This is a genomic window from Micromonospora sp. NBC_01405, from assembly GCF_045040155.1.
In the GTDB taxonomy this organism is placed as follows: domain Bacteria; phylum Actinomycetota; class Actinomycetes; order Mycobacteriales; family Micromonosporaceae; genus Micromonospora.
The window spans coordinates 3,459,144-3,686,167 of sequence record NZ_CP109532.1 but is presented as its reverse complement, the minus strand read 5'-3'; the positions used below and the strand labels follow the sequence as shown (position 1 = coordinate 3,686,167).

The following is a 227,024-nucleotide window of genomic DNA, read 5'->3' as shown; positions in this document are numbered from 1 at the left end:
CCTGGCGTTCAGCGCCCGGGCACGGGCCCGGAAGCTGGCACCCTCGATGGGAGAGTGCTAATCGCAGGTTAGGCCGTGGCTAGCACTCCGTCAAGGAGAGTGCCAGCGCGCCACCCGTCGTGTCGCCACAGTTTCGCCACTCGTAACCGCGACACGCCGACGACGCCTCGCCACACCGTGTTCGACTCCCTACCGTCGGTGGCCACCATCGGAGGCCGTTGGAGGGGCCCGGATTCCGACGCTGACGTTCCTGCGGGCCCAGCGACGCCGGGCCCGCCAGTCGGGACGGGCCCTTGACGGCCCGCAACCGACCAGCCCGGCCGGGGCCGGGACAATGGGCGGGTGGATCTCGACCAGTTCGCCGCCCTGCGTACCCCCGAGGGGTCGGCCGCGCTCGACGCGGCGACCGAGAGGGCCGGCGGCGACCCGCTGGCCGCGGCGGGCGCGCTCCGCTCTGCCGGAATCCCGGCCGGGCTCGCGGCGGCGGCGCTGACCCAGGCGGAGCTGCGCCGCCGGGCGGTCGGCAAGTTCGGGCCGGAGGCCGCCGGCATGTTCCTCACCCGCCCCGGGCTGGAGCAGGCCACCCGCCGGGTGGTCGCCGACCGGCGGGCCGCGCGGCTGCGCGCGGCCGGGGTGCGCACCCTCGCCGACCTGGGCTGCGGCCTCGGGGCCGACGCGCTCGCCGCCGCCCGCGCCGGCATCCGGGTGTACGGGGTGGAGGCCGACCCGGTGACCGCCGCGATGGCCGCCGCGAACGCCGAGGCCGCCGGGCTGGCCGACGCGTTCACCGTGGAGTGCGGCGACGCCACGGCGTTCGACGTGGACCGGGTCGACGCGGTCTTCTGCGACCCGGCACGGCGCAGGGCCGGCACCGGGCGGCGGATCTTCGACCCGAACGCCTACTCGCCGCCGTGGGACTTCGTCACCGGCCTGGCCGAGCGGGTGCCGAACACCGTGGTCAAGGTGGCCCCCGGCCTCGACCACGCGCTGATCCCGGCCGGAGCCGAGGCCGAGTGGGTGAGCGTGGCCGGCGACCTGGTCGAGGCCGCCCTGTGGTGCGGCCGGCTCGCCGAGGTCCCCCGCCGCGCCACCCTGCTGCGGGAGCCAGCCCCCACCGCCGCCGCCGCGCCGGTCGCCCACCACCAGCTCACCGGCTCCGGCGCGGTCGAGGCCACGGTCGGCCCGGTCCGCCGGTACGTCCACGACCCCGACCCGGCGGTGGTCCGCGCCCACCTGGTCGCGGAGCTGGCCGACGCCATCGACGCCACGCTCGCCGACCCGAGCATCGCCTACCTGTACGCCGACGCGCCGGGCGCGACGCCGTTCGCCCGCTGCCTGGAGATCACCGACGTGCTGCCGTTCTCGCTGAAGCGGCTGCGCGCCCTGCTGCGCGAGCGCCGGGTGGGCCGGGTCGAGATCCTCAAGCGCGGCTCGGCGCTGGAGCCGGAGAAGCTGCGGCGGGACCTGCGGCTGGCCGGCCCGGAGGCGGCGAGCCTGGTGCTGACCCGGGTCGCCGGCGCGCCCACCGTGCTGCTGTGCCGGCCGGTGGGCTGACCCGGGTCGCCAGCGCACCCACCGTGCTGTCGTGCCGGCCGGAGGGCTGGGCCACCGCCGCCCCGGTCGGCGGGCGGCCCCCCGGTGCGGGCCGGTCCTGCCGCCGCGCTGATCCGCCGTTTCCGGTGGCCCGCCGGGCGACGCCGGGTTAGCTTGTCGGACATGGCGGGACAGGGCACTCCGGCGACGGCGCTGCTGAACAGGCGGAAGATCCGGCACAGCACCCACCCGTACGACGTCTCGCCGGACGCGCCGGACTACGGCGCGCTCGTCGCGGCGGCCCTGGGCGCACCCCCGGAGCGGGTGTTCAAGTCGCTGGTCACCGAGGTCGACGGCGCGCTCGCCGTGGCGGTGGTGCCGGTGACCGGCGAGTTGGACCTCAAGGCGCTGGCCGCCGCGCTCGGCGGCAAGCGGGCGACGATGGCGGACCGGGCGGTCGCCGAGCGGGCCACCGGCTACGTACGCGGCGGGATCAGCCCGATCGGCCAGCGCAAGCGCCTGCCCACGGTGCTGGACGCCTCCGCCCTGGCCCACGACACCGTCTACGTCTCGGCCGGCCGGCGCGGCCTCCAGGTTGAGCTTGCCCCGGCCGACCTGATCGCCCTCACCGACGCCGCCACGGCCCCGATCGCGGCCCACTGACCCACCGCCACCGCCGGCCGCCGCTCCCCACCGCACACCGCGAGCGGCCCGGCCGGACCGGCGGTCCGGGTCGCGTCCGGGCAGCACAGGGGCCGGGATGCCCGCTCCCGGCGGGCGGCGGCAGGTGTCGTCGGCGTTGCCGAATTGTTACTGCGGCCGACGAGACTTCAGAACTCGACGGCCTTGTGTCGGACCTGCGGCACGAAATACGTTGCCGGACACAACAAACTGCTGTCCCGCCTTCCACCCCCGAAAGGACCGCACATGCGCAAGGGCTTCCTCACCCTCGCCGTCGTGGGCGTGCTGGCCACCGGCGGCACGGCCGCCTGCGGCCCCGGCAGCGCGGCGGTCGGCAGCGACAGAAAGCCGAAGATCGGGGTGATCCTGCCGGACAGCAGGACCAGCGCCCGGTGGGAGGGCGCGGACCGCAGGTACCTGGAGGAAGCGTTCCGGGCCGCCGGGGTCGACTACATCATCCAGAACGCGCAGGGCGACAAGTCCAGCTTCTCCACCATCGCCGACGGCATGCTCACCGCCGGCGTCACCGCGCTGATGATCGTCAACCTGGACTCCGGCACCGGCAGGGCCGTGCTGGACCGGGCGAGGTCGCAGGGCGTCGCCACCATCGACTACGACCGGCTCACCCTGGGCGGCTCGGCCGAGTACTACGTCAGCTTCGACAACGAGGCCGTCGGCAGGCTCCAGGGCGAGGGCCTCAGCCGGTGCCTGGCCGACCAGGGCGTCGAGAACCCGGTGGTGGCGTTCCTCAACGGCTCGCCGACCGACAACAACGCCACCGAGCTGAAGGCCGGCTACGACTCGGTGCTCGGCCCGAAGTTCGCCTCCGGGACGTACGTCAGGGGCCCCGACCAGCCCGTGCCGGACTGGGACAACGCGCAGGCCGGGGTGCTCTTCGAGCAGATGCTCACCCGGACCGAGGGCCGGATCGACGGGGTGCTCGCCGCCAACGACGGCCTCGGCAACGCCGCCGTCTCGGTGCTGAAGAAGAACAAGCTCAACGGCAAGGTCCCGGTGACCGGGCAGGACGCCGACGTGCAGGGCCTGCGCAACATCCTCGCCGGCGACCAGTGCATGACCGTGTACAAGGCGATCCGGAAGGAGGCGGACGCCGCCGCCGCGCTGGCCGTCTCGCTGGCCAACGGCGTCCGCCGGGACACCGGCCAGACGGTCCGGGACCCGGAGAGCGGCCGGGACGTACCGGCCGTGCTGCTGGAGCCGAAGGCTATCTACCAGGAGAACGTCAAGGACGTCGTGGCCGACGGCTACGTCGCCCGGGACAAGCTCTGCGCCGGCCCGTACGCCGAGCGGTGCGCCGCCGCCGGGATCAGCTGACCCGCCCGCCGACCGTTGTACGGAGGAGACCCTGTGTCCGCAACCCCCCTGCTGGAACTGCGCGGGATCGACAAGAGCTTCGGCCCCGTCCAGGTCCTGCGCGACGTCACCCTGTCCGTCCACGAGGGCGAGGTGACCGCGCTGGTCGGTGACAACGGCGCTGGCAAGTCAACCCTGGTCAAGTGCATCAGCGGCATCCACCCCACCGACTCCGGCGAGTTCCTCTTCGAGGGCCGCCCGGTGAGCGTCAACAGCCCCCGGGACGCCGCAGCCCTGGGCATCGACGTCGTCTACCAGGACCTCGCCCTCTGCGACAACCTCGACATCGTGCAGAACATGTTCCTCGGCCGGGAGCGGAGCAACGGCCTGGTCCTGGACGAGTCGGCCATGGAGCAGATGGCCGCCGAGACCCTGGTCAGCCTGGGCATCCGGACGGTGCGGTTCCTGCGCCAGCACGTCGCCAGCCTCTCCGGCGGGCAGCGGCAGACCGTCGCCATCGCCAAGGCGGTGCTCTGGAACAGCCGGCTGGTCATCCTCGACGAGCCGACCGCCGCGCTGGGCGTCGCGCAGACCGCCCAGGTGCTGGAGCTGGTCCGCCGGCTGGCCGACAACGGCCTGGCCGTGGTGCTCATCTCGCACAACATGAACGACGTCTTCGCCATCTCCGACCGGATCGCCGCGCTCTACCTGGGCCAACTGGTCGCCCAGGTGCGGACCACCGACATCACCCACGCCCAGGTGGTCGAGCTGATCACCTCCGGCCGCTCCGGCGCCCTCGGCCACGCCGAACCGAGCGCCCTCGGCACGGGATCCGACGCCACCACCTGGGGAGCCGTCCGATGACCGCCACCGTCGTCAAGCGGGAAGGGTCCTCGGACGTCGCCCCGGAGCCCTCCGTCGGCAGCCACGTCCGGGACTACCTCGCCCGGCTGCGCGACGGCGACCTGCGCCTGCTGCCAGCCGTGACCGCCCTCGTCGTGCTCTGCCTGGCGTTCGCGATCGTCCGGCCGGTCTTCTTCTCGGCCGCCAACTTCGCCAACCTGTTCACCCAGGGGGCCGCGGTCACCGTGATCGCGATGGGCCTGGTCTTCGTCCTGCTGCTCGGCGAGATCGACCTGTCGGCCGGCGTCGCCAGCGGGGTCTGCGCCACCGTCCTGGCCAAGGTGGTCAGCGACCTGGGCCACCCCTGGTACGTCGCTGTGCTCGCCGCCGTCGCCACCGGCGTCCTCATCGGCCTGACGCTCGGCTTCCTGGTGGCGAAGGTCGGCATCCCGTCCTTCGTGGTGACCCTGGCCGGCTTCCTGGCCTTCCAGGGCGTGGTGCTGCTGCTGATGCGGGAGGGCACCAACATCGCGATCAACGACGAGGTGATCATCGCGATCGAGAACCGGTGGGTGCCGCCCCCGATCGGCTGGCTGCTGGCGGGGGTCGCGGTCGCCGGGTACGCCGTCACGCAACTCCTGCGGCACCGCGACCGGACGGCCCGGGGGCTGGTCACCGAGCCGGTCGCCGTGGTCGCCGGCCGGGTCGCGGCACTGGCGCTGCTCCTCGGTCCCGCCGTGTACGTGTTCAACCAGGAACGCAGCATCAACCCGCTGATCAGCTCCAACAAGGGCATGCCGATCGTGGTGCCGCTCATCGCCGTCCTGCTGGTCTTCTGGACCTTCGTGCTCGATCGCACCGCGTACGGCCGGCACCTGCTGGCCGTGGGCGGCAACCGGGAGGCCGCCCGCCGCGCCGGCATCAACGTGGACCGGATCCGGATCTCCGCGTTCGTCGTCTGCTCCGCGATGGCGGCGGTCGGCGGCATCATCGCGGCCAGCCGGGACAGGTCGGTGGACCCGAACACCGGGGGCAGTAACGTGCTGCTCTACGCGGTCGGAGCGGCCGTGATCGGCGGCACCAGCCTCTTCGGCGGCAAGGGTCGCATGATCAACGCGGTGCTGGGTGGGGCGGTGGTAGCGGTGATCATCAACGGGATGGGCCTGCTCGACCTGAGCTCCGGCCTCAAGTACCTCTTCACCGGGCTGGTGCTGATGCTGGCCGCCGGGGTGGACGCGCTGTCCCGCCGGCGGTCCGCCACCACCGGCGCCCACTGACGACGTGCGACACGGAGTGCCGGTGGCGATGCGCGCAGGACCCAGCCAGGACGAGATCCGTCGGCAGAACCTCGGTGCCCTGCTGCGCTACGTGCACGTCCACGGCGCGACGACCCGCGCCGAACTGACCACCGTGCTCGGGCTCAACCGCAGCACCATCGGCGCGCTGACCGCCGACCTGACCGGCGCCGGCCTGGTCAGCGAGGGGACGCCGCGGGAGACCGGCCGGGCCGGCCGGCCGTCGCTGGTCGTCCGGCCCGAGTCGGAGCGGGTGTACGCGTACGCGTACAGCGTGGAGGTGGACCGGCTGCGGGCCGCGCGGGTCGGCCTGGGCGGCGCGGTGCTCGACCGCCGGGAGCTGGACCGGCCCCGCAACCTGCTGGCCGGGGAGGCCGCGCCGCTGCTGGCCGGAGCGCTCAAGGAGATGCTCCCGGCGGTGCCGGCCGGCGCGGTCTGCGTCGGGGTCGGGGTGGCGGTCTGCGGCATGGTCCGCCGCGACGACGGCCTGGTCCGGCTGAGCCCGCCCACCGGCTGGGTGGACGAGCCGATCGGCGCGGCGCTGGCCGCCGAGCTGGGCATCGACGTGCCGATCACGGTCGGCAACGTGGCCGACGTGGCGGCCTTCGCAGAGCACGCCCGGGGCGTCGCCGCCGGCTGCGACAACATCATCTATCTGTACGGGGACGTCGGCGTCGGCGCCGGCATCATCGCCGGCGGCCGGCGGCTCACCGGGCACGGCGGGTACGGCGGCGAGGTCGGCCACATGGTGGTGGTCCGGGAGGGGACCCGCTGCGAGTGCGGCTCCCGGGGCTGCTGGGAGACCGAGATCGGCGAGCACGCCCTGCTGCGGGCCGCCGGCCGGCACGACGCCCGGGGCCGGGACGCGCTGCTGGCCGTCTTCGACGCCGCAGGTCGGGGCGACGCCCGGGCCCAGACGGCGGTCCGCCAGGCCGGCGACTGGCTCGGCTTCGGCGTGGCCAACCTGGTCAACATCTTCAACCCGGAGATGGTCATCTTCGGCGGCACCATGCGTGACCTGTACCTGGCCTCGGCGGCCCAGGTCCGCAGCCGGCTCAACTCGATCGGGTTGTCGGCCTGCCTGGAACACGTCCGGCTGCGCACCCCGAAGCTGGGCGCCGACGCGGCCCTGGTCGGCGCGGCCGAGCTGGCCTTCGAGCGGCTGCTCGCCGACCCGCTCGACGCCGGCTGACCGGCTTTCCGCCCGGTGCGGCCCGCCCCTGGCGGCGCGGCTGCGTACCCTGTCCCCCGTGGACGTCGAGCTGCGCGCCTCCGACGACGACCGGCACCGGGTGGTCGCCGAGCTGCAACGGCACACCTCGGCGGGCCGGCTCAGCCTGGACGAGTTCTCCGAGCGGGTCGGGGTGGTCTGGTCCGCCCGCACCCTCAACGACCTGGCCGCGGTGACCCGGGATCTGCCGGTCGAACCGACCCCCGCCGAACCGGCCGCCGAGCACGGCCGGCGGGACCTGCTGGTCGTCTTCGCCGTCGCCGTCGCCACCCTGGTCCTGCTCGGCCTGCTGATGGCCCTCACCCGCTGACCCGGCCGCCGGCCCCCACCCCCGGCTCAGCGTTCTGGGCCTGTCCTGACCGGCGGCAGCCGGCCGGGTTCAGCGGTCGACCTGGGTGAAGTCCCATGAGTGCGGCGGGCGGGCGACCAGCGTCGCGGGCGGGTCGGGCAGCGGCCGGGGGCTGCTGCGCCATTTCGAGATGACCACCACCCGGTGGTCGGTCGAGCTGAACACCTCGCTGGACAGGTGCAGCGGGTCGTGCTCGAACTCGGGCAGGGCGGTGTCGCAAACCCAGGTGATCAGGTCGGCGAAGCCGTAGGCCTCCGCCCGCGCCTCCCACATCCGTACGATCACGTCGTCGTTCCCCTCGCCGTCACGTCGAGTCGTCACACGCTCACCGTGGTCAGCGGCAGGGCCGAGTCGGCCGGCAGGTCGAGCCGGCTCGGCGCGACCCCGGCGGCGACCAGGTGGGAGCCGAGCGCGGCCACCATCGCCCCGTTGTCGGTGCACAGTTGCGGCCGGGGCACCCGCACCCGGATGCCCAGCTTGGCCGCCCGGTCCTCCGCGAGCACCCGCAGCCGGGAGTTCGCCGCCACTCCCCCGCCGATCACCAGCGTGTCGATCCCGTGGGCCCGGCAGGCGGCCAGCGCCTTCGTGGTGAGCACGTCGCAGACCGCCTCCTGGAACGACGCGGCCACGTCGGCCACCGGCACCGGCTCGCCGGCCCGCTGCCGGGCCTCCACCCAGCGGGCCACCGCCGTCTTCAACCCGGAGAACGAGAAGTCGTACCGGTGCGCGGCGAGGTCCTTCGCGGCGGTGAGCCCGCGCGGGAAGCCGATGGCGGCGGCGTCGCCCGCCCGGGCCTCCCGGTCGATGTACGGCCCGCCGGGGAACGGCAGGCCGAGCAGCCGGGCCACCTTGTCGAACGCCTCCCCGGCGGCGTCGTCGATCGTCGCCCCGAGCGGAGTCACCCCCCGGGCCAGGTCGTCGACGAGCAGCAGGGACGAGTGCCCGCCGGAGACCAGCAGGGCGATCGCCGGCTCGGGCAGCGGCCCATGTTCGAGGGTGTCCACGGCGACGTGCGCGGCGAGGTGATTGACCCCGTACACGGGCTTCTCGGCCGCCAGCGCGTACCCCTTGGCTGCGGCGACGCCGACCAGCAGCGCGCCGGCCAGCCCCGGCCCGGAGGTCACCGCGATGGCGTCGATGTCGGCGATGGTCACCCCCGCCTCCCGCAGCGCCCGGTCCATGGTCGGCACGATGGCCTCCAGGTGGGCCCGGCTGGCCACCTCGGGCACCACGCCGCCGAACCGGGCGTGCTCCTCGACGCTGGAGGCCAGCGCGTCGGCGAGCAGGGTGTGCCCGCGTACGATGCCGACCCCGGTCTCGTCGCAGGACGTCTCGATGCCGAGGATCAGCGGTTCGTCAGCCATGTCTCCTCAGTCCTGCTCGCGCCGCATTATCAGCGCATCGGTGTTGCTCGGTTGGTAGTAGCCGCGGCGCACCCCGATCGGCTCGAAGCCGTACGTCGCGTAGAGCCGCTGGGCGGGGGCGTTGTCCGCCGCGACCTCCAGCAGCGTGCTGTGCGCACCCCGGCGGGCCGCCTCGGCGAGCAGCGCGTCCAGCAGTGCCCGGCCCACGCCGCGCCGCTGGGCTCCCCGGCGGACGGCGATGTTCTGCACCCACGCCTCGTCCGGAGCCGCCACGGCCAACCCGGCGTAGCCGAGCAGGTAGCCGTCGTCGTCGGTGGCGACGAGGTAGAAGTGGCCGTTGGCCAGCTCGTTCCAGAACATCGCCGGCGACCACTGCTCGGCGCCGAACAGGTCCGCCTCGATCGGCAGCACGTCGTCGATGTGCCACCAGCGGAACGGTTCCAGCCGCACCCCGGCGGGGTTCACGGCGCTACCTCGGCTCGCAAACCCGGCTCACTCCTCGCGCTCACGGCGCTACCTCAGCTCGCGACTGCGGGGCTCGCAAACCCGGCTCACTCCTCGCGCTCACGGCAGGACCGGTTTGCGGGCGGTGGCCGCCACGGCGTCGGGGCGGCGCAGGTACAGCGGGGTGAGCGGGTCACCGGGGGCGCCGGAGCGGATCCGCTCGGCCGCCAGCGCGGCCAGCACAATCGGGTCCGGGTAGCGGGGCTCGGCCCGCAGCGGCAGGTCGAACACGTCGGCGTACCGGTGCGCGCCGTCGCCGACGGCGGCGGTGACACCGAGGTCGCGGGCGCGCCGCGCGGCCACCACCGGGGTGTCCACGTCCGGGCCGGCGATCCGCTCGCCCGCGCCGTCGTACACCGCCCAGTAGACCTCCCGGCGGCGGGCGTCGCTGGCCGCCAGGACCGGCTCGCCGGCCGCCGCCGGGTGGCCGATCCCGTCGAGCGAGCAGACGCCGTACGCGGGAACGCCGAGCACCTGGGCCATGGTGGCGGCGGTGACCAGCCCCACCCGCAGCCCGGTGAACGGGCCGGGGCCCAGCCCTGCCACGATCGCGGCCAGGTCGGCCGGGCGGGCGCCGACCTCGGCGAGGACCGCGTCGACCTGCGGCGCGAGCAGTTCGCCATGCGCGCGGGCGTCGACGGTGCGGCGCTGCGCCCGTGCCGTCACGCCCTCGGCGGTGACCTCCACCAGCGCCGCGGTCACCGCGGGGGTCGAGGAGTCCAGCACCAGTACGAGCACGAACGCCACCCTAACCGCCCCGCCACTTCCCCCAGCGACCCCCCGCCGCCCTCGCCGCCCGCCCCTCGCCGGTGTGGGTGGGGTGGGTCAGCTCGGGGCTCGTAGGACTCGGAGGAAGGGGAAGAGGAGCCAGGGGCGGGGGCCCCGGAGGGCGAGCTTGCCGGCGAGCACCGTGCGGACCCGGCTGACCCGGCCGAACAGCATCAGGTTGAGCGCCGCCGGGTCGAACCGGACCCGGACGTCCGGCGGGGTGCCCGGGGCGGCGACCGTCACCACCCCCCGGTGCAGGACGAGGGTGATGTCGGCGCAGTACGCGGACCGGAACTCGACGGTGATCGGGCGTTCCCGGGGCGGCTCGTCGTTGTCGAGCAGGTGTCCGTAGCCGGCGCGGAGCACGTTGACCAGGAAGACCTCGAAGAAGAGCACGGCCTCCGAGCCGGGCATCTTCCACGGCCGGCCGGTCGCGCGGGCGATGTCCCAGCCATGCACGAGCAGCTCGTTGACCAGGTGGCCGAAGAGACCGGCGAGGGGCGCGCGAGCGTCGCCGAACCAGCTGAGCAGTTCGTCCGGTCGGCGGTCGGCGGTGATTCGGAGGATCTTGTCCACGTCGGCCTGGAACCGATCCAGCAGCGGCCGGGGCGACCGGTCGGTCAGGTGCCGCAGTATCAGGTCGTTGACGTCGGCGATGGTATCCACGGTGACGGTCGGGAGCTGGGCGCTGAGGCCAGGGATCGGCAGCGGCGGGTGATCGGGGTCGAGTTTGGTCGCGTACCACCAGGCGACCGAGACCAGGTGGACGACAGTGTCCGCCACGGACCAGTGCGCGGTCACCATGGTGTCCGGCCGGTCGACCGTCTCGACCAGCCGGACGAACCGGGCGGTGGCCTGCTCCAGCGCCCCCCTGGCCGTCTGCCACTGTCGGGGGCTGATGGTCGCCGTCGTCGCCATGGGACGCCTCCGATCGCAGTCACCGGGTCCCGGGAAGTCTACAGCGGACAGTGAACGCCACGTCACTCCACACGTGCCCTCATGGTGGCGGCAGGTCGACCGGCCGAGGCCCACAAGAGTCGTCCCGGTACCGGTACCGGGACGGATCCCGACCGGAACCGGGACAGATCGGCTCCGACGCGTGGCCGGACGCTCGTCCATTGCGACGACGAACGATCCGGTGCGGTGCGGTTCAGCCGGCGGACCGCTCCCAGTCGATGGTCGGCAGGCCGGCGTCGGCGAGGGCCTTGTTGGTCGCACTGAACGGTCGGCTTCCCAGGAAGCCGCGCGGGTTCATCGGGCTGGGGTGGCCGGCCTCCAGCACCACGTGCTGCGGGTTGGTGACCAGGGAAGCCTTCTTGCGGGCGTACCCGCCCCAGAGCAGGAAGACCACGCGCTGGTCGAGGGCGTCCAGCGCCCGGATCGTGGCGTCGGTGAACTCCTCCCACCCCTTGTTGGCGTGCGAGCCGGGGGTGGCCTGCCGAACGGTCAGCACCGAGTTCAGCAACAGCACGCCCTGTGCCGCCCAACCGTCGAGGTTGCCGCTGCGCGGCTTCGCCACGCCCAGGTCCTCGCCCAACTCCTTGAAGACGTTGCGCAGCGACGGTGGGACCGACACCCCCTCACGGACGCTGAAGCTCAGCCCGTGCGCCTGCCCGGCCTTGTGGTACGGGTCCTGCCCCAGGATCAGCACCCGACACCCCTGCGGCCCGCACAGGCGATAGGCGGAGAACAGGTCCTCGACCGGCGGGAACACGGTCTGGGTGGCGTACTCCCCGGCGACGAACTCGGCCAGCGCAGCGGTGCGGGCCGGGTCGAGGTGGGGGGTGAGCGCGGCGCGCCACTCGTCGGGCAGCAGCGCGAGCAGGTCGAGGTCGGGGGCGTCGTTGGGCATCGGCAACCTTTCGCAGTCGGTCGGCCCCTTTCCTACCAGCCCCGTCCGACACCCCGGCACGGGAGTACGGCCTCCCGTCGCTGCCCATCGATGGTCGGCGGTCGGCGGTCGGCGAGCGGCGAGCGGCGAGCGGCGAGCGGCGAGCGCAGTTTCTCGGAAAGAGTGGCCTCGCGACGGACGATAGCCACTCTTTCGGGGAAACTGCACGATCTCGGGGCGGGGCGGGGCGGGGCGGGGCGGGGCGGGGCGGGGGTGAGGGCGGGGGTGAGGGCGGGGCGGGTCAGGGCAGGGTGGCGAGCCGGGCGGGCCAGTCGCCGCCGACCGGCTCCAGCTCGACCACCCGGCTGTCGTCGTCGCGCCGGTCGATGCGGACCCGCAGGTGGGCGTCGACGAGCTGCTCGACCAGACCCTCCCCCCACTCGACCACGGTGACCGAGTCGTCTACCGAGGCGTCCAGGTCGAGGTCGTCGATCTCCGCGCGCGGATCCGCGGCGTCCCCGAGCCGGTACGCGTCCGCGTGCACCAGCGCCATCGTGCCACCGCGCGCCGGGTCGGGGCGGTGCACCCGGGCGATCACGAAGGTCGGTGAGGTGACGTCGCCCCGTACCCCGAGACCCGCCCCGATGCCCTGGGTCAGCGCGGTCTTGCCGGCACCGAGCGGGCCGGTGAGCAGCAGCAGGTCGCCGGCGCGCAGCACCCCGGCCAGCCGCCGGCCGAACGCGTGGGTGTCCTCGACCGTCGACAACGTGACGACGACGCTCACCGCGCCACCACCGACGGCACGACGACGCTCACCGCGCCACCCCGAGGGCGCGAAGGACGCCCGACGGCACGGCCGTCCCCGGTGGCGCTCACAGCGCCGCCAGGAAGTGTTCCAGGGCCGCGTCGACCTCGTCGGCGTGCTCCAGCATCACCACGTGCCCGCTGTCGTGGATCTTGAGAAACTCGGCGTGCGGAAGCCGCCGGACGATCTCCTCCGAGTGCGTCACGGGCGTGATCATGTCCTTGTCGCCGACCACCACCAGCACCGGGGTGCCGGCCAACGCCGCCAGCGCCGGGTACCGGGAGTGGGTGGCCAGGGTGCGCAGGTAGCGGGTGACCGTGTCGGCGGAGGTCCGGGAGTTCATCTGCTCGACGTACGACACCAGGGCCGGGCTCGGCTTCGGGGTGCCGAAGCCGTACTGGCGGGTGAGCAGCCAGGCGATGTTCGAGGCCGACCTGCGGGCCTTGTCGATGGCCGTGCCGCCGTACCGGGTGGCGTTGTTCATCATGTAGAGCACCGGCGAGCTGACCCGCCCGAGCAGGGCCGGGGCCACCAGCTTCGTCTCGGCCAGCAGCCCGCCGGAGGTGGCCATCAGCACCGTGCCGACCACCCGGTCGCCGAACAGCTCCGGGTACAGCTCGGCGAACGCCATGATGGTCATTCCGCCCATCGAGTGGCCGACCAGCACCAGTGGGCCCTCCGGGGCGGTCCGGTCGATCACCCGGCGCAGCGTGCGGCCGAGCGCGGTGAGGTCGTACTCGCCGGTCTCCAGCCGCCCCGACCGGCCGTGGCCCGGCTGGTCGTACGCGACGATGCGGTGCTCGCCGCGCTCGGCGAGCAGCTTGCGCTGGAAGTGGAAGGTGCCCATGTCCAGGCAGAAGCCGTGCACCAGCACCACCGTCGGGTGCCCGGCGACGGGGCGGGTCGGCTCGACCACCTCGACGTGGATGTCGGTGCCGTCGGCCAACTCCAGCCGCAACGCCTCGTCGTACGGCTGCGCGCCGAAGACCTCGTCGGCGTACGGATCGGTGGGGTCGGTCTTGAGCCGGCGGACCAGGGCGCGTTCGCTCACCACGCCCGCCGCGAGCCCGGCGGCGGCCACGCCGACGGCGGCCCCGAGCACGCCGGCGACCCGGCCGGCGGCGGTGCGCGGCCGGGGGATGCGGAACCTGGTCACGCCGCCACCCCGGTCACGGCCGCTCGCCGTCGTAGACGCGGGGCACCCGGACCCCGCCGAACCGGGTGACGATCTCGTAGTTGATGGTGCCGGCCGCGGCGGCCCAGTCGTCGGCGGTGGGCTCGCCGTCGGTGCCGGGGCCGAACAGGGTCACCACGTCGCCGGCGGCCACCGGGTCGTCGCCGCAGTCGACCACGAACTGGTCCATGCAGATCCGGCCGGAGACGGTCCGCCGCCGGCCCGCGAGCTGCACCGGGCCGGTGTTCGAGGCGTGCCGGGGCACCCCGTCGGCGTAGCCGAGCGGCACCACGGCCAGGTTGGCGTCGGCCTCGGTGAGGTAGGTGTGGCCGTACGACACGCCGCTGCCGGCCGGGACCCGCTTGGTGAGCATGACCCGGGCCCGGGCGGTCATCGCCGGGCGCAGCCCGAACCGCTCGCCGGCCACGGGGGAGAGCCCGTAGATCGCGACCCCCGGCCGGACCAGGTCGAAGTGGGTGTCGGGGCGGGTCAGGGTGGCGGCGGAGTTGGCCAGGTGCCGGTAGCGCGGGCGCAGCCCGGCCCGCTCGACCATGTCCAGCCCCTCGTGGAAGACGGCGAGCTGGCGATCGGTGGTGGGGTGGCCGGGCAGGTCCGCGTACACGAAGTGGCTCCACACGCCGACCACCTCGACCAGACCGTCGGCCTGGGCCTTCGCGGCGGCCTCCAGCAGCGCCGGCCAGTCGGCGACGGTGGCCCCGCCGCGCGCCAGACCGGTGTCGATCTTCAGGTGCAGCCGAGCCGGGCTGCCGGCCTGCCGGCTCGCCTCGATCATCTCGTCGAGCTGGGTCAGGCTGGCGGCGGCCAGGTCCACCCCGACCGCGACGCCCTCGTGCAGCGGCAGCCCCGGGGCGAGCAGCCAGGCCAGCACCGGCGCGGTCACGCCGGCCCGGCGCAGGGTCAGCGCCTCGTCCAGGGTGCAGACGCCGAGCCAGTCGGCCCCCGCATCAAGCGCCGCGCGGGCCGAGGGGAGCATGCCGTGGCCGTACCCGTCGGCCTTGACCACCGCCATCAGCTCGCCGCTGGTTCCGGCCCGCAGCCGCGTCACGTTCTCCCGGATCGCGTCAAGATCGACCCGCACCTCGGACTGCCACATGCCCCCAGCCTACTGACCACGGTGATCAACCCGGGCCGGAGCCGCCCCGGACGGCGCGGCGGCGGCCCGAGGTCAGGGCAGCCGGGCCACGATCGGGCGGAGGGCGGCGGCCACGTCGGGCGCGGTCACCGGCCCGCCGAGGGCCGCCTCCCGGCCGGCCAGCCCGTGCAGGTACGCCGCCGCGGCGGCCGCCCGCTCCGGGACCAACCCGGCGGCCAGCAGCGAGCCGAGCAGCCCGGCGAGCACGTCGCCCGTGCCCCCGGTGGCCAGCGTGGGGGTTCCGGTCGGGTTGACGTACGCCCGGCCGTCGGGGGTGGCGACGATCGTCCGGTCCCCCTTGAGCAGCACCACCGCGTTCATCCAGGCGGCCAGCCGCAGCGCCGCCGCGGCCCGGTCGGCTCCGGGATGCTCGCCGCAGAGCCGGCCGAACTCCCGGTCGTGCGGAGTGACCACGATCGGGGCGTCCCGGCTGCGCAGCCGGTCCGCCATCGACCCGTCGACCAGCAGGGTCAACGCGTCGGCGTCGAGCACCACCGGCACCGGGGCGGCGAGCACCGCGCGCAGCTCGGCCACCGCGTCCTCGCCGGTGCCGAGGCCGGAGCCGCAGACCCACGCCTGCACCCGGCCGGCGTCGGCGACCCGCCCGCTGGCGATCACCGAGGGATGCTGGCGCAGCACGTCGTCGCGGGCGCTCCCGGCGTACCGGACCAGGCCGGTCGGCCCGGCGAGCGCGCCACCGACGGAGAGCACCGCCGCCCCCGGGTACGCCGCCGAGCCGGTCGCCAGGCCGACCACGCCCCGGGTGTACTTCTCCGATGCCGGGCCCAGCTCCGGCCACCACTGCTCGACGTCGGACCACTCGGTGACCCGTAGCGCGGGGGTGCCGCGCAGCCAGGGCCCCAGCCCGATGTCGACCAACTCGACCTGGCCGGCCAGCGCCACGGCCGGGCCGACCACCAGCGCCGGCTTCAGCGCGCCGAACGCCACCGTCACGTCGGCGCGGACCGCGTTCGGCCGGCCGGAGGCGGTCGGGGGCACATGACCGGTGTCGACGGCGACCCCGCTCGGCACGTCCACGGCGACCACGGCGGCCCGCACGCCGTCCCGGCCGCGCAGCCCGGGCAGCTCGGCGACGAGCCGCTCGGCCGCCTCGCGCAGCCCGCCGGTGCCGCCGATCCCGACGATCCCGTCCAGCACCAGGTCCACCTGCGCGGGCGGGCGGTCCACCAGCCGGCCCCCGGCGGCGCGCAGCGCAGCCAGCCCCTCGGCGTGCGCCCGCCCGGGGGTGAGCAGCAGGACCGACACGGCGGCACCCCGGCGGGCCAGCCGCTGCCCGGCGTACAGGGCGTCGCCGCCGTTGTCACCGGTGCCGACCAGCAGCAGCACCCGGGAGCCGTACACCCCGCCCCGGTCGGCGAGCAGCAGCGCGCAGCGGCGGGCCAGCCCCGCGGCGGCCCGCTGCATCAGCGTCCCGGCGGGGAGGGTGGCCATCAGCCCGACCTCCGCCGCCCGTACGTCCGCGACCCGCCACACCGGTTTCATGCCATCCCGTCCCGTCCGTGCCGGTCGCGTCCGTACCCGTGTGACGCCTTGGCGAACCGCTCGACCAGGACGATGCCGATGCCGACAGCGACGATCACCGCCTCACCCTACCGGCGGAGGACGCCGCAGATTAGCTACCGGGTCGGCTGTGGGCAACGCCTGTGGACAACCGGGGGTACGGGCCGGCGCCCGTTGTCCACAGGGCGTGCCGGCCCGCACCGGGGCCACCTAACGTCGTCGCCATCGTCCGTCGTGGTGGCGGCCACGCCCGCCGTCATTCGCGGTCGAGGAGTCCCCGTCGCCTGTCGGCGGCACCGAGCCGGAGGAGTGCGCCGATGCGCGAGGAGCCGTTCACCGTCCGCCCCGAACTGCTGCGGGAAGTGGCCCGGGCGCTCGACGCCGACGCGTACCGGCTGGGGCACGGGCTGGCCGGGGTGCCCGGCCTGGTGGTGCGGGCGCCCGGGTGGCGGTCGGCGTCCGCCCTGGCCGCCCTGGAGTCGGCGGTGCACGCGTGGTGCGGCGGGCTCGGCGCGCGGGTGGCCGCCGCCGGACATGCGTTGTCCACCGCCGCCGAAGGCTACGAGACGGCCGACGAGCGGGCGGCCCGCCGGCTGACGGTCCTGCCCCGATGAGCACGTCGGCGGGGCACGGCGGCGCGGTGGGCGGCCCCGCCGGGGACGGCGGCTACGCCCGGCTGTGGGCGGCCGACCCGGTCGGCTGGGCGGCGGCCGGGACTGCTTGGCGAGGGCTGACCGGGCTGGTCGACCGGCGGTCGGCGGAGCTGGCCGGGGCTGCCGGGGCGCTGCGCGCCGGGTGGACGGGTGCCGCCGCCGGAGCGGCCGGCGGGCGGATCGCCGCCTTCCGGGCCGACCTGGCCGCCCTCGTGCCGGCACTGATCGAGACCGACCAGGTGCTCGCCGAGCTGGCCGGGAGGCTGCGCCGGGCCAGGGCCGGGCTGGCCGAGGCGGTCGCCCTGGCCGAGGCCGGTGGGGTGCGCATCGACCGGCGGGGGCGGGTGAGTGCGGGCCCTTCGGGCGCCCGGTCGAGCGCGCCCGACCCGCCGGTGGCGCGGGTGGCCGCCGCCGTGACCGCCGCCCTCGCACTGGCCGACGCGGCCGACCGGGAGACGGCCGGCAGGCTCGACGAGCTGGCTGCGGCGGCCCGGGCGGGCTGGGTCGCCCCGCCCCCGCCCTGGCGGCCGACGCCCGGCGCCGACCCGTCGACCGTCCGGGCCTGGTGGGCCGGGCTCACCCCGGCGCAGCGCCGCTGGCTGGTGGCCCGGGAGCCGGAGCTGGTCGGCCGGCTCGACGGGGTGCCGGCGGCGGCGCGGGACCAGGCGAACCGGCTCTTGGTCGGCCGGTGGCGGGAGGTGCTGCTGGCCGAGCGGCGGCGGCTGCTGGCCCGGTGGCCGCACGGGCCGTTGGAGACCGCCGGGCTGGCCCGGGTGGGGGCGACCCTGACCGGCCTGGACGCGCTGGCCGCCCGACTGACCGGCGGCGGGCAGCCGCGCGCGTATCTGCTGGGGCTCGCCCCGGGCGGCGAGGGCCGGGCGATCGTGGCGCTGGGCGACCCGGACCGGGCCGACCGGGTGCTGACGTACGTCCCGGGAATGACCGCCGGCCTCGCGGACGCCGCCGGGGAACTGGGCCGGGCGGGCCGGGTGCAGGCCCGGTGCGCGGCGCTGGACCCGACGGGGGCGACGGCGGCGGTGCTCTGGCTGGACTACGACGCGCCGGACTTCCTGCACGAAGCCGTCCTGCCCGGCCAGGCGCGGGACGCCGGCCCGGCGCTGCACCGGTTCCAGGAGGGCCTGCGGGCCACCCACGACGGCCCGCCGGCCCGGCAGACGGTGCTCGGGCACAGCTACGGCTCGCTGGTCGTGGGCACCGCCGCCCGGGACCACGGACTCGCCGCCGACGCGCTGGTGTTCGTGGGCTCCCCCGGAGTGGGCGTGGACCGGGCCGACGGGCTGCGCGTGCCCTCGGGCGAGGTCTGGGCGAGCACCGCGCCGGACGACGCGATCCGGCTGGCCCCTGCCCCCGACGAGCTGCCCCGCCGCGTGCTGCGCGGGCTCAGCCCGCTGGCGGCGGTGCTGACCGCCCGGGAGGACCACGCGCTGTGGTTCGGGCACGACCCGGCGGACCCGGGCTTCGGCGGCCGCACCTTCCCCAGCGGCCGGTACGGCCACACCGGCTACTGGGACCAGGGCAATCCCGCCCTTGACGGCATGGCCCGCGTCGTCCTGGGCCGGTGACGTGCCGACGTGTGCCCCGGAAGCCGCAGCGGCCCCCTGCCGCCGGCTGGCGGAGGGGGCCGGTTCCGGCGGGCGGCTATTCGACGGTGACGGACTTGGCCAGGTTGCGGGGCTGGTCGACGTCGTGGCCCCGGGCTGCGGCGATCTCCGCCGCGAGCACCTGCAACGGCACAGTGGTCACCAGCGGGGCGAGCAGCGTCGGCGTGCGCGGCACGCGGATCAGGTGGTCGGCGTAGCGCACCACGGCCTCGTCGCCCTCCTCGGCGATCACGATCGTCCGGGCGCCCCGGGCCCGGACCTCCTGGATGTTGGAGACGACCTTGTCGTGCAACATGCCCCGGCCGACCGGCGACGGCACGATGCAGATCACCGGGGTGCCCTCATCGATCAGGGCGATCGGGCCGTGCTTGAGCTCTCCGGCGGCGAACCCCTCGGCGTGCATGTACGCCAACTCCTTGAGCTTGAGCGCGCCCTCCAGGGCCACCGGGTAGCCGACGTGCCGGCCGATGAAGAGCACCGTGGGCTCGTTGCGGATCTCCCGGGCCAGCTCGCGCACCGGGGCGATCCGGTCCAGCAGCTCGCGCAGCTTGGCGGGCATCTGGTGGAGCTGGTCCACCACGGCGGCCACCTCGTCGGCGAACTTGATCCCGCGAACCTGGGCCAGGTGCAGCCCGATCAGGTAGCAGGCCACGAGCTGGGTGAGGAACGCCTTGGTGGAGGCGACGGCGATCTCCGGCCCGCCGTGGGTGTAGAGGACGGCGTCGGACTCGCGCGGGATGGTCGAGCCGTTGGTGTTGCAGATGGCCAGCACCCGGGCCTTCTGCTCCTTGGCGTGCCGCAGCGCCATCAGGGTGTCCATGGTCTCGCCGGACTGCGAGATCACCACGATCAGCGTGGACCGGTCGAGGACCGGGTCGCGGTAGCGGAACTCGCTGGCAAGTTCCACCTCGCAGGGAATCCGGGTCCAGTGCTCGATGGCGTACTTGGCGACCATGCCGGAGTGGTAGGCGGTCCCGCAGGCGACGATGAAGATCTTGTCCACGTCGCGCAGGTCCTGGTCGCTGAGGCGGACCTCGTCGAGCATGATCTCGCCGCTGGCGGTGAGCCGGCCGAGCAGGGTGTCGGCGACGGCCTGCGGCTGCTCCTCGATCTCCTTGAGCATGAACCAGTCGTAGCCGCCCTTCTCGGCGGCCGAGGAGTCCCAGTCGACATGGAAGTCCTTGCCGGTCGCCGGACGGCCGGCGAAGTCGGTGATCTCGACGGCGTCGGGAGTGATCAGGACGATCTGGTCCTGGCCCAGCTCGATCGCGTCGCGGGTGTGCTCGATGAACGCGGCGACGTCGCTGGCGAGGTAGTTCTCCCCGTCGCCCCGGCCCACCACCAGGGGGGAGTTGCGCCGGGCGCCGACCACCGCGCCGGGCACGGCGGCATCGACGGCCAGCAGCGTGAACGCCCCTTCGAGCCGCTGGCAGACCGCGCGCATCGCGGCGACGAGCAGCCCCGGCCCGTCCGGCTCGCCGGCGGCGCGCAGCTCGGCCAGCGCGGCGGAGAGCAGGTGTGCGGCGCACTCGGTGTCGGTGTCGCTGCTGAACTGGACGCCGGCGTCCTCCAGCTCGGTGCGGAGCTTGGCGAAGTTCTCGATGATGCCGTTGTGGATCACGGCGACCCGGCCGTCGGGGGCGACGTGCGGGTGGGCGTTGCGGTCGGTGGGGCCGCCGTGGGTGGCCCAGCGGGTGTGGCCGATGCCGGTGGTGCCGTCGCCGATGCCGATCGGGCTGGAGGCGCAGCCCTCAGGGTCGATGGCGGCGCGCTCGGCCAGCACCTTCTCGAGGTTGGCCAGCTTGCCCGCCTTCTTCTCGGTCAGCAGCTCGCCGTCGCACACGACGGCCACGCCGGCCGAGTCGTAGCCGCGGTACTCCAGGCGGCGCAAGCCGTCGAGCACGATACCGAGCGCCGGGCGCGCGCCGGCGTAACCCACGATTCCACACATGACCCGCAGCCTAACCCAGTTTCGCTCATCACGCGTGCGCGGAAGCCGGGCAAACAAGCACTTGATTTGAGCGAACGGGTGGGTGTGGTGCTCTGGGGGACGAACACAGCGACCGGACACCGACGCCCCACAGGGGATCCTGGCGGGCGGCTGGGCGGCGTACATTGCGGGTCTGTGTTTCCCTCGGGAGAACGGCCGCGCCAGCGGTTCTCGACGTCCCCATCCCCCCTTCGCGGCCGTGTCCGCGCCCCTCCCCGGAGCCCTCTATGTCCGAGACGTCGTCGCCAGCTCCCGATCCGATCCCGTCCGGCGGGGCCGACCCCACCGGCCCGTCAACACCCCAGCCAACCCCGGACCCGGCGGACCCGGCGAGCGGCCCGGCGTGGTCGCCGCCCGTCCCGCTGGCCCCGCCGCAGCCGTGGACCGCCCCGGAGCCCTGGGCTTCGCCTGCGGCGCCGGCGACGTCGAGCGGGCCGGGCAGCCCCGCCGCCCCCACGGCGACGCCGACCAGCCCCGCCACGCCACACCCCGCCGGGCAGCCCTGGCCCGGGTACGGCCCGGCCGGTTGGCCACCGGGCCAGCCGGGACCGCCGGGCCAGCCGAGTTGGTCCGGGCACCCCGGCGGGCCGGGGCCGGTTGGGCAGGGCGGGTGGCCTGGGCAGGGCCATTGGACTGGGCCGGGCGGGCAGGGCGGGCAGGGCGGGTGGCTCCCGGCCGGCTACCCGCCGCCGTTCGCGTACCCCGGGCAGCCGGCGGTCCGGCCCGACAACACCGCGAAGGTGATCGGCCTGGTGATCGGGCTCGTGGTCGTCCTGGTCGTCGGGCTCTGCGGGTGCGCCTGCCTGGCCGGCCTCCTCACCAGCGTTGCTGAGGACCGGACGAGCGCCACCGACCCCTGGTACGACGACCCGTCCGCCCCCGACGAGGACGGGGAACCAGCGGAGGCGTCCCCCGGCCCGGAGCCCACCCGGAGCCCGGCCACCCGCCCGTCGAACGGGGCGGGCCGGGTCACCGTGGTCTACGAGGTGACCGGTCAGGGCCCGGCCTACCTCCAGTACTACGACGCCGCCGGTGACCTGATCCAGACCGAGAACGTGAAACTGCCCTGGCGCAAGAGCTTCCGGATGGTCGACGCCAGTCGCGTGATGGTGTTGGCCAGCAACAGCGACGACCGGTACGGGGTCGACTGCCGGATCACCGTCGACGGTCGCACCGTCGCCAGGGACGGCAGCCAGTCCTGGGTCAACTGCACCGGCTGAACGTGGGGTTGAACCCGTGCGGCCGGCCCGTAGGCTGGCCGACGTGACGACGACCGCGAATGTCGACCCGCTGGTGGCCCGGATGCGCCCCTTCGGGACGACCATCTTCGCCGAGATGTCCGCCCTGGCCGTGCGCACCGGGGCGGTCAACCTGGGCCAGGGCTTCCCGGACACCGACGGCCCGCCGGAGATGCTCGCCGCCGCCGCCGAGGCGCTGCGCGGCGGGCAGAACCAGTACCCGCCCGGTCCGGGCATCCCCGCGCTGCGCGCCGCCGTAGCCGGTCACCAGCGCCGGTTCTGGGGCCTGGAGTACGACCCGGACGGCGAGATCGTGATCACCGCCGGGGCCACCGAGGCGATCGCCGCGAGCATCCTCGCCCTCTGCGAGCCGGGCGACGAGGTGATCTGCTTCGAGCCGTACTACGACTCGTACGCGGCCTCGATCGCACTCGCCGGCGCGGTCCGGCGGCCGGTGACCCTGCGCCCGGGACCGGACGGCCGGTACGCCTTCGACCCGGACGCCCTGCGCGCCGCGTTCGGGCCCCGGACCCGGTTGGTGCTGCTGAACTCGCCGCACAACCCGACCGGCAAGGTCTTCACCCCCGACGAACTGGCCCTGGTGGCCGCGCTGTGCCGCGAACACGACGCGTACGCGGTGACCGACGAGGTGTACGAGCACCTGGTCTTCGCGGACGCCGCCGCGCCCCACGTGCCGCTGGCCACCCTGCCCGGCATGCGCGAGCGCACCCTGCGGATCTCCTCGGCCGGCAAGACGTTCTCCTGCACCGGCTGGAAGGTCGGCTGGGTCAGCGGCCCCGCCCCGCTGGTGTCGGCGGTGCTGCGGGTCAAGCAGTTCCTCACCTTCGTCAACGCCGCCCCGTTGCAGCCGGCGGTGGCGGTGGCCCTCGCCCTGCCGGACGGGTACTTCGCCGACTTCGCGGCCGGTATGCGGGCCCGGCGGGACCAGCTCGTCGCCGGGCTGACCGACGCGGGCTTCGACGTGCTCACCCCGGAGGGGACGTACTTCGTCACCGCCGACGTCACCGGGCTCGGCGGGCGGGACGGGGTGGAGTTCTGCCGGTCGCTGCCGGAGCGCTGCGGGGTGGTGGCCGTGCCGACCCAGGTGTTCTACGACGACGCCGAGGCTGGCCGGCGGCTGGTCCGGTTCGCCTTCTGCAAGCGGCCCGAGGTGCTCACCGAGGCGGTGGCCCGGCTGCGTGGGATGAGGGCCGCCGGATGACCGGCGCGTACGCCGACCGGGTCCGCCGGATGGCGGCCATGCGCGGCTGTAGCCAGTTACTCTCCGGCGTCCGGCCGGTGTCGATGGCCGAGCATCTCGACGCCGTACGGGCCACGCTCACGCCGGACGCCCTGCCCGACTTCTACGGCGAGGGCGGCCCCGTCGAGGCCCTGGAGCTGCGGGTCGCCGAGCTGCTCGGCACGGAGGCCGCCGTCTTCTTCCCCACCGGCACGATGGCCCAGCAGGTCGCCGTCCGGTACGGCGCGGAGCTGACCGGCAGCACCACCGTCGGCCTGCACCCGCTCAGCCACCTCATGCTGCACGAGGGGGACGCGTACGCGGTGCTCGGCGGGCTGCGGGCGGTGCGCACCACGACCGCGCCGCGCAACCCGATCGCCGAGGAGGTGGCGGAGCTCGCCGAGCCGATCGGCACCCTGCTGCTGGAGCTGCCGCTGCGCGACGCGGGTTTCGTGCTGCCCACCTGGGACGAGCTGGTCGACGTGGTCGCCGCGGCTCGGGACGCCGGAGCCCGGGTGCACCTCGACGGCGCCCGGCTGTGGGAGTCGACCCCGCACCTGGGGCGCCCGACCGCCGCGATCGCCGCCCTCGCCGACAGCACGTACGTCTCGTTCTACAAGTCCGTCGAGGGCATCTCCGGGGCGGCTCTCGCCGGGGACGCCGGGCTGGTCCGGTACGCCCGGGACTGGCGGCACCGGTACGGGGGCACCCTGTTCCAGCAGTGGCCGGCGGCGGCGGCCGGGCTGGTCGGGCTGGACCGGGAGCTCCCCCGCCTGCCCGGGTACGTGGCACACGCGACGGCGGTGGCCGCCGCCCTGGCCGGGTTGCCCGGCGCCCGGGTGTATCCGACGCCTCCGCACACCCACCAGTTCCGGCTCTGGCTGCCGCATTCGGCGGACCGGCTCAACGCGGCCAACCTCGCCCTCGCCGAGGAGGAGAGGGCGTGGTTCGTCGGCGGCTGGCAGGACACCGAGGTCCCGGACCTGGCGATGGCCGAGGTCACCGTGGCGGCCCCGGCCCTCGACCTCGACGCCGCCCAGGTCGCCGACCTGGGCGCCCGCTTCCTGCGCCGGCTGCCGCCGACCTGACGCCCCACCACCACCAGCCGGCCCGACGCCCCACCATTAGCCGGACGCGAGAGCTTGGAAGATGGCGGCCTCCGGAAAGGCCGTTTCCCTTCCAGGTCTCAGCGCGCCGGCGTCCCGAGGCGCGGTGGCCGACCGGCGGCGCGGCGTCAGCCGGCCGCGCGGGTCGAGTTGGGACCCGACACGGGCGGCACCGCCCCTGAACCGCTCCCGTCGAGCCCCGGAGGGCTTCCCGCGAGCGTGGCGAGCAGCGCGCCACCGTCGGCGAGCAGCGCCGCCTCGGCGTCGTCGACGAACGCGAGATCGGCCTCGACGTGCCGGCTGGCGGCGGAGAGCAGCAGGGCCACCACCGGGTCGGCGGCCCGGCGGCGGAGCCCGTCGAGGTTGTGCAGCTCGCGCATGAGGTGCCCGCGCTGGTTACCGAGCACCGTCCGTACCGTGTCCGACGCGCCGGAGCGGGCCGCCGCGGTGACCTTGAGGAAGAAGTCGTCCCGGAATCCGCCGCTGCGCGGGCTGGGCTCGTCGAGCCATCCCTGCAGCGCGGCGCGGCCGTCGGGGCTGATCTCGTAGACCACCCGGTCGGGTTTGACCGGCTGGGCCTGCCGCTCGGCGACGACCAGGCCGTCGCGGGAGAGGCGATCGAGGATCTGGTAGAGGTGCCCGATGTTCAGCGGCCCCCACTGCGGGCCCACCGCCTCCTCGAACGCGCCCTTCAGTTGGTAGCCGTAGCTGGGCCCCCGGGCGAGCAGGGCCAGGACCGCGTGCTGGATCGCCACCGTCTCCTCCGTTCCGTTCCGCCCGGTCGGTACCGTTCCGGACCCGGCCTTGCATTGTCACAATGTATCCCGCAGAGTGTGCAGCAGCACACGGGGAGGCGCGACATGTTCAACTTCATCTGGAGTCAGCTACGCGGCCGTGCGGGACGGTCGGTGGCACTGTTGGCTGGCGTGCTGGTGGCGACCACCGGCTTCGTCGTCCTGACCGGTGCCACCACCACCTCCCGGCTCGACGTCACGGGCACCGTCGAGCGGAGCACCGACGTCGCCTACGACATTCTGGTCCGCCCGAAGGGCGCGCGCACCCCGCTGGAGGCCGAACGCCGGCTGGTCCAGCCCAACTACCTCTCCGGTCTCTTCGGCGGCATCACCACCGCACAGTACGACCAGGTGAAGGCGGTCGCCGGGGTGGACGTCGCCGCCCCCATCGCCATGCTCGGCTACTCCACCACCCCGGTGCCGACCCCGCTGGACCTGACCGCGGCGGTGGACCGGTCGCTCGACCGACAGGTCATCCGCGTCGACCCCCGCTTCGTCGCCGAGCGCGGGCTCTCCGGCGCGCCGGGCCGGGCCCGCTACGTGTACGTCACCACCCACCCGTTGATCTACCCCCGCATCGACCTGCCCAACCAGTCCAGCGACGCCACCCTGTACACCGACGGGCGCAGCTATCCGTGGGCCCCGTGCGGGTGGGCCGAGCCCCGCGAGGTGCTGCCCGACGGCCGCACCCGGGCCGTCTGCGACCCCCGGTCAGCCCTGGGCAGCCTGGGCGCGTACTCCGAGCGCGAGGAGTGGTCGCTGGTAGCCGTACGGATGCTCCCCGACGGCCGGTTCGAGGCCGGCGGGAACGTCTTCGCCGACGCGGGGTCGGGCCCCTCGTCCACCTCGGACCGGCTGCGGATCGCGGTCAGCCTGACGGTGCCACTCCTGCTCGCCGCCGTGGACCCGACCGCCGAGGACCGCCTCGTGGGCCTCGGCGGGGCTGTGGTCGACGGGCGGGCGCTCGGCCCGGACGACACGGTGACCGTCAAGCACATCGACTCGGACGAGATGCTCTCCGTCCCGGTGCTCGCGACCAGCAGCCCCTTCGTCGACGAGGAGCTGCGCGCCAGCTTCACCCGGCTGCCCGCGGCCCGCCCCGCCGGTGTCGAACTCGCCGAGTTGGAGCGGGCCCTGCGGCGCGGCCCCGAGCTCCCCGCCGGCGAAGCCCGCCACGACGTCGCCTCCGGCTGGCGCACCCGGATCTCCGCGGGCATCTCCCCGGACGGCTGCTGCTTCGGCCAGCTCCAGGCGATGGTCCAGGCCGGACCGACGCGGTACGACCGGCTGCCCGACGGCACGCTGCGGGTCGGCGCGCTCCCGGCGGCCGATCCGGAGGTGTACGGCGACCAGCTCACGTTCAATCCCTACCCGCGTCCCTGGCTGGCCGAGGACACCGGGGCGCGGTCGCTGCGCAAGCTCCCGCTGAAGAAGGGGAATCCACGCAGCCTGGTGTACCGGAGCTGGCGGGCCGTGGGGGTCTTCGACCCGGAGAAGCTGACCGGCTTCAGCGACCTCGGGCGGGTGCCGCTGGAGACGTACGAGCCGCCGTCGGCGCAGGGCGCGGACGCCCGCAGCCGGGACGCCCTGGGCGGCCGTCCGCTGGAGCCGGGCGGCAACCCGGCCGGCCACCTCTCCGCCCCGCCGCTGCTGCTGACCAGCCTGGCCGCCGTACCGAAGCTGCTGGCCGGCGGCGGCAGCCCGCAGCTCACCGCCCCGATCAGTGCGATCCGGGTCCGGGTCGCCGAGGTGGATGGCTACAACGAGCGCGCCGCCGAACAGGTCCGGCTGGTCGCCGAGCGGATCGCCCAGGTCACCGGGCTCGACGTCGACATCACGCTCGGCTCCTCCCCCGCCCCGCAGGCCGTGGAGCTGCCCGCCGGGTCGTTCGGCCGGCCGGCGCTGCGGCTGACCGAGAACTGGTCGGCCCTCGGGGTCGCCTCGGTGATCACGAAGGCCGTGGACCGCAAGAGCGTCGCGCTCTTCGTGCTGGTGCTGGTGGTCTGCGCGCTCTTCCTCGGCAACGCGGTCGCCGCCGCCGTCCGGGACCGCCGGTCCGAGCTGGCGGTGCTCGCCTGTTTGGGCTGGCCGGCCCGGCGGATCGGCGCGCTGATCCTCGGCGAGGTCGGCGCGCTCGGGCTGGCCGCCGGGCTGCTCGCGCTGGCGCTCGCGGTCCCGCTCGGGGCCGCGCTCGGCATCGACGTGGGATGGCGGCGGGCGCTGCTGGCCGTACCGGTGGCCCTGCTGCTGGCGCTGGTCGCGGGCCTGACGCCGGCGCTGCGGGCCGCGCGCGCCCACCCGGCCGCCGCGCTGCGACCGCCGGTGGCGACGGCCCGCTGGGTGCGCCGGCCGCGCACCCTGGCCGGCCTGGCCCTGGCCAACCTGGCCCGCACCCCCGGGCGCACCCTGCTCGGCTCCGGCGCGCTGGCCATCGGGGTGGCCGCGCTGACCCTGGTCGCCGCCGCCGGGTACGCGTTCCGCGGCGCCATCGTCGGCAACCTGCTGGGCGACGCAGTGTCGTTGAGCGTGCGCGACGCGGACAGGTTGGCTGCCGTCGCGACGGTGCTGCTCGGCGCCGCCGCGGTCGCCGACGTGCTCTACCTGAACATCCGGGACCGGGCCGCCGAGCTGGCCACGCTGCGGGCGGTCGGCTGGACCGACGCCGCGCTGACCCGCCTGATCGGGTACGAGGGGTTCCTCCTCGGCGCGCTCGGCGCCCTCGCCGGGGCGGCGCTCGGCCTGGGCGGGGCGGCCTGGCTGGTGGGCGACCTGCCGGCGGCGCTGGTGCTGGTGGCCGCCGTGGTCGCCGCCGCCGGGGTGCTGATCACCTGCGCGGCGGCGCTGGTCCCCGCCGCGCTGCTGCGCCGCCTCCCTACCGCACGACTACTCGCAGAGGAGTGACGATGGACGCGACCACGGGCAGCACCGTCCGGACGGCCGGGCTGGTCCGGCAGTTCCGGGCCGGCACCGAGCGGCTCACCGCCGTCGACGGGGTGTCGCTGGAGATCGCCGCCGGATCGGTGGTGGCGCTGACCGGGCCGAGTGGCTCCGGCAAGTCGACACTGCTGTACCTGGTCGGGGCGATCGAGCAGGCCGACAGCGGCACCGTGACGGTCGACGACGTGGAGATCACCGGTCTGCGGCGGGCGGCCCTCGCCCGGTACCGGCAGCGGGTCGGCTTCGTCTTCCAGCGCTACCACCTGCTGCCGGCGCTGACCGTGCTGGACAACGTGATCGCCCCGGTGCTGCCCCGGCGCGGCCGGTCCGACCAGGTGAACCGCGCCCGGGAACTGCTCGACGCGGTCGGCCTGGCCGGCCGGGAGCGGTCGCTGCCGGCGCAGCTCTCCGGCGGCCAGCAGCAGCGGGTCGCCATCGCTCGGGCGTTGATGGGCGAACCCCGGCTGCTGCTCGCCGACGAGCCGACCGGCAACCTCGACTCGACCAACGGCGGGCAGATCCTCGACCTGCTGCTGAGCCTGCGCGACCGGCACGGGATGACGATCCTGCTGGCCACCCACGAGCGCGCCATCGCCGCCCGGTGCGACCGGCTGATCCGGCTCGGCGACGGACGGGTCGTCGAGGACGTGGACCTCACCGACGGCGAGGACCCGGCCGAAACCTACGACCGGGTCGCCCGCCTGCGCCTCTGAGGTTCGCCAGCCCTCAAGGGCCGGCTCGGGTCAGGCGGTGGGGCTGGCGGTGCGGACCCGTTCGGCGATGCGCTCGGCGACCTCGCGGGCGGTCTGCTCGGTGGCGGCCTCGACCATGACCCGGACCAGGGGCTCAGTGCCCGAGGGACGCAGCAGCACCCGACCGGTCTCGCCCAGCTCCGCCTCGGCCCGTTCCACCTCGGCCCGGACGGCCGGCGCGGCGGCACCCACCGAACGGTCCCCGACCGGCACGTTGATCAGCACCTGCGGCAGCTTGGTCACCACGGCGGCCAGCTCCGCGAGGGACTTCCCGGTGGCTGCCATCCGGGCCATCAGGTGCAGCCCGGTGAGCACGCCGTCGCCGGTGGTGGCGTAGGCCGGCATGACGATGTGCCCGCTCTGTTCGCCGCCGAGGGCAAGGTCGGAGGCGCGCAGCTCCTCCAGGACGTACCGGTCGCCGACCTTGGTCTCGATCAGCCGGATGCCCTGCGCGGACATGGCCAGCCGCAGGCCGAGGTTGCTCATCACGGTGGCGACCAGGGTGTCCCCGGTGAGCGTGCCGGCGTCCCGCATGGCGAGGGCGAGGATCGCCATCACCTGGTCGCCGTCGACCTCGACCCCGTCGGCGGTGACCGCGATGCACCGGTCGGCGTCGCCGTCGTGGGCGATGCCCAGGTGCGCGCCGTGCTCGACCACGGCCTCGCGCAGCCCGTCGATGTGGTTGGAGCCGCAGTCGTCGTTGATGTTGAGGCCGTCCGGCTCGGCGTGGATGGCGACGACCTCGGCACCGGCCTCCCGGTACACCACGGGCGCGACGTCGGCCGCCGCGCCGTTGGCGCAGTCGACCACGACCTTGAGCCCGTCGAGCCGGTGCGACACGGTGCCGGCCAGGTGCTGGACGTAGTGGTCGGCACCGTCGAGCAGGTCGTGCACCCGCCCCACCCCGGCGCCGGTCGGCCGGTCCCACGCGGTGGCCGCGTTCGCCTCGACCGCCGCCTCGATCCGCCCCTCGATCTCGTCGGGCAGCTTGTGCCCGCCTGCGGCGAACAGCTTGATGCCGTTGTCCGGCATCGGGTTGTGCGACGCCGAGAGCATCACGCCCAGGTCGGCCTTGGTCTCGGCGGTGAGGAACGCCACGGCCGGGGTGGGCAGCACGCCGACCCGGACCACGTTGGCGCCGGCACTGGTGAGCCCGGCCACCACGGCGGCCTCCAGCATCTCGCCGCTGGCCCGGGTGTCCCGGCCGACCACCGCCAACGGCGGATGGCTCCGGTCCGTCTCGGCGAGTGTGTGGGCGGCGGCGACCGCCACCGCGAGCGCCAGCTCGGGGGTGAGATCCGCGTTCGCCCGCCCGCGTATGCCGTCCGTGCCGAACAACCGGCCCATACCCGCCAACCTCCGAGGAAATGGTGCACAACAGGAAAGCGGAACGGCCGGGCCACCTCCCGTCGGGGGGAGGCGGACCCGGCCGTCCGTCAGAAGTACAACGTGCCGCTGATGATCAGCGCTTCGAGTACTGGGGAGCCTTACGGGCCTTCTTGAGGCCGTACTTCTTGCTCTCCTTGACCCGGGCGTCACGGGTCAGGAAGCCGGCCTTCTTCAGGGCCGGGCGGTCGTCCGGCTCGTTGATGATCAGCGCCCGGGCGATGGCGAGCCGCAGCGCACCGGCCTGGCCGGTGGTGCCGCCGCCGCGCAGGTTGGCGATGACGTCGAACGCCTCGGGCTTCTCGGCGGTGACCAGCGGGTCCTTGATGAGCTGCTGGTGCACCTTGCTCGGGAAGTACGCCTCAAGGTCGCGGCCGTTGCAGGTGATCTTGCCGCTGCCCGGCACGATGCGCACCCGGACGATGGCCTCCTTGCGGCGGCCGACGGTCTGGATCGGCCGGTCACCGCGAGGCGCGCGGGCGACGGGCGCCGGTGCCTCCTCGGGGACCTCGATGGCCTCGGTGGCCTCGGGGGCAACCTCGGTCTCGGTGATGTCGGTCATGCTGCTTCCTTCGCCCGCGCTCACTGCGCGATCTGCTTGATCTCGAACGGCACCGGCTGCTGCGCGCCGTGCGGGTGCTCGGCACCGGCGTAGACCTTCAGCTTGTGGATCAGCTGACGGCCGAGCTTGTTGTGCGGGAGCATCCCCTTCACGGCCAGCTCGACGGCCCGCTCGGGACGCTTGCTGAGCAGCTCCTCGTAGCCGATCTGCTTCAGGCCGCCCGGGTAACCCGAGTGGCGATAGGCGACCTTGGTCTGGCGCTTGTTGCCGGTCAGCGCGACCTTGCCCGCGTTCACGATGACGACAAAGTCGCCCGTGTCGACGTGCGGCGCGAAAGTCGGCTTGTGCTTACCACGCAGAAGCGTGGCGGCGTGGGTCGCCAGGCGGCCCAGCACGACATCAGAGGCGTCGATGACGTGCCACTGACGCTCGATCTCACCCGGCTTCGGGCTGTACGTACGCACAGGTCTACCTTGTCTCGTCGTCGGTCTGGGGTCGCGCGCCGAGGTGACCAGGCGCGCACGAACGACCAAGCGTACCTGATGCGGCACGCCTCTGGCTGTCGTACAACAGCAGGCAACGATACCCGGGGGCACCTCCGCTGGTCAAAACGGGGGGCGTTCCCGCCCATCCCGCGCCGCTATCATGATCTAGGTCACACGCCGACGGGCCCCCACCGGCAAAGTTCCTGGCGGCTGCGGGGTTCCGGTCAGAGTTCCTGGAGGATGCGCAGCGCGCGCCCGACCCGGAGCATCGTGTCGGTGTCGGCCACCTCCACGCACTCGGTGAACCATTTCTTCATCGGCGAGGAGAGCCGGTCGGGCATCACCACGTACCCGCCCATCGGCACGGCCAGCGGGGAGTCGCGCAGCAGTACGGTCTCGACCACCTCGGCCACGATCACGATCGGCACGTCGGTGGAGTTGTAGACGTCGGAACTGATCACCAGACCGAGCCGCTCCCGGGCGCCCTCGATGCGCCAGACCTCTCCCCTACGCAGCACGCGGACGCCCGCCGAACATCGCGTCGTCGACCATCTCCACCTCGCGGGCGTCGGCCAGGGCGGCCGTCTCCAGGTCCAGCCCGGCGCGGCCGACGGCGACGGCGTGCGCGGTGAAGACCTCGCGCAGCGCCTTTTCCCGGGCGGCCTGGTCCATCCAGGCGGAGAGCGACAGCCCCTCCCGCTTGGCGAACCGGCGCGCCTCCTCGATCGTCTCGTCGGAGAACGACAGCGTCACCTTGGCAGTCATGCCACCCAAACTACCTCCGGTATGACCACCGGTCATCCCACCTGACGTCCACTGCTGAACCACCCAAAAAACCTCGCGGAGCGCAAGCCCGCGACCGGTCGGTCGGCCCGGGGTCCGTCCGCCTGTGCCAGGGCTTGGAATTCGGGTCACCCCCGTCGTGTGGGGCGCTCTTGACAGGGCCGAAACAAACGGGACCCGGGGCCGAAACTGCCCGACGGCACGCTTTTCTGACATGACAGACGGTGCAGCCGCCCTGGTGGACGGGGTGCCCGGGGTGTCCGTTCCCCGGCACGACGTGCGGTGCCGCGACGGCCTGGTCGAGGCACGGCTGAGAGTCGAGGCACGGCTGAGACGGGAGGGGTGATGCCCCACGAACTGGCCGGCTTCACCATCGGGGTGACCGCCGACCGCCGGCGCGACGAGCTGGCCGCGCTGCTGCAACGGCGCGGGGCCCGGGTGGTGGTCGCGCCGGCCCTGCGGATCGTGCCGCTGTCCGACGACACCGAACTGCGCGAGGCGACCCACGCCTGCCTGAACCGCCCGCCGGACGTGCTGATGGCCGACACCGGCATCGGGATGCGCGGCTGGCTGGAGGCGGCCGAGGGCTGGGGGCTGAACGGGCCGCTGCGTGGCGTGCTGTCGCGGGCGTACGTGGTGGCCCGGGGGCCGGAGGCGCGGGGCGCGATCCGCGCCGCCGGCCTGCGCGACCGGTGGTCACCGGACTCGGAGAGTTGTGAGGAGGTCGTCGAGCACCTGGTCCGGCGCGGGGTGGCCGGGCAGGTGGTCGCCATGCAGTTGCACGGTGACCGGCAGCCCCAGTACACCACCGCGCTGGAGGAGGCCGGTGCCGCGGTCATCGAGGTGCCGGTCTACCGATGGGCGCCGCCGACCGACCCGGCGCCGCTGCACCGGCTGATCGACCTGGTCGCCGGGCGGCTGGTCGACGCGGTCACCTTCACCTCCGCCCCGGCCGCCGAGGCGCTGCTGCACGCCGCCGGGGACCGCACCGAGACGGTGCTGGAGGCGCTGCGGGGCCACGTGCTGGCCAGTTGCGTCGGCCCGGTCACCGCCGAGCCGCTGGTCCGCCGCGGGGTGCCGGTCAGCGCGCCGAGCCAGGCGCGACTCGGCGCGCTGGTGCGGACGATCGTGGACGAGCTGCCCCGGCGCACGGTCACCATCAGGGCGGCCGAGCACCTGCTGACCCTGCGGGGGCACGCGGCTGTGATCGACGGGGAGCTGCGTCCGCTGGCACCCGCCCCGATGGCGGTGCTGCGGGCGCTCGCCACGTCACCTGGGCGGGTGCTCTCCCGTACCGCCCTGCTGCGGACGCTGCCGCGCGGCGCGGACGAGCACGCCGTGGAGATGGCGGTGGCCCGCCTCCGGGCCGGCCTGCGCGCCCCCCGGGTGGTGCAGACGGTGATCAAGCGCGGCTACCGGCTCCGGGTGGACTGACCCCCCGCCGCCGCCGGTGACCGGGATGCGTTGAGGGGCGAAACGCCCGCCCCCCGCACAAGCCTCCGGTAACAGTGGCCTCCTGTTCCCAGGACGGCCGCTGCTTCCGGGATCGGGCGCGATCGTGCGGAGCCCCGCGCGCCCACGGCGCGTGATCGGCAGCCGGGCCGTGGACGACCGCGTCGGCGGCGGCCCTGACGACCCCGGGCCACCGCCGATGTACGTCAGCCGACCGGGGTCGGGTAGCCGCGGCCGTGCTCGGCCTGGAGTCGCAGCATCGCGTGCTCGACAACCGTGACCAGTACCTGCTTCACCGAATCCCGGTGCCGGGCATCGGTCATTATCAACGGCACGTGGGGCGAGATGGCGAGGGCCTCGCGGACCTCCTCCAGCTCGTACTGGGGCGCGTTGTCGAACCGGTTCAACGCCACCACGTAAGGCAGGCGGCGGTTCTCGAAGTAGTCCAGCGGGGCGAACGCGTCGGCGATCCGGCGGGTGTCGACCAGCACCGCCGCGCCCACCGCGCCTTTGATGATCTCGTCCCACATAAACCAGAACCGGGTCTGGCCGGGTGTGCCGAAGAGATAGAGGATCAGGTCCTCGGCCATGGTGATTCGGCCGAAGTCCATGGCGACCGTGGTGGTCTGCTTCCCCGGCACCTTCGACGGGTCGTCGATCCCGACACCGGCCGCGGTCATCACCGCCTCGGTGGTCAGCGGAGTGATCTCCGAGACCGCGCCGACCAGGGTCGTCTTGCCCACGCCGAAGCCGCCCGCAACCACGATCTTCGCGGAGGTGATCCCGCGGTTGCGGCGTGCCCCAGCGGGGTCATAGCCTGCGAAGTCCACTTAGCACCCTTCCAAGAATTTCCATCCGCTCCTCGTACCCTTCGGGCGGAGCGGCAGCGTGTAGCGTCAACAGGCCCTCGGCCACCATGTCGGCGATGATCACCCGGGCGACGCCCAGCGGCATCCGGGTGTACGCGGCGACCTCGGCCAGCGACTGGGGCCGGCCCTCGCAGATCGTGGCGATCCGGTGCTTGTCGTGGCCGGCGAACCGGGACTCGGCGACCGCCGTGGGGCTGGCCGTCAGCACCGCCTCCAGTGCGATGGCCTGCCGCGGCTCGGTACGGCCACGGGTGACCGCGTACGGACGCACCAACGCGCCGCGCGGGTCTTCCCGTCGTTGGTCCATCCGCGATCACCTCCTCCGGTGGGTGCCGTCCCTCGACACCCGGTCAGTCCGTCCGCGTGGCCAGGCGCGCTAGGAGCGCACCGCGTCCCGGCGCAGCGGCACCAGTGCGGCGCCCACCCGTTCGACCAGCAGTGCCATCTCGTACCCGACCTGGCCGACGTCGCAGCTGCGGGCGGCGAGCACCGCCATCGACGAGCCGTCACTGATCGACATGAGGAACAGGTAGCCGCTGTCCATCTCGATGACTGTCTGGAGCACCCCGCCGGCGCTGAACATGCGGGCCGCGCCCTCGGTCAGGCTCACCACACCGGAGGTGATCGCCGCGAGCTGGTCGGCCCGGTCCGTGGGGAGGTCCCGCGACGAGGCAAGAAGCAGCCCGTCCGCGGAAACCGCCACCACGTGAGCGATGCCCGCCACGCTGTCGGCGAAGTTGGTGAGCAGCCAACCCATGTCCTGCATGGCCGCTGGCCTGTTCATCGGGTCGTCTCCTTGGTCGAGGTGCTGTTCTGGTCCGCGCCGACCGTCCGTCCGCGCTGCACGCCGCGGTGGTATGCCGACAGCAGGCCGCGTACTTCGTCCGGGGTGCGCCGGCTGCGGTCCTTGCCGCTCTTCTGTTCGATCCCGCCGGGAACGAGCTGTGCCTGCGGGACCCGCTTCGGCAGACCGGAGCGGGTGGTCCCGGACGCGGTCGGTTCGGCCGCCCGGCTGGCCCGCGACCAGCCGTCGTCCGCGGCCGTCCGCCAGGCCTCGGGGTCGGTCGCCGGGGGGGTGGCTGCCGCCGACCCGCCCGGTCCGGTCGCGGCCGGTGCCGCGGGCGGGGCCACCGGCGGGGTGTACGCCGGCGGCGGGGTCGCCGCGGTCGTGCCGTCCGCCGGGGTGGCCCCCGGCGTACGGGTGGGCAGCGGTGGCCGGGGCGCGGCGGGGACCTTGGCCGGGGGCGGTTCGTCGTCGAACTTGGGCCGCTGGAAGATCGCGGTCACGTCGTCGCCGTGCGACCGGAACCAGACCGCCTCCATCTCCCGGAAGATCGGCGCCTCGGCCGGCAGGCCCGGACGGGCGACCACCGGGGTGGCCGGGGCTGCCGGCGCGGCGGGGGCGGTCGGCGTCATCCCGGCGACCGGACCGCCGGGCAGCGCCGGCGTGGCGGGGGCCGAGGTGGCGGGGGCCGAGGTGGCGGGGGCCGAGGTGGCGGGGGCGGCCGGCTGGGCGGCCTCCCCGCCGGGTGTCCGCCGGGGCAGCGGATCGATCGTCGGGATCGCCACGGTCGGGCTGCCCACCGAGAACCCGCCGCCGGGCGTGAACGCCGGCTGGGTCGGGGCGGGTGGCTGCCCCAGGGGTGCCGGCGCGGCGGCCGGAGCCGCCGGCTGGGCGACGGCCGGAGCCCCGAACGAAGTGGCCGGAGCGCCGAACGGACTGGCTGGCGCGCCGAACGGACTGGCCGGCGCGGCCTCCCGGGAGTCGCCGGGAACCTGCCAGCGGGCCGGCGTCGGGGCGGAGGTCCGCCACTGGTCGGTCAGCGTGGCGGCGCGACCGGCGCCGGTGAGCGGCGAGTCGAGGCCCATCGGGGTGAGCGGCGTCTGCTCGATCGGGGCGGGCTGGCGCGACGGGGTCAACGGCGCCGGGGCCGGCTCGCGACCGCGCAGCGACGGCAGCACCACGGTCGAGCTGGGCAGCGTCACCTGGGCGACGGTGCCGCCCTCCACGTTGCGCCGCAGCTCCACCCGGATGCCGTACCGGGACGCGAGGCGGCTCACCACGGCCAGACCCATCAGCCGGAACGCGGCCACGTCGACCGTGGACGGGCCGGCGAGCCGGTGGTTGAGCGAGTCGAGCTGCTCGTCGGTGAGCCCGAGGCCCCGGTCCTCGACCTGGATCAGCACGTAGTCGCGGATCCGCCGGCCGTCGGCGACCACCACCGTGTTCGGTGGCGAGAAGCGGGTGGCGTTGTCGAGTAGCTCGGCGACCAGCCGGACGACGTCGTTGACGGCGTGCGCGGCCACCGAGATGTCGGTGTCGACGGTGCCGAACTCGATGCGGTTGTACTGCTCGACCTCGGACTGGGAGGCCCGCAGGACGTCGATCAGCAGGGCGTCGTCGCGGCGCGGCACCGCCGAGTCCGCACCGGCGAGCACCAGCAGGTTCTCGTCGTTGCGGCGCATTCGGGTCGCCAGGTGGTCGAGTTCGAAGAGCTGGGCGAGGCGCTTCGGGTCCTCCTCGCCGCGCTCGATCGCGTCCAGCTCGCCGATCATCCGGTCGACCAGGGTCTGACTGCGTCGGGCCAGGTTGAGGAACATCGCCGAGACGCTGGTCCGCAGCGCGGCCTGCTCGGCGGCGACCCGGACCGCCTCCCGGTGGACGACGTTGAACGCCAGCGCGACCTGGCCGACCTCGTCACGGTTGTTGAGCTTGATCGGGTCGCGGACCTGCCGGACGATCTCTTCCACGCCGCCGTCGCCGACGCTGCCGATGTTCTGCAGCCGGGCGACCGCGTCGGGCAGGTCGTGGTTGGCCACCGACAGGGCGCCCTCGCGCAGCCGGCGCAGCGAATGGTTGAGCGACCGGGCCAGCACCACGGCGAGCGTGACGGCGACGATCAGGGTCAGCAGCACCAGCACCGACTCGATGATCGCCTGCTGGATGACGTTGGAGCGGGCCTCCTCGGTCTGGGCGAGCAGGCGGTCCTGGAGCCGGATCTCGGCCCACCGCATCAGGTCGTTGACCGCGCCGATGGAGGCGGTGGCGGCGGCGGCGGAGACCAGCGGGGTCTGCCCGACCGACCGGGTCAGGTCGGCGGCCACCCGGTCGGCGAGCGTCACCGCGTCGCCGGAGACCGTGCTGTCGACGAGGGCCCGCTGGGTCGGGTCCGCGGCCAGCGAGAAGGAGAGCAGGGCCTCCTGCTGGCTGGTCAGGGTGGCCACGAACGAGGAGAACTGCTCCTCGTCGAGGCTGCCGGCGGTGAGCGCGGTGAAGGCGACCGCCTCCTCCTCGGCGACCGCCGCCTTGGCGTGGGCGAACGCGGCCAACGCCCGGCGGGTGTCCGCCAGGCTCTCCTGACCGGGGAGCTGGGCCAGCGTGTCCCCGTAGGAGACCAGGTCGGTGAGGATGACCCCGTAACGCAGCGCGGCCTCGGCCACCACCATCTGCTTGCGGTCGAGGACCTCCTGCCGGGTGCTGTTCAGCGTCGTCAGGTGGTCCTCGATGACCTTGAGCCGGTCCCGCACTGCGGCCGGGACGTCGCCGACCCGCCCGCGCTCGGCCTTGTACTCCTCGATCCGGGCGTCCGTGCCGCGCACCCGCAGGTTGTACGTGTCGGGCCCCTGCCCCGGCGTGGCCAGGTAGCGGGCCGCGGCCATCCGTTCCTTGTGCAGGTCCTGGGTGAGCGCGGAGATGTCGATCGACAGCTCGGTCAGCGACCGCAGCCGGGTCGCCTCGAGCGCGCCCTCACCGGTTGAGATCAGCCGGACGGTGGCGAGCGCGATCACCGCCGCGACCGGCACCACCAGGATCAGCGCCAGCTTCGAGCGGATCCGGGCGTCGCGCAGGCGCGGCAGCCGACGACGCCGACTCCGCTCGTCCGACTCGCCACTCTCGGGCAGGGTCGTAGGTCCGGTGCTCACGACATCGCCTCCGTCGTTTCTTCCACGCCTGAACCGCCGACCCTTGGCCGGTGCAGCGGACAGCGCCGCGCGCGGCACGGCCGCGATTGCATCAGAGATGATCGTGTTTGGGAAGCCGCGGTGAGGTTGGAAACGGTCGCACGGCACTCATCGCGTGATCCGGTCAACTAATACCTTCATTTTCTCAAGCCCCTGATCAGGGCATGTAACTCCAAGGTGGTCACGCGCTTATGCAAAGTAAGCGTTTGCAAAGATTGGGTTACCCCACCATGTGGGACGCTCGTCCCGAAACGCTTCGACGCATCCTCGCTTGACCACAGGGCCCGGCATTGGCAAGGTTTTGCAGGCTTCGCGCACACCGTACGGCAGACCAATCCCGTTTCTCCACTGAGGACGGAACAAGCGGCGGTGACCGGGCAGCCGCCCGTGCCGCACCTGGAGGACTGAGTTGATCACCATCCGCTCCGTGACCATCACGGCGCTCGCCTCGGCCGTCCTGGCCACCACGCTCACCGGCTGCCAGTTCGGCACGGCGGAACAGGACACGAGCCCCATCGTGATCGCCGTGGACCTGGAGCTGTCCGGCTCGGCGGCCCCTGTCGGCAAGGCGTACCAGCGCGCTCTGGAACTGAAGGTCGAGCAGCTGAACGCCTCGGGCGCCCTGGGCGCCCGGAAGATCGAACTCAAGGTGAAGGACAACCGCTCCGACGCGAGCGAGTCGCTACGCAACGTGGACGACTTCAGCAACGATTCTCGGGTCAGCGCGCTCATCATGGGCGGCTGCAACGAGTGCGCCGTCGGCGCCGTCCGCACGATCAACGACAAGAAGCTCCCGACCGTCGCGCTCGCCCCGGCCAGCGCCGTCGCCAGCCCGGTGGCCGAGCGCCGGTACGTGTTCAAGCTGGCCCCGAACGCGGTGGACAGCGCCGCCGCCCTCACCAATGAGCTGCACCGACGCGGCATCAAGAAGGCCGCGGTGCTCAGCAGCGAGGACAGCTACGGCCAGGAGGGGCTCGCCGCCCTGCGCAGCGAGTTCGCCAAGGCCGGCATCCGGCTGGTCCGCGAGCAGGGGGTCAAGGCCACCGAAACCGACGTCAACCAGCCGGTCCGCACGCTGGCCGATCGCAAGCCGGAGGCGCTGGTCGTCTGGACGCCGCCGGGGCAGGCGATGCTCGCCGCCGACGCCGCTCAGGAGGCCAAGTTCAAGGGCTCGCTCTTCTTCGACGCGGTGGCGGCCGGGGATCTCTTCCTCGGCGCGTCGGCCGGGTCGACCGAGCAGGCAACCCTGATCTTCACCCAGACCATGGTGATCGACGACGTCATCGCCACCACCCCCGCCAAGGCGGCCCGTCGCCAGTGGTTCCAGAACTACACGGCGCGGTTCGGCGGCTACAACGGTTTCTCCTCGTTCGCCGCGGACGCCGTGCAGCTCATCGCCGACGCCGAGCTGCGGGCCGGCGGCGAGCCCGGCAAGGCCGGCCGGGACGGGCTGCGCGACGTGCTCGAGACGTCCCAGCTGGACGGCCTGTCGGGCCCGATCCGAATGACCCCGGACAACCACTCCGGGCTGATGCCGCAGGCCCTCACCACCCTGGTCGCCCGGGGTGGCCGCTGGCGGCTCGCCAGCTGACGAGGTGTTCGCCGTGACCGGCGCGGGTCCAGGCCCACGCCGGTCACGGCGGCACCCGGTCGGCCGGCCGGACGAACCGGCCGGCCGACCGGGCTCACCTGGTCGAGGTGGTCTCCCGGACCCACGGCAGGGCCAGCCGTTCCAGGAAGACCAGCGCCGAGTAGAGCACGATGCTGATCAGCGCCACCAGCATGATGGCCGCCCAGGCGGTGGCGGTGTCGCCCATACCGGCATACTGGGTGATGACGTATCCGAGCCCGCCCTCCCCGGCCTGGAACTCGCCGATCACCGCGCCGATCGCGGCCAGCGGCATGGCCACTTTCAGGCCGACGAAGATCTGCGGCAGCGCGGCCGGGAACCGCACCTTGCGGAACGCCTGCCACCAGGAGGCGTTCCAGGAGCGGACCAGCTCGGCGAGGTCCACCGGGGTGGTGGTCAGGCCGGTCGCCGTGGACAGCACGATCGGGAAGAAGCACAGCAGGAAGACCATGGTCAGGATCGGCTTCTGACCCCAGCCGAGCGCCACCACCAGCAGCGGCCCGAGGGTGATCTTCGGGACCGCGTTGACCGCGACGAGCAGCGGGGTGAACATCCGCTCAACCGTGCGCGAGGCGGCCAGCGAGAGCCCCAGCAGGATCCCGGCCGCGGCGGAGAGCGCGAAGCCGATCAGGATCTCCAGCAGGGTGGCGCCGGCGTGTTCGAGCATCTTGTCCGGCTTGTCGGTGAACGCCGACAGCACCGAGTTGGGGGTGGGCAGCGCGGCGGGGTGCACCAGCTCCAGCCGGGCGGTGACCCACCACACCGCGAACGCGATCAGCAGGCCCGAGGCGGGCAGTAGGGCCCCGTTGAGTCCGAACCGCACCCCGGCGTTGAGGCCGGAGCGACCGGGTGTGGGTATGGGGGCGGGAGCGGCGGGCCGGTGCGCGACCGCCGGCTCCGGTGACCGGAGGTCGGTCATCTTCTCCTCCTCTCCTACCGGCACGGTGGCCGGGGATGGAACGGGGGTACGCCCCGCCGGAGGCCGGCGGGGCGTACCCCCGAGGACGGTCGGACGGGTCAGGCCTTCGGTGCGAGGTCGAAGTCGATGATCTGGTCAGGGGTGATGTTCTGCTTGAGCGAGCCCGCGCCCTGGAGGATCGCGATGCTCTTGGCCACCCGCCCGCTGTCCAGCGTGCCGATCTGGGTGCCCGAGTTGCTGGACCGGACGTACCCGGCCATGAGCCGGAGCTCCGCGGCGGCGGCCGCGGGGTTGCTGGCGTCGACGTTCTTCTTCAGGATGTCGCCCGCCTCCTGCGGGTTGGTCAGCGCGTGCTCCAGGCCCTTCATCAGGGCGGCGGAGAACCGCTTGACCATGTCCGGCTTCTCCTTGGCGATCCTGCTGGAGGTGATCAGCACGTTGCCGTAGAGGTCCTGCATCACGTTGCTGTACGGCAGCATGACGGCCTTCTTCTTGGTCACCGCCTCGATGGTCGGCTGGCCGACGACGAACTGGCCGATGCCGTCGACCTGGCCGGCGGCGAGCGTGCCCATCAGGAGCTGCGCCTCGCCGTTGACCCAATTCACCTTGCTGGCGTCCACGCCGGCCAGCCGGGCGTACGTCGGGAAGAGGTTGCGGACCACGGAGCCGGGGGTGTCGGCGAGCTTCTTGCCCTCCAGGTCCTTCGGAGAGGCGATGCCGGTGCCCTCGACGGTCGCGATGCCCGCCATCGTGCGCTGCTGGATGGCGGCCACGGCGACGAAGTCCTTGGCCTGGCCGTTGCCGAGCTGGAGCAGACCACCGGTGAGGTCGATGGGACCGAAGTCGGCCTGTCCGCCGACGATGGTCTGGATCACGGTACCGGTGCCCTGACCGGCCTTGATCTCGACGTCGAAGCCGGCTTCCTTGAAGAAGCCCTTCTCCTTCGCCACCCAGGCGTAGGAGTCCCGGCCGAAGTTGCCGAAGGAAGTGAGGTACGTCACTTTTTCCAGCGCCTTGCCGTCGCCGCCCTTGGCGCCGGACGAGTCCGCGTCACTGCTGCACGCGGACACCAGGGTGAGTGCGGTGGCCAGAGCGGCCGCGGCGACCGTGCGGGTCAGCCTTTTCATCTGTGCACCATGTCCTTTCCGACCAGGGGCGATGCGCCTCCGGAGGGGTTGTCGAGAGGGACGGCGTCGACAGAGGGGGGAGCCGACGCCACCGTCGTGAGGGGACTTCTCGCCGGCACAGACTACGCAAGGGACCTGCCGGTGTAGCAAGGAGTGTCGGTTGCGGAACGGAAACGAACTGATGTCCAACCCGGACCCCCCGGGCTGCGCCGCGGCGGGCTACCCTAGCTGCGCTCCTGACCGCTTACTCAGGGAGGACACCCGCGATGATTCGACTGTCCGGGGTGTCCCGCACCTTCGACGGCCGCTCCGGTCGGGTCGAGGCGCTGCGGGGCATCGACCTCGACGTGACCGAGGGCGAGTTCGTCGCCGTGCTCGGCCGCTCGGGCTGCGGCAAGTCCACCCTGCTGCGCATGATCGCCGGGCTGCTGCCGGTCACCGCCGGGCAGATCACCGTCGCCGGCACACCGATCACCCGTCCCCGCCGGGACATCGCGATGCTGTTCCAGCGGCCCGCCCTGCTGCCGTGGCGCTCGGTGCTGGACAACGTCCTGCTGCCGGTGGAGATCTTCGGCTGGAAGCGGGCCAGACACCGCGCCCGCGCCCGGGAGCTGCTCGAACTCGCCGGGCTGGCCGGGTTCGAGAAGCGGCTGCCGCACGAGCTGTCCGGCGGCATGCAGCAGCGGGTGTCGCTGTGCCGGTCGCTCATCGGCGACCCCCGGGTGATGCTGATGGACGAGCCGTTCTCCGCCCTCGACGCGCTCACCCGCGAGGAGCTCTCCGGCGAGCTCCAGCGGGTGCACATGACCAGCGGAGCCACCATCGTCTTCGTCACCCACTCGATCGACGAGGCGGTGCTGCTCGCCGACCGGGTGGTCGTGCTGAGTCCTCGCCCCGGCCGGATCCGCTCGGTGGTCGAGGTGGACATCCCGCGTCCCCGCACCCTCGGCCGCAACGCCCACCTGGCCGACGTGGCCCGGGTCAGCGCCGAGCTGCACGAACTGCTGATGGAACGTGACGCACCGGCCGGGCCTGCCCCGGCTCCGCTCGGCCCCGGCACCCACCGGCAGCCCCCGGTACGGGCCGGCGCGGAGGCACGCTGACCGTGCGGGTGGTCGTCTTCACCGAGCCGCACCGGGGCGCCAGCTACGACGACCAGCTCCGCTTCGCCCGGGCGCTCGAGGCGGGCGGCTTCGAGGGCTTCCTGCGGGCCGACCACTACCAGGCCATGGGCGCCGACCCCGGGCTACCCGGCCCCACCGACGCCTGGCTCACCCTCGCCGCACTGGCCCGGGAGACCTCCCGGATCCGGCTCGGCACCCTGGTCACCTCGGCCACCTTCCGGCTGCCCGGGCCGCTCGCGGTGATGGTCGCCCAGGTCGACCAGATGAGCGGCGGCCGGGTGGAACTGGGCATCGGCGCCGGCTGGTACGAGCGGGAGCACACCTCGTACGGCATCCCGTTCCCCGCCGTCGGGGAGCGTTTCGACCGGCTCGCCGAGCAGCTCGAAGTGATCACCGGCCTGTGGCGTACCCCGGTCGGTGAGGCCTACAGCTTCCACGGCGACCACTACCGGCTGGTCGACGCGCCTGCCCTGCCCAAGCCGGTGCAACAGCCCGGCCCGCCGGTGATCATCGGCGGACGCGGCCCCAAGCGCACCCCGGAGCTGGCCGCCCGGTACGCCGACGAGTTCAACATGCCGTTCAAGAGCGTCGCTGAGACGGCCGCCTCGTACGACCGGGTGGTCGAGGCGTGCGACCGCCACGGCCGTACGGACTCGGGGCAGGCGCCGCTGGTGCTCTCCGCCGGGATCGTCGTGGCCATCGGGGGCACCGATGCCGAGGTGCGGGAGCGGGCCGCGCCGCTGCACCACATGAGCGCCCTGCCGCCGGAGGACCCGGTGATCGGCTCCCCCGCCCAACTCGTCGACCGGATCGGCGAGTTCGCCGCGGTCGGAGCCACCCGGGTGCACCTGCGACTGATCGACCTGGCCGACCTGGACCACCTGGAACTCATCGCCGCCGAGGTGCTCCCGCAACTCTAGGCGCACCGGCGTGCTCGACGGGACCGAGCCGGGTGGACGACGCCCGGCGCCGACGAGCCGGCCGGTGAGGTGGTCCACCACGACCCCGGGGCCCGTCCACCGCTCACCGCTGTCGGAGACACGACGTACCTGGCCCGGCCGGCCGAGCTGAAGTAGTCGCAGGTCGGGCGCGTCGCCGCGCCGCGCTGCGCCAAGGTGGCGATCGGGGGCACCGGGCCGTAACGTGCCCGACATGGCCTTTCGGACGTGGGGCAAGCTACTGCTCACCGCGCTCGGGGTGAGCGTGCTGGCCGGGGCCGGTCAGCTCGGCGTCGCGTACGGGTTCGGCATCGTCCGGCTCGTCGGCGAATTCACCGACGCCACCGTCAACCGGTGGCCTGCCCAGCTGGTCTGGGTGAGCTGGTTCGCGACGGTTGCCGCCGTGGTCGGGGCCGTGGTGGTCGAGCGTATCGCCCGTGCCGAGCCCCTCATGGCCACCACGACGGGGCAGCTCGGGGTGGCCGGCGCGGCGGCGCTGGGCGCGACCGTCGTCGCCCTGCTGTGCATGCAGCCGGCCCGCGCCACCGAACTGAGCGGCGTCGACCCGGTCTGGGCGGTCGGCATCTGCGCCGTCCTCGGCGCGGTGGCCGGCGCCGGGGCGGCGTTCGCCGTGCTGCTCCGCCCGCCGCTGGGCTGGAACCTGGCGATGATGGCCGGCGCGGTGTGGCTGGTCGCCCTGTTGTCGTCCCTGCCGGCCCTGGTCGGCACCGGCCCGCTGCCGACCGTGCGGCTGGGGGTGTTCGAGCCGGGCTGGCTCGACGCCGCCGCGGCACAGCGGCTGGCCATGCTGCTGCTGCCGCTGGTGGCCCTGCTCGCCGGCGCGGCCTCGGGCGCGCTGGCCCGCTGGCGGGGCCACCCGCCGCTGATCGGCGGCGCGTCCGGCGCGGCGGGCCCCGTGCTGGTCGCCTTCGCCTACCTGGCCGCCGGCCCGGGGAACTCCGTCGACCGGTACCAGCTCGCGCCCTACCACGGCGCCCTGATCGCGGTCGCCACTGGCGTGCTCGGCTCCGCCGCCGCAACCCTGGCCCGCTGGCCGCTCGTCACCTCCGGCCGCCCCGCCGACCAGCGGGCCGACCGGCCCGCGACGCCGGGCGAGGCCGTCGGCGACCCGGCGATCGAGCCCACGGACATCCTCCGGCCGCTGCCGATCGGCCCGACCGTGCCGGTGACCGGCGACGCGGACGGCGCCGACCCCGTCGGCCCGCCCGCCTCGGACACCGCCTCGGCCCGTCGGGTCCCCGCGACCGTCGGCGATCCGCTGCCGGAAGACCGCTCCGGCGGCGCCCGGGACCTTGCCGCGACGGACACGCCGGCCGGAAGCACCCCAGCGCACTGGGAGTGGCCGATGGCCACCGAGGCCGCCCGCGCGACGCCTGCCGCGCAGGGCGCCCCGCCCCGCCCCACCGACCCGCACGCCCCCGCCGAAGCCACCCGACCCGCCGACGCCACACCCCCCGCCGCCGATGCCTCCCGACCCGCCGACGCCACGCCCTCCGCTGCCGATGCCTCCCGACCCGCCGACACCCCCCGCCCCGCCGACGAGGACACCGAAGTGCCGGCCGCCGAGACGCCCCGGCCGAAGCGGGTCCGCAGACCGAGGGCCGGTGCCGGGCTGCGGACGTCGGCCGCCGAGACGCCCCCGCCGGCCGACGTCCCCGGCCCGACCGACACCGAACCGGCCGCCGTGACGGATCAAAGCGCCGCCGACGCGGCGGGCGCGAGCCGCCCCGGCACGGGCGTCACCGCCACGCCGGCGGCCACCCCGGTCCGGCGAGCCGAGCCCACGTTCTTCGAGGCACCCACGTTCGACGACGTGGTGCAGCCCGCTCCGCCGGAGCCGACCCGGGCGGGCGACGACGGCCCGCGCGACCCGTCGCCCCCGGCCGCGCCGGACAGCCGGCCGGACCCCGTCGACCCCGACCCGCGTCCCCGGCCTCGGCGGCCCCTTCCCGATCTGGGCCGGGTGACGAGCTGGGACGCGTTCGGCAACGCCGTCCGGCGGGCCGGCCCCACGGCGACCGACAGCCGTGACGCGGCCGGGCAGCAGCCCCCGGACCCCCGGCCGGCCGAGCCCGGACCGAGTGAACTGGGCCGGTCCGACGGCGGACGAGACGGCGGCGACCGGACCGGCCCCGGACAGACCACCCACCCCGGACCGGGCGAGTCCGAGTCGGTCGACGCCGGGTCGGGCAGCGCGGGCCCGGTGGCGGCCGGTGCGGTGCCCGAGGACCCGGCCACCAGCCGGTCCCGCCTCCGGCGCGCCCTGTTCCGGCGCAACCGGGCCCGGACCGCCGAGGACACGGCACCCGCGGCCGAGCAGGACGACCGCCGGGAACAGCAGCCGCTGCCGGCGCAGGACGAGGAGTACGTCGACTGGGTCACCGGCCTGGCCCGCCCCGTGCCGGACCAGGACGGCGGGCCGGAGGGCACCGGCCAGCGGTCGCTGCGTTCCCCCGGCCGCCACCACCGGGACTGACGGCGAGAATCGACGACGGACTCCGGCGCGGTGGTTGACGTTGAGCGGCAGTGGTCATCCGGACCAGCCGAAGTGGTCCAGCGGGCCGTGTCCCGCGCCCAGTTCCCAGTCCCGCGCGCCGGTCAGCGCGCGGGTGACGTACTCCTTGGCGGTCGCGACGGCCACCGGCACCGGATCGCCCAGCGCCAGCCGGACGGCGATCGCCGCCGAGAACGAGCAGCCGGTGCCGTGGCTGTGCCGGGTCGGCACCCGGGGCGCGCAGCAGGACGGTCTCCCCGCCCCCGTGCAGCACGTCGACCGCGTCGCCGCCGGTGACCACCACGTGCGCCTGGGTCCGGCAGGCCGGTCTTGGTGTCGGTGGCGTGGCACGGGCCGACGCCCAGGTAGCTGGCCCCGGCGGCCACCGCGTCGGCGGCGGCGCCCGGGGACCGGGCGGTCGCGCCGAGCGTCGCGGCCGGGCCGAGGACCCGGCGGGCCGCCGCCACGGGCAGGTCGTCCGCGCCGACGTGCCCACCGGCCGCGCCGACCGCGAGCGCCACGTGCAGCCGGTCGTTGACCAGGCACGTCGCCCCGTACGGCGCGCACGCCGCGACCATCCGCCGGGCCAGGTCGTACGCCGCGCGGTCGGTGGCGTCGTCGGTGACGCGGACCTGGACGACCAGCTCGGCGCGGGCCACCGCGAGGGCGGCGTGCAGCACGGCGAGCGGGTCCCGGCCCGGCCGGGTGTCGGTGATCAGATGCAGTCGCCCGAGGGACGGCACGGCAATTCTCCTCCCTGCGCCGGCATTACCCGGATCAGGTTCGACGGTCGGGGGCTCTTAGCCCCCCTCTCAGCCCGGTACACCGGGCTCCCGTGGGTTACTTGCGTGTCACCGTACGACGGATGGGCTGCACCGCCAAGGGGGTGTGCCAGTGGGCTGGACCACGGCCGCCCGGCTCAGAGGATGGCGTCGAGCGCGTCCAGGTCGTCGTCGGTGGGCTGCCAGACGCCGGCCTCCGCGTTGGCCCGTACCTGCTCGGGCGTGGTGGCGCCGGCGATCACCGAGGTCACCGCCGGCCGGGCGGCCAGCCCGCCGATGGCCACCTGGAGCAGGGACAGCCCTCGCTCGGCGGCGTACGCCTCCAACGCCTCGATGACGTCCCACCGCGCGCCGGCCAGGCGCTCGGCGTACCGGCCGCCCCCGGAGAGCCGGCTGCCGGCGGGTGCCGCCTCGCCGCGCTTGTACTTGCCGGTGAGCAGCCCGTTGGCCAGCGGGAAGAACGGCAGCATGCCCAGGCCGAACCGCTCGCAGGCTCCGATGACCTCGGCCTCGACGCCCCGCTCCAGCAGCGAGTAGTGGTTCTGCGCGCTGATGAACCGGGCCCGCCCGTTGGACGAGGCGACCCAGTCGGCGTCGGCGATCTGCCAGCCGGCGAAGTTGGAGTTGCCGAGGTAGCGCACCTTGCCGGCGCGGACCAGGTCGTCCAGGGCGGCGAGGGTCTCGTCGATCGGGGTGCCCGGGTCCGGCTCGTGCATCTGGTACAGGTCGATATGGTCGGTGTCGAGCCGGCGCAGCGACGCCTCCACCGCCCGGGCGATGTACCGCCGGGCACCCCGGGCGCCGTGGTCCGGGCCGTTGCGCCCCTGCATGTCCATGCCGAACTTGGTGGCCACCACCACGTCGTCCCGGCGGCCCTTGAGCACTTGGCCGAGCAGTTCCTCGGAGCCGCCCGGCTCATCGCCGTAGATGTCGGCGGTGTCGAAGAGGTTGATGCCGGCGTCGAGGGCGGCGTCGACCACCGCCCGGGTGCCGTCGAGGTCGAGCTTACGGCCGAAGTTGTTGCAGCCGACGCCGACCACGGACACCACGAGCCCGGAGTCGCCCAGCCGTCGATACGTCATCTCAGTCACGAGATCCACCCTATGCCCGCCCCGACGCGACCACCGCTCGGACGCCCCACCGCCCCGGCGTAGCCGCCCGCCCCGGCAACGGCGGCTCACCCCGGGTGCCGCCGGAGAGACGGCCACCCCGGCTCAGCGGGGCGACCCGGCACGGCCCCGTCGAGCGGCGGATCAGCGGAGCGCCTCGGCGACCAGCCGATGCGCGTCGGCGACGGTGGCGGCCAGCTCGGCTCGGGTGCGGCCGACCGCGCCGAGTAGCCCCTGTGCCCGGCGGGCGAAGTCCACCGGGGCGCCCGGCAGCCTGCCGGCCGAGGCGATCATGCCCTTCTCGTTCACCAGCCACCGCCCGGCCCGGCCGTGCAGCGCCTGGACGACCACGCCGACCGCCCGAAACAGGCAGCCGGCCACGTAGCCGCCGTCCCCCGCCGCCGCGCCCTTGGCGGCTGCGTCGAGCAGGAACCCCGCCTCCCAGCCCCCGGCCAGCAGGGCGGTGGCCAGCGCAGCCGGGTAGCACCCGGTCTCCGCCCGCAGCGCGGTCAGCTCCCCGGTCGGGTCGCCGAGCACCCGGCACAGCGCCACCTCGCCGGCGTAGGCGTGCGAGTAGAAGCCCAGCGGGTGACCGGCCTGCACCTCGACGGTGTACCGGCCGGCCCGGCAGTCGGCCCAGACCCGGCCCACCCGGTCGAGGTCGCGGTAGATCCAGTCCACCGCCACCCCGCCGACGCGCAGCCAGCCGCCGCCGTCCACCCACGGCCCCCAGCCGCCCGGCGCGGTCAGTTCCGCCTCCGCCCCGGCCACCGAGGCGGCGACGGCGCGCAGCGCCGGCACGTCCAGGCCACCCCGGTAGTAGAGGCCCACGTCCCAGTCGGAGTCGGGCCGGTGTTCGCCCCGGGCCCGGCTGCCGCCGAGAGCCACCGCGACCACCCCGTCCACCCCGCAGAGCCGGTCGACCAGCTCGTCGGCGATCATCCGACGTCCCAGACCGGCTCCGACGTCTGCACCACCTCGCCGTCGCTACGGAACAGCACGAACCTGTCGAAGGACCGGGTGAACCACCGGTCGTGGGTCACCGCGACCACCGTCCCGGCGAACGCGGTCAGGCCCGCCTCCAGCGCCTCCGCGCTGGCCAGGTCCAGGTTGTCGGTGGGCTCGTCGAGCAGCAGCAGCGTCGCCCCGGACAGCTCCAGCAGCAGCACCAGGAAGCGGGCCTGCTGGCCGCCGGAGAGGGTGCCGAACCGTTGGTCGCCCTGCCCGGCCAGCTCGTACCGGCTCAGCGCCGCCATCGCGGCGTGCCGGTCCATCCCGGCCCGGTGCTCGTCGCCGCGCCAGAGGATGTCGACGAGCGTGCGGTCCACCAGCTCGGGGCGGTCGTGGGTCTGCGAGAAGTGGCCGGGGCGGACCCGGGCCCCGAGCCGGACCGTCCCGCCGTGCGCCACCGGGGCGAGCGCGGCGGCCCCGTCGACCGGGCCGTTGGCCGGCTCCGGGTCGGTGCCGCCCCGCGCCAGCAACCGCAGGAAGTGCGACTTGCCGGTGCCGTTCGCGCCGAGGACCGCGACCCGGTCGCCGTACCAGATCTCCAGGTCGAAGGGGTAGGTCAGGCCGTCCAGCTCGAGCTGCTCGGCGACCACCGCGCGCTTGCCGGTCCGCCCGCCGGTCAACTTCATCCGGATGTCCTGGTCCTTCGGGGGCACGGGCGGCGGCCCGGCCTCCTCGAACTTGCGCAGCCGGGTCTGCGCGGCCTGGTACCGCGAGGCCAACCCGTCGTTGTACGCCGCCTTCTGCTTGTACATCAGCATCAGCTCGCGCAGCTTCTGGTGCTCCTCGTCCCAGCGGCGGCGCAGCTCGTCGAGGCGGGCGTGCCGGGCCACCCTGGCCTCGTGCCAGCTCGCGAAGCCGCCCGGGTGCACCCAGGCGCTGCCGCCCTCCACGGCGACCACCCGGTCGGCGGTGCGGGCCAGCAACTCCCGGTCGTGCGAGACGTAGAGCACCGACTTCGACGACTCGCGGAGCCGGTCCTCCAGCCACCGCTTGCCGGGCACGTCGAGGAAGTTGTCGGGCTCGTCGAGCAGCAGCACCTCGTCGGGGCCGCGCAGCAGCAGTTCGAGGGCGAAGCGCTTCTGCTGGCCGCCGGAGAGGGTCCGCACCGGACGGTCCCGGGCGGCGTCCCAGGGCAGGTCGAGCACGATGATGGCGACGGTGTCGAACAGCACCTCGGCGTCGTACCCGCCGGTCTCGCCCCAGGCGGCGAGCGCGTCCGCGTACGCGAGCTGGGCCCTGCCCGCGGCGGTGCTGAACTTGCCGCGGGCCTCGGCCGCCCGCATGGCCGTCTCGGTCTCGGCGAGCCGGCGGCCGGCGTCGCGCAGCGCGGGCGGGGCAAGCGACAGGGCCAGGTCGGCGAGGGTGGAGTCGTCGCCGATCATGCCGATGAACTGGCGCATCACGCCGAGGCCCCCGGAGCGGGAGACGGCACCGGTCCGCACCGGCAGGTCGCCGGCGACCATCCGCAGCAGCGTCGTCTTGCCGGCCCCGTTCGGCCCGACGAGGGCGACCTTGGTGCCCTCACCGACCCGGAACGACACGTCGGTGAAGAGTTCCCGGCCATCGGGCAGGATGTGCCCGACCATCGCCACGTCCACATATCCCACGTCGGCATCCTGCCCGAGCGGGTGGGCCGGGCGACACTCGATTACCGGGTGACCCGCAGCACCCGGAAGCCTTTCTGGCTGGCGTGCCGCCGCACCTGCCAGCCCTGGTCGACCAGCCAGCGGTGCAGGGAGTCGCCGCCGAGGTGGCGGGCGACCACCAGCCAGGCCACGCCGTCCGGGGCGAGCCGGGGCAGCCAGCGCAGCAGCAGCTCGTGCAGACCCTCCTTGCCGATCCGGATGGGCGGGTTGGACCAGATCTGGGCGAAGGCCAACTCGGCCGGCACGTCGTCCGGGGCGACGACCCGGACCCGGTCCGCGGCGCCGACCCGCTCGGCGTTGGCGGTGGTGAGCTCCCGGGCTCGTTCGTTGACGTCGACCGCCCAGACGGTGGCCGCCGGCGCGCTGTCGGCCAGCACACAGGTGATCGGGCCGAAGCCGCAGCCGAGGTCGAGCAGCGGGCCGGCGACGTCCGGCGACGGCAGGTCCGCCTTGCGCAGCAGCACCGCCGTGCCCGGGTCGAGGCGGGCGGCGGAGAAGACCCCACCGGCCGACGTCAGGGTGTAGTCGCGCCCGACGGCGGTGAACTCGACCTCCCGGGGGCGGGCGTCGGTTCCGGGTTCAGCGCTGAAGTAGTGGTCGCCGGTCACGTCCGGCATTCTCGCACCGCCGGGTGGACCGCCGGTGGCGCGGTGGGCGGTGGCGACGACCCGGCATCGCGATATCCCGTTATTACCCCCTAAAGGGACAATAAGCCCTACTCTGGGCGGCATGGTGTACCGGTACGAATCCGATGAGGACGCATTCGAGGGACGCCCTCGGCCCGGCTCGGAACTGTCGACGATCGGCGACGCCGGCCCCGCCCATGCCGGCCCTTCCCCGTCCCGCTTCCCGACGCCGTCCCTGCCCCGGACCGCCCGGGTCGCGCCGCCCACCCCGCCGGGCCCGGTCCCGCCCCGCGGCGCACCCCCGTTCCCCCCGCCGGCCACCCGGGCTCCCGCCACCACCCAGCCGCTGAACCTGCCCCGGAACCGGCGGGCCCCGGAACCCGGCCGAAGTGGCGGCCGACTCTGGCAGGTGCTGATCGGCGGCGCGGCGGTCCTGGTGCTCCTCGCCCTCTGCGGGCTGGCCGGCGCCGCCCTGTTGCCCGACGGGATCTCGCGACCGAAGGCCACCCCGAGCCTGCCGGCCGCCGCCCCGTCGCCGTCACGCACCGAACGGCAGGACATCGACTCCCGGGACACCGACCCGGCGCCGCTGACCGCCAAGGAGGTCTTCGCCGGCCGGAAGCTGACCATCGGCGACGGCGAGGAGCCCTACGCGGTGCTCAAGACCCAGTCAAGCGCCAACTGCCCGACCGCCGCCACCGACGAGGTGGCCGACCTGCTCGTCCGGCTCGGATGCAACCAGGTGATCCGGGCCACCCTGCGTTCCCCCGACGAGGAGTACCTGCTCACCGCAGGGCTGTTCAACCTGACCGACCTGGCCACCGCCCAGCGCGTCCGGGACCGCCTGCGGGAGCTGCTCGACGGGCGGGAGGGCCGGTTCCGCGGCATGCCGGCCGGCGACGACACCGAGGCGCTCACCGAGGCGCCCTCCCGGGTCGGCTGGCAGGTACGCGGCCACTACCTCGCGTACTGCCTGGTGGTCCGGGCCGACGGCAAGCCCGTGAAGGCCGGCGACCCGAAGGTCCGCGAGGTCCTGTACGACCTGATCGAGCTGCACCTGGACAAGAAGGTGCTGGAGCGCCGCGCGACCGGCGGCTCGACCGGCCAGGCCACAACCGCCCCCGGCGGAACCAACTGACCGGCCGCCCGGGAACCCGCGGCCCTCAGGCCCGCGTGGGGACGCGAAGCTGGCGGGTGAGGTCGGAGCGGCGGGCGTACTCGGCCGGGTCGTCGGGGTAGCCGACGGCGACCAGGGTCAACCCGTGCGCCGGGGCCACCGTCACCTCGCTGGACCGGTCCCGCCGGGTCAGCAGGCCGCCCGGCCAGTCGACCGGGCGCCGGCCGTCCCCGGCGACCAGCATCGCCCCGACCAGGCTGCGGACCATCGCCTGGCAGAACGCGTCGGCCTGGACGGTGGCGACCAGGATGCCGTCCGGGTCGCGCCGCCAGTCCAGCCGGGTCACCTCCCGCAGCGTGGTGGCGTTCTCCTTGCGCCGGCAGTACGCGGCGAAGTCGTGCTCCCCCACCAGGCCCGCCGCTGCGGCGTTGAGCAGGCCCGGGTCGAGCGACCGCGGCCAGGCCAGCACCTCGTGCCGGCGCAGCGGCTCGGCCCCGAACGGCGCGTCGGTCACCCGGTACTCGTAGCGGCGGAAGGTCGCCGAGAACCGGGCGTCGAAGTCGGCCGGCACCTCGGTCATCGCCCGCACCCGCACATCGGTGGGGAGCAGCCGGGCCAGCCGGCGCAGCAACGAGCCCTCCCACTCGCGCCACGCGGCGGCGGGCAGATCGAGGTGGCACACCTGGCCGGCGGCGTGCACCCCGGCGTCCGTCCGCCCGGCCACGGTCAGCCCGGTCGCCACGCCCGCCCCGAGGAGCAGGTCCAGGGTCTGCACGAGTACGCCGGCCACCGTCCGCCGGGTCGGCTGGGCCGCCCAGCCGGAGAAGTCCGTGCCGTCGTACGAGACGTCCAGCCGCAGCCGGGTCCGCTCGTCCACCTCGCGTACCTCCTCATGGGTCGGGCCCGGCATCCCCGTGGGGGTGCCGGGCCCGAAGGTGCCGTTGGTCAGGCCTTGTTCTCGGTGGCCTCGTCGCTGTCCTCGCGGGCGGCGTCGGTGTCACCGGACGCCGACACCGGCGCCTCGGCGTCCTGGTCGCCGGACTTCGCCTGCGGGGTCTCCTCCGCGGGGGCGAGCGCCTCGACCTTGTCCTGCTGTGCGGCCTTGCGAGCGGCGGTCTTCTTGTTCGCCTTGGGCTCGGCGACCTGAAGCTCCTCGACCAGCTCGATGACCGCCATCGGAGCGTTGTCACCCTTGCGCGGGCCAGTCTTCACGATCCGGGTGTAGCCACCGTTGCGGTTGGCGTACCGGGGCGCGATCTGGTCGAACAGGGAGTAGACCACGTCCTTGTCCTTGACGACGCCCAGCACCCGCCGCCGCGCGGCGAGGTCGCCCCGCTTGGCCTTGGTGATGAGCTGCTCGGCCAGCGGACGCAGCCGCCGGGCCTTCGTCTCAGTGGTCTTGATCTTGCCGTGCTGGAACAGCGCGGTGGCCAGGTTGGCCAGCATCAGCCGCTCGTGCGCGGGGCTGCCGCCGAGGCGGGGGCCCTTGGTGGGCGTGGGCATGCTTGGTGCTCCTCAGGTGTGGCGGCAGCGGGGACTAGAGCTGCTCGGTCTCGCGGTAGTCGTCGGTGTCGTAGTCGGCCTCACCGAAGGCGTCCACGACGTTCGCCGGGTCGAAGTTCGGGGCCGAGTCCTTCAGCCCCAGACCCATCCCGGCCAGCTTCATCTTGACCTCGTCGATCGACTTCTGGCCGAAGTTGCGGATGTCGAGGAGGTCTGCCTCGGTGCGCCCGATGAGCTCACCGACGGAGTTGATGCCCTCGCGCTTGAGGCAGTTGTAGGAGCGGACGGTGAGGTCCAGCTCCTCGATCGGCAGGGCCAGGTCCGCCGCCAGCTGCGCGTCCTGCGGGGACGGCCCGATGTCGATGCCCTCGGCGGTCTCGTCCAGCTCCCGGGCCAGCCCGAAGAGCTCCACCAGCGTCGAACCGGCGGAGGCCAGCGCGGTACGCGGGCCCATCGACGGCTTGGTCTCGACGTCGATGATCAGCCGGTCGAAGTCGGTCCGCTGCTCGACCCGGGTTGCCTCGACGCGGTACGTCACCTTCAGCACCGGCGAGTAGATCGAGTCGACCGGGATGCGGCCGATCTCGGCGCCGGACTGCTTGTTCTGCGCCGCGGTCACGTAGCCGCGACCCCGCTCGACGGTCAGCTCCATGTCGAGCCGGCCCTTGCCGTTGAGGGTGGCGAGCTTCAGGTCCGGGTTGTGCACCGAGACGCCGGCCGGGGGCTGGATGTCGCCCGCCGTCACGTCGCCCGGGCCCTGCTTGCGCAGGTACATGCTGACCGGCTCGTCGTGCTCGGAGCTGACGCACAGCTCCTTGATGTTCATGACGAGTTCGACCACGTCCTCCTTGACGCCGGGGATCGTGGTGAACTCGTGCAGCACGCCGTCGATCTTGATGGAGGTGATCGCCGCACCCGGGATGGACGACAGCAGCGTGCGCCGCAGCGAGTTGCCCAGGGTGTAGCCGAAGCCCGGCTCCAGCGGCTCGATGGTGAACCGGGACCGGGTCTCGTTGATCGACTCTTCGGAAAGAGACGGTCGCTGGCTGATGAGCATGTCTTCTCTTCTCTTCCGGGACGCCCGCTATTTGACGTCCGCGACACAAACTGTTCCGGTGGTCCGCCCCGCAGGGCGGACCACCGCAACGAGCCCGACTACTTGGAGTAGAGCTCGACGATCAGCTGCTCCTGGACCTGGGTGTCGATCACCTGGCGGGCCGGGAGCGAGTGCACGAGAACCTTCATCTGGCTCGGGATGGCCTCCAGCCACGCCGGGACCGTCTTCGAGCCGGCCTGAGCCTGCGCCACGATGAACGGGGTGAGCTCCTTGCTCTTGGCCCGAACCTCGATGATGTCGTGCTCCTTCACCCGGAACGACGGGATGTCGACCTTCTTGCCGTTCACCGTGAAGTGGCCGTGCTTGACCAGCTGACGGGCCATGTCACGCGAGTGCGCGAAACCGGCCCGGTAAACGACGTTGTCCAGCCGCGACTCGAGGATCTGCAGGAGGACCTCACCGGTCTTGGCCTGCTTGCCCACGGCCTCCTCGTAGTAACCGCGGAACTGCTTCTCCAGCACGCCGTAGACGCGGCGGGCCTTCTGCTTCTCGCGGAGCTGGAGCAGGTACTCCGTCTCCTTGGTGCGGCCGCGGCCGTGCTGCCCGGGCGGGAACGGCCGGGACTCGAACGGGCACTTCGGGCCATCGCACTTGCTGCCCTTGAGGAACAGCTTCATCTTCTCCCGCCGGCAACGGCGGCAGTCAGCACCGGTGTAACGAGCCATCTCTCTCTACCTCTCAGACCCGGCGACGCTTCGGCTGACGGCATCCGTTGTGCGGCTGCGGGGTGACGTCGGCGATCTGCCCGACCTCCAGCCCGACGGCCTGCAGCGAACGGATCGCGGTCTCCCGGCCGGAGCCGGGGCCCTTGACGAACACGTCGACCTTGCGCATGCCGTGCTCCATCGCCCGACGCGCGGCGGCCTCGGCGGCCAGCTGTGCGGCGAACGGGGTCGACTTGCGCGAGCCCTTGAAACCGACCTGGCCGGCGGAGGCCCAGGAGATGACCGCACCGGTCGGGTCCGTGATGGACACGATGGTGTTGTTGAAGGTGCTCTTGATGTGCGCCTGCCCGTGGGCGACGTTCTTGCGTTCCTTGCGCCGGACCTTCTTGACAGCGGCTCCGGCACGAGCCTTCGGTGGCATAAGTCTGTGCGCTCCTAGTTACTTCTTGCCGGGCTTCTTCTTGCCGGCGACGGTCCGCTTCGGGCCCTTGCGGGTCCGCGCATTGGTCTTGGTCCGCTGGCCACGCACGGGCAGACCCCGGCGGTGCCGGATGCCGGCGTAGCAGCCGATCTCGACCTTGCGGCGGATGTCAGCGGCGACCTCGCGGCGCAGGTCGCCTTCAACCTTGTAGTTGCCCTCGATGTGGTTCCGGAGCTGGACCAGCTCCTCGTCCGTGAGGTCCCGAGCGCGCTTGTCCGGCGAGATGCCGGTGGCGGCGAGCGTCTCCAGGGCGCGGGTACGACCCACGCCGAAGATGTAGGTGAGCGCGATCTCCATCCGCTTTTCGCGGGGAAGATCCACGCCGGCTAGACGTGCCATGTGCGGGCGTACTCCTTGTGGTGTTCTGCGGAGGTCTGCACCCGCCCCACCCCGCTCCGGTCGGCCCGGCGCCGTGGCGCCGGAGGATCGACCGCTGCCCGAGCGGGCCCCGGCCTCCGACCGGGGGTCAACCACGCAGGGGTACGCGCTACGCGTACCGCTCGTGGCTGGGACGAGCTGATGATGTGTTGGCTGGACCTGCGGCCCGGACCGGTTCGACTGGCCGTGATCAGTAGATCACGGTCGATCGGACTGGTTCAGCCCTGGCGCTGCTTGTGGCGCGGGTCGCTACAGATGACCATGACCCGGCCGTGCCGACGGATCACCCGGCACTTGTTGCAGATCCTCTTGACGCTCGGCTTGACCTTCACGGTTGCCTTACTTCCCATCTGGCCCGGAGACGCGACACGCGCGACGCCGGACGTCGAAGACGGACACGGGGACTACCCGGCCGCCGTCAGGTCGCTTACTTGTAGCGGTAGACGATGCGCCCGCGGGTCAGGTCGTACGGCGAGAGTTCGACGACGACCCGGTCCTCCGGCAGGATACGGATGTAGTGCTGCCGCATCTTGCCGCTGATGTGAGCCAACACCTTGTGACCGTTCGCGAGTTCCACCCGGAACATGGCGTTCGGCAGAGGCTCGATGACCCGCCCCTCGATCTCGATGGCTCCGTCTTTTTTCGGCATGTACTTCCGCTGTCCTGACGTCGGTTGCTCCGGACGGCCCACAACGTCTTACACGGGCCCCGGAACGCTGTTACGGGACCCGCGCCAGCCGCGGCTCCGACTCCCACCGAAGCGCAGGATGGGCATGCCGGAGTGGACGCTGTGCGCCGATCAGAAAGTCTACGCCGCTTGCGGGCCGCCGCCAAACCGGGCGGGAATCGGTGTATCGGACCGGACAGACCAGGCCATTCAGACCTCGGCATCGGCCTCGCCCCGCCGGCGTTTCCGCTCGTCGGCCGGCAGCTCCCCCGTCGGCCCCCGAGGATCCTCCCCGTCCGGCAGGGCCAGGTCCGGGCGCTGCCGCTCTTCGGCGGCCGGCAGCGCCCGCCGCTCAGGCTCCCCGGCGGCGGCAGCCAACTTCCGCGCCCGCTTGCGCACCCGCTTCGCGAGCCGGTGTTCACGCCGCCGCTCCTGCTCCGCCGCCCACCGCCGCGGCTCCCCGGAGGTGAGACCGGCGGCCGTGCGCACCAGGAGCACCGCCCCCCACGGCCCGGCCACCCAGGCGGGCCAGAAGTAGAGCAGGTCGGTGCCGAGGAGCGAGGTCACCGCCCAGACGGTCACCACGATCGCGACCACCCGCAGGTACGGAAGCCAGACCTCGGCCAGCCACCGGACGGTCACCGACGACCGGGCGCGTTCCACCGCCGGCGGGACCGCGTCCGGCACCGTTGCGAGTTCCGACGCTGCCGGGGCGGCCGGCACCGGCAGGTCGGTCACCAGCGCGTCCAGTTCGCCGTACGTGCGCGAGGCGTACGCCCGCTGCAACCGCTCGTCGTACTCGTGCAGGTCGAGCCGGCCCTCGTCGACGGCCACCCGCAGTTGGTCCGCCACTACCTGCCGGTCCGCGTCGGCGGCCCGCATCCCGTCGCGTCCCTCCATGCCAGCAAGCATGCCACCGTCCGGCCACCACCGGCTCCTCGTGTCGGCTGGAGCCGGGCCGGCACCGCGTGCCGGTGTTCCGGCACCTCGCGGGACCTCAAGAGGCCGCAGCGCGGGCCTCAGGCGGGGCGGTGGGAGCCGCAGCGGGCCGGGGGCCCGGCCGCGCAGACGCCATCGGGACACGGCGGAGGGCTCAGCGGGTCGGTGAGTCCGCGGGCTGGCGGGAGGTGACCAGGTCGCCGAGGCGCCCCCGGCCCCCGTCGAACGCGGTGAGCACCCACACCCCGTCGGGCAGCAGCGCCATCGTGTGCTCGACGTGCACCGCCATCGAGCCGTCCCGGGTGACGACCGTCCAGCCGTCGGCCAGCTCGGCCGTGCGCGGCGAGCCTTTGGTGATCATCGGCTCGATGGCCAGCGCCATACCCGGCACCAGCCGGGGGCCCTTGCCGGGCCGGCCGTGGTTGAGCACGTGCGGGTCCTGGTGCATCTCGGTGCCGATGCCGTGCCCGCCGTACCCGTCGACGATGCCGTACCGGCCGCCCTTGCGGACCGCGCACTCCACCGCGTGCGAGATGTCGGTCAGGCGGCCCTTGCCGCTGGCCGCCCCCCGCGCCGCCGCGGCGATCCCGGCCCACATCGAGTCCTCGGCCACCGCGGCCATCTTCAGCAGTGCCGGGTCGACCTCCCCCACGCCGGCGGTGATCGCCGCGTCGCCGTGCCAGCCGTTCAGCACCGCGCCGCAGTCGATCGAGATCAGGTCGCCGTCCCGGAGCACCTGGGTGGGCGACGGAATGGCGTGCACCACCTGCTCGTTGACCGACGAGCAGATCGATGCGGGGAAGCCGTGGTAGCCCTTGAACGAGGGAACCGCGCCGGCCTCCCGGATCGTCGACTCGGCGATCGCGTCCAGGTCGGCGGTACTGACCCCGGGAGCGACCGCCTCTCGCATCCGACGCAGCGCCTCGGCGACCACCAGCCCGGCGGCGCGCATCATCTCGATCTGGTCGGGGGTCTTCAGCTGGATATCCAGCTGTGGACGACGCATGGAGCCGTTACCTTTCGTCGCGCGGATCAGCGGGGCACGTCGACACGTACCCCGCTGTTCGCACTCTATCCGCCGGAGCCCCGGCGGTCGTCAGCCGCCGTATGAGCGGAGGGCGTCGATGGCGCGGACGGTGACGTCCTCCACCGGGCCGGTGGCGTCGATGCCCACCAGCTTGCCCTGGGCGCCGTAGTAGTCCACCAGCGGCGCGGTCTTCTCGGCGTACTCCCGCAGCCGGGCGGCGATGGTCTCCGGCTTGTCGTCGTCGCGCTGGAACAGCTCCGCGCCGCAGCGGTCGCAGATGTCGTCCCGGGTCGTCGCGTCGAACTCGACGTGCCAGATCTTCCCGCAGCCCCGGCAGGTACGCCGGCCGGAGAGCCGCCGGATCACCTCGTCGTCGTCGACGACCAACTCCAGCACCAGGTCCAGCGCGGTGCCGAGGTCGGCGAGCAGCTTATCCAGCGCGGCGGCCTGCGGCGTGGTGCGCGGGAAGCCGTCGAGCAGGAAGCCCTCGCTGGCGTCCGGCTCGGCGAGCCGGTCCCGGACCATGTTGATGGTCACCTCGTCCGGGACCAGCTTGCCGGCGTCCATGTACCGCTTGGCCTCGACGCCCAGGGGCGTGCCCTGGGAGACGTTCGCCCGGAAGATGTCACCGGTCGAGATCTTGGGCACCGAGAGGTGAGCGGCGATGAACTCCGCCTGTGTGCCCTTGCCCGCGCCCGGCGGGCCAACCAGAACGAGTCGCATCTACCGCAGGAACCCTTCGTAGTTCCGCTGCATGAGTTGGCTCTCGATCTGCTTCACGGTCTCCAGACCGACGCCGACCATGATGAGCACAGCGGTGCCGCCGAACGGGAAGTTCTGGAACTGCTGGTTGTTCAGCCAGATGAAGAAGAAGTTCGGCAGGACCGCGACGATACCCAGGTAGAGCGCGCCCGGCAGGGTGATCCGGCTGAGGATGAAGTCGAGGTAGTCGGCGGTCGGCTTGCCGGGGCGGATGCCCGGCACGAAGCCGCCGTACTTCTTCATGTTGTCCGCGACCTCGGTCGGGTTGAACGTGATCGAGACGTAGAAGTACGTGAAGAAGATGATCAGCATGAAGTAGATCACGATGTGCGCCGGGCTCGACGGGTTGACCACGTTGTTCTGGATCCAGGCCTGGGTCTTGCCCGGGTTGTTCGGGTCGAAGAACTGGAGCGCCAGCTGCGGCAGGTAGAGCAGCGACGAGGCGAAGATGACCGGGATGACACCCGCCTGGTTGACCTTCAGCGGGATGTAGGTCGAGGTGCCGCCGTACATCCGCCGGCCGATCATCCGCTTGGCGTACTGCACCGGGATCCGGCGCTGTGCCTGCTCGATGAAGGTGACGGCGGTGATGACCACCAGGACCAGCGCGAGCACCAGGAAGAACTTGCCCCAGCCCTGCTGAGTCTTGATCTTCCAACCCTCGGCGGGAAGACGCGCCGCGATCGAGGTGAAGATCAGCACCGACATGCCGTTGCCGACGCCCCGGTCGGTGATCAGCTCGCCGAGCCACATCACCATGCCCGTGCCGGCGGTCATCGTCATGACCAGGATGGTCAGCGTCAGCCAGTTCGGGATGCCGGTGCCCTCGGGGACGATCGGGAACTGGTCGCACTTGTTCTGGAAGAGCTGCCCGGAGCGGGCCAGCGCCACGAACGCCGACGACTGGAGGATGCCCAGGCCGAGGGTGAGGTAGCGGGTGTACTGGGTGATCTTCGCCTGGCCGGCCTGACCCTCCTTGCGGAGCTGCTCCAACCGCGGGATGACCACGGTGAGCAGCTGCAGGATGATCGACGCTGTGATGTAGGGCATGATCCCCAGCGCGAAGACCGAGAGCTGAAGCAGCGCCCCGCCGGAGAAGAGGTCGAGCAGGTTCAGCACCCCGGTGGTGTCCCCCTGGATGCTGTCGAGACACTTCTGCACGTTGCCGTACGAGACCCCCGGGCTGGGCAGAGTTGCGCCGAGCCGGTAGACCGCAATGATGCCTACCGTAAACAGCAGCTTCTTGCGCAGGTCAGGCGTACGGAACGCACTGAGAAAGGCGGACAGCAACTTTCTTCCTCCTGCGCGAGGCGGGCCGCCGGTGGTGGTCCCTGGCGGGTCGGGGTGGGTGCCGGGCGAGCGCCCGATATCCATAGCTGGGATGGGACTCTAACAGCCCGATCCCGGTCCGGGCAGGTGTGCCCGGCTACATAAACCGAATCCGATATTACCCGGTGCACACGTTCGGGGTAGACCGTGGCGCCCGCCCAGTCACAGACAACTGAGCGGGCGCCACGGGTTCTGCCCTACAGCTCGGTGACGGAGCCACCGGCGGCGGTGATCTTCTCCTTGGCCGACGCGCTGAACGCGTGCGCCGACACCTGGATGGACACGCCGCTCAGGTCGCCGGTGCCGAGGACCTTGACCGGCTGGCCCTTGCGGACCGCGCCGGCCTCGACCAGCTCCAGCGGGCCGACCTGGCCGCCGTTCGGGAACAGCTCGGCGAGCCTGTCCAGGTTGACCACCTGGAAGACCACCTTGAACTTGTTCTTGAAGCCCTTCATCTTCGGCAGGCGCATGTGGATGGGCATCTGCCCACCCTCGAACGCCGCCGAGATGTTCTTGCGGGCCTTGGAGCCCTTGGTACCGCGACCGGCGGTCTTGCCCTTGGAGCCCTCACCGCGACCCACGCGGGTCTTCGCGGTCTTGGCCCCGGGCGCCGGGCGCAGGTGGTGGACCTTGATCGTCATTACTCGACCTCCTCGACCTTCACGAGGTGGTTGACCGCGAAGATCATGCCCCGGATCTCCGGCCGGTCCTCCTTGACCACCACGTCGTTGATCCGCTTGAGACCGAGCGAACGCAGCGACTCGCGCTGGTTGTGCTTGGTCCCGATCACGGACCGGAGCTGGGTGACCTTCAGGCGAGCCATCAGGATGCCACCCCCGCCCGCGACGCCAGCATGGCGGCCGGCGCGACGTCCTCGACCGGCAGGCCACGACGGGCCGCGACGGCCTCCGGGGACTCGAGCCCCTTCAGCGCCGCCACCGTGGCGTGCACGATGTTGATCGGGTTCGACGACCCGAGGCTCTTGGAGAGCACGTCGTGGATGCCGGCGCACTCCAGCACGGCACGCACCGGGCCACCGGCGATGACGCCCGTACCGGCCGAGGCCGGCTTGAGCAGCACCACGCCGGCGGCGGCCTCACCCGTGATCGGGTGCGGGATCGACTTGCCGATCCGCGGCACCTTGAAGAAGTGCTTCTTGGCCTCCTCGACGCCCTTGGCGATCGCCGCGGGCACCTCCTTGGCCTTTCCGTACCCCACGCCGACGGTGCCGTCGCCGTCGCCCACGATCACCAGGGCGGTGAAGCTGAAGCGACGACCACCCTTCACGACCTTGGCGACGCGGTTGATCGCGACGACCCGCTCGAGGTGCGGGGTCTTCTCGACGGGCGCGTTTCCGCGGCCGCCCTCACGGCGGTTGTCGCGGCGACCACCCTCGTTGCCACCGGACCCGCCGCCACGGCGCTGTTGACCTGGCATCAGCAGCCTTCCTTCTCTCTCGTGACGGGGTTTCTAGAACTCGAGCCCGGCTTCGCGGGCGGCGTCGGCAAGCGCGGCGACACGCCCCGCGTACCGGTTGCCACCGCGGTCGAAGACGACCTTCGAGATGCCGGCAGCCTTGGCCCGCTCGGCGAGCAGAGTGCCGACCTTGCCGGCCAGGGCGCTCTTGTCGCCCTCGGTGCCGCGCAGCGAGGCGTCCAGGGTCGAGGCCGACGCCAGGGTGTGACCCTTGGTGTCGTCCACGATCTGGGCCACGACGTGGCGCAGCGACCGGGTGACGACCAGACGGGGGCGCTCGGTGGTGCCGCTGACGTTCTTGCGGACCCGGAAGTGTCGACGCGCACGGCCGACGGCGCGCTTGGCGGCAACGCCGCGGCGGCGCTTGAGCAGCGTGGCGCTCACTTCTTACCTGCCTTTCCAGCCTTGCGGCGGATGACCTCGCCCTGGTACTTCACGCCCTTGCCCTTGTAGGGCTCCGGCGGGCGGATCTTCCGGATGTTGGCGGCTACCTCGCCGACCTGCTGCTTGTCGATGCCGGCCACGTGGAACACCGTCGGCTTCTCCACCGTGAAGGTGATGCCGTTCGGCGCGGGGACCAACACCGCGTGCGAGAACCCGAGCGCGAACTCCAGGTCCTTGCCCTTGGCAGTGACCCGGTAACCGGTGCCGGCGATCTCCAGGCTCTTGCGGTGGCCCTCGGTAACGCCGACGATCATGTTGGCGACCAGCGTACGGCTCAGGCCGTGCAGCTCCTTGGCCTTGCGCTCGTCGTTGGGCCGGTTGACCTGCAACTGGCCGTCCTCGGCGCGCTCCGCCGTGATGGGCTCGGCGAGCGTGTGCGACAGCTCGCCCTTCGGGCCCTTGACCTTGACGGTCTGGCCGTCGATCGTGATGTCGACGCCGGCAGGCACCGGGATCGACTTACGTCCAATACGCGACATTTCTACCTGTCTCCCGTTACCAGACGAAGGCGAGGACTTCCCCGCCAACGCTCCGCTTGCGGGCCTGCCGGTCGGTGAGCAGCCCCTGGGACGTCGAAATGATCGCCACGCCCAGCCCGCCGAGCACCCGCGGGAGCCCGTCCGACTTGGCGTACACCCGGAGACCGGGCTTGGACACGCGCTTGATGCCGGCCAGGCTCCGCTCGCGGCTCTGGCCGTACTTCAGCTCGACGACCAGTCGCTTGCCGACGGCGCCCTCCTCGGGCTCCTCGACCGACCAGGTTGCGATGTAACCCTCGGCCTTCAGGACCTCGGCGATGTTCGCCTTGATCTTGGAGTAGGGCATCTTCACCTGATCGTGGTACGCCTGGTTGGCGTTACGCAGACGCGTGAGCATGTCTGCGATCGGGTCGGTCATCGTCATGGATTTCGTCAGCCTTTCTCGCCGGGGTTCCCGGGGCGGTGAGCCCCGGGCCTACGGCGAAGAGCAATACATGATCGGTGCAAGGGGCCCCGGCCGGCAGCCGGGGCGCGGTCGCCCTTACCAGGAAGCCTTGGACACGCCCGGCAGCTCACCGCGGTGGGCCATCTCCCGGATGCAGATCCGGCAGAGCCCGAACTTGCGGTAGACCGCCTTGGGACGCCCACACCGCTGGCAGCGGGTGTACGCGCGAACCGAGAACTTCGGCTTCGCGGCCGCCTTGAGGATCAGCGCCTTCTTGGCCATCTCAGTTCTCCTTGAACGGGAAGCCCAGGAGCTTGAGCAGCGCCCGGCCCTCGTCGTCGGTCGTGGCGGTCGTGACCACCGTGATGTCCATGCCCCGCTGGCGATCGATCTTGTCCTGGTCGATCTCGTGGAACACCGACTGCTCGGTCAGACCGAACGTGTAGTTGCCGTGCCCGTCGAGCTTGCGCCCGTCCAGACCGCGGAAGTCGCGGATACGAGGCAGCGCGATGGACAGCAGGCGGTCCAGGAACTCCCACATCCGGTCGCCGCGCAGGGTGACCTTCGCGCCGATCGGCATGCCCTCGCGGAGCTTGAACTGCGCGATGGACTTGGTCGCCCGCCGCACCTGCGGCTTCTGGCCGGTGATGGTGGCCAGGTCCCGGACGGCGCCATCGATCAGCTTGGCGTCCCGGGCGGCCTCGCCGACACCCATGTTGACGACGATCTTGACCAGCCGCGGCACCTGCATGGGGTTGCCGAAGCTGTGCTGCTCCTGCAGCTTGGCCACGATCTCGTTGCGGTACCGCTCCTTGAGGCGCGGCATGGTCTTGGCTTCGGTAGCCGTGGTCATCACAGGTCCTTACCGGTGCTACGCGCGATGCGGACCTTCTGGCCGTTGTCGTCGAAGCGGTACCCGACGCGGGTCGGGTTCCCCTCGGAATCCAGGACCTGCACGTTGGAGACGTGGATCGGGGCTTCCTGGGTGACGATGCCACCGGTCTTGGCGCCACGCTGGGTGGTGCTGATACGGGTGTGCTTCTTGACCCGGTTCACGCCCTCGACCAGGATCTTGTCCTGCCGCGGGTAGGACGCGATGACCTTGCCCTTGGCACCCTTGTCCTTGCCGGCGATGACGACGACCGTGTCGCCCTTCTTGACCTTCACGGTCACAACACCTCCGGCGCGAGGGAAATAATCTTCATGAACCGCTTGTCCCGCAGCTCCCGGCCCACCGGGCCGAAGATACGGGTGCCGCGCGGGTCCCCACCGTCCTTGATGATGACGGCGGCGTTCTCGTCGAAGCGAATGTACGAGCCGTCCGGCCGCCGCCGCTCCTTGGCGGTGCGGACGATGACGGCCTTGACGACGTCGCCCTTCTTCACACCGGCACCCGGGATCGCGTCCTTGACCGTGGCCACGATGACGTCGCCGATGCTCGCGTAGCGCCGACCGGAGCCCCCGAGAACCCGGATGCACAGGATCTCCCGGGCACCCGTGTTGTCGGCGACGCGCAGTCGCGACTCCTGCTGAATCACGTCTATCTCCTATGTCTGCCGGTTCTCCGGCCGCCTGCCGCGGCCGGAGCCTGGCGGAACCCGCGCCCGACTGAAGCCGGGCGAGATCGAGCCTTCGCTACTTGGCCTTTTCCTGGATCTCCACGATCCGCCAACGCTTCGTGGCGGACAGCGGCCGGGTCTCCATGATCAGAACCCGATCGCCGATGCCGGCGGCGTTCTGCTCGTCGTGCACCTTCAGCTTGCTGGTACGGCGCATGATCTTGCCGTACAGCGCGTGCCTGACCCGGTCCTCGACCTCGACCACGACGGTCTTGTCCATCTTGTCGCTGACCACGAGGCCCTCACGCACCTTGCGGCGGGCCCGCGCTTCGGCGGTGTTGGTGTTCTCGCTCATGATGCAGTCACCTCAGTCGGCGCGGCGGAGAGACCCAACTCGCGCTCACGCATGATCGTGTAGATCCGGGCGATCTCCCGACGGATGACCTGCAACCGCCGGTTGTTGTCCAGCTGCCCGGTTGCGCCCTGCACGCGGAGGTTGAACAGCTCCGCCTTGGCCTCGCGCAGCTTCGCGACCAGCTCCTCGTCGGAGTGCTCACGCAGCTCGGAGGCCTTAACGCCCGCTGCCATCAGGATTCACCCACTTCGCGCGTAACAATGCGGCACTTCATCGGGAGCTTGTGGATCGCGCGACGCATCGCTTCTCGCGCGATCTGCTCGTTGGGGAAGGACATCTCGAAGAGGATCCGCCCCGGCTTGACGTTGGCGACCCACCACTCGGGCGAGCCCTTACCGGAACCCATCCGGGTCTCGGCCGGCTTCTTGGTCAGGGCCTGGTCCGGGAAGATCGAGATCCAGACCTTACCGCCACGCTTGATGTGGCGGGTCATCGCGATACGCGCCGACTCGATCTGCCGGTTGGTCACGTACGCCGGCTCGAGAGCCTGGATCCCGAACTCGCCGAACACCACGCGGTTGCCACCCTTGGACGCGCCACTGCGGTCCGGGTGGTGCGGCTTGCGGAAGCCCTTCGGGGGCTTGCGCGGCATCAGCATCTGTCAGCCCTCCTGCTGCGTTTCTGCCGGAGTCGAAGCGACCGAGGCGACAGCAGCGCTGTCGATCGGCTCGCCGCTCGGCGTCTCAGCCTGCTGCGCGATGGTGGTCGCAGCAGCCCGGCCGGCCTCGGTGCCACCGGCGGTCGTGCCGGACGAACCGGACCGACCACGGCGCGGACGCTCGGGGCGGTCGGCACGCTCACGACGCGGGCGCGACGGCGCCTCGGCCGGGGTCTCCCGACCCGGCACCGCGTCACCCTTGTAGATCCAGACCTTCACGCCGATGCGGCCGAAGGTGGTACGGGCCTCGAAGAAGCCGTACTCGATGTTGGCCCGCAGCGTGTGCAGCGGGACGCGACCCTCGCGGTAGAACTCGGTCCGGCTCATCTCGGCGCCGCCGAGGCGACCCGAGACCTGGACCCGGATGCCCTTGCATACCGGGTTCTTCATCGCCGACTGCATCGCCTTGCGCATCGCCCGACGGAAGCTGACCCGGCTGGAGAGCTGCTCGGCGACGCCCTGGGCGACCAGCTGCGCGTCCGACTCGGGGTTCTTCACCTCGATGATGTTCAGCTGTACCTGCTTGCCGGTGAGCTTCTCCAGCTCGCCGCGGATCCGGTCGGCCTCCGCACCCTTCCGGCCGATGACGATGCCCGGCCGGGCGGTGTGGATGTCGACGCGGACCCGGTCCCGGGTGCGCTCGATGTCGACCTTGGAAATGCCGGCGCGCTCGAGGCCCTTGGACATCATCCGGCGAATCTTGACATCTTCGCCGATGTAGTCCTTGTAGAGCTTGTCCGCGAACCAGCGGGACTTCCAGTCGGTCGAGATGCCGAGCCGGAACCCAGTGGGGTGAACCTTCTGACCCATTACTCGGCGCCCTCCGTCTTGCTCTCCGTCTCAGCGGCCTCGGCCTGCTTCGCCGGGGCGACCTTCTTCGCCGCGGACTTCTTCGGCGCAGCCGGCGCGACCGCCTCGACCGCCACAGTGATGTGGCAGGTCCGCTTGCGGATCCGGTACGCCCGGCCCTGCGCGCGCGGCCGGAACCGCTTCATCGTCGGGCCCTCGTCGACGAACGCCTCGCTGACGAGCAGCGCATCGGGGTCCAGCCGCTCGTTGTTCTCCGCGTTCGCGATCGCGCTCGCGAGCACCTTGTACACCTGCTCGCTCGCAGCCTGCGGCGCGAACTGCAGCACCGTAAGCGCCTCCTTCGCGGGCAGGCCGCGGACGAGGTTGACCACCCGGCGCGCCTTCATCGGCGAGATGCGCACGTGCCGCGCAATCGCCCGCGCGCCCGGAAGCACCGGAGCGTCGCCCTTTCCTGGCATCGCTGTAACCCCTTGTTCCTCTATCCGTATGCCCGCGGCGTCAGCGCCGGCGGCTCTTCCGGTCGTCCTTCTCGTGACCCTTGAACGTGCGGGTCAGCGCGAACTCGCCGAGCTTGTGCCCGACCATCGCCTCGGTAACGAACACCGGGACGTGCTTGCGTCCGTCATGCACGGCGATCGTGTGGCCGAGCATCTCGGGGATGATCGTCGAGCGCCGCGACCAGGTCTTGATGACGTTCTTCGAGCCCTTGTCGTTCTGCGTCTCCACCTTCTTGAGCAGGTGGTCGTCGACGAACGGGCCCTTCTTCAGGCTGCGAGGCATGTCTTATCTCCCTCAGCCGCGCTTACGCGTGGCGTAGCGGCGGCGAACGATCAGCCGGTCACTCGGCTGGCCCTTGCGACGGGTGCGGCCCTCGGGCTTACCCTGCGGGTTGACCGGGTGACGGCCACCTGAGGTCTTACCCTCACCACCACCGTGCGGGTGGTCGACCGGGTTCATGGCGACGCCTCGGACGGTCGGGCGCCTGCCCTTCCACCGCATGCGGCCGGCCTTGCCCCAGTTGATGTTCGACTGGTCGGCGTTGCCGATCTCGCCGACGCTGGCGCGGCACCGCACGTCGACCCGCCGGATCTCACCGGACGGCAGACGCAGGGTGGCGTACACGCCCTCCCGGCCGAGCAGCTGGACGCCGACGCCGGCCGAGCGGGCCAGCTTGGCGCCGCCGCCCGGACGCAGCTCCACGTTGTGGATGGTGGTACCGACCGGGATGTTGCGCAGCGGCAGGTTGTTACCCGGCTTGATGTCGGCGCCCGGTCCGGACTCGACCGCGTCGCCCTGCTTCAGGTCCTTCGGCGCGATGATGTAGCGCTTCTCGCCGTCGGCGTAGTGCAGCAGCGCGATGCGCGCGGTGCGGTTCGGGTCGTACTCGATGTGCGCGACCTTCGCCGGGATGCCGTCCTTGTCGACCCGCTTGAAGTCGATCAGACGGTACTGGCGCTTGTGGCCGCCACCGTGGTGCCGGGTGGTGATCCGGCCGTGGACGTTACGCCCACCCTTCTTCGGCAGCGGCGCCAGCAGCGACTTCTCGGGCTTCGACCGGGTGATCTCGGCGAAGTCGGCGACGCTCGAGCCACGCCGGCCCGGCGTCGTCGGCTTGTATTTACGGATAGCCATTGTCTACACCCCTCAGCTGACCGGGCCGCCGAAGGCCTCGATACGGTCACCGTCAGCCAGCTTCACGATCGCCCGCTTGGTGGCCTTGCGCTGACCGAAACCGGTCTTGGTGCGCTTGCGCTTGCCCTCACGGTTGAGCGTGTTGACCGTCAGGACGCGGACGTTGAAGATCTGCTGGATAGCGATCTTGATCTCAGTCTTGTTCGCGTCCGGGCGCACCAGGAAGGTGTACCAGTTCCGGTTCAGCTCGCTGTAGCTCTTCTCCGAGACGACCGGCGCGACGATGATGTCCCGCGGATCGGCGATCGTGCTCACTTGCCACCCTCCTCGGTGGTCTCGGCGGGAACACCCAGGAACTCGTCCAGGGCGTCCTTGGTGAAGACCACGTCGTCGGCCACCAGCACGTCGTACGTGTTGAGCTGGCCGGCCTCGATCAGGTGCACCCGCGGCTCATTGCGCAGCGACACCCAGTTCAGCTCGTCGGTGCTGCTCAGCACGACCAGGACCCGGGTGGCCTCGGTCAGCTTGACCAACGTGGCCAGAGCGGCCTTGGTCGACGGCTTCTCGCCCGAGACGAACGCCTCGACGACGTGCACCTGGCCAGCGCGGGCCCGGTCGGAGAGAGCGCCACGCAGGGCGGCGGCCTTCATCTTCTTCGGGGTCCGCTGGCTGTAGTCACGCGGCACCGGACCGTGAACCACGCCACCGCCGGCGAACTGCGGCGCGCGGATCGAACCCTGACGGGCCCGACCGGTGCCCTTCTGCTTGTACGGCTTCTTGCCGCCGCCGGCGACCTCGCCGCGGGTCTTGGCCTTGTGCGTGCCCTGGCGGGCTGCCGCGAGCTGGGCCACCACGACCTGGTGCATCAGCGCGAGGTTGGCCTGGACGTCAAAGATGTCGCCGGGCAGCTCGACGGAGCTGCTCTTGGCGCCTTCGACGTTGAGGACGTCAACGGTGGTCACTTGGCCACACCGCCCTTCTTCACCTTGGTCTTGGCCGCGCTGCGGACCAGGACCAGCGCGCCCTTGGGACCGGGAATGGCCCCACGAACGAGCAGGAGGTTGTTCTCGGTGTCGACCGCCTGGACGGTCAGGTTCTGGACGGTGTAGCGCACGCCACCCATCCGGCCGGCCATCCGGGTGCCCTTGAAGACGCGACCCGGGGTGGCGCACGCGCCGATCGAGCCCGGTGAGCGGTGCTTGCGCTCGACACCGTGGCTGGCGCGCAGACCGTGGAAGCCGTGCCGCTTCATCGGGCCGGCGTAGCCCTTGCCCTTGGTCCTGCCGGTGACGTCGATGCTGACGCCGACCGGGAACTCCTCGACCGTGACCTCCTGGCCCAGCGAGTAGTCCGCGGCGTTCGCGGTGCGCAGCTCGACGATGTGTCGGCGCGGCGCCACGTCCGCCTTCGCGTAGTGCCCGCTGACCGGCTTCTTCACCTTGCGCGGGTCGATCGTGCCGTAGGCGAGCTGGACTGCGGAGTAACCGTCCTTCTCGGCGCTACGAACCTGACTGATGACGCACGGGCCGGCCTGAACCACGGTCACCGGGACAACACGGTTGTTGTCCCAGACCTGGGTCATGCCGAGCTTTGCGCCCAGGATCCCCTTGACTTGCCTGTCCATTTGTCCGGTCCCTACAGCTTGATCTCGATGTCGACGCCAGCCGGCAGGTCGAGGCGCATGAGCGAGTCGACCGTCTTCGGAGTCGGGTCGATGATGTCGATCAGCCGCTTGTGAGTGCGCATCTCGAAGTGCTCGCGCGAGTCCTTGTACTTGTGCGGCGAGCGGATGACGCAGAAACGGTTGATCTCCGTGGGCAGCGGCACCGGGCCAGCGACCTGCGCCCCGGTACGCGTCACCGTCTCGACGATCTTCCGCGCCGAGGAGTCGACGACCTCGTGGTCATAGGCCTTGAGCCGGATGCGGATCTTCTGTCCCGCCATGGTGGCTTCTGTTCCTTCTCTCGATGCCGCTGTGTTGCGGGCACCTGCACCGGCTGGCACAGGCCCACTTCCGCCGACCCCCGCGGTCGGGCGTGTCGCGCCCTCGGACCAGGCTCCGCCCCGAGTCTCCGGAGCTCTGCTGACCGCGCGGTGGGTCATGGCGCCGATCGCGTCACCGCGACCTGAACGCCGTGCGAGGGTGGTTGGCCGCCAGGGACAGGCCAACCACCCTACGCGCGACTGTTCAACGACCCGGAGGTCCAGCGGACGCCGGACGCGGGCGACGAACTGTCGTTACGCAACCTGACTAGTATGCCCCACTACCGGCAGCAACGCTAATCGGGGTTACCCAGGTCACTTGATGATCTTGGTGACGCGACCCGCGCCGACCGTACGGCCACCCTCCCGAATCGCGAACTTGAGGTTGTCCTCCATCGCGATGGGCTGGATCAGGTTCACGGTCATCGTGGTGTTGTCGCCCGGCATGACCATCTCGGTGCCCTCGGGCAGCGTGACGACGCCGGTGACGTCCGTGGTCCGGAAGTAGAACTGCGGACGGTAGTTCTGGAAGAACGGGGTGTGCCGGCCGCCCTCCTCCTTGGAGAGGATGTAGACCGTCGCCTCGAACTCCGTGTGCGGGGTGTTCGAGCCCGGCTTCACCACGACCATGCCGCGCTCGACCTCGTCGCGCTTGGTGCCACGCAGCAGCAGGCCGACGTTCTCGCCTGCGCGGGCGTCGTCCAGGGTCTTCCGGAACATCTCGATCGCGGTGACCTTGGTCTTGAAGCCCTTCTCCTTGATACCGACGAGCTCGACATCCTCGTTCGGCAGGAGAACGCCGCGCTCCACGCGACCGGTGACGACGGTGCCACGACCGGTGATCGTGAAGACATCCTCGACCGGCATCAGGAACGGCTTGTCGATCTCGCGCTCAGGCTGCGGGATCGCGGTGTCGACCGCGTTCATCAGCTCGAGCAGCTTCTCGGTCCAGACCGGGTCGCCCTCGAGCGCCTTCAGCGCGGAGACCTGGACGACCGGCAGGTCGTCACCCGGGTACTCCTGCGACGAGAGCAGCTCGCGGACCTCGAGCTCGACGAGCTCCAGGAGCTCCTCGTCGTCGACCATGTCGCTCTTGTTGAGCGCCACGACGATGTACGGCACACCGACCTGACGGGCCAGCAGCACGTGCTCGCGGGTCTGCGGCATCGGGCCGTCGGTCGCCGCGACCACCAGGATCGCGCCGTCCATCTGCGCGGCACCGGTGATCATGTTCTTGATGTAGTCGGCGTGCCCGGGGCAGTCGACGTGCGCGTAGTGCCGAGACTCGGTCTGGTACTCGACGTGCGCGATCGAGATCGTGATGCCGCGGGCCTTCTCCTCCGGCGCCTTGTCGATCTGGTCGAACGGCGTGTAGGGGTTCAGGTCGGGGTACTGGTCGTGCAGGACCTTGGTGATGGCCGCCGTCAGCGTCGTCTTACCGTGGTCGATGTGACCAATGGTGCCGATGTTGACGTGCGGCTTAGTCCGCTCGAACTTCGCCTTCGCCACTGGTGTCCTCCTGTGGACTTCTTGGTTCGTTCGCCCCGGCGCGCCAGGTCGGCGCTTAGGACTCTGTCGACAGCCTTTCCGACCTCGCGGCCGGAGAGCTTTTTGGTGGGTTCTGCGGCGATGAAGCCTACAGGCCCGGTCTCACGCAACCCGACCGAGGTGGCCGCCGGCGGGGATACCCTCCCGCGACCAGCCCCGGTTCATCCGATCAGCTCGGGTGAGCGTCACTCACCCGTAGCCTTGGCGATGATCTCCTTCGCCACGCTCTGCGGGATCTCGGCGTAGGAGTCGAACTGCATGCTGTAGCTGGCCCGGCCCTGGGTCTTCGACCGCAGGTCGCCGACGTAGCCGAACATCTCCGACAACGGCACCAGGGCCTTCACGATGCGGGTGCCGCTGCGCTCCTCCATCGCCTGAATGATGCCGCGGCGGGAGTTGAGGTCGCCGATGACGTCACCCATGTTCTCATCAGGGGTGGTGACCTCAACGGCCATCATCGGCTCGAGCAGTGCGGGGTCGGCCTTGCGGGCCGCCTCCTTCATCACCATCGAGCCGGCGATCTTGAACGCCATCTCCGAGGAGTCGACCTCGTGGTACTGGCCGTCCAGCAGCGTCAGCTTGACACCGACCAGCGGGAAGCCGGCCAGGATGCCGTACTGCAGCGCGTCCTGGGCGCCGGCGTCCACCGACGGGATGAACTCCCGGGGGATACGGCCACCGGTGACGGCGTTGGCGAACTCGTACGTCGGGGAGTCGTTGCCCAGCGGCAGCGGCTCCACGCTGACGATGACCCGGGCGTACTGCCCGGATCCACCGGTCTGCTTCTTGTGGGTGTACTCGATCTTGTCCACCTTGCGGCGGATGGTCTCACGGTACGCCACCTGCGGCTTGCCGATGTTCGCCTCGACGTTGAACTCGCGGCGCATCCGGTCGACCAGGATGTCCAGGTGCAGCTCGCCCATGCCGGAGATGACCGTCTGACCGGTCTCCTCGTCCAGCTTGACACGGAAGGTCGGGTCCTCCTCCGCCAGCCGCTGGATGGCGGTGCTGAGCTTCTCCTGGTCGGCCTTGGTCTTCGGCTCGATGGCGACCTCGATGACCGGCTCCGGGAAGGTCATCGACTCCAGGATGACCTGGTTCGCCGGGTCGCACAGCGTGTCACCGGTGGTGGTCTGCTTCAGACCCTGCACCGCGATGATGTCGCCAGCCTGGGCCGAGCCGCGCTCTTCCCGCTTGTTGGCGTGCATCTGGTAGATCTTGCCGATCCGCTCCTTGCGGTCCTTGGTGGAGTTGACCACCTGGTTGCCGGTCTCGACCACGCCGGAGTAGACCCGGACGTAGGTGAGCTTGCCAAGGTGCTTGTCGGTCTGAATCTTGAAGGCCAGACCGGCGAACGGCTCCGACTTCGACGGCTTCCGCTGCAGCGGCGTCTCGCCGTCGGCTGCGGTGCCCTCGATCGCCGGGATGTCCAGCGGCGACGGCAGGAAGTCGACCACGGCGTCGAGCATCGGCTGGACGCCCTTGTTCTTGAACGCCGAGCCGCAGAGCACCGGGTTGGCCTTGCCCGCGATGGTGGCGCGCCGGATGGCGGCCTTGATCTCCTCGACGGAGATCTCCTCGCCCTCCAGGTACTTCTCCATCACCGAGTCGTCGACGTCGGCCAGGGTCTCCAACAGCTTCTCGCGCCACTCGGCCGCGGAGTCGGCCAGCCCGGCCGGGATCTCCTCGATCGTGTAGTCGTCACCCTTCTGGGTCTCCCCACGCCAGGTGAGGGCGCGCATGCCGATCAGGTCGACGACGCCGATGTGGTCGCCCTCGAGCCCGATCGGGATCTGGAGCACCAGCGGGGTGGCGTTGAGCCGGTCGATCATCATCTGCACGCAGCGGAAGAAGTCCGCGCCGGTCCGGTCGAGCTTGTTGACGAAGCACATCCGCGGGACGTCGTACTTGTCGGCCTGCCGCCAGACGTTCTCCGTCTGCGGCTCCACGCCGGCCACACCGTCGTAGACCGCGACCGCACCGTCCAGCACCCGCAGCGACCGCTCGACCTCGACCGTGAAGTCGACGTGGCCGGGCGTGTCGATGATCTGGATCGTGTGGCCCTTCCACTCACACTTGGTAGCAGCGGAGGTGATGGTGATACCACGCTCCTGCTCCTGCTCCATCCAGTCCATGACGGCACCGCCATCGTGGACCTCACCGATCTTGTACGTAATACCGGTGTAGAAGAGGATCCGCTCGGTGGTGGTGGTCTTACCGGCATCGATGTGAGCCATGATGCCGATGTTGCGTACGTTGGCGAGCGCGTCTGCGGCGGCCACTTCAATCCCTACTTATCGTCGTCTCGACACAACTGGTGGCGGTTCCGGCGCCCCGAGAGGCGCCGGAACCAAGTGTGTTACCAGCGGTAGTGCGCGAAGGCCTTGTTCGACTCGGCCATCTTGTGCGTGTCCTCGCGCCGCTTCACGGCAGCACCCAGGCCGTTGCTCGCGTCGAGCAGCTCGTTCATGAGCCGCTCGATCATGGTCTTTTCGCGCCGGGCCTTGGAGTACGTCACCAGCCAGCGCAGACCGAGGGTGGTCGCGCGGGTCGGACGGACCTCGACCGGCACCTGGTAGGTGGCGCCACCGACGCGACGGCTACGCACCTCGAGGGTCGGCTTGACGTTGTCCATCGCCCGCTTGAGGGTGACGACCGGGTCAGTGCCGGACTTCTCGCGGCAGCCCTCCAGAGCGGCGTACACGATACGCTCGGCGAGCTGACGCTTACCGCGCATGAGGATCTTGTTCACCAGCTGGGTGACCAACGGCGAGTTGTACACCGGGTCAGCGACCAGCGGCTTCCGCGGAGCGGGTCCCTTACGCGGCATCTCAGCTCTTCTCCTTCTTCGCGCCGTAACGGCTGCGCGCCTGCTTGCGGTTGCGGACACCCTGGGTGTCCAGCGAACCGCGAACGATCTTGTAACGCACGCCGGGGAGGTCCTTCACCCGGCCGCCGCGAACGAGCACGATCGAGTGCTCCTGCAGGTTGTGACCCACGCCCGGGATGTAGGCGGTCACCTCGATCTGGCTGCTGAGCTTGACGCGAGCGACCTTACGGAGCGCCGAGTTCGGCTTCTTGGGGGTGGTGGTGTACACGCGGGTGCACACACCGCGCCGCTGAGGGGAACCCTTCAGCGCCGGGGTCTTGGTCTTGGTCGTCTTGGCCTTGCGGCCCTTTCGGACCAGCTGCTGAATCGTGGGCACCGGGTTTCTCCGCTCCCTTCGGCCGCCATCCGGCGGCCGCGCCGTCTACTCGTAACCGCCCCTGGTGGGAAGGCTCTCCTACATTCCGGCCAGGGCCACCTTGCGGAGGTCCCGGCACCCGCGGTCGGGCGTGTCGCCCAGCTCACGGTCCCGGTGCCGCCGCTCGCGCGCGCACCGGATTTCTGTCACCGGCCCGCGATCACCCGCGCCGGGTCTTTGGCTATGTCGTGTCGCCGCATGATCACCAGGTCGCCCGGGTCCAGCGCACGCACGAGTCGCCCGGGCAGGCCCGGGCGCAAGGGGAAAGAGTACCTATCACAGCCGCACAGGTCAAAACGGAGAGGTCCCGGAGACCAGCGTCACCGCCCTGCGGGCCGAACCGTCGTGCCTGCCCATCCGCGATGGGCACCTACGGAAACAAGTGTAACGGCTTCCGCCGGAGACGACCCGGTCGCCCCCACAGGACCCCGGCCGGCCCGCGCCGTCCGCCCCCGCCACCTCGACAGCCCGGGGAGGACCGAACACCTCGGGCCCGCCGCCGGACGCCGTCGATCACCGGGCCCGGCGGACCACCGGCTCAGCCGAGGCCGGAAAGCAGCGCCAGGCCCAGACCGAGCAGGCTGAGCGCCAGGCCCGAAGCGCCGCAACTGATCCCGGCCAGGGCCAGGCCCCGGCCGGTGAACCGCACCGCGGGCGGCGGCGCGGGTCGCCGGATCTGTCGCGTGCTGAGCAGACCGGCCACCACGGCCGCCGCCCCGGCCAGCACCCCGAGGAACGCGAACACGCCGGCGGCCCAGACCCCCTGTGAGGCCGCGGTCGCCCCCAGACAGATCACCAGGAGCGAAACCAGGGCCGAGGCGATCCCGGCCACCAACGAGCCGACCGCGAGCCCGGAGGTGACCGGGGGGACGTCGAGGTGCACCACACCGAACGGGGTGCCGGGCACCGGGTCGACCCGCTTCGGCGGCCGGGGGGCCTCCCGCGGTGGCCGGGGCACCCGCCCCCAGCCGGGGCCCGGCCCGCCCCAGCCGGGGCCCGCGTGCTGGCCCGGATACCCCACCGGTCCCGCTACGGGGTGAGCCCCTGCCGGTTGCCCGGACCAGGGCGCCCGCGTCGGATACGGGCCGGCCGGCCGCTCACCGCCGGACGGACCCGCCGGCGACGACCAGCCGACCTGCGGCGCGGTGCCCGGATGCGACGCGGGACCGGCCGGCGGGAACGGACCCGGAGGAGATTCCGCGTTCCCGGCCGGCGGGGGCGGTGGGGAGACCGGCGGCGGCGCGTACTCCACGGAGGCGACCTCCGGGGTGATGCGGGGCCCGGCGTCCGCGTCGGCAGCCGGCCTGGCCCATGGGCTCCCCCCCGGTGATGCGGGGGGCCCGGCCGGATCCGGGGGCGCGGCGGGTCGCTCCGCCGGATCGCCCGAGGGCCGCGCCGGTTCCGTCACGAGGGCCTCCAGTCGCCGGTCGCTGTCCACCGCCGCGCGACGGACACCGGTCAGGCTACCGCCGCCGCCCCAGCCCTCGTGGGTGGGCGGGGACGCGTCCCCCGGGACGGTCAGTCCACGTTCGGCGCGTAGTCGTGCCCGAACGGCTGTCCGGCCAGTCGGACCAGCCCGATCACCACCGCCACCACGACGGTCGTCGCGACCAGGACCAACCCCGCCCAGGCCAGCCGCTCCCCCCGCCGCAGCCAGGCCCCGCCGGTGAGGAAACCCCCCGAGGCGTACGCCTCCCGCCGGGCCTGACGGGCCAGCACGAGGGCGAGCGTGGCCGGCACCACCCCACCGACGAAGAGCCCGGTGAGCGCGCCCATCAGACCGAGAGCGAAGACCGCGCGGGCCTTGCTGGACCGGACCGGGTCAGGATCGAGCGGATGGCGCGGCCCTGGCTGCGCGACGGGCACCTGCCCGGGTGCGGTCGTCATGCCCACCATCATGCCCCTCCGGCCCGGTCGGCGGCCCGGCCCCCGCCGCCCTCTTCCCCGCCGGAGCCACCCCGCCGCCCACGGGGGTCCAGCAACCACGGCACCCAGCCGGGAGATCTCTTTCATCGGTTCTGTCCGAACCGAGATGCGACGAGGCCCCCGGCGGCTGCCGGGGGCCTCGTCGTTCCTACTGCTTAGCGGTACGACCCGAAGTCGAAGTCGTCCAGCGGCACGGCCTGCCCGCTGGCCGGCCCGAAGCCGTAGTCGGTCTCCGGGTAGCCGGTCATCGAGTAGACCTTGGCCTTGGCCTCCTCGGTCGGCTCGACCCGGACGTTGCGGTACTTGCTGATGCCCGTACCGGCCGGGATGAGCTTACCGATGATCACGTTCTCCTTGAGGCCGACCAGCGAGTCGCTGCGCGAGTTGATCGCCGCGTCGGTCAGCACCCGGGTGGTCTCCTGGAAGGAGGCCGCCGACAGCCAGGAGTCCGTGGCCAGCGAGGCCTTGGTGATACCCATCAGCACCGGGCGACCGGCGGCGGGCTCGCCGCCCTCGGAGACGAGCCGGCGGTTCTCCGACTCGAACAGCGCCCGGTCGACCAGCACGCCCGGCAGGAACTCGGTCGAGCCGGAGTCGATGACCGTCACCCGCTTCAGCATCTGGCGGATGATGATCTCGATGTGCTTGTCGTGGATGAGCACACCCTGCGAGCGGTAGACCTGCTGGACCTCCTGGGTCAGGTGGACCTGGACCGCGCGCGGGCCGAGGATGCGCAGCAGCTCGTGCGGGTCGATGGTGCCCTCGGTGAGCTTCTCGCCGACCTCGACGTGGTCGCCGTCGTGGGCCCGCAGCCGGACCCGCTTGGAGATCTTGTCGTAGACGATCTCCTCGCTGCCGTCGTCCGGCACAACGATGATCTTCCGCGACCGCTCGCCGTCCTCGATCCGGATCCGGCCCGGGGTGTCGGCGATCGGCGCCTTGCCCTTCGGGACCCGGGCCTCGAAGATCTCCTGGACGCGGGGCAGACCCTGGGTGATGTCCTCACCCGCGACACCACCGGTGTGGAACGTACGCATCGTCAGCTGCGTACCGGGCTCACCGATCGACTGGGCGGCGATGATGCCGACCGCCTCGCCGACGTCCACGGTCTTGCCGGTCGGCAGCGAGCGGCCGTAGCACGCACCGCAGACGCCCAGCTTCGATTCGCAGGTGAGCACGCTGCGCACCCGCACCGTCTCCACCCCGGCAGCGACGATCCGGTCGACCCCGATGGAGTTGACGTCCTGGCCGCGCTCGGCGACGACGTTGCCGTCCGGCCCCTTGATGTCGTCCGCCAGGGTCCGGGCGTGCACGCTGGTCTCGGCGTGCTCGTGGACGTACAGCTTGCCGTCGCGCCGCTCGCCGATCTGCATCGGGATGGCCCGGTCGGTGCCGCAGTCCTCCTCGCGGATGATGACGTCCTGCGACACGTCCACCAGACGACGGGTCAGGTAACCCGAGTCGGCGGTCCGCAGCGCGGTGTCGGCGAGACCCTTGCGGGCACCGTGCGTGGAGATGAAGTACTCCAGCACGGACAGACCCTCCCGGTAGCTGGCCTTGATCGGCCGGGGGATGATCTCGCCCTTCGGGTTGGCCACCAGACCACGGATCGCGGCGATCTGACGGAGCTGGAGCAGGTTACCGCGGGCGCCCGAGTGGATCATCTTCCACAGGGGGTTCTCCTGCGGCAACGCGGTGTCCATCTCCTTGGCGACCTCGTTGGTCGCCTTGGTCCAGATCTCGATGAGCTCGCCGCGACGCTCCTCGGCGGTCATCAGACCCCGCTGGTACTGCTTGTCGATCCGGTCGGCTTCCTTCTCGTACTTCTCCAGGATCTCCCGCTTGCGCGGCGGAGCGATGACGTCCTCCATGCCGATCGTCACGCCGGACCAGGTGGCCCAGTGGAAACCGGCCTCCTTGAGGCCGTCCAGGGTGGCGGCCAGCGCCACCTTCGGGAAGCGCTCGGCCAGGTCGTTGACGATCGCGGAGAGCTGCCCCTTGCGGATCTCGTAGTTCACGAAGCGGTAGCCCTGCGGCAGCGTCTCGTTGAACAGCACCCGGCCCAGGGTGGTCTCGACGGTGAGCGGGTCACCCTCGACCCAGCCCTCCGGCGCGACCCACGGCTCGGCGCCGACGCCGTTGTCGACCCCGACCAGCCCGCGCAGACGGATCTTCACCGGCGCCTGCAGGTGCAGCTCGCTGGCGTCGAAAGCCATCCGGGCCTCGGCGTCCGAGCTGAACGGCCGGCCCTCGCCCTTCTCACCGGCCCTGAGGTGGGTGAGGTGGTACAGGCCGATGACCATGTCCTGGGTGGGCATCGTGACCGGCTTGCCGTCGGCCGGCTTGAGGATGTTGTTCGACGACAGCATCAGGATCCGCGCCTCGGCCTGAGCCTCGGCGGACAGCGGCACGTGCACCGCCATCTGGTCACCGTCGAAGTCGGCGTTGAACGCGGTGCAGACCAGCGGGTGGATCTGGATCGCCTTGCCCTCGACGAGCTGCGGCTCGAAGGCCTGGATGCCCAGTCGGTGCAGGGTCGGCGCGCGGTTCAGCAGCACCGGGTGCTCGCCGATGACCTCTTCCAGCACATCCCACACGACCGGCCGCTGCCGCTCGACCATCCGCTTGGCGGACTTGATGTTCTGCGCGTGGTTGAGGTCCACGAGCCGCTTCATCACGAACGGCTTGAACAGCTCCAGCGCCATCTGCTTGGGCAGGCCGCACTGGTGCAGCTTCAGCTTCGGGCCGACCACGATGACCGAACGGCCGGAGTAGTCGACGCGCTTGCCGAGCAGGTTCTGCCGGAACCGGCCCTGCTTGCCCTTGAGCATGTCGGACAGCGACTTGAGCGGGCGGTTGCCCGGGCCGGTGACCGGCCGGCCGCGGCGGCCGTTGTCGAACAGCGCGTCGACGGCCTCCTGGAGCATCCGCTTCTCGTTGTTGACGATGATCTCGGGCGCGCCGAGGTCGATCAGCCGCTTGAGGCGGTTGTTCCGGTTGATCACGCGGCGGTACAGGTCGTTCAGGTCGGAGGTCGCGAAGCGGCCACCGTCGAGCTGCACCATCGGGCGCAGGTCCGGCGGGATGACCGGGACGCAGTCCAGCACCATGCCGAGCGGCGAGTTGCGGGTGTTCAGGAACGCCGCCACGACCTTGAGCCGCTTGAGCGCCCGGATCTTCCGCTGACCCTTGCCGGAGCGGATGGTCTCGCGCAGGCTCTCGGCCTCGGTGGAGAGGTCCATGTTCTGGACCAGCGCCTTGATGGCCTCGGCACCCATCGCGCCGGTGAAGTACTCGCCGAACCGGTCGCGCAGCTCCCGGTAGAGCAGCTCGTCGGTGACCAGCTGCTTCGAGTCCAGCTTGCGGAAGGTGTCGAGCACCTCGTCCAGGCGGTCGATCTCGCGCTGGGCCCGGTCGCGGATCTGGCGCATCTCGCGCTCTCCGCCCTCCTTGACCTTGCGCCGGACGTCCGCCTTCGCGCCCTCGGCCTCCAGCTCGGCCAGGTCGGCCTCGAGCTTGGCGGCCCGCTTCTCGATCTCCGAGTCACGGCTGTTCTCGGCCTGCCGCTTCTCGGCCAGGATCTCGTTCTCGATGGTCGAGAGGTCGCGGTGACGCGACTCGGCGTCCACGCTCGTGATCACGTACGAGGCGAAGTAGATGATCTTTTCGAGGTCCTTCGGGGCGAGGTCCAGCAGGTAACCCAGCCGGCTCGGCACGCCCTTGAAGTACCAGATGTGGGTCACCGGAGCGGCCAGCTCGATGTGACCCATCCGCTCCCGGCGGACCTTGGAGCGGGTCACCTCGACGCCGCAGCGCTCGCAGATGATGCCCTTGAACCGGACCCGCTTGTACTTACCGCAGTAGCACTCCCAGTCCCGCTGAGGGCCGAAGATCTTCTCGCAGAAGAGCCCGTCCTTTTCCGGCTTGAGGGTGCGGTAGTTGATCGTCTCAGGCTTCTTGACCTCGCCGTGCGACCACTGACGGATGTCGTCGGCGGTGGCGAGACCGATGCGCAGCTCGTCGAAGAAGTTGACGTCGAGCACTATGTCCCCTATGTCGTCGTCTGTACTGCTTAGCTAACGGGTGGGGTCGGGAGCCGGCGAGCCGGCTCCCGACCGCTCACCTCAGACCTCTTCGACCGAGCTCGGCTCGCGCCGGGACAGGTCGATGCCCAGCTCCTCCGCGGCCCGGAACACCTCGTCGTCGGTCTCGCGCATCTCCAGGGCCACACCGTCGCTGGAGAGCACCTCCACGTTGAGGCACAGCGACTGCAGCTCCTTGAGCAACACCTTGAACGACTCCGGAATGCCCGGCTCCGGGATGTTCTCGCCCTTGACGATCGCCTCGTAGACCTTGACCCGGCCCAGGACGTCGTCGGACTTGATCGTGAGCAGCTCCTGCAGGGCGTACGCGGCGCCGTACGCCTGCATCGCCCAGCACTCCATCTCACCGAAGCGCTGGCCACCGAACTGCGCCTTACCACCCAGCGGCTGCTGCGTGATCATCGAGTACGGGCCGGTCGACCGGGCGTGGATCTTGTCGTCGACCAGGTGGTTGAGCTTCAGGATGTAGATGTAACCGACCGCGATCGGGTCCGGCAGCGGCTCGCCCGAGCGGCCGTCGAACAGCTGCGCCTTGCCGGTGGAGCCGATCAGCTGCTTGCCGTCCCGGTTGGGCAGGGTCGACGAGAGCAGACCGGAGATCTCCTCCTCGCGGGCGCCGTCGAAGACCGGCGTGGCCACGTTGGTGTCCGGCTCGGACTCGTGCGCCTCGATGGAGCGCAGCTGGCGCTTCCAGTCGGTGTCGTCGCCGTCCACGCTCCAACCCGTCTTGGCCACCCAGCCGAGGTGCGTCTCCAGCACCTGGCCGATGTTCATCCGGGACGGAACACCCAGCGGGTTCAGCACGATGTCGACCGGGGTGCCGTCCTCCAGGAACGGCATGTCCTCGATCGGCAGGATCTTCGAGATGACGCCCTTGTTGCCGTGCCGGCCGGCGAGCTTGTCGCCGTCCTGGATCTTCCGCTTCTGGGCGACGTAGACCCGGACCAGCTCGTTGACGCCCGGCGGCAGCTCGTCGCCGTCCTCGCGGGAGAAGGTACGAACGCCGATGACCGTGCCGGTCTCACCGTGCGGCACCTTCAGCGAGGTGTCCCGGACCTCGCGCGCCTTCTCGCCGAAGATCGCGCGGAGCAGCCGCTCCTCCGGGGTCAGCTCGGTCTCGCCCTTGGGCGTGACCTTGCCGACCAGGATGTCGCCGGGGACGACCTCGGCGCCGATCCGGATGATGCCGCGCTCGTCGAGGTCGGCGAGCATCTCCTCGCTGACGTTCGGGATGTCGCGGGTGATCTCCTCCGGGCCGAGCTTGGTGTCCCGGGCGTCGACCTCGTGCTCCTCGATGTGGATCGAGGTGAGCACGTCCTGCTGCACGAGGCGCTGCGACAGGATGATCGCGTCCTCGTAGTTGTGGCCCTCCCAGCACATGAACGCCACCAGCAGGTTGCGCCCGAGCGCCATCTCGCCCTCGTCGGTGCACGGACCGTCGGCGATGACCTGACCGGCCTCGACGCGGTCGCCCTCGAAAACGACCGGCTTCTGGTTGACGCAGGAGCCGGCGTTGGAGCGGCGGAACTTGTGCAGCAGGTACGTCCGGCGGTGGCCGTCGTCCTGGTGGATGGTGATGTAGTCGGCACAGAGGTCCTCGATGACACCGCCGACCTCGGCCACGACCACGTCACCGGCGTCGACGGCGGCACGGTACTCCATGCCGGTGCCGACCAACGGCGACTCGGCCTTGACCAGCGGCACCGCCTGGCGCTGCATGTTCGCGCCCATCAGTGCCCGGTTGGCGTCGTCGTGCTCGAGGAACGGGATCATCGCGGTCGCGACCGAGGTCATCTGCCGCGGCGACACGTCCATGTAGTCGACGGCGCCGGGGACCACGTCCTCGGTCTCGCCACCCTTACGGCGACACAGGACCCGGTCCTCGGCGAACGTGCCGTCAGCCTTCAGCCGCGCGTTGGCCTGCGCCTTGACGAACCGGTCCTCCTCGTCCGCGGTCAGGTAGTCGATCTGGTCGGTGACCCGACCTTCGACGACCTTCCGGTACGGCGTCTCGATGAAGCCGAACGGGTTGACCCGGGCGAAGGTGGAGAGCGCGCCGATCAGGCCGATGTTCGGGCCTTCCGGCGTCTCGATCGGGCACATCCGGCCGTAGTGGGACGGGTGCACGTCGCGGACCTCGAAGCCGGCCCGCTCCCGGGACAGACCACCCGGGCCGAGCGCGCTCAGCCGGCGCCGGTGGGTCAGGCCCGCCAGCGGGTTGGTCTGGTCCATGAACTGGGACAGCTGCGACGTGCCGAAGAACTCCTTGATCGCCGCCACGACGGGACGGATGTTGATCAGGGTCTGCGGCGTGATCGCCTCGACGTCCTGGGTGGTCATCCGCTCGCGGACGACCCGCTCCATCCGGGACAGGCCGACCCGGACCTGGTTCTGGATCAGCTCGCCCACGGTGCGCAGGCGCCGGTTGCCGAAGTGGTCGATGTCGTCGGCCTCGTAGCCGTCCTCGCCGGCGTGCAGCCGGCAGAGGTACTCCACGGTGGCGACGATGTCGTCCTCGGTCAGGGTGCCGGTGGTGATCGGCACGCCCACTTCGAGCTTCTTGTTGAACTTGTACCGACCGACCTTGGCGACGTCGTACCGCTTCGGGTTGAAGAAGAGGTTGTCGAGCAGGGTCTGGGCGTTCTCACGGGTCGGCGGCTCGCCAGGGCGGAGCTTCCGGTAGATGTCGAGCAACGCCTCGTCGGCGCCGGCGATGTGGTCCTTCTCGAGCGTGGTCATCAGCAGCTCGGACCAGCCGAACTTCTCGCGGATCCGCTCGGCGGACCAACCGATGGCCTTGAGCAGGACCGTGACGGCCTGCCGGCGCTTGCGGTCGATGCGGACGCCGACCGTGTCGCGCTTGTCGATGTCGAACTCCAGCCAGGCACCCCGGCTCGGGATGACCTTGACGCTGGAGAGGTCGCGGTCGGAGGTCTTGTCCGGCTCTTTCGAGAAGTACACGCCCGGCGAGCGGACGAGCTGGCTGACCACGACGCGCTCGGTGCCGTTGATGATGAAGGTGCCCTTCGGCGTCATCATCGGGAAGTCACCCATGAACACCGTCTGGCTCTTGATCTCGCCGGTGGTGTTGTTGGTGAACTCCGCGGTCACGAACAGCGGGGCGCAGTAGGTCAGGTCCTTCTCCTTGCACTCCTCGATCGAGGCCTTGACCTCGTCGAAGCGCGGTGCCGAGAAGGAGAGCGACATGGTGCCGGAGAAGTCCTCAATAGGACTGATCTCTTCGAGGATTTCCGCGAGACCCGAGCGTGCGTGCGGGTCGTCCGCCGACCGGCCCTGCCAACCCTCGTTGCCGACGAGCCAGTCGAAGGACTCGTTCTGAATGGCGAGGAGGTTGGGGACCTCGAGGTGTTCGGTGATCCTGCCGAAAGAGACTCGGCGGGGAGCGAAAGCGCTCGACGTACGACTGGTCTTCGCAGGGCGGGAAGCTGCCAAGATGCGTCCTTCCGAGGACCGGTGCTGCAGAACGGCTGGTACGCGTGCACTCCAATATCCCCACCAGAAATACCCGCAATCGGACATTTCTGCGCAGGGGTCAAGTCGGAAGGCAGCGCAAACTAGCAGTGTAGCCGAGAGGCTAACCGCTGTCCAGCCCAGCCCGCAGGTCGTCGCGGAACGCGCCTCGGCATCCCCCGAAAGAGGGACGACCGGGCCGCTCGGAACGCGGCGGACCTACGGATCCGCTCGGGTGCGGCGGCCGGTGGTGGTGGTGCCGCTGCCAATACCCAAGAGGTGGCCGTTGCAAGCGCGGAAGGTCTTGCAGGTGTCAGCGTGCCTGGCGGCCCGGGGCCGCGTCAAGGGCCGGTCTTGCCGTCGACACGTGTTTCCCCCCGACGGACGACCTCCGCTCCGGCCGTACCGCCGGGCGCCGGGCGTCCGCGCCCTGCTCAGAACGTTGCTGGCGGTCCCAACACGAACACGGCGGGCGACGATCCAAATTCGAGATCGTCGCCCGCCGTGTCGGAGTACGCCCCGGCTCACGTGCACCTGAGCCGGGCCCGCGCCCGGTCAGCCCCAATTACTTGAGGATGACCGTGGCACCCTCGCCCTCGAGCTTGGCCTTGGCCTTGTCGGCGGCCTCCTTGTTGACCTTCTCCAGGACCGCCTTCGGCGCGGCCTCGACAAGGTCCTTGGCCTCCTTCAGGCCCAGGCCGGTCAGCTCACGCACGACCTTGATGACCTGGATCTTCTTGCCACCAGCGGCGTCGAGGACGACGTCGAACTCGTCCTTCTCCGGCTCGGCCTCGGCGGCGGCCGGGGCAGCGCCCCCGGCGGCGACGGCGACCGGAGCCGCGGCGGTGACCTCGAAGGTCGTCTCGAACTGCTTCACGAACTCGGAGAGCTCGATCAGCGTCATCTCCTTGAACGCGTCAAGCAGCTCGTCGGTGCTGAGCTTCGCCATATCTGGCGTCCTTTCCTAATGTTTGACTAAGAACGTGGGTGCGCCGCGGGGCCTCAGGCCGCCTCGGCGCCCTCCTTCTCGCGCTTGTCCTGCAGGGCTGCCGCGACACGAGCGGTCTTCGACAGCGGGGCCTGGAACAGGGCCGCGGCCTTGCTCAGGTTGCCCTTCATCGCGCCGGCCAGCTTGGCCAGCAGCACCTCGCGGGACTCCAGGTCGGCAAGCTTCGTGACCTCGGCCGCGGAAATGGCCTTGCCCTCGAAGACGCCGCCCTTGATGACGAGCTTCGGGTTGGCCTTCGCGAAGTCGCGAAGCCCCTTCGCCGCCTCGACGACGTCGCCCGAAACGAAAGTCAGCGCGGTAGGACCGGTGAACAGCTCGTCGAGCCCGGAGATGCCCGCGTCGGTCGCGGCACGCTTCGCCAGCGTGTTCTTCGCGACCGTGTAGGTGGTCTCCTTGCCGAGCGAGCGCCGCAGCTGGGTGAGCTGGGAAACCGTCAGACCACGGTACTCGGTCAGCACCGTAGCGCCCGCGTTGCGGAAGTTCTCGGTCAGCTCGACGACGGCCGTGGCCTTGTCGGCCCGGATCGGCTTGTCCGCCATGTCCCTCCTCTCTCGTTGCTCCAGGCTGGTCCACCGGGAAGCCGGCAGGCTTCCGCGGTACCGGAGGGCCACGACAACGAGAAACGCCCCGGCGCAGGGCGCACGGGGCGAGGGTCGGCCGGTCGCACCGTAGTCGGCGGACCACGGGAACACGGCCAAGTTTCGCTTGCCGCCCTGCGCGGGTCGCCCGTCGAAGCGGGACCTTCGACCGTGCCGGGGCACGGTGACCAGCGGTCTCTGGGTGTTACTTCGCCTCAGGCTACGCGACCCGCCCGTGACCGCCAAATCGCCCTCGGGTGCGCCCGGTCACTCCCCCGCCGGTGATCGCACCCGTTCACCGTGCACCGGGGCCCTCAGCGGCCCGGGAGGGCGCAGCGTGCGGCACCCCGGACGGTCGCGGTCAGACGCGAACCCGCCGGCGCCAGGCGTACGCGGCCAGAGCCGTCGCGCTCCAGGCGACCCCCCACCCGCTGAGCAGGGCCAGGGTGGCGCCGGACGGTCCGGCGGCGGCGGCCCGGGCGGTGGACATCACCGGCGGCGCCAACCACGGGACCACCGAGTCGGAGAGACCCAGGACCAGCGTGCCGACCACGCCGAGCGCCAGCACCGCGACGCCGTACCCGGCGCTGCCCGTGACGGCCCGGCTGGCCAGCGCGCCGAGCACCACGGCTGCCGGCAGGGCGAGCAGGTGCGCCCAGACGCCGAGGGCGACACCGGCGGCCAGCGACCGGCCGCCCGGCGGCACCTGGCTGGTCACCCCGCCCACCAGCCACGGGTAGACCAGCCCGGCGGCGACCGTACCGAGCCCGGCCACGACCGCCGCGAGCAGCCCGGCGGCCCGTTCCCGGGCCGCCCCGGCGAGCACCAGTGCCAGCCGGCGCTGCACGTCCGGCTCGACGTCGAGCAGGATCTTGGTCTGCCAGGCCAGTACCGGGAACAACACCACCGCCGAGACGCCGTACGCCTCGCCAGGCTGGGCCCGTCCGCCGCCGTAGAGGACGCCGAGGGCGAGCAGGCCGGCCAGCAGGGGCGCGATCGCCCGTCCGGTACGCAGGAAGCCGGCCAGCCTCAGCCGGACCAGCGCGCTCACCGGCTCACCCGCCCTGCCGGCCCTGGGGCCGGCACGTCCCCGCCCGCTCTGTCGGCAGGGCCCGGCGGACGGGTGATCGGGGGCGCGCCGGGTGCGGCCGGCGCACCGGCGACGGGTGCGGCCGGCTCCCCGACGGCAGCAGCGCCCGGCTCTCTGGCGGCGGAGGCGGGCGCGCCACCGGCGGCGGGGACGGTCGGCTCCCCAGCAACCGTTGCCGCCATTTCCCCGGCGACGAGGGCCGCCGGCTTCCTGGCGAGGGCGTCGGGCGGGGCGGCGTCGGAGCGTACCCGCAGGACGTGGTGGCCGTCGGCGCGCAACCGGGCGACGGTGCCGGCCACCCGCGCGGCCGGCACCGCGACCTCGACCACGACGAGCGCGTCGGCCGACGCGTTGGCCGGCGCCTGCGCGGTGACGGTGCCGTCGGCGACGGCCCAGCGGGCGGCGCCCGGCAGCCGTGCCGTCTCGCCCCGATGGTCGCTGACGAGCACCGACCCGCCGGCCGCCAGCACCTCGCCGATCAGCCCGGGGACCAGTTCCCGGGCGGCGGCATCGAGGCCTTCCCACGGCTCGTCGAGGATGAGCAGGTCGGGCTGGCGCAGCATCGCCTGGGCCAGGCCCACCTTCTGGGCCGTGCCCTTGGACAGCTCGGGAAGGCGCACGCCGCGAAACCGCGTCAGGCCCAGCCGTTCGGTCCACCGGTCGACCGCCAGGTCCGCCTCGCCCCTACCCAGTCCGGCCACCCGGGCCATCCCGGTCAGGTAACGCCTCACGGTGAACGGCTGGTCGACTGGGAACCGCTCCGGCACCCAGCCGACGTGCCGCGGGCGGTCGACGACCCGGCCCCGGGTCGGCCGGAGCACCCCGGCCGCCAACTGGAGCAGAGTGGACTTGCCGACGCCGTTGCGGCCGAGCACCACGGCGGCCTCGCCCGGGTCGAGCCGCAGGCTGGTCTCCCGCAGCACCCACGGGCCGCGCCGGTGGTACCGCAGCCACACACCCTCCCACCGCATGCCGCGAGCCTGCCACACCGGAGAGACGGAAAGGGCCCCGCCACAGTCGTGGCGGGGCCCCGTCGAGGCAGCGGTGCTCAGGCCTCGGTCACGCCCTCCTGGAGGTTCTTGACCAGGTTCGGGTCGACCGGAACGCCCGGGCCCATCGTGGTGGTGAGGGTGACCTTCTTGAGGTACTTGCCCTTCGACGCCGACGGCTTGGCCCGCAGCACCTCGTCGAGGACGGCGGCGTAGTTGTCGACCAGCTGGGACTCGGAGAACGAGGCCTTGCCGATGATCAGGTGGAGGTTGGAGTGCTTGTCCACCCGGAAGGTGATCTTGCCGCCCTTGATGTCCGAGACGGCCTTGGTGACGTCCATGGTCACCGTGCCGGTCTTCGGGTTCGGCATGAGGCCGCGCGGGCCCAGGATCCGCGCGATCCGGCCGATCTTGGCCATCTGGTCCGGGGTGGCGATCGCCGCGTCGAAGTCGAGCCAGCCACCCTGGATCCGGGCGACGAGCTCGTCGGTGCCCACCTCGTCCGCACCGGCGGCGGCGGCCTCCTCGGCCTTCGCGCCGGAGGCGAAGACGATCACGCGGGCGGTCTTGCCGGTGCCGTGCGGCAGGTTGACCACGCCACGGACCATCTGGTCCGCCTTGCGGGGGTCGACGCCGAGGCGCATGGCGACCTCGACCGTGGCGTCGAACTTGGCGTTGGTGGTGTCCTTGGCGATCTTGACAGCCTCGGCCGGGGTGTAGAGCTTCGACCGGTCGATGACCTCGGCGGCCTTGCGGTACGTCTTGCTGCGCTGCATTGCTTGCTACTCCTGTGGTCTATGGCGGGCCGCGGTGACCGCGCGCCCTCCCACGAAATGACGGGGAAGCGGTGACCGAGGTCAGTCGGAGACGGTGATGCCCATCGACCGGGCGGTGCCGGCGATGATCTTCTGAGCCTGGTCGATGTCGTTGGCGTTGAGGTCGGCCATCTTCTTCTCGGCGATCTCCCGCAGCTGGGCGCGGGTGACGGAGCCGACCTTCTGGCTCTGCGGCACGCCGGAACCCTTCTCGGCGCCGGCGGCCTTGATCAGCAGCCGGGCGGCGGGCGGGGTCTTCAGCACGAAGGTGAAGGAACGGTCCTCGTAGACGCTGATCTCGGCGGGGACGATGTCGCCCCGCTGGGACTCGGTCTGCGCGTTGTAGGTCTTGCAGAACTCCATGATGTTCACGCCGTGCTGGCCGAGCGCGGGGCCGACCGGCGGCGCCGGCGTGGCCTGGCCCGCCTTCAGCTGAAGCGTGAACGTCTTGACGAGCTTCTTCTTCTTCGGAGGCATGTCACTTCCTGGGGCTTGGAACTGGGAAAGGTGCCGGCCGGGGGCGCGCACGGTCAGCGCGATGCGACAGCCGACGTTCTAGAGTAGCGCAATGCTCCGCCGCCCCCTCCGCCGAGGTCCGGCGAGGGGGCGGAACGGATACGCCGGCGGCGGGCTGCTGCCCCACCGCCGGCGACCGGAACGTCAGATCTTGGTGACCTGGTTGAAGTTCAGCTCGACCGGGGTCTCCCGGCCGAAGATCGACACCAGCACCTTGAGCTTCTGCTGGTCGGCGTTGATCTCGCTGATCGTCGCCGGCAGCGAGGCGAACGCGCCGTCGGTGACGGTGACCGAGTCGCCCACCTCGAAGTCCAGCACCCTGATCTCGGGCTTGGCCTTCTTCTGCCCAGTCTCGACCGCCGGGGCGAGCCACTTGAGCACCTCATCGAGGCTCAGCGGCGCCGGCCGGTCGGCCCGGTCGGTCGCCCCCACGAACCCGGTGACCCCGGGGGTGTTACGCACGCAGGAGTAGGACTCCGCGGTCAGCTCCATCCGGACCAGGATGTAGCCGGGGAACACCTTGGCCTGGATCTGGGACCGCTTGCCGTTCTTGACCTCGATCTCTTCCCGGGTCGGCACCTCGACCTGGTAGATGTAGTCCTCCATGTCGAGGGAGGTGATCCGGGTCTCGAGGTTGGTCTTGACCTTGTTCTCGTAGCCGGCGTACGAGTGCACCACGTACCAGTCGCCCGGCGCGTAGCGCAGCTTCTGACGCAGCTCCGCGACCGGGTCGAAGTCCTCTTCCGGTGCGGGCTCGGTGGTCGGAAAGTCCGGCTCGCTGGCGGCCTCGACCGACTCATCGTTGGCCGCCGTCGCCACCGCGGACTGCTCGTCCGTGGTCTCGGCGGTCTCGTCGTACTCAGGCACGCTCGCTCACTTCCGTCACTATCGGCTTGAGTCAGCCGGTCAGCTGGGGTTGCCGAAGACCCACAGCACGCCCTTCGCGAAGGCGTAGTCCAAGCCGGCCACGATCGTCAGCATCACCGCGACGAAGGTGACGACCACGGCGGTGTAGGTCAGCAGCTCCTTGCGGGTAGGCCAGATGACCTTACGCAGCTCGGCCACGACCTCGCGGAAGAACCGCGCGATGCGGGCGAACAACCCCACCCGCTCGGTGTCCTTGCGGGTCTTCCTCTCGTCGGCCGACTCAGCCTTGGCCCGCGCCCGGGTCGCCGTGCCGCCACGGGAGACCGGCTCGTCCGCGTCGGGGGCGTCGTCGGCGGCCACGTCGTCGACGACATCGTCGTTCAGACGATCGTCGTCGCCGGCGTCCTCGCTGTGCCGCTTGTTCTCGGCCACTTCGCCCTCCGTCGCGGGAATCGGGTCACACGCCGGTGCGGCGTGCGCGGCGCTGGTCGCGCCGGCCGGACCAACCGTCCCGCGACGGGCCGCGGGCCGGCGGATCGACGGACGGGCCCGATGCCTCGGAACCACCCCGCCGATGCCACCACCACGGGCCGGACGCCGCCGGTTGGCGGCGCGACCCACGGGAACGGTCAGGCCTGAGGCGCAGGGGTGACAGGACTTGAACCTGCAGCCTGCGGTTTTGGAGACCGCTGCTCTGCCAATTGAGCTACACCCCTGTGTGGCAACGCTCCCCCGACCCGGTCGTGCAGCACCGGGCGGGGTCACTTGCCCCACGGCGGACCAGTGTACGGGTAGCGAGGCCACTTTCCCAACTGGTCCACCTCCTCGCGCGGCGGAACCCCCTCAGCGGGGTGTCCGGATCACCGCCCGGGCCTGCGAGAGCACCTTCTGCCCGCGGCACGTCGCGATGATGTCGAGCCTGGTCAGGCCCTCTTCGGTGGTGTCCTTGACCTTGGCGGTCACCTCGACCTCGGTGCCGTCGTCATCGTCGGGAACGACCACCGGACGGGTGAACCGGACCCCGTAGTCGACCACCGCGTCGGGCGCGCCGGCCCACTCGGTCACCGCCCGGCCGACCAGCGCCATGGTGAACATCCCATGCGCGATCACCCCGGGCAGGCCGACGCCGGTGGCGAACCGGTCGCTCCAGTGGATCGGGTTGAAGTCGCCTGAGGCACCCGCATAGCGGACCAGGTCGGCCCGGGTGACCCGGAAGGTCTTGGTGGGCAGTTCCACGTCAGGCCTCCCCGCGTACGACGAGCTTGGACCAGACGGCGACCACCGGCTCGCCGGCGGCCGTGGTGACGTCGGTGCGGGTGGTCAGGAAGTCGTGCCCGCCCCGGCTGCTGATGTCCTCGATCGTGTTCGCACAGACCAGCTCGTCACCGGCCACCACCGGACGGGTGTAGGCGAACCGCTGGTCGCCGTGGACCACCCGGCTGTAGTCGACGCCGATCGCCGGGTCGTCGATGATCTGCCGGCTGGCGGCCATCGTCAGGACCACGGGGAAGGTCGGCGGGGCGACCACATCCGGGTGACCGAGCGCCCGGGCGGCCTCGGGATCGTGGTACGCGGGGTCGGTGGCGCCGACCGCCGTGGCGAACTCGCGGATCTTCTCTCGGCCCACCTGGTAGGGGGCGGTCGGCGGATAGGTCCGGCCGACGAAGGACTGGTCCAAGGGCATGCCGAGAACCTACACGGAAAGCACGAAAGCCGACCCGGGGGCGGACGCGCGGAAGAAGCCGCGTATCCGTTCCGGATCGGCGATCGGGTGTCGTGCGGCCGGCTCGCGCCGGCGCGGGTCAGCGGGTCTCGCGGTGGGCCGTGTGCCGGCCGTCCCGGGGGCAGAACTTCTTCAGCTCGATGCGGTCCGGGTTGTTGCGGCGGTTCTTGCGCGTGATGTAGTTGCGCTCCTTGCACTCCACACACGCCAAAGTGATCTTCGGCCGGACATCGGTAGCCTTCGCCACGGCGGAGTGCCTTCCTCGCTAACGGTCACTAACTACAACGCCTCAGCCTATGTGCTGGGGGCGCGGACATGCAAAGTGGGCGCCTGTAGCGCCCATCCCAACGACCACCGGGAACGAGCCCGAGGGACGAGAGTAGCGGTGGCCGGAATTGAACCGGCGACACAGCGATTATGAGCCGCTTGCTCTGCCATCTGAGCTACACCGCCGCGGCGGGTCCAGCCGGACCCTTTGAGCCCCCTTACGGAATCGAACCGTAGACCTTCTCCTTACCATGGAGACGCTCTGCCGACTGAGCTAAGGGGGCCTGCACGATCACCCGGTGGCCGCGCAGAAGTAAGAGTACACGGCCCCGCCCGGGAGGTGAAATCGGATCCCCCCGCCGTCGGACGGGTGAACGTCCGCCCAGGTGAGCGGCCTTCGGGGCAGCGTCTCAGGGGACGACGCGCAGCCGGCGGACGTCCGGGCCGACGAGCGCCTCGGACTCCAACTGGGCCCCGAACCACGCCTCCAGCCGTTCGTACGGCAGCGGGCGGCTGAACAGGAAACCCTGGCCGATCTCGCAGCCGATGTCCTGGAGCAACTCCAGGGTCAGCTCGCTCTCCACGCCCTCGGCCACCACCGCCAGGCCGAACTGCTGGGAGAGGGTCACCACCGCGTTGACGATGGCCAGATCACTCGGGTCCGTCGCCATGCCCTGCACAAACGACCGGTCGACCTTCACCTCGTGCACCGGCAGCCGGCGCAGGTAGGCCAGCGAGGACGATCCGGTGCCGAAGTCGTCCACCGACAGCCGGACGCCGAGATCGCGCAGCCGGTGCAGGGTCGGGATCGGGCGGTCGGTGCCGTCTAGCACCCCGGCCTCGCGGATCTCGAAGGTGAGCCGCTGCGGTGGGACGTCGTACTCGGCCAGCAGCTCGCGCACCTGGTCGGGGAAGTGCCGGTCGGTGAGCGTACGGGCGGAGAGGTTGACCGCGACGGCGAGCGGCTGCTCGGTGTGCGTCCAGTCCCGGCTGCGCCGCAGCCCCTCCCGCAGCACCACCTCGGTGAGCCGGCCGAGCTGGCCGGTGTGCTCGGCCACCGCCACGAAGTCCTCCGGGGCGACCTCGCCGTGCGCGGGGTGCTCCCAGCGGGCCAGGCACTCCACCCCGACGAGCCGGCGGTCCCGCAGCGTCACCTTGGGCTGGAAGTAGACCTCCAGCCCGCCGTCGTCGAGGGCCTTGCGCAGGTCGCCGGCCAGGCCGAGCCGGCGCAGCGACCGGGACTCCAGGGCCGGGTTGAACAGCTGGATGCTGCCGGGCATGGACTTCGCCGCCGATGCGGCCAGGTCGACCCGCTGCAGCAGGGTCGCCGCGTCGCTGCCGTGGTCGGGGTGCACGGCCACCCCGACCGCGGTGTCCACGTCGAGGGTGAACGCGTCGAAGACCATCTCGGCACGGATCTCCTCGCGCAGCCGCGCGGCCAGCTCCAGCGCCGCCTCGGCGTTCTCCAGCCGCAGCGTCACCAGGAACTCGTCGCCGCCGGCCCGACCGACCAGGGCCGACGACGGCGCGGAGGCGCGCAGCCGTACGGCGACCTCGGCGAGGACCTGGTCCCCGGCGGCGTGGCCGAGCGACTCGTTGACCTGACGCAGCCCGTCCACGTCGAACAGCAGCACGGCGACCACCTCGCCCGGGGCCCGGATCTTCACGGCCTCGTCGAGCGCGCCGCTGATCCGCCGCCGGTTGGGCAGCTTCGTCAGCGTGTCGTGGTACGCGTCGTGCCGCAGCCGGTCGACCAGCCGGGAGTTCTCCAGGGCCACCGCCGCGTGCGCGGCCACCGTCTCGATCACCGGCACGTCGGCCGGGGTGAAGTGACCGAGGCTGCTGAGCCGGTTGACCACCTCCAGGGTGCCGATCACCGCCTCCCCCGAGCGCAGCGGCACGATGATCGCGTCCTTCGCGGGCGCGGTCCGCAGCATCTCCAGCTGCTCCCGGTCGCCGCCGAGCCGGGCGCCGAGCGCGGCGGTCTGCCGCTGCTGCACGACCCGCTCCCGGACCGCCCCCGGGATCTTGGAGAAGTCGAGCAGGCCGCGCCCGTCGACCCGGGCGGTCAGCAGCACCTCCGGGTGCCGACCCTGGGCGGGCAGCCACAGGGTGGCGTACTCGGCCTGCATGAGGGCGCGGACCCGGCCGAGCAGCGCGTCCGGCAGCGTGCCGTCCTGGCCGCTGCGGGTCATGGCCCGGGTCAGCTCGTAGATGTCGGCGAGGGTGCGGTGCTGGCGGAGGAAGTGGGCGTAGGCCCGGTAGACCACGGCCACCGTCACCGCGAGCGCCCCGAGCACCAGCAGCGACCAGTAGGTGGCGGTCAGCGCGAGCAGGATGATCAGGCCGACCGTGGCGTTCACGCCGGCGACCAGCAGCGGCACGGTGGACGTGCGGACCACCTCGAGCCCGGCCTGCGAGCCCTGGAGCAGGGTGATCACGCCGACCACGGCGGCGAGGGTGACCAGGGTGATGGTGCTGACCGCCGCGAAGAGGATGCCCCAGGTGCCGGGCCCCACGCCCCTGATCGGGGGAAGCGCCAGCAGGACCAGGGCGGCAAGGGAGGTCGCCGCGGCGGAGCGGGCGACGTTGAAGGCGAACTTGGCCGGGCCGAGTCGGCGCCGGAGCTGGGCGATCAGCGCGGCGAGAGTGGCAACCAGCACCAGGGTCAGCGGCGGCAGGTAATACAGCGCCAGGACCAGCGGGATCTCGGTGATCGTGGCCGAGAACGTCTGCCGCCTGACGACGAAGCTCAGGACCGGCAGGTGGGCGGCGAACAGGGCGGTGAGCAGCAGCAGACCCAGGCCCCACTCGCCGTACGGCTCCCGCTCGACCAGCGCGATCAGCAGGCAGCAGATGACAGCCAGGAACGCCAGCGGCCCGGTTATCAACCAGGCCAGGTCAGTCCCGCGTCGTCGCCCGGCTGTCGCACGGCTCGTCATCCTGCTCCCTTGTCGTCACCGAGAGTGAACTCCGCGCCGATGCCCGGTCGCTACCGCCGTCGCCCGGTGACCCGAACGACGGCGGGTGTCAAACGAACCGCGAAGAACCTAGTTCCACTCGAACTCGAGGGTCGCCCGGTCACCGGCGGCCGAGTCGCCGGCGACGGAGCCGGCCGAGGCGACGCCGGAGGCGAGCGCGAAGAGCATCAGGGTCATGCCGAGCAGCCGACCCAGCTTTTGAGTAGGCATCTGTGGGGCTCCTCTGTCACGAAACGGGCAGCACGGGGGGCGTGAAGATTCCATGATGGTGCCACACGCGCTGAGGGCAACAAAGCCCTCGGTGGCCTGGCTCCGCCTGGACGGCAACAAGTCCGACCGATCGGCAGGACGCCCTGCCTGGCGGGGTGATACCCCCACGTTCCCGGGTTCCACGCCCTGCTTCATTTGGCGAACACTCGGACCAAGCGCGCCAATCACGGAAACTCATTGAGTGCGTCTAAAGTCGCATAGCGCTTTATCCAGGGCGGCACAGCACAGTGGAGCGGATATCGAAAGGGAACTTCATTTCCGGACCCCCACCCGGCCGTTCCCCACCCCGCGTCGGCGGTCCGACCCCTTGACGGCGCTGACGGGCCATCGACGCGATCGCGCCCGGCCGCCCGGCCGGCCCTTCCCACGCTCACCCCGGCCGGTCGACCGCGTACCGGACCTGGCGGGCACCGAACTCCTCGAACGCGTCGACCCGGGTCATGCCCAGAGCCTCGAGCAGGCGCACCGACCGGTCGTTCGCCTCCTGGGTGACCGCGATCAGCCGGGCGTCGTCCGGGAACCGCTCGAAGGCCAGGCCGACGGCCGCCGCGCACGCCTCCCGGGCGTACCCCCGCCCCCACCACTCCGGCAGGAAGACGTACGACAGTTCGAGCTCGCCCGTGCGGTACCGGCCGAGACAACACCAGCCGACGACCTCGCCGAGGCGCAGCGTCACCATGAACCCGTCGATCCCGCCGCCGGCCCGCCGCTTCGCCACCACCTCGTCCGGCAGCGGGCCGCCGAGGTGACGCCGCATCAGCGGGTCACGCCACATTCGTTCGAGGACCGCCAGGTCTGCGGGCCGGGCCGCCCGCAGCACGAGCCGATCCGTGCTCACCACCGGCGCGTCGGATGCTCCCACCATCGGCCCATCCTCCCGCGCCCGCCCGGCTTGCGGAGCCCGAGCGGGACGGCGGATCGCGTTAGGTGGGCCGATGGCGAGGGCATTGATCTCAGCCGACATGGAGGGCAACTCCGGCATCGTCCACCACAGGGAGACCAACCCCGACCGGTACGACCAGGGGCGTGGCCGGGCGCTGATGACGGCCGACGTCAACGCCGTCGTCGCCGGGGTGCTGGAGGCGGAGCCGTCGGCGGAGGCCGTGGTGGTCGACGCGCACGGCCCCCTTCCGCAGCCTGCTGCCGGAGGAGCTCGACCGGCGGGTGCGGCTGATCCGCGGCAGACCCCGCCCGCTGGGCATGCTGGCGGGGCTCGCCGACGACGTCGATGCCGTGCTGTTCGTCGGCTATCACGCCCGGGTCGGCACCGGCCCCGCCGTGCTCGCCCACACGATCAGCGACGCCGTCCTCGGGGTGCGGCTCAACGGGCGGGAGGTCGGCGAGATCGGTCTCAACGCCGCCCTGGCCGGTCAGCACGGCGCCCCGGTCGTGCTGCTCAGCGGCGACGACGCGGCCTGCGCCGAACTGCTGGAGCTGGTGCCCGACGCGTCGACCGTCCCGGTGAAGCGGGCGCTGGGCCAGCTCACCGCCGAGGTGCTGCACCCGGCGGTCGCGCGCGACCGGCTCCGGCACGGGGCGGCCACCGCGATGGGACGACGGGCACAGGTGCCACCCCTGTCGATCGTCGGTCCGGTGGCGCTGGAGGGTGGATCTGCACAGCCCCTCCGCCGTCGACATGGCGACGCTGATCCCGGGCGTCGAGCGCGCCGCCGGCGCGCGGACGGTCACCTTCACCGGCCGGGACGTCGCCGAGGCGTACGACGTGGTCCAGCTCCTCGTGCAACTCGCCCAGGTCAAGTAGGGCTGAAACCGGGCACATCGGAGGGCACATGTCCGCCGCGCTGCTCACGGACGGTCGATCGCCTCCATCATTCGCGTGCTACAGCGTCGTCCGGACCAACTCGATGAGATGCCAGATCGCGACGTTCGCCGTGACAGACACTGCGGCGGCCATCAGCAGGACCCACAGTGCGACGAGCCGTCGGCGAAGCCGTAAGGCCACGAGCGCGGCTACTACCGCGAGAAGGAACTGCACCGCCGCCGACCCGATCCGGGCGCAGACGAAGGAATCCACGGGGCCGACCCAGATAAAGAGGGCGTGGAAGATGGCGTAGGCGGCTTCCCCGGTGAGTAGCCCGAACGCGACGCCGAGAGCAACGCCGGCGTTACGGGCCGAGCCGACCCTCACGACGCTCGCGAGGCAGCCCAGGACCAGTCCGCCGATCAACGCGCCAACCAGCCAGAAAGCCGACGCACGCGCGACGGAGGTGAGTCCGTCGAGCGACACCACCTCCTCCGGGCCCGAACTGCTGGATCCGTGGTACCACCGCCGACTCAGCGAGACGACCAGGCCGTAGTAGATCAGGGTCGCCAGAACGAGTGTGCCGACCCCAGCGACGAGAGCGGATCTGAAGGTCGCAGCGAAGTAGCTCACGGCGAGGGCCACCACACCCCAGGCGAATTCTGAGCTGAAGGCCGGCACCAGGAACCTGCCCACAACTTCCGGCGCAAGATCGACACTGAACGCTGCCACTCCCAGTGCCACACCAGCTAGCACCGGTGGAAGCGCCTGACGCCGCGCGACCGAGCGTCCGTTGAGGACCTCCAACTCCGTCACTTGGGCACCCCCGGCCAGCTGAGCTTCACGACATCGCAGTCTCTCAGTCGTCCTCCGACATGGGCCACACGTCCCGAGAGTCCTTGGAGGTTGCTCCCGCAGGCGGCTCGACCAGCAGAGACTTCGTCCCGGGCCGAAGAAAGGCGACCCCACGTCTTACCGGAACGCCAGCGATCCCCTCGGGGTACCGAAGTTTCTTAGTGCTACGCATCGCAACTACCATCCCCCGGCACGTTCGTTCAGTCGCCCGCCGGCGCTACGAACATCTTGACCGATCCGCACGTCTCGGATGCGTTCTTGAACTGCTCACCGTCGATGACGTACACGAGCTTCCCCCACCTCGCCTCGGAGGGCGGAGAGGGAGAGGCGCTATTTCTCGGAGAAGGGATCGGCTCGATACGTTGCACACAGGCGTACAGACGGGCTGGGGCCTTGACACTAAAGATCCGGCTCCACGACCTCCGGCACGCTTCGACCGGAGTCTCGTCGACTCTCGCCGCCGTTTCCCCCATCCGGTGCATACCGGTTGTGGCGCACACAAAGGCCATATCATTTGCAGGCATTGCCTCAGGTGGCGCAGTCGGCGCGTGATAACCACCGATCGCCGCAGTCGCGCCACCAGCAGCCAAAAACCCGGCGGCAACCGCTCCAACGATCCCCAAGCGCCTCTTCCGGGACCTCGTCTCGGGCTGCTGTGGCAATTCGAGGATGCGCGCGAGCATCGCCTGCCCTTGGGGGCTCGTCGTGAACTCGACCCGGGCGCTGGGCCGGGTGCGATGGATCAGCTCCCCGGTTGCCGCGTCGTAGCGCTTCACTCCAACCCCTTCGTGTACGCGATCAGATCGCCGATCCGAGACGGTTTCGGCTCTGCCCGCCGATGCCCGTATGCGTCCTCGAATCGGCGACGAGCCCGGTGTAACCGCACGGCAAACGTCGCCGTCGTACACCCCAGCACCTTCGCCGATTCCCTACCGTTGAAGTCGTACCAGTACCGCAGCAGCAGCACCTCGCGGTCGATCTCATGCAGTTCCGCCAACGCCGCCATCACGTCAACTCGTTGGGAGGTGGACGGACCGTACTCAGTCTCGTCGGCCTGGGTCTGCGAGTGCAGGCGCACCTGCAACGCCGCGTGACCCGCACGACTACGCCGATGCTGCAACACCAGCCGTCGCGCGACCCCGAACAACCACGGCCGTTCCTGGCCTTCCTTGATGACTGCCAAGCGCCGCCACGCCACGACGAACACCTCGCTCACGAGGTCCTGCGCGTCCTCGCCGCCCAGTCGATCATTGGCGTATGCGAAGACCGCGTCGCCGTGTCGGCAGAACAAGTCAGTTAGGCGCTGCCGGTCTGCGACCGTCCTCCGCGCATCCGGCACCGATCCTCCAGGTGGTGGTCTCACACCCATACTTGTCGCTGCAACCACGGTTCCTTACAGCCATCCGGAAAAGTTCTTGCTCCGGTTCCTCCACCTTGGGACGTGCGTGTCGGTCCCCGGTTAGAGGAGCACGGCGAGCGCCCTGATCAGGGCGCTGAAGACCAGCGTGGCCGTCTCGATCGGCCCGCGGCTCCGGATCGTGGCGGCCAGTGAGGTGATCTCAGCAAAGGTCAGGGGCACGCGAAGTGCGTTCCCAGCATCGGCGACATGGCCGCGACACGAACTGCCGACGGCAGCCGCCACCCCGGAGCGTCCACAGGACTCGCGCCCGTCTTCGAGCGACAAACGCCAACCACTCCGCGTAGCCGCCGTCGCGCTCATCGAGTCTTGACCCATACGTCGATCATCTGCTTATGTTGACGGCATGACTGGTTCCTTCGCGTCGATGCGCGAACCCACCTACTTCATCTTGGCCGCGTTGCAGGACGAACCCTTGCACGGCTACGCGATCGTCAAGCGGGCGCAGGAGTTGTCCGACGGGCGGGTGCGCCTCACGACGGGCACCCTCTACGCCGCTCTGGACCGGCTCACCCGTGAAGAGATGGTGCGGGTGGCCGAGGAAGCGGTGGTCAACGGCCGGGCCCGCCGCACCTACGAGCTGACCCAGCGAGGTATGTCCGCGCTGCGTGCGGAAGCAGAGCGGATGGCTGCGGCGGCGAGTGTCGTTCGTGACCGTTCCGTCCGCTCGACGGCTGCGGCGGGTTGGGTGGTGCCGGCATGACTGAGCTGGAGCGCCGCTACCGGTGGCTACTGCGGGCCTACCCCCGCGCCTACCAGCAGTATCGCGCCGACGAGATGCTCGAAACCCTGCTCGCCACGGCTGACGACGAGCGGCAGCGGCCGAACCTTCGAGAAGCGGCGGCGCTCGTGGTCGGAGGGCTACGCGCCCGCACCGGTGTTGACCGCCTCAGCTCGCGATCGGCGCTGGGATACTCCGCGCTGCGACTGTCCGTGCTGTCCCTGCTCGTGTACGGCATGACGTTCTGGGCCGGAGGTCCGATCTCGTTCTTGGTAACGACCCTGTCGGAGGGCCCGTACAACCCCGGCACATGGTGGTTCGACGTCATTCCGGCGCTGCTGACCATCGCGCTTTTCGCTGCCGCGTGGGGTAGCTACCGGCTGGCATTCGCTGCGACGATCTTGACCGTGGCCGCGCAACACGGGGCGGCAAATGGGTGGGACATATCGTTCTGGTTCTCGTCGGTTTATGACCTCCAGGACGCGATGGTTCCCCAGTTTTGGCCAGCGCTGCTGGCTTCGCTGGCCTTGCTGCCACTGCTCCGCGCACCCCGAACGCCCGTGACCAAACCGTGGGCCTGGCCCGTCCTCGGGGCACTGGCAGTCGTCGCTTTGGCACCGAGCCCGATCAACGGCTGGTCGGACGCACCACTGATGTCCCTGTGCGCGTTCGCCGCACTGGCCGTCATCACGGCGCCCATCGATGCTCGGATGCCCATCGTCGCCTCGGTGCTTCTCCTGGCACCGGCCTTGGCACAAGCCACCTACCTGCTCTGTTCCAAACAAGCAGGGTGGCCACTAGAAATCTCCATCACCGCGATCCTTGTCCTCACGGCGGTCATGGTGATCACGCTTGCAGCCGGCACAATCGCAGGCCGTCGCCAAGCCCGCATGTAGACACGGAAGCGCCCCCGCCACCCACTTCTCGTGGATAGCCGGAAGCCGAGCCGGCCGCGGGACTGCTCGTCCAGATCGTGCAGCCAGTCGGTGATCGCGGCGAACAACGACGCGCCCGGGCGGCGCCGCCTCCGTCTGCCGGACGACGGCACGGGGCAGCGCGGGGTCGCATTGGGTGATAGCGTGTGACGCACGTCAATCAACGGAAGGTGATGCATGAACAAATCAATCCTCGGTTTCTTTGGGGCGACAATGATCATTGCGGCAACTCTGGCGGCGCCCTCGGCAGCCTCGGCGGATCCGGCAGGCGAGATCGTGAAGTGCTGGCAGCCCCAGACGCCCACCTGGACGATCCCCAAAAGCCAATACTATACCTGCGTATTTGGAAGGCTCCATGTCTACCGCGCCTCCGACATGGCCCATTTGGCTAGTTACGACGGCAACTGTGCTAACGGGGTGTGGGTACGCAACCATAGCGCCACATTCTTTGACATGACCCAATACTGTGCAGGCTCTTGATCAACCCCGGTGAAATCGATGGCAACTGAGTGAGCTGGCACCTGTTCGGGTTATCTCGATGATTCGGAATACCTGAACAGGTGCCCATGCCATACGTGTTTAGCTCGTTATGCAGGTATGTCGACCAGGGGCAGTCGATGCGGCACGAGCCACGGCCGAGGGCTACCCCAGCGGACCCAGACTGCGACAGCTCCGGCATCAGCGCGATGTCGTAGTGGCCGGAGCGTAGTGTGTTCAAACTTTCTTTACTTGTTTCAACAAGGGCGGGCGCAAGCGCCCGCCGCCGTGCCCGCACCGGGGCGCGCGTGCGGCCTGGCGGCCGGTCACGCCCCGGCGCACGGCGTACCAGGACAACCGATGGACAAACCGCAGCCGACGTAGGAGCTTGCTCCGAGAATGACGCGCAGTGGAGAGCCGGCAAGCCCCAAGCATGGGGGCGGCGCCCGCGGTTGCCGAGTAGGCGACCCCCCGCGCCAGCTCCCACCGGAGTCCAGGTCAGGTCAAACCCTGCACCTGGGAAGGGGGTGGGGGCCGCCGGCGGTCGGGGTCGTCGTCCAGGAGCCGGCCGCGTAGCCGGTCCCGGTCAGGTCAAGGTCGCTGCTGTGGCGGTGTCCGCCGGGTGTCGGGCCGTGACACGAGAGCCGAGTCCGACCCCGGGTACCCGTCAGAGCGGCGGACCCGCTGGAGACCGGCCAGTCGTACGTAGATCTCTCGCTTGGCGACGGCGTTGCGCTGGCCGTCGAGTTGGTAGCCGGTGACCCACACCCAGCCCGGGTAGTTGGGTTTCGGGCACACCGAGATCACTCGGAAGATGAAGGCCGGCTGTCTCGCGAACTGCACCGACGCCTCTCGGCTGATCAGCAGCTCTTCACCCGGCGTCGGGGGCCGAAGGTGGGCCATGGCCCGTGCGTCAGGAGACACGATCTTCCTCCCTGCGGTGGCCCCTGCCCCGGCCGGTTCGAAGGAGTCCGGCCGGGGCAGGGGGTACCGCCGTGCCGAGGCGAGTTCGGGTTCTCTACGACCAGCACAGCGGGATAGCCGCACCATACCCCGACCGGTTCATGGTGGTCCATGGTCTGCCATGACTGACCAGTGCCGACCCCACCCGCATACCGTCGAGACGTGATCGACCCCGAAGGACCGGTGCCGGTCTACCAGCAGTTGGCCACGATCCTGCGCGAGCAGATCGAGCGCGGAGACCTGCTGCCCAACCGGCCGATTCCGAGCGTGGCCCGGCTCCAGCAGGAATACGGCCTGGCCCGCGGCACCATCCTGCACACGGTTCGGGTGTTGATCGCCGAGGGCCTGGTCTACGTGGTGCCCGGGAAGGGCACGTTCGTCAAGGCCCACTGAGTAGGCGGCGGACGATCAGGGGCCGGTGTTCGCTCAGCAGCGGCTAGTACGGATGTAGCCGCCGCACCAAGCCGGAGCCTCAACCGTCCAGACCCGCCACCCGCCGTAGTCTTTTCGCACCTCGAAGCGCCAAGGGTGCCGACTACCCACCAGCGACAGCCGCTCTTGCCACCAGACCGCATGGACCTCGGTGACGACCAGGGCGACACCACCTCGGACGTGGTCGACCTGCAACGGGCCTGATTCCAGCTTGCTGGGCGGGTTTGCCGATCTTGGCATCTCTGCCCGGTACGCGCGCCACTGGCCTACCAGGTCATCGCGGCGGTCGGCGGCAAGCACTCGGCGAAGCCCGCCATCATCCCCGCTACTCAGCCGCAGCAGATAGACGGCTACCGCAGCATCCGGGGCCTGCTCCCCCCTGTTCCGCCTTTACCTGGGCTCTCACCGCCCACGCCGCAGGAACGGCCAGCGCACTCGTGCACGCCAGGACGACGAGGGACAGGAGAACCCATGGCCAGCGCTTCGAGGGTGCTTCCCGCTTCACGCCGAGCACCCTAGTGATCTTGAGCCAACTTGATCAAGCTCACCCGAGTCCGCAGACGGACGCCCGACCATGATCAGCGTTCCCGCCATGTTCCCGTGGAGGCTCGTAGACGGCTAGACCGCACTGGACTCGGCTAGATCAACGAGAACGGCCCCGTGGTCAGCGTTTCCGCTGGTCACAGGGCCGTTCTTGCACCTGGTGGCGGGTGAAGGATTCGAACCTTCGAAGCTTTCGCGACGGATTTACAGGGCGTCAGCGATCTTGCTTCGGTCACCCCCGTTGAGCTGCTGTCTCTATCCTCCAGAGAGGTGACGGCTGGTCAGCCGCCCACCATCTGCCCACGCCCCACCACGTCCAAGTCACACAAACAGCCAGCGGAATCCCGTAATGATCACCACCAGGATGGCGATCCCCCAGACGACGTTCCGACCCGTGGCGTCGAAGATCAGGTAGGCGATCTGCGCGATCAAGAAGATCGAGCTCAACACCAGGTCTACGAGCAGCAGCACAAGCGTGAGCGCCAGACGCAGCAGGAACCAGACGAACCCCAGACCACACCACTTGTCGATGGTGGAATCGTCATAGGCCCAGCGCGTCAACACGAAGGGTTTGTAGATCGAAGACTCCCAGCCCTGATCCCACTTCGCGCCGGTCTTGGCCCAGAACGAATCGCCGCCCTCCTTCACCGTGGCTTGATCCACTCGCTTGAACTGGATCTTCTTCACCGCGCCGTCGGTGATGTCGATCAGGACTTGCCCGTCCTTCACCTGGATCGTGGTCGTCCCGTTCACGACCACCGTGAGCTGCTCACGGCCAGCTTGGACCCTGAACACCTTGTCAAACCCGGTCTTGCCCTTCTTGCGGTCGCGGAGCAGGACATAGATCGTGCTTCCGTCTCGCGGCGGGAGGGAGTACTCGGCGCCGATCGAGAACTCGCCGATGGGAGTAACGAAGCTAGTTTCGCCCTCGACAGCCACGCCGTCGGGCCCGAGCGTCAGCGCTACCGGCAGCAGCGGAGGCTTGTAGCGGACCTTGCCCTTGGTTTCTGGATCGCAGCCCGCGAGCACCAAGGCTAGGAGCATGAGCGCCACCAACGCCGCACGACTGCGGGATGAACGCGCTTGAGCGGTCCGCGGGCCTGACGGACGAAGCGTGGGCGGCACCCGCCTGATGGCGAGATCAGCCTTCAATGTGTACCGCCCCCTTGACCCACGCCTCTCAGCGCCCAGCCAACCACCGTCAGTTGCCACATGGTTACGAGTGTCCCGCAATTGGTCAAGGCACCTTGGGCCGGTGACGCACGGACGACAAGGCCTCTTCTGTACTCGGGCCCTCATCCGAGGGCGTCGCCGATCTTGTCGTTCATGGTGTCGTCTCCCCCGTCGATGTAGTTGGCGTAACGCGAAGCAGGACGGCGACGCCGTGGCCCAGGCGCCGGGCGACCTCGGTCGGCGGGACCCGGGCACATCCACCCGACGGGCGGATATCTCGGAGACAGCGCCGGCTTGGCAGCGGACCATGTACCGATGCTCAGCGAAGACGCACTTGCCCGCCTCGAGGACGCGAGGCCCCACGTCGGGGTCGTCGGGTCGGGCGAGTTCCCAGGCGTGCCGGACCCGCTCGGGTGTGTCGGCCTGGGCGTCGACGAGCTCAGTGCCGTCGGTGGTCGTGCCGAGCAGGGCGCGGACCCAGGCGCGGGCGTCGTGTTTGTGGTCGGCGAGGGTCTTGCCGGACCAGTCGCGGGAGACGAGGATGCGTCGGCCGCCGATGCCGAGGGTGTCCCGCTGGTGGACCTTTCCCTTGCAGCGGCCCGGCTTGAGCCTCGCGTGCGCCTTCTTCGGCTGGACGCCGTAGAACAGCCAGTTGGCGCACCGGTCGGTGCACGGGGTGAGCCGCAGTGCGTGCCAGAGCCGGTCGAGGTGCTTGCGCTGCCGGTCGGTGGTCGCTTTGTGGCAGTCGCCGGTGTGCTTGGTGATGTACTTCGTGACGTACCGGATGGTCCGTTCGGCGTCGGTGGTGCCGGGCATGACGCCTCGGGCGTCGACCTGGGCGCCGAAGCGGGCGACGTGTACCGGTTCGGCGTCGGGGTCCTCGTCGATGGCGTCGAGGGCTTCCGTCCAGGTGGTCAGCGGGTGGCGGGTGTCCGGGTCGACCCACGCGGAGGCGTCGGCGTCCCAGACCGGGGGGCGGTCGGCGGTGTACCGCTGGACGTCCACGCTCGGCCACCAGACCTGGTGGTAGGTGGCCGCCGCGACGGTGCGCAGGGTGTCGCGGGGGATGGTGCCCCGGATGGCGAAGTGCGCGTGCGGGGCGAGTCGGCGTTGGGGCTCGACGCAGCCGGCGTACTGGACGTTCCAGCCCTCACAGCGGCGCAGGTTCTGCCAGAACCGGTCGAGGAGGCGGGGGAAGTGGACGGCGTCCCAGGCCGCGCGGCGGTAGTCGTACCTGTTGGGGTTGACCGGGGTGCCGTCGGGGCGGACCGGGCCGTACGAGTCGAGGGTGAGCGTGAGCCACATCGACGGCCGGTAGGTGGAGCCGTCGGAGGCGGTGTAGGTCTTGCCGACGGTGCGCCGCTCGACCTTGCGCCGGGGCAGCTCGGGGGCATCCTGGCGCCGCTTTGTGGAGCGCTTGCGCCGGCGGCCGGTGTCCTCGTCGCCCTGGTCCTCGTCGACGCCCGCGTGGGGTGGTCCGACGCGTCCGCGCAGGCCCTCGGCGGCGATGGCTTCCTCAACCTCGCGGATGGCCTCGTCGAGGTCGGCGACCTGGTCGTACTGGCTCGCTCGTACCGCTTCGTCGCGGGAGAACTCCAGGTGTGCGCGGAACAGGATCAGTGACTTCTGCGCCTCGGTGGCGGGTTGTGGACCGGGTAGTGGTTCGTCGTCGCGGTGCCAGCCCTCCCGGATCTGGGCCTGCCGCAGCCGGCGGTTCTTCTTGGCGCACGGCGCGCACTTGTCTTCGCGGGTGGCCCCGCAGGGTAGGTCGATGACCTCGGTCAGGCCGGTGTCGAGGTCGGTGCGGCGCATCGCCAGGGGGCGGACGCAGACGCCGTACTCGGCGGCGATCTCCTTGAGCACGTCGACCGAGCGAGGGAGCGCCATGCGGGCCGCCCGCGACCCCGGCCGAGGAGTGGCAGCCGGGGTCGGGGCGGGTTCGAGGCCGGGCAGGGTCGGAGCGCTCATCGGATGATCCCGACGACGTGCGGCCGGTTCGAGCGGATGACGCCGCGCGGAGGCAGCACCACCGCTGGGGCGGGGACAGCCAGGGCGGGGACGACAGCCGGAGCCGGGACAGTCGGCGGCGCGGGGGCGGCCGGATGCTCGGGGTCGGGGTCGGTGGTGGCCTGCTCGGGTGCCTCGTACCGGTCGGTCGGGGGTTGGTCCGGTTCGGGTGCCGGCGGGGTGGCCGGGGTGTTGGACAGGACGACCTTCACCAGGGCGAGGAATGCCAGGGAGGGCACGGCTGCCACAGTCCAGCCCCACACTGAGGGTTCGGCTTCGGCGACCTGGGCGGCGAGCGACAGCAGCGCGAACGCGACGAGGAGCGAGGCGACCAGGCCGACCGGGCGACGGGTACGACGGCGGGCGCGGAGTTCCAGGCCGAGGTAGATGGCCATCAGTTCGACGGCGACGGCGTTGGCCCAGCCGATCCAGTTCGGTTGGCCGTGGGTGACGGACAGGTCGTGGACGTGGGTGAAGGCGGCGGCGCCGGCCATGGTGCCGATGGCGAGCAGGATCACCAGGCGTACGGCGGATTCGGTGCGCGCGGTCATCGCCACTCCTGCAACGGCTTCTCGCGGATGGTGAGGTCGATGCGGATGCGGCGGTCGTTCATGTCGGGTCGGCGGTTGACCATGTGCGCCAGGCCGTGCAGGGCGGCGGCGGTCTGGTCGGCGGGGCCGACGAGTCGGATACGCAGCGGACGCCGGAACCGGTTGATGAAGCGGGTGAGGGGGTCATGGCGGTTACCTCCGGGCCGGTCGGATGTCGGTGCGGATGTAGTCGGGAGGGGTGCCGAGGGCGGCGACGGCTTCGGAGAGGCAGCGCCACAGCGCCCACGCCTCGTCGGGGGTCAGGGACATGCGGCGCCGGCCGGCACCGACCGCCAGATAGACCGGGTACGGGTCCGGCCGGTCGGGGGCGACGCGCACGGAGACAGCCGTGCTGCTCGCTCCGTCGGCGGCGGGGGCGCGGAGTCGGAAGAAGGTCGGGGTGGTCACCGCGGCTCGCCCCCGTCGGCGTCGAGGATGTTGCGCAGCGCATCGGGCAGTAGCGGCCCGCGATGCGGCCGGGGCAGTGGCCGGCGGACCGGTTCCGGGGTCGACTCGCGGCCGACCTGGGCGAGGATGTCCGCTGCTGTCGGCCGGGGCCGGGTACTGCCGGGCGAGGTCGCGAATGTGGTCGTCGGTGACGTACGAGAACCGGACCCGCAGGGGTTCCGGTGTGCCGTCGAGGATCACGTAGCCCACGCCCTTGGCCCATCGGGGCATCTGGTCGGCCAGGGCACCCCGGTTGCGGGCGCCGTCGCCGAGCACGAGGTCAACTTGCGACGCCTCGGTCAGCCCGAGGGCGATGCGGGTCGGGAAGAGGTCCCGGAACGGCAGCACTTCCTTGCGCGGGTCCTGTAGCGCGGCCACCACCAGGACCCCGACGCCGGCACCCTGGGACAGCAGGAGCCCGAGCGAGCCGGCGATGCGCTTGCGCAGGTCGACGTCTTGCAGGTACGCGGTGAGCGCGGCCATCTCGTCGATGACGACCACGACCAGGGGGTCAGCGTCGGTCGGGGTGTGGACGCGGACCGTTCCGGCGAGCCGGGTTTGCCGTTCTCGCATGACGGTCACGGCCTCGTCGAGGAGGTCGGCCATGGCCTCGAAGGACTTGCAGGCGAACCGGGCGAACATCGGCCGGCCCATGGCGAACTCCATCCCGCCCTTGGGGTCGATCACCCAGAGCCGGACCAAGCCGGAGGTGATGCCGCCGCTCAGCGAGCGGACCAGTGACCAGAGCACCGAGCCCTTACCGGAGCGGGTGGCCCCGCCGATGAGGACGTGCGTGGCGAGCAGGTGCAGGGACCATGTGCCCAGGTCTTCCCGCCGGGCCAGGGGCAGGGCGGTGAGGTCGGGGACGGCCGGGGCGTCGAACGGTGCCACGACCGGCCGCAGGGCATCGGTGCGGACGAGCACCAGGTAGACCACGGTCGGCCGGTCCCGGAACCGGACCCGGTCCACCAGGCCGAGCAGCAAAGCCCAATAGCCGGTACGGGTCGGCGGGTCGTCGGGCCGCTCGGAGTAGACCCGGGCGTGCCGCCGGCCGAAGGCGTACGCGAGGTTCGCCGTGACCTTCTGGAAGTCGGACGGGGTCTGCCCCCGGACCATGCGGACGGTCAGCACGTCGAGGGCCTGATCCGAGCGCACGCGCAGCAACTCGGGCAGGACGGCCCGATGGTCGTACGTCTGGGCCAGCCCGCACAGGGTCATGGCCTCGTGCCACGCCCGCCGGTACACGAAGACCTGACGGAACCGGCCGAGCAGCGGCCCGGCGCACCACCGCCACCAGGACGCCTCGTCGCGCCACCGCCACAGGGCCGACACCGCCGACGCCAGGACCAGCGGCACAACCAGACCCGGCCAGCCGTGGTCGGCGTAGAGGACGACGGCGGCCACGGCCAGGGCGATGGTGATCGGGTGGCGCAGGCACCACCAGCAGGACCGGGCCAGCCAGCGCAGAAGCAGGCCGAGGACGACCAACCACCTTGGCAGCGCGATCCGCTTCGGCCGGATCACCAGCAGATCCCCGGCGGTTGTCATGAGCACCTCGCCGCGCGGCCAGCGCATCATCGCGCACCCCGCAGCGACACGAACCGACCCGAGGAGTCCCGGACCGGAGGGAACGGAAGGACTAGCTGACCGACGCAGCCGGCACACCGACCGTCGGCACCGGTCGTCGGGTCGAATCGGGACTGACACACGTTGCACCGAGGCTGGGCCGGGGCAGGCGAACGCCTACGCTTGGACACGTCACTACCTCTCTCGTCACGAGCAGGGGGAAGAGACGGAGGGCGGGGCTGCCGTCCGCCAAGACCTGACAGCCCCGCCCCCACCTGATGCGGCTACGCCGCCGCCTTATTGGCCACGCCCGCCGGGGCGCGCATCCCGGTCGCCCGCAGCGAGTACGCCATCCGGCCGGTGTTCGACACGTACGGCGTGACCGTCATGCCCTCGAACTCGACGCCCTCGAACGGGGCGCCCGTCGGCGGGACCGGCTGGTAGTTCGCCGAGATCTTCACCGTCGTCTCCCGCGAGCGCTTCCCGAGTTCCGGGTCGAGGTCCATCACCCGGACCTGCCACACCCGCTGGCCGGTCAGCTTGTCCTTCGCCGGGCTACGCCGACCGGTCTTCTCGTCGTAGTCCTCCACCTCGCCCAGCGACTCGGGCACCAACGCGCACCCCGCCGGGAACACGTCCTCACAACGCACGGCGAACCTCGTACCGCCACGCAGAGCCATCGCTCAACCTCCAGCTTATTGACATGTCTGCCAAGTTGAGACTCCAAGGTAGACGGCACTTGGCAGACAAGTCAACAACCCTTCTCAGCTTCCGTGACGGTCGGAGGCGATCGGCCGTCTCATGCGCGGATCGGGCCGAGGCGACGACTACTGGCGTACCGTCCTGAGCTACGCACAGCGCCGATGAAGTCTTGCAAGCAGGCAGCCCTGGCAGCGCTCTCCGTGGCAAGCGGACCGCCAGCAGCATCATGGATTGCACGGAACGGCGCTGGACTCAGCCCTGCGCTCCAAATCCGGCGCGATTAATTCAGCGGCGGGAAGCCGCAGGGGTGACAGTGCAGTGCAATGGTGCAGTAGATACTGCAAGAGTGACAGTGCAGTAGTGCAGTAGATACTGCAAGGGTACCTGTAGAATGCTGTGGTAGGTTGAGTTATGGAAGGTGAAGGTGAGATGCGTTCATCGTTCACGCACCAAGCCTCCACCGGAAGGTGTGGCGACCTGTCGTGACGAGCGAGAGGTTTCCCATGAAAGGACGGGCCCCCACCGTGCCCTGCAGAAGCGAAGGTGGGGAACCCGTCGGGTGGTCGGCTCACCTACCTAGCTAGGTGGGTGAGCCGTCATCCCCATCGCTGAACATTTTCATGATCAGCGATGCCACGATGGACGAGCCGAGCCTGAGTAATAACAAGTCGAGCACGTACATCAGGTGTTGACGCCAGCAGGCGCCGTCCCTATGGACCCGAATCCGGCCCTTGGGGGGCCTGGGCCTCTTGCGGGACTTAGTCACACTCCACCTCCTTGCGGCGACATAAACGGGTCGCCTCCGTCATCGAGGAGGCGACCTGACTGGTTGCGCGTCGCAGAGTCGGTCGAGTTTGACTCGGAAAGAATCATAGCCATACGTGCAGAGAGAATCGCAAGCGACGCTCCTTCATTCGCACGAAATTCTGACCTAAGGCCGATTCCTTGAGTGGCACAGCTACAGGAGATATCGGTCGTAATCAAGTAGCCACGCCGTTTACGACTACGGTTCGCTCCGCGATTTGCATGCTTTAAGCGCTCGATTTGGGGTATTTGCACCGCTATGGAGGACGTGCAGAGGATGCAAGCTTTCGACGAACACTCGCGGCCGGCAGGGGTCGACGACACGACCGTCGAGGCGTTGGGCGAGTTGAGTAAGGCGCTGGAGACGATCCACCGCGTACGCGGTCACCTGTACTCGGCGCACCAGCTCGTCGGCGGTGCGGATCTCACCCTTGACCATGTGGTGAGGCTGCTCCGCGAGGCAGGGCACGACGAGGTGGCCGACCGGGTCGAGCACGAGTTGCTGGGGCGCAATGTGCTACCCGGCCGGTGGACGTTCCAGATCGTGGAGGAGTTCGACGACGGCTACTACGCCGCGTTCCAGGAGATCGAGCGGGACGCGCGGGAGAAGCTGGCCGGCGGCCGGCGGCACATCTACGAGGCGGAGATGAAGGAGCGGCGGCGTACCCACGGGATGCCGGGGCACGAGGCTACGCCGTAGCGCCGCCGCCGAAGCCGTTCGGGATCATCGAGGCCAGGGCGTTGGCTCTGGCCTCGATGATCCTCATTCGCGCCTGATACTCGGCCGGTTCCCGGTGCGCGGCCTGGCTGGTCACCTGGCCGGGCCACTTGCGGTAGAGCAGGCCGTACTCCCGGGTGAAGTAGCCTTCGCTGACCGCGTTGACCGCGAGCAAAAGGCCGGTGTCCTCGGAAGCGGGCAGGGCCATCCAGCCGCCCAGGGCGAAGACGAGATCACGGCGCAGGCACAGCGTCGCCGGGTGCACCGATGCCCGGTAGTCGTTCGCCTGCCAGAACGACAGGACCGCACCGCGGTTGATGAGCCCGCCGGCGGGATCCTTGTCCCATCCGGCGGTTGACCCGTCGGGCAGCAGATCGAGTACCCGCGAGGTGGTCCAGCCGATCTGCGGGTGCGCGTCGAACGCGGCGATGTCCCGGGTGAGCGCGCCGGGGGTCAACTGGTCGTCAGCGTCCAGGACCTTGATGAGTTCCCCGGATACCCGGGAAAGAGCGAGGGTGCGGGCGACACCCGGCCCACCGGGACGGCCGGTGCCGAGCCTGATGCGGGGGTCATCGGGCAGCGCGTCGACCAGGGCGCCGGTCTGCCCGTCCTCTTGGACGAGCCATTGCCAGTCCCACCCGGCCGGCATCTCCTGCTTGACCAGGGAGGCGTACGCGCCAGCAAGGTACTCGATGCTGGGCGCGTGAACCGGGGTGATGACCGAGACGAGCTGCGTCAAGTTTTCCACCGCTGGAGTTTGTGGGAGTAGACAAGCTCAGTCCGGTCGCCCGGCATCACCACGTCGGCCACCTCGACGACCCGGCCGGTGGTGTCGACCGAGGTCTTCCGCACGGTGAGCACGGAGACGCCCGGGTCGATGTCCAGCAACTCGGCCTCATCAGGCGACGGCGGACGCGCGCGGATCTCGTCGTCGATCCGGTCCAGCTCGATGCCGAGCGTGTAGAGCTGGTGTTGCGTTCCGCCCGGCCACGGTTCCTTGGCCTCGTCGAGTAGGTCGGGGTTCACGGCGACCATGTCGTACGGCAGGTACGAGTACGACACGGTCAGCGGCGCGTTCTCGTGCCGGGAGGACGTCCAGTAGACCCGGCGCAGCAGCGGTGTCCCCGGCTCGACGTGCAGGGCCGCCGCCATCTCCGCATCCGCGTCCACCCGGGAATACTCGGCGTGGAACTTGAGGTCATCGACGGTCAGGCCGGTGTCGTGCTCGGTGGCGCCGGTCTTCAACCGCTCGCCCTCGTCGAGCAGGACCCGATCCTTCTCCCACTGGTACCGCTCGGTGTTGCGACGGCGTACCCGCTGGCGGGGTGCGCGCACATAGGTGCCGCGCCCCTGCTCGGCCCGGACCAGGCCCCATTCCCGAAGCTGCCGGATCGCGTTACGCACGCTCGTGCGGGACAGGCCAGACGACTCGGCCAACTCGGTCTCGCTCGGCATCAGGGTGCCGGGCGCCATCTCCCCGCCCATGATCTTCACCCGCAACTCTTCCGCGAGTTGCAGGTAGCGAGGGCGCCAGTCCCGGCCATGCACACCGGCCACCGTACCGCCTAGACGTTCCAACGTCTGCCAGGCGGTCCCCCCGGCCGGCCGCTCGGGAACCGGAGGGACTATTACCGCTGCTCGCGGTGACTGCGCCCGACGCGGGCCAGGGGTACGAGGGGCCGCTACGCCCCGACGACTGCCCGCGTTCACCGCGTCTCCCCCGCCTGTCCGCGCCGAGTGGCCGGCACCCGCATCACCTGTCGTGCGTGCGTCAGCTCCTCGATGAGCCGGTCCACCTGCGCCGCCGACAGGAGGACGGCTTGGGTTGCGCCGTAGCGGGTCGCGTCGAGCTTGACGGCCAGATCCCGGCGCGCGAACCGGTCGACGAGCAGTTGCAAGCTGACCCACCCGGTCCGCTCCCGCCCGATAGTGGCGAGAAGCCCCCGGTGCATCGGGTCGTTCGGTCCGCAGCCCCGGCACCACGTAGGGCACACCGCCGACGCGAACGACGACGGCCAGCCCTTCGACATGGGTTTGCCTTCACTCATCGTCGGCCCCCTGGTCGCCGGCGGCTTGCGCCAACAACCCGCGAAGCTGCTCGACCAGTTCGGCCGCCTGCGGCAAGGACAACTCCGCCCAGGCGTTCCCGCCCCGGCACGTCGTGTGAACCCCAACCATGGGACCCAGAGCACCAGCACCGATGAGGTAGGTAACGACGAGTCCGCCTGCTCGTTTGTCGCCGACCCGGTGCATCGGGCCGCGATGACGGCGGGCCATGTGCGCCATCACTGGCGGCACCAGGTAGCCGCAGCGATCCGGGGTGCACCAGTCCGGGTGGCTCGTGACTTCGGCCGGCTTGCTCGTGCGCCTCATCGCTGCCACCGCCCACCGTTGCCCCGCTCAGCCTGGGCCAACGTCATCAGCGGCGCGTAGCGCAGTACGGGCAACTCTCGCGTCGGAGCCACGGACCACCACGGCGAGGGCAGGACGGAAGCCGTGCGTGGACTTGACGGGATGTTGCTGCTGGCGGCCCGGCTCGGCGTACGTCTCCGAGGCCACCAGGACAAGAACCAGCCGCGCCGACGATGGGAACCGGACATTCGCACCTCCATAGATAGGGAGGGCCGGTGGCCAGTCACGGGGGAGGCGGCCGACCACCGGCCCGGATGAAGGCACGGCGCACCGTTCGACGCAGACGGGTCGGATATCGCCGAGCCAACTTGTACGCGCGGCTACCGCAACCGGTCCGACAGGACGCCGCGCATTAGGTGCGACCAGGGCCGGCCCGAGACCACCCCTGACACGAACCGTCACCCCGGCCGCACACCAGGAAACGTACCTACAAGTGGATGAGTTGTCCATACGACGAAACGGACCGCTTGGTTGGCACTTGGTAAGACAAGTGCCAGGTACGGTGAGCTGGTGCCCACCCCGCACTACGGACAGCCCCGCTACCGCGTCATCGCCGACGATCTGAGGGAACGCATCGAGAGCGGCGCCATCCCGCCCGGATCCCTCTTGCCAGCCGAGAGCGTCCTCACCACCGAATTTCGGGCGAGTCGCGGCACAATTCGCCAGGCCATAGCTGTTCTACGAGAGGACGGCTTGGCTACCACCGAACACGGTAGGGGCACTTACGCAAACGCCTGCTCCTATCAGCACGACTCGGATCGACGTAGCGACCTAGAAACGAGGCAACGCGAGGTTGCTGCCGACGCAGAGCTAGCAGCCCTGTTCGGTGTCGACGTCGGAGCGGCATTGATCGAGCGCGAGACTGTTACGCAGAGAGGAAGAAAGGTCGAGACGGTCATCAGGGCCTATCGGCTACACCCAGTCGGTCAGTAGAAATGCCCGGTCCCAGGGACGTCCCCGCAGCTCATCACGTCAAAGCTCGTAATATCGTTATCACCCTCTATGCATCCTCAATTTAAAGACGCCCCAGCTGGCCGCAGAGGAGTGGACACCGCGAGTCTGGCCCGGCCTCAGTGTGGACAATTGCAGCTTGCCTTAAAGCGGCCCAACCCACCAACCGGCAAGCATTTATCCGGGCCCATAAACGCTTCATCGGGTTTGATGAAGGGGACTCCACACTCACTCTGTAAGGGCAATTAAACAAGCCTCCGGGACGCGCGCTTGTTCAAGCTCTACAAACCGGCTCTCCTCTTCTTCGCGCTCATTGAGAAGAACTATGTCGGCCGTCTCACCAACGGCTTGCAGGCAAACACTGAGACGCCTTCGTGCTTCTATGGCTTCCGAGGTTTTGCCTGGTGGATATACCAGCAATAGATCTACATCCGACCCGAAGCATTGTCCCGCACGGGTCGCGGGACGCCCAGGACATCGCGCTGCACTACCAAAAACGTAGACGGACCAACCATTAGGAATTATTTCGTCTACGAAGCGCTTCACGCTCAGCAGGAGACAGGTACCCGAGAAAAGCTTCTCCATCAAAGTAGACTGCTCCAAGGAACTCAACTGACTTGAAAAGTCCCACGCATCGCCCGGCCGCCAGGGTCTTGGCCTCTGATGAGTAATGGTTGTAGTCCATGGTGGAAACAATGCAGGTAGTTTCAGGGGCCTCAGAGAGGATTTCTTCGACATCGGCGACGCCGACCTCATACGAGCTGGTGAGGTAGACGCGGACATCGGACATGCCTCTCCGCCGAACAACGAGGCGGAAGTCGTCCAACTCCTCAACACTCTCGACAACGGCTCGGGCTTCAAGGTACTTCTTCAAGTAAGCTCGATGCTGTGGCCGCGGACGCTTTGCATAGTACCCAAACTCAGGCATACATTCCTCCAGGGCGCAGTATCATCAATCCCACAACAGACTGTTCAGTTCTTGGGGAAATCGGGGAGCTGCCGGATTGACGATTCCTCCGAGATGGCGATCCTCCATGCCTCTTACATGCATACGCAGTTTGGTTACCACTGGGCGTTCCTGCTCGCTCAAAAGCGCTTGGTTGGCTTCGAGGAGTCGGAGCATCCGTGTGTTGTTGGGCAAAACACGGGCAATAACTTCTCTTCGCCACGCGGCGCTCACATCGCTAAATAGCGCCCTGTTGGCCGACTCCGAGTCAGGTCCATAGGTTTCCCATATCTGTCGATTCTCCGCCAGGGAAAGCTCGAGGGACCGCCGGAGCCCGACACGGCTCTCATAAGTCTGGATTCCAAGAGTCTCCCTTATGCGCGCCTCGTGTGAGTCTTTCCATTCTTTAAGCAGGTCCACCGGATACATGTCTGGCGCGGCGTCAACAATGCTGTGGCAATTCGGGCACAGAAGAATCAAGTTATGAAAAGATGCCAGCTCCGTTTCGATGGCATTGACGTCGTTGCGAGGACCACTCTCGCCCGCTGCTACGATATGTGCTACTTCAGCTAGCTTAACGGCCCGGCCGTCCTCCAACTCGTGCCAAAGAGAGCCGACTGGACACGCGGGCTTATAGCAGTGTCCCGCCCCTGCGGCGATAAGTCGCACCACCGTCTCTCTGGAGATCTTTCGCCCGCGATTAGGCGCGCAGCGGCTTGATACCGTCTCTGTCACACTGTTGAGCATCTCATGGCGGGCAACCTAGCTGACATGCTCCTAACGGGGGAGCACTGGCCGAGCGGATGGCTATCGCTCCGATGGATGCTTGCGAAGGTCGGTGCAGTCCTCGACCTTCCTCATGAGGTGCTGGGGTGTCGGCCATCTGTACAGCAGCCAAGTACAGCAACGCCACGGTCCAGATCAGGCCGACGCTGAACTAGGCCGTGTGACCTTGTACGGGACTTCATCGGACCCAGTTGCTATCAGCTGCTGACCAGAAGGCCACTACTTAGGGGAACCTCTACGGCGGGGTGCATGACTGTCGACAGGAACGCCAACAACCGCCTCGGCCTAGAGCGCGCGTCAGCAGCCGGAACGAACAGCCGCCCGAGGTCGCGAACCCGGACAGACGACGCCAGACGACCTGCACAAATCTTGTAAGCGAGATGTCTCGCCCCGATTGCCTAGTCCCGCCCTGCTGCCGATTTCCTCTGTTCTGGATCAAGGCGCCGCGCTCCGCGCGGCGCGGGCGGAAGCCGGCCGGCGGCAATCCGCCCCGGCCGCCTCCGGCGCCGGGGCGGTGAGCCACCGACACCCGCCGGCCGCCGCCCCGTACGACAGCCCAGACGCCTCGACGACCACCCGGCGGTACGGAAGCCGAAGCAGTCGGCCTGCTCGCACCTCAGGGCTTCCGGCTGCCGCGCCAGTCCAACCCCGGGACTGGCTTGCCACCGGCCTACCCACCGCGGCCAAGTCGTACCCGAGACGTCCTCTCAGACGCCCACAGCCGCCCGGCCCGGCTCAGCCCTCACGGCCCACCAATCCCAGCCCAAGAAGGCTCAGCGGCAAGATCGACCTGCCCACCATCTGCCCACAACCAGCCGTAGACGGCTGGACTCAGCCGGACTCGGCCAGACAAACGACAACGGCCCCCGATCAGCATTCCTGCTGGTCAGGGGCCGTTCTCGCACCTGGTGGCGGGTAGAGGATTCGAACCTCTGAAGCTTTCGCGACGGATTTACAGTCCGCTCCCATTGGCCGCTCGGGCAACCCGCCAGGGCGTCGCCACCGCGCTGTGCGCGGCAGCGGAGCCAAGGATAGCGGTTACTCCCGGGCCCGGCGCAACCGGGTACCGTCAGGGTGTCGTGCCGCTGGTCGGCGGGCGACGCGTACGAGCACTGACCGCCCGGACAGCAGGAGCATGAGCATGGCAGCGAATCCGTCGTTCGACATCGTGAGCAAGGTCGACCGGCAGGAGGTCGACAACGCCCTCCGCCAGACGGAGAAGGAGCTCGCGACGCGGTTCGACTTCCGGGGCACCGGCGCGGAGATCTCCTGGTCGGGCGAGGAGGCCATCAGCCTCCAGGCGGAGACCGAGGAGCGGGTCCGGGCGGCCCTGGACGTCTTCAAGGAGAAGTTGGTCAAGCGGAACATCTCGCTGAAGTCCCTCGACGCCGGCGACCCGCGTCCTTCCGGCAAGATTTTCAAGATCGACGCCAAGGTGATCCAGGGCATCGACTCGGACAAGGCCAAGGTGATCAGCAAGAAGATCCGGGAGGAGGGCCCCAAGGGCGTCCAGGCGCAGATCCAGGGCGACCAGCTTCGGGTCACCGGCAAGAAGAAGGACGACCTCCAGGCCATCATCGCCCTGCTCAAGGGTGATGAATTCGGCGTCGCCCTTCAGTTCACCAACTACCGCTGACGCGGTGGCGACCGGCCGCCGCCCTCGGGGGCCGGCCGCCACCATCGGTACCCGGCGACAACTGCGCGCCCGACAGTCGCCAAAGGCGCGGCTCGCGAGTACCACATTCGCGTCCGATCCAGCTTCTGAGCCAAATCGGGGACGGAGGCTGCAGCCCGTGTCGCCGGTCCGGGGCCTCTGGTCCGCTGCCGACGGGCTCGCCGCGCACCAAAATCACGCCGCGGCAGCCGCCCTGGGCACCTGGAGGAGGCAGCCGAGGCGATTTGGGGGCATAAGGGGACCTTTTTCCATCTAGCGGGGGATTTCACCTTCCCCCGCGTGACGCGCATCTTTTACTACTCGTTGCCCCCCTTGTCAACAGTCCACGACACGGGGGAACACATGAGCAAGACCTCTTCGCCGCGCATACGAGCCGGCATCCGCGTACGACTGGCCGCCTTCACGCTGCTGGCCGGCGCCCTGCTGCTCGCGGCCGGCTCGCCGGCCGTTGCGGCGTCGACGATCGACATCAACCCGGGCAACGTGCCGACGACGGCAGCCCAGTTCACCCAGAACTGCGACCCCAACCTCGGCGGTGGGCCCTTCCCGAACGAGGACGTGTGGGTGTTCAACCTGCCGGGAAACCCACAGACCAGCGGTAACTTCCAGTCGGTCACAGCGACGTTCAGCACGCCGAGCGGCACCGTCACGCGGACTATCCCCACCGACCCCAACAGCGCCATCGTCAACGGCATGGGTACCAGCAAGGCGTGGATCCGGCTCCCAGCGGGCTGGACGCTCACCGGCGCCACCGCCGTGATCTCCGGAAGCGCGGACTTCTTCGTGCTCACCCACACCTGCGCGGCGAAGCCACCGGTGGACTTGAAACTGGGGCTGGCCAAGACCGGTACCCCGGCCACCGGCGTGCAGGCCGGCGACAAGATCACCTACACCTACACGGTGACGAACCAGAGCACGGGCACGACCTACCCGATCCACGACATCACCGTCACCGACGACACGGTCACCGGCATCACCTGCCAGGCCACGTCGCTCACGCCGGGGGCGAGCACCACCTGCACCGGCACGTACACCGTCACGAAGACCGACGTGACCAACGGCAAGATCGTCAACATCGCGCAGGCGACCGGGGCGGTCCGCGGGCAGACGGTGACGTCCGACGAGGTGACGTTCACCGTGACCACCGAGCCGGTCCCGCCGAAGCAGGTCAGCCTGTCGATCGACAAGAAGGCTCGGGTCGAGTCGGACTGCCGCAAGAAGTGTGAGAACGACGGCTTCGCGGCCAAGGGCGACAAGATCTTCTACACCTACCGGGTGACCAACACCGGCACGGTCGCCATCACCGACGTCGCCGTCGATGACCCGAAGGCCGGTCTGGTGGTCTGCAACAACACCACGCTGGCACCGGGCACGAGCACCGACTGCCACGCCGTCAAGCCGCATGTGGTGACCCAGGCCGACGTCAAGGCCGGAAAGGTGGTCAACACGGCCCGCGCCACCGGCAAGTTCTACCGCAAGACCGTGGTCTCCGACCCCGTGACCGTCACCGTCTGCATCCGGGACGGCAAGTTCGACCACCGGCACGACGGCAAGGACCACGAGCACGGCAAGAACGACGAGCACGGCAAGGATCACGAGCACGGCAAGGACGACAAGGGCAAGGACGAACAGGAGCTGCCGGTAACCGGTGACAGCTCCGCCGGTGTCCTCTCCCTGGGTGGCGGCCTGCTGGCCGCCGGCGCGCTCCTGCTCGGGGCCAGCCGGATCCGCCGCAGGGCGGGCATCCAGGCCTGATCGGCACGACAGGCACTCCGGGCACCGGCATGCGGTGCCCGGAGTGCCTGCGGGGGGATCGAATTCCGCCCGTCCGCCGGGCCGGGGTCAGGCGGCGAGGGTCTGTTCGGCGCGTACCGCCGTGGCCTCGGCCCGGGCGATCGGGCCGGCGGGGAGCGCGGCAACCGTGGCCCCGACGGCGACCGAGGCCCCGGCGAAGAGGAACGCCCAGGACACGCCGCCGCTGTGGTCGACGATCAGCCCGGCCACCGCGCCGCCGGCGGCGCTGGCCGCCACCGACATGGTGACCACCCAGGTGTACGCCTCGTTCAGCATGCCGACGGGGGCGATCCGCCCGACCAGGGTGTTCTCCAGGGTCAACGCGGGTGCGATGGTGGCCCCGCCGACGATCAGTGCGACGCCCAGCGGCACCGGCCCGGGCATCACCGCGAACACGGCGAAACTGCCGGCGACGGCGGCGAGCAGCCAGGCGAACTGGCGGGTCATGTTCGCCGCCGGCTTGCGGACGCCGAACCAGAACCCGCCGGCCGCGCTGCCGATCCCCCAGACCGCGAGCAGCAGCCCGGCCAGGCTCTCCGGGTCGTCGGTCGGCTGGCTCCCGGCGAAGGCCGGCACGATCACCCCGGCGGCGCCGAACGCGATGCCGAGGCTGGCGACGCAGAGCAGCAGTGCGGGGAAGCCGCCGACCCGCAGCGGGCCGAGCCCCTTCGCCTGGTGCTCGTGCGCGTGCGGGCGCCAGCCGCGCATCACCCGGCCGAACGCCACGGCGGTGGTGCCGACCAGGGTGACCACCGCCGCGCCGACCAGGGCGGCCGTCGCGTCGGCGAACAGGACGAACGCGGCCACCAGCAGCGGACCGAGCACGAAGACCACCTCGAAGAGCGTGGTCTCCGCGGCCAGGGCGGTGTTGCGGAGGTGGTACCGGCCGGAGGCGGGGCCGGTCAGGTCGTTCCAGGCCCCCCGGAGCGCGGCGGTCAGCGGCGGGTACGTGGCGCCGGCGACCCCGGAGGCCACGTAGATCAGGGCCAGGTTGCCGGCGTCGGAGCGGCTCGCCATGAGCAGGCCGGACAGCGCGAGGGGGTGGGCGACGGCGGTGGCCAGCAGCACCGGCGTCGGGCCGACCCGGTCGGCGACCCGGCCGGCGATCGGGCTCAGCGCGGCGCTGGAGAGGGCGTAGATGCCGCCGGCGACCGCGGCGAGGGAGTACCGCCCGGTCACCTGTTCCACGACGAGCAGCAGCGCCAGCGGCGTCATGCCGATCCCGAGCCGGCCGATGACGCCGAGGACGAGCAGCATCGGCGCGCCCGGGATCCGCCAGACGCCCAGGTACTGGCGCAGTCCGGCCACGGGGAACCTCCAAAGATGTAATGAGCGGAAGACGTTGCGACCCTAACGCCGCGACTGCCGGGAGTGCACCGGGTATGGCCTGCGTCTCGTCGCGTACACGACGATCCGCCCGGGCCCGGTGGGGACCGGGCGCGGGCGGATCGGGTGGTACGGGCGTCAGCGCTGGAACTGCACCGGGCCGGCGCTGGCGGCCATCTGCTCCAGCCTGGCGACCCGCTCCTCCATCCGGGGGTGGGTGGAGAAGAGCGCGGCGATGCCGCCGCCCCGCTTGAACGGGTTGTCGATCATCAGGTGGGCGGTGCTGGTGAGCTGTCCCTGGGCCGGCAGCGGGCGGGCCTGGGTGCCCATGTGGATCTTCTTCAGGGCGCTGGCCAGGGCCAGTGGGTCCCCGGTGAGGCGGGCGCCGGACGCGTCGGCCTGGAACTCCCGGCTGCGGCTGATCGCCAACTGGATCACGGTGGCCGCGATCGGGCCGAGGATCAGGGTGAGCAACAGCACGGCCGGGTTCGGGCGGTCGTCGTCGTCGGAGGAGCCCAGCGGGATGAACCACGCCAGGTTGGCCAGCATGGTGATGATGCCGGCCAGACCGGCCGCCACGCTGGAGATGAGAATGTCCCGGTTGTAGACGTGTGACAGCTCGTGCCCGATCACCCCGCGCAGCTCGCGGTAGTCGAGGACCTCGGTGATGCCCTGGGTGACGCAGACCGCCGCGTTGGCCGGGTTGCGGCCCGTGGCGAACGCGTTGGGCTGTGAGGTGGGGCTGACGTACAGGCGGGGCATCGGCTGCCGGGCCTCGGTGGCCAGCTCGCGGACCATCCGGTACAGCTCGGGGAACTGTGCCTCGGTGACCGGTTGCGCCTTCATCGAGCGCAGCGCGAGCTTGTCGGAGTAGAAGTAGGTCACGCCGTTCATCACCAACGAGATGACGACGGCGATGACGAGCCCGCCGCTGCCGCCGAACCAGTAGCCGACCGCGAGGATCAGCGAGGTCAACAGGCCGAGCAGCGCTGCGGTCTTCAGACGGTTGTGATGCACGATCGCTCCTTCGGTGCGCGGATCACGCGGGACCCGCTGACCGGTCCAACAAAACCGGTACCCACCAACCATCCGCCTAATGACTGTGAGTTACCTGTAAAAGCTGAGCGGCTACTGAACCCCAGGTCAGGAGCGATCCACCCAGACCGCGTAATACTACGCAGGGTCAGCGGGCCGCGAGGTCCAGCACGAGCTGCGGGGCGAAGCCGACGACCAACGCGACGGCGACGGCGGCGGCGAGCGCGACGGCGACCGCTCCGGCAGGGCGGGCGGGGACGGGCGTGACGTCGGCCGACGGGGCGTACAACAGGGCGGCGACGCGGAGGTAGTACGCGAGGCCGATCACCGCGTTCACCGCCACGACCAGCGCCAGCCAGGCCGCGCCCCCGTCCAGCAGGGCCCGAACCACCGTCACCTTCGCGAAGAGGCCGGCCAGCCCCGGCGGGAGACCGGCCAGCCCGACCAGGGCCAGCGCGAACGCGGCCCCCACCCAGGGCCGCCGCCGGGCCGCGCCGCGCAGCTCGACTAGGGTGCCGCCGTCGGCGTCGGCCGGCCGCAGCGCCACCAGCGCCGCGAACGCGGCCAGCTCCAGCACCACGAAGAAGACCGCGTACGCGACGGCGGCGGCGTACGCGGCGGCACGGGCGTCGGCGGTGCGGCCGGCGGCCAGCGCGAGCGCGCCGAGCGGGGCGAGAATGTAGCCGGCCTGGGCCACCGACGACCAGGCGAGCAGCCGGACCGCCCGGCGCTGGCGCAGCGCCACCAGGTTGCCCACGGTCATGGTGAGCACGGCGAGCACGGCGAGCACCGGGCCGGTCACCTCCGCCGGCAGGGCCCGCTGGACCACCGCGAGCAGGGCCACCACCCCGCCGAGCTTCGAGGCGGTCGACAGGTACGCCGCCACCGGCAGCGGCGCGCCGTCGTAGGTGGCCGGGGCCCAGGCGTGGAACGGCACGGCGGCCACCTTGAACGCCAGCCCGAGCAGGACCAGCGCCACGGCCGCCGTGGTCAGCGGCACGTCCAGCAGGTCGGGGCGCTCGGCGAACAGCGCGCCGACCCGGCCCAGGTGCAGTCCGCCGGTGACCGCGTAGAGCAGGGCCGCGCCGAGCAGGGTGAGGGTGGTGGCGACCACGCTCACCACGAAGAACGTCACCGCCGCCTCGGCGCTGGCGAGGCTCCCCCGGCGCAGGCCGACGAGCACGTACAGCGGCAGGGTCAGCGTCTCCAGCGCGACGATCAGGGTGATCAGGTCGCCGGCCGCGCCGAGCACCACGCCGCCGGTCATCGAGCAGGCGAGGAGGAAGCAGTACTCGCCCACCGGCGACCGGCCGGCGCGCAGCAGCGGACCGGACAGCGCCAGCACCCCGAGGGTGAGCAGGGCGAACAGCGCCCCGACCAGGGCGGCCCGGCCACCGAAGACGTACGAGCAGTCGGTGCCGACGCAGAACGTCGAACGCTCGCCGCCCGCCCCGACGACGGCGCAGCCGACCACGGTGGCGACCGACCCGGCGGCGGCCACCGCCACCGTCACGGCGGCCCGCGCCACCAGCAGGTCGATCAGCAGCACCAGGACGGCCGTGCCGGCCGCGAGGTACGCCGGGAGCAGCGCCACGCTGTCGACGCTCTGCACCACACTCATCTGAGCCCACCTTCGTTCGCGACTGCGGGGCTCCGCTCCGCTGCACTCCTCGCACTCACCTGAGCCCACCTTCGTTCGCGACTGCGGGGCTCCGCTCCGCTGCACTCCTCGCACTCACCGAAGCCCGCTCTCGTTCACGACTTCCGCCACGGGGCTCATGGAAGGACCGCCACCAGGGCGGCCACCGGGTCGGCGGCGACGCCGAGCACCAGTGCGGGTGCCAGGCCGACGGCAAGGGCGAGCAGCACCAGCGGGGCCCACGCGGTCAGTTCGGCGGCGGCGAGGCCGGGAACGACCCGGCCGACCGCGGGGCTGGGCCGGCCGTGGGTGACCCGGCGCAGCAGCCGCAGCAGGTACGCGGCGGTCAGCGCGCCGCCGACCGCCGCCAGCACGCCCAGGACGGTCCAGAACACCCCGCCCCGCCCGATCGCGGCGACCACGGCGAACGCCTCGCCCCAGAACCCGGCCAGGCCGGGCAGGCCCAGCGAGGCGACGGCGGCGAAGCCGAGCAGCCCGGCCAGCCGGGGCGCGGTCTCCCGCAGCCCGGACAGCTCTGCGAGCTCCCCGGTGCCCGACCGGTCCTTGACGGCCCCGGCCAGGAAGAAGAGCAGTCCGGTGATCACCCCGTGCGCGATGTTGCCGATCAGCGCGGCCTGGATGCCGGTGGCGGTCAGGGTGGCCACCCCGAGCAGCACGAACCCCATGTGCCCGACGCTGGAGTACGCGATCAGCCGCTTCAGCTCGCTCTGGGCGAGGCAGACCAGGGAGCCGATCAGGATCGCCGCGACGGCGAGCACCCCGAGCACCGGGGCGGCCCAGCGGGCCCCCTCCGGCGCCACCCCGACGGCGACCCGGACCAGCCCGTACGTGCCCATCTTGAGCAGCACCCCGGCGAGCACGACGCTGCCGACGGTGGGCGCCTGGGTGTGCGCGTCGGGCAGCCAGGAGTGCAGCGGCCAGAGCGGGCTCTTCACCGCGAACGCCAACCCGAACAGGGTGAACGCGGCGAGCTGGGTGCCCCGGGGAAGCCCGGCCCCGCCGGTCAGCGCGACGAGGTCGGCGGTGCCGGCGGCGGCCACCACGACGTACACGCCGACCAGCAGCAGCACCGAGCCGAGCAGGGTGTAGAGGGCGAACTTGCGCGCCGCCCGACGCCGGTCCGGTCCGCCCCAGCCGGCGATGATCGCGTACATGGGGAGCAGGACGACCTCGAAGAAGCAGAAGAACAGCACCAGGTCGAAGGCGAGGAAGGTGCCGAGGATACCGACCTCGACCACCAGCAGCAGCGCCACGAGGGCCCGGCCGCTGCCGCCGCCGGCGGGCACCTTCCACACCGTGTACGCGCAGCAGAGCAGGGTCAGCAGCGCGGTCAGCACCACCAGGGGGTACGAGATGCCGTCCACGCCCAGGTGGAAGCGCAGGTCGAGGCCGGGCACCCAGGGCAGGTCGAGCTGGTGCCAGGGCAGCACGGCCGGTGCCGGCCCGTAGCCGGTCCACAGGTGATCGCCGGCCACCAGCCACGCCGTGGCGAGCAGGGTCAGCCCGGCCGCCGCCGTGCCGACCAGGCGGGCAGCCCGGTCCCCGGGGACGGCGGCGACCACGGCCGCGCCGACCGCCGGCACGGCCAGCGCCGCGACGAGCAGGACCTGTCCGAGCGTCATGCGGCCCCTCCGATCAGCACGGCGGCCAGCCCGATCAGCAACGCGCCGGCCAGCACCCCCGCCACCGCCCGGGGCAGCGCGGCGCGGTGCAGCCCGGCCAGTGCCCCGCCGAGGGCGCGCGCGCCCCGGGCGGTGCCCTCCACCGCGCCGTCGATCACCGACTCGTCGCCCGCGCGGGCGGCCCGGCCCAGGGCGACCACCGGGCGTACGACGAGGGCACGCTGGACGTCGTCGAGCCGGAAGCCGGCGGCGAACAGCGGCCCCAGCGGGCCCAGCGCGCGGGCCGGGTCGGCGGCCCGGTCCCGCCGCCAGCCGGCCCAGGCCAGCCCCACGCCGAGGGCCAGCAGGGCCAGCGGCAGCAGCAGGGCCGGGCCGACATGCACCAGCTCCCCCTCGCCGGCGGCGAGCCGGTCGGTGAACGGGGGCAGGAACGCGGCCAGCCCGAGCAGGGCCGCCGGGACGGCGAGCAGCAGCACCGGCCAGCGCATCAGCGCGGGCGGGTCGTGCGGGTGGACCAGCGGCATCCGGGTCTCGCCGAGGAACGCGCGCAGCAGCAGCCGGGTGGCGTACCAGGCGGTGACCGCGACGCCGGCCAACCCGGCCAGCCAGACCAGCCAGCCCACCCAGGCGGGGGCCGGGCCGGCCCCGTCCAGCGCGGCGGCCTCGGCGGCGGCGAGCACGCCGTCCTTGCTCCAGAAGCCGGACAGCGGGGGGACGCCGGCCAGCGCGCCGAGGCCGACCACCGTGCACCAGAAGGTCACCGGCATGGTGGCGCGCAGGCCACCCATCCGGGACATCAGGGTGGTGCCGACGGCGTGGATCACCGCCCCGGCGGCGAGGAACAGCAGCGCCTTGAACGCGGCGTGGCTGAGCAGGTGGAACAGCGCGGCGGTGGGTGAGCCGACGGCGAGCGCACCGGTCATGTAACCGATCTGGGAGACCGTGGACCAGGCCAGCACCCGCTTGAGGTCGTCCTGGGCGGTGGCGGCGAGCGCGCCGAGCAGCAGGGTGACCGCGGCCATCACCCCGAGCACGGCGAGCGCGGCCGGGGCCCGCTCGAACAACGGATAGAGCCGGGTGACCGCGTACACGCCGGCCGCCACCATGGTGGCGGCGTGGATCAGCGCGGAGACCGGGGTCGGGCCGGCCATCGCGTCGGGCAGCCAGGTGTGCAGCGGGAACTGGGCGCTCTTGCCGGCCACCCCGGCGAGCAGCAGCAGGCAGGCGGTGGTCAGCAGGCCGGCGGAGTGATCGTGGGCGAGCACGTCGGCGATCCGGAAGCTGCCCGCCGAGACGCCGAGCACCGCGATGCCGAGCAGGAAGCCGACGTCGCCCACCCGGGTGACCAGGAACGCCTTCATCGCGGCGGCCGGCGCCTCGGGCAGCCGGCGGTCGTGGGCGATGAGCAGGTAGGAGCAGAGGCCCATCACCTCCCAGCCGACCAACAGCATGATCAGGTCACCGGCGACCACCACCAGCAGCATCGCGGCGGTGAAGAGGCTGATCTGCGCCGCGTACGGCGGGTAGCGGTGGTCGACCTCGACGTCGTCGTGCGGGCCCCGTTTCAGGTAGCCGACGGAGTAGACCTGCACCGCGAGGGCCACCGCCGCGACGGCGACCGCGACCAGGGCGGCGGCCCCGTCGAGCCGGACCCCGAGGGTGACCCGCAGCCCGCCCAGGTCGACCCAGGTGGTCGAGGTCTCCACCGGCGCTCCGACGCGGACCAGCAGGACGACCGCGATCAGCAGCGCCCCGGCCGCCCCGGCCACGCCCAGGCCGATCGCCGCCCGCCGGGCCGGATCCTGCCCGGTGGTCGCGCCGCGCGGCGAGGGCGGCAGCAGCAGCCCGCCCAGGCCCGCCACCAGGGGTACGGCCGGCAGCAGCGCGCCGAACAGGCCGGTCACCGGATCACCTCGCCGGCCGACGCGCCCGGGGTCGCCGCCGCGCCCGCCCCGGGAGTCGCCTCGACCAGCGGCGGCTCGGTCAGCGGCACCTCGTCCACGGCGACGCTGGCCCGCATGCGGTAGAGCTGGAGCACGATCGCCAGCCCCACGCCGATCTCGGCGGCGGCCAGGACGATCACGAAGAGGGCGAAGACCTGGCCGGCGTGCGGGAGCTGCGCCCGGACCGTGGTGTCGGCGGTGACCAGGACCAGGTTGACCGCGTTGAGCATCAACTCCACCGCCATCAGCACCAGCACCGCGTTGCGACGGCGCAGCACGCCGTACACGCCCAGGCCGAACAGCAGGGCGGCGGTGACGTACGGGATGACCGGCCTCACCGGCGGCCCCCCGGCGTCGGCACCGGCCGGTCGGCCGCGGGGCGGCCGATGTCGGGGCGGGAGAGCACGATCGCGCCGACCAGGGCGGCCAGCAGCAGCACGGAGAGCACCTCGAACGGCAGCACCCAGGAACCGAACACCTGCTCGCCGAGACGCTCGGCGGTGCCCGGCTCGGGCAGGTCGACCCGCGTCCAGCGGAACGCGTCGACCAGCAGGGCGGCCAGCCCGAGGCCCGCGCCGCCGCCGATCAGGGCGGCCGGCCAGCCGGGCCGGTCCAGGTCGTCGGAGGCGCCGATCGGGGCGCGGGTCAGCATCACCGCGAACAGCAGCAGCACCACCACGGCGCCCACGTAGATCAACACCTGCACCCAGGCCACCAGCTCGGCGGTGAGCACCAGGAAGAGGCCGGCCAGGGCGCCCAGGCAGACCACCAGGTAGAGCCCGGCCCGGACCAGGTGCCGGGTGGTCACCACCAGCGCCCCCGCACCGACCGCCACCGCGCCGAGGGCGAGCAGCAGCGCGTCCACACCGGTCACGAGGCGGCCCCCGGCTCGGCAGCACCCGGCTCCCCGGCACCCGGCTCGGCAGCACCCGGGCCGGGGGCGGAGCCGGGCTCGGGGCGTACCCGCGTGGGGGCCGGACGGACGGCGGGGGCGGCCGGGGCGGCGGCCTTGCGCGCGGCGGTGGTCTCCTCCTTCGCCGGCTCGCCGTTGCGGTCGTGCGCGGGCGGCGGCGGGACGGTGCCCATCCACTCGCCGAGGTGGTCCTTGTCGTGCAGCAGGTCCTTGATGTCGTACTCGGCGTACTCGAACTCCGGCGACCAGTAGAGCGCGTCGAACGGGCAGACCTCGACGCAGATGCCGCAGTACATGCAGAGCGAGAAGTCGATGTCGAACTTGTCGAGCACGTTGCGCTGGCGGGGACGGGCGGCGCCGGGCACCGCCACCTCCTCCTTGTGCGAGTCGATGTAGATGCACCAGTCCGGGCACTCGCGGGCGCAGAGCATGCAGACGGTGCAGTTCTCCGCCAGCAGGGCGATCACGCCCCGGGACCGGGGCGGCAGCTCGGGGGCCACGTCCGGGTACTGCTGGGTGGTCGAACGGCGGGTCATCGTCTTCAGCGTGACGGCCAGCCCCTTCGCCAGCCCTTCGCCGGGCACGCTCCGCTCGCTCATGCCGTCCATCCTGCCCTGTGCCCCCGGCGCGCGCGACCACCACCCGGCGCGTTGCGTTGCTGGACGAAGTTCGTGGACACCGGCGAGCCGTTCCCGGTCAACCTGCCGGTCGGCCGGATCAGGCCCCGGCACCTGTGACCGGCGGAAGCACCTCGACGCCGAGCTGCTGGAGGAGCTGGAACAGCTCGGTGCAGTGCCACACGTCGGCGATCCGCCCCGCCCGGTCGAAGCGCAGGAACGACGCCCCCGAGAAGCTGACCACCTGACCCGTGGGCGGCACCGGCCCGAACGCGCCGGCCTGGGTGCCGGCGGCCCGCCAGTGCACGGCCACCCGCGCCTCGGACGCCACCACGTCCACGGTCTTGTAGCGCAGGTCCGGGAAGGCCGCCCGCCGCTCCCGGTGCCAGGCCAGCGCGGCCTCCGGGCCGGTTCCGCCCAGCCCCGGGCACTCCGCCGCGACCAGCTCGTACGCGGACTCCTCGCGCCGGCCGTTCCACACGTCGGCGATGAAGCGTCGGGCCGCCGCCTCCACATCGTTCACCGGGGCAGCCTAGCCACCGGGGACCGGGCGGCCACGGGGCACGCGGGCGGGCGTCCGGAGGGGGGCCGCGCCGACCCAGGCCCCGCCCGCAGGCCGGAAATCGGCCAAGATGGTACGGACGGGAACGACCGGCGGACACCAGGAGGCGACGTGGGCGACGAGGCAGAGGCGACGACCGACGGGAAGTACGTCGAGCCCGGCAGGGAGTTCACCCGCGACCAGCGGTACATCGCCACCCGGATCACCACCGACGGGCGGGACGGCTGGCCGGTCGAGCCGGGCCGGTACCGGCTGGCGGTCAGTCGCGCCTGCCCCTGGGCCAACCGGCTGATCATCGTGCGTCGGCTGCTGGGCCTGGAGGACGCCATCTCGATGGCCGTGGCCGGGCCGACCCATGACGCCCGGAGCTGGACGTTCGACCTGGACCCCGGCGGGCGGGACCCGGTGCTCGGCATCGAGCGGCTGGCCGACGCGTACTTCGCCCGGTTCCCCGGGTACGAGCGGGGCATCACCGTGCCGGCGATCGTGGACGTGCCGACCGGGCAGGTGGTCACCAACGACTACGCCCGGATGAGCCTGGACCTGTCGACCGAGTGGACGGCGTACCACCGCGAGGGCGCGCCGGAGCTGTACCCGGAGCGGCTGCGCGACGAGATCGACGAGGTCAACGCGGTCGTCTTCGCCGACGTCAACAACGGCGTGTACCGGTGCGGCTTCGCCGGCAGCCAGCAGGCGTACGAGAAGGCGTACCACCGCCTGTTCGACCGGCTGGACTGGCTGGCCGAGCGGCTGGCCGGGCAGCGGTACCTGGTCGGCGACACGATCACCGAGGCGGACGTACGGCTGTTCACCACGCTGGTCCGGTTCGACCCGGTCTACCACGGCCACTTCAAGTGCAACCGGCAGAAGCTCACCGAGATGCCGGTGCTGTGGGCGTACGCCCGGGACCTGTTCGCCACACCCGGATTCGGCGACACGATCGACTTCGACCACATCAAGCGGCACTACTACGAGGTGCACCGGGACATCAACCCGACCGGGATCGTTCCGCTCGGCCCCGACCTGTCCAACTGGCTCACCCCACACGGCCGCGAGCAGCTCGGCGGCCGCCCCTTCGGCGACGGCACCCCACCCCCACCCCCACCGACCGGCTAACCCCACCCCCTCCCCTAACCCCCGCTCCCCCTCCCCCGCGATCTTGCACTTTGGGCCCCCGTTATGCGCCTTTCGCACCTTGTGTCGGGGCCGCAACTGCAAGATCGCGGGAAGGAGGGGGTGGGGAGAGGGTGGGGTGGGGGGTAGAGGGCTAGAGGGTTAGAGGGCTAGGCGGATGGTGGCCGTCAGGACCAGTTGGGCCAGGGAGGCGGGGACCAGGACCAGCCAGCAGAGGCGCTGGAGCTGGTCCTCGCGCAGCCGGGGGTACGACACCCGGAGCCAGATGATCACGAACGCGACGGCGAAGACCTTGAGCAGCGTCCACAGCCAGCCGAGGTGCTCGTCGGCGAACGGGCCCTGCCAGCCGCCGAGGAAGAGCACGGTGGTCAGCGCGGCGATCACCACGATGCCGACGTACTCGGCGAGCAGGAAGAACGCGAAGCGCAGGCCGGTGTACTCCGTCATGTACCCGAATACCAGCTCGGAGTCGGCGATCGGCATGTCGAACGGGGGCCGCCGGATCTCGGCCAGCCCGGCGACAAAAAAGACGATCATCGCGGGCGCCTGCCAGAGCAGCCACCAGGGCCGCCACGCCTCGACGATCCCGGGCAGGCTCAGGGTGCCGGCCGCCATGGCCACCGACGCCGCGGCCAGCACCAGCGGCAGTTCGTAGCCGAGCAGCTGGGCCGCCCCGCGCAGGCCGCCGAGCAGGCTGTACTTGTTGGCCGACGCCCACGCCGACATCAGCACCGCCAGCACGCCCACCCCGACCACGGCCAGCACGAAGAACAGGCCGATGTCCAGCGGCTGCCCGACCAGGTCGCCGGGCCCGAGCGGGATCACCAGCAGGGCGAGCAGGTACGGCACCAGGGCCACCACCGGGGCCAGCCGGAACACCGCCCGGTCCGCCTCGCGCGGGGTGACGTCCTCCTTCTGCACGAACTTGACCCCGTCGGCGACGAGCTGGGCCCAGCCGTGGAAGCCGCCCGCGTACATCGGGCCGAGCCGGCCCTGCATGTGCGCCATCACCTTGTGCTCGGCCTGCCCCACGACCAGCGGCAGGACGAGGAAGGCGGCCAGCACGCCGACCACCCGCAGGACGGCCTCCAACCAGTCGGGCATCAGGCCGTACCCCCGTTCCCGCCGGCGTCGTCGCCCGCCGGACCCGAACCCGGGTCAGCCGATGGCTCGGCCGGGGCGGGGCGCTCGGCGGGGGTGGGGCGGGGCGGGCGTTCCCGGGCCGGTCGGGCGGGCGTGCCGCCGCGCGGCCCCTCGCCGACCCCGGCCGCGCCGGCGGGCGTCGGCGTCGGCCCCCACTCCCCCGGAGCCGGTACGCCCGGCGGGCGGATCGGGCGCCGGCCGCCGCCGGCCCCGGACTCGCCGGGCTCCTTCGCGCCCGGCCAGGGCTTCGCCACCCGGGAGGCGAGCACGAACTCCTTGCGCAGCGGGTGCCCCTCGAACTCCGGCGGCAGCAGCAGCGGCCTCAGCTCGCCGTGCCCGGGGAAGTCGACGCCGAACATCTCGTACGTCTCCCGCTCGTGCCAGGCCGCGCCCGGGTAGAGGTCGACGACCGAGGCCACCCGTGGCTCGTCCCACGGGACCCGGGTGCGCAGCAGCAGACCGTGCCGGTGGCCGGTCGACCAGAGGTGGGACACCACCTCGCAGCCGTCGGCCAGCTGGTCGACGGCGGAGAGCCAGTCGAAGAAGTCGCAGGCCAGGTCCGCGTCGTCCCGGGCGGCGGCCAGCGCGTCCCGCCAGCTCGCCGGGGGTACGTCGACGGTGGCCCGGGCGTACGCCTGGCCGCCGGATACCGACGCGGTGGCCTCGACGGGGGCGAGCAGCGCCACCAGCCGCCGGCCGACCTCTTCCGGAGTCATGCCGCTGATCCTATGGCCGACGCCGGCCCCACGCGGCGGGCCGCCCCGGCCGTGGGCCGCGCGGAGTCCGCGTGCGCGCGGCCCGGCCGACCGGATGGCCGTTTTGCCCGGCGGACCGGATGGCCGTTTTCACCGGCGGTGGCCGGCTCGGCGGGGAAGGATGAGGTCGTGCGCGCCGTGACTGTCACCCCCGGGGTCCCGAACTCACTGCGCCTGGTGCACGACCATCCCGAGCCGCCCGCAGAGGAGGGCGCGATCCTGGTCGAGGCGCTCGCGGTGGGGATCTGCGGCACCGACCACGAAATCGTCGCCGGCCACTACGGGGAGGCCCCGCCCGGCGCGTCGACCCTGGTGCTCGGGCACGAGTCGCTGGGCCGGGTGCTGGAGGACCCGGGCGGCACGCTGCAACCCGGCGACCTGGTGGCCGGCATCGTCCGGCACCCGGATCCGGTGCCCTGCCCCAACTGCGCGGTCGGCGAGTGGGACATGTGCCGCAACGGCAGGTACACCGAGCACGGCATCAAGGCGCTGCCCGGCTTCGCCCGGGACCGGTGGCGGGTGCAGCCGGGGTTCGCCGTCGGCCTGGACCCCGCCCTGGCCCCGGTCGGGGTGCTGCTGGAACCGACCGCGGTGGTGGCGAAGGCGTGGGACCACATCGAACGGATCGGCGCCCGCGCCGAGTGGCAGCCGCAGACGGTGCTGGTCACGGGGGCCGGGCCGATCGGCCTGCTGGCGGCGCTGCTGGCCACCCAGCGCGGGTTCTCCGTGCACGTGCTCGACCGGGCCACCACCGGGCCGAAGCCGGACCTGGTCAGGGCGCTCGGCGCGACGTACCACACGGAGTCGGTGGCGCAGCTCGACTTCGACCCGGACGTGATCGTCGAGTGCACCGGCGCGCCGGTGGTCGTGCTGGACGCGATGTGCAAGGCCGGTCCGACCGGGATCATCTGCCTGACCGGGGTGTCCAGCGGCGGCCGGCGCATCGAGTTCGACGCCGGGGCACTCAACCGGGAACTGGTGCTGGAGAACCACGTGGTGTTCGGCTCGGTGAACGCCAACCGCCGGCACTGGAACCTGGCCGCCGAGGCCCTCGCCCGGGCCGACCCGGCCTGGCTGGGTTCGCTGATCACCCGCCGGGTGCCGGTGGAGGCGTACGCCGAGGCGTACACCCCCACCCCCGACGACATCAAGGTGGTGCTCGACTTCACCGTCTGAGCGGGCCATCCCGCCCGGGCGCGGGGTCACACCGGTTGGGCGGCCCCCGGTCGACGCAGCACGGAGGCCCGGTGCAGCCGGTAGTTCTCGCCCGCCGCGAGCGCCTTCAACAGCTCACCCGTGCCGAGCAGCACCTCCAGCAGGGCACCCTGGAGCGCGTTTCCCTCCACCCCGTCCGTCAGCGCCTCGGCGATCCGTCGCAACTCGCCGACGACCCGGTCCAGGTCCGGTTCCGCCACCACGTCGAATGTCTTCTCGAAGGCCGGCACGGAGCGGTTGAGCAGCCGGTCCAGGAGGCGGAGCAGGACGTCCAGCCGCTCCCGGGCAACCGTTTCCGGCACCCCGTGCTCGTTGACCAGTCGCAGGGTCTTGAAGTACAGCCCGTCGTCGAGCAGCGGCCCGCCCCGCCGCCAGGGCTGGCGCGGCAGCACCGCCCCCTCCAGCAGGAACCACCTGAGCACGTCGGTCACGTCCTCGGAGACCCGTCCGACGGCGTCGCCCATCACCGGCGACCACCGCCGCACGTACTCCCGCCGGAGGAAACGGCTGACGCCGAGGGTCACCACCAGGGCGCTGCTGGAGAAGCCCGTCATGCCGGACAGGACGTTGACCAGGTAGGGATGGTTCTGCATGTTGTCGCCGGCGAACGTCTCCCAGCCGACGCCCACCACGAAGCTGGACAGGGCGATCGCGAACAGGCTCCAGGCGACCGACCGGGGCAGACGGGGTGGCACGGCCGGTCAGATGCCGGGCAGGCGGCCGTTGCGGAACAGGTCGACGAAGAGCTGGTGGTCCTCGCGGGCCCGCAGCCCGTACGCGTGCGAGAACTCGACCAGCCCGGTGGCGAACCCGTCGGGGTCGGCGTCCACGGCGGCGACGATCGCCTCCTCGGTGGAGTAGTCGACCAGGTCGTGGCTGGACTCGTCGTCGGCCACCGAGTGCATCCGGGCAACCGCCCGGCCCAGGTCGGCCAGCACCCCGGCCAGCTCCTCCGGCTCGTTGACGTCCGCCCAGTCCAGGTCGGCCGCGTACGGGGAGACCTCGGCGACGAGCTGGCCGGCCCCGTCCAGCTCGGTGAAGCCCAGCCACGGGTCGGCGTGCGCCTGGAGCGCCCGCTGCGACTCGGCCGTACGGTGCCCCTGGTGCCGGAAGTAGCCGCGCACCCGCTCGTCGTCGATGTGCCGGGCCACCGCCGGCACCTGGGCCTGCTTCATGTAGATGACCACGTCGTTCTCCAGCGCCTGGGTGTGCCCCTCCAGCAGCAGGTTGTACGACGGCAGCCCGGCCGAGCCGATGCCCACTCCCTTGCGCAGCACGACGTCCTTGATGTGCGCGGCGACCGGGCGCAGCCGGGCCGACGACTCGGGCAGGGTGCCCAGGTAGTCCTGGAAGGCGGCGCAGACCTTCGCCCGGGTGTCGTCGTCGATCTCGAAGACCCCGTCGCCGAGGGAGAACCGACGCTCGTAGTTGTCGACGGTGGTCTGCGCGGCCAGCAGGTCGACCCGGGTGTTGAGCCGGGCCTGCTGGAGCACCCGCCGCAGCACCCCGTCGGCGTTGTCCAGGGTGATCGAGCCGATCGCGTCGTCCCCGCCTGCGGCGATGGCCCGCAGCTCGGTCAGGTACGACCGGGCGAAGCCGGTCACCAGGTCGCTGATCGCGGCGTCGGAGAGCGCCTTGGCGTACCCGAGCAGGGCAACGCTGGCGGCGAGCCGCCTCAGGTCCCAGGAGAACGGCCCGACGTACGCCTCGTCGAAGTCGTTGACGTTGAACACGAGCTGCCCGGAGGCGTTCATGTAGGTGCCGAAGTTCTCCGCGTGCAGGTCGCCGTGGATCCACACCCGACTGGTGTGCTCGTCCAGGAACGCGTCGTCGGCGAAGTCGCCGCGCTGGTCGGCGTAGAAGAGCGAGGCGCTGCCCCGGTAGAAGGCGAACGGCGAGGCGGCCATCTTGCGGAACTTGCGGCGGAAGGCCACCGGGTCGAGTGCCATCGACGCGCCGAACTCCTCGGTGAGCACGTCGACGATGAAGGCGGAACGCTGCTCCGCAGACTGGGTCATGGCCGGCAGGCTAGCCCTCGCCCGCCACCCCCTGGTTGATCATGAAGTTGTTACCAGACCGCCCGGCGTGTCATGGCAACAACTTCATGATCAACGGGGGCGGGGGCGGGGGCGGGGGTGGGGTGGGGTGGGGTGGGGTGGGGTGGGGGTCAGTCGGGGAGGCGGGTCGGTGGGGCGGTCAGCGACTCCACCGGACGGGGAGACCGGCCGCCGGCCGGGGGGACCGGCGCGTCGGCCGGGGACGCGAGCGGGTCGGTGCGGGGGACTCCGCCGATGCCCGACTGCTCGGCGGCGATCTTCTCTTGGAGGCGCAGGATGCCGTGCAGCAGCGCCTCCGGGCGGGGCGGGCAGCCGGGCACGTAGACGTCGACGGGGATGAGCTGGTCGACGCCCTTGGTCACCGAGTACGAGTCCCAGTACGGACCGCCGCAGTTGGAGCAGGCGCCGAACGAGATGACGTACTTCGGCTCGGGCATCTGGTCGTAGAGCCGCTTGATCGCCGGGGCCATCTTGTCGGTGACCGTGCCGGAGACCACCATCAGGTCGGCCTGGCGCGGGCCGTGGGCGAACGGGATCACCCCGAGCCGCATGAAGTCGTGCCGGCCCATGCTGGTGGCGATGAACTCGATCGCGCAGCAGGCCAGGCCGAAGTTGAACACCCAGAGCGAGTAGCGGCGGCCCCAGTTCAGCACGAACCGGATCGGCTCTCCCAGCACTCCCGGCAGTTGCACGACCGCCCCCTCTCTCTTCCGCTCCAGTCAATCACAGCGGCCCGGCCGGGCCCGCTCAGTAGGTGGGGCGTTGCAGTAGGCCCACGAACTCGACCAGCAGCCGCTCCCGCAGGGCCGGCGGGGCGGCGTTGAGCAGGGCGTTCACGGTGGCATCCGGCCCGGAGCCGCCGGGGCCGGACGGCGTACCGCCGATGCCGAGGCCGGCGGCCAGTCCGGCGACCAGCTCCGGGGTCAGCGCGTCCGGGGTCAGGGTCGCGGCGAGCGCGGTCAGCTCGGCGGGCAGCTCGACCGGCCCGGCGGCCCGGGCCGCCGCGACCGCGTCGGCAAGGTCGGGGCCGAACTCCGCCACCCTGGGGGCCACCGAGGCGGTCACCGTGAGGTGCACGCTGGCCGGCAACTCGCCGTACGTGAGCTGGGGCTGGGTGTGCCAGCCGCGCGCGGTCAGCTCGTCGACCAGCACGAACAGGTCCAACCCGGGGTCGACGGAGGTGAAGCAGACCACGGTCGACTCGGGCTCGGCCATCAGCCGCAGCCCGTCGACGCCCCGCACCGCGTCGGCGAGCCCGGCCACCGCGTCCCGGGTCGCCCCGGCCAGCCGCAGGTAGCCGTCCTCGCCGAGGTGGCGCAGGGTGGCGTACGCGGCGGCGATCGGCCCGCCGGAGCGGGTGGAGGCGATCACCGGGTTGACCATGGTGTACCCGGGCCAGTCGGCGTACGCGAAGTACTGCGGGGCGCGCAGCGCCGGGTCGCGGTGCAGCAGCACCGAGACACCCTTCGGGGCGTACGCGTACTTGTGCAGGTCGACCGAGATCGAGGTGACCCCGTCGACGGCGAAGTCGAACGGCGGCACCGGGGCTCCGAGGCGGCGCAGCCAGGGCAGGGTCCAGCCGCCGAAGCAGGCGTCCACGTGGCAGCGCACCCCGGCCGTCGCCGCCACCTCGGCGATCTCGGCGACCGGGTCGACGACGCCGTGCGCGTACGAGGGGGCGGAGCAGGCCACCAGCACCGTGTCGGGGCGGATCGCGGCGGCCACGTCGGCGGCCGACGGGCGCAGCGTGCCGGGGTCGACGGGCACCGGGTCGAGGGCCACCCGCAGGTAGTGGGCCGCCTTGGCGAACGCCGCGTGCGCGGTCACCGGCACCGCGATCCGGGGCGCGCCGATCTCGGGGCGGGCGTCCCGGGCCGCCTTGACGGCCAGGATCAGCGACTCGGTGCCGCCGCTGGTGACGCTGCCGACGACGTCCGGGGCGGTCGTGTCGGGGCCGCCGCCGAGCAGCCGGGCCGCCGCCCCGACCAGCGCGTTCTCCATCGCCAGCAGGGACGGGAAGGCGGTCGGGTCGAGCCCGTTGACGTGCGCGCTGCCGGCGTGGGCGGCGGCGGCCAGGTCGTCCAGCCCCGGCACTGCGGGGTCGTACACGTACGCGAACAACCGCCCCCCGTGCGTCGGCCGGTCGGCCTCGCGCAGCCCCCGGATCTCCCGGAGCACCCGCTCGGCCGGCACCCCGCGCTCCGGCAGCGCCCGGCCGGTGTCCTGGTCGTCGATCATCAGGTGGTGGTGCCCTTCTCGTGGCGGGTGGGCGTGGCGAGGAGGTCGGCCCGGGTGAGGGTGTAGTGGCGCAGGAGGAGCAGGGGCGGGGCCACCAGGAGGGCCGGCAGCAGGGTGAAGCCCAGCAGGACGCCGAGGCGGGCGGTGCCGGACTGGGCCGCCGCCGTGCCCGTGTCGGACGAGACGTAGCCGCTGATCTGGAGGACCAGGCCGTAGATGCCCGGGCCGAGGGCCAGGCCGAAGGTCTCCCCCGCCGTCCACAGGCCGGTGAACACGCCGGCCTGCCGCCGGCCGGTGCGGGCGGTGTCGTACGCGATGCAGTCGGGCAGCATGGCCAGCGCGAAGACCTGCTGGCCGGCGTACCCGACGCCGATCACCGCGACCACCAGATAGACCGCGACGGTCGGCAGCACCGACGCGGCGACCAGGGCGGTCGCGCCGGCCGCGAGCAGCACCGATGCGGCGACCAGGGCGGCCCGCTTGCCGACCCGGGCGCCGACCCGGGTCCACAGCGGCATCACCAGCAGCGCCGGGCCGACGAAGCAGGCGAACAGCACGGTCGGGCCGGTGTCCGGGTCGCGCAGCACCTGGCCGGCGAAGTAGCTGACCCCGGCCAGGATGGTGGCTACCCCGGCGGACTGGATCACGAAGCAGACCAGCAGCGCCCGGAACGGCCGGTTCCGCCCGGCGACGGCGAGCTGGGCGCGCAGGGTCGGCTCGCTCTCGCCGACCGTGCCGGTGGGCGCGCCCCGGGTGCCGAGGAACGCCCCGACCGCGCCGAGCACGATCAGCCCGGCCACGAACAGGCCCATCCAGCGGTGCCCGGCGACGCCGTCGCCGCCGGCGGCCACCACGGCCGGGGCGACCGCGCCGGAGACCAGGATGGCCACCGCCAGCACCGCGATCCGCCAGCTCATCAGCCGGGTACGTTCCGCGTAGTCGTCGGTCAGCTCGGCCGGCATCGCCACGTACGGGACCTGGAAGAAGGCGAACGCGGTCGCGGCGGCCAGGAACGCGACGGCGACGTACCCGGCGGCGGCCGGGCCCGACCCGAACGGGCCGGCGAAGATCGCGGCGAACAGCACGCCGAGGGCGAGCCCGCCGAGCAGCAGGTACGGCCGGCGGGCGCCCCAGCGCGATCTGGTCCGGTCGGAGATCCGCCCGACGACCGGGTTGACCAGCACGTCCCACGCCTTCGGCAGGAGCACCAGCAGGGCCGCCACCCCGGCGGCGACGCCCAGGGTGTCAGTCAGGTACGGCAGGAGCAGCAGCCCGGGCACCGTGCCGAAGGCCCCGGTCGCCAGGGAGCCGAGCGCGTAGCCGAGGTGCACCCGGCGGGGCAGCCCGCCGTTCGCCCAACGAGTCGGTGCCCCGGGCGGCGTGCCGGATTCGGCCGGCGACAGCGTCATGACGCCGAATGTTACTCACGTTATGGCCTGGGTCACATCCCCTCTTCCGGCGACCAACCCGCCGCCATGTCCACGCCCGACGGGCGCAGCGGGGCGCCCTCGGCGCGCAACCGGGCCCGCGCCTCGACCTCGTGGCCGGGCGGCAGCCGGCCGGCCGAGTTCACCACCCGATGCCACGGCACCCCACCCCCATGCCTGGCCATGATTGACCCGACCAGCCGCGCCGAGGCCCGCCCCGAGCGCTCGGCGAGCGCGTCGGCGACCGCGCCGTACGACATCACCCGGCCCGGCGGGATGCGCTCGACCAGCTCCAGCACCGCCTCGACGTACTCCTCCGGTGTCACGCGCGCCACTCCTCAGCTGTCCCGACCGGCCAGAGTATGGGAACGGCCACGGGGGCGGCGGGACCGACCACGCAGAATGGGCGGGTGCGCGAAGCAGTCACCTCGGCCCGGCGGATCGTCGTCAAGATCGGTTCGTCCTCGCTGACCACGGCGTCCGGCGGCCTCGACGACGACCGGGTCGACGCGCTGGTCGACACCCTCGCCGCCCTCGCCGCCGCCGGCCGCGAGGTGGTGCTGGTCTCCTCCGGCGCGATCGCCGCCGGGCTCGCCCCGCTCGGCCTCACCCGACGCCCCCGCGACCTGGCCACCCAGCAGGCCGCGGCCAGCGTCGGCCAGGGCCTGCTGATCGGCCGGTACGCGGCCGGCTTCGCCCGGCACCGGCTCACCGTCGGGCAGGTGCTGCTCACCGTCGACGACGTGACCCGGCGGGCGCACTACCGCAACGCGTACCGGACGTTGCGCAAGCTGCTCGACCTGCGGGCCGTGCCGATCGTCAACGAGAACGACACGGTCGCCACCGAGGAGATCCGGTTCGGCGACAACGACCGGCTGGCCGCCCTGGTCGCCGCGCTGGTCCACGCCGAACTGCTGGTGCTGCTCTCCGACGTCGACGCGCTGTGGACCGGCGACCCGGCCCGGCCGGGGTCGACCCGGATCAGCGAGGTTCGCGACGAGCGGGACCTGGCCGGCGTGCAGGTCGGCGGGGCCGGCCGGGCCGGGGTCGGCACCGGCGGGATGGTCACCAAGGTCGAGGCGGCCCGGATCGCCACCGGCTTCGGCATCCCCGTGGTGCTCACCGCCGCGCCGCTGGCCGGCGGGGCGCTGGCCGGCGAGGAGGTCGGCACTCTGTTCCACGCCGGGCAGCGGCGCCCCACCGCCCGACTGTTCTGGCTGGCCCATGCCACCACCCCGCGCGGCCGGCTGCACCTCGACGAGGGTGCGGTCGCGGCCGTGGTGGGCCGGCGCAAGTCACTGCTGCCGGCCGGGATCACGGCCGTCGACGGGGCGTTCACCGCGGGCGATCCGGTCGATCTGGTGGACGCCGGGGGCGCACCGGTCGCCCGGGGACTGGTCAACTACGACGCCGTCGAGCTGCCCGGCCTGCTCGGCCGGTCCACCGGCGAGCTGGCCGCGGCCCTCGGCCCGGCGTACGAACGTGAGGTCGTCCACCGCGACGACCTGGTGCTGCTGTAGGCAGGGGCCTTTCCCCTACACCGTGAGGAGTGCGTGATGAGCGTCGACGAGCAGGCCCGGCGGGCCCGGGACGCGGCGGAGGCGCTGGCCGTCGCCACCCGTACCGTCAAGGACGGCGCGCTGGTCGCGATGGCCGACGCGCTGGTGGCGCGTACCCCCGAGATCCTGACCGCGAACGCGGCGGACCTGGCGGCCGGGCGCGAGGCCGGGCTGAGCGCGGCCGTGCTGGACCGGCTCGCCCTCGACGCGGGCCGGGTGGCCGGCATCGCCGACGCGCTGCGCGAGATGGCCGCGCTGCCCGACCCGGTGGGCGAGGTGGTCCGCGGCTCGACCCTGCCCAACGGCTTGGAGCTGCGCCAGGTCCGGGTGCCGTTCGGGGTGGTCGGCATCATCTACGAGGCCCGACCCAACGTGACCGTGGACGCCGCCGGGATCTGCCTGAAGTCCGGCAACGCGGTGCTGCTGCGCGGCTCCTCCTCGGCGGCGAACTCCAACGCCGCCCTGGTCGCGGTGCTCCGCGACGCCGTCGCCGACGCGGGCCTCCCCGCGGACGCGGTGCAACTGCTCGACGCCACCTCCCGCGACTCGGTCAAGGAGCTGATGCGCGCCCGGGGCCTGGTCGACGTGCTGATCCCGCGCGGGGGCGCGTCGCTGATCCGCACCGTGGTGGAGGAGTCGACGGTCCCGGTGATCGAGACGGGGGTGGGCAACTGCCACGTGTACGTCGATGCCGCCGCCGACCTGGCCAAGGCCGTCGCGATCACCCTCAACGCCAAGACCCAGCGCCTGTCCACCTGCAACACCGCCGAGTCGCTGCTGGTGCACGCCGGGATCGCGGACGCGTTCCTGCCGGCGGTGCTGGCCGCGTTCGCCGAGGCCGGGGTGACCGTGCACGGCTCCCCCGAGGTGGCCGCGCACTCCGACGCGGTGGTGCCCGCCACCGACGAGGACTACGCCACCGAGTACCTGTCGGCCGACATCTCGGTCGCCGTCGTCGACTCGCTCGACGCGGCGGTCGCGCACATCCGCCGGTACGGCAGCGGCCACACCGAGGCGATCGTCACCGACTCGCAGTCGGCGGCCCGGGAGTTCGTGGCCCGGGTGGACGCGGCGGCGGTGATGGTGAACGCCTCGACCCGGTTCACCGACGGCGGCGAGTTCGGCTTCGGCGCGGAGATCGGCATCTCGACGCAGAAGCTGCACGCCCGGGGCCCGATGGGCCTGCCCGAGCTGACCAGCACCAAGTACGTCGTCACCGGCGACGGTCACCTGCGGGGGTAGGCACGGGCACCGGGGCAACGCCCACGGTTCCCCTCCCACCCCGCCGGTCAGCGGCGGCGACGGCGACCCGACCGGCGGGGCTTCTCGCGCTGGCCGCGGGGGCGTCGCCGGCCCGGCGTACCCCCGGCCGGCGGCAGCGCGCCCTCGCCCCAGAACCGCAGCGCCACCAGCGGAGCGGCGACCACCAGGAAGACCAGTATCTGGAACCAGGCGTACTCCAGCAGCTCCACGTCCCAGGTCCGCCAGACCACCAGCAGGACGACGGCGAGCACCGCGAACACCACGGACATGAGCAGGCCGCCGTGCCGGCCGACGAACCGCCGGAAGCTCCCGCCGTGGGTGGCAGGCGGGTCAGCGGCAGGCACGGATAGCCGCCAGGGTGGTGTGCACGAAGCCGATCGCGGCGTCCAAGTCGACCACGGTAGCCACGCTACCGACGCAAACGCGCTTCCGCCTCGGACGGTCGGCCGAGCGACAGGAATGGCAAGGGCCCCTTCCGTCCGGAAGGGGCCCCTGCGCCAGGCTCAGTACGCGGGGAGCGAGGGATCGATCTGCTTGATCCAGGACAGCACGCCGCCCTGGACGTGCACCGCGTCGCGGAAGCCGGCCGCCTTGAGCGCGGCGAGCGCCTCGGCGGACCGGACGCCGGACTTGCAGTGCAGCACGACCTGCTTGTCCTGCGGCAGCTTCACCAGCGCCTCGCCGGAGATGATCTCGCCCTTGGGGATCAGCGTCGAGCCGGGGATCCGGACGATCTCGTACTCGGCCGGCTCGCGGACGTCGACCAGGAAGATGTCCTTGCCGGCGTCCTGCCACTCCTTGAGCTCGGCGGCGGTGATGGTGGCGTCGACGATCGCCTCCTGGGCCTCCTCGGAGACCGCGCCGCAGAAGTCCTCGTAGTCCTCCAGCAGGTCGGTGACCGTCGGGTTCTCGCCGCAGAGCACGCAGTTCGGGTCCTTCCGGACCTTGATCTTGCGGTACTCCATCTCCAGGGCGTCGTAGACCATCAGCCGGCCGACCAGCGGCTCCCCGATCCCGGCGAGCAGCTTGATCGCCTCGTTGACCTGGATCGAGCCGACCGACGCGCAGAGCACGCCGAGCACGCCGCCCTCGGCGCAGGACGGGACCATGCCGGGCGGCGGGGGCTCCGGGTAGAGGCAGCGGTAGCAGGGCCCGTGCTCGGCCCAGAACACCGACGCCTGGCCGTCGAAGCGGTAGATCGACCCCCAGACGTACGGCTTTCCGAGCAGCACCGCCGCGTCGTTGACCAGGTACCGGGTGGCGAAGTTGTCGGTGCCGTCGACGATCAGGTCGTAAGCGGAGAAGATCTCGCGGACGTTGTCCCGGTCCAGCGCGGTGTTGTGGATCTCCACGCTGACCAGCGGGTTGATCTCGCGGATCGACGCGGCGGCGGACTCGGCCTTGGACCGGCCGATGTCGGAGACGCCGTGGATGATCTGCCGCTGGAGGTTCGACTCGTCGACGGTGTCGAAGTCGATGATGCCGAGCGTCCCGACGCCCGCGGCGGCCAGGTACATCAGGGCCGGCGAGCCTAGGCCGCCGGCGCCCACGCAGAGCACCCGGGCGTTCTTCAGTCGCTTCTGCCCCTCGACCCCGACGTCGGGAATGATCAGGTGGCGGGAGTAGCGACGGATCTCGTCAACGGTCAGCTCGGCGGCGGGCTCGACGAGCGGGGGCAACGGCACGGTGGACTCCCCGGGATCGGCGGTGGGAACCGCGCCATTGTTGCTCGCCGCGGCGGCTTCGGCCATGAGCAGGGCCACGTCGCCCGACATGCGGGAGCGGGAATATCTTCAGACGCCCGGAATCAGCTCACCGGCGTACCGGTCCCCGTCGAGGTAGGGCCAGGCGTTGGCGACGCAGCCGTCCAGGCCGTACGTCTGCTGCTGCATCACCGGAGCGGCCTCGCCGGGCCCGGGGCAGGCCTCGTGCAGCTCGCCGAACTCGTGCCCGACCTCGTGGTTGACCACGTAGCTGCGGTAGACCGCCAGCGGCGCGCCGTAGTCCGGGACCGCCTCCATCCAACGGGCCAAATTGATGATCACCTGGCCGGGGAGCCGGCAGGAGGTGTACCGCTCGGTGCTCAACCCGCCGAGCGCGCACATCCGCTCGGAGGTGACCGGGGTGGCCAGGTAGACGGTGAAGTCGGCGTCGGCCGCCTCGGCCACCCGCTGCACCCGCAGTTCTCCGGAGGCGATCCAGCTCCGCGGGTCGCCGAGCACCTCGTCGACGGTGGCCGCGAAGGCGTCCGCGTCCTGGCCGGTGCCCTGCTCGACGAGCACCCGGTAGCGGCGCACCGGGCCGTCCGCGCCCCGAACCGGGGTCTGGCCCGCCGCCGCGGCGAACCGGCCGGGGCCACTGCTCGGCCAGCCGAGCGGCGCGGCCGGGTCGGCCGGAGCGCCCTGGTCGCCCACGCCGCCGCCGGGCAGGGCCCACCTTTCGCCGGTGCCGGCGGGGCCGGCCGGCGGTCTGCCGCCGAGGACCAGGGTCGCCGCCGCGACGAGCGCCACCAGTCCGGCGAGGCCGCCGAGCAGCGTACGCGGGCGGAGCCGCCGCGCCGGGCGCCCGTCAGGACACGGACGGGAGGGGCGGAGCGGCCCGGAAGGGGACGCCGAAGTCATGCCACCAGCCTGCCAGACCAGCCGGGCATTTCCGGGCATTTACCACAGCCGCCATGAAAGGCCCTCGCATTGCCAGCCTCACGTGCCGCCCGGGGAGCCGGCCCGCGCCCGGTCGACGGCCGCCCGGGTCAGAGCGGCGGGCCGGGTCAGAGCGGCGGGCCGGGTCAGAGCGGCGGGCCGGGTCAGAGCGGCGGGCCGGAATGCCGGCGACCGGCCAGGTACGGCCACGGGTTGGCCACGCACCCCCGCAGGAACAGGGTCTGCTGCATCATCACCGGCGCGGGCCGGCCCGGCTTCGGGCAGCGCTCGTGGTGGTGTCCGAGCTCGTGCCCGACCTCGTGGTTCACCACGTACGTCCGGTAGACCGACAGCGGCACGCCGGCCGACACGAAGTGCGGCACCGAACTCCGCCACCGGTCCAGGTTGATGATCACCTTTCCGGACGCCCGGCAGGAGGTGTACGGCCGGCCGCCCACCCGGATGTCGACGCCACCCGCCGCGCACATCCGTCCCGCGGTGCGCGCCGTGGCCAGGTGGACCGTGAAGTCGTGCCGGGCCCCGCCCGGCACCCGCTGCAACCGCAGCCGGCCGCCGTCCACCCAGCTCCCCGGCCCGGCCAGCGCCTCCTGCACCGCCGCGCCGAACGCCCGCGCGTCCTCGCCCGTCTCCGGCTCCACCGCCACCCGGTAGCGGCGCAGCCGACCGGACGTGCCGAGCACCTCGCCGGCCCGGTCGTCGTACCGGAAACCGCCCCGGCCGGCCGACGGCACCGGGCCGGGCAGCCGCAGCACCGGCGACGCGGAACCGTCGAAGGGCGGCGCGGCCGGGTGGGGGGACACCGGCCCGGAAGACGCGACGGCCGGGCCGAACAGGCCGGCCGGGCCGGAGGGGCCGACCGGGCGGGAGGAGTCGGCCGGGGCGGCCGTCAGGGGCGGCGGCGCGGGCTGGCCCAGGGCCGCCTCCGCCACCCCCGCCGCGGACCGCCCCACCTGGCCGGCCGACGGCCGCCCGGCCAGTCCAGCCAGCCCGGCCAACACGCACACGGCGAGCATGACCAGGGAAAGAACCGTCCGCCACCGGCGACCGGCGGGGCGTGCGAGGAGAGCCGCCGGGAGGCTCGTGCGAGGAGCCCGGCGGGAGAGGAATCGGGGCATCCCGGTCAGCCTGCCATGTCGCGGCGGGCCGCGGTGTCCTCCGTTTCGGTGAGGAGGCCGAGCACCGCCCGGGCCACCGTGCGGGGCACCTCCATCTGGGCCACGTGCCCCACCCCGTCGAGCATCAGCAGCCGGCTGTCCGGGATCACCCGGGCGGCCTGTGGCGCAACCCGCACGTCGACCAGCCGGTCGTGGGAGCCGCCGATCACCAGCGTCGGCGCGGGCACCGCCGCAGCCATCCGCCACAGCGACTCCGACCCCCGCAGGTACGAGCGCAGGAAGCTGGACACCAGCCCTCGGAAGGTGCGCACGTACGCGGCGGCGTGGTGCTCGACGTGGTGGCGCGCCCGGATCTCCTCCAGCGCCTCCCGCCGACGCTGCTCGCTGATCCGGCTCAGGTCGGCCACGGAGGACTCCATCATCTGCTGCTCCATCGCCTCGGGGGCCACCCGGGCCAACTGCCAGCCGACGAGGCGTTCCCCCCGGGGGACGGCCAGCACCGGCAGCATCCGGCCCTGCAACGACCGACGGAAGTCGAGGAAGGGCAACGCCGGGGAGACCAGCGTCAGGGTGCGCACCAGATCGGGGCGCAGCGCCGCGACCCGCACCGAGATCGCCCCGCCCAGCGAGTTGCCGAGCAGATGCACCGGCCCTCGGCCGGCGTGCTCGATCAGGCGGACCAACCGGTCGGCGAAGGCGGGGATCGTGTACTGACGCCCCGGCTCGCTGCGCCCGAACCCGGGCAGGTCGATCGCCTGGCCGTCGAGGCGGTCGGCGAGGAGCCCGGCCAGGTCGGTCCAGTTCTGCGACGAACCGCCGAGGCCGTGCACGTAGAGCGCCGGCTCCGCGCCGGGGGCGGTGGGCGGGGTGTCCCGGACGTAGGTGACCGAGCCGTCGAGGCGCACCTCCCGGCCGGGCCACGGCGGCGGGGCCTCATGCCCGGGTAGGAGGTGGTCCGGCCCGAGGGCGGCGCGTTTCATGGCTCAATTCTGCCCGGCCCGGCACCCGACGGCAGCGGACCGGGGTGTGCGCCGCACCCCAACCTTCGTCCCGCCGCAGCCTTCGTTCCGCCACGGACTTCGTCCCGCCGCAGACTTCATCCCGCCGCCGCAGCCGCCTGCCGGCCGGCAGCCGGGTGACCGGTCAGGCCAGCAGCGCCTCGAGCCGCCGGTTGACCGCCGCCAGGGTCGCCCGGACCACGGCCTGCCGTGGATCGCCGGCGACCAGCGCCGACCCGGCGAGCTGCTCGACCCAGCCGTCGCAGACCAGCAGCACCACGACCGTGGCCACCTCGCAGTTGCCGAACGGCACCACCGCCGCGTGCTCGACGAAGCACCGCCCCTGGTCGGCGTCCTGCTCCCCGCCGCGCAGCAGCTTGTCGACCGCCGCCGCGGCGGCGACCGCGCAGAGCCGCAGCACGTAGCCGTCCACGGCGGGCCCGGTGGCGTGCCCCGCCGCGCTCTCCGTACCGGCGAAGAGCCGGACCTCGACGGTGGCGTCGAGGCCGAACGTGCTGACCTGGACGTGGTCGATCACCACCCGGGGGCCCGGCACGCCGCCGGTGTCCAGCGGTCGCGACGGCGCGGTCTCCGTCGTGGTCATCTGACCGCCCGAGTACGAGGCGCCGAGCGTCGCCGGGCTGCCGGTCGCGGCACCGGCCGTCGCCACCTGGCCCGGCTCCTCCACGACGGCCCGGCCACGATGCCCGGTCGGCTGGCGGCGACGGCGCGGCGGCTCACCCGCCGGCTCGGGTCGACGGTCGACCCGGTACGGCGGGGCCTCGGCCGGCGCGCGGCCCTCGGGCACTCGCGACCCGACACCCCGGGCGTCGGGGACCCGGGCGTCGGGCAGCGGGTCCGCCGAGCGGCGCCGCACCGGCGGGGGCGGCGGGGTGTTGGGGATCCCCGGGACGTTCTGCGGCGCGGCGGCCAGCCCCATCCGCTCCTGGAGCAGGCGGGCGACGTGCCGGCTCACCTCGGCCGGGTCAGCGCCGTCGGCGAGGTCGAGGCGGAGGCTGTGCGCCCCGGCCGGGGTATGGCGCAGCGCAGCGTCCCGCACCCCGGCGACCCCCCGGACGGCGTCGAGGATCGCGTTGACGTCAAACCCCTCGGGCCGTTCCTGCGGCGGCGCGGGCTCGTCGTCCCTGCGCAGATGGGTGGCGATGCGGGCGAGTTCCGGGGTTTCGGCAGGTGGCTCCACGGCTGGCGGCTCCGGCACGACGGGCACGTCCGGCTCGGCGGGGACGCGCTGCGGCAACACCGCCGAGGTGCGGTCCGGCTGCCGGTCCTCGTCGACCGGAGTGGCCGGGGATCCCGGGTCGGGTGCGGATCGGCGGGCCGCGTACGGGGGTGCGCTCGTCGGGACGGGCGCGGCGGGGGTCCGGATGAGCCGTCCGATCCCGCTCGTGGCGGGCACGGCGGCGGGTCCGGCGCTGGTGGGGGCCGGCGGTTGGCCGGGGGCCTCGGCGGGCAGGGTGTCATCGGGGACAGGACGTAGCCGGAACGGCCGGGCCGCGCGCAACTCGGCGGATTCCACGGCAGCGGCGTCGTGCCCGGGCGCGGACGGCCCGGGTGGGGCTGGTGGGGCGGAGGCGGGACGCCCACCGGCCCAGGCGGGGCGCTCGACCTGGTCAGGTGCCGGCCGGACAGCCGACTCGTACCCGGGACCAGGCTCGGGCCGGGGGAACTCGTACGGCGGGCCGGCCTCGGGGCGCGGCGGCAGGTAGGGCCGGGCGGGTTCGGCCCAGGCCGGCTCGTACGGCCGGGCCGGCTCGGCCGTGTGGGGGCGGCCCGGCTCCGCAGCGTGGGGGCGGCCCGGCTCGGCCGCGTACGGGTGGCCCGGCTCCCCAGCGTGGGGGCGACCCGGCTCCGCAACGTAAGGGCGAGCCACCTCGGGCTGGTGGCCGCGGCTCTGGTCCGGGGCCCAGTCGACGGCCCGGTCCTCGCGGGACCGGCGACCGGCCGGTTCGCTCTCCTCCTCGCGGGACCGGCGGGCGGCCGGGTCCTCGTCCCCACGGGACCGACGACCGGCGGCATCCTCCTCCCCACGGGCACGGCGGGCGGCCGGGTCCTCCTCCTCGCGGGACCGACGGCCGGGGCCACCGCCCTGTTCGCGGGGCCACGGCGGCGCCCAGCTGCCGCCCCAGCTCGGCCGGTTCCAGTCGGGGCCGGCCCAACCCGGCTCGGGGGTCGCCGCGCGCTCGCCGGCTCGCTCCCACGCGGCTCGGCGGTCGTCGACACCCGGGCGGTCGCCCAGGGCCGGGTGGTCGTCGACACCCGGGCGGTCGCCCAGGGCCGGGCGGTCATCGACACCCGGGCGGTCGACGGCGGCCGGCAAGTAGCCGGCACGGTCGGCGGCGGGCGACAGGGCGGCGTGGCCGGCGGCGGGCGGGCCGCCCCCGCCGGGCGGATCGGCGACCTGCGCCGGCCCCTGCTCGGCCGTCGGACGACCGCCCTGTGCCGCCCCGGACAGGCGGATCACTTGGTCGGCGCCGGACGGGTCTGCCTGCGGGTGGCCGCGCGGGTCGACGTCGGGCGGGAAGCGGTCGGCCCAGTCGGACGGACGGTCGGCCCAGTCGGACGGCGCTCCGGCGGACGCGCTCGGCTCGGGGACGGAACGATCCGGGACGGGGGCGTGCAGCCCGGATGGCACCTCGAAGCCGGAGGCGGCCGTGCCGGGCGGCGGCACCTGCACGGCGGGCGGTACGGACGACGGGGCGCTCACGTCCGACCAGCGGCCGGTAGGGGCCGCCGGAGCGTCCTCGGAGGCGTGCCGGGATGCGGCGTCCGCCTCACCCCCGTGCTGCGGGCCGGCCGACCGTTCCAGCGCCGGGGCGGGGCGCTGCGCGGGGACGGCCAGCCGGTCGCCGCCGCTCCGGCCGGGCTCCCCGCCCAACGGCGGCGCGCTGACCGGCGCCTGGCGGCCCACCGGCGACTCCTCCCCGACGTGGGTCGCCCCGTTGACGTGCGAATGGCCGTTGACCCGGGCCTGCGGCCCCGGCTCGGGGGGCAGGCCGGGCAGCGGTGCCGGAAGGTCGCCGTGACGCGGTGACGAGGCGCCCCAGCCGGAGACGGGCTCGGACCGGCGCCAGGGGCTCGGCGACTCCTCGCCGCCGGTGGACCAGCCGGTCACCGGGGGCGCCCATCCGCTGGAGGAACGGGCCAGGTCATCCTGCTGACCCGTCCCGTCGCCGTGCTCTCCCGGGGTGGCGGCACCGGGTTGCCCTGTTTCAGTCACCGCGCGCTCCTTGGTCGCCCCTGCTGAGGCTACCGTGTGGTGACAGTGGCGATAAGTTACAGCGGCGGGCCAATTCCGCGAGGGGTTCACAAACCCCGACCGGTTCGGGCGATAAGTGCCGGCTCGTACGAACAGTTTCGGAGGTTCCCATGACGGCTGTGGGGAACGGTGCCCAGACCGCCGGCCGGCCCACGCGCCTGCCTCGCTCGGCGCGGCGCAAGCAGCTGCTCGCGGCGGCGCAGGAGGTGTTCGTCGCGCAGGGCTACCACGCCGCCGCGATGGACGACATCGCCGAGCGGGCGGGGGTCTCGAAGCCGGTGCTCTACCAGCACTTCCCAGGCAAGATGGAGCTCTACCTGGCGCTGCTGGACACGCACTGCGACGCGATCTTGGCCAAGGTGCACGACGCCATGCGCGGCACCAACGACAACAAGGAGCGGGTCAGCGCGTCGGTGCGCGCCTACTTCGACTTCATCGACCACGAGAGCGAGGCGTTCCGTCTGGTCTTCGAGTCCGACCTGCGCAACGACCCGGCCGTACGGCAACGGGTGGAACGGGTGGAGCAGGGCTGCATCGCGGCGATAACCGACACGATCATCTCCGACACCGGGGTCAGTCGGGCGCACGCCAAACTGCTCGCCTCGGGGCTGGTCGGCGCGGCGGAGACGGCGGCGCAGTTCTGGCTCGCCGATGGTCGGCAGGTGCCCAAGGCGGAGGCCGAGGCGCTCGTGGCCGCGCTGTCCTGGCGGGGCATCGCCAGCTTCCCGCTGCAGGGTGAGTCAGCCTGAACATCCGGCCGCGAGATCGGATAGCCTTCCCACGGCGGCTTTTTCGCCCCAGTTGAGGAGGCACCGTGGAGGTCAAGATCGGCGTGCAGTACGCGCCGCGCGAGCTGGTTCTGGAGAGCGCGCAGTCGCCGGCCGAGATCGAGCAGATCGTGACCGACGCCATGGCCAAGAGCGAGGGCACGCTCTCCCTGACCGACGAGAAGGGCCGGCGGGTCATCGTGCCGATCGGCAAGGTGGCCTACGTCGAGATCGCCGAGGCGTCGCCGCGGTCGGTCGGCTTCACCGTCCGCTGATCCGTCCGGCGTCCGTGGCGGGGTGCGGCACGCGTGCACCGTCCGCCACGGACGCCGTCGTGCGGTCCGGCCACGGACGCCGTCGTGCGGTCCGCTGGTGGTAGCGCCCCTGCCTCCCCCGCGCGACCAGCGCGGTGAGCGCGCCCCGGTCCGCCGCGGCGACACCGCCCGACCGGGGAGAGCCGCGATCCCGCCCGACCGGGGATAGCCCGCGATCCCCCGGAGGAGTCGTCGCTGACCGCGTCGCCCGTCAAATCGCTGACCGCGTCGCCCGCGTACGCCTTCTTGGTCACCGCCTCCAGCCAGCCCTTCGGCTCGCGACCGCCCCTTCCTGGGCTGCGGGTGCCCGAAATCGCCCCGGGTGACCGGGCGGGCGGAAGGCAATCTGTGGCCCAGGTCACACTTGGCACCCCCGAATGTCGGGCCACACCCCTGAACAGGGACGACGCAGCGGCGGCTCAGGTAGTATTGAGCAGTTGCCGAGGGCGCCGATCTGACCGAGGTTCGGTCTGATCCGTAGTACTGCCCACGGCGCGCGTGCGGCCCGGTCCGGCTCGGCGATTTCCGCCCCCGACCGTGTGGCCCGCGCAACTACCGACCGCGCCCTGAGGACATGAGGGGCGCACCACGAGAGGGCACCCCCAAATCCATATGAGCGAGCAGATTCTCGATCTCACAGGCGGCCACGAGCTGGCCCCGACCGCCCCGGTCCGCCCGGAGGCCCCCACGTTCGCCGAGCTCGGCGCTCGGCCGGAAACCGTCGAGGCGCTGGCCGCGGCCGGCATCATCCGCGCCTTCGCCATCCAGGAGTACGCGATCCCGATCGCGTTGCGCGGCGTCGACATGATCGGCCAGGCGCCGACGGGCACCGGCAAGACCCTCGGCTTCGGCGTGCCGCTGCTGGAGCGGGTCTTCGCCCCCGCTGAGGGTAGCGACGGCGTGCCGCAGGCGCTGGTCGTCGTCCCCACCCGCGAGCTGGGCATCCAGGTCGCCAAAGACCTCGCCGCCGCCGGCCGGACCCGGGGCGTCCGGGTGCTGCCGATCTACGGCGGGGTGGCGTACGAGCCGCAGATCGACGCCCTGCGCAAGGGCGTGGAGATCCTGGTCGGCACCCCCGGCCGCCTGATGGACCTGCAGAAGCAGAAGCACCTGCGGCTCGACCGGGTGCGTGCGCTGGTCCTCGACGAGGCCGACCGCATGCTCGACCTGGGTTTCCTCGACGACGTCGAGAAGATCCTCGCGATGCTGCCGGAGGACCGGCAGACGATGCTCTTCTCGGCCACCATGCCGGACCCGATCGTCACCCTGTCCCGGCGGTTCCTGCGCCGCCCGATGACGATCCACGCCGGGCACACCGCCGAGACCGGCCCGTCGCCGCAGACCGAGCAGCTGGTCTACCGCACCCACTCGATGAACAAGCTCGAGATCGTGGCTCGGATCCTCCAGGCGGAGGGGCGCGGCCTCACCATGATCTTCACCCGCACCAAGCGGGCCGCCGACCGGGTCGCCGAGGACCTCGACTTCCGCGGCTTCGCCGTGGCCGCCGTACACGGTGACCTGGGCCAGGGAGCTCGGGAGCGGGCGCTGCGCGCGTTCCGGGCCGGCAAGATCGACATCCTGGTCGCGACCGACGTGGCCGCCCGAGGGCTGGACGTCAGCGGCGTCACCCACGTCATCAACTACGACTGCCCCGAAGACCAGGACACCTACACCCACCGGATCGGTCGTACCGGACGGGCCGGCGCCACCGGCGTCGCGGTGACCTTCGTCGACTGGGACGACATGCCCCGCTGGCGGATCATCGACAAGACGCTCGGGCTGGACATGCCGGAGCCGCCGGAGACGTACCACACCTCGGCGCACCTCTACACCGACCTGGACATCTCCCCCGACATCACCGGCACGCTGCCGACGGCGGAGCGGACCCGGGCCGGGCTGTCGGCCGAGGTCGAGGAGGACCTCGGCGGACGGCCCCGGCGCGGTGAGAGCGCCGGTGGCAGCCGTGGCTCCCGACGGGGCGAGGGCCGCGGGCGCGACGAGGCACGCGGCCGCGACGAGGGCCGCGGGCGTGGCGAGCGCCGCCAGGGCCGTTCCGGTCCGGCCGCCGAGCCGGATGCCGCCGAGGCCCCGGTCGACCAGGCCGCCGAGGAGAGCACCCGGACCGCGCGTCGTCGGCGTCGCCGCCGGGCCGGCGAGGTGGTGGCCGGCGAGCCGACTGCGGTGATCTTCGTCGAGCCGGCCGGCACCGAGCCGGCCACGGCCGCCGCCGCCGACGGGGAGCCGGGCAAGCCGCGCCGCCGCCGGCGCCGTCGGGGTGGCTCCGGCACGGGTACGCCTGCCGAGGCGACCGCCGACTGACCCACGTTCCAGACGTCGACATCCCCCGCACCGGCCCGCCCGGAGCGGGGGATGTCCCGTTCCGGCCGGCCCACCCTTCGACGGGGCCGGCCGCTCGACGGGGCAGGTAGTGCGACGAGGAAGATGGAGAGATGCCCCAACCGCTGGACGCAGCCCTGACCGAGGTCCGGGCGCTGCTGCTCGACCCCTCGCTGACCCGGGCGGTCGCCGCCGGCCGCCGTCGCGGGCACCGCCCCTCGATGGTCCGCGCCGAACTGCGCCCGGTCGCCCTCAAGGCCGGCCCCCGGTTGCAGATCGCCACCTCCGACGGGGCCCGCCCCTACACCCGCAACGTCGCGCCCGGGACGGAGGCCGGCGCGGCGGTGGACGCCCTGCTGGCCGAGCCGTTCGGCAACTGGCACGTGGAGACCGCCGACGTGACGCTCCAACTCCGGGTGACCAAGTCCGGTGAGGCGCAGGTGCACCGGGTCGCCGCCACACGTCCCGCACCGGAGCCGGGCGGCCATGACCGGGCCAAGGAGTGGCTGCTCGATCCGGGCGACGAGATCTTCGCCGAGATCGGCGGCTCGGCGGCGAAGCGCCGACAGGTGGACGCGTTCCTGCGGGCGCTGGCCGCCACCCTGCCGGACGACCTCACCGGCCCGCTGCGGGTGGTCGACCTGGGGTGCGGCAACGCGTACCTGACCTTCGCCGCGTACCGCTACCTCTCCCAGCGGGGGCTGGACGTGCGGCTGGTCGGCGTCGACGTGCGGGAGGACCAGCGGCGGCGCAACACCGAGCTGGCCGAGCGGCTGGGCTGGGCCGACCGGGTGAGCTTCGTGGCCGGCACGATCGCCGACGCGGTCGTCGAGCCCGCGCCCGACCTGGTGCTGGCGCTGCACGCCTGCGACACCGCCACCGACGAGGCGCTGGCCCGCGCCGTGCGGTGGGACGCCCGGTGGGTGCTCGCCGCGCCGTGCTGCCACCACGACCTCGCCGCCCAGCTGCGCGCCCGGCCGGCCCCGTCCCCGTACGAGCTGCTGACCCGGCAGGCAATCCTGCGCGAGCGCTTCGCGGACGTGCTGACCGACTCGCTGCGGGCCGCACTGTTGCGGCTGCACGGGTACCGGACCGAGGTGGTGGAGTTCGTCGACTCCCGGCACACCCCCCGCAACCTGCTGATCCGGGCCCGCCGGGTCGGTGCCGCGGCCGACTCCGGACAGCGGGCGGAGTACCGCGCCCTGCTCGACCAGTGGCAGGTCACCCCGCGCCTGGAGACGCTGCTCGCCGCCCGGGAGGGTTGACCCGGCCGAGGGCGCCGACGGCCCGTCAGCGGCGACGTTCGCCGTTGCCGTCCCGGTCCGGCGTCCGTTCGTTGGTGGAGCTGCGGTCGAACACCGACACCCGGTGCCCGGTTCCCCGGCCGAGGCGCTCGCCGTCGGACGACACCGTCGGGAAGGGCACCACCTTGCCCGGGGTCTCGGCGTTGCCGGCGGCGGCGAACGCGTTCCAGGAGATGTCGACCAGCAGCCGCTTGAGCTCGGCGTGCCGCACGGCCGCGTTGCGTTGCAGCGCCATCCGGGCACCGAGCACCACACCGACGAGCGTCGTGGTGACCGCGCCGGCGGCGGCCAGGACGTGGGCTCCGTCGGCCTGGTCGCCGCCGAGCACGAGGACCAGGAGCCAGACCCAGAAGCCCGCGGCGAAGACGCCTGCCTTGGCCACGAAGAAGAGGCTGACCGCACCCGGACGGTAGGGCGGGGGACGGCTCGGATCGGCCATGCTGCTCCTCATCGACGCGGCCGGTGGGGGACGGGCGACCGCGGACGGTAGGTGGACGAGCATCGAGCTTAGTTGACGTTCGACAAGCACCGACAGTCGCGATGCCGACCGCCGGAAACCGGCCCCCGCACGGCCACCAAGAGAACATGAGCGATCTTCGCAGGTCATCCGGGGGCGGCGGCGCGGACGACGATCAAGGGGCGGGCGGCGGCTTGCTTCCCCCGTCGGGGGTACTACGCTCGAAAGGGCACCGTCCGGTGCTCCAGCCGGGAAGGAAGACCCCGCAGGGATGGCCGCGTCAGAGGTTTCGCCGCAGATGGCCTTCGCACGATTCGTGCGGCGGGCCATCGACGACGCTCGGGAAGAGCGCGGCTGGACCGTCAGCGATCTCGCGGGGCACACCGGGGTCGGCCGTTCCACCGTCTTCCGCTGGCTGGCCGGCGACTGGCACGACTATCCCGAGCTGGCGAAGGTACGCGGCTTCTGCGGGGCCCTCGACCTGCCTGTGGCGGCGGCCTTCCGGGCCCTCGGCCTGCCCGACGCGGGCCCTGCCCCGCGCCAGCGCGGGGACGAGGGGCCGGTCGAGGCCGACGTGCGGGTCATCCTCCAGCGGCTGGCCGACCCGGCGGTGCCGGCCGAGGAGAAGCACCACATCCGCGACCTGCTGCGTTACCTGGCCCGCCGTCCCGTCCGCCGCGCCGGTTGATCGGCACCACTAAGCCGGTCATCGGTCGAGCGGCGCCCCTGAGGGCGGTCATCGGTCGAGCGGCGCCCCTGAGGGCGGCGTCGGTCGCGCCGGTCGAGCGGCACGCGAAGGCGGTTCGTCGGTCGCGCCGGCTGCCCGGGGTGACGCCGACGGTCAGGGCGCCGTGAGGGTGAACTCGGCGGTCCGCACCTCGCCGGCCACCTGGAAGTCGAAGTACAGGCGGTAACGCCCCGGCCCCGGCACGGCCAGCTGGAAGGTGACCCCGTCCGCGGCCGGCCCCGACTCCGGGTGCACGTGCAGGTAGCCCAGGTCCCCCTCGCGCAGGGCCACCAGATGCCCGTACGCGCCCAGGTAGCGCTCCAGCGTCGGGGTGGCGTCACCGGCACGGACCACGAACCGGAGCGGCCGGGTCGCGCCGATCCGGGGCTCACCGGACCAGCTCACCGTGAACTCGTCCACGGTGGCGGTGCGGGTCGGCTCGGGCAACGGCCGGGGCGTGTGGTCGCCGGGGACGGCGAGGTCGACGCCGAGGACGCGGGCGCTCTGCCCGCCGTCGTCGGTGACGAGGGTGAAGTCCGCGTACACCCGCCACGCCCCGGCCTGCGGCAGGGTCAGCGGGACCGACCAGGTGCCGTCGGCACCCATCGTCGGGTGCAGGTGCTGGTAGCCGCTGAGGTCCCGGCGTACCACGATCAGGTGCATCGGCTTGTCGTGCACGACCGCGAAACGGGTCACCGGCCGGCCCTGGACGTCCCGGACCTGGAACCGGAACTCGCCCGGCCGCCCGGCGGCGAGGCCGGCGGACAGCGGGGTCAGGGTCCAGCCACCGGAGCCGACCGCGAGGCCGCCGACCTCGGTCGCTCCGCCGGTGTCGGTGTCGGTGCCGTGTTCGTGGGCCCCGGTGCCGGGCGAGTGGGGGTGATCCGTGGCGGCCGTCGAGGTCCGCCCGGTCGCGTCGGCGGGCGCCGGATTGAGCCGCCCGAGTCCGAAGCCGAGCAGCACCGCGAGGATCAGCCCGCCCACCACCAGCGCAAGCCGCAGCGTGCCCCGGTCCACCAGCGCCCCGGCCGCCTCCGGCACGCCGCCCCCGGGCGCCTCCGGCACGCCGCCCCCGGCCGCATTCGGCACGCCGCCCCCGGCCGCTGAGACCGGCGACGCGGGCACCTCGGCCGGGCCTGGTCGCTGATCGGTCATGGCCCCACGGTACCGCCGGGTCCCCCACCGGCCGGCCAACGACCGCGCGGCGTGGCACCGGTCGCAATCCGCCCCGCCAGGGAACTTTCCGTCCCGATCGCATCCGGGTCGCCGCCCTGGCTGCCTCCCGACGCGGGAACCCCGCCGCCTCCGCCCGAGGGCCGCCGGCCGGGACCCGAGCAGCGCCGGCCGGCGACGGCCAGGGACCAGGGACCGAGCGCGTCCGCCGGCCCGGCCAGGAACCGAGCAGCGCCGCCCAGCGGCAGCCAGGGGTCACGCTTCCGTCAGCCGCCCAGCGGCAGCCAAGGGTCACGCTTCCGTCAGCCGGCGACGGCCAGGGCGAGGGGCAGCACGTCGGGCGCGCCGGCCCGGCGCAGCAGCCGGGTCACCATGGTCAGGGTCCAGCCCGTGTCCACCAGGTCGTCGACGAGCAGCACCGGGCCGTCCAGCCCGGCGAGCACGCCGGCCAGTTCGTCCGGCACCGCGAAAGCGTCGTGCAGGACGCGTACCCGCTGGGCGCTGTTGCCGCGCGGCCCGTCCGGGCCGGCGGACCCGGCGGGGACCACCTGGCCGAGCAGCGGCAGCCGGCCCACCGCGGCGATCCGCTCGGCGAGCGAGCCGACCAGCGCGGGCCGCCGCCGGGAGCCGACCGCGACCACGCCGACCGGGCGGCGCGGCCACGGGTCGTCGCCGTGCGCCCACGCCTTCAACACCTCGACCACCGCGCCGGCCACGTCGTCGGGGACCGGCCCGTCCGCCGCGTCGGGCCCGACCAGCTCGCGCAGCCGACCGCCCCAGCCCAGGTCGGACAGCCGCCCCACGGCCCGCCCCGGCAGCGCCTGCTCCGCCGGGGGAATCCGGCCCTTCAGCGGTACGCCCACCGCGTCCAGCCCGGTCGGCCACAGCTTCTTCGGCGCGATCTCCACCCCGGGCCGCCCGAGGTACGCCTGCGCGGCGCCCTGCGCCGGCCCGGACACCTCGGGCGTGAACAGCGGCCCCGCGCACCGGTCGCACCGGCCGCAGTCGCCCGCCCCGACGTCGTCCAGGCACTCGCGCAGGTACCGCATCCGGCAGCCGGGTGTGGTCGCGTACTCGCGCATGGCCTGCTGCTCGGCGGTGCGGGCCTGGGCGACGCGGCGCAACCGGGCCTCGTCGTAGGCCCAGGGCTCCCCGGTGGCGAGCCAGCCGCCGCGCACCCGGCGCACCGCGCCGTCCACGTCGAGCACCTTGAGCATCAGCTCCAGGCGGGCCCGGCGCAGGTCGACGACCGGCTCCAGGGCCTGCGTGGACAACGGGCGGTCGGTGTGCAGGGCGGCCAGCACGGCCCGGACCTGTTCCTCCGGCGGGAACGCGAGCGAGGCGAAGTACCGCCAGATGGCGGCATCCTCGACGCCGGGCAGCAGCAGCACCTCGGCGTGCTCGACGGCGCGGCCGGCGCGGCCGACCTGCTGGTAGTAGGCGATCGGCGACGGCGGGGCGCCGAGGTGCACCACGAAGCCGAGGTCGGGCTTGTCGAAGCCCATGCCCAGCGCGCTCGTGGCGACGAGCGCCTTGATCTTGTTGTCGAGCAGGTCCTGCTCGGCGGCCCGCCGGTCGGCGTCCTCGGTCTGCCCCGTGTACGAGGCCACCGGGTATCCCCGCGAGCGGAGGAACTCCGCCGTCTCGCCAGCCGCCGCCACGGTCAGCGTGTAGATGATCCCCGACCCGGGGAGCCGGTCCAGGTGGTCGGCGAGCCAACCGATCCGGTGCGCCGGGCTGGGCAGGTCCAGCACGCCCAGCCGCAGCGACTCCCGGTCCAGGGTGCCGCGCAGCACCAGCACGTCGGGGCGCTCGGCGGTCTGCTCCCCGCCGGCCAGTTCGGTGCCGAGCTGTTCGGCGACGTCGGCGGTGACCCGGGCGTTGGCGGTGGCCGTGGTGGCGAGCACCGGCGTGCGCTCGGGCAGGTTGCTGAGGAACGTGCGCAGCCGCCGGTAGTCGGGACGGAAGTCGTGCCCCCAGTCGGAGACGCAGTGCGCCTCGTCGACCACCAGCAGGCCGGTCGTCGCGGCCAGCTTCGGCAGCACGGTGTCCCGGAAGTCCGGGTTGTTGAGCCGCTCCGGGCTGATCAGCAGGACGTCGACCGTGCCGTCGTGAATCTCGGCGGTGATCTGGTCCCACTCTTCCAGGTTGGCGGAGTTGATGGTGCGGGCCCGGATGCCGGCCCGGGCCGCCGCCTCGACCTGGTTACGCATGAGCGCCAGGAGCGGCGACACGATCACGGTCGGCCCGGCGTGGGCCTCGGCATCGGTGCTGGCGGGGGCCTCGGCATCGGCGGGGCGCTCCCGCAGCAGCGCGGTCGCCACGAAGTAGACCGCCGACTTGCCCCACCCGGTGCGCTGCACGCAGAGCACCCGACGCCGGTCGATCACCAGCGCCTCGATGGCCCGCCACTGGTCCTCCCGCAGCCGGGCGTGCTCCCCGGCCAGCCGGCGCAGCACTGCCTCGGCCCGCTCCCGCATCCCCGCCCGCTCCTGACTCATCCGACATGTCTACCAGCGCCCCCTCCCACCCCCGCATTGCCCGCCGCCGCTTAACCACCGGCCGCGCCGCCCGCCGCCGCGTTGATCAAGAGGTTTCGGTCACGATCCGGGCTGGACCTGACGCAAAGTCCTTGATCACCGGCGCGGGCACCGCCCGTCCCGCCCGGGTGTGTCACCGCCCGGCCCGCCAGGCGGGCGGCACTCGCCGTCGTGGTGCGCCCGCAGCGGGCAGCGTCGGCGGCCGTCGAGCAGCCGGTCGCAGAAGATCCGGTGGCGTACGTGCTGGGCGTCCTCCTCGGAGACCGTCGTCTCCGCCCGGTCCACGTCGGCCAGGAAGGCGAGCGCCCGGGTGATCACGCGGGCGAACCCGCGGGCGGCATCGAGGTCGGCGGCGAGCACCGGCAGGTGCACCACGAAGCGCTCCCGGCTCACCACCGGCCACCGTCCCGGCGCGGGCCGGACCCGGCCGGCGGCGCGAAGCGCGAGTGCCAACTGCGCAGCGTGCGTTTGATCCGGGCGTTCTCCTCGGTCGTGTGAGCCAACTCGCGGCGGGTGGCGGCCAGTTCGCCGGCCACCAGGTCGAGGAACGCGTGCACCTCCGCCGGGTCCAGGCCGCGCCGCACCGTGGCGAACCGCCGGTCCCGGACCTGCCCGGCGGTCAACGGTCGGATCGACTCCGGCCGGTACCAGCCGGCGTTCGGCGACCGGGCCTGCCAGCCCCGCCGGTTCACGTCTCTTCTCCTGGTTGCGGACCGGACCAGATTCAGCAGATTGCGCACGGTCACTCCTCTCGTCGAGCCGCACGGTGGAAGGCGGTCCGGTCCGCAGACAGGGGATGCGGACCGGACCGCCGGCCCCGCGACCGCAGCCCTCCTCGGCGGTACGACCCCGGAGCCAACCTGGGCGTCCGCCCCGGGGTTTGCCGAACCAACCGGAGCCGGACAGCCAGAAACCTACTACAGCAGCTACAGCAAGTCGACTCCGAAGAGTCGTGTCGCCAGCACTTATTGCAGTTGCTAGTGCAGGTCGGGCATGATCGGACTGCCGAACCGACCGGAGTCCTCACCATGCCCACAGCACAGCCGTCATTCCGCCGCATCGTCGACGAGATCGCCGACAAGATCCGAACCGGTGAACTCAAGCCGGGCGACAAGCTGCCCTCGACCAGCGAGCTGGCAAAGATCCACGACGTCAGCACCGGCACGGTCTACCGTGCGCTCTCGCTGTTGCACGACCGCAACCTCATCATTGGGCAGTCCGGTCGCGGGACCTATGTCGCCGACCGTCCCGGCCAGTCCGCCTTGTAGCCCGCGCACCCGCTTCAGGCTGACGCCGAACCGACTCGGAACCGGAAACGCCTGAAAGACACTGCTTCGACGTCCGCAGTGGAGGAGAAGTCGCCTCCGCACGGCTCCCCCGTCACGAGCGAGCGGGGTGCCGGCATCTCATCCCAGGTGCGGCCGCCGAGGAGTCGCCCGCCGGTCCCGCCGTCGCCGGTCCCGGCCGGGCCGCTCGATCCGGTCGCGCCCCGCTGCGGCGGCAGTCTGGCTGCCCATTCTGCCCCGCGCCTCGCGAGCCCCGCCCCACCGCCGCCCCACCGCCGGCCCGCCCCAACCCTGCCGACCCCCACCGGCGAACCGTCCAATTTCGGGAACTCCGTTCCATTCTTCAGGATCCCCGGAGATCTTGGAAGGAAACGGCCCCTGGAGGGGCCGTTTCCTTCCAAGATCTCCGGGCGGGCGGGGCGGCGGGGCGGCGGGGTGCGGTCGTGGCGGGGTGGCGGGGTGGCGGGGTGCGGTCGTGGCGAGCGGTATGCGGGCCCGGGGTCCATGTGTGGGGGGGACCCTAGCCAGCGCGACGTTCAGCGACCTGGGTCTGGCGCTGCCGCACCTCAGCCAGGCGGGCGGGCGGATCTCACTGTTCATGCGGTCGCGGTGCTCGGCGACCTTGACTTCGTCGAGGTTGGCGTGGGCACGTACGTCTGCCAGTTTTCGCCATCACCGCTGTCCCTTCAGGTTCCGTAGGTGGGTGTCGTATCAGTCCTTCCATCGCCCGCAGGCTGTGCGGAGAATCGCGGACCGCTTCGGATCTGAGCAGAACAGCGTTATGAAGCGGGATGTGCAGGGGCCGGTGCCTGTACCGCCAGCCGCTGCGGCGCTCGGCCGGCAGTTGGCCCGTTTCGGCACCGACGACGGGCCGTAAACGGAGGATTGGCTGGTGCGCCGGTTTCTCCGTCATCCCGTCCGGTTGGTGCCGTTCGGGTTCCTGGCGGTGATCCTGCTCGGCACCGGGTTGCTGATGCTGCCGGCCGCGACCAGCGAAGCCCGCTACACCCCGTTCACCACGGCGCTCTTCACCTCCGCCTCGGCGGTCTCCGTCACCGGCCTGACCGTGGTCGACACCCCGGACTACTGGAACGGGTTCGGGTTGGTGATGATCACCGTGCTGACCCAGGTCGGCGGGCTCGGCATCCTGACCGGCGCGACCCTGGTGATCCTGGTGGTCGCCCGGCAGCTCGGGCTGCGTAACCGGCTGCTGGTGCAGGCCGAGACCGCGGAGTTCGGCGTCGGCGACGTACGCCGGCTGCTGCTGCGCATCGCCGCCACCGTCGGCGCCTGCGAGGCGGTGATGACCGCCGTCCTCGCCGGCCGGTTCTGGCTCGGCTACGACTACCCGCCCGGCCGGGCGCTCTGGTACGGCCTCTTCCACGCCGTGCAGGGGTTCAACAACGGCGGGTTCGCGCTCTTCTCCGACAGCCTGATCGGTTTCGCCCGGGACCCATGGATCTGCCTGCCGATCGCGCTCGGCACGATCGTCGGCGGGCTGGGCTTCCCCGCGCTGTTCGAGGCGACCCGCCAGTGGCGCCGCCCGGGTCACTGGGCGATCGCCACCAAGCTCACCGTCTGGGGCAGCGCGGTGCTGCTGGCGGTCGGCTTCGTCGGCCTGCTGGCGGCCGAGTGGTCCGACCCGCGCACCATCGGCACGTACGACGTACCCGGCAAGGTGCTGGCCGTCTTCACCCAGGACGCGATGCTCCGCACCGGCGGGTTCGCCACCCTCGACACCGCGGGCCTGGACGAGGAGAGCGTTCCGCTGCTGATCGCTCTGATGTTCATCGGCGGCGGCAGCGCCAGCACCGCCGGCGGGATCAAGGTCTCCACGTTCTTCCTGCTCGGCTTCGCCATCTGGGCCGAGCTGCGCGGTGAGCCGGACGTCACGGTGGGCCACCGCCGGGTGTCCACGGCGAGCCTGCGGCAGGCGCTGACCGTGGCGCTGCTCAGCGTCGCGCTCGTGGTCGGCGGCACGGTCGTCCTGCTGCTGCTGACAGAGGGACTGCCCTACCACCGGGCGCTGCTGGAGGTGACGTCGGCGTTCAGCACCACCGGCCTGTCCACGGGCGTCGCATCGACCGTCGCCGACCCGGGGCAGCTCGTCCTGACCCTGCTGATGTACGTCGGTCGGGTCGGCCCGCTCACCCTCGGGTCCGCGATCGCGTTGAACACCCGACGGCGCCTGTACCGCTACCCGGAGGAGCAACCCATTGTCGGTTAGGAACACGGACGACAGAGGTATCGCGGTGATCGGGCTCGGGCGGTTCGGCTGCCACCTGGCCACGTCGCTGACCCAGCTCGACCACGACGTGCTCGCCATCGACCGCGGTGCCGGTCAGGTGCAGAGGTGGTCCCAGTACCTGGACCGGGTGGTGGAGGCGGACGCCACCGAGGAGGGGGCGCTGCGCCAGCTAGGGGTGACCAACTTCCGGCGGGTGGTGGTGGCGATCGGCGCCTCGGTGGAGGCCAGCGTGCTGACCGTCCTCGCGCTGACCGAGCTGGGCGTGCCGCAGATCTGGGCCCGGGCGACCTCGGACAAGCACGCCAAGATCCTCGCCTCGGTCGGCGCCCATCACGTGATCTTCCCGGAGGCGGAGACCGGTGAGCGGGTGGCGCACCTCATCGTCAGCAAGATGCTGGACTTCATCGAGTTCGGCGACGACTTCGCCATCGCCAAGGTCCGGGTGCCGGACACCCTGGTCGGGCGGCCACTGCGCGAGCTGGCCCCGGCGGACCGCTACGGGGTGATGGTGGTCGGCGCGAAGCTGCCCGGTGAGCGGTTCCGGTACGCGGACCCGGCCACCGTGCTCACCGCAGGCAGCGTGCTGGTCGTGGAGGGGAGCATCGCCCAGGTGCAGCGCTTCGCCTCACTGACCTGACGATCACTTGCCCTTGCCCTTACCGGCCCCCTTCCCCGTGGTCACTGCCCTTTTCCCTTGTCCGCCCCCTTGGCCTTGCCGGGTTTGGCGGGCTTCGCGGGCTTCGCGGGCTTCTCGGCCTTGGCCTTGGATCCGCCACCGGAGCCGCCCCCGGCCGAGGAGCCCGAAGACCCCGAGCCGGCCTTCGCGACCGTCGCCTTCTGCTTGGTGAGCTTCGCCGGGGTCTTGGTGGTCGGCACGGTGGTCGGCAGCGACCCGGCCACCCCGGAGACCTGCACCCGGCAGGCGGTGTCCCCGAGGCGGAACTCCACCGGCAGGGGGTTCGCGCCGGTGTACCGGCCGGTGAGGGCGATCTTGCGGGCCGCGCCGGGGGCCAGCGCGGCCTGCGTCGCGGCGGGCCGGACCTCGACGGTGCGGCCCTGCTGCCGGACGGCCGGGTCGGCCTTCGTCACCGTCTGCTGGCCGGGGAAGGTGAAGCTCATCGTCCAGTCGCGCAGCTCGCGGTCGCCGCTGTTGGTCAGGGTCAGCTCGGCCGAGAAGTCCTTGCCGGAGTCCTTGCGCAGCGCGTAGTCGACGGCGCATGGGGGCTGCCCGGTCAGCCCCATCCGGGCCTCGGTGGGCTGGTCCACGCCGCCGCTGGCCGGGCTGCGGGAGGTCACTCCCCAGATCGTCGCGGTCACCGCGACCAGGCCCGCCGCCGCCACCCCCGCCTCGACCCTGCGCCGCCGGGTGGCGGCCCGGCGGCTGCGGGTACGCCCGGAGAACGGCAGCGCGTCGGTGTCGGTCGACCAGGGCAGGATCGTGGTGCCGGCGTTGGCCAGCACGGCCGGGTCGAGCTGCGTCCCGTCGGCCGACCCGGGGGCCGGCGACACGGGCACCGCGGCCAGCATCCCGGCCGCCTCGGCGAGCGTGCGGGCCACCTCGGCGGTGGCCGGGCGGTCCGCGGGGCTCTTGGCCAGGCAGCGGCGCACCAGCTCGGCCACCTCGTCGGGCAGGCCGGGCACCTCGGGCATCGGCTCCGGTTCGGCGTACAGGTGCGCGCGGAGCATCTGGGTGGTGGTGCTCGCCTGCCAGGGCAGCCGGCCGGTGAGCATCCGGTACAGCAGCAGGCCGACGGCGTACACGTCGGTGGCCGGGGAGACCTGGCCGTTGTCCAGCCGCTCCGGCGCCAGGTACGCGGGGGTGCCGAGCAGGGTGCCGTCCGGCCCCTTCTCGCTCTCCCCGGCCAGCGCCGAGATGCCGAAGTCGACCACCTTCACCCCGGTCGGGGTGAGCATGACGTTGCCCGGGGTCACGTCCCGGTGCACCACGCCCCGGGCGTGCGCGGTGGCCAGCGCCGAGGAGACCTCCGCGCCGATCGTCACCGCCTCCCGCCAGGGCAGCGTCCCGCCCCGGCCGAGCCGGGCGCTCAGCGGGCCGCCGTCGATCAGCTCCATGACGACGTACGGCACGGTCAGCCCGACCTGCTCGGACTCGCCGTAGTCGTAGACTCCCGTGATGTTGGGGTGGCAGAGCCGCGCGGCGGCCTGCGCCTCGATCCGGATCCGGTGCCGGAACGCCCGGTCGCTGGCCAGCCGGGAGGCGAGCACCTTCACCGCCACCTGCCGGCCCAGCACCTCGTCGTACCCCCGCCACACGACGGACATGCCGCCCGCGCCGAGCTGCTCGATCAGCCGGTATCGCTCACCGAGCAGCTGTGCGCCGTTACGGACCGCTCCACCCATGGTCGGAGTTTTTGCCCGACCTGGCCATTCCTAACCCCCGGCGGCCAGAATCGGTCGACTAATCACCCGATCAGGCGGTCGCGAGCAGTTGGTCCACCGGGGCGTAGTCGTCTGTGAGTACCAGCGCGTCGCCGACGAACGCGTCCAGCACCTCGCCGGAGAGCACGCCCGCCGGCTCGGGCAGCCCGGACACCCGCTGTTGCAGCGGGGCCAGCGGCAGCGGCGCGTCGGAGGCGACGATGAGGAAGTTGGACCCCACCAGCCCGGCGACCGCGTCGGGCGGGGCGACCAGGGCGACGTGCCGGAACGCGGCGGCGACGGTGGCCAGCTCGCTGCGGACGAACCGGCCGGGCGGGTAGTCGATGACGTTCTGCACGTAGATCCCGCCCGGGCGCAGCACCCGGTTGACCTCGTCGGCCATCTCCCGGGTGGCCAGGTGCCAGGGCACCACGAGGTGCCCGAAGGCGTCGCCGACCACTAGGTCACGGCTGTCGGCGGCCTCCCGGCCGACCAGCACCCGGGCGTCGCCGATCTCGGTGCGCAGGTCCGGGCCGGGGCGTACGCCGAGCTTCTCGCGGTCCAGCTCGACCAGGCCGCCGTCGATCTCGAAGACCAGGTTGCCGGTGCCGGGCCGGGTGGCACTCAGGTAGCGCGGCACGGTGAACCCGCCGCCGCCCAGGTGCAGGGCGTCGAGCCGCTGCCCGGCCGGCGCGGCCACGTCGGCCGCCGCGCCGATCCACTGCGTGTACGCGTACTTCAGATGGGTCGGGTCGTTCAGGTCGACGTACGAGTGCTGGGCGGAGTTGAGCAGCAGCGTCCGCCCGGACGGGCGATCCGGATCGGTCTGTACCGACGCGCAGTGATACGCCGTCTCCACGTCGCACGGGTTCGGGGCGACCGTGGTCAGCCCCGCCCCGACCAGCCCCAGCACCGCCGCCGCGACCTTCGCCCGGCCTGGACCGGGCAGCCCGGCACGCCCCAGCCGGTGCAGGTGCGCCCCCAGGCCCAGCCCGGTCACGCCGAGCAGCACCGCCAGGGCGAGCACGATCGCGGTGCTCGGCAGCGCGGCCACCAGCACGAACCCGGTCGACAGGGTGGCCGTGATGCCGCCGAGGGTGCCGATGCCGGAGAGCCGGCCGACCACCTGACCGGTGCGCCGCAGGTCGGCGAGCTGGAGCTTGACCACCAGCGGGGTGACCGCCGAGAGCAGCGCCGCCGGCACGAACACGGCGAGCGCGGTGAGCAGCAGGACGGCGCTGGCCGCCCCGCCGCGCAGCAGCTCGCCGGCGTACCGGACGACCGGGAGGGTGATCGCGGTGGCGATGCCGGCGAGCACCAGCGCCGGGGCGATCAGGGTGCGCGGGTCCCGCCGGTCGGCCAGCCAGCCGCCGGTCCACGCCCCGTACGCGATCGCGGCCAGCGCGATGCCGATGACGGAGCTGGTGACCTGGAGGGTGACCCCCACGTACGGGCCGACCAGGCGCAGCGAGACGGTCTCCAGCACCAGCACCGCGCCGCTGGAGAGGAAGACCAGGAACGCGGCGAGACCGTTGGGCAGGGCGCGGCCGGCGGGCGGCGCGGGCCGCGCCGAGTCCACCGCGACGTCGGAGGATGAGCTGCTCACCGTCGCGATGGTACGCAGCGGACCTGGCATTTCGGGTCAGTACATCGAGAGATGAACATGGTTCGTGTGGTCGGCGGCGGGGCTGCCGCTGCCGCTGTACGCCCGCCACCCGGTGTTCGGCATCCAGATCTGCCGGTACCAGATCACGTAGAGCACCCCGAGCCGGCTGGCGTTGTTCTTGTAGTAGTTGGCCAGGCTGTCGCCGTACGCCTTGTCCCCGCCGCTGGCCGTCTCGTCCTTGAAGCCGCTGGTGGCGGCGGAGAAGTCACAGGCCCGCCCCTTGGGGTGCTCGCCGCCGCCGCCGCCGCGGAAGCAGGAGACGTACCGCTTGTAGCCGGCGGCCTTGGCCTGTTGCATGGCGTGCAGGGTGCGCGGGGTGATGCAGCCGGAGGTCGTCGGGTCGTTGACCGAGCAGGACTCCGAGGGCCAGGACCCGTCGGAGTTGCGCGGGGCCGGCCTGGCCGAGGAGGAGCCGCCGCTGAACCCGGCGCCGCTGCCGGAGCTGACCGTCGCGAGTGCCTTCTCGGCCTCCCGCTTCTTCTTCTCGATCGCGGCGAGTTGCTTCTTCTGCTCACGGACCTCGGTGTCGATGCCGATCTTGGCGCGGGTCGCCTCGTCCCGGGCCTGGGCCAGGTCGCGCAGCCGGCGGCTGTCGCGCTGGGCCATCACGTCCAGCTCGGCGGCGCGACGCAGGAACGACTCCGGCGACGCGCTCTGCAGCAGCAGCGCCGGGGCGCTCACCCGCCCCAGCCGGTACGAATGCACGGCCACCTCGCCGACCTGTGCGGTCAGCTCCACCAGCCGGGTCTCGACCGCCTTGAGCTGGCCGGCCAGCAACAGCTGCCGACGCTTGGAGTTGTCCAGCTTCGCCTTGGCCTCGATGTGCCCCTTGGCGGCGGCCTCCAGCGCGTCGCGTAGCTGCTTCGTCCCGCCCTCGTTCGGCTCGGCCGAGGCGGGCACCGCGCCGACGCCGAGCAGCAGCGCGACGGCGACCAGCAGCACGGTCAGCGGCCCGGTGCCGCGACGGCCGGGCGGCACGCTCAGCGGCCCGGTGCCGCGACGCCGGATGAGGCTGGTACTGGGCACGGGCAGCGTCCCTTCCCTCGACCGCCGGGCCCGGTCGTCCTCGGCGCGGCGGCGTCCTCCACCGGCGCCGGGTGGCGGCCTGCGGGGCGGAGACCGCCGGTCAGGATACCGGACCGGCGGCCCGCAGCCCGGCCCGTGACATCGCCCGAAACCGATGTCGGCGCAGGGTTGCCGACCGGTCGCGCAGCGGATCGGTCAGGCCAGCTCAAGGGCGTCGCGGGTCTCGGCCCACACCCGCTCGTTCGCGGCGACCAGCAGGCCCCGGCCCTCTTCGGCCGGGTGGTACTCGCTGCCGTCGAACCGGCGGGCCACCCCGCCGGCCTGGCGGACCAGCAGCACCCCCGGGGCGTGGTCCCAGGGCAGGGTGCGCCAGAAGAGCACGAACTGCTGGGAGCCGACGAGCAGGTCGAGATACTCCCGGCCGGCGCAGTGCTGGCCGGCCAGCAGCTCGCCGATCCGCTCCCCGCCGGCCTCGGCGCGCCGCCGGGTTTCCGGCGGCAGGAACCGGGTCATCGCGGTACCGCGCAGGCTGCCGAACGGCGGCACCTCCTCGGCGGTACGCACCGGGCCGCCGTTCACGAGGGTCCCCTCGCCCGCCCGGGCGACGGCCAGCGTCTCCGCCAGCGGGTCGAGCACCCACGAGGCGACCGGCGCCCCATCGGTCAGCAGCGCCACCATCAGGGCGAACGGCCGCTTCCCGGCGGCGAAGTTCGAGGTTCCGTCGATCGGGTCGACCAGCCAGACGTCCCCGTCGTCGCGCAGGTGATCCAGCAGGCCCGGGTCCTCGGCCGCGGCCTCCTCGCCGACCACCAGCGAGCCGGGGCGCAGCCGGCGCAGCCCGGCGCTGATCAGCTCCTCGGCCCGTTGGTCGGCGACGGTGACCAGCTCGCCGGGCGCCTTCTCGGCGACGTCGGCGACGTCCAGCTTCCCGAACATCGGCAGTACGACGTCCGCCGCGGCCCGGTGCAGCAGCTCCGCGACGTCGTCCAGCAGGGTGTCAGCCACGCGGCGGCAACTTCACCACGCTGACGAAGAACTCGTCGATCTGCCGGACCACCGAGATGAACTGCTCGAAGTCCACCGGCTTGGTGACGTACGCGTTCGCGTGCAGCTGGTAGCTGCGCAGGATGTCCTCGTCGGCCTGGGACGTGGTCAGCACCACCACCGGGATGCGGCAGAGCTGCTCGTCCTGCTTGATCTCCTCCAGCACCTCCCGGCCGTCGCGGCGGGGCAGGTTGAGGTCGAGCAGGATCAGGTCCGGCGCGACGGCGTCCGCGAACTGACCCTCCCGCCGCAGGTAGGCCAGCGCCTCGTCGCCGTCGGAGACGACGGTCAGCCGGTTGCGCAGCTTGTGCTCCTCGAACGCCTCCTGGGTCATCAGCACGTCACCCGGGTCGTCCTCGACCAGCAGGACCTCGATCGGGCTCTTGCCGTCCGCTGGCGCGGTCATGTCACCGTCTCCTTAACGCCACCTGTGCTGTCGCTCTGCGGGGCCTCGTCGGCCCTCTCCGCCCCCGCCCCGCCCTGGCGGGGCGGCTCCACCCCGGCCGCGTCCTCGACTGCCGGGTCCGCGGCGGCGGCCGGCTCCCCGGCGTCCGCCGCCTCCTCGGCCGGGCCCTCGGCGGCCTGCTGCTCGGCCGCCCGCGCCGCCTCCACGTCCTCGGGCAGGGCCGGCAGGGTGAACCGGATCGCGGTGCCCTCGGCGGTGTCGGTGTCCACCCAGACCCGGCCGCCGTGGTACTCGGCGATCTTCTTGACGATCGCCAGGCCGATGCCGGTGCCCGGGTACGCGTCCTTGGAGTGCAGCCGCTGGAAGATCACGAAGATCTTGTCGGCGAACTCCGGCTCGATCCCGATGCCGTTGTCCTGGCAGCAGATCTCCCACTCGTCCTCGACCAGCCGCGCGGAGACGTGCACCTTCGGCGGCACGTCCGGGCGGCGGAACTTGATCGAGTTGCTGACCAGGTTGGCCAGCAGGTTGGTCAGCAGCGGCTCCTCGCCGCGGATCGTGGGCAGCTCACCCCAGGTCAGCTCGGCGTCGGCGTACTGCCGGGCGGCCTCGGTCTGCCCGGCCACGTCGCCCATCACCTTGTTCAGGTCGACCTCGGTGAAGCCGGTGGTGAGCCGGCCGATCCGGGAGAACGCCAACAGGTCGTTGATCAGGCGCTGCATCCGCTGCGCGCCGTCCACGGCGAACGCGATGTACTGGTCGGCCCGCTCGTCGAGCTGCCCCGCGTACCGGCGCTGGAGGAGCTGGCAGAAGCTGGCCACCTTGCGCAGCGGCTCCTGCAGGTCGTGCGACGCGACGTACGCGAACTGCTCCAGGTCCCGGTTGGAGCGGACCAGCTCCTCGGCCTGCTTCTGGAGCTGGCTGTTGACCCACTCGATGCTCTGCCGGGCCTCGCGCACCTCCGCCAGGTCCTTGGCGATCTTCTGGCGCATCGCGTCCACGTCGCCCGCGAGCTGCTGGAACTCCGGGGGGCCCGAGCCGGCGATGTGGTGCTGGTAGTCGCCCTCGGCCACCTCGCGGACCTGCTCGGCGAGGCTGGTCAGCGGCCGGACCACCATCCGGTTCAGCGAGTTCAGCAGCACCACCCCGGCCGCGACCACCACCAGCGCCGCCGCGACCAACAGCACCACCAGGATCGAGCTGGTGCGGTAGATGGCGTCCGCGCCCTTCTCCCGCTCATCGAGGATGCCCTGCTGGAGCTCGGCGACCGAGGTGCGAATCTTGTCGAAGCGCTGCCGGGTCTGATCGGTGATCAACGCCTGCCCGGCCGCCCGGCCGTCCCGCTCTGTGGCGCTGATGACCGGCTCGGCGACCACGGCCCGCCAGTCGGCGGCCTCGACCTTGACCGTGTCGAGCTGCCGGGCAAGGGCCGGGTAACCGCCGATCAGCATGTCCATGGACCGGTAGAGCTGCTGTTCCCGCTGGCCACCATCAACGTACGGTTCGAGGTCACGGCGGTCCTCGGTGACCGCGTAGCCGCGCACCGCGGTCTCCTGGTCGACCAGCACGCTGAACAGTTCCTGGGACTGGGCGCGCAGCGGGCCGGTGCGGTCGAGCACCGTGCGGATGTGCTCCCGGTTCTTCGCCGCGACCGCGATCTCCACCGCGACGGAGACGCCGAGCAGCACGCCGACCACGGTGAGCAGCGCGACGACTCGACGGTGCAGCGTCCAGCTCGCCTGCCGCGCCGTCACCGGCCACCGCCCCGGGTGAGCAGGAGCATGGCGACGTCGTCGGCGAGCGGCCCCCCGTTGATCTGCTCCGCCCGCCCCACCAGCCAGGCCGGCAGCCCGGCCAGCGGCACGGTGAGACTGTCCGGCTCGCCGAGCAGGGCGGTCAGGCCGGCGACGTCGAGGCGCTCGTCGCCAGCGCCCACCCGGCCCTCGATCAGGCCGTCGGTGTACATCAGCAGGGACCAGTCATCGGTGTCGAACTCCAGGTCGAAGGCTATGGGCCGGCGCGGTCGGACGCCGAGCAGCAGGCCACCGGGCGCCGGCACCGGCGCGACCTTACCCCCGGACAGCAGCAGCGGCGGCGGATGCCCCGCGAGCCGCACGGTGGCGGCGTTGCGGGCCAGGTCGAGCCGGGCGGTGGCCACCGTGGCGAAGATCTCCTGAAGTCGGCGCTCGCTCATCAGCACCTGTTCCAGGGCGGGCAGCACCTCGTCGTCGGGCACCCCGGCCAGCACCAGGGCCCGCCAGGCGACCCGGAGCTCCACCCCGAGGGCCGCCTCGTCCACCCCGTGCCCGCAGACGTCGCCGACGATGAAGTCGACCCGGTCCGGCCGGGTCTGCACCACGTCGTAGAAGTCGCCGCCGATCAGCGCCGCGTGCCGGCCGGGCCGGTAGAAGGTGTGCACCGCGATCTGGTCGGTCGACATCAGCGGCTGGGGCAGCAGGCCCCGCTCCAGCCGGGCCGATTCGGCTTGGCGCAGCTCCACCTCGCGCAGCCGCCGGGCGTTCACGTCGGCCCGTTTGCGTTCCACGGCGTAGCGCAGCGCCCGGGTCAGCAGCACGCCGTCGACCTGGCCCTTGACCAGGTAGTCCTGTGCGCCCTCGGCGACCGCGACGATGCCCAGGTGCTCGTCGGAGCGGCCGGTCAGCACACACACTGCGGCACCGCTGGACATGTCCAGCACCTGGCGCAGCCCGTCCAGCCCCTGGGCGTCGGGCAGGCCGAGGTCGAGCAGGACGCAGTCCACGCCCATCACCCGCTTCCGGGCCTCGCTCAGGCTGCTGGCGATCGACAGCTCGATCATCGAGTTGGTCTCGGCGAGCAACTCGCCGACCAGGAAGGCGTCGCCCTCGTCGTCCTCGACCAGCAGCACCCGCAGTCGTTCGCCGGGCGGCAGGTTGGGATGCCGACCGAGGCCGCCGTGCGGGTACGGCACGACGGAGGGACCGGCGTGGCCGGGCCCCCGGTGCGGCCGGGTCACCGCCGCGAGACGCGGAAGATCGCTGGTGATGTCGGGCTCCTTCCGAGTGCCCTGCTGATCCTGTATTAGACAACGGTCGCACACAACACGACGGGCCCGGCACGGGCGGCATGCCCTCCGTCACGAACCGGGCGGGCAGAGGGAACAAGTGGCCCGACGGGCGGTCCCGCTGCGGGCCCCGGCGGTGCAGGATGGTGCCCACCCTGGCCCCACCCCCGAGGAGACCCCGTGGGCGCACCGCCCCCCATCCGCGCCGCAGACCGGGCGCTGACCCGGCCCCGCCGCCGGTCGCTCGCCGCCCTGGCCGCGCTCGCCGCCCTGCTCGCGGTCGGCGGCACCGTCGCGTACGACCTGGACACCCCCGACCCGGCCCCGGCCGACGCCCCGGCCGACTCGTTCAGCGCCGGGCGGGCGTACCAGAACGTGCAGGCCATCGCGGCCCGGCCGCACCCGGCCGGCAGCCCGGCCAACGACCAGGTCCGCGCGCACGTGGAGAGCGTGCTGCGCGGCCTCGGCCTGGAGACCACGGTGCAGGACACCGTCGCCGAGGAGGCCGGCCAGCTCAGCGGGGCCGCCGCCGGGGCGACCCTGGCCAGGGTCCGCAACGTCGTCGCCCGGCTGCCCGGCACCGCCCCGACCGGGAAGGTGTTCCTGGTCGCCCACTACGACTCGGTGCAGTCGGGGCCGGGCGGCAACGACGACGCGGCCGGCACCTCCACGATCCTGGAGGTGGCGCGGGCGCTGACCGCCGGTCCCCGCCCCCGCAACGACGTGGTCTTCGTGCTCACCGACGCCGAGGAGGCGTGCCTGTGCGGGGCGTCCGCGTTCGCGGCGGACCATCCGCTCGCCGCCGACGGCGGGGTGGTGCTCAACCTGGAGGCGCGCGGCTCCACCGGCCCGGTGATCATGTTCGAGACGTCCCGGGACAACGCGAAGCTGGTGGACGTCTTCGGCCGGGCCGCCCCACACCCCGTCGGCACCTCGTTCGCGGTGGAGATCTACCGGGCGCTGCCCAACGACACCGACTTCACCGCGTTCCTCGACCGGGCGGGGTTCGTCGGGCTGAACTCGGCGTACATCGACGGCGGGGCGATCTACCACACCCCGCTGGACACCCCGGCCGCGATGGACCGGGCCAGCCTCCAGCAGCATGGCGACAACGCGCTCGGCCTGGCCCGCGAGTTCGGCCGTGCCGACCTGACGGACCTGCGCTCCGGGCACGACGCCACGTACTTCCCCGTTCCGGGCGGCCTGGTCCGCTACCCCGGCTGGCTGGTGCTGCCGCTGGCGCTGGCGGCGCTGGTCGCCGTGGCCGCGCTCGGCTGGCTGGCCCGTCGGCGCGGCCGGACCACGTACGGACGACTCGCCGCCGGGTTCGGGCTGGCGCTGGTGCCGATCGTCGCCGCCCCGCTGGCCGCGCAGTTGCTCTGGGCGGGGATCACCGCCGTGCGGCCCGGCTACGCCGAACTGCTCGACCCGTACCGGCCGACCTGGTACCGGCTCGCGGTGGTGGCGCTCGCCGCCGCGATCCTGGTCGCCTGGTACGCGCTGACCCGCCGCCGGGTCGGCCCGGCCGCCCTGGCGATCGGCGGGCTGGGCTGGCTGGCCGTGCTCGGCGTGGTGCTCGCGCTGCTGGTGCCCGGCGGGGCGTACCTGACGACCCTGCCGGCCCTGGCCGGCGCGGCGGCCGGGCTGGTCGCCCTGGGCACCCGGATCGACGGCCCCTGGCCGGTGGTCGCGGTGACCCTGGCCGGCGCGGTCGCCGTGGTGATCCTGCTGCCGACCGTGGTGCTGCTCTTCCCGGCGCTCGGCATGGCGATGGGCGGCGTCGCGGCCCTGTTCGCGGTGCTGCTCGGGCTCGCCGCGCTGCCGGTGGTGGACCTGCTGCACCCGGAGGCCGGCGGGCAACGCGGCATGGTCGCGGCCCGGGCCCGCCGGGCGGGCGCGCTGCCGGCCGTCGCCGCCGGGCTCGCGGCGGCGGTGTTCGCCGGGGTCGGGCTCGCCGTCGACCGGTTCGACGCCGCCCACCCGGTGCCCACCCACCTGATGTACGCCCTGGACGCCGGCACCGGGCAGGCCCGCTGGCTCAGCCGCGAGGCCGACCCCCAACCCTGGACCGACGGGTACGTCGACGGGGTGGCCGAGGTCGGGGACTTCCCCGGGCTCGGCGACGCCGAGCTGCGGGGCGGTCCGGCCCAGGCGGCGAACGTGCCCGCGCCGAAGCTGGAGATCCTCGCCGACACCGGTACCGGCTCTGGCTCCTCTGATCGGCGGACCGTGCGGGTGCGGCTCACCCCGCAGCGGCCGGTGCGGCTCGCCACGCTGCACCTTGACGGCGCGACCGTGGTCGAGTCGGCGACCGTGAACGGGCGGCGGATCGACGGCGGTCGGCCCGCCGACGGCGCGGCCTGGGGCTTCGGGCTGGTCTTCCACGCCCCGCCGCCGGAGGGCATCGAGATCACCCTGGAGTTGGCACCCGGCACCCGGCCGACGACGCTGCGGGCCATGGACGCCAGCGACGGCCTGGACGCCATCCCCGGCTTCCGCCCCCGCCCGCCCGGCGTCGGCGTGGTCGGCTCACACAGCTCGGAGATGCTCGCGGTGGCCCGCACGTACCCGCTGTGACCGTGTCACCGGGGAGGGCGACCGACCGCCCTCCCCGGTTACGCTCCTCGGCGACCCGCTCGGTGCCAGGCCGGGTTGGTCCCGACCTGGCACCCGCTTGCCGGATCGGTGCCTATTCCGCTGCTCAGACGGTCAACGACTCGACCGACAGGTAGAAGTTCTTGGTGGCCAGGCCGTAGTACGGCGAGTACATGCGGCCCGGTACGGTGTCCAAAACAAAGCTGTTGTGCCCGTTGATCAGACCGGTGTTGCCGTTGAACTGGATGAGCCAGTAGCCGCCGGACGAGCCACCTGTCATGTTGTTTTCCATGTAGATGATGCTGGCTCCGGCATCGGAGGCGGGGCTGTTCGCCTTCCACAGGGTCTCCCCGTTGAACGGTGATCCCGCCGGGTAGCCGAAAGCCCAGGTGTACTGGAGGGGCTGGCCGAAGGTGATGCCCATGCCACCCACGACCTCCTGGATTCGTTGGCCGAGCGAGTTGCGCGGCATGAGGACAGCGCCGACGTCGTCTTTGTAATCGTTGTTGAGTACCCAGTTGCTGTCGGCATACTGGATGAGCGCGGGCCAGTGGCCGTAGGGGGCGCTTCCGTTATGATAGTTCGGCACGAACGTGAAGTTGCTGGACCAGCGCCTCTTTCCGTTCGCGTCCAACGTGGTCACACAGTGCCCAGCGGTCCAGACCAGTGATTTACCCGTAGCGTTGACCACGCCGGCCGAGCAGACATAGTCCTCCCCCTTTTGCGTGAAGAACACCTTGCCGATGGTGCGGGCCACCGGATGCCCGATCGGGTAGAGGGGCTGGGTCGAACTGATTGTCATGTCGGTCGCCGCGCTGCTGATCGCCGGTAGGGCAGCCAGTTCGATGGGCGCGGCCGGGGGGACCGTGAACGGCTCGCCTTGCGGTCGACTGGCCCGACTGGACGCTGTCAGTTCCTTGACCGTCGTGGCGGAGATCATCTTTTCCATAGGGCGGGCCGAACGCATCCGCTCCGGTGTCCAGTACGAGGCCAGGGCCCGCTCCTTGGCAGCGATGCCGGCGCCCTTGACCAAACGGGCCACCTCCGGACTGAACTCGCCGACGTGGCTGACCGCCCCATCGACCGACAGCAGCGCATCGATGTTGGGTGGTGTCAGCGCCGCCGTGCTCGGAGCGGCCATAGCCATGCTCGCCGCCACGGCGAACGTCGTGGACACGACGAGCCCACGTAGTAACTTCCAGGACATCCGTACCTGCCTCTCGGGTGGATCTTGATGGTTAGAGAGGCTAGCCACGTCGTTCGATTTGACCATCGAGGATTCACCATTATGCGGATGGAGAAACTTGAGGCCAATCCGACCTAATTGTTTTAGGTGTGAAAATGCTTGGTTTTCGTCATTAGATCGCGCTGTGATCGCATATATGCCAAATTGGCGCGGAGTGGCGACGTGAGGATGTGCACACTGTCGCGGATATGACAGAAATCGGCCATCGAATGTATTGCGGGAGCGGCAAAATGGTACACCCTCGTCATCGGACACCTCAAGAACTGGCGGATCCCCTACCCGTCGCTTACTTCCAGCGGAAGTGGATGAAGAGGCGGCCGAAGTTCTTCGAGTCCTTCTCCACCCGGTGGTAGAGCTGCTTGACGTCCTTCTGGTCGAGGAAGCGCAGCACCCGCTTCTTGAGCTGGCCGGAGCCCTTGCCGGGGATGATCTCGACGAGGGTGGCCTTCTTCGCCACCGCCTCGTCCATGATCCCGCGCAGCGCGCGGTCGATGTCCTGGCCCTTGTTGAAGATGTCGTGCAGGTCCAGCTTGAGCTTCATTCCGCCTCCACCACCTGTACACGTCCCATGGCAGCCCATGGTAGGCCCGCAGTCGCCGGGAGGGGCCTCGGGCTTCGGGCCCGGGCAGGGGGAAGGGCGAGTTCCCCTTCCCCCTGCCCGGCGCGGTCAGTGACCGCCGCTGACCCGGTTCTCCACCCGGTGCAGCGCGGTCGCGTAGTCGGTGTTCGTCGAGTGCATCGCGGCGGCGATCCGCAGGTGCCGCAGCGCGTCCGTCGGGCGGTTCATCCGCTCCAGCGTCCGGCCGAGCACGTGATGCGCGTAGTGGTCGCTGGGGTCCCGGTCGACCAGCTCGCGCAGCTGCTCCTCGGCGCGGTGGAGCTGGGCGGTCTGGAAGTACGCCCGGGCCAGCAGCTGTCGTACCGAGGAGTTGCCCGGCTCGGCCTCGACGATCGGCTCCAGCAGCCGAACCGCTCCGGACGCGTCACCCATCTCGAAGAACATGGTCGCCCGCCGGTACTCCGCCAGAAGATCCATGACCCACCTCCTCGTCTCGCGCCGTCACTGATCCGACGCTGGCACAACACCGCGCGGAACGCGAGTGTTCCTGCCGCGAAACCCGCCGGACCGGGTCGACGACGGCACGGTCAGGCCGGCGTCCTTCCCCTGTGCAGGTCCCAGGCGCGGACGCCGCCGACGATCCCGGCGGTGTTCGGCACCACCACCACGTCGTCGCCCATCCGGGCGAGCTGCTCGGGCCGGATCAGCCGGGAGTTGCCCCCACCCAGGTAGAGCCGGTCCCAGCGGAACACCGGGCGCAGCCCGTCCACCACCTGCCGGATCCGGCGGGACCAGAACGCGTCGCCGAGGCGGCGGCGCTCCGGCTCCCCCACGTACGTGTCGTAGGTGGTGCCCCAGCGCACCGGGGCGTGGGACAGCTCCAGGTGCGGGGCGAGCACACCGCCGTCGAAGACGGCGCTGCCCAGCCCGGTGCCGAGGGTCAGCACCAGCTCCAGGCCGGTGCCGGCCACCACCCCGGCGCCGTGCACCTCGGCGTCGTTGAGCACCAGGGCGGGCACCCCGAAGGCGTCGGCGACCGCCGTACGCGCGTCGAAGCCGGACCACTCGGCCAACAGGTCGGGGTCGACCCGGCTGCGGGGGCCGGCCCGGGTCACGTAGTGCGGGGTGGCCACCACCACGCCGTGCCGGAGCATGCCGGGCATCCCGACGGTCACCCGGTCCGCCGTGGGCAGCCGGCCGCCGAGGTCCAGCAGGGTCTTCACGAACAGTGCGGGCGGCAGGGGGTACGGGGTGGGCTCCCGCAGTGGCCGGGCCCGCATCGTCCCCGCCCCGTCGAGCACCGATGCCTTGATGCCGCCGCCGCCGCAGTCGATCGCCAGAGTCGTCGCCACGCCGGTGAGTCTGCCCCGCGCGGGACGGGCGCGGGTGCCGGGTGCCGGAACCGACCGCCGGACCGGCCGCCGAACGCCGATGGGCGCGACCGATAGGCTCGCCTTCTCATGAGCGCGACGATGGTGGTCAAGGATCTCGACGCCGGGCACGGGGAGCGGCTGCTCTTCGCCGGGCTGGACCTGGTGGTCGCCCCGGGCGACGTGGTCGGCCTGGTGGGGGTGAACGGGGCGGGCAAGTCGACGCTGCTGCGTACCCTTGCCGGGCTGCTGCCGGTCGAGGCCGGCAGCGTCACCCTCAGCCCGCCCACCGCGGCGGTCGGGCACCTGCCGCAGGAGCCGGAGCGCCGGCCGGGCGAGACGTTACGGGACTTCCTGGCCCGGCGGACCGGGGTGACGGCCGCCCAGGCTGCGCTGGACGCGGCCACCGAGGCGCTGACCGCCGGGGCGGCGGGGGCCGACGACGCGTACGCCGACACGCTGGAGCGCTGGCTGGGCCTCGGCGGGGCGGATCTGGAGGAGCGGGCCGAGCAGGTGGCCGCCGAGCTGGGCCTCGCCGTCGACCTGGACCACCCGATGACCGGCCTCTCCGGCGGGCAGGCGGCCCGCGCGGGGCTGGCCTCGCTGCTGCTCAGCCGGTACGACATCTTCCTGCTCGACGAGCCCACCAACGACCTCGACCTGGCCGGGCTGGATCGGCTGGAGCAGTTCGTCACCGGGCTCCGCGCCGGCACGGTGCTGGTCAGCCACGACCGGGAGTTCCTCACCCGCACGGTGACCCGGGTGCTGGAGCTGGACCTGCACCAGCAGCAGGTCCGGCACTACGGTGGCGGCTACGCGGCGTACCTGGAGGAGCGGGAGGTGGCCCGCCGGCACGCCCGCGACGAGTACGACGAGTACGCCGACACCCGGGCCGGGCTGGAGGCTCGCGCCCGCACCCAGCGGTCCTGGATGGAGAAGGGCGTGAAGAACGCCCGGCGCAAGGCCACCGACAACGACAAGATCGGCCGCAAGTTCCGCTCCGAGGCGAGCGAGAAGCAGGCGGCGAAGGCCAAGCAGACCGCGCGGCTCATCGAGCGGCTGGACGTGGTCGAGGAGCCGCGCAAGGAGTGGGAGCTGCGGATGGAGATCGCCGCCGCGCCCCGCGCCGGAGCCGTCGTGGCCTCGCTCCGCGACGCCGTGGTACGCCGGGGAGACTTCACCCTCGGTCCGGTGACCCTCCAGGTCGACTGGGCCGACCGGATGGCGATCACCGGTGCGAACGGGTCCGGCAAGACCACCCTGCTCGGGGCGTTGCTGGGCCGGCTGCCGCTGGACGCCGGGCACGCCGCGCTGGGGCCCGGCGTGGTGGTCGGCGAGGTCGACCAGGCCCGGGGGCTGTTCCTCGGCGGCCAGCCCCTGCTGGACGCGTTCCAGCTGGCCGTACCGGAGCTGGCGCCGGCCGACGCGCGGACGCTGTTGGCCAAGTTCGGCCTGCGGGCCGACCACGTGCTGCGGCCGGCGGCGTCGCTGTCGCCCGGCGAGCGGACCCGGGCGGCGCTGGCGCTGCTCCAGGGGCGCGGGGTGAACCTGCTGGTGCTCGACGAGCCGACCAACCACCTCGACCTGGCGGCCATCGAGCAGTTGGAGTCGGCGCTGGCCGAGTACCCGGGGACGCTGCTGCTGGTCACCCACGACCGGCGGATGCTCGAAGCGGTGGCCGTCAACCGCCGGGTGCGGGTGGACGCGGGGCGGATCGCCGAGGACTGACGGCGTGCCGACCGGCGGTCCCGGGGTGACAATGACCCCATGCTCAAGTGGGAGTACGCGCTGTTGGTCCGCCGTCGCCAGGCGGCCAGCACCGACACCGGCTGGGAGATCGTCTTCGTCTGGTACGGCCCGGACGGCTCGATGGTCGACGTCACCCCGTACGGCGACACGTCGCTGGCCCATCTCAACCGGGCCGGTGACCAGGGCTGGGAGTTGGTGGCGATGAGCGAGGACCCGTCGATGCCGGGCAGCAGCGAGCTGCACCGGTACCACCTCAAGCGGCCCAAGGCGGCCACCCCGTCGCCCCGGCAGCGCATCCGGGGCCCCGGCCGCCCGGCCCGCCGCCTCCCCGGCTGACCTGCTGCGTCTCCCGCTGACCTGCCGGATTGGCCCGCCCGGATTGGTCCGCCCCGGCGGGCATAGCCCCGGCGGATCCGGGTAACGCGGCCGGCGGAGGTGGCCCATGGTCGCGCTGGCCCTGACCCCGCCCTCGGCCGAACGGCTGCGGGCGGTCGACGACTTTCTCGCCGAGGCGTGGGCGGATCAGGCGTCCCACGACGACCGGCTGCGCGACCTCGCGGTGCGGGTGCGCTTCGACCAGGGGGTGGCCCACCTGACCGGCGAGGTCGACGACGCGGGGCAGCTCCGGCTGGTCCGGGACCTGGTCGGCCGGCTCGCCGGGGTGTTCGGGGTCTGGGGCCGGGTCCGGGTGGCCGGCCGGGACCCGGTCGTGGTCGACCTGGGCTGCGGCGGCACCAAGCAGTACCCGGGCAACCTGGGGCTGGACCTCTTCCCCGCCCCGGGGGTGGACGCGGTGGCCGACCTGTCCGGCTCGCTGCCGCTGGCCGACGACTCGGTGGATGTGCTCTTCGCGGTGCACATCCTGGAGCACCTGATCGACTTCCTGCCCCTGGTGGACGAGTGTCACCGGGTGCTCCGGCCGGGCGGCGTGCTGCACGTGATGAGCCCCTGGTGGCAGCACGTGAACGCGGTGGCCGACCCGACCCATGTCCGGCTGCTCGACGTGCAGACGTTCAAGGGCATCTGCCTCCAGCGCCCGCCGGGCACCCCACGCTGGTACCCCCTGCACGTGGGCTGCGACGGTGCCAGCATCTTCGCCGACCTCACCCCCCTCCCCCCGAACGCCACCCCGCCAACGGCCCGCCACCTCTCCCGCTTCTTCACCTGACCCCCACCCCACCCCGCCTCGTCCCGCCTCGTCCCGTTCGGGTCTGGATGGCGCGCGGGTCTGGGTGGGGCGGGGAACGTGGTCAGGGTTTGGGGTGGGCGGCGAGGCGGTTGCGGCGGCAGGGCGCGCCGATGCTGACCAGGTCGGCCAGGCAGGAAGCCCGCGAGCAGCGCCACGGCCACGGTCATCACGGCCGAGATCCGGTACGGGGTGCCCCAGCGCGGATGGATCTTGGCGATCGACGGTGGGATCAGCCTGTCCCGGCTGATCGCGAAGCCGATTCGGCCCATAGCCACCAGCTCGACCAGGATCACGCTGGTCAGGCCGGCGACGGCGGCGATGGAGACGAGGACACCGGCCCAGCCGGCGCCGAGCCGCGAACCCCGACCGTCGGTGTCGGTGGGGTCACGGTCCGGCGGGCGGGTCGGGTCGCGTCCGGGGCGATCGGGTGGCCGGTCGGCGCGGATCTGGCCGGGGGGCTTGCGCCACCCCCACCCGGTGTGAAAATTTCCTACCAGCGACAGATTCCCATCGGCGAATGTTGCCGATGGTGTGTGCCACGCGCAACGGCCGGGGTCGGCCGCGCGGGGTCCGTCGCCACCCGACCCCGTCACGCCGAGCCCCAACGAAGGGACGCACCGGATGAAGGCAACTCGGCTCAGAGCCGCCGGGCTGGCCGTAGCACTGCTCGGGGCGCTCGTCGCCGTCTCCCCCACGGCCGCCAGCGCGGCGGGGACCGACGCGAACGCCACCACCACCACCACCTGCACCACCGACCCGGCCACCCCGAAGCGACAGTTCCGGGCCATGTGGATCTCGTCGGTGGTCAACATCGACTGGCCGAGCAAGGCGTCCCAGACCTCCCCGGACCGGATCGCCGCTCAGCAGGCGGAGTACCTGGGCCTGCTCGACCTGGCGAAGAAGCTGAACCACAACGCGGTGGTGGTGCAGGTCCGGCCCACCGCCGACGCGCTCTGGCCCTCGCCGCACGAGCCGTGGTCGGAGTACCTGACCGGGGTGCGCGGGCAGGACCCGGGCTGGGACCCGCTGGCCTTCCTCGTCGCCGAGTCGCACAAGCGCAACCTGGAGTTCCACGCCTGGTTCAACCCGTACCGGATCTCCATGCCGGCTCCCGGCGGCGCGGGTGCGGACATCTCGCAGCTCGCCCCGAACCACCCGGCCCGGCAGCACCCGGAGTGGACCTTCGCGTACCCGCCGGCCGGCGTCGCCGGCAGCCGGCTCTACTACAACCCGGGCATTCCCCAGGTCCGCGAGTTCGTCCAGACCGCGATGATGGACGCCGTCAAGCGGTACGACGTCGACGGTGTGCACTTCGACGACTACTTCTACCCGTACCCGAGCGGCACCCACCAGGTGCCGGACGACGCGACGTTCGCCGAGTTCAACCGGGGCTTCACCGACCGGGCCGAGTGGCGGCGCGACAACATCAACCTGCTGATGCAGGAGATGAACACCAAGATCAAGGCAGCGAAGTCGTGGGTGAAGTTCGGGGCCAGCCCGTTCGGCATCTGGCGGAACAAGTCGGCGGACCCGCTCGGCTCGGACACCACCGGCAGCCAGTCGTACGACATCATCTCCGCCGACACCCGCAAGTGGGTGAAGGAGGAGTGGATCGACTACATCGTGCCGCAGCTCTACTGGTACATCGGCCAGTACCCGGCCGCCGACTACGCCCGGCTGGTGCCGTGGTGGGCCGAGACGGTGCGCGGCACCCGCGTGCAGCTCTACATCGGGCAGGCCGACTACAAGAGCGGTGACCCGGCGTACGGGTCGTTCTGGATGAACCCGCGCGAGCTGTCGGACCACCTGACGCTCAACCGGTCGTACCCGGAGGTGCTCGGCAACTCGCACTTCTCCGCCGTGCAGGTGCGGGCGAACCGGCTTGGGGCGACCGACATCTACGCCGCCGAGCACTACTCCCGCCCGGCCCTGGTGCCGGCGATGCCGCACCTGGCGGCGAAGCCGCTGCTGCCCCCGGTGGTGACCGGCGCGCAGCGGCAGGACGACGGCGTGCGGCTGAGCTGGCGGCAGTTGGCCGACGGCGTGGGCCCGCTCGGCAAGGCGGCCTCGTACGCGATCTACCGGTTCGACGGGAACGGCCTGGTCGGGAAGTGCGGCTTCGCCGACGCGTCCCACCTGGTCGGCACGGTCCGGGCCACCCCCGGCGCGGTGCAGTCCTGGGTGGACGCCACCGCCGAGGCCGGCCAGCGGTACACGTACCACGTGACCGCGCTGGACCGGCTGTACAACGAGAGTTTCGTCAGCCCACCGCGCTTCGTGCGCTGACAGTGGAAGCGAATGCCCCGGGCCGCCTCCAGCGACCCGGGGCATTCGCCTGTCTCAACTGATGTCACCGGCCGCTGGCGGGGGGGCGGCTCGGGTCAGGCGCGTTCCGGGTGGCCCGCCGAGCGGCGGTCCGCTTCGGGAGCCGAGTTGGCGCGGTACGACCGGGCCGGTGCTCCGGAACCGGGTCGAGTCCGCGCCCAGGTCGGGGTGCTCCACCGCCAGCGCCAGCGCCGCCGCCTCCTCCAGCCGCAGCTCGCCGCCCTCGCCGTACGCGTCGTCGAAGGCCGCGTCGCCCAGCGTCCGGCGCAGCCCCGCCTGCTGCTCCAGCCAGTACGGGCCGCAGATGCCGGGCGTCGACCGCATGCTCGCCCGGATCGCCTGGGCCGCGCCGAAGAGCCGGGCGGCGGTCAGCGGGTCGCCCCCGGCGGCGCACCGCACCGCGATCGCGTTGAGGGTGTCGCAGGCCCGGCGGTGGAACCCGTGGGTCATCCGGGACCGCAGCGCGACCAGCAGGTGCTCGTGCGCCGCGACCAGATCACCCCGGGCCAGCGCCACCATGCCGAGCAGCATGTCGACCGACCGGCGTCCCCGGTCGGCCGGGCGGGCCGCCTCGACCGGGCGGGCCGCGCCGAGCAGTTCCGCCGCCTCCGCCAGGGCGCCCCGCCGCCAGAGCAACTCGGCGAGGCTGAACACGGCGAGCAGCCCGTCGGAAACGACGTCCCGCTCGTGCGCCCAGTCGATGACCTCCCGGCAGACCCGCTCGGCCTCGGCGAACTGCCCCAGGTCGATCAGCGGCCCCGCCCGCCCGGCCAGCACCCGGGCCAGCAGGCCGGCGTCGCCGGCCTGCCGGGCCACCGCCTCGGCCCGCTGGGAGTAGCGCAGCTCCTCGGTGAACTCGCCGTCCGCACCGGCGTGCAGCGAGTGCATGTGGTACGCCGCCGCCAGCTCGTCATCCGGGACGACCTCCCCGGTCTCGGCCATCCGGCCGTACAGCCGGAACAGCCAGAGCCGCCCTTCCCGGGCCAGCCCACGTTCCCGCCACCACTGGTCCAGCCCACCGGCCAGGCGCAGCCCCGCCCGGGCGCTGCCGCCGGTGGCACACCAACGCAGGGCGGCCCGCAGCTCGCCGGCGAGCGGGTCCAGGGCGTACAGGGAGAGGGTGACCCGCCGGCCGTCCGGGCCGAGGTGCGCCCGCCGCAGCGCGTGCGTCGACCACGCGAGGTGCCGGTCCCGGGCAGCCCGCTCCTCCCCCGCCTGCACCAGTCGGCGCGCCGCGTACGCCCGGATCGGGTCGAGCATCCGGTAGGTGCCTCCCGCGGCGTGCGGCTCGGCCTGGATCATCGACTTGTCGACCAGCACCGACAGCGGGTCGAGCGGGTCGTCGTCGAGCAACCACTCCACGGTCGGCAGGTCCACCGGCCCGGCGAAGACCGCGAGCCAGCGCAGCAGCCGGGCCGCCCGGGGCCCGAGCGTCCGGTACGACCAGGTGACGGTGGCCTGCATGGTGAGGTGCCGCTCCCGGGCCGAGCGCCGCATCGCCCGGACGGCCGGGGTGGGCGGCGCACTGCCCCGGGACGCCGCCACCAGGTCGACGGTGTCCTGCTGATTGCCCGTCCAGCCGTGCTCGGGCCGGGGCGGGCCGAGGTCGTCCCGGCCGGCGTCCAGGGTGCCCAGCACGTCGTCCAGGCGCTCGGCGAGCTGCCCCACGGAGAGCACCCGCAGCCGGGCGGCGGCCAGCTCGATGGCGAGCGGGAGACCGTCCAGTCGCTGCACCACCCGCCGCAGGTCCGCCGCCTCGGCCGGCGCCGGCTGCCGTCCGCCCCGCGCCGCCACCGTGCGGTCCAGCAGCAGCGCCACCGCATCGCTCTCCGCACCGTCGGGCCGGGGCTCCACGGACAGCGGCGGGATCCGCCACACCACCTCGCCGGGCAGGCCGAACGACTCGCGACTGGTGGCGAGCACCCGGGTCCCGCCCCCGCCGGCGAGCAGCCGGGAGATCAACTCAGCCGAGGCGGACGGCTGGGCGTCGCAGGTGTCGAGCAGTACCAGCATCCGGCGGGCGGCGGCGTACTCGACGAGGGTGTCCACCATCGGGCGGCCGGGCTCCGGACGCAGCCCGAGCACGGCGGCGACCGCGAACGCCACCAGCCCGGGGTCGGTCACCGCGGCGATGTCGACGAACCAGACCCCGTCCGGGTGGTCCTCCACCATCCCGGTGGCCAGCTCGACGGCGAGCCGGGTCTTGCCCGCCCCGCCCGCGCCGAGCACCGTGACCAGCCGGTGCCGCTCGACCAGGCGGCGCAGCTCGGCCCGTTCGGGCTCCCGGCCGACGAACGAGGTGACCTGGGTCGGCAGGTTGTGCGCCACCGCGTCGGCGGTGCGCGGCCGGGGGAACTGCCGCTCCAGGCCGGGCGCGACGAGCTGGAACAGTCGTTCCCGGTCGTCGAAGCCCCGCAGCCGGTACAGCCCGAGGTCGATGAGGGACGCGCCCGCCGGCAGTGGGTCGGCGTACCGGGCGGTGGACCCCGAGCAGAGCACCTGCCCGCCGTGCGCGGCGGCGGCGACCCGGGCGGCCCGGTGCACCTCGGCGCTGGCGTACTCGCCGTCGCGCGGCTCGGCCCAGCCCGTGTGCAGGCCCATCCGGACCCGGGGCGCGGCCTCGGGTGCCGGCCAGTCGTGGGTGGACAGCGCGCGCTGTGCGGAGAGGCAGGCGGTGAGCGCCGCGCCGGCGTCGGGGAACGCGATGAAGAACGAGTCGCCCTCGGTCAGCAGCTCCGCTCCGTCGGTGCCGGCCAGGGTGTGGCGCAGCAGGCGGCGGTGTTCCCGCAGCACCGGGCGGTACTCCGGGCCGAGCAGTTGGGCCAGCCGTGTCGAACCCTCGATGTCGGTGAACACGAAGGTCACCCAACCGCTCGGGAGGTGGTTCCCTGGCGACATAAGTCGAACCTCCGCCCCCGTTACGACGGGTTCATGCTGCCCCATGTTCGCGCCGTCACGCATCGTGAGAACGGCCGGGCGGAATCAGACCCAAGGTTCCATCGAGGGCCGTAACCGGCAGGTCGGGCGGTACGCCCCGCGCGAAGAGCACGACGAGCGTAGGCGCTGCTCCGACGGTGCCGGCGGGCGGAACCGGCGGCCGGAGCGGACGATCAGCAGCCGCAGCCCCCGCCGCAGCAGCCCCCGCCGGAGGGGGCCGGCGCGGACGTGCCGGTGCTGCCCCGACCGGTCACGGCCACCGCGGAGAGCAGCTTGACCGTGTCGTCGTGCCCCTGCGGGCAGGGCGCCGGCTCACCGGCCCGCGCCATCGGACGGTTGATCTCGAACGTGTCGCCGCAAGCGCGACAGCGGAACTCGTACCGGGGCATGGCACAAGAGTACGACCGGTCCTGACGGGACGCGGGACATGGGTGATACTCGACGGGTGGTGGACGGCGAGGACAAGTCGACGGTTCGACCCCTGCGGCCGGCCGCGCCGCCCGAGGACCCGGGCGGGCGCCCGGCGGGCGGCTGGCTGCCGCGCCCCCGCCGGCCCTGGCTGCGGTCGACGGCACCCACCGATGCCGCCCCCCAACCCGCCGCCCCCCGGCCCGCCGACGCCTCGGGACCGGCGGACGCCGGCCAGACCGACGCCGCAGCGGTGACCGGGCCGGAGGCCGGCCCGCCCTCGACGGCCGCCACCACGTCTGGACAGAACGACCCCACCCACCCGGCAGAGAAGCCGGAGCCCGGCACGACGGCGACGGCCGCCACCACGGCAGCAAGGGCCGACGCCGCCGACCCGACGGGGAGAACGGCCGGCCCCGCGCAGGAGACCGACGGCTCCGAGGCGGCCGACACCGCAGGGAAGGCCGACGCCGACGGGAAAGCCGCCGGGACCAGCAAGGCCGACGCGGACCAGAAGGCCGCCGGGAGCGACAAGGCAGACAAGGCCGAGAAGGTTGAGAAGGCCGACGCGACGGTCGTGGCCGGAGACGGGCGGGCGAGGAGGTCCCGGCGGCGGGTGCCGTTCGCCCACGCCGTACGCATGCCTCCGCCCCGGCAGGCGGCCCTCGCCGCCGCCCAGGCCACCCGGGCCTGGTCCCGGCGCCCGAGCGGCCGGCTCACCCTGCCCGGGCTGTTCCTGCTCGCCCTGGTCGGGGCGACCGCCGCGGCCGGCGCGCTGCTGGTGCCGGCGACCGCGCCGGAGTCCCATCCGGTCGCGGTCGACGCGACCGCCCCCACCCCGGAGGGCGGCACGGCGGCGCCACAGGGCGGGGTGGTGCCCGGCGCCACCGGCACCGCGCTGCCGCCCGGCGCGACGGCGCTGCCCGGCGCGACCCCGAGCCCGGGCGGCCTGCCGGGCGGGCCGGTGGTGACCGGCCGGCCCGCCGACGCGCTCGCCGGGTGGGCGCAACAGACCGGGGCGAAGGCCGGCATCTCGCCGGTGGCCGTGCAGGCGTACGGCTACGCCGAGCTGGTCCTCGCGCAGAGCAACCCCGGCTGCCGGCTGAGCTGGACCACGCTCGCCGCCATCGGGTACGTCGAGTCGCGGCACGGCCAGGCCAACGGCGCCATCCTCGGCACGGACGGACGGGCACTCCCGGAGATCATCGGCGACCCGCTCGACGGCAACGGCGGCCGGTCGAAGATCTTGGACACCGACCGGGGGCTCTACGACCGGGACACCGTCTACGACCGGGCGATCGGGCCCATGCAGTTCATCCCGACCACCTGGCAGGAGATCGGCGCGGACGCGGACAACGACGGCCGCAAGGACCCGCACGACCTCGACGACGCCGCCCTGGCCGCCGGCAACTACCTGTGCAAGGGCGGCCGGAATCTGACCGTCCCGGGCGACTGGTGGGGGTCCATCCTGTCGTACAACGACGTACGCCGGTACGCCCAGGACGTCTTCGACAAGGCCAACGAGTACGGGTTGGCCAGTCGCACGTGACGTGATCATCCACATACATTGGCGAACTGGACACTTCCGTCACGCTGCTGTTAGCGGCAAGCTAGACGGGTGATGGTGCGCGAGTGGGATCCCCGGACCGCGTCGTCCGCCGAAATCGCGTCGCTGCTGGACACGCTGAACGCGGTGCTGGCGGCCGACCTCCCGCAGGATCCGCCGTGGCAGGAGAGCTCCCTGCGGGAGTACCTCTCCGAGGTGATGCCCGGCGAGCGGCGGATCTCCTGGGTGGTCCAGGCCGAGCCGACCACCGGGGGCGGGCCCGGCGCGATGCTCGGCCACGTCCACGTGTTGCTGCTCGGCGACATCGGCGTGCTGGAGGTGCTGGTACACCCGACGGCGCGCCGCACCGGCCTGGGCCGGGACCTGGTCCGGCTGGTCGCCCGCCGGGTCTACCAGGAGGGGTTCCGGTCGATCGGGGTCGAGGTGGTCGGCGAGACCCCGGCGGTGGCGTTCTACGAGGCGCTCGGCTTCTCCCGGGAGTACGTGGAGACCCGTAGCGTGCTGGACCTGTCCGCGGTGGACTGGACGGCGCTGGCCGAGATGGCCACCGCCGTCGGCGCGGGGTACCGGCTGGAGTTCTGCCCCGGCGGCCCGCCCGACGACCTGATCGACGCGTACGCGCGGGCCAAGGCCGAGGTGCGCGACGTGGACGACGGCGAGCTGCGCCCCAGCTCGTACGACCCGCAGCGTCTGCGGGACAGCCTGGACACGCTGCACCGGCGAGGGATGAAGCCGTACATCGTGCTCGCCATCCACGAGCGCACGGGCGAGGTGGCCGGGCTGACCGAGGTGGTGGTTCCGGCGCAGCACCCGACCCGCGCCGACCAGTACGACACGATCGTGGTGCAGGGCCACCGGGGCTACGGAATCGACCGGGCGATCAAGGCGCGGATGCTGCTGGAGCTGCGCTCGGCCGAGCCGGAGCTGGCCGAGGTGCAGACCTGGAACGCGCAGGCCAACGAGGCGATGCTCAAGGTCAACGCCGAGCTGGGGTACCGCTCCGACCGGGAGTGGTGCGAGTACAGCGTGGACGTGGCCGAGTTGGTGCACCACCTCGACCCGGCCCGCTGACCCGACAACCCGGCACGGAAGGGCGTGGGTCGGGTATCCACCAATGCGCCCTAGGGGGATGGACGGCGGACAGCGCCGCGCCTTAACGTGCGTTGGTTCCCGACCATCCATCGTGGAGGCCCCATGCGCACGCGCCGCAGATACGCCGCGCTAGCGACCGCCGCTGCCGTCACCATCCCGGTCATCGGCATCGCACCCCCCGCGGCCAGCGCCGCGCCCACCGACCTGTTCATCTCCGAATACGTCGAAGGCTCGTCGAACAACAAGGCGATCGAGCTGTACAACGGCACCGGCGCCCCTGTCGACCTCGCCGGCGGCGGCTACCAGCTCCAGCTCCACTTCAACGGCAGCACCACGGCGACCACCCTGGCGCTGACCGGCACCGTGGCCCCGGGCGACACGTTCGTGTTCGCCGCCGCCTCCGCCGCCCCGGCGATCCTCGCCCAGGCCGACCAGACCACCACCGCGAGCCTGTTCAACGGCGACGACGCGATCGTGCTGCGCAGGGGCGACGCCGTGGTCGACTCGATCGGCCAGGTCGGCGTCGATCCGGGCACCGAGTGGGGCAGCGGCCTCACCAGCACCGCCGACAACACGTTGCGCCGGCTGCCCACGGTGACCTCCGGCGACACCAACCCGTCGGACGCGTTCGCCCCGGCCGCCCAGTGGGCCGGCTTCGCCACCGACACCTTCGACGGGCTCGGCTCCCACACCGTCGACGGGGGCGGCCCCGTCGACCAGCCCGCCACCGTCACCTGCGGGGGCGCGTTGACCACGGCGGCCGGCACCGCCGCCAGTCGCGAGGTCACCGCCACCGACCCTGACGACACGATCGTCGACCTGGCGGTCACCTCGGTCAGCCCGGCCCCGGCCACCGGCTCGATCACCCGAACCGGGTTCACCCCGGCCGACGCCGTCGGCGGCACCGCCCGCGCCACCGTCGCCACCAGCGCCGAGCTGGCCGCCGGGGCGTACACGGTGACCCTGACCGCCACCGACGCCGCCGGCGGCACCGCCACCTGCGAGTTGGCCGTGACCGTGACCCGGGAGCTGACCGTCGGCGAGGTGCAGGGCCCGACCACCGACGCCGAGTCCGGCCCGGCCGACCGGTCGCCGCTCGCGCCGGCCTCCGGCAACGGCACCAGCAGCAGCCTGCACGACATCCGGGGCGTGATCACCCAGCTCACCCTGGCCCGCACCTCGGCCGGGTTGGAACAGCGCGGCTTCTTCCTGCAGAGCCGTACCGACGCCACCGACTCCGACCCGACGTCCTCGGACGGCGTCTTCGTCTTCATGGGCTCGTTCACCTCGCTGCTCGGCGGCTACGTGCCGACCGTCGGCGACGAGGTGGTGCTCCGGGCCCGGGTGTCGGAGTACTTCAACTCCACCCAGCTCTCCGGCGCCTCCCTGGTCCGCAGGGTCGCCTCGGGGCTGGACGTGAACGCCGTCGTCACGGTCGACGACGCGGTGCCCCCGGCCGACATGGCCGCCGCGCAGCGGTTCTGGGAGCGGCACGAGGGTGCCCGGCTGCGGGTCCGCGCCGGCAGCGGCGCAGTGAGCGGGCGGGGTGTGTTCCCGTCCACGGCCGACGCCGAGACCTGGGTGGTCGACCGGGACGACCCGCTGCTGGACCGCGCCGACCAGTACGCCCGCCGGGTGTTCCGGGACGCGCACCCGCTGGACAACGACCCGACCCGGCGCTTCGACGACGGCAACGGCCAGCGGATCATGCTGGGCAGCATGGGCGTCAAGGGCGCCGCCGGGGACAGCACCGCGCTCCTGCCGCCGTCGAGGACCTTCGACACCCTCGGCGAGGACGCGTACGGCGCGATCTACTACTCATTCGAGAAGTACGGCGTCCAGGTCGAGAAGGCCGTCTTCGCCGCCGGGGCCGACCCGTCGCGGAACAACCCGCCGAAGCCGGCCGACCGGTCGCAGGAGATCGCGATCGCGACGTACAACGTGGAGAACCTGTACGACCACCGGGACGACCCGTTCGACGGCTGCGACTTCACCGGGAACCCCGGCTGCACCGGGGTCCGCCCGCCGTTCGACTATGTGCCGGCCAGCGAGGCCGACTACCGGGAGCACCTGGCCTCGCTCGCCGACCAGATCCGCACCGACCTGCACGCGCCGGACCTGATCCTGGTGCAGGAGGCCGAGGACCAGGACATCTGTTCCGTCTCCGGTACGGAGCTGGTCTGCGGGGACACCGACAACGCCGACGGCGCCCCGGACACCCTCCAGGACCTGGCGCTGACCATCGCCGCCGCCGGCGGCCCGGCGTACGCCGCCGCGTACGACCGGACCGGCGCGGATGCCCGGGGCATCACCGCCGGGTTCCTGTACCGCACCGACCGGCTGTCGCTGGCGGCGGCGACCGCCGCAGACCCGCTGCTCGGCTCCGCGCCGGTGGTGCCGTACCGGTCGGCGGGTCTGCCGTCCAACGCGGACGTGCAGAACCCGAAGGCGCTCAACGCGGTGCTGCCGGCCGACACCGACACCTCGACCGGCAAGGACGGCAACAACGTCTACACCCGGGCCCCGCAGCTCGGCAAGTTCCTGGTCCGGGCAACCCCCGGCGGTGCCGAGGGATACCACCTGTGGGCGCTGAGCAACCACTTCTCGTCCGGGCCGGACAGCCGGGTCGGGCAGCGCGCCGAGCAGGCCGCGTACGGTGCCGCGCTCGTCACCGCGATCCACAATTCGGACCGGAACTCCCGGGTGGTCTACGGCGGCGACCTGAACGTCTTCCCCCGCCCGGACGACCCGATCGCCACCGGGGCGGACCCGACCCCGTCGGACCAGCTCGCCTCGCTGTACGACGCGGGCCTGCACAGCCTCTGGGACGACCTGGTCGCCGACGTGCCGTCGTCCGCGTACTCGTACAGCTTCGAGGGGCAGGCGCAGACGCTGGACCACCTGTTCGTCAACGACGCGCTGCGCGACGACCTGGTCCAGGTGCGAGCGGCGCACATCAACGCCGACTGGCCGGCGGAGTTCACCGGGGACGGGTCGCGCGGCTCCAGCGACCACGACCCGCAGGTGGCTCGGTTCCGGTCCCGGGCGTCGCTGAGCGTCGGCGACGCGACGGTGGTCGAGGGCGACAAGGGCACCCGCCCGCTGACGTTCAGCGTCACCGTGTCCCGGCCGCTGTCCCAGCCCGTGCTGGTCTGCGCCGCCACGTTCGGCACCACGGCGCAGGCGGGGTCGGACTACGACCCGTACGTCGGCTGCAAGACGCTCGCGGCGGGGCAGACCTCGCTGACCTTCGCGGTGACCGTGCGCGGTGACCGGAAGCGGGAGGCCGACGAGAAGGTGAACCTTCTGGTGGCCGGGGTTCCGGGTCTGCGCCTGGCCGACCCGCTCGCCGTGGGCACCATCGCCAACGACGACTGACCCTGCTCCGGCCGACGACGGCCCCCGCCCGGGCCCCCGCCCGGGCGGGGGCCGTCTCAGTACCGCTCCCGCATGTCCTTCGGCGGTGGAACGTTGCGGTACTGCGCCACCCTCACCTCCCACTGGCTGCGCCGCCGACGCGCCTCGCGGTCCACCGGACAGCGGTGGAACGTCTCTGGTGGCCGGGCCAGGCCGTAAATGTCGGCCCACCAGTCGCCCGGCTCGGGGTCGATAATTGTGTCCAGGTGGGACGGGTAGCGTCGCCCCGCGCCGTCGCGGGTGTCGTCCCAGTCCGCCATCGGCTGAATCACCCGGCCGTCCTGGTCGACGACGGCGAGGTAAAGGCCGGCCGCGCCGAAGAGTCGTTCCAGCACCGCGAGGCTGGGCGTCATGGCACCGGTCTCCACCCGGCCCACGGTCGACGGCGCCACCTTCGCGAAGCGCGCCATCTGGCGCTGCCCCAGGCCGGCGATGCGCCGAGCCTTGCGCACCAGCCCGGCGATGGGGAACGGCCCGACCGTCGGACCGGTCGGTGGTGGATCAAGTGCGGAAGCCATACCGGGAGCCTGCCGACCCCGGCAGGCGGTCGACAATCCCTGTGGACAAACCTGTGGACAACGTGCCCTCATCAACGCGTCACACCCTGGCTGCGAGGCCACCTTTCGGCACGCTGGGTAATGAAAATCAGCCGAGCCGGCAAACCACTCTGCGTTACACCACCCCGACCCTCCAACACCCCCCGCGCGTACTTTGCTCTGCTGCCATCCAGGCAACACCAGCTGCGAACAGGATCAATATCGAATCGGCCACGAGGGCCTCTGTGCGCGAGGATGGACACTGAGTAACTGTTGCCTCCGCTGCAGCAGAGCAAAGGAACCGAGGAGGGGTGGGTGGAGATTAGTCAAGGTAACGCCGAGTGGCGGAGTGGGGAACTGAAGGGCCCGCTCGGTACCTGCGACGATCAGGCGAGGGGCGGTGCAACCGCGCGGCACCGGCACCGGCATCGGCATCGGCATCCCCGCCACCGCCGCGCTCATCGTGTTCCAGCACCCGACGGCCGGGGTGCGCAATCCATCCCCTGCCCGGCTCCAGCACCCGGACCGCTTCGCCGCGCTGCTGGGCCGTCAACCCTCACGCGATCGCTGTGCTCACCAGGCACGCGCACAATGCCGCCGCGTCGTCCTCGCCGGCCGGCGAGGCGCGGCTCAGTAACGCTGGTGGAGCAGGGTGGCGGCCTCGACCCCCCAGTAGGTGAGGATGACCTGGGCGCCGGCCCGGCGGATCGAGGTGAGCGTCTCCAGCATCACCCGCTCCCGATCGATCCAGCCGTTCGCGGCGGCGGCCTCGACCATCGCGTACTCGCCGGAGACCTGATAGGCGGCGACCGGGACGTCCACGGCGGCCCGGACCGCCGCCACCACGTCGAGGTAGGGCAGGGCCGGCTTGACCATCACCAGGTCCGCGCCCTCGGCGACGTCCAGCGCGACCTCGCGCAGGGACTCCCGCAGGTTCGCCGGGTCCTGCTGGTAGGTGCGTCGGTCGCCGTCGAGGGCCGACTCAACGGCGTCGCGGAACGGGCCGTAGAAGGCGGAGGCGTACTTCGCCGCGTACGCGAGCACGGCGACGTCGGTGTGCCCGGCGGCGTCCAGGGCCCGGCGGACCACACCGACCTGGCCATCCATCATCCCGGAAGGCCCGACCATCCCGACCCCGGCGTCGGCCTGGGCCACCGCCATCTCGGCGTACGCGGCGAGGGTGGCATCGTTGTCCACCGTGCCGTCTGCGGTGAGCAGCCCGCAGTGCCCGTGCGAGGTGAACTCGTCCAGGCACAGGTCGCTCATCACCACGGTCGCGTCGCCCACTTCGGCGACCACGTCCCGGATGGCGACGTTGAGGATGCCCGCCGGGTCGGTGCCGCCCGAGCCGCGCTCGTCACGCGACGCGGGCACGCCGAACAGCATGATCCCGCCCACGCCGGCCTGGACCGCCTCGGCCGCCGCCTTGCGCAGCGAGTCCCGGGAGTGCTGGAGCACCCCCGGCAGCGAAGTGATCTGCCGCGGCTCGGTCAGCCCCTCCTTGACGAACATCGGCACGACCAACTCGGCCGGGTCGACGCGGGTCTCGGAGACCAGCCGCCGCACGGCTGCGGTGCGACGCAGCCGGCGGGGCCGGATCTCGGGGTACGACATGAGGGGCCTCCCTGGCGACTAGCGGAACCTCAGGGCCGTCGGCCCCTGCACCTTCGAGCCGCGGCGCTGCTTGGCCGGCATGGCGGCGAGCTTCTCTCGCAGCTCGACGGCGTAGGCGGCGAGCGCCTCGACCAGGTCTGGCACCGAGGCGTGCTGCGGCTGCACGTCGACCCGCAGGCCGAACTCCGTCGCGGTCTCCGCCGTCTTGGGCCCGATGACGGCAACAACGGTACGCGCGTGCGGCTTCCCGGCGATGCCGACCAGGTTCCGGACGGTGGAGGACGAGGTGAACAGCACCGCGTCGAATCCGCCCGATTTGATCGCGTCCCGGATCTCGGCGGGCGGCGGGGCGGCCCGTACCGTCCGGTACGCGGTCACGTCGTCGACCTCCCAGCCGCGCTCGGTGAGCCCGGCGGCGAGCGTCTCGGTGGCGATGTCGGCTCGCGGCAGCAGCACCCGGCCCACCGGGTCGAGGATCTCGTCGTGCGGCGAGAACTCGGCCAGCAGCCCATCGGAGGACTGTTCCCCGGCGGGGACCAGCTCCGGCTGGATGCCGAACGCGCGGACCGCGTCGGCGGTGGCCTCGCCAATACAGGCGATCTTGACCCCGCCGAAGTGCCGGGCGTCCAGCCCGTGCTCGGCGAACTTCTCCCAGACCGCCCGGACGGCGTTCACCGAGGTGAAGATCACCCAGGCGTACCGGCCGTCGACCAGGCCCTTGACCGCCCGCTCCATCTGAGCGGGGGTGCGCGGCGGCTCGACCGCGATCGTCGGCACCTCGCACGGGATCGCCCCGTACGCGCGCAGCCGGGCACTCATCGCGCCTGCCTGCTCCTTGGTCCGGGGGACGAGCACCTTCCAGCCGTACAGCGGCCGGTTCTCCCACCAGCTCAACTTGTCCCGCTGGCCGACGCCCTCGCCGACGGTGAGCACCACCCGGCCGGTGAAGCCGAGCGCCGCCGCGACGAACGAGTCGACGGTCGACGTGGTCGTGTACTGGGTGTCCCCGGTGCCGTCGCCGGTCACCCCGACGCCGGTGGTGCCGTCGATCCCGGCGGCGAGCAGGCCGTCGCGGACCGCGGCCAGGTCGCCGGCGTCCACGGCGAGCGCGAGCGAGCCCCGGCCCACGGCCGCGGCCAGGGCGTCGAAGTCCAGCGTGGTGACGTCCTCGACGTCGGCGGCGGTACGGACGCCCGGCAACGGCACGCCCGCGTACGTGGCGACGCCCTCGGCCTGGCCGACGCCCGGTACCACCTCGAAGTGCGCGGCGGTACGCGCGACCGCCTGCACCTCCTTGACCACCGAGTCGTGGCCGAACGGGTCGCCGGCGACCAGGTGCACCGCGTTCTGGCCGGAGCGGGCGGCCGAGATCAGCACCTTCGCCACGTCTCCCGGCACGCCCTCCGCCGGGGTGAACTGGGCGTCGGACCGGGCCTGGGCGCGGACGGCGTCGAGCAGCGACTCGGGGACTCCCCGGTCGTACACCACCTGGTCGGCGTCCACCAGGGCGTCGTGCGCCCGGCGGGTCAGCAGGCCCGGGTCGCCGGGACCGGCCCCGACGAACGCGATGCGACCGACGGGCTTACGGGTGCGGGTCATTCTGTGCTCCCAAATTGCTGGGTCCCCGGGCCGGCGTGTCCGTCTGGGCCGAGGATCGAGTCGGCGCCGAGGTCGAGGAGTTCAGCGGCGAGTGCCTTGCCGATCTCCGCCGCGTCGGCGGGCGTTCCGGTGCGGGACAGCCGAAGGTCTCTGGAACCGTCCGGGCTGATCACCGCCCCGCGCAGGTATATCTCCTCGCCGACGTCACCTTCGGCGAGTTCCGCATAGGCGGCCACGGGTGCGCTGCACCCGGCCTCCAGGGTGGCCAGCAACGCCCGTTCCGCGGTGACCGCGGCACGGGACGGTGCGTGGTCGAGCGCAGCGAGCAGCTCGACCAGGTCCGGGTCGTCGACCCGGCACTCCACGGCCAGCGCGCCCTGGGCGGGCGCGGGCAGCATGAGCATCGGGTCGAGCGTCTCGGTGATCACGCCGGCCCGGTCGAGCCGGGCCAGCCCCGCCCGGGCGAGGACGACCGCGTCGAGGTCGGCATCGGGGCCGAGGACCCGCGCCAGGCGGCTGTCCACGTTGCCACGGATCGGGGTGACCTCAAACTGGAGCCCGAGCGCGTGCAGCTGGGCGATGCGGCGCAGCGCGCCGGTGCCGATCACCGCGCCGGGCGGCAGCTCGGCGAGGGTGCGCCCGCCTGTGGCGACCAGCGCGTCACGCGGGTCCTGCCGGGCCGGCACCGCCGCGATGTGCAGCCCGGGGGCCGCCGCGGTGGGCAGGTCCTTGTAGGAGTGCACCGCGAAGTCGATGGTCCGGGCGGCCAGGGCGTCGCGCAGCGCGGAGACGAACACGCCGACGCCGAGCCGGTGCACGGGGGCGGTCGAGCGGTCACCGGCGGTGACCACCTCGACCAGCTCCACCTTTCGGCCGGTCGCTTCGGTGAGCGCGGCCGCGACGTGGCCGGACTGGGCCATCGCCAGCGCGCTGCCCCGGGTGCCGAGGCGCAGGGGGGCGGTCATCTCTCGCCTCCGGGGTATGGGGTGGGGTCGGTGTCGACCACGTCGGGGACGGTGTCGACCGGGGAGGTCTGCGGGACCTGGAGGTCGAACAGCTCGCGCAGCAGCGCGGCGTACTGGTCGCCGCCGGGCTCGGCAGCGAGCTGACGGACCTTCACCGTGGGCTGGTGCAGCAGCCGCTGCACCACCCGGTGCACCGTGCGGGCCACCTCGGCGCGCTGGTCGGCGTTGAGTTCGGGGCGGCGCTGGGCCAGCCGGCGCAGCTCGACGGTCACCACGTCCTCGGCCCTGCTGCGCAGCGCGGCCACGGTCGGGGCGACGTCGGCGCCGCGCAGCCAGGTGAGGAAGGACTCGACCTCACCCGCCACGATCCGCTCGACGGCCGCGGCGTCGGCGACAGCCGGCCCGTCGGCCAGGATCGCCGCCATCCGGTCGATGTCGATCACCTCGACGCCGGGCAGGGCGGCCACGCCGGCCTCCACGTCGCGCGGGACGGCGAGGTCGAGCAGCACGAGTGCCCCCCGGTCGGGGTCGCGGTCGGCGAGCGCCCGGCTGACCACGTCGCGGGTGAGGACCGGTTCGGTCGCCGCCGTAGCGGCCACTACGATGTCCACTGTGGAAAGCACGTCGGTCAGCTCGGCCATGGGTATCGCGCTGGCCCCGTACGACTCGGCCAGCCGCATGGCCCGGTCGGCCCCCCTGTTGGTCACGGTGAGCGGGCCCGCGCCGAGCCGGGACAGGCTCGCAACGCCCAACGCGCCCATCGCACCGGCCCCGACCACCAGAGCCGGGCGCCCGGCCAGTTCGCCGTCGAGCTGCGTGGCGGCCAGGCCGAGCGCGGCGCTCACCACGCTCTGGCCGGCCCGGTCGATCCCGGTCTCGGCGTGTGCCCGCTTACCCACCCGCAGCGCCTGCTGCATCAGCTCGTGCAGCAGGCGGCCGGCCGAGTCCGCGCCGGTCGCCCAGTGGTACGCGTCACGGAGCTGGCCGAGGATCTGCGCCTCGCCGACCACCATCGAGTCCAGCCCGGCGGCGACCCGGAAGACGTGGTCCACGGCGACGGCGTCGTAGTGCACGTAGAGGTGAGTGGCCAGGCTGCTGGCCGGAGCGCCGGCCTGCTCGGCGAGAACGGCGCAGATGTCGCCGAGCCCGCCGTGGAAGCCGGACACGGAGGCGTAGACCTCCACCCGGTTGCAGGTGGAGACCAGCACCGCCTCGTTCACGTACGGCTGGGCGACCAGGCGGTCCAGGGTGCGGGTGAGTTCGGTGGGGGCGACTGCCAGCTGTTCCAGGGTGGCGACGGGAGCGGTGCGGTAGGACGCGCCGACGACAAGCAGTTTCACGTGCCGATCGCCTCCTGGGGATCGGTGGCCGCGAGCCCGCCGGGCAGGGCGGTGAGAGCGGAGCCGCCGGTGGCGGGCAGCGCGGTCAGAGACGCCTTGCGGTGCTCGTGGAAGGACAGGATCTGGAGCTCGATGGCGAGGTCGACCTTGCGCACGTCGACCCCCTCCGGCACCGAGAGTACGCACGGCGCGAAGTTGAGGATGCTCGTCACGCCGACGGCCACGAGCTGGTCGGCGACCGCCTGGGCGGCGGGCACCGGGGTGGCGATCACGCCGATCGCGATGGACTCCTCGGCGACGACGGCGGGCAGCTCGTCGACGTGCCGCACGACCATCCCGTTGATCTCCTCGCCGACTCGGGACGCGTCCGCGTCGAGCAGCGCGGCGATCCGGAAACCGCGGCTGGCGAAGCCGGCGTAGCCGGCCAGGGCGTGACCGAGATTACCCACCCCGACCAGGGCGACGGCCCGCCGCTGGGTGAGCCCGAGCACGAACTCGATCTGGTCGACCAGCAGGGCGACGTCGTAGCCGACCCCCCGGGTGCCGTACGAGCCGAGGTGGGACAGGTCCTTGCGGAGCTTGGCGGAGTTGACCCCGACAGCGGCGGCCAGGCCCTCGCTGGAGACGGTCTCGTGGCCGGACTCGGCGAGGTTGTGCAGGGCGCGAAGGTACTCGGGCAGCCGCGCGACGGTCGCCTCGGGCAGGTCCGGAAGCGCCGGTACGGCACCGGCGCGGCCGGGCGCGCCAGGGTGACGGTGCTGCTGACTCATGAGACTCCGTGCGGTGCGATCCTCGGCCAGCTCAAGAGGCCGGCCGTATCGGGACTCCCGCTGACGACCGAGATTGCCGGCTGTGCTAGCAGGACGCGTCGGAACTACAGAGTAGGCGCTTGTGAACAGACGCACAAATCGCGATCTTGAAGACCCCCGACCCGCCTCCACCTGCCCCTCCGTTCCACAAGATCGATCCGGCGGTCCCGCACCGCCCCGCCGATTATTGCTCAATCCCGACTTCCCTCACCAATCGCGCGCCGGCCAGGCGGCACCTGGTAGGGCTGCCCCTACAGGGGAGAGGCCGGGCGGCGGGATGGGGCCGAACGGTCCGGCTGCCTAGCCTCGAACCATGACCGCCGCTACCGTCGCCGACCCGCCCACCACCTCGCCCAGCGTCCCCCGCCAACTCCTGCACGATTCCAGCTACGTGCTGCTCGGCCTGCCCCTGGCGCTGGCCAGCTTCGTGGTGTTGCTGGTGGGGCTGGCGCTCGGCCTGGGGCTGGTGGTGACCGTGATCGGCCTGCCGGTCCTCGCGGGCACCCTGTACGCCGCCCGCGGGGTGGCCGACATCGAGCGGCTACGGCTGCGCGCCGTACTCGGCCAGGCCCGGATCCGGCCGGACTACCGGCAGCCCGAGCCCGGCGCGGGCGCCTGGCGGCGGATCTTCGTGCCGATCCGGGACGCCCAGTCCTGGCTCGACCTGGCCCACGGCATCCTCAAGCTGATCGTGTCCGTCGTCACCTTCGTGGTGACCGTCACCTGGTGGGCCGGCACCCTGATCGGCTGCCTCTACTGGGCGTACGACTGGGCGCTGCCGCACGCCCCCGACAACCAGGACCTCAACGAGCTCCTCGGCCTGGGCGACTCCCCCGCCGCCCGGATCGGGCTGAACACCGCGATCGGGGTGTTCTTCCTGATCACCCTGCCGATGGTGGTCCGGGGGTGCGCGCGGCTCCAGGCCGGCTTCACCCGCGCCCTGCTCACCGGGGTGGCCGAGATGCGTAACCGGATCACCGTGCTGGAGGAGCAGAAGCGGGCCGCCGTCTCCGCCGAGGCCGCCGCGCTGCGCCGGCTGGAGCGGGACATCCACGACGGCCCGCAGCAGCGCCTCGTCCGGCTGGCGATGGACCTGAGCCGGGCCCGCCAGCAGCTCGCCACCGACCCGGAGGCGGCCGGCCGGACCCTGGACGAGGCGGTCACCCAGACCCGCGACACCCTCGCCGAACTGCGCGCCCTGTCCCGGGGCATCGCCCCACCGATCCTGGTCGACCGCGGGCTGCCCAGCGCCCTGGCGGCCCTGGCCGGCCGCGGGCTGGTCCCGGTCGAGCTGCGGATCGACCCTCAGCTGGAGGTCCCCGGCGGACGGCTCGACCCGGCCGTGGAGAGCACCGCCTACTTCGTGGTCGCCGAGGCGCTCACCAACGTCGCCAAGCACAGCGGGGCGACGGAGTGCGCGGTCGCGGTGACCCGGCACGAGCGCCGGCTGGCCGTCGGCGTGACCGACGACGGCCACGGCGGGGCGCACCTGGCCAAGGGGCACGGCCTGGCCGGGATCGCCGACCGGGTGCGGGCGGCCGGTGGCCGGCTGGACGTGGTCAGCCCGGCCGGCGGCCCGACGGAGGTCCGCGCGGAACTGCCGCTGTGAGCGTCGACGGCCCGGCTCCCTGTCCGGACGTGGTAGACATCAGCATCATGCGGGTGGTCATCGCGGACGACGCCGTGCTGCTCCGGGAGGGGCTGGTGCGGCTGCTCACCGAGCAGGGGCACGAGGTGGTGGCTGCCGTCGGCGACGGCGACGCGCTGGTCGAGGCGGTGGTGACCCACCGTCCGGACGTGTCGATCGTCGACGTGCGGATGCCGCCGTCGCACACCGACGAGGGGCTGCGCGCCGCCGTGGAGGCCCGCCGGCTGGTCCCGCGTACGCCGGTCCTGGTGCTCTCCCAGTACGTCGAGGTGTCGTACGCCGACGATCTGCTCGCCACCACCGGCGGGTCCGGCGGCGGCGGGGTGGGTTACCTGCTCAAGGACCGGGTGGCCGACATCGACGAGTTCATGGACGCGCTGGCCCGGGTGGCCGCGGGCGGCACCGTGCTCGACCCGGAGGTGGTGGGCCAACTGCTGGTCCGCCGTCGGCGCGACGACCCGCTGCGCGAACTGACCCCCCGCGAGCGCGAAGTGCTGTCCCTGATGGCCGAGGGGCACTCCAACACGGCCATCGCCCGCGCACTGGTGGTCACCGACGGGGCGGTGGAGAAGCACGTCCGCAACATCTTCACCAAGCTGGACCTGCCCCCGGACACCACCCAGCACCGCCGAGTCCTGGCCGTGCTGACCTACCTGCGCACCTGACCGGCCCCGGTCACCGGAGGGCGGCGGCGAGGGTGACCGCCTCGGTGAGGGTGTCGGCCACCGGGTGCCCGGACGCGCGCAGCCGGGCCTGGTCGGTGAACCCGCCCGTGTAGAGCACGGCCCGGCCGCCGACAGATTCGGCGGCGTCGGCGTCGTCGATCGAGTCCCCGATCAGCACCACGTCGCGGCCGTTGATCCCCAGCTCGGTCAGGTGCCGCTCCAGCGACTCGGCCTTGCGGTCCCCGCCGACCGTGGCGCGCAGCCCGTCCACCCGGGCGAACCGGTCGGTCAGCCCGTGGGTGTGCACCGCGGGCACCAGCTCGTCGTGGAACCACATCGACAGCAGCGACTGGCCGCCCGGCCAGGCCGCCATCGCCACCGCCGCGTCGTCGGCGAGCACGCAGGTGGTCAGCCCGCTGCGGTACGCGTCGTGGAAGATCCGGTCCAGCTCGCCGAACGCCGCGTCGTCGACGGCCCGGCCGAGCACCTCGGCGTAATAGTCGGCGATCGGGCGGCGGAACCGCACCCGGTGCTCGTCCGCGCTGACCGTCGGGCCGCCCATGCTGGCGAAGACGGCGTTGGTGGCCGCCACCACCAGGTCGAGGTCGTTGAGCAGGGTGCCGTTCCAGTCCCACACGAGATGGGGGCGCACAGGGGTCATCCCAGCACGATAGGACCCGCACCGACGCGCGGGGAAGGGCAGGGCGGAGACCGCCGGCGCGGGCCTCAGAGCTGCGGGGTGGTCAGGTCCCGCAGCAGCCGTTCCTCCTCCACCCGCCAGTAGCCGTGCTCCTTGCCGTCGAGCAGCACCACCGGCAGCCGGTCGCCGTACTCGCGCTCCAGCTCCACGTCGCCGGTCACGTCCCGCTCGATCCACCGGTCCCCGGTGACCGCCACCACCCGGTCGAGCGCCACCTTGGCGTCCTCGCAGAGGTGGCAGCCGGGGCGGGTGATCAGGGCGAGTCGGGCGTCACTGGACATCGGGAACCTCCGTGCGGATGTCGGCCGGCGCCGCCGGGGACGGTGCCGGCCTGAGCGGGGTCTTGCGCACCTGCCGATCGCCGAGTACGGCAGCGCGTCGACGAACTCGACGGCGGTCGGGCACTTGAACCGGGCCAGGTTACGGGCGCAGTGGGCGAGCAGCTCCACCCGGTCACCGGGCGCCCCGGCGCCGGCACCACGTACGCCCGGACAGTCTCCCCGGTCCGCGGGTGCGGCACACCCGGTACCGCCGACTCGGCCACCCCGGCTGTGCCGGCAAACACCGCCTCCACCTCGTGCGGGTAGACGTTGAAGCCCACCAGCCGTCGGCGGGCAGTGGGTCGTCGGCCGGCACGGAGGGTGAGCGAGGTGCCGGGACGGTCGGGCGGCCAAGCGCGGCCAGGGCGGGCTCGACCGCGGTCACCGAGGCGTCCGGTAGCGATCAGGTCACAGTGGTGTCCCGCCAGTGCGACGCGGGACGGCCGCCGTGGCCGACCGTCGCCCGGCGGAGCCGGTCGACGAGGTTCCGCGCGGAGTCGTCGGCTACGTCCTGCACGGTGGCAGAGTCTGGCGTAGCCTCCGCCAACCGGCCCTGCCCGAGCCGGGCCCGACGCCGCGTCCGGGCCTCGCCGGCATCGTCGCGCCGGCCCGGCCGCACGCCGTCCGGGGGCCTGCCGGAGGGGCCGGCATCAGCCCGGTGACCTGGGGTTCCATTGCGGACCAGCTCCTCGGGCGAAAGTCAACCACACGCGACGGACAACCGGTCCGCCATCGGTGCGACGGGTCGGGAAATACTTCCGCTCTGTGTAACGGACTTGCCACGCGCGGGTGACGTTGGCCCTATCATCACTCGGGTCGGCTCACCCCATTTGCCGTGAGTCGACACCCCTCAGCCCGAGGAGGCCCCCGTGCCTGTGAGTGCATTGGACCAGCACCTCAATGGGATCTGCCGCCCGTCGGCATGTCCCGGAAGGACCCTGCCCGACCACCATGGCCCCGCCCGCGCGGCGGCGGACCGGCGGCCGGCGTGGGACCGGACCGGGGAGGCACGGTGACCAGTTTCGGCTACGCAGAGCGACCGGGCGGGCTGGCCGGGGCGGCCCGCGCCGCCCTCAACGAACGACTGGGCGCGCCGCGCGGCTCGGACGACATGTGGAGCCAACCCGTGCGCGGCGACGGGGCGTCCAGACGCCTGCCCAACCGCTCACACCACAACGAGGCCCCACCTCGCCCGGCCGCGCCCGGGGGCAATGGGGGCCGGGTCGCCTCGCCGGCCAGGCCGATGATGCCGGCCCAGGGCCGGCGCACCGGCGACACGCCATCGGCGACCGACCCGGCGGCGACCGAGACCGCGGTACTGCCGGCGGTGCCCGCCGGGCCACCGGCCGGGCCACCCGCCGGGCCTGGCGGCACGTCGACCGGCTACCCGAGCCGGCCCGACCCGTCCGACCCGGCCACGGAGGTCTGGACGCTGATCGAGCGCGCCCAGGCCGGCGAGTCCGAGGCGTTCGGGCTGATCTACGACCGGTACGTGGACACGGTCTTCCGCTTCGTCTACTTCCGGGTGGGCAACCGACAGCTCGCCGAGGACCTCACCTCCGACACGTTCCTGCGTGCCCTCAAGCGGATCGGCAGCTTCACGTGGCAGGGCCGGGACCTCGGCGCGTGGCTGGTCACCATCGCCCGGAACCTGGTCGCCGACCACTTCAAGTCCGGGCGGTACCGGCTGGAGGTCACCACCGGCGACGTGTTGGACGCCGACCGGGAGGACCGCGGGCCGGAGGGCAGCCCGGAGGCTGCCGTCGTCGAGCACATCACCAACGTCGCGCTGCTCACCGCCGTGAAGCAGCTCAACCCGGAGCAGCAGGAGTGCATCGTGCTGCGGTTCCTCCAGGGATTCTCGGTCGCGGAGACCGCCCGGGCGATGGGCAAGAACGAGGGCGCGATCAAGGCTTTGCAGTATCGGGCGGTCCGGGCCCTGGCCCGGCTCCTGCCGGACGGCTTCCAGCCCTGATCCGACCGCCGCGGCGAGCCCGACCCGGTTCCCCGGTCGGCACCGACCCGGCCGCCGCGGCACGTAGGGCTGCCGGTCGACACCCGCGGCAGCGACAGCTGCCCTGCTCACCCGCCCCCGGACGATGGATCGACGCTCACTGCGGCGTGACGACCATCACTCTTCGTGGTTTCGCTCCCGCCGGCCCCGTAACCCGTGCCCGGCGCGGAGCGTTTCTCCGGGTGCGACCGGTGGTTGCCCCGGCATCCCCGGGCCCCACGGTCCGGACAGCGCGGCCGACCACGGCCTTTCGTTCGTCGGCGCGCGCTGCCGCCGGTCGCTGGTGAGGACAGCGGCCGACCGGCCGTGACCAGCGAGAGGAGGTGCCTGCGGTGGACAGTGACCTCTTCTCCCGCCGGCGCGCCGAGCGCTTCGCGCAGCTTCTCGACGAAGCCAACGGCGGCCGACGTCACCACGTCAGGTCCCGGGCCGACGACCAGCTCGCCGCGCTCGTCGCGGTCAGCCGGCAGTTCAGCGCCGATCCCCCGACCGTCGAGATCGACACCGGCTTCCGCACCGGGCTGCGGGCGATGCTCGTCGCCACGGCCGAGCGGGAGGGTATCGGCGTCACGGCGACCGGGTCGACCGAGGCGGGGCCTGCCGGCCACCGGGGCGCGGTCGGCGCCGGGCAGCGCGGCTCGTTCCTGCCCGCCGTGACCGCCCGCCGGGCCCGCGCCCGGGGCGCCATCCTGGTCGGGGTGGCCGCCGGCGCCATCGCCGTCTCCGGCATCTCCGCCGCCAGCGAGAACGCGGTGCCCGGCGACGCCCTGTACGGCATGAAGCGCTCCACGGAACGGGCCCAGCTCGCGCTGGCCAGCTCGAACCTCAGCCGGGGCCAGCTCTTCCTCGACTTCGCCCGCACCCGGCTCGACGAGGCCGCCGCGCTGCGCGGGGACCGGCTCGGGTTCGAGGCCGTCCTCGACGACATGGACTCGGACAGCCGCCAGGGCGTACGGCTGCTGACCAGCGCCGCCGCGCAGCGCACCGACCCGGCCGGCCTGGACGCGGTGAACACCTTCGTCGCCGGGCAGCGCCGGGCGGTCGGCGACCTGCTCGACGGGGCCAGCCGGGCGGAGCGGGACCGGGTCCGCCGGTCGCTCGCCCTGCTCGACGCGATCCGGAAGCGCTCTGACGCGCTGCGTGCGGCCATCGACTGCGAGCTGCCCGCCCCGGCCGGCAGCGACGCGCTCGGCCCGACCCCTGCGGCCTGTCCCGGCGACCGCTGAGCCACCACCCCACCGCGCCACCGCGCGACGGCCCTCGGTTCGCGGCCCCCGGCCCAGCCCGCCACGGGGTGCCGACAGGGCCTCTCACCAGCGGACGGGCATTGTGCGCCACAGTTCCCGCTCGACGGGCCGGGGGGGCCACCCGGCCCGGTTACTCTCGCGGTAGGCACTGGTCGTGGTCGTCGAGCGAGGGAGGTCGCGTGGCCCGTACCCGCAAGGTGACAGTCAGCACCGACCGCCACGGTCACACAGCCGGCTGGGCGGAGACCGAGGCCGCGCCGGCCACCCCGATCGCCCCCGACCCGGGTGCCGCCGCGTTCTTCGACGTGGACAACACGATGATGCAGGGCGCGTCGATCTACTGGTTCGCCCGCGGGCTCGCCGCCCGGAAGTACTTCACCACCGGCGACCTGGCCCGGTTCGCCTGGCGGCAGCTGCGGTTCCGGGTGCTCGCCACCGAGCACGCCGGGGACATGTCGCAGGCCAAGGAGGCCGCGCTGGCCTTCGTCGAGGGCTGGCGGGTGGACGACGTGGAACGGCTCGCCGAGGAGATCTTCGACGAGCTGATGGCCCCCCGGATCTGGGCCGGCACCCGCCGCCTCGCGCAGCGACACCTCGACTCCGGCGAGCGGGTCTGGCTGGTCAGCGCCGCGCCCGTCGAGATCGGCCGGGTGATCGCGGCCCGGCTGGGCCTGACGGGGGCGATCGGCACGGTTGCCGAGGTGGTCGACGGCGCGTACACCGGCCGGCTGGTCGGCGACCTGATGCACGGCCCGGCCAAGGCCGAGGCGGTGGCCCAACTCGCCGAGGTCGAAGGGCTGGACCTGTCCCGCTGCTCCGCCTACAGCGACTCCGCCAACGACCTGCCGATGCTCTCCACGGTCGGCCGGGCGGTGGCGATCAACCCAGACGGCGCCCTGCTGCGGCAGGCCCGGCAGCAGGGCTGGGAGGTACGGGACTTCCGCACCGGCCGGCGGGCGGCCAGGATCGCCCTGCCGTCGACGGCAGCGGCCGGGGTGCTGGCCGGCGCAGTGAGCGCCGGCCTGGCCCTGCACCGCCGCCGCCACGCCCACTGACCCACCCCAGGTTGATCAAGAGGTTTGCGGCAAGAGTCCCTCGTGGGATGACGCAAACCTCTTGAGCAACGCCTTGAGAGGGGGCCGGGCGGTCAGGGACCGAAGGGGTCGGGGCGGCGCTCCAGCAGGCTGTGCAGGGTCTGCTGAATGGTCTCCCGCACCTGGTCGGCGAGGTTGAACACGACCAGCGGGTCGTCGGCGGAGTCGGTGAGGTGGGCGGTCGGGATCGGCGGGCAGAACTCGATCAGCCACTTGCTCGGCAGCGGCACCATCCCCAGCGGGCCGAGCCACGGGAACGTCGGCGTGACCGGGAAGTACGGCAGCTTGAGCAGCCGCGCGAGGGGCTTGATGTCGGCGAGCATCGGGTAGATCTCCTCGCCGCCCACGATGGCCACCGGTACGATCGGGGTGCCGGTGCGCAGCGCCGCCGAGACGAACCCGCCCCGGCCGAAGCGTTGCAGCTTGTACCGGTCGGAGTAGAGCTTGCCGACGCCCTTGAACCCCTCGGGGAAGACGCCCACCAGCTCGCCGGAGCCGAGCAGCCGCTCGGCGTCCGGGTTGCAGGCGACCGTCCCACCGGTCTTGCGGGCGACCGCGGAGAGCACCGGCATCCGAAAGACCAGGTCGGCCCCGAGCAGCCGCAGGTAGCGGTGGGCCGGGTGCTGGTCGTGCAGGGCTGCCGAGAGAATCAGCGCGTCCAGCGCCACCGTGCCGGAGTGGTTGCCGACCACCAGGCCGGCCCCGTCCGCCGGGACGTGCTCCAGGCCGGTGACCTCGGTGCGGAACCAGTCCCGGTAGAGCATCCGCAGCAGCGGGTGGAAGACCGACTCGGTCAGGTCCGGGTCGAAGCCGAACTCGTCCACCGGGTAGTCGCCGGAGAACCGACGCCGCAGGAACGCCAGCCCGGACGCGACCCGCCGGTCCCACACGTCGCCGGGCCCGTCCGGGACCGCCGGCTCCCGCGGCCCGGAAGCCACCGGCTCACCCGTCGAGACGGCGTCCGGGGCCGGGACGGCGCCCGGGGCCGGTTCGGCGTCCGAGGTCAGGGCTGCGTCCGGGATCGGGTGACGGCCGTTTCGCCGCGCCGGTTCCCCGTTTTGGCCGGCCAGGACCGGCGGTGGGTCGTACCGGCCGTTGGCCCCAGCCCTCCCGCCCTGCTCGTCCGGCCGGCTCACGGCTGCTCCCGTACGGCCGCGCGCACCTGGCGGATGCCGTCGAGGACGGCCCGTTCGGCGGCGGCGAGGTACTCCCGGGTGACCACCACCCCGCCCTGGTGGGCGCGGATGAAGTCGTCGAACGCGGCGACGGTTGACCGGGGCGTGAAGCCGTACTCGCGCTTCAGCGCGGAGGTGTCGACCACCCGGCCGTGCACGAAGAGGTCGACCTGGTCCAGGCCGTACCGGCCGAAGCCGAGGTTGCGGGCCATCGCGGCGGCCCCGGACAGGCCCGGTTCGAGCACCGGGACGCCCACCCGGCCGGCCCGCCGGATCGCCTGGGACAGGGCGAGCACGCCCGGCCCTGCCACGTTGTACGTCCCCGGGTGGTCCTCGGCGACCGACCGGTGCAGCACCTCCAGCGCGTCGTCGAAGTGCACGAACTGCAGCCGGGGGTCCCGCCCGAACACCGTGGGCACGAACGGCTGGGAGAAGTACCGGGTCAGCGTGGTGTCGGCGGTGGAGCCGATGAACGGCGCGAACCGCAGCACGGTGGCGGTGACGTCGGGACGGCGGCGGCGGAAGCCGCGGACGTACCCCTCGATGTCGAGGATGTCGCGGCCGAAGCCGCCGCGCGGCACCTCGCGCGGCTCGGTCTCCTCGGTGAAGACCGCCGGGTCGCGGAACGAGGCCCCGTAGGCGGCGGTCGACGAGCGGACCACGAGCTTGCGCAGCCGGGGCGCCCGCTGGCAGGCGGCGAGGAGCTGCATGGTGCCGATGACGTTCTGCTCCTTCATCGCCGACCGCCCGCCCTGCTGCTGGTCGGGGGCCGTGGCGAGGGCCAGGTGCACGACGGCGTCGACGTCGAGGTCGGCGAGGAGGCTGCCGAGGGAGTCGAGGTCGATCCGGATCAGCTCGACGCCGCCGAGCAGGCCGGCCAACTCCGGGTTCGGATCGGCCGGGTCGACGCCGATCACCCGCTCGATCCGCGGGTCGGCGGCGAGGCGGGCCGCCACGTGGGCGCCGAGGTAGCGGCCGGTGCCGGTGACGACAACCACCCCCGGGGCACCTGGGGTGCCACCGGGGGTCATGTCGTGCACCTACCTCGGCAGGGGAGATCGAGCCGGGGGAACCGCGGCCTGATCACCTGAGCCTCCGAGGGTCGACAGTTGGCAAGCGACGCGATGCCGGGCCAGGGCCCGGCATCGGGTCACTTGCCGAGACGGCGACGCTGGACGCGGGTCTTGCGCAGCAGCTTGCGGTGCTTCTTCTTAGCCATGCGCTTGCGACGCTTCTTGACCACCGAGCCCATACGACGACAGCCTTTCGATTGCAACGTGCGGGGCGGACCGGATGACACCACGCAGTGGCGCCGACGACCGCTTGCGGACAACGGACCGGACCGACTGGCGGGCGGGGCGCACCGGTGTCAGGTCACGGTCCGGTCCAGGGTAGCCGGAGAGCGTCAACAGGGCCAACGCGCCCCCGTCGATGCCCGTTACGTCGCATCCGGCCGGGTGGCCGGGAACGGATCAAACGGACGGATCAGGCGGTCTCCTGGAAGGCGCCCCGCAGGTACTCGTGCACCGCGTGCTCGGGCACCCGGAACGACCGGCCGACCCGCACGGCGGTCAGTTCACCGCTGTGCACGAGACGGTAGACCGTCATCTTGGACACCCGCATCACCGTCGCCACCTCGGCGACGGTGAGGAACTTGACCTCCGACAGCCGACCGTCGGACTGTGACCCGGCCATGGCTCACCGACCCATCCCATGCCCGGCGCGTGCCGCCGGACGGGATGCTCCCGCCAGGACGGGCTACGCGCGTGTTACCAGTACGGTAGCGGGACGGCTGTGACCGGCGCGATCCCTTCCCACAACTGATCATGCCGGATGGTCGTTTCCCGGCCGGCCACCTGGCATTTTCCGCCCGGACGAGCCCGCCGTCCCGCCCGCCCATGATCGACTCGATGTCAGCGACATGGGGGCGTCCCCGCCCCCGGCGACCGCGACGTCAGTGACACGGTGCTACGGCCGCCTGCACCTGCGGCCGCCTGCGAGCGCGGAAGGCGTCCGGTGGCTCCGGCGGCGCCACCGGAGCCACCGGACGGGTGCCCTGGCCCGCTTCCGGACGCGCACCAGGGCTCCGCGCTGGGAGCGCGCCTAGTGTCGCAGGCCCACCCGGCCGCCCCGACAGCGGTCGATCACGGGGGCTGGGGCACCTCGCCACCGCCGGGCCACACCTCGGCCGCAGGACTGACCTCGGCTCCCGCGACCACGGCTGAGCTGCATCAGTCCAGGCAGAACTCGTTGCCCTCGGGGTCGGTCATCACGATGAAGCCGGCGCCCATCGGGGGATCGGGCTCGTAACGACGTACCCGCGTCGCTCCCAGCGCGGCGAGCCGGTCGCACTCGACCTCCAGCGCCGCCATCCGCTCCTCCCCCCGCAGGCCGGGAGCCGCCCGGACGTCGAGGTGGACGCGGTTCTTGGCGACCTTGTCCTCCGGCACCCGCTGGAAGAAGATCCGTGGGCCGCGCCCGTCCGGATCCTCGATCGCCGAACTCGTGTTGCGCTGCTCCTCCGGCACGCCGATCCGCGCGAGGAAGTCGTCCCACGCGGCCAGCGGGTCGGCGTCCTCGGGCAGGTCGACTCCGGGCGGGCCGGGATGGACGTAGTCCAGCGCTTCGCGCCAGAAGAACGACAGCGCCCGAGGGTCGTGGGCGTCGAAGGTGACCTGGATGTGGCGGCTCATCGGATTGCTCCGTCCGTAGCGGATTCCGAATGCGGGTAGAGGTCGCGCAGCAGGCAGACCTCGGACAGGTGGTGGATCAGCTCGCGGTGGATGTGCAGCACCAGATCGGCCATGAGCAACTCGGGGAAGGGCTCCTTCGCGCCGACCGGCACCCGGAGCCCGGCCTCGCCGAGGTCGCGCACCCCGGCCAGCCACACGTCCAGCTGGGCCTCTAGCTGGTCGAGCGCGGTGGCCGCGCTGCCGGCGTACTCCCAGGTCTCGTACGACGCCACCGGCGCGCCGAAGTGCGCGGCGTTGCGCGCGGCGAGCACGCCGACGAGGACGTGGCCGAGCCGCCAGGCGATCGTGGTGAACGGCGCGGGGACCGGCGTGGGAAAGGCGTAGTCGATCGTGAAGTCCCCGGCGCCGGCATGCACGGGCGCGGTCGAGGTGCCGCGCGGGCGCACGCTCCAGGCGTCCGGCACCGGCGACCAGAAGTACTCGTCGTCGGTGAGGCCGGCGAGCCGGGCTCGGAGCTGATGGTTCCAGTGGAACTCGAACTGCTCGCGCAGCGTCCGGTTCCAGTCGAGTGTGTTCGCGTCCATGAAGTCACCCTGACACCCCTGGCGGACAGGATCGGTCCGCTATCCGTGACAAGGTGGGCGACATGGGCGTGGCGCGCGGTGACGAGCGGGGTACGACGGAGCGGGTGCTCACCCTGCTCGGGCTGTTGCAGCAACGCCAGGTCTGGACCGGCCCCGAGCTCGCCGCCCGGCTCGGGGTCACGCCGCGCACCGTACGGCGTGATGTGGGGCGGCTGCGCACGCTCGGCTATCCGGTGCATGCCGGCCAGGGGGTCGGCGGCGGCTACCGGCTCGGCCCGGGGCAGAACCTGCCGCCGCTGCTGCTCGACGACGAGGAGGCGATCGCCACCGCGGTCTCGCTGCTCGCCGGCGCGGGTGGCGGGGTCGCCGGCGCCGGCGACGCCGCACTCCGGGCGCTGACCAAGCTCGACCAGGTGCTGCCCGGCCGGCTGCGGCACGAGGTGCGTGCGCTCTCCGGCTCGGTGGAGTCCTTCGGCGGCGGCCGCCCGCCGGTCGACCCCGAGGTGCTCATGACGCTCGCCAGAGCCTGCCGCGACGGGGTCGAGGCCGGCTTCGACTACCCGACCGGGAGTGAGGCGCGGCGGCGGGTCGAGCCCTACCGCCTGGTCGCCTCCGACCGGCGCTGGTACCTCCTCGCCTACGACCTCGACCGGGACGACTGGCGCAGCTTCCGCGTCGACCGGATGACCGAGGTGTCGGCACGGACCTGGCGCTTCCGCCCGCGCGCGGCGCCCGATGCGGCGACGTACGTGCAGGAGGGTGTGGCGAGCCGGGCCTATCCGCACCAGGCGCGCTTCCTCGTGCACGCGTCGGCCGACACGGTGCGCGCGCAGATACCGGCGTCGGCGGCCGTCGTACGACGGCGCGGGAGCGAGCTCTGCGAGGTGCTCAGTGGCGCCGGCAGCCTCGACTTCGTGCTCATCCACATGCTCCTGCTGGGGCACGACTTCACGGTGCTCGACCCCCCGGAGCTCGGGAGCCGCTGTCGCGCGCTGGCGGAGCGGCTGCTGTCGGCCGGTGGCCTGCCCGGCGGGCACGGTCAGCCGGCCGCCGAACGGGCGTAGTTGACGCACTCGTCGTGCAGCCCCGCCCAGAGCTCGCCGAACGCCTGCACGGACGCCTTCTCCGGCGTCCGCCGGTCGTGCACCACCGCCCTGAAGAACTCCAGGAACCGCTGCTCGCCGAACCGGTCGACGAGGTGCCGCACGGCCAGGTAGCCGACGCCGTAGCTGCCACCCACCCGCTGGGCGGGGGCGTCGTCGGCCGGGGCCAGGTCGTCCAGCCGGCCGTTCCAGCCGCCGCCGGGGGCGAGCATCCCGCGCACCTTGGCCAGCCCCTCGTACCGGCCGACCGGCGTTGCGCCGGAGCCCGCGTACTCGGCGATCCCCTCCACCAGCCACCAGGTGGACGTGCCCGGGTAACCGCGCTCGGGCAGGGACGCGGCGTGGGTCAGCTCGTGCCGGAGCAGGTCGTCAGCGCCGGTGGCGGAAAGTCCGTCGGCGTTGAGCACCACCTCGTAGTGGCCACCGCCGACGGTGACCGCGTACCCGCCGGTCCACGTCGCCCGGCCGCCGCCGTACCAGCTCAGCCACTCGGCGCGGCCGGCGTAGAAGACCCGGTACCGGTCGGGCGGCGCGCCCCCGACCGCGTACCCGTCGGCGACCCGGGCCGCCGCCTCGGCCTGGCGGAGCAGGCCGGGCAGCTTCCCGCGCAGCGCCGGGGTGGTGGCCACGACGGTACGCGGACCGACCGCGACCACCAGGTCGCTGACCTCCCACGGCCGGGTGCCGGTCTCGACGGACCGGGACTCCTCCATGGCGACCAGCAGGGGCGCCCCGGGGGCGTCGCGCCACCGGGTGCCGATCAGCACGGGGCTCGGCCGGCAGCCGGGCACCACGAGGCAGTACTGGAAGCGGACCACGATCCGCCACTCGTCGGGCCGGCCGGGGACCAGGGTCGGCAGGCCGGTCTGCTCGGGCCTCCAGACGGTGACCCGCAGCGCCCGCAGGGCGCCGTACCGGCGGGTGAGGGCGGGGTGGGCGGCCGGCTCGGCGACGGCGAGGAACCCGGCCCGGTCACCGCCGAGCAGGGCGGTGGCCTGTCGGTCGAGCTGGGCGGCGATCCGCTCGCCGAGCTGACCGGCCGCCAGGGTGGCGGGGTCGGCCGCGGCGGCGGGCCCGAGCTTGCCGACCACGGACCGGCCGGCGGCCTCGTGCAGGACGCCGACCAGCAACACGGCCGGGAGGCCGCAGGTGAGCAGCAGGAGGACCACGCCGAGGGCGACCAGGAGCGGCCACGGCTTGCGTCGCCGCGGTTCGTCCCACCTGTCCAGCCCATCGGTCACCCGCCGAAGGTTACGACCTCCGGGCCGTTCGGGCGAGCGCCGCCACTTCCCTCCGGGCCCGCCTACTTCTTCGAGACGAGGGCCCGGCCGAAGAAGGCCAGGTTGGCGGGGCGCTCGGCGAGCCGGCGCATCAGGTAGCCGTACCAGTCGGTGCCGTACGGCAGGTAGGTGCGGACCCGGTAGCCCTCGCCGACCAGCCGGGCCTGCTCCTCCGGCCGGATGCCGTAGAGCATCTGGAACTCGAAGCGGTCGGACCCCCGGTCGAACCAGCGGGCCCGGTCCTCGCCGATGGCGACCAGGCGCGGGTCGTGGGTGGCCAGCATCGGGTACCCGTCGCCGGACATCAGGATGTTCATGCACCGCACGTACGACTTGTCCACCTCGCGGGCGGACTGGTACGCCACCGACTCCGGCTCCTTGTACGCCCCCTTGCACAGCCGCACCCGGGACCCGACCGACGCCAGCTCCCGGCAGTCCGACTCGGTCCGCCGCAGGTACGCCTGGAGCACCGCGCCGGTCGACGGGAAGCTCTTGCGCAGCCTGGCCAGCACGTCCAGGGTCGAGTCGGTGGTGGTGTGGTCCTCCATGTCCAGGGTGACCGTGGTGCCGGCCTCGTCCGCCGCCGCGCAGATCGCCCGCGCGTTGTCGTACGCGAGCTGCTCGTCGAACATCTGGCCGAGCGCCGAGAGCTTCACGCTGACCTCGGCGGCGGGGGTGAGCCCGGCGTCGGAGAGCAGCCTCAGCAGCCTCAGGTACTCGTCCCGGGTCGCGGTGGCCTGCTCTCCGGTGACGGTGTCCTCGCCGAGGTTGTCGAGGGTGACCGCGAGGCCGTTCGCGACGAGTTCGCGGGTCGCGCGTAACGCGTCGTCGGTGCCGGAGCCGGCGACGAAACGGCGGACGACGTCCCGGGTGAACGGGGCCGTCGCGACGAGCCGCTCGACCTGGGATGACCGGGAGGCGGCAAGGATGACGGAACGGAGCATGAGCCGAGGGTAACGCCCGGGCGTGTCCCCGCGCCGGGAGGCGGGCACCGTACGTCGACCCCGCGCCCCGGGGCTGCCGAGGTGGCGCGGATCGGCTACAACAATCCACGTGGAAGAACGTCCCCGACGCCGACTCCGGTCGGCCACCGTGCAGCTCGGCGCGCTGACCGCCCTCGCGCTCACCCTCTCCGGCTGCAACATGTCCTCCGACGACGATGACGACTGCGCGCTCGGGCCGGTCGGTGGTGGGACGACCGTGGCGCTGGCGATGAACGTGCCGGCCAACGCCACCGCCACCCGCACCGACTCGGGGCCGGTCACGGCGGCCGTGCCGGAGCGCGGGGGGTTCGGCACCCACCTCGCCTCCTGCGGGGGCTGACGTGCGGCGCGAGGCGGTCACCCCCCGCCCGGACTGGGACGCCACCGTCCGCTCGCAGGGCCTGGTCTACATCGACACCGAACTGCCCGACGGCGGGATCATGTCGTACTGGGACGAGACCGCAGCGTACGTCTTCGGCCTGGAGGAGGTGCTCCGGCTGGAGGAGGCGACCGCGGAGCTGCACCGGATGTCCGTCGCCGCCGCCGAGCACATCGTGGCCCGCAACCGGTACGCCGAACTGGGCATCCCGGCCTGGGCGACAGAGGCGGTGGCCCGGTCGCTGCGCGAGGCGCCGCCGAGCCTCTACGGCCGCTTCGACCTCTGCTACGACGGCACCTGGCCGCCGAAGCTGCTGGAGTACAACGCCGACACCCCGACCTCGCTGGTCGAGGCGAGCATCGTCCAGTGGTTCTGGCTGGAGCAGACCCGCCCCGAGGCGGACCAGTGGAACAGCCTGCACGAGCGGCTCGTCGCCGCCTGGGCGAGGTTCGGCGCCGACCTGCACGACAAGCAGGTGCACGTCGCCTGGTCGAACGAGGAGGAGTCCGGCGAGGACCAGATCACCGCCGGGTACCTGGCCGAGACGGCCCGGCAGGCCGGGCTCGCGGCGGAGCTGCTGCCGATCCAGGACGTCGGCTGGGACGGCCGGCGCTTCGTCGACGCCGCCGACCGGCCGGTCACCACCTGCTTCAAGCTCTACCCCTGGGAGTGGATGCTCGCCGAGCCGTACGGCCCGCTGGCGCTGGATCCGGGCACCCCGACCACCTGGATCGAGCCGGCGTGGAAGCTGCTGCTGTCCAACAAGGCGCTGCTCGCCGTGCTGTGGGAGCTGTACCCCGGCCACGAGTACCTGCTGCCGGCATACCTGGACTCGCCGCGCGGCATGACCGAGTACGTGGCCAAGCCGCTGCTCGGCCGGGAGGGCGGCTCGGTGCGGATCGTCACCGGCGGCAAGGAGATCACCAATCCGGGCAGTTACGGCGACGAGGGCTTCTGCTACCAGGAGTTCCGGGCCCTGCCGGAGTTCGCCGGCAACCACGTGGTGCTGGGCAGCTGGATCGTCGACGGGCAGCCGGCCGGCGCGGGGGTCCGGGAGAGCCGGAGTCTGATCACCGACGGCTACGCCCGGTTCCTGCCGCACTACATCGATACACCGCGACTCCCCTGAGTCGTCTACGGTTGAAGGCGTGAACTTCGACGCGTACGCCCGGACCGGGGTTGACCTCGTCAACGCCCGACTGGACGACCTCGACGACCTGCGGGCCATCTTCCCTGACGAGAACGCGTGGATGCGCGACGAGGTCGCGGAGCGGGACCTCGCGATCTTCCGGCGGGCACAGAAGCGCCTGCGCGACATCTTCGACTACGGCACCTCCGGGCGGGACGTCCAGGCGGTGGCCGAGCTGAACACGCTGCTGGAGGCGTACCCGGTTCAGCCGCGCATCTCCGGCCACGACTCCAGCGACTGGCACATGCATGTGACCAGCCGGGGCGCGTCGGTGAGCGCGGAGTACCTGGCCGGCGCCGCGTGGGGGCTCTCGGTCTGGCTCTGCGAGTACGGCAGCGCCCGGTTCGGGGTCTGTGCCGACGAGCGCTGCGGCAACGTCTACCTGGACACCTCGTCGAACTGTTGCCGGCGGTTCTGCTCGGAGCGTTGCGCGACCCGCTCGCACGTGGCCGCGCACCGGGCCCGCAAGCGCGCGGCGATCGGCGAGCAGGTCGCCGCGCCGGCCGACGAGGCCCTCAGCCCGGTGAGCTGACCCGACCCGCCGGCCATCGGCGGCTCGGGGCGGGGAACCGGCCGCGCCGGGGTGGGTCAGGCGTCGACCGGGGACGGGGCGGTGAGGTGGGCGCGGGCGAACTCCAGGGCCTCGCGCAGGTCGGCCTCGCGGACCGCGCGGCTCTTCGCGCCCCGGGTGGTGACCTCCACGGCGACCGAGCCGGTGAAACCGCGCCCGGCGAGCGACCGGAGCAGCTCGGCGCAGGGCTGCGTGCCTCGCCCCGGTACCAGGTGCTCGTCGCGCCCCTCGCCGGTGCCGTCGCCGAGGTGCACGTGGGCCAGGGCACCGCCCATCCGGTCGGCCATCTCCAGCGAGTCGGTGTGCGACGCGGCGCAGTGCGACAGGTCGAGCGTGTACGACGGGTAGCCGGTCTCGGTCGGATCCCAGCCCGGCACGTACGGGACGAACTGCCGACCGGCCATCCGCACCGGGTACATGTTCTCCACCCCGAAGCGCAGGCCGTCGAACTCCTCGGCGATGGTCGCCAGCCCGTCGGCGAAGTTGCGGGCGTAGTCCCGCTGCCAGGTGAAGGGCGGGTGCACCACGACGGTCGGCGCCCCCAGCGTCTCGGCCAGCTCGCCGGCCCGACGCAGCCGCTCCCACGGGTCGGGGCTCCACACCCGCTGGGTGACCAGCAGGCAGGGCGCGTGGACGGAGAGCACCGGCACCCCGTAGTGCTCGGCCAGGCCGCGCAGCGCGCCGGCGTCCTGGCTCACGGCGTCGGTCCAGACCATCACCTCGACGCCGTCGTAGCCGAGCGCCGCGGCCAACTGGAACGCCGCCGCGGTCCGCTCAGGGAAGACCGAGGAAGTGGACAGGAGCACCGGCACGCGGGAAGTCACACCAGCCAGCGTAGCCCGGTCCGGTTGCGGCATCGTGACGAGCGGTCGCAAACCACCGCGTAACGCCACGGTTTCTCACATCGGCGTGAGCTGATCCAGCCGGCGCAGGATGACTCCCTCGCGCAGCGCCCACGGGCAGATCTCCAGCGACCGCACGTCGAGCCGGCGCATCACCGCCTCGGCCACCACCGCCCCGGCCAGCAGTTGGTGTGCCCGCCCGACGCTCACCCCCTCCAGCTCGGACAGGTGGCGCGGCGGGATGTGCCGGACGAAGCCGAGCACCTGCCGCAGGCCGTCCCGGGTCAGGCTGCGCCGGGCCCGGAGCCCGGCACCGGACGGGGCCGCGCCGGCCAGCCGGGCCAGCGTGCGGAACGTCTTCGAGGTGGCCACCGGGCGTTCCCAGCGGATCTCGGCCATCTTCTCCGCCACCGGGTCGAGCAGCCCGTCGACGTACTCCCGGAGTTCCTCCACGGCCTCGGCGGACGGCGGGACCGCGCTGTCGGGGTCGACCCGGAGCCGGTCGCGGGTCAGCCGGCCCGCGCCGAGCGGGAGGGACACCGCGACGTCCGGGTACTCGTCGATGCCTGCGGCGATCTCCAGCGAGCCGCCGCCGATGTCCAGCGCCAGCAGCCGCCCGGCCGACCAGCCGAACCACCGCCGCACCGCGAGGAACGTCATCCGCGCCTCGTCCGTGCCGGAGAGCACCTCCAGGCGTACGCCGGTCTCGTCGCGCACCCGGGCCAGCACCTCCTGCGCGTTGGTGGCCTCGCGCACGGCGGAGGTGGCGAACGCGATCAGGTCGGCGGCGTCCAGCCCGGCGGCGGCGGCCCGGGCCGCGCCCACCGCCTTGACCAGGCCGTCCGCCCCCGCCTCGGTGAGCGCGCCGTCGGGGCCGATCTGCTCGGCGAGCCGGAGCACCACCTTCTCGGAGTGCGCGGGCCAGGGGTGCGCGCCGTGGTGGGCGTCGACCACCAGCAGGTGCACGGTGTTGGACCCGACGTCGAGGACTCCCAGTCGCATGCTCAAGACAGTAGGGCCTGGCCGGATCGTCGGCTCGCCGGTGGGACCGGGCGACCGGGCGTACGCTGGGCCGGGTGACGAGCCAGATCGAGATCCGGGCCCTGGTCGACGATCCCGACGACCCGCGCAACCGGGAGGTCGGGCTGGACTTCCCGCGGGAGTGGATCGAGTTCGTCGACCCGGCCGACGCCACGCACGTGGTCCGGGCCGACCTGACCTGGCTGCTGTCCCGCTGGACGTGCGTGTTCGGCAAGGGCTGTCACGGCATCGTCGCCGGCCGGGCCGCCGACGGCTGCTGCTCGCACGGCGCGTTCTTCACCGACCCGGACGACGAGAAGCGGGTCCGCGCGGCGGTCAGGCGGCTCACCCCGGGAACCTGGCAGCACTTCCGGCGCGGGTTCAGGAACTGGACCTCCGACGACACCATCGACGGAGAGAACCCCGCCCGACGCACCGCCACCCGCGACGTCGACGCCCCGTGCGTGTTCCTCAACGACGCCGATTTCCCGGCCGGCGGCGGCTGCGCGCTGCACGCCCAGGCGCTGCGCGACGGGGTGCACCCGCTGGAGTACAAGCCGGACGTCTGCTGGCAGCTTCCCGTCCGGCGGGACCAGGAGTGGCACAAGCGCCCGGACAACACCAAGGTGCTGATCTCCACCCTGACCGAGTTCGACCGCCGGGGCTGGGGCGCGGGCGGGCACGACCTGGACTGGTGGTGCACCTCGTCGACGGACGCGCACGTCGGCGCCGAGTCGATGTACGTCTCGTACGGCCCGGAGCTGACCGCGCTGATCGGCGCGCCCGCGTACGCGAAGCTCGCCGAGCTGTGCGCGGCCCGGCTCCGCCAGGGCCAGGTCGCCCCGCACCCGGCCAGCGGCTGAGGCCCGGCGGCGGTCAGCCGGCCGGCACGTCGGGGCTCCCCGGCGCGGGGCCCGGCCCGGTCACGGCTCGAACTTGTAGCCCAGTCCGCGGACGGTGACGATGAACCGCGGCGCGGACGGCTCCGGCTCGATCTTCGAGCGCAGCCGCTTCACGTGCACGTCCAGGGTCTTGGTGTCGCCGACGTAGTCGGCCCCCCAGACCCGGTCGATGAGCTGCCCCCGGGTCAGCACCCGGCCGGCGTTGCGCAGCAGCAGCTCCAGCAGCTCGAACTCCTTGAGCGGAAGCTGCACGCTGCCCCCGTCCACGGTGACCACGTGCCGCTCGATGTCCATCCGCACCGGGCCGGCGGTCAGGGTCGGCGTGCCCGAGTCGGTCGCCTCCTGGCTCTGCCGGCGCAGCACCGCCCGGATGCGGGCGACCAACTCCCGGGGCGAGTACGGCTTGGTGACGTAGTCGTCGGCCCCGATCTCCAGGCCGACCACCTTGTCGATCTCGCTGTCCCGCGCCGTGACCATGATGATCGGCACGTGCGAGCGCTGGCGGAGCTGCCGGCACACCTCGGTGCCGGACATCTCGGGCAGCATCAGGTCGAGCAGCACGATGTCGGCGCCGGTCCGGTCGAACTCGGTGAGGGCTGCCGGGCCGGTGGCCGCGACCGAGACCTCGAAGCCTTCCTTGCGGAGCATGTACGACAGGGCGTCGGAGAACGACTCCTCGTCCTCGACCACCAGAACGCGGCTCAACAGATTTGTCCTTTCATCGCGGTCAGGCCTGCCGGAGCTCGGCCGGGCCGGCCTCGATCCCACCGGACGGCGTTGTCGGCAGGAGGTCGTCCGGTGGACGGGCGGGCAGCCGGAGGGTGAACGTCGACCCACCCCCCAGAGTGCTCGACACCTCGACCCGTCCGCCATGGTTGCTGACGATGTGTTTGACGATGGCCAGGCCCAGCCCGGTGCCGCCGGTGGCCCGGGACCGGGCCTGGTCGGCGCGGTAGAACCGTTCGAAGACCCGCTCCACGTCGGTCGGCGCGATCCCGATCCCCTGGTCGGCGACGGAGATCGCGACGTGTTCGCCGTCGGCCCGGGCGGTGACCCGGACCGTGGTGTCCTCGCCCGAGTAGTTGACGGCGTTTTCGACCAGGTTGGCCACGGCGGTGGCGATCTGGGAGTCGCTGCCGTACACGGTCAGCCCGCGCTCGCCCTCAATGATCACCTCGACGCGGCGGGCGGCGGCGCTGGTGCGGGTACGGTCGAGCACCTCGGCGACCACCCAGTCCACCGCGACCGGCTCGGGCGCGGGCTGCGGCTCGGCCCCCTGGAGCCGGGTCAGCTCCAGCAGCTCCTGCACCAGCCGGCCCAGCCGGGTCGACTCGTGCTGGATGCGCTCGGCGAACCGGCGGGCGGCGACCAGGTCCTCGGGGAGGTCGATGGCCGCCGCGCCGGCCGGCTCGGTGGCGTCCAACAGCGCCTCGGCGAGCAGTTGCAGGGCCCCGATCGGGGTCTTCAGCTCGTGGCTGACGTTGGCCACGAAGTCCCGGCGGACCTGGGCCAGCCGGTGCGACTCGGTGACGTCGGCCGCCTCGACCGCCACGTGCCCGCCGCCGACCGCCATCGCCCGCAGGTGCACGCCGAGCGGGCCCGGTCCGGCGTTGTCGCGGCCACGCGGCAGGTCCAGCTCGATCTCGCGCCGCGCGCCCGTGCGGCGCACCTGCCCGGCCAGCGTACGGATCAGCGGGTGCGCGGCGATCGTGCCGGGGGTGGCCCCGGCGCGCAGCAGACCCATCGCCCGGGCCGCCGGGTTGACCAGTACCGGCACGTCGTCGGTGTCGAGCACCACGACGCCGGCGCGCAGCGAGTCCACCGTCCGGCGGCCGAGGCTGGACAGGACGGTCTGCTGATCGTCGACCATCGCGGGCCTCCCCCAGGTCCGGAGCAGGCGGCCGAACCCGCTGCCCCCGGCGGCCGGGCCGCGGCGGCGCCACGCCCCCACGAGCCGGGGCAGCAGCGCCCCGATGGCCAGCCCGGCCACCAGCGCCACGACAATTGCCGCCGTCACCGCCCATTCCACCCGGCGATCGTAGGGTCATTGTTCACCGGGGTATCGCCATAAACGGGATGAAGCGCCCTCGCTTCCGGCAATGTTCACTCCTCGGTCCCGCGCCGTTCACCGGCGTTCACCTCCGGGCATCTCCCCCGACCTACGGTGGTCGCGCACCTGCTCGACCCCTGCGCCGACGCCCGGACCGCCGGGCCGGCGACCACCGACCACAGGACGTGATGATGCGCGACGAGTTCCGGGCCGACCTCCAGATCGTCAGCCGGTTGCTGGTGGACATGGCGGAGGCCATCCGTGCCGCCATGCGCGAGGCCACCCGCGCCCTGCTCACCGCCGACCGTCAGGCGGCCGAGACCGTGATCGAGCGGGACGCCGAGATCGACGACCTCTACCGGCACGTCGAGGAGCGGGTCTGCGACCTGCTCGCCCGGCAGGCGCCCGTCGCCTCCGACCTGCGGGCCATGATCACCGCCCTGCACGTCGCCGCCGACCTGGAGCGGATGGGCGACCTGGCCGACCACGTGGCGAAGACCGCGTTGCGCCGGCACCCGTCCCCGGCGGTCCCGGCGGAGCTGCGGACGGTCTTCACCGACATGGCGTCGATCGCCGACCGGATGGCCGAGAAGATCGGCAAGGTGCTGGCCGCGCCCGACGCCGAGCTCGCCGCCGAACTCGACCGCGACGACGACACGATGGACGACCTGCACAAGAGCCTGTTCGCGGTGCTGCTCGGCGACGACTGGCCGTACGGGGTGGAGACGGCGATCGACGCCACCCTGCTGGGCCGCTTCTACGAGCGGTTCGCCGACCACGCGGTCAACGCCGGTGAGCGCGTCGTCTACCTGATCACCGGGGAGCCCGCCGCGTCGGCCGAGTGAGCCGGTCCGGAAGGGGCCCCTGCCGCGCACGATGCGTCGGAAGGGGCCCCTTCCGACGTCGTCAGCGGCCCTGGTTCGCGACCGCGGCGGCCGCGGCCTTGGCGGCGGTCGGGTCGAGGTACGTCCCGCCCAGGGTGAGCGGGCGCAGGTGCGGGTCCAGGTCGTAGCGCAGCGGGATGCCGGTCGGGATGTTCAGCTTGGCGATCGCGGAGTCACTGATCTGGTCGAGGTGCTTGACCAGGGCGCGCAGCGAGTTGCCGTGCGCGGCCACCAGCACCGTCCGGCCGGCCAGGATGTCCGGCACGATCGAGTCGTACCAGTACGGCAGCATCCGCTCGACGACGTCCTTGAGGCACTCGGTGCGCGGCATCAGTTCGGCCGGCAGCAGCGCGTACCGGGGGTCGCCGACCTGCGACCACTCGTCGTCGTCGGCGATCGGCGGCGGCGGCGTGTCGTACGACCGGCGCCAGAGCATGAACTGCTCCTCGCCGTACTCGTCCAGGGTCTGCTTCTTGTCCTTGCCCTGCAGCGCGCCGTAGTGCCGCTCGTTGAGCCGCCACGACCGGCGCACCGCGATCCAGTGCCGGTCGGCGGCGTTCAACGCCAGCTCGGCGGTGCGGATCGCCCGGCGCATCACGCTGGTGTGCACCACGTCCGGCAGCAGGCCGTGCTCGCGCATCAGCTCGCCGCCGCGCCGCGCCTCGTTCTCACCCTTGGCGGTCAGGTCGACGTCGACCCAGCCGGTGAAGAGGTTCTTCGCGTTCCAGTCGCTCTCGCCGTGCCGCAGCAGGACCAGCGTCCCGATGGTGGGCCCTTCGCTCGCAGTCATGCCGATCATCCTGCCGTACGCCTCCGGCGGACACGCGGGGACGGGCGGTGACGACCACCACGTGGAAAAGCTGGTGACCAGCGATCACGGGCGAGACTAGGTTGTAAGGCGCTTTAGATAGGTCGGTCATTACCGAGGCGGGGGCGCGAGCGTGCGGACGATGCGGGGCTGGTTCCGGGACACCACCGGCGGACTGCCGAGAACCTTCTGGTACCTGTGGGCCGGCACCCTGATCAACCGGCTCGGCTCGTTCGTCCTGATCTTCCTGGCCATCTACCTCACCCAGGAGCGCGGCTTCGACGAGCTCGCAGCCGGCCTGGTGCTCAGCCTCTGGGGCGTCGGCGGCGCGGTCGGCACCACGCTGGGCGGGACGCTCGCCGACCGGTGGGGCCGGCGACCTACGCTGCTCACCGCCCACCTCGGCGCGGCGAGCATGATGCTCGCCCTCGGCTTCGCCCGGGAACTCTGGGCGGTCGCCGTCGGCGCGCTGCTGCTCGGCCTGTTCGCCGAGGCGGCCCGGCCGGCGTTCGGCGCCATGATGATCGACGTCGTCCCGGAGCGGGACCGGCTGCGCGCGTTCTCGCTCAACTACTGGGCGATCAACCTCGGCTTCGCCAGCGCCGCGATCCTCGCCGGGCTCGCCGCCGAGGCCAGCTACCTGCTGCTGTTCGTGATCGACGCGATCACCACCCTGGCCACCGCCGTGATCATCTTCGTCAAGGTGCGAGAGACCCGGGTTTCGGCCGTCGCGGT

218 protein-coding genes, 4 tRNA genes, 9 pseudogenes and 1 riboswitch (1 of these 232 only partly in view) are annotated in these 227,024 nt (G+C 72.4%); of the genes and pseudogenes, 65 read left to right on the top strand and 166 right to left on the bottom strand.

Annotated elements, in window-relative coordinates:
• The first annotated feature begins 342 nt into the window (after window positions 1-342).
• The 7 genes from OG559_RS15930 to OG559_RS15900 all read left to right on the top strand — a co-directional run bounded on the left by OG559_RS15930 (window position 343) and on the right by OG559_RS15900 (window position 7,207).
• A complete protein-coding gene (locus OG559_RS15930) occupies window positions 343-1,554 on the top strand; it encodes a THUMP-like domain-containing protein (RefSeq protein ID WP_405104635.1) in 1,212 nt (403 codons plus the stop codon).
• Window positions 1,555-1,716: 162 nt separating this feature from the next.
• Window positions 1,717-2,196, top strand: coding sequence for a Cys-tRNA(Pro) deacylase (ybaK, locus tag OG559_RS15925; protein WP_405104633.1), 480 nt, complete (start codon window positions 1,717-1,719; stop codon window positions 2,194-2,196).
• A 264-nt stretch (window positions 2,197-2,460) separates the two neighbouring features.
• Entirely contained in the window at window positions 2,461-3,549 is a 1,089-nt protein-coding gene (locus OG559_RS15920; protein WP_405104631.1) for a sugar ABC transporter substrate-binding protein, read from the top strand.
• A gap of 33 nt (window positions 3,550-3,582) precedes the next feature.
• Complete coding sequence (locus OG559_RS15915; protein WP_405104629.1) at window positions 3,583-4,392, top strand: ATP-binding cassette domain-containing protein; 810 nt, start codon at window positions 3,583-3,585, stop codon at window positions 4,390-4,392.
• Window positions 4,389-5,648: a sugar ABC transporter permease gene (locus OG559_RS15910; RefSeq protein ID WP_405104627.1), complete on the top strand. Its 1,260-nt coding sequence runs from the start codon at window positions 4,389-4,391 to the stop codon at window positions 5,646-5,648. Before OG559_RS15915 ends, OG559_RS15910 begins: the two co-directional genes overlap by 4 nt.
• A gap of 28 nt (window positions 5,649-5,676) precedes the next feature.
• On the top strand, window positions 5,677-6,858 hold the full coding sequence (locus OG559_RS15905; RefSeq protein ID WP_405104625.1) for an ROK family protein: 1,182 nt from the start codon (window positions 5,677-5,679) through the stop codon (window positions 6,856-6,858).
• 58 nt (window positions 6,859-6,916) lie between these two features.
• Entirely contained in the window at window positions 6,917-7,207 is a 291-nt protein-coding gene (locus OG559_RS15900) for a DUF1707 domain-containing protein (protein ID WP_405104623.1), read from the top strand.
• Between the two features lie 69 nt (window positions 7,208-7,276).
• Here the strand turns inward: OG559_RS15900 and OG559_RS15895 are convergent, their stop codons facing one another.
• From OG559_RS15895 to OG559_RS15850, 10 genes are all read right to left on the bottom strand, one after another.
• Window positions 7,277-7,531 (bottom strand): hypothetical protein, encoded by a 255-nt coding sequence (locus OG559_RS15895; protein ID WP_117665155.1) that lies wholly within the window; start codon window positions 7,529-7,531, stop codon window positions 7,277-7,279.
• Window positions 7,532-7,563: 32 nt separating this feature from the next.
• Window positions 7,564-8,610 (bottom strand): tRNA (adenosine(37)-N6)-threonylcarbamoyltransferase complex transferase subunit TsaD, encoded by a 1,047-nt coding sequence (gene tsaD, locus OG559_RS15890; RefSeq protein ID WP_396670295.1) that lies wholly within the window; start codon window positions 8,608-8,610, stop codon window positions 7,564-7,566.
• A gap of 6 nt (window positions 8,611-8,616) precedes the next feature.
• Window positions 8,617-9,060 carry a ribosomal protein S18-alanine N-acetyltransferase gene (rimI, locus tag OG559_RS15885; RefSeq protein WP_405116693.1) on the bottom strand — a complete coding sequence of 148 codons (444 nt, stop codon included), beginning with the start codon at window positions 9,058-9,060 and terminating at the stop codon, window positions 8,617-8,619.
• Between the two features lie 114 nt (window positions 9,061-9,174).
• Window positions 9,175-9,852: a tRNA (adenosine(37)-N6)-threonylcarbamoyltransferase complex dimerization subunit type 1 TsaB gene (gene tsaB / locus OG559_RS15880; RefSeq protein WP_405104621.1), complete on the bottom strand. Its 678-nt coding sequence runs from the start codon at window positions 9,850-9,852 to the stop codon at window positions 9,175-9,177.
• 87 nt (window positions 9,853-9,939) lie between these two features.
• Window positions 9,940-10,800, bottom strand: coding sequence for a maleylpyruvate isomerase family mycothiol-dependent enzyme (locus OG559_RS15875; RefSeq protein ID WP_405104619.1), 861 nt, complete (start codon window positions 10,798-10,800; stop codon window positions 9,940-9,942).
• A gap of 232 nt (window positions 10,801-11,032) precedes the next feature.
• A complete protein-coding gene (ung, locus tag OG559_RS15870) occupies window positions 11,033-11,734 on the bottom strand; it encodes a uracil-DNA glycosylase (protein WP_405104617.1) in 702 nt (233 codons plus the stop codon).
• 280 nt (window positions 11,735-12,014) lie between these two features.
• Window positions 12,015-12,497 carry a tRNA (adenosine(37)-N6)-threonylcarbamoyltransferase complex ATPase subunit type 1 TsaE gene (tsaE, locus tag OG559_RS15865; protein WP_405104615.1) on the bottom strand — a complete coding sequence of 161 codons (483 nt, stop codon included), beginning with the start codon at window positions 12,495-12,497 and terminating at the stop codon, window positions 12,015-12,017.
• 88 nt (window positions 12,498-12,585) lie between these two features.
• Entirely contained in the window at window positions 12,586-13,674 is a 1,089-nt protein-coding gene (locus OG559_RS15860; RefSeq protein WP_405104613.1) for an alpha/beta fold hydrolase, read from the bottom strand.
• 13 nt (window positions 13,675-13,687) lie between these two features.
• Window positions 13,688-14,806, bottom strand: coding sequence for an alanine racemase (gene alr / locus OG559_RS15855; protein WP_405104611.1), 1,119 nt, complete (start codon window positions 14,804-14,806; stop codon window positions 13,688-13,690).
• A 72-nt stretch (window positions 14,807-14,878) separates the two neighbouring features.
• A complete protein-coding gene (locus tag OG559_RS15850) occupies window positions 14,879-16,348 on the bottom strand; it encodes an NAD(P)H-hydrate dehydratase (protein WP_405104610.1) in 1,470 nt (489 codons plus the stop codon).
• Between the two features lie 335 nt (window positions 16,349-16,683).
• Here OG559_RS15850 and OG559_RS15845 point away from each other — a divergent pair, with 335 nt between their 5' ends.
• The gene (locus tag OG559_RS15845; RefSeq protein WP_405104608.1) at window positions 16,684-16,980 is read left to right on the top strand and encodes a hypothetical protein; all 297 of its coding nucleotides are present in this window, start codon (window positions 16,684-16,686) and stop codon (window positions 16,978-16,980) included.
• Window positions 16,977-18,602 carry an alpha/beta hydrolase gene (locus tag OG559_RS15840; protein ID WP_405104606.1) on the top strand — a complete coding sequence of 542 codons (1,626 nt, stop codon included), beginning with the start codon at window positions 16,977-16,979 and terminating at the stop codon, window positions 18,600-18,602. Before OG559_RS15845 ends, OG559_RS15840 begins: the two co-directional genes overlap by 4 nt.
• A 76-nt stretch (window positions 18,603-18,678) precedes the next feature.
• Here the strand turns inward: OG559_RS15840 and glmS are convergent, their stop codons facing one another.
• On the bottom strand, window positions 18,679-20,592 hold the full coding sequence (gene glmS / locus OG559_RS15835; protein WP_405104604.1) for a glutamine--fructose-6-phosphate transaminase (isomerizing): 1,914 nt from the start codon (window positions 20,590-20,592) through the stop codon (window positions 18,679-18,681).
• Window positions 20,593-21,383: 791 nt separating this feature from the next.
• On the opposite strand from glmS, the gene OG559_RS15830 reads away from it, so the two are divergent.
• From OG559_RS15830 to OG559_RS15820, 3 genes are read left to right on the top strand one after another with little or no spacing between them, the layout of a single operon-like run.
• Complete coding sequence (locus tag OG559_RS15830; RefSeq protein WP_405104602.1) at window positions 21,384-21,851, top strand: MmpS family transport accessory protein; 468 nt, start codon at window positions 21,384-21,386, stop codon at window positions 21,849-21,851.
• A gap of 43 nt (window positions 21,852-21,894) precedes the next feature.
• Window positions 21,895-23,091, top strand: a complete 1,197-nt coding sequence (locus OG559_RS15825) for a pyridoxal phosphate-dependent aminotransferase (RefSeq protein WP_405104600.1) — start codon at window positions 21,895-21,897, stop codon at window positions 23,089-23,091.
• Window positions 23,088-24,197: a threonine aldolase family protein gene (locus OG559_RS15820; protein WP_405104598.1), complete on the top strand. Its 1,110-nt coding sequence runs from the start codon at window positions 23,088-23,090 to the stop codon at window positions 24,195-24,197. Before OG559_RS15825 ends, OG559_RS15820 begins: the two co-directional genes overlap by 4 nt.
• Before the next feature lie 146 nt (window positions 24,198-24,343).
• Here OG559_RS15820 and OG559_RS15815 read toward each other — a convergent pair whose 3' ends face one another.
• Window positions 24,344-24,970 (bottom strand): helix-turn-helix transcriptional regulator, encoded by a 627-nt coding sequence (locus tag OG559_RS15815; protein ID WP_405104596.1) that lies wholly within the window; start codon window positions 24,968-24,970, stop codon window positions 24,344-24,346.
• Between the two features lie 105 nt (window positions 24,971-25,075).
• Here OG559_RS15815 and OG559_RS15810 point away from each other — a divergent pair, with 105 nt between their 5' ends.
• Together OG559_RS15810 and OG559_RS15805 are read left to right on the top strand one after the other, a co-directional pair.
• Window positions 25,076-27,910: an FtsX-like permease family protein gene (locus tag OG559_RS15810; RefSeq protein ID WP_405104594.1), complete on the top strand. Its 2,835-nt coding sequence runs from the start codon at window positions 25,076-25,078 to the stop codon at window positions 27,908-27,910.
• Window positions 27,911-27,912: 2 nt separating this feature from the next.
• Entirely contained in the window at window positions 27,913-28,659 is a 747-nt protein-coding gene (locus OG559_RS15805) for an ABC transporter ATP-binding protein (protein ID WP_405104592.1), read from the top strand.
• A 30-nt stretch (window positions 28,660-28,689) separates the two neighbouring features.
• On the opposite strand, the gene glmM is transcribed toward OG559_RS15805, so the two are convergent.
• The 5 genes from glmM to OG559_RS15780 all read right to left on the bottom strand — a co-directional run bounded on the left by glmM (window position 28,690) and on the right by OG559_RS15780 (window position 31,896).
• Entirely contained in the window at window positions 28,690-30,045 is a 1,356-nt protein-coding gene (glmM, locus tag OG559_RS15800; RefSeq protein ID WP_405104590.1) for a phosphoglucosamine mutase, read from the bottom strand.
• 115 nt (window positions 30,046-30,160) lie between these two features.
• Complete coding sequence (rpsI, locus tag OG559_RS15795) at window positions 30,161-30,646, bottom strand: 30S ribosomal protein S9 (RefSeq protein ID WP_405104588.1); 486 nt, start codon at window positions 30,644-30,646, stop codon at window positions 30,161-30,163.
• A 20-nt stretch (window positions 30,647-30,666) separates the two neighbouring features.
• Window positions 30,667-31,110, bottom strand: coding sequence for a 50S ribosomal protein L13 (gene rplM, locus OG559_RS15790; RefSeq protein ID WP_396670314.1), 444 nt, complete (start codon window positions 31,108-31,110; stop codon window positions 30,667-30,669).
• Between the two features lie 245 nt (window positions 31,111-31,355).
• Window positions 31,356-31,649 (bottom strand): hypothetical protein, encoded by a 294-nt coding sequence (locus OG559_RS15785; protein ID WP_350881905.1) that lies wholly within the window; start codon window positions 31,647-31,649, stop codon window positions 31,356-31,358.
• Complete coding sequence (locus OG559_RS15780) at window positions 31,639-31,896, bottom strand: DUF6364 family protein (RefSeq protein ID WP_387015078.1); 258 nt, start codon at window positions 31,894-31,896, stop codon at window positions 31,639-31,641. The genes OG559_RS15785 and OG559_RS15780 overlap by 11 nt, the downstream gene beginning before the upstream one ends.
• A 232-nt stretch (window positions 31,897-32,128) precedes the next feature.
• Here OG559_RS15780 and OG559_RS15775 point away from each other — a divergent pair, with 232 nt between their 5' ends.
• Both OG559_RS15775 and OG559_RS15770 read left to right on the top strand, forming a co-directional pair.
• Window positions 32,129-32,260, top strand: a complete 132-nt coding sequence (locus OG559_RS15775) for a hypothetical protein (RefSeq protein WP_405104586.1) — start codon at window positions 32,129-32,131, stop codon at window positions 32,258-32,260.
• Entirely contained in the window at window positions 32,260-33,348 is a 1,089-nt protein-coding gene (locus OG559_RS15770; protein WP_405104585.1) for a uroporphyrinogen-III synthase, read from the top strand. Before OG559_RS15775 ends, OG559_RS15770 begins: the two co-directional genes overlap by 1 nt.
• A gap of 224 nt (window positions 33,349-33,572) precedes the next feature.
• Here the strand turns inward: OG559_RS15770 and OG559_RS15765 are convergent, their stop codons facing one another.
• The 4 genes from OG559_RS15765 to OG559_RS15750 all read right to left on the bottom strand — a co-directional run bounded on the left by OG559_RS15765 (window position 33,573) and on the right by OG559_RS15750 (window position 38,159).
• Window positions 33,573-34,196 (bottom strand): ATP/GTP-binding protein, encoded by a 624-nt coding sequence (locus OG559_RS15765; protein WP_387015073.1) that lies wholly within the window; start codon window positions 34,194-34,196, stop codon window positions 33,573-33,575.
• Entirely contained in the window at window positions 34,177-34,542 is a 366-nt protein-coding gene (locus OG559_RS15760) for a DUF742 domain-containing protein (RefSeq protein WP_387015071.1), read from the bottom strand. The genes OG559_RS15765 and OG559_RS15760 overlap by 20 nt, the downstream gene beginning before the upstream one ends.
• 69 nt (window positions 34,543-34,611) lie before the next feature.
• Complete coding sequence (locus tag OG559_RS15755; protein WP_161685846.1) at window positions 34,612-35,019, bottom strand: roadblock/LC7 domain-containing protein; 408 nt, start codon at window positions 35,017-35,019, stop codon at window positions 34,612-34,614.
• A complete protein-coding gene (locus OG559_RS15750) occupies window positions 35,016-38,159 on the bottom strand; it encodes a nitrate- and nitrite sensing domain-containing protein (protein ID WP_405104582.1) in 3,144 nt (1,047 codons plus the stop codon). The genes OG559_RS15755 and OG559_RS15750 overlap by 4 nt, the downstream gene beginning before the upstream one ends.
• Before the next feature lie 448 nt (window positions 38,160-38,607).
• On the opposite strand from OG559_RS15750, the gene OG559_RS15745 reads away from it, so the two are divergent.
• Window positions 38,608-39,789, top strand: a complete 1,182-nt coding sequence (locus OG559_RS15745) for an ABC transporter substrate-binding protein (protein WP_405104580.1) — start codon at window positions 38,608-38,610, stop codon at window positions 39,787-39,789.
• Between the two features lie 94 nt (window positions 39,790-39,883).
• Here OG559_RS15745 and OG559_RS15740 read toward each other — a convergent pair whose 3' ends face one another.
• Window positions 39,884-40,747, bottom strand: a complete 864-nt coding sequence (locus OG559_RS15740; protein WP_405104578.1) for an ABC transporter permease — start codon at window positions 40,745-40,747, stop codon at window positions 39,884-39,886.
• Between the two features lie 98 nt (window positions 40,748-40,845).
• Window positions 40,846-41,874 (bottom strand): ABC transporter substrate-binding protein, encoded by a 1,029-nt coding sequence (locus OG559_RS15735; RefSeq protein WP_405104576.1) that lies wholly within the window; start codon window positions 41,872-41,874, stop codon window positions 40,846-40,848.
• 266 nt (window positions 41,875-42,140) lie between these two features.
• Here OG559_RS15735 and OG559_RS15730 point away from each other — a divergent pair, with 266 nt between their 5' ends.
• The 4 genes and pseudogenes from OG559_RS15730 (at window position 42,141) to OG559_RS15715 (ending at window position 46,433) form a co-directional block, all read left to right on the top strand.
• The gene (locus OG559_RS15730; protein ID WP_405104575.1) at window positions 42,141-42,977 is read left to right on the top strand and encodes an ABC transporter ATP-binding protein; all 837 of its coding nucleotides are present in this window, start codon (window positions 42,141-42,143) and stop codon (window positions 42,975-42,977) included.
• A gap of 2 nt (window positions 42,978-42,979) precedes the next feature.
• Window positions 42,980-43,918, top strand: a complete 939-nt coding sequence (locus OG559_RS15725; protein ID WP_405104574.1) for an LLM class F420-dependent oxidoreductase — start codon at window positions 42,980-42,982, stop codon at window positions 43,916-43,918.
• A 48-nt stretch (window positions 43,919-43,966) separates the two neighbouring features.
• A pseudogene (locus tag OG559_RS15720) lies at window positions 43,967-44,074 on the top strand (cupin); the annotation flags it as partial.
• Window positions 44,075-44,150: 76 nt separating this feature from the next.
• Window positions 44,151-46,433, top strand: a complete 2,283-nt coding sequence (locus OG559_RS15715; RefSeq protein ID WP_405104572.1) for a hypothetical protein — start codon at window positions 44,151-44,153, stop codon at window positions 46,431-46,433.
• A 54-nt stretch (window positions 46,434-46,487) separates the two neighbouring features.
• On the opposite strand, the pseudogene OG559_RS15710 reads toward OG559_RS15715, so the two are convergent.
• From OG559_RS15710 to OG559_RS15685, 6 genes and pseudogenes are all read right to left on the bottom strand, one after another.
• Window positions 46,488-46,758: pseudogene (locus OG559_RS15710) on the bottom strand (bifunctional hydroxymethylpyrimidine kinase/phosphomethylpyrimidine kinase); the annotation flags it as partial.
• 10 nt (window positions 46,759-46,768) lie between these two features.
• Window positions 46,769-47,194 (bottom strand): annotated as a pseudogene (locus OG559_RS15705) (thiamine phosphate synthase); the annotation flags it as partial.
• Window positions 47,189-47,298: riboswitch (TPP riboswitch) on the bottom strand. It overlaps the preceding pseudogene by 6 nt.
• 72 nt (window positions 47,299-47,370) lie before the next feature.
• Window positions 47,371-48,333, bottom strand: a complete 963-nt coding sequence (locus OG559_RS15700; protein ID WP_405104570.1) for an aldo/keto reductase — start codon at window positions 48,331-48,333, stop codon at window positions 47,371-47,373.
• A gap of 153 nt (window positions 48,334-48,486) precedes the next feature.
• Entirely contained in the window at window positions 48,487-49,284 is a 798-nt protein-coding gene (locus OG559_RS15695) for a nucleotidyltransferase domain-containing protein (protein WP_405104568.1), read from the bottom strand.
• A complete protein-coding gene (locus OG559_RS15690; protein WP_405104566.1) occupies window positions 49,281-50,960 on the bottom strand; it encodes an ABC-F family ATP-binding cassette domain-containing protein in 1,680 nt (559 codons plus the stop codon). Before OG559_RS15690 ends, OG559_RS15695 begins: the two co-directional genes overlap by 4 nt.
• Before the next feature lie 41 nt (window positions 50,961-51,001).
• Window positions 51,002-51,607 (bottom strand): class I SAM-dependent methyltransferase, encoded by a 606-nt coding sequence (locus OG559_RS15685; RefSeq protein WP_405116691.1) that lies wholly within the window; start codon window positions 51,605-51,607, stop codon window positions 51,002-51,004.
• Between the two features lie 121 nt (window positions 51,608-51,728).
• Here OG559_RS15685 and OG559_RS15680 point away from each other — a divergent pair, with 121 nt between their 5' ends.
• Window positions 51,729-52,763: a hypothetical protein gene (locus OG559_RS15680; protein WP_405116279.1), complete on the top strand. Its 1,035-nt coding sequence runs from the start codon at window positions 51,729-51,731 to the stop codon at window positions 52,761-52,763.
• Window positions 52,764-52,788: 25 nt separating this feature from the next.
• Here the strand turns inward: OG559_RS15680 and truA are convergent, their stop codons facing one another.
• The 58 genes and pseudogenes from truA to OG559_RS15390 all read right to left on the bottom strand — a co-directional run bounded on the left by truA (window position 52,789) and on the right by OG559_RS15390 (window position 97,774).
• A complete protein-coding gene (gene truA, locus OG559_RS15675) occupies window positions 52,789-53,619 on the bottom strand; it encodes a tRNA pseudouridine(38-40) synthase TruA (protein ID WP_405116686.1) in 831 nt (276 codons plus the stop codon).
• Between the two features lie 68 nt (window positions 53,620-53,687).
• The gene (gene rplQ / locus OG559_RS15670) at window positions 53,688-54,245 is read right to left on the bottom strand and encodes a 50S ribosomal protein L17 (RefSeq protein WP_387015046.1); all 558 of its coding nucleotides are present in this window, start codon (window positions 54,243-54,245) and stop codon (window positions 53,688-53,690) included.
• A gap of 34 nt (window positions 54,246-54,279) precedes the next feature.
• A complete protein-coding gene (locus OG559_RS15665; RefSeq protein WP_161685869.1) occupies window positions 54,280-55,302 on the bottom strand; it encodes a DNA-directed RNA polymerase subunit alpha in 1,023 nt (340 codons plus the stop codon).
• Between the two features lie 98 nt (window positions 55,303-55,400).
• The gene (gene rpsD / locus OG559_RS15660; protein ID WP_350881949.1) at window positions 55,401-56,027 is read right to left on the bottom strand and encodes a 30S ribosomal protein S4; all 627 of its coding nucleotides are present in this window, start codon (window positions 56,025-56,027) and stop codon (window positions 55,401-55,403) included.
• A 13-nt stretch (window positions 56,028-56,040) separates the two neighbouring features.
• Window positions 56,041-56,448 carry a 30S ribosomal protein S11 gene (gene rpsK, locus OG559_RS15655; RefSeq protein ID WP_161685873.1) on the bottom strand — a complete coding sequence of 136 codons (408 nt, stop codon included), beginning with the start codon at window positions 56,446-56,448 and terminating at the stop codon, window positions 56,041-56,043.
• An 18-nt stretch (window positions 56,449-56,466) separates the two neighbouring features.
• Window positions 56,467-56,847 (bottom strand): 30S ribosomal protein S13, encoded by a 381-nt coding sequence (gene rpsM, locus OG559_RS15650; RefSeq protein WP_089012515.1) that lies wholly within the window; start codon window positions 56,845-56,847, stop codon window positions 56,467-56,469.
• Window positions 56,848-57,104: 257 nt separating this feature from the next.
• Entirely contained in the window at window positions 57,105-57,218 is a 114-nt protein-coding gene (rpmJ, locus tag OG559_RS15645; RefSeq protein WP_043965539.1) for a 50S ribosomal protein L36, read from the bottom strand.
• Window positions 57,219-57,313: 95 nt separating this feature from the next.
• The gene (gene infA, locus OG559_RS15640) at window positions 57,314-57,535 is read right to left on the bottom strand and encodes a translation initiation factor IF-1 (RefSeq protein WP_007073013.1); all 222 of its coding nucleotides are present in this window, start codon (window positions 57,533-57,535) and stop codon (window positions 57,314-57,316) included.
• A 354-nt stretch (window positions 57,536-57,889) separates the two neighbouring features.
• Window positions 57,890-58,453, bottom strand: a pseudogene (locus tag OG559_RS15635) (DUF1707 domain-containing protein); the annotation flags it as partial.
• Window positions 58,454-58,646: 193 nt separating this feature from the next.
• Window positions 58,647-59,498 (bottom strand): type I methionyl aminopeptidase, encoded by an 852-nt coding sequence (map, locus tag OG559_RS15630; RefSeq protein WP_405116276.1) that lies wholly within the window; start codon window positions 59,496-59,498, stop codon window positions 58,647-58,649.
• Between the two features lie 90 nt (window positions 59,499-59,588).
• Window positions 59,589-60,242, bottom strand: coding sequence for an adenylate kinase (locus tag OG559_RS15625; protein WP_405116274.1), 654 nt, complete (start codon window positions 60,240-60,242; stop codon window positions 59,589-59,591).
• Window positions 60,243-61,571: a preprotein translocase subunit SecY gene (gene secY / locus OG559_RS15620; RefSeq protein WP_396670335.1), complete on the bottom strand. Its 1,329-nt coding sequence runs from the start codon at window positions 61,569-61,571 to the stop codon at window positions 60,243-60,245.
• A gap of 236 nt (window positions 61,572-61,807) precedes the next feature.
• Window positions 61,808-62,251, bottom strand: a complete 444-nt coding sequence (gene rplO, locus OG559_RS15615) for a 50S ribosomal protein L15 (protein WP_350881959.1) — start codon at window positions 62,249-62,251, stop codon at window positions 61,808-61,810.
• Complete coding sequence (gene rpmD / locus OG559_RS15610; protein WP_161685884.1) at window positions 62,251-62,433, bottom strand: 50S ribosomal protein L30; 183 nt, start codon at window positions 62,431-62,433, stop codon at window positions 62,251-62,253. The genes rplO and rpmD overlap by 1 nt, the downstream gene beginning before the upstream one ends.
• Complete coding sequence (rpsE, locus tag OG559_RS15605; RefSeq protein WP_161685886.1) at window positions 62,433-63,047, bottom strand: 30S ribosomal protein S5; 615 nt, start codon at window positions 63,045-63,047, stop codon at window positions 62,433-62,435. Before rpsE ends, rpmD begins: the two co-directional genes overlap by 1 nt.
• 33 nt (window positions 63,048-63,080) lie before the next feature.
• Window positions 63,081-63,470, bottom strand: coding sequence for a 50S ribosomal protein L18 (gene rplR, locus OG559_RS15600; protein ID WP_161685888.1), 390 nt, complete (start codon window positions 63,468-63,470; stop codon window positions 63,081-63,083).
• A complete protein-coding gene (rplF, locus tag OG559_RS15595; RefSeq protein WP_405116271.1) occupies window positions 63,467-64,009 on the bottom strand; it encodes a 50S ribosomal protein L6 in 543 nt (180 codons plus the stop codon). Before rplF ends, rplR begins: the two co-directional genes overlap by 4 nt.
• Before the next feature lie 16 nt (window positions 64,010-64,025).
• Window positions 64,026-64,433: a 30S ribosomal protein S8 gene (rpsH, locus tag OG559_RS15590; protein ID WP_272613586.1), complete on the bottom strand. Its 408-nt coding sequence runs from the start codon at window positions 64,431-64,433 to the stop codon at window positions 64,026-64,028.
• A gap of 117 nt (window positions 64,434-64,550) precedes the next feature.
• Window positions 64,551-64,736, bottom strand: coding sequence for a type Z 30S ribosomal protein S14 (locus tag OG559_RS15585; RefSeq protein WP_161685895.1), 186 nt, complete (start codon window positions 64,734-64,736; stop codon window positions 64,551-64,553).
• Window position 64,737: 1 nt separating this feature from the next.
• Entirely contained in the window at window positions 64,738-65,307 is a 570-nt protein-coding gene (gene rplE, locus OG559_RS15580) for a 50S ribosomal protein L5 (RefSeq protein WP_350881964.1), read from the bottom strand.
• On the bottom strand, window positions 65,307-65,627 hold the full coding sequence (gene rplX / locus OG559_RS15575; protein ID WP_161685897.1) for a 50S ribosomal protein L24: 321 nt from the start codon (window positions 65,625-65,627) through the stop codon (window positions 65,307-65,309). The genes rplE and rplX overlap by 1 nt, the downstream gene beginning before the upstream one ends.
• Entirely contained in the window at window positions 65,624-65,992 is a 369-nt protein-coding gene (gene rplN, locus OG559_RS15570) for a 50S ribosomal protein L14 (protein WP_023358185.1), read from the bottom strand. The genes rplX and rplN overlap by 4 nt, the downstream gene beginning before the upstream one ends.
• A 97-nt stretch (window positions 65,993-66,089) precedes the next feature.
• A complete protein-coding gene (gene rpsQ / locus OG559_RS15565) occupies window positions 66,090-66,368 on the bottom strand; it encodes a 30S ribosomal protein S17 (RefSeq protein WP_350881967.1) in 279 nt (92 codons plus the stop codon).
• Window positions 66,365-66,601, bottom strand: coding sequence for a 50S ribosomal protein L29 (rpmC, locus tag OG559_RS15560; protein WP_396670337.1), 237 nt, complete (start codon window positions 66,599-66,601; stop codon window positions 66,365-66,367). Before rpmC ends, rpsQ begins: the two co-directional genes overlap by 4 nt.
• A complete protein-coding gene (rplP, locus tag OG559_RS15555) occupies window positions 66,601-67,026 on the bottom strand; it encodes a 50S ribosomal protein L16 (RefSeq protein ID WP_229400536.1) in 426 nt (141 codons plus the stop codon). Before rplP ends, rpmC begins: the two co-directional genes overlap by 1 nt.
• Window positions 67,027-67,029: 3 nt before the next feature.
• Window positions 67,030-67,896, bottom strand: a complete 867-nt coding sequence (rpsC, locus tag OG559_RS15550) for a 30S ribosomal protein S3 (protein ID WP_161685905.1) — start codon at window positions 67,894-67,896, stop codon at window positions 67,030-67,032.
• A complete protein-coding gene (rplV, locus tag OG559_RS15545) occupies window positions 67,896-68,354 on the bottom strand; it encodes a 50S ribosomal protein L22 (protein WP_161685907.1) in 459 nt (152 codons plus the stop codon). Before rplV ends, rpsC begins: the two co-directional genes overlap by 1 nt.
• A gap of 40 nt (window positions 68,355-68,394) precedes the next feature.
• On the bottom strand, window positions 68,395-68,676 hold the full coding sequence (gene rpsS / locus OG559_RS15540) for a 30S ribosomal protein S19 (RefSeq protein WP_007073032.1): 282 nt from the start codon (window positions 68,674-68,676) through the stop codon (window positions 68,395-68,397).
• 12 nt (window positions 68,677-68,688) lie between these two features.
• A complete protein-coding gene (gene rplB / locus OG559_RS15535; protein ID WP_396670338.1) occupies window positions 68,689-69,528 on the bottom strand; it encodes a 50S ribosomal protein L2 in 840 nt (279 codons plus the stop codon).
• 12 nt (window positions 69,529-69,540) lie between these two features.
• A complete protein-coding gene (gene rplW, locus OG559_RS15530; RefSeq protein WP_161685913.1) occupies window positions 69,541-69,843 on the bottom strand; it encodes a 50S ribosomal protein L23 in 303 nt (100 codons plus the stop codon).
• The gene (gene rplD, locus OG559_RS15525) at window positions 69,840-70,490 is read right to left on the bottom strand and encodes a 50S ribosomal protein L4 (protein WP_387015007.1); all 651 of its coding nucleotides are present in this window, start codon (window positions 70,488-70,490) and stop codon (window positions 69,840-69,842) included. Before rplD ends, rplW begins: the two co-directional genes overlap by 4 nt.
• Window positions 70,487-71,152, bottom strand: a complete 666-nt coding sequence (gene rplC / locus OG559_RS15520; RefSeq protein WP_396670339.1) for a 50S ribosomal protein L3 — start codon at window positions 71,150-71,152, stop codon at window positions 70,487-70,489. Before rplC ends, rplD begins: the two co-directional genes overlap by 4 nt.
• A gap of 11 nt (window positions 71,153-71,163) precedes the next feature.
• Window positions 71,164-71,472 carry a 30S ribosomal protein S10 gene (gene rpsJ / locus OG559_RS15515; RefSeq protein ID WP_007073037.1) on the bottom strand — a complete coding sequence of 103 codons (309 nt, stop codon included), beginning with the start codon at window positions 71,470-71,472 and terminating at the stop codon, window positions 71,164-71,166.
• Between the two features lie 354 nt (window positions 71,473-71,826).
• The gene (tuf, locus tag OG559_RS15510) at window positions 71,827-73,020 is read right to left on the bottom strand and encodes an elongation factor Tu (RefSeq protein ID WP_387015001.1); all 1,194 of its coding nucleotides are present in this window, start codon (window positions 73,018-73,020) and stop codon (window positions 71,827-71,829) included.
• A 224-nt stretch (window positions 73,021-73,244) separates the two neighbouring features.
• Window positions 73,245-75,341 carry an elongation factor G gene (gene fusA / locus OG559_RS15505; RefSeq protein WP_405116265.1) on the bottom strand — a complete coding sequence of 699 codons (2,097 nt, stop codon included), beginning with the start codon at window positions 75,339-75,341 and terminating at the stop codon, window positions 73,245-73,247.
• Between the two features lie 77 nt (window positions 75,342-75,418).
• Window positions 75,419-75,889, bottom strand: coding sequence for a 30S ribosomal protein S7 (rpsG, locus tag OG559_RS15500; protein WP_320066534.1), 471 nt, complete (start codon window positions 75,887-75,889; stop codon window positions 75,419-75,421).
• A 1-nt stretch (window position 75,890) separates the two neighbouring features.
• Entirely contained in the window at window positions 75,891-76,265 is a 375-nt protein-coding gene (rpsL, locus tag OG559_RS15495) for a 30S ribosomal protein S12 (RefSeq protein ID WP_320066535.1), read from the bottom strand.
• A gap of 577 nt (window positions 76,266-76,842) precedes the next feature.
• Window positions 76,843-77,211, bottom strand: coding sequence for a hypothetical protein (locus OG559_RS15490; protein ID WP_405116684.1), 369 nt, complete (start codon window positions 77,209-77,211; stop codon window positions 76,843-76,845).
• Between the two features lie 611 nt (window positions 77,212-77,822).
• Window positions 77,823-78,191, bottom strand: a complete 369-nt coding sequence (locus OG559_RS15485; RefSeq protein WP_350881983.1) for a hypothetical protein — start codon at window positions 78,189-78,191, stop codon at window positions 77,823-77,825.
• Between the two features lie 194 nt (window positions 78,192-78,385).
• Window positions 78,386-82,273, bottom strand: a complete 3,888-nt coding sequence (locus OG559_RS15480; protein ID WP_405116261.1) for a DNA-directed RNA polymerase subunit beta' — start codon at window positions 82,271-82,273, stop codon at window positions 78,386-78,388.
• Window positions 82,274-82,354: 81 nt separating this feature from the next.
• On the bottom strand, window positions 82,355-85,786 hold the full coding sequence (locus OG559_RS15475) for a DNA-directed RNA polymerase subunit beta (RefSeq protein ID WP_387014991.1): 3,432 nt from the start codon (window positions 85,784-85,786) through the stop codon (window positions 82,355-82,357).
• A 583-nt stretch (window positions 85,787-86,369) separates the two neighbouring features.
• Window positions 86,370-86,753 (bottom strand): 50S ribosomal protein L7/L12, encoded by a 384-nt coding sequence (gene rplL / locus OG559_RS15470; RefSeq protein ID WP_405116259.1) that lies wholly within the window; start codon window positions 86,751-86,753, stop codon window positions 86,370-86,372.
• Window positions 86,754-86,806: 53 nt separating this feature from the next.
• On the bottom strand, window positions 86,807-87,352 hold the full coding sequence (gene rplJ / locus OG559_RS15465; RefSeq protein WP_350881990.1) for a 50S ribosomal protein L10: 546 nt from the start codon (window positions 87,350-87,352) through the stop codon (window positions 86,807-86,809).
• 400 nt (window positions 87,353-87,752) lie between these two features.
• On the bottom strand, window positions 87,753-88,442 hold the full coding sequence (locus OG559_RS15460) for a hypothetical protein (RefSeq protein ID WP_405116256.1): 690 nt from the start codon (window positions 88,440-88,442) through the stop codon (window positions 87,753-87,755).
• Window positions 88,439-89,452, bottom strand: coding sequence for an ATP-binding cassette domain-containing protein (locus tag OG559_RS15455; protein WP_405116253.1), 1,014 nt, complete (start codon window positions 89,450-89,452; stop codon window positions 88,439-88,441). The genes OG559_RS15460 and OG559_RS15455 overlap by 4 nt, the downstream gene beginning before the upstream one ends.
• Window positions 89,453-89,529: 77 nt before the next feature.
• Window positions 89,530-90,246, bottom strand: coding sequence for a 50S ribosomal protein L1 (rplA, locus tag OG559_RS15450; protein WP_350881996.1), 717 nt, complete (start codon window positions 90,244-90,246; stop codon window positions 89,530-89,532).
• 81 nt (window positions 90,247-90,327) lie between these two features.
• Window positions 90,328-90,762, bottom strand: coding sequence for a 50S ribosomal protein L11 (rplK, locus tag OG559_RS15445; protein ID WP_405116251.1), 435 nt, complete (start codon window positions 90,760-90,762; stop codon window positions 90,328-90,330).
• A 183-nt stretch (window positions 90,763-90,945) separates the two neighbouring features.
• Window positions 90,946-91,668 (bottom strand): transcription termination/antitermination protein NusG, encoded by a 723-nt coding sequence (gene nusG, locus OG559_RS15440; RefSeq protein WP_387014977.1) that lies wholly within the window; start codon window positions 91,666-91,668, stop codon window positions 90,946-90,948.
• A gap of 39 nt (window positions 91,669-91,707) precedes the next feature.
• A complete protein-coding gene (secE, locus tag OG559_RS15435; RefSeq protein WP_405116249.1) occupies window positions 91,708-92,100 on the bottom strand; it encodes a preprotein translocase subunit SecE in 393 nt (130 codons plus the stop codon).
• A 211-nt stretch (window positions 92,101-92,311) separates the two neighbouring features.
• Window positions 92,312-92,384, bottom strand: a tRNA-Trp gene (locus tag OG559_RS15430).
• Window positions 92,385-92,511: 127 nt separating this feature from the next.
• Window positions 92,512-92,904, bottom strand: a complete 393-nt coding sequence (locus OG559_RS15425) for a MaoC family dehydratase (RefSeq protein WP_405116247.1) — start codon at window positions 92,902-92,904, stop codon at window positions 92,512-92,514.
• 1 nt (window position 92,905) lies between these two features.
• Window positions 92,906-93,352, bottom strand: coding sequence for a MaoC family dehydratase N-terminal domain-containing protein (locus tag OG559_RS15420; RefSeq protein ID WP_396670348.1), 447 nt, complete (start codon window positions 93,350-93,352; stop codon window positions 92,906-92,908).
• Window positions 93,353-93,470: 118 nt separating this feature from the next.
• Entirely contained in the window at window positions 93,471-93,638 is a 168-nt protein-coding gene (rpmG, locus tag OG559_RS15415; RefSeq protein WP_387014966.1) for a 50S ribosomal protein L33, read from the bottom strand.
• A 133-nt stretch (window positions 93,639-93,771) separates the two neighbouring features.
• A tRNA-Met gene (locus OG559_RS15410) sits at window positions 93,772-93,844 on the bottom strand.
• A 25-nt stretch (window positions 93,845-93,869) separates the two neighbouring features.
• Window positions 93,870-93,942, bottom strand: a tRNA-Thr gene (locus tag OG559_RS15405).
• A 126-nt stretch (window positions 93,943-94,068) separates the two neighbouring features.
• A complete protein-coding gene (locus OG559_RS15400; protein ID WP_405116245.1) occupies window positions 94,069-96,600 on the bottom strand; it encodes a putative bifunctional diguanylate cyclase/phosphodiesterase in 2,532 nt (843 codons plus the stop codon).
• Between the two features lie 108 nt (window positions 96,601-96,708).
• Window positions 96,709-96,849 (bottom strand): hypothetical protein, encoded by a 141-nt coding sequence (locus OG559_RS15395; RefSeq protein WP_405116242.1) that lies wholly within the window; start codon window positions 96,847-96,849, stop codon window positions 96,709-96,711.
• Window positions 96,850-97,279: 430 nt separating this feature from the next.
• Window positions 97,280-97,774, bottom strand: a complete 495-nt coding sequence (locus OG559_RS15390) for a GNAT family N-acetyltransferase (RefSeq protein WP_405116239.1) — start codon at window positions 97,772-97,774, stop codon at window positions 97,280-97,282.
• Between the two features lie 70 nt (window positions 97,775-97,844).
• On the opposite strand from OG559_RS15390, the pseudogene OG559_RS15385 reads away from it, so the two are divergent.
• The 3 genes and pseudogenes from OG559_RS15385 to OG559_RS15375 all read left to right on the top strand — a co-directional run.
• Window positions 97,845-98,024, top strand: a pseudogene (locus OG559_RS15385) (M55 family metallopeptidase); the annotation flags it as partial.
• A 49-nt stretch (window positions 98,025-98,073) separates the two neighbouring features.
• Window positions 98,074-98,454: pseudogene (locus OG559_RS15380) on the top strand (M55 family metallopeptidase); the annotation flags it as partial.
• Window positions 98,455-98,515: 61 nt separating this feature from the next.
• Window positions 98,516-98,671: a hypothetical protein gene (locus tag OG559_RS15375; RefSeq protein WP_405117145.1), complete on the top strand. Its 156-nt coding sequence runs from the start codon at window positions 98,516-98,518 to the stop codon at window positions 98,669-98,671.
• Between the two features lie 78 nt (window positions 98,672-98,749).
• Here the strand turns inward: OG559_RS15375 and OG559_RS15370 are convergent, their stop codons facing one another.
• From OG559_RS15370 to OG559_RS15360, 3 genes are all read right to left on the bottom strand, one after another.
• Complete coding sequence (locus OG559_RS15370) at window positions 98,750-99,487, bottom strand: hypothetical protein (protein WP_405116236.1); 738 nt, start codon at window positions 99,485-99,487, stop codon at window positions 98,750-98,752.
• Between the two features lie 239 nt (window positions 99,488-99,726).
• Window positions 99,727-100,302 carry a hypothetical protein gene (locus OG559_RS15365; RefSeq protein ID WP_405116234.1) on the bottom strand — a complete coding sequence of 192 codons (576 nt, stop codon included), beginning with the start codon at window positions 100,300-100,302 and terminating at the stop codon, window positions 99,727-99,729.
• Window positions 100,299-100,865, bottom strand: coding sequence for an RNA polymerase sigma factor (locus OG559_RS15360; protein ID WP_405116233.1), 567 nt, complete (start codon window positions 100,863-100,865; stop codon window positions 100,299-100,301). Before OG559_RS15360 ends, OG559_RS15365 begins: the two co-directional genes overlap by 4 nt.
• A 424-nt stretch (window positions 100,866-101,289) precedes the next feature.
• On the opposite strand from OG559_RS15360, the gene OG559_RS15355 reads away from it, so the two are divergent.
• The 3 genes from OG559_RS15355 (at window position 101,290) to OG559_RS15345 (ending at window position 103,079) form a co-directional block, all read left to right on the top strand.
• Entirely contained in the window at window positions 101,290-101,646 is a 357-nt protein-coding gene (locus tag OG559_RS15355; protein ID WP_405116230.1) for a PadR family transcriptional regulator, read from the top strand.
• Window positions 101,643-102,560, top strand: a complete 918-nt coding sequence (locus OG559_RS15350; protein ID WP_405116227.1) for a hypothetical protein — start codon at window positions 101,643-101,645, stop codon at window positions 102,558-102,560. Before OG559_RS15355 ends, OG559_RS15350 begins: the two co-directional genes overlap by 4 nt.
• A 216-nt stretch (window positions 102,561-102,776) precedes the next feature.
• The gene (locus OG559_RS15345; RefSeq protein ID WP_405116224.1) at window positions 102,777-103,079 is read left to right on the top strand and encodes a hypothetical protein; all 303 of its coding nucleotides are present in this window, start codon (window positions 102,777-102,779) and stop codon (window positions 103,077-103,079) included.
• 663 nt (window positions 103,080-103,742) lie between these two features.
• Here OG559_RS15345 and OG559_RS15340 read toward each other — a convergent pair.
• Window positions 103,743-103,979: pseudogene (locus OG559_RS15340) on the bottom strand (hypothetical protein); the annotation flags it as partial.
• Between the two features lie 222 nt (window positions 103,980-104,201).
• Here OG559_RS15340 and OG559_RS15335 point away from each other — a divergent pair.
• On the top strand, window positions 104,202-104,432 hold the full coding sequence (locus OG559_RS15335; RefSeq protein WP_405116222.1) for a GntR family transcriptional regulator: 231 nt from the start codon (window positions 104,202-104,204) through the stop codon (window positions 104,430-104,432).
• Between the two features lie 2,109 nt (window positions 104,433-106,541).
• On the opposite strand, the pseudogene OG559_RS15330 reads toward OG559_RS15335, so the two are convergent.
• The 5 genes and pseudogenes from OG559_RS15330 to OG559_RS15310 form a co-directional block, all read right to left on the bottom strand.
• Window positions 106,542-108,155, bottom strand: a pseudogene (locus tag OG559_RS15330) (replication initiator); the annotation flags it as partial.
• On the bottom strand, window positions 108,152-108,745 hold the full coding sequence (locus OG559_RS15325) for a DUF2637 domain-containing protein (protein ID WP_405116219.1): 594 nt from the start codon (window positions 108,743-108,745) through the stop codon (window positions 108,152-108,154). The gene OG559_RS15325 and the pseudogene OG559_RS15330, both read right to left, overlap by 4 nt.
• A 192-nt stretch (window positions 108,746-108,937) precedes the next feature.
• A complete protein-coding gene (locus OG559_RS15320; protein WP_405116682.1) occupies window positions 108,938-109,192 on the bottom strand; it encodes a hypothetical protein in 255 nt (84 codons plus the stop codon).
• Between the two features lie 384 nt (window positions 109,193-109,576).
• A pseudogene (locus tag OG559_RS15315) lies at window positions 109,577-110,347 on the bottom strand (FtsK/SpoIIIE domain-containing protein); the annotation flags it as partial.
• A gap of 734 nt (window positions 110,348-111,081) precedes the next feature.
• The gene (locus OG559_RS15310; RefSeq protein ID WP_405116216.1) at window positions 111,082-111,477 is read right to left on the bottom strand and encodes a transcriptional regulator; all 396 of its coding nucleotides are present in this window, start codon (window positions 111,475-111,477) and stop codon (window positions 111,082-111,084) included.
• Window positions 111,478-112,550: 1,073 nt separating this feature from the next.
• Here OG559_RS15310 and OG559_RS15305 point away from each other — a divergent pair.
• A complete protein-coding gene (locus OG559_RS15305; protein WP_405116679.1) occupies window positions 112,551-113,003 on the top strand; it encodes a hypothetical protein in 453 nt (150 codons plus the stop codon).
• On the opposite strand, the gene OG559_RS15300 is transcribed toward OG559_RS15305, so the two are convergent.
• The 4 genes from OG559_RS15300 to OG559_RS15285 form a co-directional block, all read right to left on the bottom strand.
• Window positions 112,993-113,769 (bottom strand): glycosyltransferase family 2 protein, encoded by a 777-nt coding sequence (locus OG559_RS15300; RefSeq protein ID WP_405116213.1) that lies wholly within the window; start codon window positions 113,767-113,769, stop codon window positions 112,993-112,995. The genes OG559_RS15305 and OG559_RS15300 overlap by 11 nt on opposite strands.
• A complete protein-coding gene (locus OG559_RS15295; protein ID WP_405116210.1) occupies window positions 113,757-114,578 on the bottom strand; it encodes a GntR family transcriptional regulator in 822 nt (273 codons plus the stop codon). Before OG559_RS15295 ends, OG559_RS15300 begins: the two co-directional genes overlap by 13 nt.
• 149 nt (window positions 114,579-114,727) lie before the next feature.
• The gene (locus OG559_RS15290) at window positions 114,728-115,069 is read right to left on the bottom strand and encodes a precorrin-4 C11-methyltransferase (RefSeq protein WP_405116207.1); all 342 of its coding nucleotides are present in this window, start codon (window positions 115,067-115,069) and stop codon (window positions 114,728-114,730) included.
• Entirely contained in the window at window positions 115,062-115,394 is a 333-nt protein-coding gene (locus OG559_RS15285; RefSeq protein ID WP_405116204.1) for a hypothetical protein, read from the bottom strand. Before OG559_RS15285 ends, OG559_RS15290 begins: the two co-directional genes overlap by 8 nt.
• Before the next feature lie 549 nt (window positions 115,395-115,943).
• On the opposite strand from OG559_RS15285, the gene OG559_RS15280 reads away from it, so the two are divergent.
• Window positions 115,944-116,366: a GntR family transcriptional regulator gene (locus OG559_RS15280; RefSeq protein ID WP_405116202.1), complete on the top strand. Its 423-nt coding sequence runs from the start codon at window positions 115,944-115,946 to the stop codon at window positions 116,364-116,366.
• Between the two features lie 532 nt (window positions 116,367-116,898).
• Here OG559_RS15280 and OG559_RS15275 read toward each other — a convergent pair.
• The 3 genes from OG559_RS15275 to OG559_RS15265 form a co-directional block, all read right to left on the bottom strand.
• Complete coding sequence (locus OG559_RS15275; RefSeq protein ID WP_405116199.1) at window positions 116,899-117,258, bottom strand: hypothetical protein; 360 nt, start codon at window positions 117,256-117,258, stop codon at window positions 116,899-116,901.
• A 78-nt stretch (window positions 117,259-117,336) separates the two neighbouring features.
• Complete coding sequence (locus OG559_RS15270; protein ID WP_405116197.1) at window positions 117,337-118,077, bottom strand: hypothetical protein; 741 nt, start codon at window positions 118,075-118,077, stop codon at window positions 117,337-117,339.
• Window positions 118,078-119,022: 945 nt separating this feature from the next.
• Window positions 119,023-119,106: transfer RNA gene (locus tag OG559_RS15265), tRNA-Tyr, on the bottom strand.
• 151 nt (window positions 119,107-119,257) lie between these two features.
• On the opposite strand from OG559_RS15265, the gene OG559_RS15260 reads away from it, so the two are divergent.
• Together OG559_RS15260 and OG559_RS15255 are read left to right on the top strand one after the other, a co-directional pair.
• On the top strand, window positions 119,258-119,752 hold the full coding sequence (locus OG559_RS15260) for a YajQ family cyclic di-GMP-binding protein (RefSeq protein ID WP_405116195.1): 495 nt from the start codon (window positions 119,258-119,260) through the stop codon (window positions 119,750-119,752).
• A gap of 381 nt (window positions 119,753-120,133) precedes the next feature.
• A complete protein-coding gene (locus OG559_RS15255; RefSeq protein WP_405116192.1) occupies window positions 120,134-121,546 on the top strand; it encodes an LPXTG cell wall anchor domain-containing protein in 1,413 nt (470 codons plus the stop codon).
• 87 nt (window positions 121,547-121,633) lie between these two features.
• On the opposite strand, the gene OG559_RS15250 is transcribed toward OG559_RS15255, so the two are convergent.
• The 9 genes from OG559_RS15250 to OG559_RS15210 all read right to left on the bottom strand — a co-directional run bounded on the left by OG559_RS15250 (window position 121,634) and on the right by OG559_RS15210 (window position 131,224).
• A complete protein-coding gene (locus OG559_RS15250; RefSeq protein ID WP_405116189.1) occupies window positions 121,634-122,893 on the bottom strand; it encodes an MFS transporter in 1,260 nt (419 codons plus the stop codon).
• A gap of 156 nt (window positions 122,894-123,049) precedes the next feature.
• Window positions 123,050-123,928 carry a zinc metalloprotease HtpX gene (htpX, locus tag OG559_RS15245; protein ID WP_405116187.1) on the bottom strand — a complete coding sequence of 293 codons (879 nt, stop codon included), beginning with the start codon at window positions 123,926-123,928 and terminating at the stop codon, window positions 123,050-123,052.
• Window positions 123,929-124,094: 166 nt separating this feature from the next.
• Window positions 124,095-125,567: an NADH-quinone oxidoreductase subunit N gene (locus tag OG559_RS15240; protein ID WP_405116185.1), complete on the bottom strand. Its 1,473-nt coding sequence runs from the start codon at window positions 125,565-125,567 to the stop codon at window positions 124,095-124,097.
• A gap of 155 nt (window positions 125,568-125,722) precedes the next feature.
• Window positions 125,723-127,228, bottom strand: coding sequence for a NuoM family protein (locus OG559_RS15235; protein ID WP_405116182.1), 1,506 nt, complete (start codon window positions 127,226-127,228; stop codon window positions 125,723-125,725).
• Entirely contained in the window at window positions 127,225-129,132 is a 1,908-nt protein-coding gene (locus tag OG559_RS15230) for an NADH-quinone oxidoreductase subunit L (protein WP_405116179.1), read from the bottom strand. The genes OG559_RS15235 and OG559_RS15230 overlap by 4 nt, the downstream gene beginning before the upstream one ends.
• The gene (gene nuoK / locus OG559_RS15225; RefSeq protein WP_405116176.1) at window positions 129,129-129,509 is read right to left on the bottom strand and encodes an NADH-quinone oxidoreductase subunit NuoK; all 381 of its coding nucleotides are present in this window, start codon (window positions 129,507-129,509) and stop codon (window positions 129,129-129,131) included. Before nuoK ends, OG559_RS15230 begins: the two co-directional genes overlap by 4 nt.
• Window positions 129,506-130,045 carry an NADH-quinone oxidoreductase subunit J gene (locus tag OG559_RS15220; protein WP_405116173.1) on the bottom strand — a complete coding sequence of 180 codons (540 nt, stop codon included), beginning with the start codon at window positions 130,043-130,045 and terminating at the stop codon, window positions 129,506-129,508. The genes nuoK and OG559_RS15220 overlap by 4 nt, the downstream gene beginning before the upstream one ends.
• Complete coding sequence (locus OG559_RS15215) at window positions 130,042-130,683, bottom strand: NuoI/complex I 23 kDa subunit family protein (protein WP_405116171.1); 642 nt, start codon at window positions 130,681-130,683, stop codon at window positions 130,042-130,044. The genes OG559_RS15220 and OG559_RS15215 overlap by 4 nt, the downstream gene beginning before the upstream one ends.
• A 118-nt stretch (window positions 130,684-130,801) precedes the next feature.
• On the bottom strand, window positions 130,802-131,224 hold the full coding sequence (locus OG559_RS15210) for an ester cyclase (protein ID WP_405116169.1): 423 nt from the start codon (window positions 131,222-131,224) through the stop codon (window positions 130,802-130,804).
• Window positions 131,225-131,374: 150 nt separating this feature from the next.
• Here OG559_RS15210 and OG559_RS15205 point away from each other — a divergent pair, with 150 nt between their 5' ends.
• Window positions 131,375-132,379: a glutathione S-transferase family protein gene (locus tag OG559_RS15205; protein WP_405116167.1), complete on the top strand. Its 1,005-nt coding sequence runs from the start codon at window positions 131,375-131,377 to the stop codon at window positions 132,377-132,379.
• 159 nt (window positions 132,380-132,538) lie between these two features.
• Here the strand turns inward: OG559_RS15205 and OG559_RS15200 are convergent, their stop codons facing one another.
• Both OG559_RS15200 and OG559_RS15195 read right to left on the bottom strand, forming a co-directional pair.
• Window positions 132,539-133,501, bottom strand: a complete 963-nt coding sequence (locus tag OG559_RS15200) for an NADH-quinone oxidoreductase subunit H (protein WP_396670365.1) — start codon at window positions 133,499-133,501, stop codon at window positions 132,539-132,541.
• The gene (locus tag OG559_RS15195; RefSeq protein WP_405116165.1) at window positions 133,501-134,256 is read right to left on the bottom strand and encodes an NADH-quinone oxidoreductase subunit C; all 756 of its coding nucleotides are present in this window, start codon (window positions 134,254-134,256) and stop codon (window positions 133,501-133,503) included. Before OG559_RS15195 ends, OG559_RS15200 begins: the two co-directional genes overlap by 1 nt.
• A 168-nt stretch (window positions 134,257-134,424) precedes the next feature.
• On the opposite strand from OG559_RS15195, the gene OG559_RS15190 reads away from it, so the two are divergent.
• A complete protein-coding gene (locus tag OG559_RS15190; RefSeq protein WP_405116163.1) occupies window positions 134,425-135,471 on the top strand; it encodes a glucose 1-dehydrogenase in 1,047 nt (348 codons plus the stop codon).
• Window positions 135,472-135,497: 26 nt separating this feature from the next.
• Here the strand turns inward: OG559_RS15190 and OG559_RS15185 are convergent, their stop codons facing one another.
• The 6 genes from OG559_RS15185 to OG559_RS15160 form a co-directional block, all read right to left on the bottom strand.
• Window positions 135,498-136,205 (bottom strand): hypothetical protein, encoded by a 708-nt coding sequence (locus OG559_RS15185; protein WP_405116161.1) that lies wholly within the window; start codon window positions 136,203-136,205, stop codon window positions 135,498-135,500.
• 6 nt (window positions 136,206-136,211) lie between these two features.
• Window positions 136,212-137,528, bottom strand: a complete 1,317-nt coding sequence (locus OG559_RS15180) for a DUF2252 domain-containing protein (RefSeq protein WP_405116159.1) — start codon at window positions 137,526-137,528, stop codon at window positions 136,212-136,214.
• A gap of 149 nt (window positions 137,529-137,677) precedes the next feature.
• Complete coding sequence (locus OG559_RS15175; RefSeq protein ID WP_405116157.1) at window positions 137,678-138,259, bottom strand: NADH-quinone oxidoreductase subunit B; 582 nt, start codon at window positions 138,257-138,259, stop codon at window positions 137,678-137,680.
• A 55-nt stretch (window positions 138,260-138,314) separates the two neighbouring features.
• Window positions 138,315-139,805 (bottom strand): pyridoxal phosphate-dependent decarboxylase family protein, encoded by a 1,491-nt coding sequence (locus tag OG559_RS15170; protein ID WP_405116155.1) that lies wholly within the window; start codon window positions 139,803-139,805, stop codon window positions 138,315-138,317.
• Complete coding sequence (locus OG559_RS15165; protein ID WP_405116153.1) at window positions 139,805-141,214, bottom strand: MFS transporter; 1,410 nt, start codon at window positions 141,212-141,214, stop codon at window positions 139,805-139,807. The genes OG559_RS15170 and OG559_RS15165 overlap by 1 nt, the downstream gene beginning before the upstream one ends.
• A 32-nt stretch (window positions 141,215-141,246) precedes the next feature.
• Window positions 141,247-141,558, bottom strand: coding sequence for an MGMT family protein (locus OG559_RS15160; protein ID WP_396670373.1), 312 nt, complete (start codon window positions 141,556-141,558; stop codon window positions 141,247-141,249).
• 36 nt (window positions 141,559-141,594) lie between these two features.
• On the opposite strand from OG559_RS15160, the gene proB reads away from it, so the two are divergent.
• Together proB and OG559_RS15150 are read left to right on the top strand one after the other, a co-directional pair.
• Window positions 141,595-142,752 carry a glutamate 5-kinase gene (gene proB / locus OG559_RS15155; protein WP_405116150.1) on the top strand — a complete coding sequence of 386 codons (1,158 nt, stop codon included), beginning with the start codon at window positions 141,595-141,597 and terminating at the stop codon, window positions 142,750-142,752.
• Window positions 142,753-142,788: 36 nt separating this feature from the next.
• Window positions 142,789-144,033: a glutamate-5-semialdehyde dehydrogenase gene (locus tag OG559_RS15150; RefSeq protein WP_405116148.1), complete on the top strand. Its 1,245-nt coding sequence runs from the start codon at window positions 142,789-142,791 to the stop codon at window positions 144,031-144,033.
• Window positions 144,034-144,080: 47 nt separating this feature from the next.
• Here OG559_RS15150 and OG559_RS15145 read toward each other — a convergent pair whose 3' ends face one another.
• The 6 genes from OG559_RS15145 to OG559_RS15120 form a co-directional block, all read right to left on the bottom strand.
• The gene (locus OG559_RS15145; protein WP_405116146.1) at window positions 144,081-144,398 is read right to left on the bottom strand and encodes a hypothetical protein; all 318 of its coding nucleotides are present in this window, start codon (window positions 144,396-144,398) and stop codon (window positions 144,081-144,083) included.
• A 159-nt stretch (window positions 144,399-144,557) separates the two neighbouring features.
• On the bottom strand, window positions 144,558-145,739 hold the full coding sequence (gene moeZ / locus OG559_RS15140) for an adenylyltransferase/sulfurtransferase MoeZ (RefSeq protein WP_405116677.1): 1,182 nt from the start codon (window positions 145,737-145,739) through the stop codon (window positions 144,558-144,560).
• Window positions 145,740-145,847: 108 nt separating this feature from the next.
• The gene (locus OG559_RS15135; RefSeq protein ID WP_405116144.1) at window positions 145,848-146,675 is read right to left on the bottom strand and encodes a DUF3152 domain-containing protein; all 828 of its coding nucleotides are present in this window, start codon (window positions 146,673-146,675) and stop codon (window positions 145,848-145,850) included.
• Window positions 146,676-146,857: 182 nt separating this feature from the next.
• Entirely contained in the window at window positions 146,858-147,727 is an 870-nt protein-coding gene (locus OG559_RS15130; protein WP_405116142.1) for a DUF3152 domain-containing protein, read from the bottom strand.
• Between the two features lie 107 nt (window positions 147,728-147,834).
• Complete coding sequence (locus OG559_RS15125; RefSeq protein ID WP_405116140.1) at window positions 147,835-148,809, bottom strand: alpha/beta fold hydrolase; 975 nt, start codon at window positions 148,807-148,809, stop codon at window positions 147,835-147,837.
• A gap of 163 nt (window positions 148,810-148,972) precedes the next feature.
• Window positions 148,973-152,065, bottom strand: a complete 3,093-nt coding sequence (locus OG559_RS15120) for a hypothetical protein (protein WP_405116138.1) — start codon at window positions 152,063-152,065, stop codon at window positions 148,973-148,975.
• Window positions 152,066-152,214: 149 nt separating this feature from the next.
• Here OG559_RS15120 and OG559_RS15115 point away from each other — a divergent pair, with 149 nt between their 5' ends.
• From OG559_RS15115 to OG559_RS15100, 4 genes are all read left to right on the top strand, one after another.
• Window positions 152,215-152,853: a TetR/AcrR family transcriptional regulator gene (locus OG559_RS15115; protein ID WP_396670382.1), complete on the top strand. Its 639-nt coding sequence runs from the start codon at window positions 152,215-152,217 to the stop codon at window positions 152,851-152,853.
• A 65-nt stretch (window positions 152,854-152,918) separates the two neighbouring features.
• Entirely contained in the window at window positions 152,919-153,146 is a 228-nt protein-coding gene (locus OG559_RS15110; protein WP_387014848.1) for a DUF3107 domain-containing protein, read from the top strand.
• 651 nt (window positions 153,147-153,797) lie between these two features.
• On the top strand, window positions 153,798-155,504 hold the full coding sequence (locus OG559_RS15105) for a DEAD/DEAH box helicase (RefSeq protein ID WP_405116136.1): 1,707 nt from the start codon (window positions 153,798-153,800) through the stop codon (window positions 155,502-155,504).
• Window positions 155,505-155,635: 131 nt separating this feature from the next.
• The gene (locus tag OG559_RS15100) at window positions 155,636-156,787 is read left to right on the top strand and encodes a class I SAM-dependent methyltransferase (protein ID WP_405116134.1); all 1,152 of its coding nucleotides are present in this window, start codon (window positions 155,636-155,638) and stop codon (window positions 156,785-156,787) included.
• 25 nt (window positions 156,788-156,812) lie between these two features.
• Here the strand turns inward: OG559_RS15100 and OG559_RS15095 are convergent, their stop codons facing one another.
• The gene (locus OG559_RS15095) at window positions 156,813-157,265 is read right to left on the bottom strand and encodes a hypothetical protein (RefSeq protein ID WP_405116132.1); all 453 of its coding nucleotides are present in this window, start codon (window positions 157,263-157,265) and stop codon (window positions 156,813-156,815) included.
• Window positions 157,266-157,554: 289 nt separating this feature from the next.
• On the opposite strand from OG559_RS15095, the gene OG559_RS15090 reads away from it, so the two are divergent.
• The gene (locus OG559_RS15090) at window positions 157,555-157,971 is read left to right on the top strand and encodes a helix-turn-helix domain-containing protein (RefSeq protein WP_405116130.1); all 417 of its coding nucleotides are present in this window, start codon (window positions 157,555-157,557) and stop codon (window positions 157,969-157,971) included.
• Window positions 157,972-158,124: 153 nt separating this feature from the next.
• Here the strand turns inward: OG559_RS15090 and OG559_RS15085 are convergent, their stop codons facing one another.
• From OG559_RS15085 to OG559_RS15070, 4 genes are all read right to left on the bottom strand, one after another.
• Window positions 158,125-159,165: a hypothetical protein gene (locus OG559_RS15085; RefSeq protein WP_405116128.1), complete on the bottom strand. Its 1,041-nt coding sequence runs from the start codon at window positions 159,163-159,165 to the stop codon at window positions 158,125-158,127.
• A gap of 320 nt (window positions 159,166-159,485) precedes the next feature.
• Entirely contained in the window at window positions 159,486-161,684 is a 2,199-nt protein-coding gene (locus tag OG559_RS15080; protein WP_405116126.1) for a DEAD/DEAH box helicase, read from the bottom strand.
• A gap of 135 nt (window positions 161,685-161,819) precedes the next feature.
• Window positions 161,820-162,116, bottom strand: coding sequence for a hypothetical protein (locus OG559_RS15075; protein ID WP_405116124.1), 297 nt, complete (start codon window positions 162,114-162,116; stop codon window positions 161,820-161,822).
• Complete coding sequence (locus tag OG559_RS15070; RefSeq protein ID WP_405116122.1) at window positions 162,113-162,463, bottom strand: DivIVA domain-containing protein; 351 nt, start codon at window positions 162,461-162,463, stop codon at window positions 162,113-162,115. The genes OG559_RS15075 and OG559_RS15070 overlap by 4 nt, the downstream gene beginning before the upstream one ends.
• Before the next feature lie 288 nt (window positions 162,464-162,751).
• On the opposite strand from OG559_RS15070, the gene OG559_RS15065 reads away from it, so the two are divergent.
• The 3 genes from OG559_RS15065 (at window position 162,752) to OG559_RS15055 (ending at window position 165,894) form a co-directional block, all read left to right on the top strand.
• Window positions 162,752-162,991, top strand: coding sequence for a GntR family transcriptional regulator (locus OG559_RS15065; protein WP_405116120.1), 240 nt, complete (start codon window positions 162,752-162,754; stop codon window positions 162,989-162,991).
• 910 nt (window positions 162,992-163,901) lie between these two features.
• Window positions 163,902-165,236, top strand: a complete 1,335-nt coding sequence (locus OG559_RS15060) for a TrkH family potassium uptake protein (RefSeq protein ID WP_405116118.1) — start codon at window positions 163,902-163,904, stop codon at window positions 165,234-165,236.
• 28 nt (window positions 165,237-165,264) lie between these two features.
• Window positions 165,265-165,894 (top strand): potassium channel family protein, encoded by a 630-nt coding sequence (locus tag OG559_RS15055; protein ID WP_405116676.1) that lies wholly within the window; start codon window positions 165,265-165,267, stop codon window positions 165,892-165,894.
• A 41-nt stretch (window positions 165,895-165,935) separates the two neighbouring features.
• On the opposite strand, the gene OG559_RS15050 is transcribed toward OG559_RS15055, so the two are convergent.
• The 7 genes from OG559_RS15050 to OG559_RS15020 all read right to left on the bottom strand — a co-directional run bounded on the left by OG559_RS15050 (window position 165,936) and on the right by OG559_RS15020 (window position 174,728).
• On the bottom strand, window positions 165,936-167,618 hold the full coding sequence (locus OG559_RS15050; protein WP_405116116.1) for a protein kinase domain-containing protein: 1,683 nt from the start codon (window positions 167,616-167,618) through the stop codon (window positions 165,936-165,938).
• A gap of 70 nt (window positions 167,619-167,688) precedes the next feature.
• Entirely contained in the window at window positions 167,689-169,242 is a 1,554-nt protein-coding gene (locus OG559_RS15045) for a fused MFS/spermidine synthase (protein ID WP_405116114.1), read from the bottom strand.
• A gap of 36 nt (window positions 169,243-169,278) precedes the next feature.
• On the bottom strand, window positions 169,279-170,241 hold the full coding sequence (locus tag OG559_RS15040) for a coiled-coil domain-containing protein (RefSeq protein ID WP_405116673.1): 963 nt from the start codon (window positions 170,239-170,241) through the stop codon (window positions 169,279-169,281).
• A gap of 282 nt (window positions 170,242-170,523) precedes the next feature.
• Complete coding sequence (locus tag OG559_RS15035; RefSeq protein WP_405116112.1) at window positions 170,524-171,333, bottom strand: inositol monophosphatase family protein; 810 nt, start codon at window positions 171,331-171,333, stop codon at window positions 170,524-170,526.
• The gene (locus OG559_RS15030) at window positions 171,326-171,778 is read right to left on the bottom strand and encodes a response regulator (protein WP_350887786.1); all 453 of its coding nucleotides are present in this window, start codon (window positions 171,776-171,778) and stop codon (window positions 171,326-171,328) included. Before OG559_RS15030 ends, OG559_RS15035 begins: the two co-directional genes overlap by 8 nt.
• Entirely contained in the window at window positions 171,775-173,532 is a 1,758-nt protein-coding gene (locus tag OG559_RS15025) for an ATP-binding protein (protein ID WP_405116110.1), read from the bottom strand. Before OG559_RS15025 ends, OG559_RS15030 begins: the two co-directional genes overlap by 4 nt.
• Complete coding sequence (locus OG559_RS15020; RefSeq protein WP_405116108.1) at window positions 173,529-174,728, bottom strand: PP2C family protein-serine/threonine phosphatase; 1,200 nt, start codon at window positions 174,726-174,728, stop codon at window positions 173,529-173,531. The genes OG559_RS15025 and OG559_RS15020 overlap by 4 nt, the downstream gene beginning before the upstream one ends.
• 273 nt (window positions 174,729-175,001) lie before the next feature.
• On the opposite strand from OG559_RS15020, the gene OG559_RS15015 reads away from it, so the two are divergent.
• Entirely contained in the window at window positions 175,002-177,398 is a 2,397-nt protein-coding gene (locus OG559_RS15015; protein ID WP_405116106.1) for a M28 family peptidase, read from the top strand.
• Window positions 177,399-177,522: 124 nt separating this feature from the next.
• Here the strand turns inward: OG559_RS15015 and OG559_RS15010 are convergent, their stop codons facing one another.
• The 4 genes from OG559_RS15010 to OG559_RS14995 all read right to left on the bottom strand — a co-directional run bounded on the left by OG559_RS15010 (window position 177,523) and on the right by OG559_RS14995 (window position 180,573).
• On the bottom strand, window positions 177,523-178,593 hold the full coding sequence (locus OG559_RS15010; protein ID WP_405116104.1) for a trypsin-like serine peptidase: 1,071 nt from the start codon (window positions 178,591-178,593) through the stop codon (window positions 177,523-177,525).
• 355 nt (window positions 178,594-178,948) lie between these two features.
• Window positions 178,949-179,203 carry a Smr/MutS family protein gene (locus OG559_RS15005; protein WP_117664998.1) on the bottom strand — a complete coding sequence of 85 codons (255 nt, stop codon included), beginning with the start codon at window positions 179,201-179,203 and terminating at the stop codon, window positions 178,949-178,951.
• A gap of 126 nt (window positions 179,204-179,329) precedes the next feature.
• A complete protein-coding gene (locus OG559_RS15000) occupies window positions 179,330-179,698 on the bottom strand; it encodes a tetratricopeptide repeat protein (protein WP_405116102.1) in 369 nt (122 codons plus the stop codon).
• Window positions 179,699-179,808: 110 nt separating this feature from the next.
• The gene (locus tag OG559_RS14995; RefSeq protein WP_405116100.1) at window positions 179,809-180,573 is read right to left on the bottom strand and encodes an ROK family protein; all 765 of its coding nucleotides are present in this window, start codon (window positions 180,571-180,573) and stop codon (window positions 179,809-179,811) included.
• Window positions 180,574-180,681: 108 nt separating this feature from the next.
• Here OG559_RS14995 and OG559_RS14990 point away from each other — a divergent pair, with 108 nt between their 5' ends.
• The 4 genes from OG559_RS14990 (at window position 180,682) to OG559_RS14975 (ending at window position 185,815) form a co-directional block, all read left to right on the top strand.
• Window positions 180,682-182,319: an ABC-F family ATP-binding cassette domain-containing protein gene (locus OG559_RS14990; protein WP_405116098.1), complete on the top strand. Its 1,638-nt coding sequence runs from the start codon at window positions 180,682-180,684 to the stop codon at window positions 182,317-182,319.
• A gap of 39 nt (window positions 182,320-182,358) precedes the next feature.
• Window positions 182,359-182,676, top strand: a complete 318-nt coding sequence (locus tag OG559_RS14985) for a hypothetical protein (RefSeq protein ID WP_161686093.1) — start codon at window positions 182,359-182,361, stop codon at window positions 182,674-182,676.
• Between the two features lie 106 nt (window positions 182,677-182,782).
• Window positions 182,783-183,508: a methyltransferase domain-containing protein gene (locus OG559_RS14980; RefSeq protein WP_405116096.1), complete on the top strand. Its 726-nt coding sequence runs from the start codon at window positions 182,783-182,785 to the stop codon at window positions 183,506-183,508.
• A 642-nt stretch (window positions 183,509-184,150) separates the two neighbouring features.
• Window positions 184,151-185,815: a glycoside hydrolase family 10 protein gene (locus OG559_RS14975; RefSeq protein WP_405116094.1), complete on the top strand. Its 1,665-nt coding sequence runs from the start codon at window positions 184,151-184,153 to the stop codon at window positions 185,813-185,815.
• 54 nt (window positions 185,816-185,869) lie between these two features.
• Here the strand turns inward: OG559_RS14975 and OG559_RS14970 are convergent, their stop codons facing one another.
• Together OG559_RS14970 and OG559_RS14965 are read right to left on the bottom strand one after the other, a co-directional pair.
• A complete protein-coding gene (locus tag OG559_RS14970; RefSeq protein WP_405116092.1) occupies window positions 185,870-188,752 on the bottom strand; it encodes an ATP-binding protein in 2,883 nt (960 codons plus the stop codon).
• 212 nt (window positions 188,753-188,964) lie between these two features.
• The gene (locus tag OG559_RS14965) at window positions 188,965-189,180 is read right to left on the bottom strand and encodes a zinc ribbon domain-containing protein (protein WP_405116090.1); all 216 of its coding nucleotides are present in this window, start codon (window positions 189,178-189,180) and stop codon (window positions 188,965-188,967) included.
• Window positions 189,181-189,218: 38 nt separating this feature from the next.
• On the opposite strand from OG559_RS14965, the gene OG559_RS14960 reads away from it, so the two are divergent.
• The 3 genes from OG559_RS14960 to OG559_RS14950 all read left to right on the top strand — a co-directional run bounded on the left by OG559_RS14960 (window position 189,219) and on the right by OG559_RS14950 (window position 195,236).
• Window positions 189,219-190,748, top strand: coding sequence for a lytic murein transglycosylase (locus OG559_RS14960; protein ID WP_405116088.1), 1,530 nt, complete (start codon window positions 189,219-189,221; stop codon window positions 190,746-190,748).
• 72 nt (window positions 190,749-190,820) lie between these two features.
• Window positions 190,821-191,837, top strand: a complete 1,017-nt coding sequence (locus OG559_RS14955; protein WP_405116671.1) for a GNAT family N-acetyltransferase — start codon at window positions 190,821-190,823, stop codon at window positions 191,835-191,837.
• 123 nt (window positions 191,838-191,960) lie between these two features.
• Window positions 191,961-195,236, top strand: coding sequence for a lamin tail domain-containing protein (locus OG559_RS14950; protein ID WP_405116086.1), 3,276 nt, complete (start codon window positions 191,961-191,963; stop codon window positions 195,234-195,236).
• A gap of 56 nt (window positions 195,237-195,292) precedes the next feature.
• Here the strand turns inward: OG559_RS14950 and OG559_RS14945 are convergent, their stop codons facing one another.
• The 6 genes from OG559_RS14945 to OG559_RS14920 all read right to left on the bottom strand — a co-directional run bounded on the left by OG559_RS14945 (window position 195,293) and on the right by OG559_RS14920 (window position 202,099).
• Entirely contained in the window at window positions 195,293-195,793 is a 501-nt protein-coding gene (locus tag OG559_RS14945) for a multiprotein-bridging factor 1 family protein (RefSeq protein ID WP_405116084.1), read from the bottom strand.
• Between the two features lie 648 nt (window positions 195,794-196,441).
• On the bottom strand, window positions 196,442-197,425 hold the full coding sequence (hemB, locus tag OG559_RS14940) for a porphobilinogen synthase (RefSeq protein WP_405116082.1): 984 nt from the start codon (window positions 197,423-197,425) through the stop codon (window positions 196,442-196,444).
• Between the two features lie 18 nt (window positions 197,426-197,443).
• Window positions 197,444-199,024: a uroporphyrinogen-III synthase gene (locus tag OG559_RS14935; RefSeq protein ID WP_350887751.1), complete on the bottom strand. Its 1,581-nt coding sequence runs from the start codon at window positions 199,022-199,024 to the stop codon at window positions 197,444-197,446.
• Window positions 199,021-199,989, bottom strand: coding sequence for a hydroxymethylbilane synthase (hemC, locus tag OG559_RS14930; protein ID WP_405116079.1), 969 nt, complete (start codon window positions 199,987-199,989; stop codon window positions 199,021-199,023). The genes OG559_RS14935 and hemC overlap by 4 nt, the downstream gene beginning before the upstream one ends.
• Window positions 199,986-201,329, bottom strand: a complete 1,344-nt coding sequence (locus tag OG559_RS14925; protein ID WP_405116077.1) for a glutamyl-tRNA reductase — start codon at window positions 201,327-201,329, stop codon at window positions 199,986-199,988. The genes hemC and OG559_RS14925 overlap by 4 nt, the downstream gene beginning before the upstream one ends.
• Window positions 201,326-202,099 (bottom strand): redox-sensing transcriptional repressor Rex, encoded by a 774-nt coding sequence (locus tag OG559_RS14920; RefSeq protein ID WP_350887746.1) that lies wholly within the window; start codon window positions 202,097-202,099, stop codon window positions 201,326-201,328. Before OG559_RS14920 ends, OG559_RS14925 begins: the two co-directional genes overlap by 4 nt.
• 352 nt (window positions 202,100-202,451) lie before the next feature.
• Here OG559_RS14920 and OG559_RS14915 point away from each other — a divergent pair, with 352 nt between their 5' ends.
• Both OG559_RS14915 and OG559_RS14910 read left to right on the top strand, forming a co-directional pair.
• Entirely contained in the window at window positions 202,452-203,747 is a 1,296-nt protein-coding gene (locus OG559_RS14915; protein WP_405116075.1) for a sensor histidine kinase, read from the top strand.
• Between the two features lie 47 nt (window positions 203,748-203,794).
• Window positions 203,795-204,451, top strand: a complete 657-nt coding sequence (locus OG559_RS14910) for a response regulator (RefSeq protein WP_387016010.1) — start codon at window positions 203,795-203,797, stop codon at window positions 204,449-204,451.
• A 10-nt stretch (window positions 204,452-204,461) separates the two neighbouring features.
• Here OG559_RS14910 and OG559_RS14905 read toward each other — a convergent pair whose 3' ends face one another.
• The 3 genes from OG559_RS14905 to OG559_RS14895 all read right to left on the bottom strand — a co-directional run bounded on the left by OG559_RS14905 (window position 204,462) and on the right by OG559_RS14895 (window position 205,695).
• On the bottom strand, window positions 204,462-205,112 hold the full coding sequence (locus tag OG559_RS14905) for an HAD family hydrolase (RefSeq protein WP_405116073.1): 651 nt from the start codon (window positions 205,110-205,112) through the stop codon (window positions 204,462-204,464).
• Window positions 205,113-205,177: 65 nt separating this feature from the next.
• A complete protein-coding gene (locus tag OG559_RS14900) occupies window positions 205,178-205,432 on the bottom strand; it encodes a glutaredoxin family protein (protein WP_350887738.1) in 255 nt (84 codons plus the stop codon).
• Complete coding sequence (locus tag OG559_RS14895) at window positions 205,405-205,695, bottom strand: hypothetical protein (protein WP_405116669.1); 291 nt, start codon at window positions 205,693-205,695, stop codon at window positions 205,405-205,407. Before OG559_RS14895 ends, OG559_RS14900 begins: the two co-directional genes overlap by 28 nt.
• Window positions 205,696-206,483: 788 nt before the next feature.
• Here OG559_RS14895 and OG559_RS14890 point away from each other — a divergent pair.
• From OG559_RS14890 to OG559_RS14880, 3 genes are all read left to right on the top strand, one after another.
• Entirely contained in the window at window positions 206,484-207,446 is a 963-nt protein-coding gene (locus tag OG559_RS14890) for an ECF subfamily RNA polymerase sigma factor, BldN family (RefSeq protein WP_405116071.1), read from the top strand.
• 371 nt (window positions 207,447-207,817) lie between these two features.
• Window positions 207,818-208,711: a DUF5667 domain-containing protein gene (locus OG559_RS14885; protein WP_405116069.1), complete on the top strand. Its 894-nt coding sequence runs from the start codon at window positions 207,818-207,820 to the stop codon at window positions 208,709-208,711.
• A gap of 200 nt (window positions 208,712-208,911) precedes the next feature.
• On the top strand, window positions 208,912-209,787 hold the full coding sequence (locus OG559_RS14880; protein WP_405116067.1) for an HAD family hydrolase: 876 nt from the start codon (window positions 208,912-208,914) through the stop codon (window positions 209,785-209,787).
• 92 nt (window positions 209,788-209,879) lie between these two features.
• Here OG559_RS14880 and OG559_RS14875 read toward each other — a convergent pair whose 3' ends face one another.
• The 6 genes from OG559_RS14875 to OG559_RS14850 all read right to left on the bottom strand — a co-directional run bounded on the left by OG559_RS14875 (window position 209,880) and on the right by OG559_RS14850 (window position 214,278).
• Window positions 209,880-210,764, bottom strand: coding sequence for a lysophospholipid acyltransferase family protein (locus OG559_RS14875; protein WP_396670755.1), 885 nt, complete (start codon window positions 210,762-210,764; stop codon window positions 209,880-209,882).
• Window positions 210,765-210,958: 194 nt separating this feature from the next.
• Window positions 210,959-212,032 carry an NAD-dependent epimerase/dehydratase family protein gene (locus tag OG559_RS14870; RefSeq protein WP_405116065.1) on the bottom strand — a complete coding sequence of 358 codons (1,074 nt, stop codon included), beginning with the start codon at window positions 212,030-212,032 and terminating at the stop codon, window positions 210,959-210,961.
• 119 nt (window positions 212,033-212,151) lie between these two features.
• Window positions 212,152-212,253 carry a 30S ribosomal protein bS22 gene (locus tag OG559_RS14865; RefSeq protein WP_007465623.1) on the bottom strand — a complete coding sequence of 34 codons (102 nt, stop codon included), beginning with the start codon at window positions 212,251-212,253 and terminating at the stop codon, window positions 212,152-212,154.
• Window positions 212,254-212,486: 233 nt separating this feature from the next.
• A complete protein-coding gene (locus tag OG559_RS14860) occupies window positions 212,487-212,696 on the bottom strand; it encodes a helix-turn-helix domain-containing protein (RefSeq protein WP_007465625.1) in 210 nt (69 codons plus the stop codon).
• A gap of 536 nt (window positions 212,697-213,232) precedes the next feature.
• Window positions 213,233-213,694, bottom strand: a complete 462-nt coding sequence (locus OG559_RS14855; protein WP_405116063.1) for a VOC family protein — start codon at window positions 213,692-213,694, stop codon at window positions 213,233-213,235.
• A complete protein-coding gene (locus OG559_RS14850) occupies window positions 213,691-214,278 on the bottom strand; it encodes a DinB family protein (RefSeq protein ID WP_405116061.1) in 588 nt (195 codons plus the stop codon). The genes OG559_RS14855 and OG559_RS14850 overlap by 4 nt, the downstream gene beginning before the upstream one ends.
• 62 nt (window positions 214,279-214,340) lie before the next feature.
• Here OG559_RS14850 and OG559_RS14845 point away from each other — a divergent pair, with 62 nt between their 5' ends.
• Window positions 214,341-215,342, top strand: coding sequence for a helix-turn-helix transcriptional regulator (locus tag OG559_RS14845; protein ID WP_405116059.1), 1,002 nt, complete (start codon window positions 214,341-214,343; stop codon window positions 215,340-215,342).
• Here the strand turns inward: OG559_RS14845 and OG559_RS14840 are convergent.
• Entirely contained in the window at window positions 215,318-216,622 is a 1,305-nt protein-coding gene (locus tag OG559_RS14840; protein ID WP_405116057.1) for a hypothetical protein, read from the bottom strand. The two genes, OG559_RS14845 and OG559_RS14840, sit on opposite strands and share 25 nt — an antisense overlap.
• Window positions 216,623-216,684: 62 nt before the next feature.
• A complete protein-coding gene (locus tag OG559_RS14835) occupies window positions 216,685-217,605 on the bottom strand; it encodes a proline dehydrogenase family protein (RefSeq protein ID WP_405116055.1) in 921 nt (306 codons plus the stop codon).
• 109 nt (window positions 217,606-217,714) lie between these two features.
• On the opposite strand from OG559_RS14835, the gene OG559_RS14830 reads away from it, so the two are divergent.
• From OG559_RS14830 to OG559_RS14820, 3 genes are read left to right on the top strand one after another with little or no spacing between them, the layout of a single operon-like run.
• Window positions 217,715-217,984: a hypothetical protein gene (locus OG559_RS14830; protein ID WP_405116053.1), complete on the top strand. Its 270-nt coding sequence runs from the start codon at window positions 217,715-217,717 to the stop codon at window positions 217,982-217,984.
• A gap of 1 nt (window position 217,985) precedes the next feature.
• Window positions 217,986-219,152 carry a glutathionylspermidine synthase family protein gene (locus OG559_RS14825; protein ID WP_405116051.1) on the top strand — a complete coding sequence of 389 codons (1,167 nt, stop codon included), beginning with the start codon at window positions 217,986-217,988 and terminating at the stop codon, window positions 219,150-219,152.
• 19 nt (window positions 219,153-219,171) lie between these two features.
• Complete coding sequence (locus OG559_RS14820) at window positions 219,172-219,744, top strand: CGNR zinc finger domain-containing protein (RefSeq protein ID WP_405116049.1); 573 nt, start codon at window positions 219,172-219,174, stop codon at window positions 219,742-219,744.
• Between the two features lie 56 nt (window positions 219,745-219,800).
• Here the strand turns inward: OG559_RS14820 and OG559_RS14815 are convergent, their stop codons facing one another.
• Window positions 219,801-220,607, bottom strand: a complete 807-nt coding sequence (locus OG559_RS14815) for a sugar phosphate isomerase/epimerase family protein (RefSeq protein WP_405116047.1) — start codon at window positions 220,605-220,607, stop codon at window positions 219,801-219,803.
• A gap of 75 nt (window positions 220,608-220,682) precedes the next feature.
• Window positions 220,683-221,627: a Ppx/GppA phosphatase family protein gene (locus tag OG559_RS14810; protein WP_405116045.1), complete on the bottom strand. Its 945-nt coding sequence runs from the start codon at window positions 221,625-221,627 to the stop codon at window positions 220,683-220,685.
• A 74-nt stretch (window positions 221,628-221,701) separates the two neighbouring features.
• Here OG559_RS14810 and OG559_RS14805 point away from each other — a divergent pair, with 74 nt between their 5' ends.
• Entirely contained in the window at window positions 221,702-222,508 is an 807-nt protein-coding gene (locus OG559_RS14805; protein WP_405116043.1) for a hypothetical protein, read from the top strand.
• A gap of 60 nt (window positions 222,509-222,568) precedes the next feature.
• On the opposite strand, the gene OG559_RS14800 is transcribed toward OG559_RS14805, so the two are convergent.
• Both OG559_RS14800 and OG559_RS14795 read right to left on the bottom strand, forming a co-directional pair.
• Complete coding sequence (locus OG559_RS14800; RefSeq protein WP_396670433.1) at window positions 222,569-223,252, bottom strand: response regulator; 684 nt, start codon at window positions 223,250-223,252, stop codon at window positions 222,569-222,571.
• A 22-nt stretch (window positions 223,253-223,274) separates the two neighbouring features.
• Window positions 223,275-224,576 (bottom strand): sensor histidine kinase, encoded by a 1,302-nt coding sequence (locus OG559_RS14795; RefSeq protein WP_405116041.1) that lies wholly within the window; start codon window positions 224,574-224,576, stop codon window positions 223,275-223,277.
• Window positions 224,577-224,788: 212 nt separating this feature from the next.
• On the opposite strand from OG559_RS14795, the gene phoU reads away from it, so the two are divergent.
• Window positions 224,789-225,442, top strand: coding sequence for a phosphate signaling complex protein PhoU (phoU, locus tag OG559_RS14790; protein WP_405116039.1), 654 nt, complete (start codon window positions 224,789-224,791; stop codon window positions 225,440-225,442).
• A gap of 61 nt (window positions 225,443-225,503) precedes the next feature.
• On the opposite strand, the gene OG559_RS14785 is transcribed toward phoU, so the two are convergent.
• A complete protein-coding gene (locus OG559_RS14785; protein WP_396670436.1) occupies window positions 225,504-226,271 on the bottom strand; it encodes a phosphoglyceromutase in 768 nt (255 codons plus the stop codon).
• 151 nt (window positions 226,272-226,422) lie between these two features.
• Here OG559_RS14785 and OG559_RS14780 point away from each other — a divergent pair, with 151 nt between their 5' ends.
• Window positions 226,423-227,024 carry the 5' end (the start) of an MDR family MFS transporter gene (locus tag OG559_RS14780; RefSeq protein WP_405116036.1) on the top strand. Its footprint extends 778 nt past the window's final position, so the window shows 602 of its 1,380 coding nt (coding positions 1-602); its start codon is at window positions 226,423-226,425; its stop codon lies off the right edge, out of view.

What these genes read in the sequence shown, in the direction of transcription:
- ybaK (WP_405104633.1), top strand. Translation starts at nt 1,717, where the DNA reads ATGGCGGGACAGGGCACTCCGGCGACGGCGCTGCTGAACAGGCGGAAG.
- OG559_RS15920 (WP_405104631.1), top strand. Translation starts at nt 2,461, where the DNA reads ATGCGCAAGGGCTTCCTCACCCTCGCCGTCGTGGGCGTGCTGGCCACC.
- OG559_RS15910 (WP_405104627.1), top strand. Translation starts at nt 4,389, where the DNA reads ATGACCGCCACCGTCGTCAAGCGGGAAGGGTCCTCGGACGTCGCCCCG.
- OG559_RS15905 (WP_405104625.1), top strand. Translation starts at nt 5,677, where the DNA reads ATGCGCGCAGGACCCAGCCAGGACGAGATCCGTCGGCAGAACCTCGGT.
- tsaD (WP_396670295.1), bottom strand. Translation starts at nt 8,610, where the DNA reads ATGGCTGACGAACCGCTGATCCTCGGCATCGAGACGTCCTGCGACGAG.
- OG559_RS15875 (WP_405104619.1), bottom strand. Translation starts at nt 10,800, where the DNA reads ATGGCGACGACGGCGACCATCAGCCCCCGACAGTGGCAGACGGCCAGG.
- ung (WP_405104617.1), bottom strand. Translation starts at nt 11,734, where the DNA reads ATGCCCAACGACGCCCCCGACCTCGACCTGCTCGCGCTGCTGCCCGAC.
- alr (WP_405104611.1), bottom strand. Translation starts at nt 14,806, where the DNA reads ATGTGGCAGTCCGAGGTGCGGGTCGATCTTGACGCGATCCGGGAGAAC.
- OG559_RS15850 (WP_405104610.1), bottom strand. Translation starts at nt 16,348, where the DNA reads ATGAAACCGGTGTGGCGGGTCGCGGACGTACGGGCGGCGGAGGTCGGG.
- OG559_RS15845 (WP_405104608.1), top strand. Translation starts at nt 16,684, where the DNA reads ATGCGCGAGGAGCCGTTCACCGTCCGCCCCGAACTGCTGCGGGAAGTG.
- OG559_RS15840 (WP_405104606.1), top strand. Translation starts at nt 16,977, where the DNA reads ATGAGCACGTCGGCGGGGCACGGCGGCGCGGTGGGCGGCCCCGCCGGG.
- glmS (WP_405104604.1), bottom strand. Translation starts at nt 20,592, where the DNA reads ATGTGTGGAATCGTGGGTTACGCCGGCGCGCGCCCGGCGCTCGGTATC.
- OG559_RS15820 (WP_405104598.1), top strand. Translation starts at nt 23,088, where the DNA reads ATGACCGGCGCGTACGCCGACCGGGTCCGCCGGATGGCGGCCATGCGC.
- OG559_RS15810 (WP_405104594.1), top strand. Translation starts at nt 25,076, where the DNA reads ATGTTCAACTTCATCTGGAGTCAGCTACGCGGCCGTGCGGGACGGTCG.
- OG559_RS15805 (WP_405104592.1), top strand. Translation starts at nt 27,913, where the DNA reads ATGGACGCGACCACGGGCAGCACCGTCCGGACGGCCGGGCTGGTCCGG.
- glmM (WP_405104590.1), bottom strand. Translation starts at nt 30,045, where the DNA reads ATGGGCCGGTTGTTCGGCACGGACGGCATACGCGGGCGGGCGAACGCG.
- rpsI (WP_405104588.1), bottom strand. Translation starts at nt 30,646, where the DNA reads ATGACCGACATCACCGAGACCGAGGTTGCCCCCGAGGCCACCGAGGCC.
- OG559_RS15780 (WP_387015078.1), bottom strand. Translation starts at nt 31,896, where the DNA reads ATGACTGCCAAGGTGACGCTGTCGTTCTCCGACGAGACGATCGAGGAG.
- OG559_RS15775 (WP_405104586.1), top strand. Translation starts at nt 32,129, where the DNA reads ATGACAGACGGTGCAGCCGCCCTGGTGGACGGGGTGCCCGGGGTGTCC.
- OG559_RS15770 (WP_405104585.1), top strand. Translation starts at nt 32,260, where the DNA reads ATGCCCCACGAACTGGCCGGCTTCACCATCGGGGTGACCGCCGACCGC.
- OG559_RS15760 (WP_387015071.1), bottom strand. Translation starts at nt 34,542, where the DNA reads ATGGACCAACGACGGGAAGACCCGCGCGGCGCGTTGGTGCGTCCGTAC.
- OG559_RS15755 (WP_161685846.1), bottom strand. Translation starts at nt 35,019, where the DNA reads ATGAACAGGCCAGCGGCCATGCAGGACATGGGTTGGCTGCTCACCAAC.
- OG559_RS15740 (WP_405104578.1), bottom strand. Translation starts at nt 40,747, where the DNA reads ATGACCGACCTCCGGTCACCGGAGCCGGCGGTCGCGCACCGGCCCGCC.
- OG559_RS15735 (WP_405104576.1), bottom strand. Translation starts at nt 41,874, where the DNA reads ATGAAAAGGCTGACCCGCACGGTCGCCGCGGCCGCTCTGGCCACCGCA.
- OG559_RS15730 (WP_405104575.1), top strand. Translation starts at nt 42,141, where the DNA reads ATGATTCGACTGTCCGGGGTGTCCCGCACCTTCGACGGCCGCTCCGGT.
- OG559_RS15715 (WP_405104572.1), top strand. Translation starts at nt 44,151, where the DNA reads ATGGCCTTTCGGACGTGGGGCAAGCTACTGCTCACCGCGCTCGGGGTG.
- OG559_RS15695 (WP_405104568.1), bottom strand. Translation starts at nt 49,284, where the DNA reads ATGATCGCCGACGAGCTGGTCGACCGGCTCTGCGGGGTGGACGGGGTG.
- OG559_RS15680 (WP_405116279.1), top strand. Translation starts at nt 51,729, where the DNA reads ATGGTGTACCGGTACGAATCCGATGAGGACGCATTCGAGGGACGCCCT.
- rplQ (WP_387015046.1), bottom strand. Translation starts at nt 54,245, where the DNA reads ATGCCCACGCCCACCAAGGGCCCCCGCCTCGGCGGCAGCCCCGCGCAC.
- OG559_RS15665 (WP_161685869.1), bottom strand. Translation starts at nt 55,302, where the DNA reads ATGCTCATCAGCCAGCGACCGTCTCTTTCCGAAGAGTCGATCAACGAG.
- rpsD (WP_350881949.1), bottom strand. Translation starts at nt 56,027, where the DNA reads ATGGCTCGTTACACCGGTGCTGACTGCCGCCGTTGCCGGCGGGAGAAG.
- rpsK (WP_161685873.1), bottom strand. Translation starts at nt 56,448, where the DNA reads ATGCCACCGAAGGCTCGTGCCGGAGCCGCTGTCAAGAAGGTCCGGCGC.
- rpsM (WP_089012515.1), bottom strand. Translation starts at nt 56,847, where the DNA reads ATGGCACGTCTAGCCGGCGTGGATCTTCCCCGCGAAAAGCGGATGGAG.
- infA (WP_007073013.1), bottom strand. Translation starts at nt 57,535, where the DNA reads ATGCCGAAAAAAGACGGAGCCATCGAGATCGAGGGGCGGGTCATCGAG.
- map (WP_405116276.1), bottom strand. Translation starts at nt 59,498, where the DNA reads ATGCGTCGTCCACAGCTGGATATCCAGCTGAAGACCCCCGACCAGATC.
- OG559_RS15625 (WP_405116274.1), bottom strand. Translation starts at nt 60,242, where the DNA reads ATGCGACTCGTTCTGGTTGGCCCGCCGGGCGCGGGCAAGGGCACACAG.
- rplO (WP_350881959.1), bottom strand. Translation starts at nt 62,251, where the DNA reads ATGACGATCAAGGTCCACCACCTGCGCCCGGCGCCCGGGGCCAAGACC.
- rpmD (WP_161685884.1), bottom strand. Translation starts at nt 62,433, where the DNA reads ATGGCTCGCCTGAAGGTCACCCAGCTCCGGTCCGTGATCGGGACCAAG.
- rpsE (WP_161685886.1), bottom strand. Translation starts at nt 63,047, where the DNA reads ATGCCAGGTCAACAGCGCCGTGGCGGCGGGTCCGGTGGCAACGAGGGT.
- rplF (WP_405116271.1), bottom strand. Translation starts at nt 64,009, where the DNA reads ATGTCGCGTATTGGACGTAAGTCGATCCCGGTGCCTGCCGGCGTCGAC.
- rpsH (WP_272613586.1), bottom strand. Translation starts at nt 64,433, where the DNA reads ATGACGATGACCGACCCGATCGCAGACATGCTCACGCGTCTGCGTAAC.
- OG559_RS15585 (WP_161685895.1), bottom strand. Translation starts at nt 64,736, where the DNA reads ATGGCCAAGAAGGCGCTGATCCTCAAGGCGGCCGCGAAGCCGAAGTTC.
- rplE (WP_350881964.1), bottom strand. Translation starts at nt 65,307, where the DNA reads ATGACCACGGCTACCGAAGCCAAGACCATGCCGCGCCTCAAGGAGCGG.
- rpsQ (WP_350881967.1), bottom strand. Translation starts at nt 66,368, where the DNA reads ATGAGCGAGAACACCAACACCGCCGAAGCGCGGGCCCGCCGCAAGGTG.
- rpmC (WP_396670337.1), bottom strand. Translation starts at nt 66,601, where the DNA reads ATGGCAGCGGGCGTTAAGGCCTCCGAGCTGCGTGAGCACTCCGACGAG.
- rplP (WP_229400536.1), bottom strand. Translation starts at nt 67,026, where the DNA reads ATGCTGATGCCGCGCAAGCCCCCGAAGGGCTTCCGCAAGCCGCACCAC.
- rpsC (WP_161685905.1), bottom strand. Translation starts at nt 67,896, where the DNA reads ATGGGTCAGAAGGTTCACCCCACTGGGTTCCGGCTCGGCATCTCGACC.
- rplV (WP_161685907.1), bottom strand. Translation starts at nt 68,354, where the DNA reads ATGCCAGGAAAGGGCGACGCTCCGGTGCTTCCGGGCGCGCGGGCGATT.
- rpsS (WP_007073032.1), bottom strand. Translation starts at nt 68,676, where the DNA reads ATGCCTCGCAGCCTGAAGAAGGGCCCGTTCGTCGACGACCACCTGCTC.
- rplB (WP_396670338.1), bottom strand. Translation starts at nt 69,528, where the DNA reads ATGGCTATCCGTAAATACAAGCCGACGACGCCGGGCCGGCGTGGCTCG.
- rplC (WP_396670339.1), bottom strand. Translation starts at nt 71,152, where the DNA reads ATGGACAGGCAAGTCAAGGGGATCCTGGGCGCAAAGCTCGGCATGACC.
- rpsJ (WP_007073037.1), bottom strand. Translation starts at nt 71,472, where the DNA reads ATGGCGGGACAGAAGATCCGCATCCGGCTCAAGGCCTATGACCACGAG.
- rpsG (WP_320066534.1), bottom strand. Translation starts at nt 75,889, where the DNA reads ATGCCGCGTAAGGGACCCGCTCCGCGGAAGCCGCTGGTCGCTGACCCG.
- OG559_RS15485 (WP_350881983.1), bottom strand. Translation starts at nt 78,191, where the DNA reads ATGACGACCGCACCCGGGCAGGTGCCCGTCGCGCAGCCAGGGCCGCGC.
- rplL (WP_405116259.1), bottom strand. Translation starts at nt 86,753, where the DNA reads ATGGCGAAGCTCAGCACCGACGAGCTGCTTGACGCGTTCAAGGAGATG.
- rplJ (WP_350881990.1), bottom strand. Translation starts at nt 87,352, where the DNA reads ATGGCGGACAAGCCGATCCGGGCCGACAAGGCCACGGCCGTCGTCGAG.
- OG559_RS15455 (WP_405116253.1), bottom strand. Translation starts at nt 89,452, where the DNA reads ATGCGGTGGGAGGGTGTGTGGCTGCGGTACCACCGGCGCGGCCCGTGG.
- rplA (WP_350881996.1), bottom strand. Translation starts at nt 90,246, where the DNA reads ATGCAGCGCAGCAAGACGTACCGCAAGGCCGCCGAGGTCATCGACCGG.
- rplK (WP_405116251.1), bottom strand. Translation starts at nt 90,762, where the DNA reads ATGCCTCCGAAGAAGAAGAAGCTCGTCAAGACGTTCACGCTTCAGCTG.
- OG559_RS15420 (WP_396670348.1), bottom strand. Translation starts at nt 93,352, where the DNA reads ATGCCCTTGGACCAGTCCTTCGTCGGCCGGACCTATCCGCCGACCGCC.
- OG559_RS15400 (WP_405116245.1), bottom strand. Translation starts at nt 96,600, where the DNA reads ATGACGAGCCGTGCGACAGCCGGGCGACGACGCGGGACTGACCTGGCC.
- OG559_RS15395 (WP_405116242.1), bottom strand. Translation starts at nt 96,849, where the DNA reads ATGCCTACTCAAAAGCTGGGTCGGCTGCTCGGCATGACCCTGATGCTC.
- OG559_RS15390 (WP_405116239.1), bottom strand. Translation starts at nt 97,774, where the DNA reads ATGGTGGGAGCATCCGACGCGCCGGTGGTGAGCACGGATCGGCTCGTG.
- OG559_RS15355 (WP_405116230.1), top strand. Translation starts at nt 101,290, where the DNA reads ATGACTGGTTCCTTCGCGTCGATGCGCGAACCCACCTACTTCATCTTG.
- OG559_RS15350 (WP_405116227.1), top strand. Translation starts at nt 101,643, where the DNA reads ATGACTGAGCTGGAGCGCCGCTACCGGTGGCTACTGCGGGCCTACCCC.
- OG559_RS15345 (WP_405116224.1), top strand. Translation starts at nt 102,777, where the DNA reads ATGAACAAATCAATCCTCGGTTTCTTTGGGGCGACAATGATCATTGCG.
- OG559_RS15325 (WP_405116219.1), bottom strand. Translation starts at nt 108,745, where the DNA reads ATGACCGCGCGCACCGAATCCGCCGTACGCCTGGTGATCCTGCTCGCC.
- OG559_RS15310 (WP_405116216.1), bottom strand. Translation starts at nt 111,477, where the DNA reads ATGGCTCTGCGTGGCGGTACGAGGTTCGCCGTGCGTTGTGAGGACGTG.
- OG559_RS15290 (WP_405116207.1), bottom strand. Translation starts at nt 115,069, where the DNA reads ATGAGTGAAGGCAAACCCATGTCGAAGGGCTGGCCGTCGTCGTTCGCG.
- OG559_RS15285 (WP_405116204.1), bottom strand. Translation starts at nt 115,394, where the DNA reads ATGAGGCGCACGAGCAAGCCGGCCGAAGTCACGAGCCACCCGGACTGG.
- OG559_RS15270 (WP_405116197.1), bottom strand. Translation starts at nt 118,077, where the DNA reads ATGCTCAACAGTGTGACAGAGACGGTATCAAGCCGCTGCGCGCCTAAT.
- OG559_RS15260 (WP_405116195.1), top strand. Translation starts at nt 119,258, where the DNA reads ATGGCAGCGAATCCGTCGTTCGACATCGTGAGCAAGGTCGACCGGCAG.
- OG559_RS15255 (WP_405116192.1), top strand. Translation starts at nt 120,134, where the DNA reads ATGAGCAAGACCTCTTCGCCGCGCATACGAGCCGGCATCCGCGTACGA.
- OG559_RS15240 (WP_405116185.1), bottom strand. Translation starts at nt 125,567, where the DNA reads ATGAGTGTGGTGCAGAGCGTCGACAGCGTGGCGCTGCTCCCGGCGTAC.
- OG559_RS15235 (WP_405116182.1), bottom strand. Translation starts at nt 127,228, where the DNA reads ATGACGCTCGGACAGGTCCTGCTCGTCGCGGCGCTGGCCGTGCCGGCG.
- OG559_RS15215 (WP_405116171.1), bottom strand. Translation starts at nt 130,683, where the DNA reads ATGAGCGAGCGGAGCGTGCCCGGCGAAGGGCTGGCGAAGGGGCTGGCC.
- OG559_RS15200 (WP_396670365.1), bottom strand. Translation starts at nt 133,501, where the DNA reads ATGCCCGACTGGTTGGAGGCCGTCCTGCGGGTGGTCGGCGTGCTGGCC.
- OG559_RS15195 (WP_405116165.1), bottom strand. Translation starts at nt 134,256, where the DNA reads ATGACTCCGGAAGAGGTCGGCCGGCGGCTGGTGGCGCTGCTCGCCCCC.
- OG559_RS15180 (WP_405116159.1), bottom strand. Translation starts at nt 137,528, where the DNA reads ATGACCCAGTCTGCGGAGCAGCGTTCCGCCTTCATCGTCGACGTGCTC.
- OG559_RS15170 (WP_405116155.1), bottom strand. Translation starts at nt 139,805, where the DNA reads ATGATCGACGACCAGGACACCGGCCGGGCGCTGCCGGAGCGCGGGGTG.
- OG559_RS15165 (WP_405116153.1), bottom strand. Translation starts at nt 141,214, where the DNA reads ATGACGCTGTCGCCGGCCGAATCCGGCACGCCGCCCGGGGCACCGACT.
- proB (WP_405116150.1), top strand. Translation starts at nt 141,595, where the DNA reads ATGGGAACGGCCACGGGGGCGGCGGGACCGACCACGCAGAATGGGCGG.
- OG559_RS15150 (WP_405116148.1), top strand. Translation starts at nt 142,789, where the DNA reads ATGAGCGTCGACGAGCAGGCCCGGCGGGCCCGGGACGCGGCGGAGGCG.
- OG559_RS15135 (WP_405116144.1), bottom strand. Translation starts at nt 146,675, where the DNA reads ATGACTTCGGCGTCCCCTTCCGGGCCGCTCCGCCCCTCCCGTCCGTGT.
- OG559_RS15130 (WP_405116142.1), bottom strand. Translation starts at nt 147,727, where the DNA reads ATGCTCGCCGTGTGCGTGTTGGCCGGGCTGGCTGGACTGGCCGGGCGG.
- OG559_RS15125 (WP_405116140.1), bottom strand. Translation starts at nt 148,809, where the DNA reads ATGAAACGCGCCGCCCTCGGGCCGGACCACCTCCTACCCGGGCATGAG.
- OG559_RS15115 (WP_396670382.1), top strand. Translation starts at nt 152,215, where the DNA reads ATGACGGCTGTGGGGAACGGTGCCCAGACCGCCGGCCGGCCCACGCGC.
- OG559_RS15105 (WP_405116136.1), top strand. Translation starts at nt 153,798, where the DNA reads ATGAGCGAGCAGATTCTCGATCTCACAGGCGGCCACGAGCTGGCCCCG.
- OG559_RS15100 (WP_405116134.1), top strand. Translation starts at nt 155,636, where the DNA reads ATGCCCCAACCGCTGGACGCAGCCCTGACCGAGGTCCGGGCGCTGCTG.
- OG559_RS15095 (WP_405116132.1), bottom strand. Translation starts at nt 157,265, where the DNA reads ATGGCCGATCCGAGCCGTCCCCCGCCCTACCGTCCGGGTGCGGTCAGC.
- OG559_RS15090 (WP_405116130.1), top strand. Translation starts at nt 157,555, where the DNA reads ATGGCCGCGTCAGAGGTTTCGCCGCAGATGGCCTTCGCACGATTCGTG.
- OG559_RS15085 (WP_405116128.1), bottom strand. Translation starts at nt 159,165, where the DNA reads ATGACCGATCAGCGACCAGGCCCGGCCGAGGTGCCCGCGTCGCCGGTC.
- OG559_RS15080 (WP_405116126.1), bottom strand. Translation starts at nt 161,684, where the DNA reads ATGAGTCAGGAGCGGGCGGGGATGCGGGAGCGGGCCGAGGCAGTGCTG.
- OG559_RS15065 (WP_405116120.1), top strand. Translation starts at nt 162,752, where the DNA reads ATGCCCACAGCACAGCCGTCATTCCGCCGCATCGTCGACGAGATCGCC.
- OG559_RS15050 (WP_405116116.1), bottom strand. Translation starts at nt 167,618, where the DNA reads ATGGGTGGAGCGGTCCGTAACGGCGCACAGCTGCTCGGTGAGCGATAC.
- OG559_RS15030 (WP_350887786.1), bottom strand. Translation starts at nt 171,778, where the DNA reads ATGACCGCGCCAGCGGACGGCAAGAGCCCGATCGAGGTCCTGCTGGTC.
- OG559_RS15005 (WP_117664998.1), bottom strand. Translation starts at nt 179,203, where the DNA reads ATGAAGCTCAAGCTGGACCTGCACGACATCTTCAACAAGGGCCAGGAC.
- OG559_RS15000 (WP_405116102.1), bottom strand. Translation starts at nt 179,698, where the DNA reads ATGGATCTTCTGGCGGAGTACCGGCGGGCGACCATGTTCTTCGAGATG.
- OG559_RS14990 (WP_405116098.1), top strand. Translation starts at nt 180,682, where the DNA reads ATGAGCGCGACGATGGTGGTCAAGGATCTCGACGCCGGGCACGGGGAG.
- OG559_RS14985 (WP_161686093.1), top strand. Translation starts at nt 182,359, where the DNA reads ATGCTCAAGTGGGAGTACGCGCTGTTGGTCCGCCGTCGCCAGGCGGCC.
- OG559_RS14980 (WP_405116096.1), top strand. Translation starts at nt 182,783, where the DNA reads ATGGTCGCGCTGGCCCTGACCCCGCCCTCGGCCGAACGGCTGCGGGCG.
- OG559_RS14975 (WP_405116094.1), top strand. Translation starts at nt 184,151, where the DNA reads ATGAAGGCAACTCGGCTCAGAGCCGCCGGGCTGGCCGTAGCACTGCTC.
- OG559_RS14970 (WP_405116092.1), bottom strand. Translation starts at nt 188,752, where the DNA reads ATGTCGCCAGGGAACCACCTCCCGAGCGGTTGGGTGACCTTCGTGTTC.
- OG559_RS14965 (WP_405116090.1), bottom strand. Translation starts at nt 189,180, where the DNA reads ATGCCCCGGTACGAGTTCCGCTGTCGCGCTTGCGGCGACACGTTCGAG.
- OG559_RS14960 (WP_405116088.1), top strand. Translation starts at nt 189,219, where the DNA reads ATGGGTGATACTCGACGGGTGGTGGACGGCGAGGACAAGTCGACGGTT.
- OG559_RS14955 (WP_405116671.1), top strand. Translation starts at nt 190,821, where the DNA reads ATGGTGCGCGAGTGGGATCCCCGGACCGCGTCGTCCGCCGAAATCGCG.
- OG559_RS14950 (WP_405116086.1), top strand. Translation starts at nt 191,961, where the DNA reads ATGCGCACGCGCCGCAGATACGCCGCGCTAGCGACCGCCGCTGCCGTC.
- OG559_RS14945 (WP_405116084.1), bottom strand. Translation starts at nt 195,793, where the DNA reads ATGGCTTCCGCACTTGATCCACCACCGACCGGTCCGACGGTCGGGCCG.
- hemB (WP_405116082.1), bottom strand. Translation starts at nt 197,425, where the DNA reads ATGTCGTACCCCGAGATCCGGCCCCGCCGGCTGCGTCGCACCGCAGCC.
- OG559_RS14935 (WP_350887751.1), bottom strand. Translation starts at nt 199,024, where the DNA reads ATGACCCGCACCCGTAAGCCCGTCGGTCGCATCGCGTTCGTCGGGGCC.
- hemC (WP_405116079.1), bottom strand. Translation starts at nt 199,989, where the DNA reads ATGACCGCCCCCCTGCGCCTCGGCACCCGGGGCAGCGCGCTGGCGATG.
- OG559_RS14920 (WP_350887746.1), bottom strand. Translation starts at nt 202,099, where the DNA reads ATGAGTCAGCAGCACCGTCACCCTGGCGCGCCCGGCCGCGCCGGTGCC.
- OG559_RS14915 (WP_405116075.1), top strand. Translation starts at nt 202,452, where the DNA reads ATGACCGCCGCTACCGTCGCCGACCCGCCCACCACCTCGCCCAGCGTC.
- OG559_RS14910 (WP_387016010.1), top strand. Translation starts at nt 203,795, where the DNA reads ATGCGGGTGGTCATCGCGGACGACGCCGTGCTGCTCCGGGAGGGGCTG.
- OG559_RS14905 (WP_405116073.1), bottom strand. Translation starts at nt 205,112, where the DNA reads ATGACCCCTGTGCGCCCCCATCTCGTGTGGGACTGGAACGGCACCCTG.
- OG559_RS14900 (WP_350887738.1), bottom strand. Translation starts at nt 205,432, where the DNA reads ATGTCCAGTGACGCCCGACTCGCCCTGATCACCCGCCCCGGCTGCCAC.
- OG559_RS14870 (WP_405116065.1), bottom strand. Translation starts at nt 212,032, where the DNA reads ATGACCCCCGGTGGCACCCCAGGTGCCCCGGGGGTGGTTGTCGTCACC.
- OG559_RS14865 (WP_007465623.1), bottom strand. Translation starts at nt 212,253, where the DNA reads ATGGGCTCGGTGGTCAAGAAGCGTCGCAAGCGCATGGCTAAGAAGAAG.
- OG559_RS14860 (WP_007465625.1), bottom strand. Translation starts at nt 212,696, where the DNA reads ATGGCCGGGTCACAGTCCGACGGTCGGCTGTCGGAGGTCAAGTTCCTC.
- OG559_RS14855 (WP_405116063.1), bottom strand. Translation starts at nt 213,694, where the DNA reads ATGAGCCGCCACATCCAGGTCACCTTCGACGCCCACGACCCTCGGGCG.
- OG559_RS14850 (WP_405116061.1), bottom strand. Translation starts at nt 214,278, where the DNA reads ATGGACGCGAACACACTCGACTGGAACCGGACGCTGCGCGAGCAGTTC.
- OG559_RS14845 (WP_405116059.1), top strand. Translation starts at nt 214,341, where the DNA reads ATGGGCGTGGCGCGCGGTGACGAGCGGGGTACGACGGAGCGGGTGCTC.
- OG559_RS14835 (WP_405116055.1), bottom strand. Translation starts at nt 217,605, where the DNA reads ATGCTCCGTTCCGTCATCCTTGCCGCCTCCCGGTCATCCCAGGTCGAG.
- OG559_RS14810 (WP_405116045.1), bottom strand. Translation starts at nt 221,627, where the DNA reads ATGCGACTGGGAGTCCTCGACGTCGGGTCCAACACCGTGCACCTGCTG.
- phoU (WP_405116039.1), top strand. Translation starts at nt 224,789, where the DNA reads ATGCGCGACGAGTTCCGGGCCGACCTCCAGATCGTCAGCCGGTTGCTG.
- OG559_RS14785 (WP_396670436.1), bottom strand. Translation starts at nt 226,271, where the DNA reads ATGACTGCGAGCGAAGGGCCCACCATCGGGACGCTGGTCCTGCTGCGG.